The organism is Clostridium magnum DSM 2767 (assembly GCF_001623875.1).
Lineage (GTDB): Bacteria > Bacillota > Clostridia > Clostridiales > Clostridiaceae > Clostridium_AM > Clostridium_AM magnum.
Map to the genome: position 1 here is coordinate 460,023 of NZ_LWAE01000002.1, position 230,686 is coordinate 690,708.

A 230,686-nucleotide genomic window follows, 5' to 3' on the forward strand; every position below is an offset into this window, starting at 1 on the left:
CCCTTTTTTCGGTTTCAGGGTCTTTATAAAGAAATTCTTCTACCGGTTTTCTACCAACAATATGTTCTTTTATAATGGATCTAGCCTTTTCTGGTGTGATTTCAATATAAAAAACATTATCAGGCATTATCTTAACTATAGGGCCTTTTTCACAAAAGCCAAAGCAGCCTGTTGTAACAACTTGAACTCTTTTTTCAAGTCCTTCTTTTTTTATCTCTTCTTCTAGAACTTTAACTACCTCTATACCTCCCGAAGCCTGACAGCCAGTTCCGCCACATACGAGAATATCTACTTCATGGTCTTTGCTTTCTGCTTGATCTGATGGTAATCCACAGGCGCTATTACCCTCTTGATTGCAGGGGTTATTCTCTTCTGTAAAACGATGTAGAATTAATTTCTTATATTCTTCCTTTAAGGATCTTAGCTCCTCAAGGGAGTTTATTCTAGCCATATATATACCTCCATTCATTGAGCTTAAACAAAAATATTTAACCTTCTGTATATTCTTTTATTATTCCTTCAACATCCTCCACTTTGACTCTTCCGTAAACCTTCCCATCAACTGTTACAACAGGAGCAAGACCACAAGCTCCAACACATCTTAACGTATCAATTGTAAACATACCATCTTCTGAAGTATTGTTATCCTTAATCTTTAGTCGTGTCTTAAATTCATTTAAAATTTTATCAGCACCTTTTACAAAACAAGCAGTTCCCATGCAAACACTAATAATGTGTTTACCATGTGGTTCTAATGAAAAGAATGAGTAAAAGGTTGCAACTCCAAATACCTTTGCAGCAGTAAGGCCAAGTTTTCTAGATATAAATAGCTGTACCTCCTCTGGGAGATATCCAAATATATCTTGAGCTTCATGGAGTACATTTATAAGGCAACCTTCTTTTTCTTCTAGTCCATCAATGTAGTCTTCAAGCTTTTTTAGTTTTTCTTTATCCAAGTTGTGCTCGCTCATACTTTACCTGCCGGATTAGCAGGCTTTTCACCATCCTTTCCTCGATATCTAGATTATAAATTAGTTGTATTTTCTGATTTAAAAGACAAAGTTATTATCTACATATGTTTGAAAAATTATTACTTATATAGGTATTTTGAACAATGCAATGGGATTTTGGAGATATTATACAAAATATGAATTGTAGGATTGGAAAGTTATTGGTGAATGTAAAAGCTGTTAATAATATGTATTTATCAACAGCTTTTATAAGTAAAATATATTATTTAGTTGGCAACTTAATAGTCACTTTAATGCCACTTTTGGGGTTGTTTTCAATAGATATACTTCCATTATGATTATCTATAATTTGTTTTGTAATGGCTAGTCCTAAACCAGTTCCACCTGTTTTTTTTGAACGTGCTTGGTCAACTCGATAGAATCTATTAAATAATTTCGGTATGTCTTCTTCCGGTATCCCTATACCTGTATCCTCTATATAAATTAGAACAGTATCTACTTCCAGACGAGAGGTAATCTTTATTTCACCCTTAGATGGAGTATACTTTACACTATTATCCATTAGAGCTCTTAGGGTTTGCTTTATAAGTTTAAAATCTGCGCAAATAATTATGGAATCATTTTTTTCATTTATTATATAATGATTTGGAGCAATAACTCTACTTTCCTTAACTACTTCATCAATTAGTTCATTTAATGGGAAAGTTTCTTTTTCTAGATTTAAAGACCCGCTGTCTCCACGAGCAAGAAAAAGTAATTTTTCAATAAGATTTGTCATATTGGATGTTTCATTTTTGATAGTATTAATAGCCTCTTGAAGAATCTCTTTATCATCCTTTCCCCATCTATCTAGTAAATTAATATAACCTTGTATTACAGAAATGGGAGTTCGCAGCTCATGAGAAGCATCTGATACAAATTTGCTTTGGCTTTCAAAAGAATCTTGAAGTCTTTCAATCATTTCGTTAAATGTGGCAGCAAGTCTTGATAGTTCATCATCTGCTGAAGTAACTTCTATTCTTTTGTTTAAATCTCGTACACTTATACTTTGAGCAGTTTTTGTAATTTTATCAATAGGTTTCAATACACGCTTACTTACGAAGGCTCCTGAGATTAAAGCAATAATTATCCCAATAACATTGGAAATAACCATATTAATAAAAAGTATTTTAAAAAAATGATACTCATTGTCCATGTCCTTAATAACTATAAGGTGAAAGATTTTATTGCTTTTTGATTCTATAGAAGTAGTTTTATATACTAAGAGTCTTTGATCTCTTTCAATTTTCATTGTTTTATTTAAATCATAGTTTAGTGCAATGTCAACATTCCATTCAGAAGAGGCACTAACTACATTTCCTCTACTATCTAATAGCTTAACATGTATATCTTCATTAGGATTTATATCTTGAAGAAGATTTTCCGTATTTAGGTCTATATTGTTTTTAGCCAATTGATTAATTTTAGTAATAATGATTTTGCTAGAACCATCAACCTGCCTGAAGGATTGATTAATAAGAAAATATTTAACTCCATGAAATACAGACCAATTTAGTACTATGAGAACTAAGAAAAATACAAATGCATAGACCAAAGTTAGCTTTAAAGATACCCTTGATAATTTTAAAAATCTAGTCCTCATTACTGTACTCCATTATCATATACCCTACACCTCTTACGGTGTAAATAAGTTTGTCCTTATAGGAATCATCGATTTTGCTTCTTAAATATCTAATATACACATCTACAATGTTGGTATCGCCAGCATATTCATATCCCCATACCTTTTCTAGTATTTGATCTCTGCTTAACACAATGTCTTTATTTCTTATAAGGCATTCTAATAAATTATATTCTTTTTTTCTTAATTCTATAATTTTTCCATTCCTTGCAACTTGATGTTTTTCTAGATCCATAATTAAATCTTTAACTTTCAATGTTGCTACATGATTGTCCAATGTTCTTCTTCTTAGGTTTGCTCTCACTCTGGCAAATAATTCTTCTATGACAAAAGGCTTTGTTATATAATCATCTGCACCACTATCAAGACCAGATATCTTATCGTATATATCATCCTTTGCAGTAAGCATAATAATTGGGATGCTAGAAAACTGTCTCACCTGCCTACATACTTCAATACCATTTATTCCTGGAAGCATAATATCTAAAATCACTAGATTGTAATTATTTTCCTTAACTTTACTTATGCCCTCAAGCCCATCTGTGGCAATATCAGTTTTATATCCCTCATGGTTTAACTCTAATTTAATAAACCGAGCTATATTTTCTTCATCTTCAACTAATAGAATTTTACTAGTATCCATAAATATCATCTCCTAATATAATTGTTAACATTTGAACGTAATAAACTCAAGTTTTTATTCCGTATAATGCATATAAGATAGACCATAACATATACCATGTATCGTTAAAAGATTAATTTAATTCTAATTATATCTCAATAAGCTTTCAAGTTGTTATAAATTTAGGGTGAAAACTATAAAAATTTAGTAATATATTAGCACTGTGCTAAATAAAGTATAGTATAATGCTTAATTTAAAGTACATTAATGGTTTAATTTAAATAATTAGGGGGTACTTTTATGAAAAAAATAGTTTCAATGGTAATGTTAGCAGCTGCTTTAGCGGCCGGATTTACTGGGTGTGGTTCAAGTAGTCTAAGTGGACAAGCTACTAATACTTCTGCGGACAAGCCATCTATAGGCTGTGCTATTTACAAGTTTGATGATACTTTTATGACTGGTGTTCGTAACGCAATATCTGATGCTGCAAAAGATAAAGCTAATGTTGAAATCGTTGATAGTCAGAACTCACAGACCACACAGAATGATAAGGTGGATCTTTTTATAACAAAAAAAGTAAGTAGTCTTGAAGTTAATCCTGTTGATCGTACAGCAGCAGGTGTAATAATTGATAAGGCAAAGAAAGCCAGTATTCCAGTTGTATTCTTTAATCGTGAGCCATTAGCAGAAGATATGAAAAAGTGGGACAAAGTTTACTATGTTGGTGCAAAGGCTGAACAATCGGGAACAATGCAAGGTGAACTTATAAGTAAGTACTGGAAGGCTCATCCAGAGGCTGATAAGAATAAGGACGGAGTTCTTCAATATGTTATGTTAAAGGGTGAACCAGGACATCAAGATGCTGAACTTCGTACCAAATATTCTATTAAAGCTATAGAAGATGCTGGAATGAAAGTACAGAAACTTGCTGAAGATACAGCTATGTGGGACCGTGTAAAAGGGCAAGAAAAAATGGCTGCTTTCTTAGCTGCAAATGGAGATAAAATAGAGGCTGTATTTGCCAATAATGATGATATGGCTTTAGGAGCTATTGAAGCTTTAAAAGCTGCTGGATATTTTAAAGGCACTAAATATGTTCCTGTAGTTGGTGTTGATGCAACTGCACCGGGCTTACAAGCAATCCAAGATGGAACAATGCTTGGAACAGTATTGAATGATGCTAAGAATCAGGGCATTGCGACTTTTAAGCTTTCAGAAGTATTAGCAAAAGGTCAGACTCCAAGCAAAGATAACACTGGATATGATATCACTGATGGTAAATATGTATGGATATCTTATAAACCAATAACTAAGGATAATATAAATGATGCTAAATAAGGCATTTGCGGAATGGGGGGTAACAAAACTTTTGTTACACCCTTCCTTTCTAAGTAAATGATTAGAGATAATCATTAAAAGGATACACAGGAGGCGATAAAATGAATGAAAGTGATTATTTACTGGAAATGAATAATATATCAAAGGAGTTTCCTGGTGTAAAGGCACTTGACAATGTAACCTTAAAGGTGCGTGCGGGTTCTGTACATGCTCTTATGGGAGAAAATGGAGCAGGAAAGTCTACATTGATGAAATGTATCTTTGGTATATATAAACAGGATGCAGGTGAAATATTATTAAATGGTGAAAGAGTTGATACCAATAGCTCAAAGGATGCTCTTAATCTAGGGATTGCAATGATTCATCAGGAACTTCATCCGGTTAAATATCGCAGTGTAATGGAAAATATGTGGCTAGGACGTTTTCCATTAAAAAGTTATGGACCTGCAAAATTAGTTGATGAGAAAAAGATGTATAAGGCTACTGAGGAACTATTTAAAAGTCTGGATATAGATATTAAGCCTAATACAATTGTAGAAAACCTATCGGTGTCTAAAATACAGCAGATGGAAATAGCAAAGGCAATTTCTTATAATTCGAAGGTTATAATTATGGATGAGCCAACATCATCTTTAACAGAAAATGAAGTAGAACATCTGTTTAGAATTATACGAGATTTGAGATCAAAAGGTGTTGCAATTATTTATATATCTCACAAAATGGAGGAGATACTTCAGATATCAGATGAAGTATCTATAATGAGAGATGGGAAAAAAATTGGTACTTGGAATGCAGAGGAACTTACTACAGATGTGATTATATCAAAGATGGTTGGTCGAGATTTAAGCAATAGATTTCCAGATAGGGACAATAAACCTGGTGAAGTAGTATTAGAGGTGGAGGGATTATCATCACCATTTCCAAAATCTTTTAAGGAGGTATCTTTTGGGGTTAGAAGAGGAGAAATACTTGGAATAGGAGGTCTTGTTGGAGCTCAACGTACAGAACTTTTAGAAGCACTATTTGGACTGAGAACTGTGGAATCAGGAAAGATTTTTATAAATGGAGAAGAGGTAAAAATTAAATCACCAATTGATGCTAAAAAGCACAAAATTGCACTTTTAACTGAAGAACGACGCTCGACGGGTATATTCCCAATTTTATCTGTGCTTGAAAACACTGTTATTGCAAATATGCCCAGATATGTAACTACTTTTGGACTTCTTGATGATAAAAAGAGAAAGTCAGATACAGAAAAAGGGATAAATATGCTTAGAACTAAAACACCTTCTATAAAAACCCTAATAAAGGATTTATCCGGGGGAAACCAGCAAAAGGTACTTTTAGCAAGATGGTTGCTTACGGAACCAGATATATTAATTCTTGATGAGCCGACACGTGGTATTGATGTTGGGGCGAAGTATGAAATATACACAATTATTACAAAACTTGCTAAGGAAGGTAAAAGCATTATAATGATATCTTCCGAGATGCCAGAGCTTTTAGGAATGTCCGATAGAATAATGGTCATGTGTGAAGGTTGCTTATCAGGAATAATTGATGGAAAAAATGCTACTGAAGAAGAAGTAATGCGTCTTGCCACCAAGTATATGGTGTAATAAGGGGGAATTAAAAAATGGCTAAATTAAACGAGATAAAAGTAAAGGAATTTACAAAACAAAATGCAATTTATATAGTTCTGGTGGTTCTTATAATAGGAATTGCCTTTAAGGATCCTAGATTTTTGTCTATAAATTGTTTTCGTGATGTTCTAATCCAAAGTTCTACAAGAGTTATTATTGCTTTGGGAGCTGCTTTTGTAATATTAACCGGTGGTGCAGACCTTTCTGCTGGTCGTTTAGTAGGTTTTACAGCAGTTATTTCATCTTCAATGCTTCAGTCACCGGATTATGCGAGAAGGTTTTTTCCAAGTTTGCCACAGCTTCCATTAATAGTACCTATTGTAATTGCTGTTCTTGCAGGTCTTGCTGTAGGGATTTTAAATGGTATTATAGTAGCGAAATTTAATGTGCCAGCATTTATTGCAACTTTAGGTACAATGGTTATTGTTTATGGAGCAAATTCTATATATTTTAATCTTCCTCCCAATAATTCTCAACCGATAGGAGGATTGAGGCAGGATTTTTCTAATCTTGGAACAGGGTCTATATTTGGTATCCCTTACATAGTAATTATAGCTATTGTAATATCCTTAATAATATGGGTAGTTTTAAATAAGACAAGGCTTGGTAAAAGTATATATGCAATAGGTGGAAATAGGGATGCTGCAGTGGTTTCTGGTATTAATGTTCAGCGTAGTTTGTTGTATTTGTATGCTATTGCAGGAACTCTTTACGGTATTGCAGGCATTCTTGAAGCTGCAAGAACAGGTGGAGCAACTAATAACTATGGCAATATGTACGAGCTTGATGCTATAGCAGCTTGTGTTGTTGGAGGATGGTCAGTATCCGGTGGTATCGGAACAGTTCCTGGGGTTATAGCCGGTGTGCTTATATTCAGCGTAATAAATTATGGATTGACATTTATAGGAGTAAGCCCATATTGGCAGCTTATAATAAAAGGTTTAATTATTGTTACTGCAGTTGCTTTTGATATCAGAAAGTATATAGCAAAGAAATAGAATTTTACTTCTGTTGAAGTTAGCTGTTTATGAAATTTTTGTTACTTTTAGACTTGGGTATATTGAATAACTTGATAATTGATGTAATAATGTTTTAGTAAAACTAAATAAATATAAGAGGTAACAGTATGATATTTTTTGGACATGTAGGTATAACAACTGCGGCAGTAAAGGCGTATGAGAAGATTAGTAGTAAAAAAGTTAGAAGAGATATACCCAATATAGATTATAGGTTAGTTATGATTGGAGCAATGCTTCCAGATATCATAGATAAGCCAATAGGTGCATATTTTTTTAGAAGCATTTTTCACAACAGTCGAATATTTTCTCATTCATTAGTATTTTCTATAGTAATGATATTTTTAGGAAGCTACTATTTTTATAAAAGAAAGAATAATAGCATTTTTATCATTGGAATATGCAGCCTTATACATCAGATATTAGATAGTATGTGGTTATACCCTGGTATACTTTATTGGCCGGTTTTTGGATGGAGATTTCCAACTAGACCAGAGGGGAATTGGGTAGAAAGTTCATTAGGAAAGCTTTTAACAGATCCTTATGTTTATTTACCTGAAATAATTGGTGCAGTCATCGTAGCCTATTATATAGGTAGATTAATCTTAAGGGGATCAATTAGAGAATTCTTAAGGTATGGAAGATTATAGGACAAGTAATTATAAGACAAAATAAGTAGCCACAGGGTATTCTTATTTTGTCTTTTTTAGTAATAATTTTAGTATAGATAAGAATATATAAATTAGTAGGGGTAATTATACTTAAGCAACATAAATAATAGGAGGAATAATTATGTTTTTATGGATTTGGCAGCTACAGCATCAAATAGATAAATGCGGTGATGTAGACAATTTAATAGCTAAATTAAAAGCATTAGGTGTAAACGATGTCTGTATTAAGTACCATGAAGGTTCTAGTCCTATAGGTGAGGGGATAAATCTTAAAGTGGATTTTTTAACTTACGTTAGTAAACTTAAAAAATCAGGATTTAAAGTTGGTACATGGGGTTACAATTATTTTGACCATATTAAGGAAGAAGCTAACCTTATAATTGAAGCTTTAAATAACTCTGATTATTATGTTTTTAATCCAGAGGTTGATGCTTTTGGGAAAAAGGTTCAAGCTCAAAAAGTATGTGAAATTGTAAGAAGTGCCCATCCTAAGGCTGTAATAGGATATTCGACTTTTCCAACAGTATCAATTCATAAAGATATACCTTACCATATATTTAATCAGTATTGTGACTTTGCAAGTCCTAAATGTTACTGGGGAGAATTGCAGTGGTCGCTGAATAGGTGTATAGATAAGATGGTTTTAGATCATAGAATTCATGGATTAGATAAACCTATCTATCCAAGTATACAAACCTATACGATAAAGTATAATGACTTTGTCTCATATCTTACTTATAAATTTAAGAAAACTGGTTTATGGTCTTTAGATCAAATGGATAACATCTGTCAAGATTTCATAAATAATCGTAGGCGGACCAGGTAATAAAATAGAAAAAAGACTTGATTTACTAAAATAAATCAGGCCTTTCTATTCTAGAGTTATTTACAGTTATCAACAAAGTGATCTATAAGTTTTCTGGCTATGGTGCCCTTAAAGGGAATGTTTGGTAATTCATCTGCGCTGTACCATGAAGCATCGGTAATTTCAACGTCATCAACTTTTATTTCACCACTGTCATATTCACATATAAAAGCTACCATTAAAGAATCAGGAAAAGGCCAAGGTTGGCTGCCAAAATACTTTATGTTCTTTACTTTTATACTAGTCTCCTCAAAAACTTCTCTGGCAACGCAGTCCTCAAAGGTTTCACCTGGTTCTACAAATCCTGCAAGTACACTATATCGCTTTTCTATAAAATTGGCATTGTGTGCAAGCAGTATTTTTTTATCCTTAGTAACAGCAGTAATTATAGCGGGAGATATTTTGGGATAGTTAATAAAGCCACAGCTAGGACAAAATTTAGCTCTCTCATCCTCTTTGTTTTTAAGCAAAGAGCCGCATTTACTGCAATACTTATATGTATTATTCCAGCTGATAAGGTGAAGTGCTTTCGCACCTAAATTAAAAGTAATCTCATCAATTTGTCCTATAAGAGAACGCAATTTAGAAAATTGAAAAGGAGGAGAAATATTTGTAATATCATGTAATTCTACAAATAGAAGGTCCTGATTATCTTCTGAAGTCAAAAAGTCTAAGTTACTTAAATTTATACTTAGGCTTTTTATATCATCTTCATTAGGAATCAATATCTTTCCATCTTCAACCTTGATTAATAGTTCATCTTTGTTGTAAATAAAGTATAATTTATTCATATTCGTATACACCTTTTATATTAAATTTAATTTTCTGTAATAATTTTAGTATAAATATTATTAAGTTCATAAGCAATAGGTTAGTTATTTGTTACTATGTTACTAAAAGGTAACTACAGGATTCTAAAATAGAAATTTAATTTACACGATTAGATATTTTCAATTAAGACAAGAATAAAGGACCAATTCTAAAAAATTATTTATCATATTCTCTTTTAATATTGAGTATAAAATATGGGAGGGGATAATTTGAATAATTTTAGTAGAACTGCCAATTGCAAAAAATGTGGCTCAACGAATCTCAGGATAAATTCAAAAAGTGGAGGAGTTGATTATATATGTTGTGATTGCGGAGAGGTAGTAGGATCAGTTGAGTATGAAACTTATTCAACGCTAAGGTCAAAATGTAGTAATTGTGATGGTGAAGTTTTTAAAGTGAAAATTACAGACACAGATGACACTCCTTATTGGTCAGCTAGTTGCTCAAAATGTGAAAATCCACCAAGTATTAGTTATGTTGATAGTAATGGTAATGAAATAGAAAGAGAAGCCAGAGAATTATTAATAATAAGAGATGAAATAAAAGAATTGAGAAAGGAGGTTAGTTCTTTAGGAATTGATTTAAGGGAACTAGAAAGCAGGACTTATAGTATGGATTATGCTGTTGATAACCATGAAAATGAGATAAGTAGTTTAAAAAGTAAATTGGATGGTTTTGAAAATAGTATATCCGACTTAGATTGGAAGATTAAGCATATAGATTAAACTTAGAGAGGATTCTATGTATTTGTCAGTAAAAGCACTATGAAACATTGAAGCTCATAGTGCTTTTTTAAAATACAAGTAGTTTTTACCATGTTTAATTACTAGGCTTAGTTTAAAGAAAGTTGACCTTTCATTATCATGTAGCTAAATATATCGTTAAAAAGTTCCTTAGCTACGGGAGCAGATACTTGTCCGGCATAATAATTTATTGTTGGATCCGGCTCATCTATGGAAACCAACAAAGTAACTTTAGGATCATTTGCAGGTGCCATGCCAGCAAAGGAAGAAAAATACTTATCAGTTTCATATCCACCGCCCTTTAGATTAGCTTTCTCAGCAGTTCCAGTCTTCCCAGCTATATGGTATCCTTCGATAAAAGCGTTATTTCCTACACCCTTACTAACTACTTGTTCTAAATAACCTCGTAAAGTGGCTGCAGTTACTGAATCAACTATTTGTTTTTTATCAAATTCACTAAATTGCTTATCTATAGTTGTTTTGTTATTTTCATCGGTGTGTCTTATTTCCTTCATAATGTGAGGTCTTATCCAAGTACCACCATTTGCTATGGCGTTAAAAGCAGACAAATATTGAACTGCAGTAACAGAAAGACCTTGTCCAAAAGCGAGACTGGCCAAGTCGACATTGTTCATTTTGTCAGCATTTTTAATTATTCCAGAAGATTCACCAGGTAAATCTATACCTGTTTTCTGACCAAAACCAAATTGTTTAGTATATGAAGTCAGTTTTTCTTTTCCTAAGCTTTTACCTAGCTGCATAAAACCAACATTACAGGAATTTTTAATTATGTCAGCGAAACTTTCTGTGCCATGGCCATTTCTTTCCCAACAGTAGATGGTATGTCCGTCTACATTCAGACTGCCATTACATACAAAGGTGCTATTTTCATTTGCAACACCTTCTTTTATTGCTGCATAAGCAGTAATTACCTTAAATATAGATCCCGGTTCAAAGGAATTTTGTACAGCATCAACCCGTAACAAATCTTCAATAGATTTAGTAGTTCTTTTAGAGTCTTTTTTATATGGGTTATTCGGATCAAAATCTGGTTTACTTACCATAGCTAATATATCACCAGTTTTAGGATCCATCACTGTAATGCTAACAGACTTAGCTCCGCTGCTGTTTAAAGCTCTTGTAGCAGCTCTTTCAGCAACCAATTGAATATTTTCATCTATAGTTAAAATTAAATCCTTTCCGTCAACAGGGGCAGAGTATTCAGAATCAGCAAAAGGTAATTGGGAACTCTTGTTATCTGTTTGAAATATAGTACTTCCAGGAGTTCCAGACAGTTCTTTATCATAAGTTAGCTCTACCCCAGAGACCCCTTTTCCCTCTGCATTTACAAATCCCAGCACACTGGATAAGAAAGCATTGTTTGGGTAATATCTTTTTGAATCAGAAGATATTATAATGCCTCTAAAATCTAATGCTTTTACTTTATCAGCTTGTGATTTATCAATACCTCGAGTTAATATGGCAAATCTAATGGGATTTCCATCAGATGAAGTTCTATTTAGTATTTTAGATATCTCATCAGCAGGCATATTTATAACTGATGATAGCTTTTCTGAAAGCTGTTCATTTGTCATTTTTTTATCCATCAAGGTTTGCCTCAAAGTAGTCATATCAAGATCAAGTCTATAGGAATTCATACTCACTGCCAGTTCTAAGCCATTCCTATCTAATATTTGCCCTCTTTTAGCAGGAATCTTGAGATTACTTGTCCACTGTTTTAGTGCCTCAGATTTATATTTTGGAGACTTAACAATCATAATATAAGAGAGTCTGCCTAGCATAAATAAGAATATAAAAGTAAGCATAAAAAGTGCAACTATAAGTCTTTTAGAGAATTTAGTTTTATTGGTGTTTTTCTTCTGTACCAGAGAGATTACCTCCTTTTTAGTCATTAGTATATAGTTAAAGTATAATTCTTACACACCTATTATAAATCATATTTACTAAAAAAGTATAAAATCTAATAAAAAATATTAAGAATTAAATTATATCTATAGCCTAAGTTAATAAATTATAGATTAAGTAGTAGTTAAAATACATAAAATCTAGTAAAATAAAACAATAATCTTTTTTGAATCTAAAAATATAGGCTTATATTGTCTAACATAACTAATTGATAAAGGGTGAATTTTATGGAGTTTGGAGCTAAAATAAGAAAATTAAGACAAGAGCAAAGTATAAGTATAGAACAGCTAGCGGAAATGACAAAACTCAGTACAGGGCTTATAAGTCAAGTAGAAAGAAATATAACAGGGCCTTCTGTAACTACACTATGGAAAATAGCTAAAGCATTAAATGTATCTATAAATTATTTCTTTGATGAATATGAGGAAATGGATTGCGTAGTACGAAAAGATAAGAGAAAAAAAATTATTCTTCCCAATTCTAAAATAACCTATGAACTCTTATCTCCTAACCTTAAAGGGAAAATAGAACACCTTTTAGTAGAAATAGAACCAGGGGAATATAATACTAAAGAGCTTATATGCCATGAGGGAGAAGAATGTGGTTATATAATAAAAGGAACATTAAAAGTTAAATTAGGTGATAAAGAGTATATCTTAGAAGAGGGAGACAGTATTTATTTTGATAGTAATATACCTCACAGATATATAAATGTTGGAAATGAAAAAGTTATATCTCTTTGGGCAATGACTCCACCTAGTTTTTAGAAATAGTTAAGGTTATTTTCATTATTATGAAGATGATCTTAACTATTTTTATTTTATTTAAATTTAAGAAATGATCAATAAATATTCAGTGTTTTTAATATAGTGTTAAAATAATTGGTAAAAATATAATTAATTATCAAAAAAACATTGAAAATATTAATAAATAGTGATAACATTTAATACAATATTAGAAGTGGACAGAATTATTATAATATTTAAATTCAATATATTGAAAATAATATGTTAAAAATTAAAGGGGTTGATAGCTTCAAAGTGAAAAGTTGAAAATAAATAAGTAAATAAAAAAGTATTTCAGAGGGGAAGGGGAATAAAATGTATAAAAAGTTATTAGGAATTTTTCTAGGGATTTTTTTAACTGTGTCTGCAGTAGGCTGTGTCAAAACTAACTCTGCAGACAAATCAACTTCAAGTAATACAAATAGTTCAAGTAACACAAATTCAAATAATCTAACAATAGCTATTAATGGAGATATGGGAACTCTAGACCCAGGGGTTTCTATGGACAATATGTCATGGAAAATTACTTATCCTACTTATGAGAGATTAGTTGAATTTAATGGAGAGTCCACAGAGATTAAGCCAGGACTAGCAAGCAAATGGGAAGTAAGTGAGGATGGCTTAACATGGACCTTTCATTTAGAAAAAGGGCACAAGTTTACTGATGGCACAGAAGTTACTGCAGAGGCTGTAAAATTTTCTTTCGACAGAACAATTGCTCTTGGTAAAGGACCTGCAGATACTTACAAAGTAATAAAAGAGATAAGTGTAGTAGATTCATATACAGTTAAATTTGTTTTAAATAATGCATTCTCACCTTTTATATCAACTCTAGCTACAAACTATGGAAGCATAGTAAACCCTAAAGTAATGAGCAATGAAAAAGATGGTGATAAAGCTCAAAATTACTTAGCAAATCATACTGAGGGTAGTGGCGCTTACAAGCTAGAAGAGTGGAAAAAGGGTGAATATATAAAACTATCCTTGAATCCAAATGCTACTAAAAAACCTCAAATAAAAGAAGTATATTTTAAATTAGTAGCAGACCCTTCTGCAGCTAGATTGCAGTTGGAAAAGGGCGATATTGACATTGCTGAAGGAATTGCCATTGATCAGATTGAAGAGTTAAAGAGCAAATCAAATATTACAATTGTTAAGAAACCAAGTCTATTTGTTGATTATGTATATATAAATTCTACAAAGGGTAATGCTGCACTTCAAAATAAAAATGTAAGGCAAGCTATAAACTATGCGGTGGACTATGAAGCTATAATTGATCAAGTTATGCGTGGATATGCTACTGGAATGGTTGGGCCTATACCAAATGGTTTATGGGGGCATAATGATTCGGTTTTTCAATATAAGAAAGATGTGGAAAAGTCAAAGGGTTTGTTGAAGGATGCAGGAGTAAGCACCTTAGAGCTTAATTTATTATATTCAGATAGATTTCCAAATTGGGAACAAGAAGCTTTAGTTATACAGGCTAATTTAGCTGAAGTTGGCATAAAAGTGAACTTAAATAAGGTTGCTTATGCAACAATGAGAGAAATGCTGGACTCAGGAAAGTTTGATTTAGCCTTAGGTGTTTGGAGTCCTGACTATGCAGATCCTTCTATGTTTATGAATTATTGGTTTGATTCAAAAAATCAAGGACTATCTGGTAATAGAGCCTTTTATATTAACAATGAAGTAGATGATATTGTGCGTAAGGCGACCTCAATAAACGATAAAACTCAAAGGGAAGATCTATACAAAAAAGCACAGGATATAGTAATAGTTGATGCGCCATATGTTTATTTGTATCAAAAAGATTTTGTACTACCTATTAGCAAAAATTTAAAAGGATTTGCTTATAATCCTATGCTGGAAGGCATATACAACTTATCAGAAATGAGTAAATAGATTATATTCTTGGTGTAGTTTAAATGTTGTTGTTTTATTACATTGACCCCTGCATTAATAGAATGTTCTATCAACTTTTGAACTGCACCATATTTTTTACTACTTAATGAAACATTTAAGGGAAGTGTATTTATGAGGAAGATTATTATCAAAAGAATTTTATCAATTGTATTAGTTATCTTTGGGGTTACATTAATAGTGTTTTTCTTATCCCATGTAATTCCAGGTGATCCGGCTAGAATGATGGTAGGTCAAAGGGCATCACAGGAAGCTTTAGATAATGTAAGAAAACAATTAGGCTTAGATAAACCATTAATAATTCAATATTTTATATATATGAAAAATCTTCTTTCCGGAGATTTAGGCACATCTATAAGAACACAACAACCAGTAATTTCAGATCTAATAGTATTTTTTCCTGCTACATTAGAACTGGTTCTATATGCCTTTTTAATAGCACTTTTAATAGGAATGCCGTTAGGAGTTATTACCAGCATAAAGCAAAATACATTAGTTGATCACCTAGGCAGAATCTTTTCTATAGGTGGCGTCTCTATACCAGCCTTTTGGAGCGGAATTGTTTTAATATTAGTATTTTACTCAAAATTAAATTTGCTGCCTTCTTCAGGAAGACTATCCTTAGGTGCTAATTTGGGTACAAAAATTACAGGGTTAATAACTATAGACAGCCTACTTACAGGTAACTTGACAGTTTTTAAGGATAGTATAAGACATTTAATATTACCAGCAGTTGTTTTATCTTATGCACAATTAGCCACAATTACCAGACAGGTTAGGTCAAGTATGCTTGAAGTTCTAAATGAAGAGTATATAAAAACTGCTAGAGCAAATGGAATTAAGGAATGGTTTTTAATAATTTTTTATGCTTTAAGAAATGCTTTAATACCTACAATAACAGTAGTGGGATTATCTCTAGGTGGGCTTTTAGGTGGAGCTGTTGTAACAGAAACTGTGTTTAATTGGCCAGGTATGGGCAAGTATGTGGTTGATTCTATTGCATTCTTAGATTTTCCATCTATAATGGGTTTTACAATTATTGTTGTAATTGGATATGTACTAATAAATTTAATAGTTGATATTTTTTACATGATTTTAAATCCACAAATTAGAGGATAGGAGGAGTATTTATGGAATCAAAAATAGAATCAAACTATTCCTTAAATAAAAAACAGAGAAAGAAAAGTATTATTTTATATAAAATAAAAAAGAATCCTATGACAATATTAGGTGTTTCTATAATAGGAATAATAATATTATTAGCTGTTTTAGCGCCATACCTTACAAGTTACGATCCCACAAAGATAAGTATTCTAGAAAGATTTAAACCGCCAAGCTCTAAACATTGGTTTGGAACAGATGAAGTTGGAAGAGATATTTTTACAAGGGTTATTTTTGGAGCAAGAATATCTTTAACAGCAGGAATATCTATAGTAGTTATCTCCGGTGCAATTGGAGCTTTAATAGGAGCTATTTGTGGATATTTTGGTGGCAATACAGATCAAATAATTATGAGAATAATGGATATGATTTTAGCATTTCCAACCCTAATATTAGCCATGGTTTTAACTGCTACCTTAGGATCAAGTTTAATTAACGCAATGCTTGCTATTGCTATTGTAAAAATCCCTGTATACGTTCGTTTATCAAGGGGAGAGGCTTTAGTTGTAAAAAATAACTTATATGTAAAAGCTGCAAAAACCTTTGGTTTATCTAATTTGTATATAATAGTAAGGCATATTATTCCTAATACAATAACTCCAATAATTATTCAACTAACTTTAGATTTAGGAGACACTATTTTATTAGTAGCTACTCTTGGATTTTTAGGATTAGGAGCAAAGCCACCTGCACCGGAATGGGGAACAATGATTAGTACTGGTTTTAAATATATGCTTTCACAGTGGTGGTATCCAACCTTTCCGGGTTTAGCAGTATTTTTTGCTTCAGCTGGATTTAATTTAATCGGTGATGGATTAAGAGACGTACTTGACCCTAAATCTGTAAGATAGGAGTGGATATTTTGTTAAAAGTAGAAAATCTATCAGTATCCTTTGATACTTTTGAAGGAAAACTTAATGTATTAGAAAATGTGAACTTTTCTATAGACGAAGGTGAGATATTGTCCATAGTGGGGGAATCAGGTTCCGGTAAATCTGTTTCTGCATACTCTATTTTAAGACTTTTAGATAAAAATTCTAAAGTAGAAAGTGGAAAAATAAAGTTTTATGATGAGGATCTTTTAAAAATTTCACCAAAAGAAATAGAAAAATATAGAGGTAAAAAAATTGGAATGGTTTTTCAAGAGCCTATGACAGCCTTAAATCCTACAATGAAAGTAGGAAAGCAGTTACTAAATGTAATAATACAAAATATGGGAGTGTCAAAAAAAGAAGCTTATAAAACAATGGTAAATACTTTAAGAGATGTGCATTTTGATAATCCAGAAGAAATAGCACAAAAATATCCCTATGAGCTTTCCGGTGGAATGAGACAAAGAATAGTTATTTCACTAGCTATGTCAAGCAAACCTAAGCTACTCATTGCAGATGAACCAACTACTGCATTAGATGTAACTATTCAAGCAGAAATATTAAATTTGATGAAAGAACTAGTAAATAAACACAATACATCAATTCTTTTGATTACTCATGATCTCAGTGTTGTAAGATCAGTAAGCGATAAGGTTTGTGTAATGTATGGCGGAAAGGTTTTGGAACAGGGTTATACAAGAGAAGTACTTATAAATCCTAAACATCCCTATACAAAGGCTCTCCTTAATGCACTACCTGACCAAGTGGATGAAAATATAAAGCTTCAAGAAATAGAAGGAGAGGTACCAGATCTAAGAAATCGACCTAAAGGCTGTATATTCCATTCAAGATGCTTAAACAGAAAAAATAAATGTAGTATAGAGGCTCCTCTAGAATTAAAAGTATCAAAAGATCATATTTTTTATTGTTTTAAGGAGGTGGTATAGATGGAAAATATTCTAACCATACAAGGATTGAAGAAAGTATTTGGTAAGTTTTCAGCTTTAAAGGGTGTATCCTTTGATCTTATTAAGGGTGAGACTTTTGGACTTGTTGGTGAATCTGGCTCTGGTAAATCTACAATTGCCAATACAATTATAGGAATACATTCTCCTACAGAGGGTGAGGTATCATTTAACGGAACAAAATTGTGGAAGGGAAACAAATATAGCTGTGGTGAATATGGAAAAATTCAAATTGTTTTTCAGGACCCACGTTCTTCTTTAGATCCTAGGATGACAGTAAGAAAAATTATTACTGAACCACTAATACCATTATCAAAGGAACGTAGAAAAGATAAGGGGTCACGGGAAAACTTAGTAAAGCTAATGAAAAGCGTCGGTCTCAAAGAGGAGCAGTTAGATCGTTATCCTCATGAATTCTCAGGAGGTCAGAGACAAAGAATAGCTATAGCAAGGGCTATAATTACAGATCCAGAGGTTTTGATTTTAGATGAACCAACTTCCGCCCTAGATGTATCAGTACAAGCTCAAATTTTAAATCTATTAAAGGAAATTCAAAAACAGAAAAAAATGACATATCTTTTTATATCACATAATATGGCTGTTATTAAGTATGTAAGTAATCGAGTAGGTGTTTTATATAAAGGTGACTTTGTGGAAATGGGAAATACAAAGGATGTATTTAACTGTCCTAAGCATGACTATACAAAAAAATTAATCTTTAGTATCATAAATTAATGCTATCAGCTCTAAAACTTTAATAGATATCTGATACAACTCAGATAAATAGAGCTATGGAGGTATCATAATATGAAAATTTTTGATGGACATTCTGATATATTTACAGATATTACAGTAAGAAGCTTAAAGGGAGAAAGAAATATTATAAAAAAGCATCATATTGAAAGATTGAAAAAAGGTAATGTAGGAACTATGATTTTAGGAATTTGGATAGAACCACTGTATTTTGAAGAAGATTGTACATGGAGAATGCTCGAGATCATGGGAGCTGTTTCAGAAGAATTAGAGCATATAAAGGAATATGCTGGTATTGTATATAGTTATAATGATTTAAAAAAAATAAATGAAGTTAATAAGCTCGGGATAGTAATGGGAATGGAAGGATTAGATGGTTTAAAGAATAATGTAAGTCTTATAAACCTTTTATATAGATTTGGAGTTAGACATGCTATGCTTACGTGGAATAGAGAAAATGAATTTGCTACAGGAGTTAAAAGTCCAAATAAAGATAGAGGACTTACAAAGCTTGGAGTAGAAGTAATAAAAAAGATGGAAAGCTTAGGTATGATAGTAGATGTATCTCATGCAAACGAAAAAACATTTTGGGATATATATGAGCATACTACAAAACCTTTTATAGCGTCCCATTCTAATGCCTACTCTATTTGCAATTGTTTAAGAAACCTAAAGGATAATCAGATTAGGGCAATTGCAGAAAGAAATGGAGCCATAGGCATTAATGCTTGGCCAGACTTTATTGATGAAAATAATCCTTCTGTGGAAAAGTTAGCAGATCACATAGATTATATAGCTAATCTTGTAGGTATAGATTGTATAAGCTTTGGATTTGATTTTTGCGATTTTCTAGACTCTAGAACTATGAGATCATTAGGAGATGAGGATTATGTAAAAACTCCAGGAATTGAGGACGCATCGCAAATATATAATTTACTAAATATTTTATCTAAAAGAGGATATAAATATGAACATTTAGTAAAAATAACTTACAAGAATATGGAACGGATAGTTAGAGATGTTTTAGTATAGACTTATGGTTTCTAGGGAGCTTTGCCTAGAAACCATATAACTATTACTTGTTTTTATGAGTACCATTTTTAGTAGGGTGACCACTAGCAGCATTTAAGGCATCTATGCTATTACTATTTCCAGTATTTTCGATGGCTTTATTCATCTTAATGTTTTTAGTTTTTTTATTTTTATTCATAAATTATCTCCTTTCGATAACAGAACTTACTAATGATTAGGTTAGTACATTTATAGGATTTACATATTGATTATCAATATGTATGGTGTTTTTTGTATTATTGACAGTTAGTTACATGCGTCCTATAATAAAAAACAGAAAGCATAAGAATATAACATACTTATATTTGAGATGAAAGGTACGAAAAATATGATTTTAAACATGTTTAAGTCAAAAATTCATAGAGCTACTGTAACAGAAGCAAATCTAAACTATGTTGGAAGTATAACAATTGATAAAACTTTAATGGATGCTGCGGGAATACTTCCAGGAGAGAAAGTTCAAATTGTTAACAATAATAATGGTGCAAGGTTAGAGACTTATGTTATAGAAGGTGTGGCAGACAGCGGTATAATATGTCTGAATGGTGCTGCTGCAAGACTTGTACAATCTGGTGATACAGTGATAATTATAGCTTATTGTTGGCTTGAGGCATCAGAAGCAAGAACTTTTAAACCAAAAGTAATATTTTTAGATGAAAATAACAAAATAGTAGAGGAAAGCAATTTAGAACTTCACGGACAGATTAAGTGATACTAAATCATCAGGTTTATACTTATAATTAGGCAATACTTCTTAAGTTTAAGTAAAACAACTTTCTTATACTTGACATATTACGATTTATAAGTTAAAATTAGCGTTAAGTGAAAGAAAAATACACTTTAAATTGGTCCTGTGAGGCCAGAAAGAGGTATGATTATGGCAATGTTTTTTTGTTATACGGAAAAGAAATTTAAAGAAATAAATAGATTTTATATACGGGTAATAGGAAGATTATTTTCTAAAAATATAATCTTCTTATTACCCTTTTCTTTTAAAACAAAACAAAGGCCTTCATGGAGTGTATTTTTACTGATGAAATAAAATTTCATTCAGAACCAGGTTGTTTACAACCTTAAGACAGTTAGTCATATATAAATATTTGAGGAGGTCTATCATGAGAGCAAAACTTATATTAGAAAATGGAACAGTATTCGAAGGTAAAGCGTTTGGGTATTTAAAAGATAGTGTAGGAGAAGTTGTATTCAACACAGGGATGACTGGATATCAAGAAGTTCTTACAGATCCATCTTATTATGGTCAAATAGTTACAATGACATATCCTCTTATAGGTAATTATGGTATAAACCTAGAAGATATGGAATCAAAGTTCCCAAAGGTCAAAGGATTTATAGTTAGAGAAAGATGCAATACTTCAAGCAACTTCAGATCTGAATTAGAGCTAGAAGATTATCTAGAACAAAACAAAGTGATAGGTTTAGAAGGAATAGATACTAGAGCTTTAACTAAAATATTAAGAAACAATGGAACAATGAAGGGAATAATCACGTTAGAAGATATCTCTTATGAAGAGGCTAAAAATAAATTAGATAGTTTTTCAAATAAAGAAGCAGTAAAAAATGTTACTCTTAAAGAAAAGTATGTAGTAGAAGGCCAAGGAAAGCATGTAGCTATTATGGACTTTGGTATAAAACAGAATATAATAAGATCTTTCCTAAAGAGAAATTGTAAAATATCAGTTTTTCCAGCAGATACAAAAGCAGAAGAAATCTTAAGTGTGGATCCTGATTTAATCTTCTTGTCAAATGGTCCAGGAGACCCAGAGGATTTAACAGAGGTTATAGAAAATATCAACAAATTAGTAGGAAAAAAACCTATTGTTGGAATATGCTTAGGACATCAGCTTCTTGCACTAACGCTTGGAGGAAAGACAACAAAACTTAAATTTGGTCATAGAGGATGTAATCATCCTGTTAAGGACTTAGAGGAAAATAAAGTTCACATAACTTCACAAAACCATGGGTATGTTGTAGATGTACTTCCAGAGAATATGGAAATAACTCATGTAAGCGTAAATGATGGAACAGTAGAAGGAATGAAGCATAAAAATTTACCGATATTCTCAGTTCAATTCCATCCAGAAGCATGTCCAGGTCCAAAGGACAGCGATTATATATTTGATAAATTTATGAAATACGCACTTTAATAGTGAGGAGTTATCTTTAATAGCTTAAGAATAACAAGTCGAATTTGCTTAACTTTTAATAAAAAAATTTATCAATAAAAAAGAGTATTACAATTTTAGAAATTTTGGAGGTAGCAATATGCCATTAAATAAAGATATAAAGAAAGTTTTAGTTATAGGTTCAGGTCCAATAATTATAGGTCAAGCAGCGGAGTTCGATTATTCAGGAACTCAGGCTTGTCAAGCATTAAAAGAAGAAGGAATAGAGGTTGTGCTTATAAACAGTAATCCAGCTACTATAATGACGGATAAAGAAGTAGCAGATAAAATATATTTAGAACCTCTAACAGTAGAATTTGTTGAGAAGGTTATAGCTAAGGAAAAACCAGACAGTCTTCTTGCAGGAATGGGAGGGCAGACTGGACTAAATTTAGCAGTAGAACTTTATGATAAAGGAATACTAGCTAAGTACAATGTTAAAGTAATAGGAACTTCTGTAGAATCCATAAAAGAGGGTGAAGACAGAGAACTATTTAGAAATATGATGAATAGAATAGGTCAGCCAGTTATACAAAGTGATATAATAACTGACATGGAAAGCGGAAGAGCTTTTGCAAATAAAATAGGATATCCAGTTATAGTTAGGCCAGCATATACCCTAGGTGGAACTGGCGGCGGAATAGCTAATGATGAAGAGGAGCTAAATGTTATATTAGAATCAGGACTTCATTTAAGCACTATAGGTCAAGTACTTCTTGAGAAGAGTGTTAAAGGCTGGAAAGAAATAGAGTATGAAGTAATGAGAGATAGCTTTGGAAACTGTATTACAGTATGTAACATGGAAAACATAGATCCAGTAGGTATTCATACTGGAGACAGTATAGTTGTTGCACCAAGCCAAACTCTATCAGATAAAGAATATCAAATGCTTAGAAGTGCATCTATAGATATTATAAACGCTGTAGGAATAGAAGGAGGATGTAATGTACAGCTTGCATTAAATCCATACTCCTTTGAATATGCAGTTATAGAAATAAATCCAAGAGTTAGCCGTTCATCAGCTTTAGCATCAAAGGCAACTGGTTACCCAATAGCAAAAGTTGCAGCTAAAATAGCTTTAGGATATGGATTAGATGAGATTAAGAATGCAGTTACACAAAAGACTTTTGCATGCTTTGAACCATCCTTAGACTATGTAGTAGTTAAAATTCCTAAATGGCCTTTCGATAAATTCCAGGGAGCAGATAGAGAACTTGGAACAAAAATGATGGCTACAGGGGAAATAATGGCTATTGGAAGCAATTTTGAAGCAGCTTTATTGAAGGGAATACGTTCTTTAGAAATAGGAAAGTACTCACTAGATCATAAAAAGTTTAAAAATTTGAGTATGGCAGAATTGAAAGAAACAGTTATGGCTCCTGATGATGAGAGACTATTTGCCCTAGCAGAAATGCTTAGACGAGAATATAGAATAGATAAGGTTGCGGAAATAACAGGTATAGATACATTCTTCATAGATAAGTTCAAATGGATAATTGATCAAGAAGAGAAACTAAAAGCTAGTAAAATAGATGATTTAGATAAAGAATGGTTCTATAATCTAAAAAGAAAAGGCTTCTCTGATAAAGGAATAGCAGATATGCTTGAGGTAAGTCCAGAGGATGTTTATAGACTTAGAAGAATATGGGGAATAAAGCCTGTTTATAAAATGGTTGATACTTGCGGAGGAGAGTTTGAAGCACTATCACCATACTACTATTCAACTTATGACACTTATGATGAAGTAGAAGTTTCAGACAAGAAGAAAGTTATAGTTATCGGTTCTGGTCCAATAAGAATAGGGCAGGGTATAGAATTTGACTATGCTTCAGTTCACTGTGTAATGGCTCTTAAGAAACTAGGAGTAGAGACTATAATAGTAAATAATAACCCAGAAACAGTTAGTACAGACTTTAATATATCAGATAAATTGTACTTTGAACCACTTACAGAGGAAGATGTGTTAAATATAATAGAAAAAGAAAATCCAGATGGTGTAATTCTTCAGTTCGGGGGACAGACAGCTATTAAACTTGCTGAGTTCTTAAAGGAAAAGAATATACCTACGTTAGGAACTACTGCAGATCAAATAGATATGGCAGAAGATAGAGAAAAATTTGATGCTCTACTTGAAGAATTAGGGATATCAAGACCTAAAGGAAAAGGAATCTGGAGCGTAGAAGAAGGTTTAAAAGAAGCAGATAAGTTAGGTTTCCCTGTACTTGTAAGACCTTCATATGTAATTGGAGGCCAGGGTATGGAAATAACTCATGATGAAAAGGAGCTTATTTACTACCTAACTAATGCCTTTGAAAAAGATAAGAAAAATCCGATTCTTATTGATAAATACCTAATGGGAACAGAAATAGAAGTAGATGCTATATCTGATGGAGAAGATGTTTTAATTCCAGGTATCATGGAGCATTTGGAAAGAGCTGGAGTACACTCAGGAGATAGTATAACTATGTATCCAAGCCAAAATGTAAGCTCTGATATAAAGGATAAGATACTGGAATACACTAAAAAACTTGCTATAGGAATAGGCATAAAGGGAATGATTAATATTCAGTTTATAGAGTTCAGGGGAGAGCTTTATGTTATAGAGGTTAACCCAAGAGCATCAAGAACTGTTCCATATATAAGTAAGGTAAGTAAAGTACCTATAGTAGATATAGCAACTAGAGTAATGCTAGGTGAAAAGCTAAAGGACTTAGGTTATGGTGTAGATGTTTATAAAGAGCCAGAGCTAGTATCTGTAAAAGTTCCTGTATTTTCAACTCAAAAACTTCCTAATGTTGAAGTATGCCTAGGACCAGAAATGAGGTCTACTGGAGAGGTCTTAGGGGTAGGAAAAACAATCGAGGAAGCATTGTATAAGGGCTTTGTGGCTGCTAACATGTTTACTAAGAAGCAAGGAGCTACTATACTAGCTACTGTAAATGACCATGATAAGGAAGAATTCCTACTTATAGCAAAAGAGATGCACAGCCTAGGATACAAATTTATAGCAACTCAAAAAACAGCAGAACTTCTAAGAAATGCAGATGTAGAAGTTAGTGAAGTTAGAAAGTTAACAGAGGATCATCCTAACATAATAGATATAGTTAAAAATGGAGAGGTAGACCTAGTGGTTAATACTCCAACTAAGGGTAATGATTCAAAAAGAGATGGATTCCTTATAAGAAGAGCTGCTATCGAAAGAAATATAGGAGTGGTAACAGCTTTAGATACTTTCAAGGCTATGATAGATGTTAAGATTAAGGGGATAAAAGGTGAGGAGCTAGAGGTGTTCGATCTAGCAGAATGAAGTGAAAACTTGAATCAGATCGAGTTTCAAACTACATCTGATTCTTAGTTGAACGAATCCGAGGGACGTAGCCGCTCTTTACTCCCACTTTGAAGAAGATGGGAGTATTAGAGCGGGTAGTCATCGGATAAAAAAGTAAAAGTTAAAATTGTTTGCATTCTTTAGAAATCTAGGAAATATTTTAGAGTTACTAAAGAATACTAAACAGTTTTAACTTTTTATTTATGACTTGATAATACTTTCTATTAGTTTCCCATTTCAATATGTCTTAATTATCTTGTAAAAACTTTATGGAACATTCCTCTATAGTATCTACAATACAACTAGTAAATATAGATTGGAAATAGTGATGTTGTAATATTTCTACGTTTTGTAATATTTCAATATCATTGCTGTATAGCCTGTTATAATAACGTAATTTTTTATTTTTTAATTTTTTTGATAGGGTTTTAGTATTTTTCCATAAAAAAAATATATACATATCAAAATTACTCTTCTTCTTGCTATTACAGTAATTAACAAAAGAGCGAGGAAGTATATTTGTAATTTCTATATAGTTATCTAATAATATGCCAATTAAGTTAAGAATGTTTTCATTGATAATATTAAGTTTGTTGCATTGATTAATATGTTTTTTATATATTTTTCTTTGTCTTACATGATTTATAATATAGCAACCAATAAAGATTGTTAGTATAAAAACTAAAGCTATAGGTATAAGAAACAAGATAGAATTTAAGTAAGGTATAATGAACCAGGATACCATAATAAAAGTAATAATCATTGCAAGTGTTAAAAATCTATAATATTTACGATTAGATTTAACAACATCTTGAATATTGAATTTTAGTTCATCTTTAATGTTTTTAAGAATTTCTTCAATATATATGTTTTGATTGAGTAGTTTCTTTATATGTTGAAACTTTTGGTAGGTGTCTTCTCTTTTCTTTTTTTGTTCTTCATATAATGTTTTTTCCATGGTGCTTTGATGATCTTTAAATTTTTCGAAAGCATTTTCAACAAAGTTTTCTTTGTTTGTGGTCTTTTCCACGTATTTTCACCTCTTTAAACTAATATAATAAATTCATATTGCCTTAAACGTTTTCTATTTAAAATTATCCGAATATATTTAAATGATATCATGTTTGGAATTAAATGTAAAATATTAATTTGGCAAAAATGTACACTGTTTAATGTGGACATTTTAATTTTATATTATTATAATTGATTATTTTTAAATAGTAGAGATCGATTCATTTTAATTCAGATCTTTTTGACATACGGAGCTTATAATAATAATTTATAGATATACGTATGACTATAGTAAAAATTTATAGATTAATATTAAATGTTAAATTTATGTTAAAATAAGCTTGGCATATTTATATATAAGGGGATGATTATATGAAGAAAAAGCTTGGAGTTATTCTAAGTATGCTTGTAGCTGCAAGTATAACGCTTGTTGGTTGTGGAAACAAGCAAACATCAAGCACTCCACAGACAAACAAAGATTCAAAGGGAACGAAAATTATGTTTAGTGGTTCCTCAACAATGGCACCTGTTATATCTAAAATAGGAGACAATTTTACTGAAAAAAATAAAACTTGGAAGAACGTTGAGAGTAGTTTATCAGATACTCCTATACAAATAGCTGTTTCTTCCGGTGGTTCTGGAACTGGCGTTAAGGCGGCTTTAGAAAAAACAAGCAATTTCGGTTTAGTATCTAGAGAAGTTTCTAAGGATGAAAAATCAAAGATGCCTGATTATAGGGAATTTAAAATAGGTATGGACGCCCTTACTATTTCTGTAAATCCTGAAAATCCTATTTTAACTAAGAAAAAAGGATTAACTAAGGTAGAAATACAGAAAATCTTTTCAGGGGAAGCAAAACTCTGGAGTGATGTCGATCCATCATTACCAAAGAATAAAATAGTTGTTGTAGTAAGAGACGCAAGTGGTGGTGCAGGAGAAGTATTTGAAAAGAGCGTAATGGGTGATAAAAAGGTTAGTAAAGAAGCTATCCAATCACCTTCAATGGGAGCACTTGGTCAAAAGATTATTGAAAATAAAGATGCTATAGGCTATGCCTCTGTAGGTATAGTAGATCAAAATAAAGCAAAAATCACTGCAATGGATGTAGATGGAGTGGCTCCAACATCAGAAAACATATTGAGTGGTAAATACATAATAGCAAGACCTCTTTCAATCATAAAAAATGGTGAATTAAGTGGAGAAGAAAAAGCCTTCATAACTTATGTAACGTCAGATGAAGGATTAAAAGTAGTTAAAGAATTAGGGTTTGTACCTACAAAGCCCTCAAAATAGCTAAACAAACTCGCTAGGTTCCACATCTAGCGGGTTTATTTCATATTATGAAAAAGGTGAATGTTATGCGAAATAATATAGAAAAAATTTTTTCGGCTTTTATAAAGTTCTTTGCTTTTATAGCAATATCTCTACTAATATTAATATTAATATTTATTTTAAAAGAAAGTATCGGATTATTTAATAAAGTATCTTTCTGGAATTTTGTTTTTGGAAATGAGTGGCAACCACTAGCTTTTAATCCTCAGGTATCAATAAAACCTATTATAATAGCAACCTTGTATGTATCTATTATAGGTGTAATGATTGCAGTACCTATAGGAGTTGGCTTTTCTGTCTTTATCTCTATTCTAGTACCTGAAAAAATAAGCAAAGTATTAAAAGCATTTATGAATATGCTAGCGGCTATCCCCTCAGTAGTATACGGATTTATAGGTCTTTTTATTATAGTAAAATTCTTTGAAGTACACTTTTCCTTTTCCACTGGAGAATCCGTATTTGGAGCGGGAATATTACTTGCAATAATGATACTACCCTATATAGTGTCTATTTGTAATGATACTGTATGTAAGATTTTTAAAATATACAAAATACATTCTCAATCCTTAGGTGTTTCAAAGTGGTATATGATGAATAATCTCATACTACCTGCCTGTAAGGAAAGCATAATTGCTTCTACAATTCTTGCCACTGGAAGAGCTATGGGTGAAACTATGGCAGTTATGATGGTAATAGGTAACTGTCCCATTATGCCAACTATTTTTGGAAGAGGAGAAACTATCCCTTCGCTTATTGCATTAGAAATGGGATCTGCTCGAATCGGAAGCCTTCATTATCATGCGCTTTTTGCTTCTGGATTTATACTTATGCTCTTACTTTTAATAATAAATGCTGTATTTTACGGCATAAATAGAAAAATTAATATTTAATAAAAGTTTATAAAAAGAACTATTTTATTATAATAAAATAAGTAATAGGAAGGATTCAAATGAGTAGATTTTTGAAGAATATACCCTTTGCACTATGGTATTTTATAAGTACCTTTATTGTTGTATCAATAGTCATATTTATTTTTGGATATATTTTTATAAAGGGAGCACCTGCTATAAATCTTCAATTTATAGTAGATTCACCTAAGGGCACTCCTCTTGGAATGGAGGGGGGAATACTTCCTGCAATATTAGGGAGTCTTGCCTTAGTATTAATTGCATGTATTAGCTCTGCTATTTTAGGAATTTCTACGGCTATTTATCTGTGCTTTTATTGTAATAAAGAAAGTATTATTACTCTAGTACATTTAATTGTAAGTTGTATTGCTGGAATTCCATCTATTGTTCTTGGACTTTTTGGCTATTCTTTTTTAGTGTATTTTTGTAATTTTGGAGTAAGCCTTATATCTGGAGGAATTACTTTGGGAATTATGATTTTTCCATACATAGAAGTTATTGCAGAGAAATCTATTAGAGAGGTAGATAAAGATTTAATATTTTCATCCTATGCATTAGGTGTAGACAAATGTTATACTTTTTTTCACATAATTCTTCCTAGTTGTAAAGGTGAAATTTTATCTGGAATAATTATGTCTGGTGGCTTTGCCATGGGTGCAGCGGCGCCAGTTATGCTGACTTCAGCAGTAGTTTCAGCTCCAAATCCAGATTCGTTATTTTCTCCTGTTATGGCACTACCTTATCATTTATACATCCTAGTAAGTCAGGGGATTTCCTTTGAGAAAGCCTATGGTACTGCACTAGTACTTATAATAATTGTTATAATATTAAATTTCACTGCTGCTCTTTTAGTAGAAAAAAGGAGAGACTAATTATGGATAATATATTAGAAATAAGAAATTTACAGGTATATTTAGATAACAAACCTATACTTAAAGAAGTGAATCTTTCTATTAAAAAAGGAAAAATTACCGCAATAATAGGACCCTCGGGATGTGGAAAATCAACTTTACTAAAATCTATAAATAGAATTATAGAAGAAGAAAAGAACTCCAAAGTACATGGATCTATTTTATTAAAAGGAGAAGACATAAAAAGTATAAACAAAGAACATATTAGAAAAAACATAGGCTGTGTTTTTCAAATACCAGCACCATTTCCTTTTTCTATATATAAAAACATGATATATGCTCTTAAATACTATGGGATAAAGGATAGGGCAAAACTTAATAATATTGTAGAAAAAAATTTAAAAATGGTAGGTTTATATGAAGAAATTAAGGATAACTTAAATATTTCTGCTCTAAAGTTATCAGGTGGACAGCAGCAGAGGTTATGCATAGCTAGAACACTTACAGTAGAACCAGAAATTATTTTAATGGACGAGCCTTGTTCTGCACTAGATTTAAACAATACTATTAAAATAGAAGAAACTCTAAAAAAACTATCTGATAATTATACTATAATAATAGTTACACATAATTTGGCCCAAGCAAGAAGAATATCAAACTACACTGCATTTATGTTAAACGGACAAATAGAAGAATATGATGAAACAAAAAAGTTATTTACAAATCCCATAAAAGAAAGTACAAGGAAATATATTAGTGGATTATTTGGTTAATTAATATATCACAAGGAGTAACAAAATGATAGAAATAAGCATACCTGGAAGATCTAACTTAAAACTTAAAAATATTATTTTTGATTATAATGGAACTATTGCAGTAGATGGTATTATATCAGACTATGTTAAAAAAATGCTAGTTGAATTAAGTTATGATTTAAGTGTATACATAATAACTGCGGATACCTATGGAAATGTTAGAACTGAATGTGAAAAACTTCCTGTTAGTATTGAAACCTTTTCCTTTGGAAATGCAACGATATACAAGAAAGAGTTTGTTGAAAAAATAGGATGTGAGTTTACAATAGCAGTAGGCAATGGTCTTAATGATGTAGAGATGTTAAAAAAGGCAGCATTATCTATAGCAGTTATAGGTGATGAGGGATGTTCATCTCAAGCTATATTAAATTCCCATATAACATGCAAATGTATTAATGATGTCTTTGATATGGTACTGAAGAAATATAGAATAATAGCAACTCTAAGGGATTAAAGTTGTATTAACATTTAGAGCAATAGCTAAGGACGCTGGAAAACAGTAATTTTGTCAGTGAAGCCATATGGTCCGTGTTGTATGATACATTCTTAGTGGTGTTTTTAGAACTATAGAAATAGTTCTTTTCTTTCATCATAAATATGCCTTATAATGGATTTAATAAATATAAATTCTGGTTAATTCATAGGTAAAATTATTTTTGAAAGGAAGAAGATATGATGGTAAAAAGGGGATATTTATTCATTGTAAGTTCTTTAATAACAATTTTACTATTTATATCAACCAAGGTGTCTGCAGCTCCAATTAAAAAAAGATTTGGAGGTACTGACAGATATTCTACAAGTATCAATATAAGTAAAAATAATTGGGACAAGGCAGAGTACGCAGTTATAGTTTCAGGAGAAGGTTTTGCCGATGCTCTTTGCGCTGCTCCCCTAGCTAAAAAATTTAATGCACCTATACTGTTGACTAATGGGAAAGGTCTAGGTAATGATTTGAAAAATGAGTTGACTAGGCTGGGCGTAAGAAAAGTATTCATAATAGGTAACTATGGAGTTATAGCTCAGGACATAGAAAGAGAAATATATGAAACAAATATAGATTACGAAAGAATATCCGGAGATACTAGATACGACACTAGTTTGAAGATTGCAGAACGTATAGGAAGTAGTAATGGCATAGTAATAACCTATGGAGAGAACTTTCCTGATGCATTATCTACAGCGCCGATGGCTGCTGTTAAGGGAATGCCTATATTATTAATGGACAAGCATGGAATGACGGACAATATGAAACTATATATTGAGAATAATAAAATAGAAAAGTTCTATATAGTTGCTGCTGAAAATGTAATTAGTAACGATCTTCTCAAAAGCATTAATAATTACAAAAGGTTAAGTGGTGCAAATAGGTATGAAACTAACCAAATAGTAATTAATGAATTTTCCAATGAAATAGATTTTAGCAGTATTTATGTGACAACAGGAGAAGCTTTTGCAGATGCATTATCCGGTGCAGCAGCGGCTGCAAAGACAAATTCACCAATTATACTTACAGATGGTAATGTACTGCTTGGAAAAACTGTACTTGCTTCTAAAATACCTTCAATAAATGAGATGAAAATATTAGGTGCAGCGGAAACTATGCCAGAGGAGAATGCACAAACTTTATTAAGCGATAAAAAGATAGTTAAATATGTTTATGATGCAGAGAAGGTAAGTAGGATACTAAAAAATATTGAGCAAAGTGATGGACAGAAAATAGCCTTTCTTACCTTTGATGATGGACCATCTACTACTGTAACTCCGGAGATATTGGATATATTAAAAAGCAATGATGTGAAAGCGACCTTCTTTTTACTTGGTACGAATATCGAGGCTAATGAGTATAGTAAAGATTTGGTGAGAAGAATTTTACAAGATGGACATGCTATAGGAAATCACACTTACACTCATAATTATAGAAATATATATCCTGGTAATCAGGTGGATCCAGCCAAATATATGCAGGAGGTCAGAGCAACTAACAATGCTATAAGCGATATTATTGGAGAGGAATTTAAAACTAGAATTACAAGAATGCCTGGAGGATACATGTCCAGAAAATTTCATAAGGATTCTAATCTAAGTTATTTTAATGAAGTGTTAAAGGGAAATAATATGTATAGTATAGATTGGAATGCCTATGACGGAGATGCAGAGGGCAAATGGAAGAATGCAGAACAATTACTTCAAGAGGTAAAAAAACTGTAGGAAATAAAGAAAAAGTAATTTTATTAATGCACGATACTTATGGTAAGGAGGAAACAGCTAAAGCTTTACCGGAAATTATAAAGTATTTAAGAGATTGCGGATATGAATTTAAGATAATAAAGTAGTTTAAGTAATAGTTAAAAAGTATTCATTAATAATTTTGAAAGAGAGAATATACAATGCTAAAGAAGAAGTATTTGTTTTTAATAAGTTTTTTAATAAGTAGTTTATTTCTTACGTCAGTTAAGGTATCTGCTGATCCAGTTCAAAAGAGATTTTGGGGTATCAATAGGTATGCTACATCTATTAATATATGTGAGAATAACTGGGATAAATCAGATTACGTAGTTTTGGTTTCGGGAGAAGGTTTTGCAGATGCTCTTTGCGCTGCTACTCTAGCTAAGAAATATAATGCGCCTGTAATACTAACTAGTGGAAAGTCTTTAGACAATGATATTAAAAACCAGCTAATTAGACTGAATGTAAAGCGCATATTTATAATAGGTGGCACTGGTGTTATAGCACAGAGTGTAGAAGAGCAGTTAGATACTATGAACATAGGATACGAGAGAATATCAGGAAATGATAGATATGATACCAGTTTAAAGGTTGCACAGCTTATAGGCAGTGATAATGGAGTTGTAATAGCTTCTGGAGAGAGTTTTCCAGACGCATTATCAATAGCTCCTATAGCAGCTGCTAAGGGAATGCCTATATTATTAACTAATAAATATAGTTTATCGCAGGGTATAAATCAATTTATTCAAAATAGTAGCGGGAAAAAGTGCTATATAGTTGGCGGTGTAGGTGTAATTGGAAATAATGTCATCAAAGGTATTAATAATTATAAGAGATTAGGTGGCATAGATAGATATGAAACAAATGTAAAAATTGTTGATGAATTTGCTAGCAATGTGAACTTTAGTAGCATTTATATTAGTTCAGGAGAAGGTTTTGCAGATGCCTTATCTGGTTCGGTAGCAGCAGCGAAGACAAATTCACCTCTTATACTTACAAACGGGAGTTCATCAATTACCAAAGCTGCTTTTTACACGAAAATATCATTGGTAAATGAGTTTAGAGTATTAGGTGGTGAAGCTGTTGTACAAAATAAGGCTGTACAAAATTTATTAACTGATAAGATCGAAAGCAAATTTAAACTTGGGGATGATTTGCTAATAAGTAAATATAGTAATTTAATAAAGGGTAAAAATATTGGGCTTGTTACTAATCAAACAGGAGTAAACAGCAATAGAATAAGTATCGTTAATGTATTAGCTAATTATGATGAGGCTAAACTAACAGCTCTTTTTGCACCTGAGCATGGTATTGATGGGAAAGCTAAAGCGGGGGATTATGTAAAGTCCTATATAGATGAAAGCTTAGGTATTCCTGTATATAGTCTTTATGGAGCCACAAGGATGCCTACGGAAGAAATGCTGTCTAACATAGACGTTTTAGTATTTGATATTCAAGATATAGGGGCACGTTCATACACTTATATGTCTACACTAAACTATTGTATGAAAGCAGCAGCTAAATATAACAAAGAACTAGTTGTTTTAGATAGACCTAATCCATTAGGTGGACAAATTATGGATGGGCCTGTGCTAGAAGATAAATTCAAAAGCTTTGTTGGCGTCGATAATATGCCAATGACTCATGGAATGACTGCAGGGGAGTTAGCACAGTTCTTTAATAGAACTATATCGGCCAAGCTTACAGTAGTTCCCATGGAGGGGTATAGTAGGAATATGATATTCCAAGATACTGGATTAAGCTGGGTGCAAAGTTCTCCTTATATATCTAGCATAGAAGCTGTTTTTGGTTATTCAGCTACCGGACTTGGTGAAGGTACTATTGTATATCAAGATGATTATTTTACATGGGTTGGAGGAAAAGGTATCAATTCTGACAAGTTTGCGCAGCTTTTAAATTCTGCTAATTTATCAGGCGTTAGGTTTAAAGCAAATTCAAGAGGTGGATTTGGCGGGGTAAAGCTTGAGATCACAGACTATCATACCTTTAATCCAGCGAGAACTGGAATATACGTATTAGCTTATGCTCATTCCTTAAATAATTTTAAGGTTCCTAAAAGTACAAATGAGATTATTATGTTTGACAAGATAATGGGAACTGATAAAATTGGACAGTATTTGGAAGCTGGATATAGTCCTCAGCGAATTGAGTCAGAATATAGTGTAGGGCTTGAACAATTTAAAGTTGAGAGAAAAAAGTATTTAATATATTAGGTTGTAAAATTACTAAAAATATATTGACATTTTTGCAAAAAGGTAATATACTTATAAAAAGTTTATTAATTTAATAAAACAAAGGCTACGATGGAGAAAAAAGTATTCAATTTATTAATCGCAGAGAGCCAACATTAGGTGTAAGTTGGTATTAATAGGAATATGTAATGATCACTCTGGAGCTTCCAAGTTGAAAGACTTTTGGGTCAATTAAACGAGGACGTTTACCAACGATATATGGTTAAGGTTCATAATGAATAATAGTTGACTATTCTTATTATTCAAAGTCGACCTGATAATGAGAGGCAATTAGTATATCTAATTGCAAATAAGGTGGTACCACGGAAGTATATCTCCCGTCCTTATAAGTATAATTAACTTATACTCATAAGGACGGGAGTTTTTTATTTATCCAAGCGAAGTGAAACTTGAATCAGATGTGGGGAATTTCATCTGATTTTTAGTTGAATGAATCCAGAGACGTAGCCGCTTGCAACGTTCATTTTGGAGAAAATGGGGGTATTAGAGCGAGGAGTCATTGGAAAATTAATTTAGTATAAATATTAAGGGAGGACATTAGAGCAATGGGAGAAAATTTAGTATTAAGAAATGAAACAGAATATTTAAGATTAGGGGATGTACTAGAGGCTAGAGAAAGAATAAAGGATATATGTGTAAATACTAAATTGATATATAGTACAGAATTTAGTAGAGAAAGTGGTAATGAAGTATATATAAAACCAGAAAATCTTCAAATCACTGGAGCTTTTAAGTTAAGAGGGGCATTAAATAAAATAGGAAAATTAAGTGATGAACAGAAACAAAAGGGGTTAATTGCCTCATCAGCGGGAAATCACGCACAGGGGGTTGCATATTCAGCAAGTAAACTTGGAATCAAGGCAACAATTGTTATGCCAGAAACTACGCCACTTATAAAGGTACAAGCTACTAGAAACTATGGGGTAGATGTAGTATTAAAAGGACAGGTTTATGATGAAGCATATGAAGAAGCTAAAAGATTAGAAGAGGAGAATGGGTATACTTTTGTTCATCCCTTCAATGATTTAGATGTAATGGCTGGACAGGGAACTATTGCAGTTGAAATTATAGAAGAACTAAGGGATGTTGATGCAATACTTGTGCCAATAGGCGGAGGTGGATTAATAAGTGGTATAGCAGTGGCTGCTAAAGGTATTAATCCCAATATAAAGGTAATAGGAGTACAAGCAGAAGGTGCAAATCCAATGAAACTTTCCTTTGAAAGTGGTGAGTTAACCTTTGTTGATAAAGTTGATACTATTGCAGATGGTGCAGCGGTAAAAAAACCAGGAGATATTACTTTTGAAGTAATAAAAAAATATGTAGATGAAATTGTTACTGTAAGTGATCAAGAGCTTATGGAAGCTGTATTTATTCTTTTAGAAAAGCATAAACTAGTGGCAGAAGCAACAGGGGTTATGTCCTTAGCAGCATTAAAGAGATTAAACTTTAAAGGTAAAAAGGTAGTTTCTTTAATAAGTGGGGGAAACATAGATGTAGTAACAATAGCATCTCTTTTAAATCATGGATTAGTTTCAAGAGGAAGATTATTCTGTTTCTCAGTTAAGCTTCATGATACTCCAGGACAGCTTTTGAAAATATCTACAATATTAGCAGAAAAGGGAGCTAATGTAATAAAACTAGACCATAATCAGTTTAAGGCTATTGATAGATTAAAACATGTAGTTTTAGAAGTAACAGTAGAAACTAATGGACATGAACACATAGATGAGATAGTTAAGGCTCTAAATCAAGCAGGGTATAATCTAGATAAGATTTACTAAAATAAGAAAAAAGTTTAAAATAATTTAGAAATTTACTGGTTTTTTATCAAAATAATTAAAAACTTGTGTTATAATATTGTCAATGTTAAATTTATAAAAGAACATTTTACGTTTGTAGTGAATATGTATATATTTGCAAATTTGACGCAGAACAAGATGTAAAAACAAAAGGGGGCTTTTTTAAAATGTCAAGAGTGTACAATTTCTCAGCAGGACCAGCTGTATTACCAGAAGAGGTGCTTAGAGAAGCAGCAGCAGAAATGTTAGATTATAAGGGCACTGGAATGTCAGTTATGGAGATGAGCCATCGTTCCAAGGCTTTTGAAGAAATTATTGGGGATGCTGAAAAAACATTAAGAGAAGTAATGAATATTCCAGATAATTATAAGGTATTATTCTTGCAAGGTGGGGGATCTCAACAATTTGCAATGATTCCAATGAACTTAATGAAAAATAAGGTTGCAGATTACATTGTTACAGGACAATGGTCTAAAAAAGCAGCATCAGAAGCAAAAATATATGGAAAAGTTAATGTTATAGCTTCTTCAGTAGATAAGAATTTTTCATATGTACCAGATTTAAAGAATTTAAAGATTTCTGATGATGCAGATTATGTTTATATATGCCATAATGAAACAGTACATGGACTTAAATATAATGATATTCCTGAAACAGGAGATAAAATATTAGTAGCTGATATGTCTTCAGATATACTATCAGAACCTGTAGATGTAACAAAGTATGGTCTTATTTTTGCAGGGGTTCAAAAGAATATTGGACCTGCAGGAGTTGTTGTAGTAATAATTCGTGAAGATTTGCTTACAGAGGATTTATTACCAGGTACTCCAACTATGTTAAGCTATAAGATTCACGCAGATAATAAATCACTATATAATACACCACCAGCATATGGAATATACATATGTGGTAAGGTATTTAAATGGGTTGAAAAATTAGGCGGCTTAGAAGCAATGAAGAAGAGAAATGAGGAAAAGGCTGCTATACTATATGATTATCTTGATTCAAGCAGCATGTTCAAGGGAACAGTTGAAAAGAAGGATCGCTCATTAATGAATGTACCTTTTGTAACTGCTTCAGATGAATTAAATGCAAAATTTGTAAAGGAATCTAAAGCAGCTGGATTTGACAACTTAAAGGGACATAGAAGTGTTGGTGGCATGAGAGCAAGCATATACAATGCTATGCCAATAGAAGGTGTTAAGGCTTTAGTAGAATTTATGAAGAAATTTGAAGAAGAAAATGAAGTGTAAACTTGAATCAGATGGGGTTTCAAATCCCACCTGATTCTTAGTTGAACGAATCCAGGGACGTAGCCGCTCGCAACGTACACTTTGAAGAAGATGGGAGTATTAGAGCGGGTAGTCATCGGATAAATAAATTCAGTAACTCTATGGCTAAAATTTTAGTTATAGAGTTTTTTTGTAATCAATTGCATGAATTAAATTGAAAAAATTATTAACATACTAAATTATTAATACAAAACATATACTTCAATAATTGCAGAATCAGATGATTTTGATAAGGCAGTATTAATTTTATTTTTAATTATGGGAATAATAACTTAGAGTTCAGTACTTATTTTATTAAGATACCTTAAAGCACTAAGCAAAAGATTTTGTATGTTAGTTAAAGGAGAGTAGGTATATGAAAGATTTTTATAGGAAGTCACCAGGAGAATCACTAAAGATACTAAACGTTACAGATAAAGGCTTGAATGATGAAGAAATAAAAAAAAGGAGAGAACAATATGGTTTCAATGAATTAGAGGAAGCTGCAAGAAAAAGCCCTTTGCAAGTTTTCTTTGATCAATTTAAAGATTTTTTAGTTATCATATTGCTGGCTGCAGCAATTATTTCTGCTTTTCTTGGAAAGCTTGAAAGTACCCTTGTTATAATGGTTGTAGTTATTATTAATGCAATACTTGGAACAGTTCAGCATGTTAAAGCAGAGCAATCATTAAAGGGACTCAAGGCGCTTTCATCACCAATAGCTAAGGTTTTGAGAAATGGACAAAAGTTAGAAATTCCCTCAAAAGAACTTTTAGCAGGAGATATTTTATATCTTGATGCTGGAGATTATGTCAGTGCAGATGGTAGAATTATTGAAAGTTTTAGTCTTCAAGTAAATGAGAGTTCATTAACTGGAGAATCTGAAAGTGTATTAAAATTTGTAGATACTATAGATAAAGAGGATGTAGCTATTGGTGATAGAAAGAACATGGTCTTTTCCGGCAGTTTTGTAACTTACGGAAGAGGAATTATTTTAGTTACGGATATAGGAATGAGTACTGAGATAGGTAAAATAGCCAATTTATTAGAGAGTGCAAAAGAAAAGAAAACACCTCTTCAAGTAAGTCTTGATAACTTTGGAAGAAAGCTTGCCTTTGTCATATTAGCAATATCCGCAATTATATTTGCTTTAGATATATTTAGAGGACGTAATATTGTAGACTCTTTTATGTTTGCAGTATCTTTAGCAGTGGCAGCCATTCCAGAGGCCTTAAGTTCTATAGTAACTATTGTTCTTGCACTTGGTACTCAAAAGATGGCTAAGAAAAATGCTATAGTAAGAAAACTCCATGCTGTTGAAAGTCTTGGTAGTATTTCTGTAATATGCTCAGACAAAACAGGAACTTTAACCCAAAATAAAATGACAGTACAGAAAGCTTTCGTAGATGATCAGGTACTTGATTATGATAGTTTAAACCATGATAAAGTTTTAGAAAAAGGCTTAGTTTTAATGGCCTTATTGTGTAATGACGCCGTTACTGTTGAAAACAAAGAAATTGGAGACCCAACTGAAGTTGCTCTAGTTAATCTAGGTGAAATATATTATTTAGACGAACTTGTCATAAGAGAACAATATCCAAGATTAGGAGAAGTACCCTTTGACTCTGATAGAAAATTAATGAGCACTGTTCATAAATTTGAAGAGAAATATACAATGATCACTAAGGGAGCGCTAGATGTTCTTTTAAAAAGGTCATCAAAGATTGAACTTTCAAGTGGAGTAAGGGAGTTTACAGAAGAGCATAAAAAAGAAATTGAAACTATAAACAGAGAATTTTCTATGGGTGGGCTTAGAGTATTATCATTTGCATATAAAGAAATTAATGAGGGCCAAAAGATTACAGTTGAGGATGAAAAGGACCTAGTATTCGTAGGTCTTATAGCAATGATGGACCCTCCAAGAAATGAATCCGCAGAAGCTGTTAAAAGATGCATAGATGCAGGTATAAAACCGGTAATGATAACTGGAGATCACAAAATCACAGCGTCTGCTATAGCAAAACAAATAGGAATACTTAAAGATGAATCAGAAGCTATGGAAGGTTTTGAATTAGAAAAAATTAATGATGAAGAACTTAAAAATATGGTTCCTAATATTTCAGTTTATGCTAGGGTATCTCCAGAGCATAAAATCAGAATAGTAAGGGCGTGGCAAGAACTAGGAAATGTAGTCGCAATGACCGGTGATGGCGTAAATGATGCACCAGCTTTAAAACAAGCAGATATAGGTATTGCTATGGGAATCACAGGTACAGAAGTTGCCAAAGATGCGGCCTCCATGGTATTAGCAGATGATAACTTCTCAACTATAGTTAAAGCTATTTCAAATGGTAGAAGTATATATGCAAATATTAAGAATTCAATTAAGTTTCTTCTATCTGGTAATACAGCAGGAATATTGTCAGTAGTATACGCATCAATAGGTGCACTACCAATTCCTTTCGCAGCAGTTCACCTTTTATTTATTAATTTAATAACAGATAGTTTGCCAGCTATAGCAATAGGACTTGAACCTCATAATGAAAATATAATGAAAGAAAAGCCAAGAGATATAAATACCCCAATCCTCAATAAGTCCTTTGCAATTGAGGTTATTATAGAAGGACTGTTAATTGCTTTAGTAACAATGTTAGCTTTCCACAGAGGATTAAGTACAGGTGGTGCTGAGGTTGCTAGTACAATGGCCTTTGCTACCCTTTGCTTAGCTAGATTATTACACGGATTTAATTGTAGATCGAAAGAATCAATCTTTAGAGTAGGATTGTTCACAAATAAGTTCATATGGATTGCAGTAATAATTGGCTACTTACTTCTAATAATGGTCTTAACATTCAGGTCTCTAAGGGGAATCTTTGAAGTTGCGGCACTAAATACAAGTCAATTTAGCTATATTTATCTGTTATCAATTATTCCACTTATCGTAGTTCAAGTTTACAAATTATTATTTGTTACAGTCAAAGAATAAAGAATTAAAAAACAAAGTAGAATTAAATTTTAGGATTCTACTTTGTTTTTATGCTTAAATTTAGATGAAAAACAAGCAATATTTATATTTCTTCCAGGATTATAATTTTGTATATAAAAATCAAGAATTGAGAGTTACCATGACCTTTGGAGTGTGTAATTCCAAGAATTTTGAAACAGTAGATAGCATGATTGCAGAGGCAGATAGACTTTTGTATAACGGTAAGATAAGTGGAAAAAATAGTGTAAGATACTAAATATGCTTAATATCTTACACTATTTTTTTATTGGTTTAGAATATTCAAATTATTAAGAATATGATATAATAATAAATAAAAAGGGGGTATGTCTTGTGGAAAATTATAGAGGATATGAAATAACAGTCATAGAGAATAATGAAAAGGAGTACCCATTTAAGGCAATTGCTAGAAAAGGAGATAAGGAAGTTAAACATAAGGGACAGAGTAAGACACAAGCAATTGACTATGTTAAGAAAAGTATTAATGTCATTATAGAAAAGATAGAGGCAAAAAATGAAGTGAAACTTGAATCAGATCGGGGTTAAACCCCACCTGATTCTTAGTTTAACGAGGGATGTAGCAGCTCTTTACTCCCTTTGATAAAAGGAAGTATTAGAGCGGGTAGTCATCGGATAAATCATTACAAAAATAATTAAACTGTAACTTATTTTTCAGAGGTAAACTTTAATTCAGCTGAAATATAAATTGCAGTTTAATTTATATTAACTGTAAAAACCTTTTTTAGCATAATGTTTGTTTGTGTTAATTATGGTAAAATAATAGAAAGTAGTTGACTATGAACTAAAAAATAAAATTACTGCAGAAGATAAAAATTTTACAATTAAACTATATCTTCATAAAAATTTATGGTAAAATATTTACTTTGAGAGGTATTCTTGCAAAGTAAAGAAACTTAAAGAAGGAGAAATTATAAATGTTTGAAATGAAAGATGAATACAGATTAGGATTAGTAAGTATCGACGAACAACATACTAAGTTGTTTGAATTAGGAGATCAGGCTTATAAGTTATTAAAGGATAGATACAGTATTGACAAATATGATAAAATAGTGGAGATAATAAAAGAGTTAGGTGCCTATGCTGCAACTCATTTTAAAGATGAAGAAGAGTATATGGAAAGTATAAGATATAGAAAATTGTTTAGTCAAAAGGTACAGCATGAAGAATTCATAAAGGCAGTAGAAGCTGTTAATTTTAATAAAATTGACGACAATCAAGATGAATATATCATGGAAATTCTTAATTTTATAGCTAAATGGCTAACTGAACATATCATAAAGGAAGATTTGCTAATTACTAAAAATAATTAATAATTTTCAGTGATATTCTAGCAACAAAAATAAAATGATTTTAAGGTGATGTAGATGATGATTATTATAACAACAATTATAATAGCTTTTTTGTCTGGTTCAATTCCAACAGGATATTTGCTTACAAAAAAGTTATGTGGAATCGATATAAGAACTAAAGGTAGTGGCAACATAGGTTCAACGAATGTAAAAAGAATTGCAGGAAAAAAAGTATCTATTATTACTCAAATAATAGATATTTTAAAAGGAATGCTTCCTGTTGCTTTGGGAATGTATTTGGCAAAGACTATAAAATTACCTCTGTCAACGGATATCTATCTTTCTATTATTGCAATAGCGGCAATTTTAGGGCATAATTATACTCCATTCCTTAAATTTAAGGGTGGAAAAGGTGTAAATACAACTCTTGGCGCATTTGTTTTAATTATACCTATTCCAACACTAACAGGAGTTGCAGTTCATTTTATATTGAAGCTGGCAACAAGTATAGTATCTATCAGATCTATAGCCATAGGCATAACAATACCTATAGTATGTATTATTATGAAATCATCTGTTTCAATAATAATTGCTACTTTAATAGCCTGTATTTTAATGGTGATTAGGCATAAGGACAACTTAATAAGACTTGTGAATAAGGAAGAAAAATAGTATATTAACCTTATATAAAATGTTGTATTTTATATAAGGTTATTTTATTATGTAATTAAATGAAATATTTTAGGATTTTTTAAGGATTGGTTGTTTTAAAGATTTTTGTTGTATGGTGTAGGAGAACTAAGAATTATGAGTAGAGATGATAGTTTTAATAAGTTAGATATTATCGATGAGACGGATATTATAAAAGAAGCTATAAATAATAATAGAATAATTGCCAAGTATCAGCCAATTATATCCTTAGTGAAGAAAAAAATAGTGGCATTCGAAGGGTTAACACGAGGAGTAAACATTTTGAATTCAGAGCTAATTTCACCACTTAAAATGTTTGAATATGCCCGTAATAATGGAATGTCAACTATGCTTGATAGGCTCTGTAGAGAAAAGTGCATAGAGAGTTTTAAAGATATATACAGTATGAATGACGAGTGGTATTTATTTATAAATGTGGATGCCTCAGTTATAGAACAAGTAGAGGGGTCAAATTATTTGCTTAACCAAGTTTTAAGTCATGAAATCTTGCCTAAAAATATCGTTATTGAAATTAATGAGTCAAGTGTAGATAATTTAGATAGTCTAGAAAGTTTTACTAATAATTATAGAAAGAATGGATTTTTGATTGCTTTAGATGATGTAGGCGTAGGTTTTTCTAATCTAGATAGGATATCAATTATAAAACCTGATATTATAAAGCTAGATGCATCACTTATAAGGAATATACAAGATAATTATCACAAGCAAGAAATATTTAAGTGCATTACAAGTTTGGCTAATAGGATAGGTTCAATAGTAGTTGCGGAGGGAATAGAAAATGAAATTGAACTAAACTATGCCATTGAATTTGGTGTTCATTTAATTCAAGGATATTTCTTTTCTAAACCGGAATTTATAAGTAGTAGTACTCTTCTTAAAATTAATACTAAAATTTCTAGAGCCGCCATTAGGTATAAAGAGTATATAATTATAAAGAGCAAAAAAGATAGATTATACAGGAAAAAGATTGATAAATTTTTAAGTGATTTTATTAATGAACTTAAAGTAGAGGACAGTAGTGATTTTGATAACTTAATTTTAAGTTTTATTAATAGACATAACAATTTAAATATTGAATGTGCTTATATTCTCGATGAAAATGGAACTCAAATTACTAATACACTTTTCTCTAAAATGAAGAATAGCAGTTACCGTGAAGGCCTTGTGTTTTCCCCCGCAAGAAAAGGGGAGGATAACTCCCTAAAAAGATATTATTATGAGCTTATGAATTCTAAAGTGGATAGGTATTTTTCTGATCCTTACATATCTTATGCTACAGGAGAAATTTGTACTACTTTATCTACGTTATTTAAGCACCATAATAATGAGAAATATATATTATGTGTAGACATCATGACAACTTTGAAAAGGAAAGAATTTAATTATAATTTAGAAACATCTAACTTCGTTTAGGTGTTTTTATTTTTTTTTATAGATTATTTTGGTATAATATCCATTGTAAGATAATAATTAGAAAAAAGTGTATGGGGTTTTCTATGAATAATGAAGCATTTAATGAAAAGAAGAAGAGCGACACAGTTGCTTATTCGAGGCTTCTAGAAGGTATAATAAGCGGCATTCCAGATATTATTAAAGTATATAATATTGATCAGACAGTTGAGTTCTATAATGAAGTTGGGTATAGTTTTTATAGTAAAGTACCAGAAGAGGTAAAAGGTAAAAAGTGCTATGAGGTCCTGGGAGGAAGCAAAAAGTGCGATGATTGTCCATTTGAAAAAGCCATAGAGACTAAAAAAATGGTGATAACAGAAAAGTATATTCCAGAACTTAATAAATATATGGATATATGTTGTAACCCAGTTTTAAATGAATTTGGCGAAATAGTGTTTATTGTAGAGAGATTGAGAGATATTACAGAGAAAAAAATGCTAGACAATATAATTAAGGAAAGTGAAGAAAGATATCGGCAGATTATTAACGCTTCTCCCGATGCCATGATTATTACAGAAGATAGTAAAATTGCACTAGCAAATAGCGAAGCAATTAATTTAATCGGTATAGATTATGATGAATTAAAAGGGAAAAGCATATTTAAATATATTCCAAAGAAGTTTATGAAAACTATTCGTAAGAAACTGAAATATATATGTGTATATAAAAAAATGAAGGATACTTACGAAGTTAGTATTAGCTGTACTTCTAAAAGATCCATGGACTTACAAATATCCTCAAGCTATATAGATTACAAGGGTAAACAAGCTGTTTTATCTGTGATAAGGGATATTACGGATACAAAGAAGGGTTTAAACGAAGCAGCTGAAATTCAAAAAAAGACTCTTCAAAAGAGTTTTCCTGTTCCAGAAAAAGTCAATTTAGAAATTTCCTATGTGCCGTGCAGAACTGTTAGTGGAGATTTCTTTAGATTTTATAAGGTAAATGATGATTTAGTTATTGGAATACTGATAGATGTTAGTGGAAAGGGAATTGCGGCCTCACTTAATATATCTGCAGTTGATGTTCTATTCAACCAAGAAGTATTAATCAGTCATAAACCAATAGATATAGTTAATAGCTTAAATAAGAAGATAGGTAACTACTTAGGGGAAAATTATGTTGCAGTATGCTGTTTTAGTATGAATTTTAAAGAAAATAAAGCTGCCATAGTTGGAGCAGGGATTAACGAATTTTTATTCAAAAAAAGCAATAGTAGTGTTGTTAAAAAAGTAGCTATTGAGGGAGCATTTCTTGGAATGTTTGAAGATAGTATATTTGATGAGTATACAGTATATTTTGAAAAAGGTGATAGGTTTTATTTTTTTACTGATGGACTAGATTTTATATTAGATGATGATAAAACAGTGCAAAATTATATGGGAAAGGTAAGTATATCAAAATTTAAAAACTATATAGATGAATTTTTAAATGATACAGTAATAGAGACAGACACCTTGAAGGACGATTGCACATTATTGGCATTTGAAATAATGTAAAGGAGGTTTATCTTGGTTATAAATCAAAAGAAATTACTATTATATGGTTTAGATAATTATAAAGAAACTATTGATAAAGTAGTAAAGGACTTAAATATTCATGATTATTACTTTGATATTAAGCTGATTTTGACAGAAGCATTAACAAATGCCTTTTATCACGGAAACAAACAGGATAAAACTAAGCCTATTATTCTAAGATATTACCATGATGATTCAGATATTGTATTTGAGATAGAGCACTCAGAGACTAACCTAGAAACTATAGATATATTTGATGAGATATCCGATGAAGATTTGTTAAAAGAGCATGGAAGAGGATTATTTCTTATAAAGTGTTTTGTGGATAAAATTGAAGTAGACAAGAATTCTTTAGTTATTAGAAAAAAAATAGGAGAGTGATTTAAATGAAGGAGATAGAAATATTAATACCTGAAGATTTTGCAGTAGAGGAAGCTTCAGTTTTTAGAGAAAAACTAAATAAGTTAATCGATAGGGGTGAAAGGCATTTTATACTTAACTTTAAGAATTGCACTTTTGTTGATAGCACAGGATTGGGAGTGCTAGTTGGAATTTATAAAAGATCCAAGGAAGTAAATGGAAGCTTACAATTCTCTTCTGTTGTTGCACCAAAAGTTATTAAGATATTTAAATTAACAAGACTGGATAAGGTTTTTGGCATAGAATAGTAAAGTGGGTTTTTAATATGAGGAGGTATTGAAAGTGAAGGCTATCGTAATATATAAGTCCAAAACAGGCTTTGCAAAGAAATATGCTGAGTGGATTGCAGAAGAGTTGTCAGCAGATATTTTTGATGTTTCAAAGGTTAATATTAAGATGCTAGAGCCTTACGATGTAGTGATTTACGGAGGAAGTTTGTATGCTGTTGGTATAAACGGAATACAGTGGATAACAAAAAATCTTGACAAACTTGAAAATAAAAAAGTTATTGTTTTTGCGACGGGAGCGTCACCTGCAAGACAAGAAGTAATTGAAGAAATAAAAAATAAAAATTTTACTTCGGATCAACAAAAGAAAATACAGTTTTTCTATTTTAGAGGTGGATTTGATTATAGCAAATTAAAACCTTTTGATAAAATGCTCATGACAATACTGAAATGGAGATTGAAAACAAAAAAGGAACTAACTCCAGATGAAAATGGTATGCTGGCTATATATAATAAACCTACAGACTTTACCTGTAAGAAAAACATAGAAGAGATGATTCGTTATATTGATTTATAAGGAATCCTGGAACATAGAAATTAATAACTGTTATGCACTCATAAGGAATATCGAGGACATAATAATTAATAATTATTATGGACTTATAAGGAATACTAGGGGGTTCATAAATGGATATAAAATCAGAAAAAAATAGAATTAGTCTTATAAAAGGAGATATTACAAAACTTGATGTAGATGCTATTGTAAATGCAGCAAATAGTACTTTGCTTGGTGGTGGTGGTGTAGATGGTGCCATTCACAGAGCAGGAGGAAAGCAAATACTTGAAGAATGTATTGCTATAAGGAATAAACAAGTGGGGTGCAAAACAGGGGAAGCAGTAATTACGACAGGCGGTTTATTGAAGGCTAAATTTGTTATCCATACAGTTGGACCTGTGTGGAATGAGGGGAAAAGTGATGAAGATAAACTTTTGTCAAACTGCTATATTAATAGCTTAAAATTAGCAGAAGAAAATAACATAAATACAATTGCATTTCCTAATATAAGTACCGGGGTATACGGATTTCCTAAAGAGAGAGCTGCTCACGTAGCTGTGAAAACAGTAAAGAATTATTTAAGTGAAAATAAAAGTATTGAAAAAGTTATATTTGTTTCCTTTAACGAAGAAAATTATCAATTATATTCAAAATTACTTTTAGATTAAATACCAATTTAAGTCATGAAAGTTCTGTAGAAAGAATTAATTAAATACTGTATGAAAGCTGATTCTTTTGTTTTATTATTAAAAAAATAATAAAATGAAAGAATTGGTTATTTATAACCCAAATATTTCTGTTTAGCCCATTGAACTTAACCTGTTTTAGCAACTAATATGATTGTAACAAAAAAATTACTAGTATATAATAAATACAAAGCTGAAAGGTTATATTCGAATAAAAATTCTGTCATTATAGAAAGAGGGTTTAGTATGGGCAAACAAACTTTGCTTTTAGAAAATGTAACAAAAACTATTAAAGGAAAAGAAATTATTAGGGGGATAAGTTTTTCAGTAAACGAGGGGGAAATTTTAGGTTTCCTTGGATCTAATGGGGCAGGCAAATCTACAACTTTAAGAATGATTGTGGGACTCTCAAAGCCAAGTTCCGGAAGGATTGAAATATGTGGACATTCAATTACTAAGAATTATGTTCAAGCTATGTCTAATATAGGCTGTATTATTGAAGGTCACGATTTATACAACTATATGAGCGGAATGGACAATCTCAACATGCTTGCTGCAATGAGTAAGAATGTTAAAGAAAAGGATATTTTTGAGGCAGTTCAGTTAGTAGGTTTAGAAAATAGGATAAATGACAAGGTTAGCACCTATTCCCTAGGTATGAAGCAAAGGCTAGGATTAGCACAAGCACTTATACATCATCCTAAGCTTCTAATTTTAGATGAACCTACCAATGGATTAGATCCTTCTGGTATAAATGAATTTAGGAGTATAATAAAAACACTTGTCAAAGAACGAAATATATCTGTACTTATATCCAGCCATCTTATGTCTGAAATTGAACTTTTATGCGATAAAGTATCTATAATTAAAAATGGAACTATCTTGAAAAATGCGGTTGTAGAAGAACTTTTAAATACACAGGAGGTATTTTGGGTACTTGATGATAATCAGAAAGGTAAGGAGTTATTAAAAAAACATTGGGAAATAAACTCTGAAATAATAGGCGAAAAGCTTGAAGCCTCTGTTGATTTATCTATATTAACCGAAATAAATAAATTCTTTTTAGAAGAAGGTTTGATGTTAAAGTTTGTTGACAATAAACATAAAACCCTAGAGGACTTATTCCTAACTCTTACAGAAGGCAACAAAATTATTTAGAGGGAGGTATAAATGTGCTAAAGATAATAGAAAATGAAGTGCTTAAAATGTTGTGCAAAAAGAAGCTATTGCTTATTTCCGGTATATTACTGATTTTAATATCATTATTTGCATATGGTGAAAACCACAGTTATATGAATACAATAAAGAGATTTACAAGAACTACTGGGCAGACACAAAATTACAATTGGGAAGCCCTTGTGAATCAACAGATTACAGATTTAAAGAACAGGCTTAATAGTCCTTATGCTAAAGATTCTAGCAAAAATTCAATAAATATTCAAATTGAACAGCTACAGTATTATTTAGACCATAATATGAATCCGATTACTCCTAATGCTGCCAAATTTACAATCAAATTTATGCAACAAGCTGTTTTGTTATTTTTACCTTTACTAGTCATAGTTTTAGCTGGTGATAGCGTTTCAGGAGAGTTTTCGGCAAAGACAATAAAGGTACTTTTAACTAGAGCTGTACCCAGGTGGAAGATACTTTTAAGTAAATATATTTCTCTTTTAATTATGACTTCTATAGTAGTTTTAGAAGCAGCGGTTATATCTATTCTTGTATCTACGGTAATGTTCCACACTGGTGGCTGGAATGAACCAGTTGCAACGGGTTTTAGAGCTATAGCTGGAAAGTTAGATCCTTCTAATGTGGTAAAAGTATCTCAATGGCAGTATGCAATATTGGTATATGGCTTAGGGTGGTTTGCAGCTATTAGTGTTGCCACAATATCTTTTATGGTTTCTGTACTAGTAAGAAATACTGCTACGTCTATTGGGGTAATGATGGCCACTTTAATCGGAGGGGAGTTTTTGCAGTTTTTTCTAGAGGATTGGCCTCTTGTTAAATACTTTTTTGTAACTAATTTGAATTTACCTAAATACTTAACTGGCTCTTTTCAGCCGATCGAAGGTATGAGTCTTGTTTTTTCTATAATAGTGTTGTATGTTTGGGCTATGGCAGCTCTATTTGTTAGTTTTAGAGTATTTAAAAAGCAAGATGTATTAGTTTAATAGGGGGAAGTGTATGTATAAAAAGATTATATGGGTTTCAGTATTAACATTAGCAATAACAAGTATCTTAGTGTTTTCTGCAGGATTTATCGCTTCTCTTAAAATAACCAGTGCAGCTAATAGGAGTGATGCGGTGAAAAGCAATATAGATATCAGTACACAAAGCAAATCATCCGTTGAATTAAATAATAATTCCTACAACATTCTAGTAATGGGAGACTCTCTTGCTAAGGGAATTGGAGATGAAAAAGGACAGGGTTTTGCAAATGATTTTGCAGGTTTATGGAAAACTAAAACAACTAAAGATATAAAAGTTACTAATATTGCTGTTAATGGAGATACATCTTCAGGGTTGATTCAAATTTTGAAAAATGAGCAAACACTTAAAGGTATTGAAAGTTCAAAAATTATATTTATATCAATTGGAGGCAATGAAATTAAAAAAATTCAAAGTGCTAATGTATCCTCCCTGTCAACTGATATAAAAACAGTTGAGGATAACTATTTAAGTAACTTAAAAGGTATTTTAAAATCCATCAGGAGTAGAAATAAAGATTCTATTATTGTTTTTATTGGCTTGTATAATCCTTTTGAAAAAGATGGAGCATCTGATAAAACAGCACTGCTTAATGATTGGAATTTTGAAACTGAGCAACTTATTTTTCGGGATTCCAATTCTATATTTATTCCTACTTATGACCTTTTTAGATATAACTTAGATAAGTATCTTTCTGCAGACAATTTCCATCCTAATGCTGCAGGTTATGATGCTATTTCTAAGAGAATATTTGAAGCATTGAAAAACTATGGAGAGTAAAGAGCATCTTGATGTTTAATATTATTTATTTGTTTTGGCAAGAATTTATAGTACATCATAATTATGATTATAAATTATTAAAGGATATACTCGGAAGGAACTTAATCCTACAACTGTAATCAAAGAAGAAAAGATAGGAAGGGACGATTTATCCATAATTAAAAGCATTATAGGAAATAAATGAAATGTATAAGAATAGATATAATTCCCCTATTATAATTAAATGTATAAACTTTAATTGATATACAATATGTACCATCTCGTAATTATACTTACGTACACAATAAAGGAAATTCATTTTCTTTTATATTCATCATGAGGATAAACAAGTGTTAAAAAAATATAAATTTATTCATGATGAATGTGAGGTAAAAGGATATAAGTCATAGAAATATAAAAGAGAGGAGTCACTATAAAGAGACTCCTCTCTTTTATTGTGTAACAAAGTAAACTTATCATCTATTATCTAGTTATGGGTTATTTTGAAATTAACATAAAATTTATAGTTGATTTTGCCTCATGCAGTAATTATAATAAAAGTAATGTAACGTTACATAATTAAATAATAATAAACGATTGAATAATGAAATTACGTAATTATATCAACATAATGTGACATAACATGTTATAACGTGTTTGGTTTAGTTATAGCAATCCGATGAAATAATTGAATGCTGAGTATTTTAATAACTAGATATTCTCCTAGGCATAGGGATGAAATTGAAAAATGTTTTTATGACCTGTATTTAAGAGTATGAAATATAGAACCTATACCATGATAAATTCAGCTTTTTATGCGAAAAATTAAGTGAATATTCGTAAAAATCACCATATTTATCAAAAGAGAATTATTTTTTGGGGGGGAGTATGAATAAAACAATGGGTTTATATAAATTGATATTGTATTAATGAACTACTAAATTGGAGAGAAAGTGATCTTTAAATACGGTTAATTAAATATTGGACATGCTTTGCATTGAGTCTATGCATTTTACGTATTTTTAGATTTGCACACTTTCTTTTCGGAAAAATTATTTAATAAAATTTAAGTCATCGAAAAGCGATGTAATGGAGGTTGAATAAAAATGAAAAATACGATATTAAAACGTCATCTGTCAGCTATGATGATGGTTATGATTATGATTTGTTTGTCATTTACCAGTACTGTATTTGCAGCAACAGCAATTAACACTCAAATGACTGATGTTACTGTATCTAAATATGCAGGTACAGGAACCACATCAGACCCGTATAAGATAATTACAACAGGTACACTCTCAGGCACGGGAGCATATACTGCACCTAGCAAATTTTGGGGGGGTGGTTCCGGAGGAGTCGGAAATTTTGCTGTGACCTTTGGACAGTTTGTCGGTGATACAACCAACGGAGACCTGATTAGTTCTTATAACTTTGATTTAAGTCAATATAAAAATCCAAATTCACCATATCCATGGGATGGTACCTGGACCTATGCTTTCAGATTTCCAGCGTGGACGATGTTCGATACTTCAACAGGAGATTTACGCATGGCATTCCCTTACAAGGGGAATTTCAGTACCTATTGGACTAATTGGACCTATAAATTTGATGTGCAAAGTTTAACATCAGGCTTATCCTCTGAGAAGCAAATTCAGCCTGGTGATACAGTTAGGATTACTTACTATGGTAATTATAATGATTATCAAACCAACAGGGGAACATACTATGTTACTAACTTTAGTGTAACAGATCAAAATGCTACAGCTCAATATCAAGCAACAGTAGATGCAAATGGGTATGCAACTTTTTCCGGTGCTAATGCTATACAATATGGCGGAAATTATTTAGTAGAAAAAGTTAATTAGTAACAATTGTAATTCATAATAAAATTTACATGCACGTGGTATTAGTTGTCACTGAAGGAGTGTGTTAACAATTTTGTGCAAACCTTATGGATTAATTAAAAATTCATTAAATTGTTATAGATTTATTGGTGAAGGCAAGCGGCGCGGCTTTTCAGAGCATTTTCAGAAATCCTCTTGTTTCAAGTGGGATGCTTGGCGTATCAAACGGCACAAGTTTTAGGACAGCCCTTGCCATTGCGGTACTTGGAAAAGCGGATGAAGCGGCGCTGATCGCTTACGGTAAAGATGTAAAAAGAAAATTTTTATAAAAAATATAGGAGATGATACAGTGGATAAAAGAGCTGAAAAAATCATTGCAGAAGTAAGAAAGGTAATAAAAGGCAAAGATGATGTTGTTGAAAAAATTCTCACAGTTATTTTTGCCGACGGCCATATATTGCTTGAGGATGTTCCTGGTGTTGGAAAAACCAGTATGGCTGTTGCGTTTTCCAAGGCCATGAGTCTTGATTACCACCGTGTACAGTTTACATACGATACAATGGCCAGCGATATTGTAGGATTCAGCGTTTATAACAAAAAAAATGACAGCTTTGAATATAAGCAAGGGGCAGCTTTTTGCAACCTGTTTTTAGCGGATGAAATAAACCGTACATCCCCGAAAACTCAGGCGGCACTATTAGAAGTAATGGAAGAGGGCAGAGTAACTGTTGACGGGGTTACACGTAAGATACCGGAACCATTTATCTGCATCGCCACTCAGAACCCCACAGGAAGCGCTGGCACGCAGAATCTTCCGGAATCACAGCTTGACCGTTTTATGGTTCGCTTGACAATGGGCTATCCCAGTCTTGAGAGCCAGATTGATATTGTTAAAAATCGTCAGGCAGGGGACCCGATGAATACAGTTTCTCCTGTGATTTCCTTGGAAGAACTACTGGAAATTAAGCAGGACGTCCAAAAGATATTTGTGTCGGATGATGTGATTCGCTTTGGAATTGAACTTTGCGAAGCAACAAGAAAAATGGATATGGTGGAGCTAGGAGTGAGCCCTCGTGCTGCTCTTGCACTGATTCAGCTGGGAAAGGCAAATGCTTTGCTGAAAAGCAGAGATTATGTTATTCCGGAGGACATAAAATCGATATTTATTGATGTGTGTCGTCACAGACTTATTCTTAAACCACAGGCAAAAATAAAAAAAGAAACGGTAGAAAATGTGCTGGAATCTGTTTTGGATAAGATAAAAGCCCCTGCTATCGTATAAATGTCGGAGGAAAAAATGCTGAAATATCGAATTCAATACCTGATTTTGTTTATTTCTATTCTAGGATTATATATTTTTACAAACCAATATTTTATTTTTATATTACTTTTGTTTTTTTCAATCTTTCCTGTTTTTTCATTTATTTTATTAATCCTTTCTTACAGAAGGATTACGGTTGATTTTGAAATTCCCCATGAAATCAAAAAATCGGAAGCAGCGTTGATCAATTTCACACTAAACAATTCATCTTTTTTCCCCGTTTCAGGCGCAGTACTATATCTTACATGCCGCAATAACCTGACTGGTAAAGAGAGTGATATCAAAACGTTTTGCACCATAGGGAACAAAAACTTAAGCCACATCTCATTCACAGTCTCAGATATGAATGCGGGTCAGATATCTGTAATTCTCAATAAAATGAAGGTCTGTGATTTTTTAGGTCTTTTTAGTTTGTCAAAAAACATTAACAATGACAAAAGCGCCCTGATTTATCCAGAAATATACGAAGTAAAAATTGCTATGCAACACCAGATGGAAATAAACGGGGACGGAGAACATTACTCGAAAACCAAAAAAGGACAGGACGTCAATGATATATTTGCTTTACGGGAATATATCCCGGGAGATGAGACAAGGAAAATCCACTGGAAGCTTTCAGCAAAGCAAAGCAAACTTATAGTGAGAGATTTTGGGCTTTCACTTAGTTATCCTATATTTTTACTACTAGAAATTTTTAATAATAAAAATGAAAATTGTGATAAAACCCTCGATGCATGTATGATGACTTTTGTTTCCGTTTCTCAGTCACTGATTGAAAAGGGAATTTGTCATAACATTGCCTGGTACGACAGTGCCAGTGAAAGACTCATTGTGAAAGAAATCGAAAGCGTAGATGCACTGGAAGCTTATCTTCCCGATCTGCTTTCCATACAGTCTTATGATGAATATACGGCCGCTCTGAGATTTTATGAAGCAGGCAATTATCGTAATACTCAATTAGTCTTGTATTATATTACGACAAAACTAAATCCTGAAGAAATAGCGAAAAGAGCGTTATATCAAACCGTTAAAACCATTTATGTAACAGAAGAAACGAAGGATATTGCGGACGATTCCAATATCACAACCGTTATGCCCAAGAATATCAAAGAAGATATCGGAAATATCATAATGTAATCGGAGCGTGATAAAGATGCAGATTTTGCAAATACAAAAACAAATAAATAAATCTCAAAGGGCATCAAAGATATATGTTTTGGCTTCAAGCATCATTCTGACCGCTTGCAGTTTTCTATGCCTGTTGAGCACTTTTGATTTCCCGTGCTCCAGTGTTTTTATTATAATTTTAAGCATATTGATACCGGCAGCTTTATATTATTTATCAATCAGCAAGTTCGGCAAATTTTTAAATATGTTTTTGCCGATGCTTATTGCCTTATATTTTCTTGTTGCATATCAGGTGGTTTGGAAGGGCTATTTAATAATTGCAAACAGCATTATTACAAAAATCGACCGCTTTAATCATCTGGGCATATTGACTTACGATATAGGTTCCACTGCCAATGTGAATTTATACACAATTATGGCGCTGATTCCAGTGATTCTGATATTCGCAGATCTAATTGTGATAAGTATAAAACAGGGGCTGTTTGTACCCGTAATTCTGCTCACGTTACCCTTTGTGTTTGCAACTATTTACTTTCGTGCATACGCTGTTTTGCCCGTTGTGGTTTTTATGATTATTATTTGGGCAGTACTTTTTTCCAACACTCTTACTGAAAGGTTTATTTCATTGAGAAGAACTGCTTGGGTATTAATTGTTGCCGCTTTATTTGGTATTTTTATAGTATTTTTTATTCCTTATAATAAATACATCCCATTGCAAACAACAAACAACGTAAGACTCAGTATTGCTCACGGGATAGAAAGTTTGCGTTATAATTACGGAGCAAAAAAAGTATTGGTGGATCGTCTGCCGGAGGGGGACTTAAAAAATGCAAAGACTTTGTCCTATACCGATGAAATCGTAATGAAAGTAAAAATGCAAAAGCCATCTTCTGTCTACCTGAAAGGGTATGTCGGCAGTATTTACAGCAATAACAGCTGGAATAGTCTCTCTGGGACTGTTTACGGCGGAGATTTTACAGGGCTCTTTGAATGGATTGGGAAAAATAACTTTTACCCGCAAAGCCAAATTTCTTCATTATGCGGCGTCAGACCGGAATTAGGTAAAGTCAACATATCTGTAGAGAATATAGCTCTTGAGAGCAAATATATCTATACCCCTTATGAAACAGTCTCCATGGGGGATTTGTCGCCCAAAAATGTTAAATATGAGAAAGATGGAGAGATAAACAGCTCCGGATTGTTTGGAACAAGAAGTTATTCTTTTTCGATGTATTCCCCGTTATCTGCGGATTACGGAATTGCTAATTTAAATAAATGGGTCAAAGACAATATTGACCACAATGCAAATTATGCAGAATACGAAAAAAATGAAATAGCATATAGGGCCTTTGTGTATAAGAACTATACTGATGTGCCAGCTGAAACAAAAAAAATCCTTGAAGAATGTTTTGCAAAAGGGACGATTGATTCGTTAAAAAATAAGTATTATCAGTCAGTGGTTGATTTTTTACGCAAATGCTATTTGCAGAAATTCACCTATTCAACGGAAATAGAAAAGCTGCCTGCAGGCAGCGATTTTATCGCAAATTTTCTTAAAACCGGCAGTGGCTATGACATTCATTTCGCGACGCTTTCCGTCATGTTTTTACGCAGTGCAGGAATTCCTGCAAGGTATGTGGAGGGATATTACCTGCCTCATAGTTATGTTGATATTTACGGGAAAACCCCAAATACAGTAATTGACGTCAAAGATTCCTTCGCACATGCCTGGGCTGAAATTTATGTAGACGGAGTAGGCTGGGTTCCAGCGGAGTTAACGCCGGGTTACTTTAATCCAAGCAAAGATCCAGACAAGTCTATAGGGAAAGATGAAAAAATCGTAAAGAAAGACAAAAACTTTTATAATGATAAGGAAAAAGCATTGTCAAATGACAGTGCGGTTAAGGCAAAGAAAAACACGAAATTCAACCCTTTATTCTTTATAATAGCTGCTGCAGCAGTTCTGCTATTCATAATTATCCTTTTAACGCTTAAAGCAATAAGAAGAAAGGGGTTTGTTCAATCGGATAAGATTAAAGCAGCCCTAAAGATATATGCTTATGCTGCAAAGCTGATGAAAATTGACGGGATAATAATAGATCATCATTCAGCTTATGAATCATCAGACGAAATATCCCAAAAATATGATCAACTAACAGGGATGAGTTATAAAGAATTTTTAAAAATTGTATATAAAGCACGCTTTGGCCCTAGGTCGCCTGATGCACAGGAATTTGCTTATATGCAAAGTTTTATAAACAGCCTTGCAAAACAAATCTATATTAAGCAAGGCTTCGGTAAAAAACTTATTATAAAAATATTAGGACTGATTTGAATGGTTCCTTTTCCTCAATTTTCCGATGACTACCCGCTCTAATACTTCTCTTCCTATCGTCAGAGAAGTATTAGAGCGGGTACGTCCCTGGATTCGTTCAACTAAGAATCAGATGAGATTTGAAACCTCACCTGATTCAAGTTTACACTTCATAACAGTACGGAGGGAAGCACAATGAAAAAATCCAAGATGTTCACATGCTTTTTATTTACGCTAATTATTGTTTTTGTATGCAGTATTTCTGTGTCTGCGAATGTATGGGTATTCGGTTCGTCCGGGACGGGGAATAACCCCTTCACGGCAAAAGGCTTTGCTATAAAAACAGAAAGTGGTCAAGTTAAGTGGCTGTACAGTAAGTTTTCCAACGGTGGATACGATGCCAACGGTGATATCATTATGCAGGACGGGGGAACTAGCTATACAGGTAACGATTGGGGATTGAAGTATATAAGTGCTGCGAAGTCCGATGGAAAGTCCTATGATCTCTTTGCAATGACCAACAGGAATCCGAAAGTTTATAATTATATGTTTGCTTATAAAAAGCAAAGTCAAAAGGGTAAATTTACCCCTATATCAAACTTTACCTCGTGCTTAGGGGCTCCTATTCAAACCAGTGTAGATTTATTGGAATTTCCAAATGGGATCGATCATGAGTTGGCAATCCCCATTAACAATTTTGTTTTTGAACCCGGTACTTTATATGAATTTGGTTTTCAGCAGGGTATGAGGGCAAATAATGGAATTTCACTGGTTTTGAGTGGTGACAGCATCGGTCATTATTATGGTTATCTTAAGTATCCTTTTTCTCCAGATGAGCAGGCATTATATGACAGAAAGAAATATGAGGAATACCAGTTTATTTCAAGCTACACACCAGTTGCCGGAACGGATTATTTTAACGTAAACTTTGTACCTATGAGGTTTTCCGTACAGACCTTTGCCGATTTATCCGCTTGGAATACCACTGCGGCAGAGGTACAGTCATTTATAGATGGTATGACGCAAAGCAATTATGACAGCGGTAGGTGGTCTAAAACTAATATCGACAATTTAAAAGCAGAGCTCAGTTCCATGCAGAATGAAGCGGATAACGTAGTGAAATATCAGCTGAAAGCGGAGGCAGACCAAAGCATAGCCCAAATGATAAATAAAATTACCAATGATATGAATTCAGCAAAAACAACAGATATGACAAAACTTGATGCAAAGCTACAAGCTGCCAAGGATTTTTATGACGATGCAAAAAACAATGTTGGAACTGAAGTTGGTAACTATTTAAAGGAATCGGTAGATACCTTAAAGCAGACCATCGATACCGCAAGTGCCATTACCAATCAGAGTCCGCAATCGGATATCGACAGTGCTGTCAAAGAACTTGATAATGCAATCATTAATGTAAAAGCATCACAGAAGACAGATAAAATCGTATTAAATGATTATGTCAATGGAATTACAGTAACGTTAAACAGAGGCAGCGTACCAGATAACGTTTCTTTGATTGTCAACAGAGTGGATGCTGCGGATCAAAGATATAGAACTTACAAGGATTCCATTGGAGAAAATGTAAAAGAAATCGAAATTTTTAGTTTACTTTTATATTCAGGTGACAAGAAAATTCAGCCAAGTAAGCCTATGACAGTTCAGTTTCCTGTACCTGACTCCATGAAAAGCAATGATATCTCGGCTTACTTATCAGGGGACGATTTAAAGTCAGGTAAAGTATCATCCGTTCGTATGGAAAGCTTTGTTCAAGTGAACAGTAGCACCACCGGCTATTTTTCATTGGTGAGTTCTGGCAAAGCCATAGTGACTTCTACCGCGGATAATTCAAAGACTGATGACAGTTCAACAGAAGCTGTCACTAAGACAGCTTCCAAGGACAATGTTAATGTAACCAAGCAAACAGATTTGAACACGAAAAAGAACTCGTACGAAAAAGAAAAGTTACTTGACATTACTGCCGGAGCAGGAAATACGACAATGTCTGTTACACTAAAGGGAGAAAATAGACCGCAAGAAAAAATTGCCGTTACAGTAATTCCAGTGTCTGAGGTTTTGAAAAAAGGTAATCCTTTTTGGCTGCTGTTAAGCGCAGCGGTATTGGGGATTTTTGGCGCAGTTAACGGCGGAGTCCTAATTATTAGGAAAATTAAAAAAGGAGTAAGTCTCCGACGGTAAAAATGTATTGGATTACATCACTAGTACTTTAAGTAAAGTTAAAAACATCTATATATGAAAAAATAAAAGATAGGAGTTGCTAAAAGTGGCCCCTATCTTTTATTTTCTATAACTTATAAATTATTCTGTTTTATATGTTTATTTTAAAGGTTTGATCTTAGATTTTATACAAAAAAGCATTTTACAATTCGAATTTTATATGAATGATTTAACGTTTTATGATATTTATCTACCAATAGTACTAATATTGTGGAAAATTGTTTGTTGAAATTTTGTTATTTCATACAAAATTATAAAATAGCAATAATATCGAATATTGAAAAAATAATCCATATGTATTATAATGGGGTAAAACATGGTATAACATTAAAAATGTGTTAAAAAAATGGTGATTTCCATTATTATATTATGTTTTATTATGTTTCTCTAAGTCGATTTTATTTAAGTGATGTACGTAAACGGAAGAAACGTTGTTATAAGTAATAATATTGTATTAAGTTGGTAGGTGTAATCATAACATATATGTAGGTTTAAGGATGATTTTATAATATAACTCATGAATTCATAATAATGCAACCGATGTGAATATGGTTTTTAATAATATTTTTAGAAAGGAGCATAAAATGAAAAATTTCAAACTAAAGTATGTTTTGTTTTTAATTGTTTTTTTATTCAGCAGCTTATTTATTAATGTAAGTGTTTATGCTGTAGGTCTTGGCATTCCTGGTTCAAGCGGGGGCAAGCCATTAAGTTATGTTTCTTGTACGCTTGAAGATGGAACCAAAGTAGATGGTGGAGAGATATCAGCTTTGCAACCCAAATTTACACTGCAGTTTGACAAGAATATTGTTGACATGCTTGTTTGGGAAAAAAACAGAAAATCTGTCAGTATGTCTACAGATAATAACACAAATGTTGCCATTGATGTGAATAAAATAGATGATACTGTTGATTTTGATCATAGACAGCAAATTTTTGTACAACCCCTAAAGCCATTAGAACCAGGGAAAACTTATCATATCAAAGTTGGTCCCAATTTAATAGCTAAGAATCTTCAATCTACTCTTGGTGTTACTACTGGGGGAAAAGGTATAGATGTTTCTTTTAAGACAAAGAAACAAAAAACGGCCCAAGGTACAAACACAACATCAGTTTCTAATCAAAATACATCCCCTAAAGACAATGAAATAAAGAATTCAGAACAACCTAAAACAGAAAATAGTAATAGTTTAGAATCAAGTAATAATTCGAATAAACCATCAGCAGAACAAAAAGTAGGAGACAAAACTGTTAACAAAACAGAAAGTCTAATGGGAAACATGTCTACTTACTGGTTAGACTTTGTCATAGGGTTATTTATAATTGCATTGATAGCATTTGAAGTTATTAGGAGAAGAAAAAAAGGAAGGAGTAATAAGCCGAAGGTTTAGAATAAGTGCATTATGAAAGAGAAGAAAAATATAGTTATTAGTATATTGTTAATTATTTTAATTACAGCTGGCTCATACTTGTTGGAAAGTGTAGTAAAGAAACAAGGGGTAAACTCCGCCAAAATTATTAAGATAACAGAAAACAATAAGGTGGCTGCCTTCATTAGTGCAGAGGTATTGAAGCAATTGATGGAACAGTATATTGAGCAAGGGGAAAAAATTACGGATAAAGGACCATCATTACAATTAGTAATGAATGCTGCTGGTTATAGTAATTTTAAACAAATTGTTGTAAAAGGCAAAGTAGACAATAAATCTATTACTCTTAATAAAAATGATATAAATGACAAACTAGAGTTATATTTAGAAAACAATGGAACTGTAAACTTATATGAAAAAGGCAATAATTCAAATTTTATAGTTAAGGGAATAACGGAAATAAGCGTGGAAAAATAGTTTGAAAGGATGATGATATTGAAGGATGAAATAAAAGCAGAAGTCGTTGATAATTTGCCGCTGCAAAGATATATGTTTAATATGAACCTTACAGATGTACTAAGATCTACTATGTTTGGAGCTCTTGATGCAGTAGCAAACGATATATTACATATGCCTCTTCGAATGCCTGGGCATACAAGTGTTTGGTGGATGGGTATTCTTTTGGTAGGAAAAGGTGTTATACCAAAATTCGGGTCAGGAATAATAATGGGAATAGTATCAGGTGTACTTGCTGTTATTTTTGGACTTGGAAAAGAAGGAATATTCGTCTTTTTTAAATACTTTATACCAGGCTTATTAATTGATATTATTGCTCCTTTATATAGACACAAGCTCGAGTCAGTGGTTGTAGGAGGTATATGCGGAGCTTTAATAAGTTTGTCAAAACTAGCAACCAGTATGGCTGTTGGAATTATTGTAAATATACCATTGTTATTTCTCACATTAGGACTAGGTTATGTAGCCATCTGTCATGTGATATATGGTGCGATTGGAGGTGTTTTAGCGGCTATTATTATTAAGCGTTTGAAACCAAGATTAAGTAATTGGGATTAAATCTTTTCAAAATAAGGGGGGGACTTTTATGACACACAGAGCAAAGATAAAACATAACTATTTGGCAATATTTATGAGCTTCATTATGATATTCTCGTCTCTGCTGATAAATGTACAGCCGATTAAAGCGGAGACGACTACACCAACCATTGTTAGCGCAATGACAGATCATATAGGTAAAAAAATAACCTTGACCTTTGACAAAGATATGGCAGATCCGTCGGGGAGTCAAGGGCTGTTCAACGTATTAGTAAACGGAACTTCTGAATCAGTTACGAGTGTGACTTTGGGTAGTGATTTAAAGCAAGTTGTACTGAATATGTCTAAACCAATAGGATATTTGCCAACACCAAAAGTAATTACTTTGAATTATACAAGAGGTAGTGTTGCAGCGGTAGATGGAAGCTTGCTGGAAAGCTTCACAAATCAGGCGGTAACTAATAATGTTATTTATTTGCAAATGGTTGATTTTGATTCAACTGCTACAGAAATTGGATATGATACAGATACATCAGATCCATTAAACCCTACATTGAAATATAAATATGATAATAAGGTAGATTATGACAATGTTAAGTTAGCATGGTATTTGGTCAATGGATTTTTTAACCCCATGGTAGATGACCTTAACAATCATGTGGAATTTTATGAAAAAGACAGTGGAGCTAAAGTAGTACTTCCAAATATACTAACCAGACCGAATAGCGCCGCAACCTATATAGACGGAACTACTAAAAATCAACAGATAGTAACAGACTGGTATTTCTGGCAGATACAAAACCATGCACCTTTGGGATTAGACTTGGTAAGTCAAGCTCTTAAGCCTTCTACCACTTATGTGATTAAAATAGACAAAGGTTTTGTATTTAATAATGGTCTCACTACTACAATGACTTATTATTTTGAGTTTACCACTACAGCAGACTCCTCAACTAAGCCTTGTTGGGAAACTGGTAGCAGTGTTACAGCATCTAATGTGACTGAGAACAGCCTGACTCTAGGATGGCCAACAGCACAGGATAATCACGGTGTAACAAGCTATAACATATACAAGAATGATGTGCTTTTGACTACAGTAGATGGAAGCACTACATCATATGATGTTTCTAATCTTTCATCTGGAACAAAATACAAGTTCAAGGTGGAGGCAGTGGATTTTGCTAATAACCATAGTAGTGAATGTCTTGAAGTGTCACAAGTAACACTAGGGACACCAGCAGCACCTGCAGTAGCAGCAGATGATGTAAATAATACTATTACTGGTATTGATACAACGATGGAATTCAAAGTGGATAGCGCTGAAGGATATAATCAATATAATGGATCAAACTTGCCAGATTTAAGTGGAGAACATACAGTTTTAGTAAGAGTAGCAGCAGCAGGAAACAATCCAGCAGGAGAAGATACAACATTAAGATTTACAACACCACTAACCATTGTTAGTGCAGAGACAGATCATATAGGTAAAAAAATAACTTTGACCTTTGACAGATCTATGAAAGATCCAGCAGGAACACAAGATCAGTTCACAGTAATGGCGAAATCAATAACGGCATTGCCTCCAGTAGGTGGGAAGCCTAAAAATGATTATGTATCCGCGGCTGTACCTGTTACAAGCGTAGTTTTAGGCAGCGATCCGAAACAAATAATACTAAGTATGTCAAAGTGGGTTTCTGGTCCGATTACTGTCAGTTATACAAAGGGCAGCGTAGAAGCAGCAGATGAGATTTTGTTAGAAAGTTTTTCCAGTAAGTCAGTGACAGATAATAATGTTACCACTGGGGAAATGGTTGCTTTTGATTCTGAAGCTGCAGAAATTGGATATGATACAGATACATCAGATCCATTAAACCCTAAATTGAAATTTAAATACGATAATCTAATAGATTATGATAATGTGCAACTAGCATGGTATTTTTATAATGGATTTCCTGGAACTAAAATGGATGGTAATGTAAGAGATTATGTAGAATTTCGTGAAAAAGACAGTGGAGAAAAGGTAGTACTTCCAAATTTACTTATCTATGATGGTTCGGCAACCTATAAAGATGGAACCCAACAACCTCAAAGAATATTAACAGACTGGTATTTTTGGCAAATACAACATTATGTGCCTTTAGGGCTAAACCTAGTAAGTAAGTCACTAAAGCCTTCTACCACTTATGTAGTTGAAATAAAGAAAGGTTTTCAATTTAATAATGGATCAAGCATAAAGAAAACTTACTCCTTTGAATTTACCACTACAGCAGACTCCTCAAGCAAGCCTTATTGGACAAGCGGCAGTAGTCTTGTAGCTTCTAATGTTACTGAAAACAGTATGACTCTAGTATGGCCAGCAGCACAGGATAATCACGGTGTAACAAGTTATAACATATACAAGAATGATACACTTTTAACTACAGTGGATGGAAGTACTACATCATATGATGTTTCTAATCTTTCATCTGGAACAGAATACAAATTCAAGGTAGAGGCAGTGGATTTTGCTAATAACCATAGTAGTGAATGTCTTGAGGTAACTCAAGTAACACCGACAGCACCAACAGCGCCACCAGCACCAATTGTAACTAACGATGATACTGCAAATACAGTATTAGGAATGACGGCAGGAATGGAATATAGCTTAGATGGCGCTGGATATGTAGCATATGATGCAGATACATTTAGTGCAATAGACTTCAGTGGAAATCATACATTGTTTGTAAGAGTAGCAGCAGAAGGAGCTAATCCAGCAGGAGATGTTACAACATTAACTTTTACAGCTAATGAACCAACAATAGTAAATGTAACAGGAATAACTTTAGACAAGACAAATGCTACAGTGCAATTAGGCAAAAACATTACTTTAACTGTAACAGTGTTGCCAGATAACGCAACAAATAAAAATGTAACATGGAGTTCAAGTAATTCTGATGTAGCAACAGTAGATCAGACAGGAAAAGTTACAGCTGTAAAAGAAGGAAAAGCTACAATAACAGCAACTACAGAGGATGGAAACATAACAAAACAGTGTGAAGTAACAGTAATTATCGATGAATGTTTTATAGCAACGGCAGCATATGGTTCTAAATTCCAACCATCAGTTCAATTGTTAAGACATTTTAGAGATGATTACTTGCTAACTAATAATATTGGATCAGCTTTTGTTAAGTTCTATTATAAAAATTCACCACCTATAGCTAATTTTATAGCACATAATGAAGTACTAAAGACTACTGTAAGAGCATTTTTAACTCCTTTCGTAGCAGCTGTTTATGGATTATATCATCCTATAGTTGCTTGTATGGCTTTAGTATTAATATGTATGTTAGTTTTAGTGAAAAGGAAATACAAGTTCCATAATAAATTATAGAAAAATATTTTTATTATAGAATTTAAACTTACAAGATAAAACAAAGATTTTAAAATAAGCTCTAGGCACGAAAATTCACAATGTGGATTTTCGTGCCTAAAATAAAATTTAAGTCACCGACTTAAATAGATAGGTGGTTTTATATGAAATATAGAATAAAAAATCAAAAATCAAAAAAACAGCAATCCTTTTTAGCATTAATATTAACTATGATTATGCTGTTCTCATCTCTTCTGGTGAATATAAAGCCAGTGAGGGCAGATGCATCTGCACCAGCAATCATAAGTGCAAGTACAGATCGTATGGGTAAAAAAATAACCTTGACCTTTGACAGATCAATGAAAGATCCTTCAGGAACACAAGATCAGTTTGCAGTCTCTATAACTGGTGGCGCTACTACATCTATGCCTGTTACGAGTGTAGCTTTAGGTAGTGATGAAAAACAAATACAACTGAATTTGTCTAAATCAATAGCATATTCATCCTCACTAAATATTGCTCTTGATTATACAAAAGGCAGTATTGAAGCAGAGGATGGAACCTTTTTAGATAGTTTTGTAAGTAAGCCGGTTAGCAGCAGTATCCTTTCAGGGTTAAATATAATTGATTTTGATTCCACTGCTACTGAAATCGGCTATGATACATCAGATCCAGAAAATCCTATATTGAAATATCAATACGATAATTTGATGGATTATAACAATGTGAAGTTAGCTTGGTATTTTACAAATGGGTTTTTTAGAACTTTTGAAAGTAATTTAGCAAATTATGTGAAGTTCTACGAAAAAAATACTGGTACAGTAGTTGACCTTCCTAATGAAGTTACTGTTGGAATAAATCCAGAAACGGGTGAACTTACTAATCGATATATGGAAATTACTGACTGGTATTTCTGGCAAATTCAAAATCGAGCTCCTTTAGGACTAGACCTAAAAAGTACAGTGCTTAAGCCTTCAACCACTTATGTAATTGAAATAGATAAAGGTTTTACATTTAATAATGAAAATAAGACCACAATGACTTATTATTTTGAGTTTACTACTAAAGCAGATCCATCCAATACTGCAACTGACATAAACATTGACAGTCCTAATAATATTATTGAGATTGCATCTACACCGGTAGATGAACAATTTACTTCAACGGTTTATGACCAGAGTGGGAACCAATTGTCAGGACAGAATATCAATTGGACAGTAGCTGATAATCCTATAGGTATAAGTATCAGTAATACAGGAGTTCTAACCGTTCAGCCCTTTGCATCTCCAGGTACTATCACCATTAAGGGGACAGCAATTGGAACCACTGTTTCAAGTACCAAGCAGGTTGTAATAAAAGAGCATGCTATTTCATCTGATGTTACTACAGCTGCAGGTATTTCTAATGATGTGGTGATGACTACTTCCTCTAGCAGTATTGTAGCTATTGATAATCAATTACTTCAAGAAATTAAAGATAAAACTATGGTTTTAACTAATAGTAACAATGTAAAGCTTCAATTAAAACCAGCGGATCTTATATTAGGGACAAGTACTCTTAATGATATAACACAACTTCAAATTGGAAGTATTTCAGTAGATGAAGCAACCAAAACACAATTAATTACAGACAGCACATTGAGTAATCTTTCAGGAGGTACTTTCAGCTCTGCTGCTGTTCCTTTCAAGTTAAGTGCTGCAGCTATTTTAAGTAGCGATGTGCAGCAAATAACAAGCTTTAATAATCCTGTTACAGTATCTATTCCTGTACCTTCAGGATTAAGTTTGTCAGATAATCAGACTCTAAGAGCTTGTCGCTTCAATACCACCACCGGTAAATGGGAAGACAAGGCTTCCGCTGCCATAAGTGATGGATTTATAACTTTTGATACTTCAGAATTTAGTTATTGGACTGTGATGATTAAAACTGTAAGCAGTAGTGGAGTAGGTTCTGGTGGCAACTCAGGAGGAAGTTCTAGTGGAAGTACTACCAATCCTACTTCAGGCAATGGAACAGGAATTGGCTTTGGTGTTGGCATTCCTAAGCCATTAAAGTATGTTGGATCGTACCTGACTACAATTACTAATGACGTTTCGTCAACTGGAGCATCTGTAGATAATAGCACTAGTGTTCCACTTTTGCCAACTATAAAAATGGTGTTTGATAAGAATTTGGCTAACTCAGTTGTATGGAAACAGAATAAAGCTTGTTTTACTTTAGAGGATAGTTCTGGAGAGACAGTACCCATAGATGTTTTTTGTATAGATGATGGGATGGATTTTGAAACTGGGGAGATTACTGGTGAGGGGAATTTTGAGGAAAGACGTAATGTGTTTATTAAGCCAGTAAGTTCTTTAACCCCTGGGGAAACTTATAAAATTATAGTGAGTCCTAAGCTTTTAGCTAGAAACATGGGTTCAGTTCTTAGTGATACTACAAATGGTAAAGGAGTTGTTGTTACTTTCACCACAGTGAAGGATGGAGCAGTAGGGGCAACTGCAAATACACCTTCAGTAAGTATTTCTGTAGAAACTAAAACAGACAGCAACTCAAATGTGGTAGCTACAGTGGATTCATCAAAAATTAAGGATAATGTAATTAACGAAATCCAAATTAAGGAGCCAAAGCCTGAAAGTAGGATTCAGGTGCAGATACCTGTAGATGCTGTGAAGAAGGGATTAGCAGGCTTTGGAATTAATACTGACTCAGTTAAATTGAACATACCAGCAGGTGTAATAGATGCAAGCAGCTTAAGTAACGGTACAATACTGCAGATTTCTAAGAATCTAATGCCTACAGCTGATGCTGCGACATTATTAGCAAATGTACCTCAGGGAACTAAGAATATTGGTAAGGTCTTTACTTTCAGTATGGCTGTTTGTGACAGTAACAATAATGTAATAAACGATATTCATAATTTTGCAGGCGATAAAAGCGTGGCAGTAACAATCAACCTTAGCAGTGATGATATTAAAGGAATGGATACATCAAAAATTTCTGGATTTTATTTTGATGTTGATTCCAAGAGTTGGGTAGATATTGGCGGCAGCTTTGACGAAAAATCAATGACATATACCTTTAATACTACTCACTTTACGGACTTTACTATTATGGAAAAGTCTTCAGCCTTACTAGAAAATATAAAAAGGTTAGCGGGAGTTGATAGAATAGGGACTTCCATAGCAATTGCTAAAGAACAATTTAAAGATAAAGCACCGGACGCAGTTGTATTAACTACAGCAAATAGTTTCCCGGATGCACTATCAGGTGAAGGATTAGCTTATAAGTATAATGCACCAATGCTTTTAATAAATAAATCTGTCAATGAAAGTAAAAATGTGCTTGATTACATCACCAGTACTTTAAGTAAAGATAAAAACATTTATATATTAGGAGGCGCAGGAGTAGTGGGTGATGATGTTTCGGATTATTTAATCTCTCAGGGATATAAGGTAGTCAGAATTGCCGGTAATGACCGTTATGAAACAAACCAGAAGATTTTTGATACTCTAAATGTAACTACAGGGACTTCTATTGTTTTAGCAAATGGAAATGGCTTTGCAGATGCACTCGGTGTATCAAGTATTGCAGCATTAAAGGGCTATCCAGTGTTATTAAGTGAAAAGAATAACCTATCAACTAATGTTATAAATGATATAGCTAATATACAGCCAACAAACCTGTACATTATAGGAGGAATAGGATCACTTAGTGCTGATATTGAAGCTCAGATTAAAAATATGAATGGAAACATAAATATAGTAAGGTTAGGTGGAAATGACAGATACGAAACTTCAATGAAGATAGCAGAGTATTTTAACTTAGATACTGATAATATAACTATAGCTAGCGGAAGTGATTTTCCAGATGCTTTAAGTGGAGCTGTGCTAGCTGCAAGGAGAAATTCAGGTATACTGCTTATAGATAATACAGATACAACTAGGCAAAAAGATTTATTAAATAAACGGGATGTAAAGAATGTAATTGTATTTGGGGGAGAAGGAGTAATAAGCAGTGATATAGCAAATTCATTAATGGAGAAGTAAGTTATACAATATAAAAAGGTCCTAGGTACTAAACTCATCATAGGAGTTTAGTGCCTAGATGAAATTTAAGTTTCAGACTTTAAGGAATGGGGTGGTTATTATAAAATGCAAAATAAATAATGAAAGAACAAAAAAACAGCAGTCCTTTTTAGCTTTATTATTAACTGTAATAATGTTGTTCTCATCTCTACTATTAAATACTCAGCCTGTAAGAGCAAATACCAATGCACCTACTATTGTAAGTGTAAGTACAGATCATATAGGTAAAAAAATAACCTTGGCCTTTGATAGAGCTATGGCAGATCCTTCAGGAACTGAAGATCAGTTTACAGTGTCAGTAAATGCAGGTAAAATTACTTATACTTATCCTGTTATAGACGTTGCTATGAGTAGTGACAAAAAACAAATAATACTGAATCTATCCGTTCTCAAAGGATACGTGCCAACAGATGTGATTACTCTAAGCTATACAAAGGGCAGTATTGCAGCAGAGGATGGAACGCTGCTGGAGAGTTTTACTGATATGAAGATAAATGGTAATTTTGTATCAGGAGTTAACTTGGTTGATATTGAGCCATCAGCTACTGAAATTGAATATGATCCGTCTGTACCAAAATTGAAATATCGTTTTGATAATTTAATGGATTATGACGATATAAATCTTGCTATATATCTTACTAATGGCTTTTTCAATACTTTTGTAGATAACTTGAATAATTATGTGAAGTTTTATGAGAAGGAAACTGGTACTATAGTGTCACTGCCGAATAAAGTTACACAGCCAATTGCTAATAGATACATGGAAGTTACTGACTGGTACTTTAAACAAGTTCAGGGCAGGGTTCCGTTAGGTTTGTATTTGAAAAGCACATTTCTTAAACCTTCTACTACTTATATTATTGAAGTACAAAAGGGTTTTACCTTTAATAACGATAATAAGACTACAATGACATATTCTTTTGAATTTACTACCACAGAACATTCCACAGCAAGTGTGCCTAGGAATTTGCAAAGGATAGCGGGAAGTAGTAGAACAGAGACTTCCATAGCAATTGCTAAAGAAGAATTTAAGGATAAAGCACCGGATGCAGTTGTATTGACTACGGCAAATGGTTTTCCAGATGCACTGTCTGGTGCAGGATTAGCCTATAAATATAATGCACCAATGCTCCTGGTAAATAAATCTGTTAATGAAAGTAAAAATGTGCTGGATTACGTTATAAACAATTTAAGTAAAGGTAAAAACGTATATATATTAGGCGGTGAAGGTGTTGTCGGTACTGATATTTCAGATTATTTAACCTCCAAAGGGTATAATGTAATCAGAATTGGCGGTAGTGACCGTTATGAAACAAATCAGAAGATTGTTGATAATTTGAATGTAGCTAAAGGATCAACTATTATTTTAGCATCAGCAGATGGTTTTGCAGATGCACTTAGTGTATCAAGTATTGCAGCCCTAAAGGGTTACCCAATATTGTTAAGTGGTAAGGATAGCCTACCAGCCAATGTTGTAAGTGACATAACTAATATACATCCAGCACACCTGTATATTATAGGAGGAACCGGAGTACTTAGTACTAATATTGAAGAACAGATTAAAAACATAAATGAGAATATAAAAATATCAAGATTAAGTGGAAATAACAGATATGAAACTTCAATGAAAATAGTAGATTTCTTTAAATCTACTGGTGATACTGTAACTGTGGCTAGTGGAACTGATTTTCCAGATGCTTTAAGTGGTGCATTATTAGCTGCAAGAAAAAAAACAGCAATACTGCTTATAGATAATATGGACTTAACTAAACAGAAAGATCTACTAAAGAAAAATAGTATAAATAATATAATTATATTTGGTGGAGAAGGGGCAGTAAATAGTAATACAGTAAAAGCATTAACGCAAAAGTAAATAAGCTAAAAAATTGTAGTTTTGGGGAGTACAATCTTAAAATGAGGTTGTAGTCCTCAAAATCACATATATTCTATATAGGTGAAAAAATGAAGGATAAAGGAATTACTTTTAATAATGTATGGAAAAAATTTAGTCCTAATAATTGTACAGAAAATATAGCTTTGAAGAATATTACACTTACTATAGAGCAGGGAGATTTTGTTAGTATAGTAGGAATGAATGGTTCGGGGAAATCCACACTTGCACGTATGATGAACGGCTTAATTCTTCCTTCAACAGGGGAAGTTGTGATTAATGGAATGAATACTATGAATAGAAAGAACATCAAGAAAATAAGAAGCTTAGTTGGTATGGTGTTCCAAAATCCAGACAATCAGATAATTAGTCCTGTTGTTGAAGAGGATATTGCCTTTGGTCCTGTAAATTTAAGACTCCCTTATAGAGAAGTGAAAGAAAGAATTGATTGGGTTTTAGAAGTTTTAAACCTGGAACAATTTAGGTATCATTCCCCACATCTTCTATCTGGTGGTCAAAAACAAAAGGTTGCTATTGCATCTGCTTTAGCAATGAAGCCTTCCTATTTAATATTAGATGAGCCTACATCTATGTTGGATAACGAAAGCAGAAGTGCATTAATAGATGTATTAAAATATTTAAATAAGGAGTTTGGTATAACTATTGTTTTAATTTCTCATCTAATGGAAGATGTGTCAGAGGCTAATAGATTAATTGTATTAAATAAAGGAGAAATATATCTTGATGATACTCCATGGAAACTGTTTGTTAATCCTGAAAAACTTAAAGCAATAGGTATTAGTCCGCCTAAAATAGTTTATCTACTTAATAAATTGAGGGAGAGAGGACATAAGATTGATGAAAAGATTGTAACCTTAAATCAAGCGGAGGAATTTATATGCCAATTATTGAAGCAAAAAACTTAACCTACAAATACTGTACAGGTACTACTTATGAACGTAAAGCCCTTGATAATATAACATTTAAGGTGGAGACAGGCGATGTTATTGGAATTATTGGAGAGAATGGTTCAGGAAAATCAACGCTTATAAAACACCTTAACGGAATATTACAGCCTACGGATGGAAGTATAAAAATTTTTGGTAAGGATATATGTGACAAACGGTATAGAAATGAATTGTGGGAAAAGGTCGGTATTGTATTTCAGTTTCCGGAACAACAGACATTTGAGGATACAGTATTCAATGAAATCGCTTATGGACTTAAAAATTTACAAGTTTCTAAAGAAGAAATTCCAGTTAGGGTCAAGAGTTCGTTAGAAAAAGTTGGATTGGAGTATGAGTCCATAATAAGTATTTCACCTCTTTCTTTAAGTGGAGGGATACGCAGAAGAGTAGCTGTAGCAAGTATATTAGCTATGGAACCTGAAATACTTATATTAGACGAATGCACCGCTGGCTTAGATTTACTAGGTCGTGAAAAAATTATAGATATTATAAAAAAAATAAAGAAAGAAAGTAAAACAACTATAATTATGGTATCTCATAATATAAGTGAGTTAATTGAATTATGCAGTCATATAGCTGTATTAAAGGATGGAAAATTAATTTCTTTTGGAAAAACACATCAGGTTCTAAGTGAAAAAAATGTACAAAAAATGTATTTTAATATGTTTCCTGACTATATTCAGCTTATGCATAAGTTGTCGGAAACCTTCGGAAATATAAATGCTAAAAGCATGTATATAGAAGAAATTGAAATGGAATTACACAATTTATTGAAAGGATTTAAAGATGAAAGAAATTAAATTAGGACAATATATAAGAGGAACCTCACTTATTCACAAGTTAGATCCAAGAGCTAAAATAATCTACTGTTTATTTATTGTTTGTTCTACCATAATAAATTCAGACTGGTTAATTATTTTAGTTAATATATGCACTTTAATTTTAGCCATAATTTTGTCTAAAATAAATATTTTTAAGTTCTTTTTTCGTATGAAATCCTTGCTGTTAATTTTTATGTTTACTTTATTTTTTCAAGCCATTCTTACTCAAGGTGAACAGTTATTTCATATATGGAAACTAAGCTTTACAAAAGAAGGCATTTATCAAGGAATACTTACGATATTTCGTTTAATTGCTATTTATTTATGTTCTACAATATTGACTATGACAACATCACCAATGAATTTAATATTTGGGTTAGAAGTATTGTTTTCCCCGTTGAAAAAGTTGAATATTCCAATTAATCAGTTAGCTATGATTATAAGTATAGCGTTAAGATTTATGCCAACTATCATTGAAGAAGTAGATAATATAAAATGTGCCCAAAAATCACGAGGTGCTCAATTTGAATCAGGAAACTTACTTGTTAGGTTGCAAAGTGTACTAGCTGTATTAATACCTATTTTGGCAAATTCTTTACAAAGAGCTAATGATTTAGCTGTTGCTATGGAGAGCAGGTGCTATGATTGTAAGTCAAGTTCAAAGGTTTCTTACAATGTTCCTTATAAAAGAATGGACATAATAGTTATTGGGGGAGTAATAATTAATTTAGTTGTGTGTTTTATAATATGAAGTGAAATTTGAATTAAAGTTTAGGAGGATGAAACATGAATATTCTTGTATGTATAGATGACACAGATAGTATAGATAGCAGAGGAACAGGAGAATTGGCAGAAAATATAGCTGATAATATAGAAAGCTGTGGTTGGGGGAAAGCATGCGCTGTAACAAGACATCAACTGCTTCTTCATAGAGAAATACAATATACTTCTCATAACAGTTCTATGTGTTTTTCAGCGGAAATTCAGCCAGAACATTTGGAAAATATAATAAGTTATGCTGGTGATTATTTAAAGAATGAAAGTGAACCAGAATCAGATCCTGGATTATGTGTAGTTGTTGTTGATGATTTAAGTGATGATAAAAGGCTTATAGAGTTTGGCTACAAGGCTAAAAGAATGATACTAAGTAAAGAAAATGCTTATGATTTGGCAAAAGAACTAAATGTACATCTTTCCGAGCATGGAGGAAGCGGTCTGGGAGTTATTGGAGCTCTTGCTGGAGCAGGGCTTAGATTAAGTGGAAATGATGGTTGGTTCAAAGGTGCTCATAAAGTTAAAACTTCAAATAGTATTATAAAAGTTTCAGAGCTTTGTTCTTACAAAAACATTGATAGGGTCCAATGTATACAGGGTGAATATTTAGAAGATAATGAAGAAGTAGTAATAGGAAAATTAGTAAAGACTATGTTGATAAATGGACAGGCAGTTGTTTTAGTTGACAAAGTAGATATTGAAGGTAATGGAGCTAGGTGGAAGACCTGTGGAAAGCAGCAATTAAGGGAATATGAGGAGATGAAGCTTAATGTGGATTGTAAATGAAAAAAAACAAAGAGAATTTTTAGGGGGAAAAGATAGTTGGCCTGAAGTAATAAAGGAAGCAGAGAAGTGTCCATTTTTTAGGTTTGATGTGGATGAGGAAGTTATAGAAGAGGAAGTTATAGCTTGTTATAATTGTATATTTAGAAGATGGACAGATAAGTCTTTTGCTTGCTGCCATTCTGCAAAGATGGAGTAAGTAATAGAGGGGGGATTTTATTTTTTACTGTAATATATTTTCATAAATTAAATTTTGAGAAGAAATCAGTCAGTGATAGTTAATATTTTAATATAGATTAGGAGTGTTTCAATTGTATGATGTTGCAATAATTGGCGGCGGTGTCTTAGGAAATATGGTTGCAAGAGAGCTGAGCCGTTATAAACTAGATATGGTTGTATTAGAAAAAGAATATGATGTGGGAGAAGAAACGACAAAGGCAAACAGCGGAATTATTCATGCAGGTTTTCACCCAAGAGGCGGAAGCTTGAAGGGAACAGCCTGTGTCAAAGGGAATGAAATGTTTCCAAAGCTGTGTGAAGAGCTTGATGTTCCTTTTGAACAGAGAGGCTCAATTTTTGTCGCTTTTCATGAGGGGGGAAAAGATCATCTTAAAAAAGTGTGGGACAGAGGAATCAAGAATGGTGTTATAGGTATGAGGATGATGGAAACAGATGAGGTATTAGAGATGGAGCCGCTCATTAGTCCCAAGGTTATTCAGGCCATGTATGCACCTTCTACTGCAATCATATCTCCTTTTCAACTGGTTGTAGCATTAGCAGAATCAGCTGTTCAAAATGGTATGGAATATCGTTTTAATACAGAAGTAATCTCGTTGGAAAGCACTGATGAACATTATATACTACATACAAATAACAAAGATATAAAAGCCAAATATATTGTAAATACAACAGGTGGGTTTGCCGGAAATATTGAAGCCTTTGTTAAACCTGCTGATCTTGTTATTAAGCCAAAAAGAGGGCAATATTACGTACTTGATAAAGAAGCAGGCTCTTGGGTAAGTCATGTTATCTATCAGGCACAAGAGGATAATGAAGGCGGAACTCTTTTAACTCCAACAATAGATGGTAATCTGCTTGTAGGACCTACTGCAGAATCTGTGCCCAATTTCAGACATACAGAAACAACAAAAGAAGGGCTTGCCCATGTTGAAAAAGTAGCAAAAAAGATTTTACCTAACTTTGATATGTCTAGAATTATAAGCAATTTTGCGGGATTACGTGCCAATATTACAAATGTGGTTAAAGAAGAAAAGGATTTTGTTATAAGGGTATCTGCATCAAGGTTTGTAAGTGCACTTGGCATAAAGAATCCAGGAATGACCTGTTCTCCTGCTCTTTCAGGTATAATTGTTGAACTGTTGCAAAAAGAAGGCTTGATACTTGAAGAAAACCGAAATTTTATTTCAAAGAGGGAAGGTATAAAAAAGTTCTTGGAACAAACACCAAAAGAACAGGAACGAATGCTTTTGGAAAATTCGGCAGAAGGTAAAATAGTGTGCCGCTGTGAAGGTATTACAGAGGGAGACATTATAAGAGCTATAAGAAGACCAATTAGCGCAACAAGTCTTGATGGTATAAAAAAACGTTTGAGGTTAGGAATGGGACAGTGTCAGGGAGGATTCTGCACCATGCATACAATCGATATCATCAGTAAAGAGCTTGGTATACCACCTCAAAAGGTACTAAAAAATACTCCCGGCAGCTATCTTATTGCAGGGGAGGTTAAATAATGAATCAAAAATATTATGATATTGTAATAATTGGAGGTGGTCCCGCTGGGATGGCAGCAGCTGTAGCTGCTAAGAAAGCGGGTATAGAAAGTGTTGTTGTTTTGGAGCAACAGAGCTTTTTAGGAGGCGTTTTGCCGCAATGCATACATGACGGATTTGGTTTACATATATTTGGGAAAAACATGACCGGACCAGAATATGCCGCATATTATCGTCGTTTATTTTCTGATATGAATATAGAAAATTATGTTTCAACTACAGTTATGGCGATAAATGATAAAAAGGAAATCACCTGTGTTGGAAAAACACTAGGAGCTGTTACAATAAAAGCCGGTACAATCATTCTGGCTATGGGATGCAAAGAAAGGTCGAGAGGAGCGCTGAGAATACCAGGGACTCGTCCGTCCGGAGTATATACAGCAGGAGCGGCGCAGCACATGATTAATATTCAGAATTATTTGCCAGGGAAATCAGTAGTCATTCTTGGCATGGGAGATATTGGGCTTATTATGGCACGCCGTCTGACATTGGAAGGATCTAAGGTTAAGATGGTATTAGGTTTAGAAGCCAATGGCTTACAACGTAATATGGTACAATGTATCCGCGATTTTGATATTCCTCTGAAATGTGGTTATGCAGTCACATCTTTACATGGAGTGAAGAGATTAAAAGGCGTAACCATTGCCCAAATAGATCCTAACGGAAATACAAGAAAAGACACCAAGAAGTATATTCCCTGTGATACTTTACTTCTTGCAGCAGGTCTTTTGCCTGAGTCTGAGATAGCTAAAAAGGCTGGTATAAAGATAAATGAAATTAATGCGGGTATACTGACAGATTCCAAAGGATGCACAAATGTTGATGGTATATTTGCTTGCGGGAATGTTACAAAAGTTCATGATCTAGTTGATTTTGTAACCTTTGAGGGTGAAAAAACCGGACTTTCAGCAGCTAAATATATAAAGAGAAGAAATGGAGAAGAGGCTTTTAATATTGAGGAATCTAACAAAAAATATGAAAAAATAAACAGCGACAGAAAAGGAGACCCAAATCTGCCTGATGATATAGAGAAGGAAAAATACAGAATTTGCATTCTATGCCCAAATGGATGCCTGCTTAAAGGAGAGTTAAATAAAAGCTGGACAATAAGCGGGTATCAATGCGAGAGGGGAAAAGAATACGGTCTGCAAGAAATTCAAAATCCAATGCGTGTCCTTACAACAACGGTTAAGGTGAAAGGGCAGGGCCGGGTTCTTTTACCGGTAAAAACAGATGGTGCTATTCCGAAAGAGAAACTTCATGCTGTTATGAAAAGTTGCCGGAAAATAACCATAGAAAACCCTTTGAGATTGGAAGTATTATTATATCAAATGTAGGAGATACTGGTGTTGATATTATAGCTTGTGATACTGTTTAGAACTCAATTTTTGTTTCAAAGAGTATATCTAATATTTTTGTAACTGTTGCTTGGCTAGGTAATTTTTATCCAACTCAACTAAGTATTGAACCGAGATTTGGTTCAAATTCAGGATGCTGTTCCGAATGATGTTATTATCCCATTCAAAACTACTGCTTTGTAAAAAAACAACATAAAGTTACATTAATGTATAGCTGAAAAATGTAGTTAGGTATTTTCGAAAAATATTAAAAACTAAATTTTATCCGATGACTACCCGCTCTAATACTCCCATCTTCTTCAAAGTGGGAGTAAAGAGCGGCTGCGTCCCTGGATTCGTTCAACTAAGAATCAGGTGGAGTTTGAAACCCCACCTGATTCAAGTTTACACTTCATAGATAGAGTCTAAGGTACAGCAATCTGGACTCTATCTTTTTTTTATTTGTTAAATTAGTAAAAATGATACAAAATATGATAAAAATGTTCAAATGTATCTGTGTATTGCGCTAAAATTAACAATAACAAACAAAAACATAATATAAAATTACAATATACAACTGTGTAGAACGTTTTGTTTATTTTTATTAGTTTTAGTAAATTTATAAAAATATACTCATAGTTTTTTATGACTTAATAATGGCGTTTTCATACGTTGTGCATTCCTAAGCCGCCATCACAAATGATATTTCCTTTAGATGTTAATTTGTTTCTCTTAGTTCCTCGTTTATTTAAGACAATAAAAGCAAGACACTTAAGAGAATCATGGATAAAACTATGATTTTGTTTTGAGTTATAACCTTTATCAGCAATAATGTAACTGCCATTAAGTAAAAATCATTCATTTGTATTAGTAAGAATTTCTATAAGATTAGAAATTTCATTGTATTAGCTTTAATAGAGGTTGCATCAACAGATATAAAATTGTTATCAAATTAGCCCTGTCAGGGCTAGTGAAATGAAGGCTTGTGAATTATGCACAAGGTTACACTAGATATTATGGGGGGTGGTTTTATTGAGTGTATTTGATTAGAAATTTAATTTCTAAAGATGTTAGTTGAAAATTTATTAAAAATACAAGGGGGGTATTATGAAAAAAACAGTAAGAATCACAAATCCAAAATCACTTTTACTAATTATTTCAATGGTTACAATGGTTACATTGATGACTTTACTAATGTCTGTAGTGGCACATGCAGATAATGTAAAGGGCATCATTAAGGCAGTAAATTTTCTAGGTTATGAATATGTTAACGAAACCACATTAAAGGTGTTTTTTGACAAAGGTTTATACTACCCAAATCAAGGACAGTTTAAAATAGAAACTGAAGGCGGCTCACCTGTTACTATAAGCAATATGAGCACTACTAGCGGCACCGGGTGGACTAATCCAATGTCACAAACAGGTACAATAGTTACCTTAACAACAAGCAGTAATTTATCATACAATACTAGATATAAAGTAACTGTTAGCAGCACAGTTCAAATGGCAAATTCTTTTTATTTGTCCCTAGGGAATTATTTGTTACATTCAGACGTTCAGTTCTTTTTTAAGACTCCTAATTCCGATGGCACCTATAGTGGAGCCCCACAATTGACATTGATTCCTACAGCTGACTATGTAGGTACATCTGATAATGTTGAGGCCATCTCAGATATTCCTATAGATGTTAATTACGAAAATTTTCACTTATCTGATATGAAGCTTCAGAAATCATCTGATAATGATGATCAGGATCCTTATACTGACGTTGCCATGGATACAACCCTTGATACTAACAGCACAGATGGAGCTGAATATTATACAGGGCAAATCAACGATGCTCATACTTGTTTATTTTTACCGTTGACTATTGGAAAAAACACTACACCAACATATAATCTTTTATCCTACAATTACTACTATAAATTGGTATTACCGCAAATAAGAGGTGTTAACAATGTGCTTGCGGATACTCCTTCCCAAACTACATTTTTAACTGGCCAAGAGGATACACCTGCTGGTTTAGGAAATCTTATACAAACTGTTACAGGATATACAACAAATAGTGTAAGTCTTTCATGGTCAGATGTGGCAACAGACGAAAGCGGACCTGCACCACACCATTACCATGTTTATTATTCTACAAATCCTTATTTTAATTTTGTTAAATCTACAGATACTGTTAGTCACAATGGTACAACTAACACTTGTACAGTAACTGGGCTAACTTCAGCAACTACTTATTACTTTAGAATTGTTCCTGCAAATTATTATGATGAAGAAGGTGGATTTTCACCTTATGTATCTCAAACAACCAATTAATACAATGCTAGGATAAATAATATGTAGTTAACTTATTATTGTCATCTTTAAGGATGGTTAACTTTAAACATTAATTAATTCATTTTGAAAGATTCCAAGCTTCAACGAAGTTATTATCATGATAAGTTCGAATATAAAGTTAACCATCTATATTCGAACCAATTAATAAAGGGGGGGACTATGATGATTAAGTCCTTAAAATTTAGAATAAGAAAAAAAACAGCCAAGTCCCTGTTGGGAGCAGTAATGTCTACCATTATGGTGTTTTCACAAGCTGCTGTGGCTTTTGCAGATGATCCTCTGGATGCTCTGGCTAATGCATATGTGGTTAGTGTTAATTTTAATGGTACGAATCAAATCCAGGCAGTTGAAGCTGCGCCAGGAGTAGCTAATATCGGGCAATTTTTGAGTACCAGCTTTACGGAAGCTTATCAAAAGGTTCCGGTAAATGCTATTTTTTCCATAAACACCAGTATAGGTAAGCTTGGACTTTTTAGAGGTACCGTTGATCCGACTACTGGTGAGCAAAGCACTACGGTGATGAATCGTGATTTGGTTCAGATTCAGGATATGAATGGAAATGCTGTTACTGGGATAACGGTATACAATAACAATGATCCAGCGAATGTTTCAGGGACGGATACAACTATAAAAGTAAGTACGAATAATTCTTTAGCCTATGATACTAATTATAATTTAGTAGTAAAAAAATATATTAGCCAAATAAATAAAACTAATATAGTTAAAGCTTGTATTAAACAGGATGTAGTCATACCTTTCAAAACAGAAGCTAGACCGAATCCAACGTTAACAAAAGCTGAGTTAAGAGGCGGTACTATTTGTCTTGAAGGATTAACTCCAGGCCAGAACTCAGAATATAACCTGGCAATAGACGGAAAGTTTGATGATGCTAATTGGAAACCATTTTCTTACACAGATGATACAGCTAATATAGCGGTGTCGAATGTAGCACTTACAGCTGATAGTAAAATCATGGTAGGGTATGCTAATACTGATAACAGCACACCAACTGTTACAAGCACGGCAATATCTGTTGAATATGCTTCAAATAGTGCACCAAGTTTTACTGAAGCTGTGCTTAGTGAAAATAATTTAGTTCTAAATGGACTTACTAAAAATGCAGCTAATATGGAGTATAGAATAGCTGAAAATGGACAAACTTATAGTGATTGGAAGGATTTAAGTGTCACAGGTACTTCAGCTTCAGTAAGTGCAGATGGACTGAATTTAGTTCAAGATAAGAGCCTGATTCAGGTAAGATATAAAGCAAATGCACCATGGTCAGCAAGTGAAATAGCAGAAAAGTCTATTACTTATGGTATAGGAAATTCAGCACCTCTAACTCAGGGTACTGATACAATTCTTGCAGATGGAATAAAGGTAACTTCAGTGAGTTTAAATACACCTGGAGAAGGTGAAGCTAACAATGTTACTGTTAGAGATGCAAGTGGAGAGAGGGTAGCTGATCCATCTGGTATGCCTAATAAGGGATTTTTCTATGGTGTTGACGATATGGTAAAAAGTGCAGGTGGAATTTACGGATTTACTCTTAAGGGAGCCGGCAGTGGAGATACTAATCATGTTAAAATAACAATTCCATATAATCTGCCCACTGAACTACCAGATGATGTGCCGGATTGTGGGGAGTACAATGTTTTAAATGACAGCAAGGTAGCTATCTATATGCTTACCCCACTCCATCTTGGAGATGCTTCTGAGATATGGCAGTACTGGAAAATGATTACTACAACTATTGATTCGGTTAATCATACAGCTACCGTAGATATAACTGGTTTTGATACAAATGGAAAGGATATAATTTTAGGGGTTAAATATTATGTATATTCTCCATCAAATTTTACAGTTAATAATTATTCAAGAACTGCTACATCTATTACTTTAAATATATATAAAGGAAGCACTGTTTGTGGTGTAAAGGAAATGGTACTTCAGCGTGTTAATCTTTATGACCCTACCGATGTAAAGACAGTAACGTTATCCTATAAAGATTATCCTAAGTTATTAAACTATGCTGTAGATACTTGGACATTATATACAGATAACGATCCAAAACCTGGAGTAAAGTATGCATATACTATTACATCGGTAACAGATATGTTGGGAAACATAGGCAGTACAATTGATCCTTCTACAGGTCAACCAGTTGTTATTCATTCAGCGCCTTGTTATGCCACTATTGATAGCATGGAAACTTTAGTTAAAGAAACTCAAGATTCCATTTATACAAATCTGAATAAATTGGATAATACTCTTGACGGTACGGGTATACGGTTTGCGTCTGGCGACAGTCAGAATTCTGTGACTCAGAAAATATTACTCCCAATTCAGGGGATATTCAATTATGGAGACTATGGTATAACCTGGACAAGCGATCGACCAGATATTTTAAAAATATCAAATGCATATAGTGCAAGTCGTGGAGATACAGAAATTCATCCTTTTGTGGATGAAAACGGTAACCCAATTAAAGATGGTGTGACTGTAAACCTTACTGGTACAATAAAATATGCTCTTCCTGATAGTGTTACAAATCAAACAGAAACAGCCACAGGAACAGTAACAGTTCCTGTAACTGTAAAATGGAATATAGTAAATGATGAGGTTATTATAGGAAATGAATTTTTGCATAATCCCAATATGGTACAAAGTTATACTTTAAATTTTGACCCAACCATAAATATTAACACTGCTGCAAAATTTGATGATTCTATAGCGAAAACTATTGTATTTCAACATAGTATTATTTTAACAAATAAGCTTTATGGTACTAGTGGGTCTATTCCTCAAGATTTAGCTATTGATGGCCATGGTAAAACTATAAAGGCGGATTTTTATGGTGCTTTATTTAATATACTACCTGTAAATAATGGATCCTTTACATTAAAAAATGTAACAATAGATATGAATCATAAAACTGGTCCGATTTTATCCGTGGGGTCTGTAGGATCTAAAATTACCTTTGATAATGTAAAGATAATAAATGCTGAAAATTGTCAATATGGTATTTTACTTGAGGCAGGGGTACTAGAAGAACAATTTATCGCAAATAATTGCCAATTTCCAAGCTTTAAGGTAGCTGCAATTGCTGCATCTACTTCTGAATACAGCAACTTGATTACTGTACTTGATAAGACATATAGAAATACGTATATGCCTATATCTATAAGTATAGATAACTGTACTTTTGATGGAGGTGGTAATCCAGGGTATGGAATCTTAAATGCTTTTGGAAATATTTCAGTTAAAAACAGTATTTTTAAAGGTTATAAAGGAGCTGTAAACACTGGCTGGAATTCTAGTAATGATAGTTCTTTAGGTCAACAATATCTTAAGGATGCTGACGGAAACGCTTATTTCGAATATAAAGGTATACCGGATGGTTCACCTTCAGCAGCTATTTTAGTTAAGGAGCAAGGTTTAATTGATTTAAATGGAAATACTATTACTGACTCAGATAACGGTATTTTAGCATGGACTGGAGAAAAGAATTTTAGCTTCTTGGTTAGCAAGACAGATGCTGGTTTTGTTGCTTATCCAACAATAAATGGAGTTAAAGTGGATAGCACTACAGCTGCACAGGTTGTGGACAGTGTACTCTCAAGCAATATGATTACTGAAGTTGAAGATAGCACTACAAATCAGATGGTAGTTCAGGATGCTTCAGACCGATATAATAGAACTACACTTTTAGCAAAAGCAGGTAAAGTTGATACAGCCAATTCAACAGATAATAGTGGTTCTGGATCAAGTAGTAGTTCAGGGTCAGGTGGTGCTTCATCAGGAGAAAATACTCAAACACCAGACATCAATTTAATAGAACCTGAAATAACAACAGACAGCAACTCAAATGTAATGGCTAGATTTGATGCATCAAAAATTAATAATAACCTTGTTAATATTATTCAAATTAGAGAGCCAAAACTTGAAAGTAAGATTCAGGTACAGATACCAGCAAATGCTTCAGCAAGTTTTAACATTGATACTGACGCAGTTAGCTTAGGTATACCAGCAGGTGTAGTAGCAGGTGTAGTAGATTTAAGTAGTTTAGGTGACGGTGCAGCACTACAGGTTTCTAAAAATATAGTGCCTGCTGCAGAGGCTAATGCCATTTTAGGAAAGGTACCTCAAGGTACTAAGAGCATCGGTAAAGTTTTTGCCTTTAACATGAATGTTTGTGACACTAATAATAGTGTAATAGCACCTATTCACAATTTTGCAAGTGATAAAACTGTAGCAGTAACAATTAAGCTTAGCAGTGACGATATAAATGGAATGAATAGATCAAAAATTTCTGCATTTTATTTTGATACTGCTTCCAATAGCTGGGCTGATATAGGCGGAAGCTTTAATGAAGAATTAATGGTATACACCTTTAATACAACGCATTTTACAGACTTTACTATTATGGAGAAGTCTTCAAGTAGTAGTTCAAGTAGTAGTTCAAGTAGTAGCTCAAGCAGCAGTTCATCAGCAGCAAAGACAGCAACGCCAGTAGTATCACCTGTAATAGCTAAAGCTTCAGAAAATGTAAAAAGAGTATCAGGAGTTGATAGAATAGAAACCTCTATAGCAATTGCAAAAGAACAGTTTGCAGATAAAGCACCAGATGCAGTTGTGCTAACTACAGCAAATGGCTTCCCTGATGCCCTCTCAGGTGAAGGCTTAGCTTATAAGTATAATGCACCAATGCTTCTAGTAAATAAATCTGTTAGTGAAAGTAAAAATGTGCTTGATTACATCACTAGTACTTTAAGTAAAGATAAAAACATCTATATATTAGGCGGTGCAGGAGTAGTCAGTACTGATATTTCAGATTATTTAATATCCCAAGGATATAAGGTAATCAGAATTGCCGGTAATGACCGTTATGAAACAAACCAGCAGATTTTTGATAATCTGAATGTAGCTTCAGGGACTTCTATGGTTTTAGCGAACGGAAATGGTTTTGCAGATGCACTCAGTATATCAAGTATTGCAGCCTTAAAGGGTTATCCAGTGTTACTAAGTGAAAAGGATAACCTATCAACTAATGTTATAAAGGATATAAAGAATATTCAGCCAACAAATGTGTATATTATTGGAGGAACTGGGTCACTTAGTGCTGATATTGAAGATCAGATTAAAAACATAAATGGAAACATAAATATAGTAAGGTTAGGTGGAAATGACAGATACGAAACTTCAATGAAGATAGTAGATTATTTTAATCTAGATACTGATACTATAAGTGTAGCCAGCGGAAAGGATTTCCCAGATGCTTTAAGCGGAGCTTTATTAGCTGCTAGGAGGAATTCTAGTATACTGCTTGTAGACAATGCAGATATAACTAGACAGAAAGAATTATTAAATAAACATGGTGTAAAGAATGTAATTATATTTGGAGGAGAAGGAGTAATAAGCAGTGATGCAGCAAATTCCTTAATTCAGAAGTAAGCTTTGCAGTTTAGGGTTACATTAGGATAGAGTAAAAAAAATTAAAATCTAGTAAGGAGGCACATTTTAGTACTGATGACTAAAATATGCCTCCTTCATGCATTAAAAAACGGTTGAATCTCGAATGGATTTAAACTCATAATTTCTATTTAAGAATACCTTTAATAATTGATGAAGAGGTGAGTTTTCTGAATAGGTATAAGTAGAATGTCCTGTTTCGTCTTTTCCAATTTTAATATATTCAAAATTAATCTTACTACTATTTTAAAGTATAGGCTTTTCTTTAAATATTTTTTAGTAAGCTATTGACTTAGAGTGTACTATAAGGTGTATGATATATGAAATGAGACTCTAATTTAAAGGAGGAGTATGATGTTATACAGAAAATTTGGAAAGACAAATGAAATGGTATGAACTTTGGGATTTGGATGTATGAGGCTTCCAATTCTTCCAGGAGGGGATCCAACTAAAATAGATGAAGAAAAGGCAATGAAGTTGATTCGTTATGCAATTGATGAGGGAGTAAATTATATAGATACGGCGTATCCTTACCATGGAACAGGTATGCATAAAGGTGGACAAAGTGAACCTTTTGTAGCAAAAGTATTAAAGGATGGATACAGAGAAAAAGTTAAAATAGCTACGAAACTTCCTAGCTGGTTGATAAAAACAAGAGAAGATATGGATAAATACTTAAATGATCAATTACAGAGACTCCACACAGATAGCATAGATTTTTACTTAGTGCATAATCTTAATGTTGGAGTATGGGATACATTAAAACAAGCAGGTATTGCTGAATTTTTAGATCAGGCTATAAAAGATGGAAGAATAAAATATGCAGGATTTTCATTCCACGATAAAATAGATTTGTTTAAAGAAATAGTAGATTATTACGATTGGTCATTCTGCCAAATACAATATAATTATATAGATGAGGATTTTCAGGCGGGAACGGAAGGCTTGAAATATGCTGCTGAAAGAGGTTTAGGAATTACAATTATGGAGCCGCTAAGAGGTGGCAAGCTTGTAGCCAATCTTCCAGAGGAAGCTAAAAATGCTTTTGATAAAGCAGATATAAAAAGAACTCCAGTGGATTGGGCATTGAGATGGGTATGGAATCATCCAGAAGTATCTGTTATTTTAAGCGGTATGAATGAGATGAATCAAGTTGTGGAAAATATAAAGACAGCAAGTGAAGTAGAGGTAAACTCAATGACAGAAAAGGAATTAAAGATAGTTGAGGAAGTAAAAACTATTATTAAGAATAAAATGAAAGTAAATTGTACAGCCTGTGAATACTGTATGCCTTGCCCAGCAGGAGTGAATATTCCTAAATGTTTCACCTTTTATAATAACTACCATATGTTCGGCAAAGAGGAGAGCTATGATCGTTTCCTTACAGCTCAGCAGAAGGCGTCAAGTTGCGTAGAGTGTGGTAAATGTGAAACTCATTGCCCACAGGGTATTTCAATTCGTCAAGAATTGAAAAATGTTAGATCAGTATTTGAATAACTTTCACAAATTGCCTAATGAATTGGGAAACATAGTAAGGAGTTCTTAAAAGAATGTCTTCAACAAGGTAGGTGTTTTTATTGATAATTGATTGCCACATACACATTGCTCATAATACATTATTCAAAAAAAAGGAATGGAATAGCTCCACAATCGACTTTAAAATAGACTGCCTTACAAGGATTTTAAAAGAGTATAAAAAAAATAATATACTTGCACTAAGGGATGGTGGAGATGGAATATTTGCTTCCTGTCTAGCACGGGAAATTGCAACAAAAGAAGGAATAATATATAGAACTCCGATATTTGGAATTTGTAAAAAAGATCACTATGGATCATTTTTAGGAAGATCTATTTCTGGAATTGATGATTTTAAAAGAGAATTTGAGGTTTTAAAAGAAAATAAATTAGATCACCTTAAAATAATACTAACAGGAATAGTGAATTTTAATAAACTTGGTGATGTGGGAGAGGTGGCCTTTACATATGATGAGCTAGAATATATGGTAAAAAGTGCAAAGGAATATGGAGTTCCAGTAATGGTACATGCTAACGGCAGTAAAGGAGTATCTGATGCAATAAAAGTAGGAGTTGATACCATAGAACATGGTTTTCTTATTTCTGATAAAGAACTATATGAAATGGCGGAAAAAAAGATGGTATGGGTACCGACTCTTTCTCCACTTGGCAATATACTTCGTGCTAAGGATCCAAATTTTAGAGATCAACTAGATATAATAAGAAAAGTATATGATATACAGACTGAAAATATAAGAAGGGCTTGCGAAATAGGTGTTAAAATCGCCCTTGGAAGTGATGCTGGTGCATACTGTGTTGGACAAGTTTCTGGAATCTTCGATGAAATAAAATATTTTGAGAATATTGGATTTAGAAAAGATACTGTTTTAAAAATGTGCATAGAAAATGGTTCAGAGGCTCTTAAAATATAGATATGGAAGACAGAAGCTTTATAAATACTAAAAGGGAGTTGTTGAAAAATTACTTTAAAGTAGTTTTACAACAACTCCCTTTTAGTATTTAACTAAGCTGAAAAAGTGTATTTAGATTTAAATATGTGGAGAATTATATCATTTAATCAGAATTTTTTTCAATATAATGTATATTAGGTAAAAGTATTCCATCATATGTGTATTTATGATAGTATATAGTATATAGTTTCTTACAGCTTGGGGGGGATTTTAAAGTTATGTTAATTGATAGTATCAAAGTTAATTCAAAAAGCTCTATGAACTCTTTAATAATTAGATCTTTAATGGTGAAATTTTTAACAACATTAAGTTTATCTTTTTTTATTTCCATATTTATACATGATGTTTTTATAAGATATGTGGACATATACCATACAGTTTTAGAGCTAGTTTGTGTATTTATAGCTTTATCAATATTTATATCTGTATGGCATCTATACAATCGCAATCCAGCAAGCTGTAATATACTGGGCTTTGGATTTTTAGCAGTTGCTATTTTTGATTCATTGCATATATTTTATCATTTAAAGTTAAATCTAACCCAAGATTTATATTTTGATTTTTCTACAAAGTTTTGGATATTAGGTAGGGCTACGGAGGCTATTGGCTTATTGTTATCCGTACAAGTAACTATATCAAAATTAAAAAAATGGACAAAACTTTTCATTACACTAGTTCTAATTCTAGGTGTATGCTGTTTTCTATTTATTTACGGTGACTATCTGCCTATATTACTGATAAATCAGGGAGTTACACCTGTAAAGGTGATGTTAGAATATGTAATTATTTCTTTATATGTAATGAGTTTGTATAAGGTGAAAGATAAAATAAATTATAAAGAAGTAATAACATATAAGTATATCTTTATATCTCTTCTTATGAGTGTTTCTTATGAGGTTTGTTTTACTTTATATACTTCTGTAAATTCAATTTCATGGACTTTTGGTCACATATTAAAAATTACGTCTTATTACTTTCTTTTTAAAGGAATTTTTATTAGTACAATAGTTTATCCCTATGAGCAATTAGAGATAGAGCATGGAAGTTTAGAGAAAGCGACCAAAGAACTAAAATATACCAGTGAGACTTTAAGTGATTTACTTGATGCACTTCCAATAGCAGTAAAGGAATACGACGTTAATGGTAAAATAAGATATATTAACAAGAGGTTTGAAGAATTATTTCAATGTAATAGGAGAGATTTATGTGGACTTACAGAGGAAGAGTTTTCTCATAAGTTTCCAAGTAAAATTCTTAAAAATGGAAAGGATACAAAAAATATAGTCAGAATTTATAAAAGAATGAAGAGAGATACCATCAAGCTATCAATAAATTCCAAACAAGTTAGAAATGGTTTATTAGTATTTTTTAGTGAAGTGAAGAAAGATCAGGAACTTGAAAATTTACATATACAAACGGAGACAATACTTGAAGCTGTGGATAGCTGCATATTAATCCTTGATAAGAATAGAAAAATTGTTCTTTGTAATAAAACAGTTGAAGAAGTACTGGAAACAAATAGAGAAGATATTATTGGTATAAATATAGATAAACTAGATGAATTGATAAAGATAAAGGTTGAAGAACCTTCTGACGTTACTTTAAAAGATAATACAAGAAAACAATTTTACCAAGTATCATTATATTCTCTAAAGGGTAATAAAAAAGAACTGATACTTGACTCAACTCCTATTAAAGATGTTGATGGTGATATAATTGGCAGTATAAGTATAGGCAGAGATATAACGGAATATAAAAGAAAACAGCAAAAACTAATACAACAGGAAAAACTGGCACTACTTGGGCAGATGGGAGCAGAAATCGTTCATGAAACTAGAAATTTCCTTACAACAATTAAAGGACGAAGTCAATTAATTGTTGCTGTGACTCTGAAAGAGGATGTTAAGAAGCATGCTTTAAAGATAAATGAGGAAGTTAACGAGGTAAATAGAATTATAAGTGAATTCCTATTTCTTTCAAAGCCAAGAGAGACTGAACTGATGGAAGTTTCTATGTTAGATGTATTTCAGTCTATAGAAAGTATGGTTAAGTCATCCTCTTTAATGAAAGGTATTGATGTTGATTTTCAATTATCTAAAGAAGAACGATATGTTATGTGTGATGAGGCAGAGTTAAAACAAGTTATACTAAATATATGTAAAAATGCTGTAGATGCAATGGCTGATAAAACTAATGCAAAGCTAAAAGTTGAAACTGGTTTTCAAGAGGTAACTAATGAAATGTTTATAAAAATAACGGATAATGGAGTAGGTATATCAGAAGAAAATTTAAAGAAGATAGGAACACCATTTTTTACAACAAAAAAGAGTGGTACCGGTTTAGGCTTAAATGTTTGCTATAAAATAATAAAGGAGCATAAGGGAAGGGTAGAAATAGAAAGTACACTAGGAATAGGAACAATTTTTTCCATTAGGCTCCCTTGTATAGATGATATAGACGATGAAGAGATAATGTTATAGAACGGGTATTTATAAATTTTTATGAATAAAAACTATGCATATAAGTGAGGAAGTTTTGATATGCTCCCTTTATAGTAGACAGTTAAAATGATAAAAACTGTTTCTATAAGGAGAGCATATCATTTTTTTCTATTGTCCATAGCTTTTGTTTTTATATAGTGCTTTTATGCATTTTGCAATAGTACTTTAGTGATTAGAAAACATAATTTATAAGTAAAAATCAAGATCCTAGGAAGCTACCTCCATCTACATGGATAGTCTGACCAGTAATGTAGCTGGAGTCATCAGAGGCTAGATAAACATAAGTAGCCTATAATTTAACGAAGCCAATCTGGGTTTCCAGGGACAAAGGGCCTTGTACCATATTTTTTCCTGAATTCACCAAGAACAGTTGCAATAACAGCCTCATTATCCTTAAAAGTATCTACAGCTTTTATTGATTCCATTTGCTGACTAAAGGGACAGCTGGATATACAAATACCACAGTCAGTTCCATATTGTCTCCATCTAATGTAGCAGGTTTCCTGTTCAATAATCCAATTTAAATGCCCATTACTTTCTTTTTCAGGTTCATTTGAAATAGATTCAGAAGGACATGTAAAAGCACAGTTTTTGCAGAGGCTACAAAAATCTTCAAGTCTACCTCTATGGGTATAAAAATGATAATCTTTAAGTTCTGTTATTCCTACTAATTTTGCACCATACTTTCTAGCGAGACCCTTTATTCTTTTAGTTATAATATTTTTGTTCCCTTGAACCTTTTCAGGATTTACTTTGCCTTCAGATAAATGCCTTATATCCTCTAAAAATTCAAAGGCGCAACTTGCCATAGGAGAGTTTAATGGGTTATAAGTATTAGTGCCTTCACTACAGAGATTGGGTCTTTGTCTTATACTATCATCGATAGCTTTCTTTTCGGGATTTCTACTATAATAATCCGCATAGTCTTCACTTCCTTTTTTATATTGAGCTCTAGCCGACATTGTATCTCTTTCATCAACTCTTTTCATCATATTCCCCCTAAAAATAACTAAGTTAACTATATTTAGCATACTACCTTAGTAAGATGTATTGGAAGGTCTAACTTATGTTATAATTTTATTATTAGAATAAAGTTGATGGTGTTCTAGCAGTAAAGGGGTTGAAGAAAATGGAGATAAAAAATGTAAAAGGAAATACATTTTGTATTGATACTGGTATGACATATATACCTTTTTATAAAATCAATGATGAAGAGATTATTATGTTAGATTCAGGATGGAAAAAGGAGAGAGAAGGCATAGACGAACTCTTAGAAAAAAACAACTTTAAAGTAGTTGGTATAATATGTAGTCATGCTCACATAGACCATGTAGGAAATAATAAATATTTAAAGGATAAATATAACTGCGTTATCGCTATGTCAGCCTATGAAGCTCTCCTATGTAGCTCTACGGTAACTCTAAAGGTTTATTATAGCAATGAAACATTGACTGAGGTTACAGAGCATTTTGGACATATGGTTTGTGAAACGGATATTATGATTTCCAATGAGCAAGATAAAATATATGTATGCGGTATTAAATTCAAAATTCTTCATACACCAGGGCATAGTCCTTCCCACATGTGTATTATTACTCCTGATGATGTTGCCTATATAGCAGATGCTCTCATAAGTTATGAAGTCATGGCAGGAGCTAAGATGCCCTATGCTTATATACTGAGAGAGGATCTGAAAAGTAAAGCAAAGCTTTATGATTTAGAATGCAGTGAGTATGTGGTGGCGCACAAAGGTATCTATAATGATATTACAAAGCTTATTAGTGATAATATAAATTTCTATAAAAATAGAGCTGAAAGGGTATGTGCTATAATAGATGATGCTATGACAATGGAAGAAATTCTTAAGGAGGTTGTCAAAAGATTTAATATTCCTGTAAAAAGCAGATATAAATATGCTCTAATAGAAAGAATGTTAAGGTCTAACGTTGAATATTTAAACGAAATAGGGGATATAGAGTTAAATATGGATGACGGATTTCTTAAATATTCGAGAAATTCATCTAGTATCTAAATTGTAACACAAAAATTACTAGTATATAATAAATATGAGCTGAAAGGTGGGTTTTGGTGATTAGCCGTCATTATAAACAAAACAAAATTAAATTAAAAAAATATATCGGAAGAAATGTAAATATATTAAAAAAACTTAGGGACAGTGAAAATAACTTTCGAAGTTTTTTTGAAACTATTCATGAAATGATTTTTGTGGGAACACTTGATGGAAAAATTATTTATACAAATACAGCAGTATCAGAAAAGCTAGGGTATTCTAGTGAAGAATTAAAAAATATGTATATACTTGATGTACATCCAGAACAGTATAGAAAAGAAGCTGAAATAATACTTTTAAAAATGCTAAAAAAAGAGCTAAGTATATGCCCAATTCCGTTAAATAGGAAAGATAATAAGTTACTTCCTGTAGAAACTCGTGTTTGGTTTGGAAAATGGGATAATAAAGATGTTATTTATGGATTATCAAAAGACTTATCCTTAGTTCAAGCTGAGCATGATAAATTTCAAAAACTTTTTGAAAGTAATCCATGTCCAATGGTTATAACCGAAATTGGCAGTAGCAAAGTAATGCAAATTAATGAAGCTTTTGTTGAGAAAATTGGCTATGAAAGAAGTGAAATTATTGGGAAAACAACGTATGAATTAAATCTTTTTCCTGATTATATTCGCAAAAAAGAATTGGAAAAACAGATCGTTAATAAGGGGAGTATTAAAAACGAGGAATTGGAAATCTACTCAAAAAATGGTGATAAACTCACAGGACTATTTTCTGGTGAATTATTAAATTATATAGGGCATGAATTTTTTCTCACGGTAATGACAGATATAACACAGCGTAAATACGCAGAACAGCAGCTAAAAAACAAATTAGAGGAGTTAAATGTATTTTTTGATGTAGCTTTAGATTTATTATGTATAGCAGATTTAGATGGCAAGTTTTTAAAGTTAAATCGACATTGGGAAGAAGCACTTGGTTATTCGTTACAGGAGTTAGAGGAAAGAAAATTTATGGATTTTATCCATAATGAAGACATACAAAGTACTAAAGAAGCTATGAAGGACTTAAGTTTAAGTAAAATAATATCTAATTTTGTGAATAGATATCGCAGTAAAAATGGAGACTATAGATGGATAGAGTGGAGATCGATTGCTTTTAATAATCGCATTTATGCAGCAGCTCATGATATTACTGACAGAAAAATAAGGGAACAGGAATTATTTAATGCAAAAAAGGAAGCTGAAGTTGCGAATTTGTTGAAAAGTCAATTTCTTGCTAATATGTCCCACGAAATTAGGACACAAATGAATGGAATTATAGGTTTTTTACGACTTCTAGCTGAAACAGAGCTTAATGATGATCAGAGGAGTTATTTAAATGACATAATAAATGCATCTGAAAATCTTACATATATTATTAATGATATTTTAGATATTTCAAAGATTGAGTCTGGTAAGATGGGATTAGAGGAGACTGAAATTAATTTAAAAACTATTATTGAGGAAGTAGTTTTATTATTTCAGCCATCAGTAAATAGTAAAAAAAATAGTATTAATTTATTAATACATTCTGATGTTCCGTTAAAACTTAAGGGTGATAACATAAAGATAAAACAAATATTTAATAACTTGATAAGTAATGCAAATAAGTTTACAGAAGAAGGGAATATAAGTATAACTGTAAAAAAAATAAGTGATAATAGTGATAAGGTGATTATAGGGGTAGCTGTTGAAGACAATGGAATTGGCATTGAAAAAGATAATATTAAAAAATTATTCAACCCCTTTGTACAAGCAGATGCATCAACTACTAGAAAGTATGGAGGTTCTGGACTAGGATTATCTATAACTAAGAAAATTATTCAGATGATGAATGGAAAAATTAAAGTTAAAAGTGAATTGGGGAAGGGGTCAAAATTCTCTTTTTATATAGAATTATTAAGATGTGAAGATGATGATATGTTAGTTATTAATAGCACTGAAGATAATGCAAGGAAATTACTTGCAATAAATAGTAATTCTGAAACTAAATATACAGATAATAAGAAGTACGAAAAAAGACGTATAAACACATATAAAAATCCTCTATCTGTTTTAATTGCTGAGGATAATGAGATCAACAGAAAATTATTAATTAAAATATTACATAATGAAGGTTTTTCTTGTGAATGTGTTGAGAACGGTAGGTTAGCTGTGAAAAAATGTTTGAGTAAAAAGTATGATATTGTTTTTATGGATTGCCAAATGCCTATGATGGATGGTTATAGAGCATCACTTTTAATCAGAGAGTTAAGTGAAGAATATATACCCATTATCGCTATGACTGCTAATGCAATGAAAGGTGATAAAGAAAAATGTATTGAGGCCGGAATGACCGGTTATCTAAGTAAACCAATTGATATTAATAAGCTGAAGCTTATACTATCTAAATATGTTGATAACCAAGTAAAAATAAAAAAAGCAATTGCAGAAAAAACTACACTGAGATTTCACGATATAGTATTAAAAATTGTTAGTGAATTGAATTTTACCAAAGAAATAGCAGAAGAGCTATTGATGGATTTTATACAAACAATGCCTAAGTTACTAGATGATTTGGAAAATGCTCTATATGATAAGGATTATTCGGAGGTTACTAGAATTTCACATGGTATTAAAGGTGCAGCAAGCAATCTTCGTATACAAGAATTAGCTAAAGTTTGTTTTGAGTTAGAAAAAAAATCCAAATTACAAAATCTAGAGTTATGTACTATTGGGATTAAGGATATAAACAATATATATTTTAATTTATATATGGATCTTAGCAAAAGAGACCTGAGAGAGGAAAAAAATGATTAAGATTTTATTAGTTGATGATATGAGAATTGTACGAGAATGTTTAAAAATGATTATTGAAAAGAATAGTGATTTTGAAGTGGTTGGCAGTGCTTGTAATGGACTTGAAGCTATTGAAATGTGTAAAAAATGCAAACCAGATGTTATTTTGATGGATGTTATCATGCCTGAACTAAATGGTATTGATGCGATAATGAAAATAAGAGAGGAAAATAAAAAAGTAAAGATCCTTGTTTTATCTTCAATAGGAGATGAGGATAATATTATGAAATCAATTAAAAATGGTGCAGATGGGTATGTGCTAAAGGATATAGGAGCAGAAGAACTTATATTAGCAATACAATGTATAAATAAAGGTTTGAGTTTTGTTCATAAAAATGCATATAGTATTAATATTTCAAATAATTCAGATAAAATGAATAAAATAAACTCGGAAAAACAAATAAAGATAAACAGCATTTTTAATGAGCTCACAAATCGAGAAAAGAGTGTTCTTGAATTGGTAGCTGAAGGAATGTCAAATGAAGAAATAGCGGTAGCACTTAATATTTCTGAAGGAAGAGTAAGAAATGTGGTTTCAATTCTAATTTCAAAATTTATGCTTAATAGCAGAACTCAATTGGCTGTAACAGCAGTAAAGTTTTATTTATAGGTAAGGCTTATTGAAAAAATACTTTCTATATATTTATAAAAACTGTGAAGTTTTTAATATTACAATAAAAATTTCACGGTTTTTTGTGACATTTGACACTATTCTACATTTGGATATATGTGTATAATTCTTAATAGTATGGATGTACTTCTACTTAATTTATATAAGATTTTAAAATTTTATAGAGTTGGAAGCGATGAAAAATTTCCTATATATGGGCACCTGGGAAGTTTAGAGTTAGTGGTGCACCCTGCCAACAATTAATTTAACATTAATTGTTGGCATTTTTATATACAAAATTTCCTGGGAAAAGAATCAGATTTAAAAACAGTTGTTGAATATAATTAACGACAGCTTATAGGGAGTGAATGAGTATAATGATAGATAACATTAAATTTGGTAATAAGATAAGAATACTTGCAGTGTCATTGCTAGCATTAATATTTTTAATTGGAATCATTGGGTGCATTGAATTAAAGAAGGATAATGATGAAATGATCTCTATGTATAAGGATAGGCTTCTTGCAATTGAGTATTTAAATGATAGTCGTGCTCATGCCAGAGCCATTGAGGCAGATATTTATTATATTATTATAAATGTAAATAATAAAGAGAAACAAAACGAAAAAATGATGGATATTGAAAAAAGAAAAGTAGAATTTAATGAAAATTTAAGTAAGTATAAAAACATAAAAATGGATGAATTTTCAAAAAAGTCAATAATGATAACGGAAAATAACTTAGAGAAATATAGATCAGGAAGAGATGAAGTACTAAAGCTTGCATTGGAAGGGAAACAAAAAGAGGCACTAGAACAGTATGTTGCCATTGAAAGTTCAGCTGATGATTTTCAAAATGATTTGAAAGGTTTAGCAGAATATAATGTAAAGCTTGCAGATAAAACCAAAATTCAAAATGACACTGATTACAGAAATACAATATTTTTGTTTCTTTCAATAATTATATTTTCTATTATTATAGCATTTATAATATCACTAGTCATCACAAGAAATATAGTAGTACCTCTTGGAATTGTTTTAAGTCAACTGGGAGTAATATCTAGTGGAGATTTTACTACTAAGATTTCTGATAAGTTCATGAAGAGAAAAGATGAGATTGGTAGTATTTCCAGAGCTATCTACAACCTTCAGGAGTCATTAAAACCATTGATAGAAAAGGTAAGCAATAGTGCAGAAAACATAGAAAATGTAGTAGAGATGGTGAAAAATGAAATCTTTGATTTAAATGTAAATATTGAAGAAGTATCTGCAACAACGGAAGAAGTATCAGCAGCTATGGAGGAAACAGCTGCTTCTTCAGAAGAGATGGCAGCTACCTCGCAGGAAATAGAAAAGGCGGTACACTCTATAGCAGAAAAATCACAAAAAGGAGCAGAGCAGGCAGGAGAAATAAATAAAAGAGCTGAGGAAACAAAGGAAAGAGTGAAAGTATCCCAAGAGAAAGCTCATGAAATATTTGTAAATACCAAAGATAAACTTGAAAAAGCTATCGAGCAGTCAAAAGTAGTAGAGCAGATAAATATTCTTTCAAAAGCCATTATGCAAATAACAGAACAGACAAATATTCTCGCATTAAATGCCGCTATTGAAGCAGCAAGAGCAGGTGAACAAGGAAGAGGATTTGCAGTGGTATCAGAAGAGATAAGAAAGCTTGCAGAAGAATCAAAAAATGCAGTAGTTGAAATACAGAATATAACAAGTAAAGTAACAGAAGCGGTAAAAAATCTTTCGGAACATTCCAATAATCTTTTATCGTTTATGTCCACAGATGTTGATAAGGATTATAAAACAATGATGGAAGTAGCAGACAAATATAGTTATGATGCTAAATTTGTAGATAGTCTTTTAGAAGATTTCAGTTCAACATCAGAAGAACTTTTAGCATCCATAAGTGATATATTAAAAACTATAGATGGAGTAGCTATGGCAGCTAATGAAGGAGCGGGAGGCACAACAGATATTGCAAACAGAATATCAGATGTTAATGATAAGTCTAATGATGTACTGGAACATGTACTAAAAACTAGAGAAAGTGCCGATGAATTAAAAATAAACATTTCTGAATTTAAAATTTAAAATTTTTATAGAATTGGAAACAATGAAAAATTTCCTTCCTTCTCTTTTATAAAAAATCATTAATTCCAGTTAATGTGTATCAAAAATGAGAAAAAAATCTCAATTTGAGATCGATTTTATATCAAATTGAGAAAATTCACAATCTTACCACAAGTTTTCGGGGTTATAACATTGGCATAAGAATTGCTATATATAATTATAGTTTGAGATAAATTTTAAGCCCTAAACCCTAAAATAAAATTACTTAAGATCAGCCCTCCTGAACTTAAGTAATTTTTTTATTTTATTCTATTCAAGTTTCATATTTATTAATACAAATGGCAAGCTACTTGGTGACTATTATCTAAAGTCTTTAGCAGAGGTTCCTTTTCCTTACATATGTCCATACATTTAAAACATCTAGTATGGAATCTGCATCCCTTCGGAGGATTTAGTGGGCTTGGTACATCGCCCTTTAATATAATTCTGTTCTTTTTCTTTTTAGGGTCAGGAACTGGAATAGCGGACAAAAGAGCTTGAGTATAAGGATGTTTAGGATCACTGTATAAATTTTTATCATCAGCTAACTCTACAAGCTTTCCAAGGTACATAACTCCAACTCTGTCGCTTATATGTTTTACTACATTAAGACCATGAGCTATAAATAAGTAAGTTAAATCAAATTCCTTCTGTAAATCTTTCAGCAAATTAAGCACCTGAGCTTGGATAGAAACGTCAAGAGCAGATACTGGTTCATCACATATAATAAGACTGGGATTAACTGCAAGAGCCCTTGCTATACCGACTCTTTGCCTTTGTCCACCGCTAAATTCATGTGGAAATCTGTTTCTGTGGTAAGACGAAAGACCAACACAATCTAATAGTCTTAGTACATTCTTTTCTATTTCTCCTTTTAGACATATATTGTTTATCTTCATAGGTTCAGCAATTATATCACCAATAGTCATTCGTGGATTCAAAGAAGCATAAGGATCTTGGAATATAATCTGTATTTCTTTAGATAAGCTTCTTTTTTTAGAACCTTTTAAGTTACATATATCCTGTCCTTGAAAGATGACTTCACCAGAAGTTGGCTTTAAAAGATTAACAAGCATCTTTCCAGTAGTAGATTTTCCACAACCGGATTCACCAACAAGACCTAAAGTCTCCCCCTTATATATGTCAAAGGAAACATCGTCTACTGCTTTTACATAAGAATTTTTTTGGGATAAAAATACATTTTCTACATGAAAGTATTGTTTTAGATTTTTAACTTGCAATAAAGCTTCCATAGCTAATCTTCCCCTTTCTGCTCATATAAGAAGCATCGTACTTGCCTATCCTTATGCTGTAATAGTGGAGGCATAGATTCTTTACAGATAGCCATGCATTTATGGCACCTATCACTAAAGGCGCAACCCTCTGGCATCTCTAGGGGATTAGGTACAGTACCAGGTATCATAAACAATCTATCTCTATCCTCATCTATTTTTGGAATGGAATTTAAAAGACCTATAGTATATGGATGCATTGGGTTTTCGAATAATTTATTTACAGGAGCTTTTTCAACTACTTTTCCACAATACATAACTACGACTCTATCAGCTACTTCAGCAACTACTCCTAAATCATGGGTTATTAACATTATAGAAGTATTAAATTTTTCTTTTAATTTAAGCATGAGGTCAAGTATTTGTGCCTGTATAGTAACATCTAAAGCGGTAGTAGGTTCATCGGCAATTAAAAGTTCTGGATTACAAGCAAGAGCCATGGCGATCATAACACGTTGTCTCATTCCTCCGCTGAGTTGATGAGGAAAATCATCAATTCTTTTTTCTGGTGAAGGTATACCAACTAACTCAAGCATCTTTACAGCTTCCTTTTGAGCATCCTTTTTGTTCATATTTTTATGTTTTATAAGAGCTTCCGATATTTGCTTTCCTATAGTATATACTGGGTTAAGACAAGTCATGGGCTCCTGAAATATCATGGATATTTTATTTCCTCTTAGCTGCTGAATTTCTTTTTTACTTTTTTTTAGTAAATCTTCTCCGTTAAATAGGATTTCTCCATCTATTACTTTTCCAGGAGGGTCTGGAATAAGCCCCATTATAGAAAGAGAAGTTACACTTTTTCCGCTGCCGGACTCACCAACTATTGCAACTACTTCACCTTTTTCTATATCGAAGTCTACTCCATCTACAGCATTAACTAATCCGCCTTTTACTTTAAATTGGGTCTTTAAATTCTTAACTTCAAGTAACATATAACAGCTACCTCCTAACTACTTACGAAATTTAGGGTCTAATGCATCTCGCAGTCCATCTCCAAAAAGGTTAAATGCTAATACTGTTACTGTAATGGCGATTCCTGGAAACCATACTAAATAAGGTGCATTAAAGAAATACCCTCTACCAGAGCCAAGCATACTTCCCCATTCAGCATAAGGAGGTTGAACTCCAAGTCCTAAAAAACCTAAAGCTGAAGTTTCAAGGATAGCTGTAGATACTCCCAAAGTTGCTCTAACTATAATAGGAGACATTATATTAGGTAATATGTGTTTAAATATTATAGCTAAGTCATTATTTCCAATTACTTTAGCAGCCTGTACATATTCACTGTCTCTTACAGATAATATGCAACCTCTAACTATTCTTGCATACTCAGGTATAGTAACTATACTTATGGCTATTATGGCTTTATCAATACCTTTTCCAAGAGCACTCATAAAAGCTATAGCTAGTAATAGTGAAGGGAAAGCAAGGATCATGTCCATAAATCTCATTACTATTAAATCTATTTTACCGCCATAATATCCAGCTAAAGAACCAAAAATAGTACCTAAGGATAATGCTATAGCCACTGAAATTATGCCTACCCTAAGAGATATTCTTGTACCATCTATTATTCTGCTTAATATATCTCTTCCTTGCTCATCTGTTCCAAACCAGTGAGACGATGAGGGTGGCTTTAAACTATCAGATAAGCTTCCTAAATAAGGATTATAAGGCATAATCAGTTTTCCAAATATGGATACTAGTACTAGAAACAATATTATGCAAAGCCCTAAAGTAGCAGCTTTATTTTTTAAAATTATTTCAAAAGTATTTTTAAAAAAGGAAAAATTACTTTTATTTTTTTCATTCTGCGATACTTCTTTAGATGTTTCATATTCCATTTTTATACCTCCATTCACAAGGTTAAGAATATTTAATTCTAGGGTCTAATAGGCCGTAAATTAAGTCTACTAAAAGATTCACGCTGACAAATATAACAGCCATAAGCATTACTGCTCCTTGTACTACAGGGTAGTCTGATTTTAAAATAGCCTCTATGGTATAGCTTCCTATACCAGGCCATGCAAATACCGTTTCAGTGAGCACGGCGCCACCAAGTAGAGATCCAAGTTGAAGCCCTATAACTGTTATTATAGGTATAAAAGCATTTTTAAGAGCATGTCCTATTATGATCTTTCTTTCACCAAGGCCCTTTGCCCGTGCAGTTCTTATGTAATCCTGGCCTATAACTTCAAGCATAGTAGATCTTGTCATACGGGCTATTATGGCAGTAGAATATGCAGCAAGAGCTATGGCTGGAAGCATTAGATGTTTTATGGAATCTTGAAGAGCAGCCATATTTCCTGTAAATATGCTATCTAATATATAGAAGCCTGTAATATGGACTGGTTCCATACCTACTTGTATTCTTGAAGAGACAGGTAGTATATGAAGCTGTAATGAAAAAATTACTATTAATATAAGCCCAAGCCAAAATATTGGCATAGAAACTCCAAGAAGAGCACCTAACATACTTATATAATCTACTATAGAGTTTTGTTTTATAGCAGATATAACACCTATAGTTACTCCTACTATAGAAGCAATTATTATGGCAGTGAAGGCTAGTTCAACGGTAGCCGGTAAACGGGTAGTTAACTCACTCCATACAGAGGTTTGAGTTATTAATGAATTACCGAAATCTCTATGTAAAAGTCCCTTTAAAAAATCTAAATATTGAATGTATAAAGGATTGTCTAATCCAAGTTGTTTACGAAGAGCTGCAATTTGATCTGCAGAGGCATGTTGACCTAAAATTATAGAAGTAGGGTCAGAAGTAAGTACATGCATAATTACAAATACTATTATGGATACTCCAATTAAAACAGGTACCAAAAGAGTTAATCTTTTTAATACATATTTTATCATTTTTAATCCTCCTCATAGCGATTAAACTAATGTTATTATATATAAAGGAAATACCTTTAAGGTATTTCCTTTATATATAATAATATGAACTTTACGGTATGTGAATAATGTTGTATTTTAGTCTTTTGTAATTACTATTATGTGCTGAACAACGTTCATTAAATAGCAATTAAAAATTAAACTAATTTTTATCTACATTTTGAAAAAATATTGGACCTGTAGAGTGAACTTTAAAATTAATTACCTTTGATGAGTACGCAGCCATAGATTGAGCATAGGATATTGGAATCCAAGGAGCATCTTTAGCTGTTATATCTTGAATTTGTCCATAAATTTTATTTCTTTCATCACCATTTGGAGTAGATCTTCCTTTTGCAAGCAATTGATCTACTTGAGTGTTACTATATTTTGCAGAGTTTAAAGTCGATTTAATCTCTTTTGAATCAAATAAGGATAAGAAATTATCAGCATCACCATTATCACCGTTCCATCCATAGCAGAACATATCACCTTCACCTTGAGCAAGTTTGTCTTTGTATTCTTTCCAAGGATATACATCTATGGTAGTAGTAACACCAATTTTAGCTAAGTAAGCTTGTACAGATTCTGCTAGTTTTTGTCCATTAACAGGGTTGTATGGTCTTGGATTTGAGTAAGTGATCATCTTAATACTTAAGTTTTCTTTACCTAATTCTTTTAACATTGCTTTAGCTTTATCTGGATTATATTCATAAGGTTTAACGTCTTTACTGTATCCTGGAATAAATGATGGTAGCGGACTATTAGCAACATCAGAGTAACCTTGATATAGTTGCTTAACAAGTTCATCCCTATTTATAGCATAGGAAAGAGCTTCTCTTAATTTAGGATCATTAAATGGTGCTCTTGAACACATGAAACCTAAATAATTGATATTCATACCTTTGTTTTGAAATATATTCATCTTGCTTTCTTTTAGTTTATTTATATCATTAGGGTCTAAACCATCTATTGCATCTACGGAGCCTGCTATAAGTTCACTAGCACGAACAGAATTTTCCTTTATAAATTTAAATACAACCTTGTCCAATTTTGCTTTAGTACCCCAATAATCATTATTCTTTTCTAATTCTATAGATTGACTTTTAGTCCATTTAACAAATTTAAAAGGACCTGTACCTACAGGGTTTTCCATCATCTTATCTCCAGACTTTTTAGCAGCAGTTGGGCTAACCATTGGGGCAGCTAAAGACATAGCAAGATTTGCTAAGAAAGGAGTATAAGGCTCTTTTAAAGTTATTTTTACAGTATAATCATCAACTTTTTCTACCTTACTAACTTCTCCAAAAGTGAAAGAAGCATATGGCATATCCTCTTTTGCTTTTGGTGGTATTTGACGCTGTATGTTATAAACCACCGCATCTGCATTAAATGGTGTTCCATCGTGGAATTTTACATTTTTACGAAGATTAAAGGTATAAACCTTTCCGTCAGCGCTTATATCCCATTTTTCTGCAAGACAAGGCTGAATTTCAGTTGAATCTTCTTTGTAAGCAATAAGGCCTTCATATACATTAACTATTACTTTTGCTGATTCACCATCATCAACATAGGCTGGATCTAATCCCCTAGGATCTGATCCTTGAGCAAAAATTAAAGTTTTAGGTGAGTTACTGTTTTGAGAAGTAGCAGTGCTGCCGCCACAACCGGTAAAAAAAGTGGCAGCTAAAAATGTAGCCATTATAGATGATAAAAATTTTTTCTTCATTATAATCTTCCCCCTACTTTGGTTATTAAATGTTATTGCATTTTTTATAAATTAATTTTTAATAGAAAAAATTAATAAAAGAACAAAAGAAAACGTATAGAAATATTATATTATTAAACGTTCTTAGTAATTAGTTTATATTATACCACTTTAAACCAAAAATTCAATGTTTTGTTTTTAATTTATACTTTTGTAAATTAAGTAATTAAATGTGTTGCATAATTTTAAATAAAAAGAATAAAGTTGTAATAATACGTTTATTAGTAGGGGAGTGAGTAAGTTGGATAATTTGAGCATAATTTTGTTTATAAAAGGAATTTTTAGTACTAAAATAGGGACTATCATTTTTTTCATTGAAATAATATTGTTTATAGCAGATATAATTTTTTATACTATAATTTACAGACATTTAGTACAAGTTAATAAATCTATAGATAATCAGTCTTTTAAGCCTTTTAAAGATTTAATAGCTAGATATGAGAATTTAATAAAAGAATCATCAAATCATGTCAATACTCAGTCCTATATAGAAGCATACTTTTCTAAGTATAAAATTTTTAAAAAAGTAAATACCCCATTAATAAATATTGTTCACATAATACAAATGACCATACCTGTGTTTATTCTTATGGGAGTATTGGGCACATTTACAGGATTAACTGTGTCATTAAACTCCTTAAAAATGGGAGATATTTCTATTGATATTACAAAGATTGGGCCTATATTATCAGGTATGGGAGTAGCCTTTAATGCAAGTATAGTAGGTATAACCTTCTCATTAATACTTACTGTTGCCACTAAAGTATTTAATGTAGAACAGCTGCTTATAAGCATTGTGTCAAAATTAGAAAACTATATGGACAACAAATTACGCAACAGATATTCAAGAGAATTATTTAGTCAAATAACTGAGGCTGTGGAAAAGTTATCTAACTCTACACAACACTCAATTGATGAAATGAAAGAAAGTATTTGCTTTTGTTTAAATGGCACAAAAGAAACTTTTGAAAATGCAATAAACAAGCTTTCTGAATCAAACAACAAAACTATAGAAGCTTTAAACTTTAATATTAGTGAAGTTGCAAAGGAGTCAAAAGAAGCAATTATATTATATACAAATAATTTAGCTTCTTCTAATAACAGAACAATAAATGAGTTAAATTCAAATGTTAGCATAGCGATGAATAAATCAATAGAGGTAATAAAAGAGGTGTATGATTCAGTACAGGGACTTTATATATTTTCACAGCAATTTGAGCAGGCAACTTCCTATATAAATAACTTTAATGGACAGCTAAAATCATCTGTAGAAAGTTTCCAAGTTTTATTTAAAAGCTTCAGTGGTTTTATAAGTATATTTAAGAAAGGAATGGATGATTTAGACAAAAAATTAGAGTTTTTAGGTGGTTGTGTAGATGATATAAAACACCAGCAGAGAAGAGTGGATCAAAGCTATGGTTCTATATTTGATAAATTAGGTAAATTAAGTGATGACTTTTACTCATCTCTTAAAGATTTAAATTATGTTCAAAAGACTTTTTTAGATCAAATCAAGTCTTCTTACGATGATTCAAGTAAAATATACTTGGAACAAATGAACAGATTAAATAGTAATTTGAAATTAATGTTAGACAAACTTACTGATAGTATGTCATCTAATATTAAGGAGTTAGATAACTATGCTGAAAAGCAGAAAAATAATATAGACAACATCATTAGTAATTTTGAATCTATTATGGAAGAAAGATTTAATAAAATTCTTAATAATATATCAGAGATACAGATGGATTTTATTAAAGAATTTAAGAGTTCTTATGATGAAACAGGATTAAAATACATAAGTGAAGTATCGGATTTTAATGTTATTCTTAAGGTATTTTCGGATAAGTTTACAAATAATATATCAAAAAATATTTTAAAGTTATCTCAGCTATTTGAAAAAGAAAAGGAATTTATATTAGACATGAGTGAAAAGTATGGAAATGTGCTGCAGTACTGCGACAATATTAATGGAGAATATATAAAACAAACAAAACTAGCAAATAATTCTTTTAATAGCATGGATGAGAATTTTAAGGATTTATCCTTATACTTTAGATATATGGAAAAACGGCAGAAAGAAGTTTTAGATGGATATAATGCAATTAATAGTAATATGGAAGGGATTCGGGATTATTTAACCAGTCAAAATGAAGAGCAGAGCAGAATCTACTCCGAAATTAAAGATAGCATGAAAGAGTACTTAGAGGAACATGAGAATATGTTGTCTAGTAATATAGTTCAACTAACTAATAGTATAAATGAGCAGAATAATTTAATGAGTTCCACTGCAGCAACTATAAACAATTTAGCTAGTTCAATCAGCGAAAGTAAGGAACAAAATTCTATTGAATCCTCACCAGAGTAATTATAAAGGTGTGATAAGATGTTTACAAAATATAGTAAATTAATAGGGACCAGCAAAGAGGATGGAAATATATGGCGTACCTTTACAGATCTACTGAGCACTATATTGTTATTTATACTTCTATTTCTTGTTTATAGTAACATAATAAAACAGGGAGAAATAGACGCAACAAAGCATAGGGTTGAACAGATTATTGGGTTAAGACAAAGTATTATTGAAGATATGAGAAACACCTTTAAAAGCGCAGGATTAGATATTGATATTGATAAGAAAACTGGAGATATAATATTTAGCAGTGATGTTCTATTTGAATTTAATAAATCAGATATAAAGCCAGAATTTAAAGATAACCTTAATAAATTTATACCTCAGTATGTAAAGGTACTTCTTTCACCTAAGTATAGTGATTCTATTTCGGAAATAGTTATTGAGGGACATACAGATGATGTAGGGGAGTATAACTATAATATGGATCTATCACAAAAAAGGGCAAATAGTATTGTAAACTATATATTGAGCAGTGATTTTAAGGTTATAGATGATTCAAAAAAACAAAGTCTAAGATCTTTAATTACGGCAAATGGTAAATCTAACAGCAGATTAATTAAAAATGCAGATGGTACAGTAAATGGTGATAAGTCCCGTAGAGTGTTGTTTAAGTTCCGCTTAAAGGATGAGGAGTCAATTAAGGAATTAGACGAAATCTTAAAAGAATAAAAATGTAATTTAGAGTGTACCAGATATTTATATTTCTTTCTAAAATAAACGTTGAGGTATCAATAAAAAAGTTAATGCTTAATGATGAAGTGTTAGCTTTTTTTTGTCCTCTTAAACCCATCATAAAAAGCCTAGAGTCGTTTAAGTATAATAAATCAAATCTAATGAAATTATTGGATAAGATATCTGGTGTTGTGAAGAAAGATGTTGATAAAGTAATTACCATAATTTAACCATATCCTTTAAGTTACAGTTTGTAGTATATTTAAAATAGAGATACATTTTAGAATTGTAAGAATTATTAAGGGGTACTTATTTGTGAGGGGTGATTAATGTGAAGAGGGGTATAAATAAGATAGCTATTTTTATCAGTATGGTTTGTATATTCTGTGTAATAAGCTTGGATTACAATTATAAAGAAGTCAAATCAGAAGAAGCAACTCCAAAAGTAATAGCACATAGAGGATATAGTATTGATGCACCTGAGAATACGATAAAAGCTATAATGTTAGCAGCAGAAAATAAGTCAGATTATGCTGAATTTGATGTCCAACAAACAAAAGACGGTATACCTGTTCTTTTACATGATAAAAGTTTAAAGAGAACAGCAGGCATAGATAAGGAGTTGTCACAGGTAAATTATTCAGAAATAAAAGATATAGATATTGGAAACGTTTATTCTAAAAGATATAAAGGGGAAACAATACCCACATTAGAACAAGTGATGAAGATAACTAAGGGAAAGATAAAGCTGGATATAGAGTTGAAAATGTATAAAAATAATTATGATTTACCAAATAAAGTGGTAAAGCTTATTGAGGAAAATGATTTCTTGGATAATAGTATAGTAACGTCCTTTGATTACAATGCTCTAGTTAAGGTTAAAACTTTAAATCCTAAAATTAGGACAAGCTTAATTGTGTCTTCAAGATTTAATTATAAACCATCAAAATGGATTGATATATATAGTTTAAAAGACTCAATTATAACAGAGAGTCTTATATATGATATCCATAGGGATAAAAAACAAATTCATGTTTGGACATTAAACAGTAAATATGATATGGCTAAGTTTATAAGGTTAGGAGTAGACGGTATTATAACAGATAACCCTCAAGCTTATACAGACGCAATTGATGAGGGGGTAGAGGAGTATCCCATACAGTAATTTGAGTGAGTAAAAAAAGCAGGATAAGATAAAAACCTTCACCTGCTTTTCATATTTTGAAGTGGGTATATTATAAGCTATTGCTATTTATCTAAAATTGTTTAGAATAATCCACCTATTACGCCGTCTTGATTAACATCAATTTTCTCAGCTGCTGGAACTTTAGGAAGTCCTGGCATCTTCATGATTGCTCCAGTTAAAGCAACAACAAAACCTGCTCCTGCTGAAATTGTTACCTGTCTTACTGTTACAGTAAATCCTGTTGGTCTTCCAAGTTTAGTTTGGTCATCAGTTAAAGAATACTGAGTTTTTGCCATACATATTGGAGTTTTTCCAAACCCATTCTTCTCTAACTCATCAATTTCTTTGTTAGCTTGATCTGCAAATAAAACATCATCTGCACCGTAAACTTTTTGAGCTATAGCTCTTATTTTTTCTCTTATTGGAAGTTCTGCATCGTAAGCAAATTGGAAGTTGTTTTCTCCTGCTTCGATTAATCTTATTACTTCTTTAGCAACTTCTACTCCGCCTTCTCCGCCTTTTGCCCAAACTTCTGATAACTTAACATTTACACCAAGCTCTTTACATTTAGCTTCAACTAAATCTAATTCTGCTTTTGTATCAAATGGGAATGCGTTTATTGCAACTACTGCTGGTAATTTAAATACCTTAGTTATGTTTTCAACATGTTTCAATAAGTTTGGAAGTCCTTTTTCAAGAGCTTCTAAGTTTTCATTATTTAAGTCAGCTTTTGCTACTCCACCATTGTATTTTAATGCTCTAACTGTAGCAACTATAACTACTGCATCTGGTTTTAATCCAGCCATTCTGCATTTGATGTCTAAGAATTTTTCAGCTCCAAGGTCAGCACCGAAACCTGCCTCAGTAACTACATAATCTGCAAAGTGTGTAGCCATTCTTGTAGCCATTATTGAGTTACATCCATGAGCTATGTTTGCAAATGGTCCACCATGTACAAATGCTGGTGTTCCTTCAAGAGTTTGAACTAAGTTTGGTTTTAATGCATCTTTAAGTAATGCTGCCATAGCACCTTGAGCATTTATTTGTCCAGCTGTTACTGGAGCTCCTGCTCTTGTATATCCTATAACTATTCTAGCAAGTCTTTCTTTTAAATCAGTTATACTACTTGATAAGCAGAAAATAGCCATTATTTCTGAAGCAACAGTGATGTCAAATCCATCTTCTCTTGGCATTCCGTTAGCTTTTCCGCCCATACCATCAACAACAAATCTTAATTGTCTGTCGTTCATGTCAACACATCTTCTCCAAACTATTCTTCTTGGATCGATGTCTAGAGCATTTCCGTGATATATATGGTTATCTATCATTGCTGCCAATAGATTGTTAGCTGCTCCAATTGCATGGAAGTCACCAGTAAAGTGTAGGTTAATATCTTCCATTGGAACAACCTGTGCATATCCACCACCAGCAGCTCCACCTTTAACACCAAATACTGGTCCTAAGGATGGCTCTCTTAATGCAACTATTGTATTTTTTCCTATTTTTGATAAAGCATCAGCTACACCTATTGATGTAGTAGTTTTACCTTCTCCAGCAGGTGTTGGGTTGATCGCTGTACATAGGATAAGTTTACCATTTTTTCCCGGAGTTTTCTTTAATAAGTTGTAATCTACTTTAGCCTTGTATTTTCCGTAAAGCTCTATGTCGTCCTCGGAAACACCTATTTTTGAAGCTATTTCCCTAATGTCTAGTGGTTTACACTCCTGTGCAATTTCGATATCTGATTTAAAACTCATTTTAAAATCCCCCATCTCTTTTTATTTTATATTTTTTACCTCCTAAGAGATTTCCTTATTGGAATCCTAAGGAGATTGGTTAACTCTATTTATAGCTTCCTATAGTATCTTTATAATGTATGAAGCCAAGGTGTGCAACTTCATTTATATTTTTCAGATATGTACTTTTCATCATCCACAATTTTAACTTAGTTTCTTGTTGTGAAAACGTTGTCAATAACTAAATCGACTATAAGTCCTTTTATCCGATGACTACCCGCTCTAATACTCCCATCGCACGGTGTGAAAGCGATTCGCACCAAATCAGAGATTTGGACTCTCTGCTTTTCTCCAAAGTTTACGTTGCGAGCAGCTACGTACCTGGATTCGTTCAACTAAGAATCAGGTGAGGGTTAAATGCCTAAATGGCATTTAACGGGCAAAGCCCCGGGTCGTAGACGAAACCCCATCTGATTCAAGTTTCCACTTCATATGTTTGTAAGTCTGTCAAAAAGCATAAGACCCCCTGGACATTTGCCCAGGCGGTCGACATTTTTACTTTATAAGTCACACTCCCTGTGGTAAACTCCACTTCCGCCAGTTATGCGACTCTATAGTTTAAAAAATAAAAGATATTATTTAAACTACATATAATTGTGAATTTTTTGATTATATTTTAATATTAAACGATAATCTAAATTATGTCAATCATTAAATAAAAAAATTATTAATCTTAGATCAGGAATTTTTTTATAAGTTGTTGTTTGGTATGTTTATATCATAAAACTTTTATGTTACAATCCGGTTACAGTTTAATAAAAATTCTGTGTCAGATTTAATCTGCAGTTTGATACTAATTAATCACAAAGGACCTAGGAAATAAATAGCATTATAATGAATTTTATGGTATATTTATAAGGATTTTATAATTACTTTTTAGGAGAAAAATGATGTTTGAAAGAAAAATAAAAATCAAGAATATCGAAAAAACATTAGAAAAATATTCAGTTTGTAGTAAGGATATTATCAAAAGCATTGAACATAAGTTTAAAACTATAAGTAAAATATCATCCCCAGTAAAAACAATGATAAAGGGTGTTATTGATGCATCTATTAGTATTAGTACATTCAATGTTAAATTGAAACATCAATCTACTATGTTAGAATCTAAATCAAGAAATTTAAAAATTCATACAGAAAATATTACAAATGTAATACATGAAGTAAATCAAAATATGATTCAAGTATCTAATAGTGCAGTGGAATATGCGTCCTCAACAGAAGAGATAGCTAATCAAGCTAATTCTCTTTTAACTTTAAATGAAGAAAACAACAAATCCTTAGATAAAGTAAATAATTTAAAAAATGAAGTGCTAAATCATTCTTTATCTATGGAAGGTGATATTAATAATCTATTACAGCTGATAGTAAATATGAAAAGTACAGTTGATGGTATTAAAAAAATAGCAGAACAAACAAATCTTTTAGCTTTAAATGCAAGTATAGAGGCTGCAAGAGCTGGAGAGCACGGCAGGGGCTTTTCTGTTGTAGCAGAAGAAGTAAGAAAACTTGCTGACGTTACTCAAGATCAACTTACTTTTATGAACAATTTGATGAATGATATAGAAAACGCTTCTTCAAAAAGTAAGGATAGTGTTTTTGAGACTAAAACAGCAATATCTAATATGAATGATTCTATTAGCGATATTTCCAATTACATTAAAAAGAGTAATGAGGGAATTGAGTTAGTATCAAGTAATGTTGTTCAAATTGCTAGTTCATCACAGGAAATAAGCGCCTCTATAGAACAAATAAGTGAGGAAATTAATACATTAAATGAGGATGTTAATAATGTTAATAATATATCAGCTGAATTATATAATGGAGCAATAGAGCTTGAAAATATGGGATACTCCATAGGGAAAATTGAAGAAGATATTTCAAATTTAGCAAAATTGAATAATGAACTTTACTATGAAAATGATTTTATAATGGATAATGATACTTTTGTAAAGGTAATGGAAAATGCAATTACAGCTCATATTAATTGGGTTAATACCGTTAAAACTATGGCGGATAAAATGGAAATACAGCCATTACAAACAGATGGTCATAAATGTGGATTGGGACACTTTTATCAATCATTAACACCTAAAGAAGAAAATATTAGAGGCGTGTGGGATAAAATAGATTCGATACATATTGAACTACATAAAATTGGACATGTAGTAATTGATAAAATTAAGTCAGGAGATAAAATTGGAGCCGTAAATAATGCTAAAAGAGCAGAGGAAATATCATCAGATATTATTAAAATGCTTAATGATATAAAGGAACAGGCAAACATTCTTACTAACGATGGAAAAAAAGTATTTTAGTAAACTTCAACCCATAATTTAAGAAGCATGGTATAATTTTTATATGGTAAAATTAATTTAAAAAGGGTCATTAGTATTTGTGTTAAAGGGGGAAAAGTTAATGGGGGAATTATCTAAATTGCCTAATATAGGTAGTAAATTAGAAGCACAACTTAATCAGGTGGGAATAGAAAATTTTGAGCAATTAGAAAAAATTGGAAGTAAGCAGGCTTGGTTAGACATTAAAGCTATAGACAGTTCAGCTTGCATTAACAGATTATGTGCCTTAGAAGGAGCAATACAAGGAATTAGATGGCATAGTCTTTCTGATGAAGTAAAACATGAATTAAAGGACTTTTATAATACAGTAAAATATCTATAAGAAAAACGGTGTAAAAGAAATCGGGGAGAGATATGAAAAAATTAATGATGGAGGGATTTTAGTATGAAGGAAGGAAAGGAAAATAATTATAAGCTTTGTTATGAAAATTTGCGTAAAGAATTTATAAAATATAATCCAGAAGAGGTAGCTAACAAAAGCAGAGCTTATTATAATTCTGAAAAAAAAGAGTTTACGTTAACTTATTTCAACAAAGAATATATAATTTCTTATCCAAATGGAAATATTGTTCTAAAAGATGGCAAAGATCAGGATATATCTATGAATGAAAATAGAATGCTGATTCATAAGATGCTAATTTTGAGCTATCTATATCGCGCTACTAATAGCAGTTTGACAAACAAGTGGGTGCCATTTAGAGAATTAGAAGGAGTTGGCCATGCTTATCAGGGATTTGCACAGATTGGTATAGATAGATTAGTTGAATTTTTTGGTCATAAAGGAGATCTTTTTTTAAAAGCTGGTATTAAGTTAGGCGGAAAAAAAGTTAATGTTGGTGATGTAGGTATAGAAATTACCGTAGTACCAAATGTGCCTATGGTATTTGGTCTGTGGTTAGCAGATGATGAATTTCCAGCAGATGCTACTATTCTTTATGATTGTTCTGCAGTTAAAGAACTTCATGTAGAAGACTTAGCAGGATTATGTTCCTTAGCAGCTGAAGAAGTAATTAGGGCTGCTGAAGGTATAGAATAAAGAAATATTAGTCTATCCGATGACTACCCGCTCTAATACTCCCATCTTCTCTAAAGTGGGAGTAAATAGCGGCTACGTCTGGATTCGTTCAACTAGGAATCAGGTGGGTTTGAAACCCCATCTGGTTCAAGTTTCACTTTCATATGAGAACTAAGTTTAGCTAACTTTATAAAAGAACTATAGGTGGATTTTTCTGCTTATAGTTCTTTTGGGTATATTTAGCCATTGAATCATAAAAATGATATAATTGTATTGGGTCAAATGTTAAAAAAGAGTATAAGAAGACAGGGGATTTACTATGCAAAATATTGAGACATATAAGAAAAATTTTAGAATACCTTTATTTTATTTCGTTACAATATCTTTCTGGTTTGCAATGTATACATATGTGCCGGTTTTAGCAGTATATGTGGAACAGCTTGGAGGGTCTCATAAAATGGCAGGGCTTATACTTGGATCCTATGGTTTCGTTCAAATGTGTATGAGAATACCTTTAGGGATTGCTTCGGACAGGCTCCACAAAAGAAGGCTTTTTATAACCTTTGGTTTGGCCTTTACCTTTATAAGCTCCTTCGGAATGTTTATTTCAAAAGATCTTACATGGATTTTGATTTTTAGATCCCTTGCAGGTGCAGCTGCAGCCACTTGGGTAGATTTTACCGTGCTGTTTACCTCATATTACAAGCATAATGAAGCAACTAAGGCTATAGGAATAATAAATTTTCTTAATGGAATTGCACAAATGCTTGCCATGCTTCTTGGAGGCTTCTTTGCTCAAAGGATAGGCGTAAGCTCAACCTTTGCATTGGGAGCTGTCATTGGTGCAGTAGGCCTAATAGCTTCTTTTTTTATTGTAGATAATTTTGATGAGAATTCTAAAAAGATAACTTTAAAACAGATTGGTGGAGTTATTAAAGACAGAAATTTGATAGCAGTATCCATTTTGGCAATATTGTCACAGCTATTAACTTTCTCTACAGTTTTTGGTTTTACTCCAGTTTTTGCAAAGACTATTGGAGCAAATAATTTTGATATGGGACTCCTTACAGTGTTCTCATCATTACCTAGCGCTTTGGCATCACTATTTGGCGGAATATACCTGGCTAAAAGGTTTGGTGAAAAACCAATGGTAGTATTGGGTTTTTTAATAATGGGAGTACTAACTATCACTATTCCTTTTACAACTAATCTGGTCTTACTTATGATTACACAAGCCATTGCAGGATTTGGAAGAGGAATATCCTTTACACTGCTTATGGGGTTAAGCATAAAGCATATTAGTGCTGACAGGAGAGCTACCGCAATGGGATTTTTTCAGTCAATATACGGTCTTGGGATGTTTTTTGGGCCTGTAGTTGTTGGAATATTAGGAGATGCCCTCAATTTAAGCAAGGCATTTGTTTTCCTTGGAATTGTGGGATGTATAACTGCTTTTTTAGCTGTAAAGATTATAGAAAGTGGAAAAAGTAGCTTAAGGTTGTGATATACCTCCAAATGAAAAGTCAATGCTTAGTATACTAAGCATTGGCTGAAGATTAATACTAAGGGGATGATTTATATAACAAGCTAACTAAGTAATTATTGACAATCGATGAATAAGCCTGTACATTTTCGTAATAGACTTTAAGAGTTGATTATTTTTAATAACTCTTCTGGTCTATCTATAATATAGTCTGCGCCTTCCTGCTCTAAAACTACTCTATCCCTAAATCCCCAGGTTACACCTACAGAAGTAGTCTTAGAATTTTTAGCAGTTTTAATATCTACTTCTGAATCTCCTACATATACGGACTTATCAGCAGTAGAGCACAGCTCTTCAAGTGCTTTAAAAACAGTGTCTGGTGAGGGCTTTTTGGAGATGTTTTCTGATTCCCCAATAGCTACTTTTATATATTTTTGGAAATAGATTTGATTAAGTCCCTTTACAGCCTTATCGAATTTGTTTGATACAATAGCAAGTTTGTAATTTCTCTTTGATAACTCCTCTAAAAGCTCTAGGATCCCTTTATAGGTGCCAGTCTTATTTTGCATATTTTTGGAATAATGGTTACGAAAATCTGTAAGGCAGTTTTCATACTTAGGATTATTATATCCGTCAGGTATAGCAAGTTCCATTAAACGAGCAACTCCATTACCAACAAAACTTCTAACCTCTTCTATAGTTCTACATGGAAAATTATGCAGTTCTAATGCATAGTTCACACTATCAGTAAGATCATCAAGAGTATTAAGTAATGTTCCATCTAAATCAAATATAACAGTATCATATTTTCTCATTTTATATCACCTTTTCTCCATAATGATATAATTATATAACTTTTACTAATGCAAATAAAGGCAATTTTTTTCTATATTATATTTTAACTTTTTATGTAAATCATGTGTTTTTGCTAATTAATATGCTAAGTCTTGACCAAAATTTTGTGTGAAATTTAATCCATATCATAGAAAGCATGGTATAATAATTAAAATTAATAGGATTATTCTTATATTTTTTGTTAGTAATTCTATTTATATTGGTTTTGGGGGATGAGAAGTATGGAAATAACGTTAATGAAAATTGAAGATTATGATAAAGTATACCAATTATGGACAAATACAAAAGGAATGGGTATCCGCAGTTTAGATGATTCATTTGAGGGAATAGAAAGGTTTTTAAAAAGAAATCCTACCACAAATTATATTGCAAAGGTAGAAAATAAGATTGTAGGTGTAATATTATGTGGTCAGGATGGAAGAAGAGGATACATTTATCATACAGCAGTTAATACTGATTATCGTAAGAAGGGAATTGGAAAAGCTTTGGTAGATGCTGTGCTGAATGCTTTAAAAAAAGAAAAAATAAATAAAGTTGCACTGGTTGCATTTGCCTCAAACGATTTAGGAAATAAGTTTTGGAAATCACTTGGTTTTGTAAAACGAGATGATTTAATTTATAGAAACTTAAGTATTAATGAAAACAATATCTGATATTTTAAAGTGAAATTAGTCTTTGTTGTAGATAATTTTCATAGTAAAGTTTATTAAGAATAATTTAGAAGGAAAGTGAGTGGAAATATAGTGAAATTTCAACCAAGGGTAAAAGGCATAATGCTTGTAATTATAGGCTCCATGTTATGGGGAGTATCCGGCACTGTTGCTCAATACTTGTTTCAGAAAAAAGGATTTAGCCCAGAGTGGCTTGTTGTAATTCGTCTATTAGTGTCAGGAATAACTTTATTATTATATGCTTTCGCAAAGGGGAACCAAGATATATGGAAAGTGTGGAAGTTTAAACATAGTAGATTGAATCTTATATTTTTTAGTGTTATAGGAATGTTAGGTGTACAGTATACATATTTTGCTGCTATTAAATATGGAAATGCAGCAACAGCTACAATACTTCAATACTTATCGCCGGTAATTATTACTTGTTATTTAGCTATTCGTACTAAAAAAGTTCCAAGTTTACAAGAAATCGTAGCTATTGGATTAGCGATGGTAGGTACATTTTTTATTATTACAAAGGGTAATATTCATAGTATATCTATTTCGAAGTTAGCATTATTTTGGGGAATTAGTTCAGCATTTGCTGCGGCTTACTACACATTGCAGCCTCGTACCCTCCTTGCTAAATGGGGTTCTACACTTGTAGTTGGATGGGGGATGCTAATTGGTGGACTAGCTTTTAGCTTTATCCATCAGCCTTGGAATTTTACAGGTGAATGGTCTATTAATTCAATATTTGCTGTTATATTTGTAGTATTATTTGGAACCCTCATTGCTTTTCACTGTTATTTGGAAAGTTTAAAATATATACAACCAACAGAAACAAGTATCCTATCTTCTGTTGAACCTTTATCTGCTGCTTTTTTATCTGTATTATGGTTACATGTACCTTTAGGAATGTTGCAATGGTTAGGAACAGTATGCATTATAGTTACAGTTATAATTTTGTCCTTTGCAAAAAATAAAACTAAGGACAATCTCTATTTATAAGCTTTTATATTAAGCATCTTATCCAAGGTCACAATTTCGTAGCCATTTTCTTTAATTCCCTTTTACATTATTCTGTTTTAATATATCTAATATCTTAGGTGTGATTTTTCTGTCTGGCCCATAATCAAAAGTTAATTTTTTGTAAGCACTTCTCCTAATAGAATTATAGATAAAAAACAGCCAAATACTGATTCAAGGAATATTAGTATGGAAGTATCACTGTCCGAAGTATATTTTTGTGCAATATTTTGAACCCAAAATGCAATGGAGTATTGAATACTATAAGGTACAGAATTCCTATAACAGCGTGTTGATTTACAGTCCCAATATGTAGTTCAAATATTAATGCACCAATTAATGTTAAAAATCCTGCCAGTATAGAATTAGCAGCAGGTTTCTTTTTAGTTAAGATCCACGATATAAAGGGAACTAATATAGTGTAAGAAGCTATTAAAAATTATAGGGGGATAACCCCACCTGTAAATAGAAATAGCTAATACTTTAGCGAATAATCCTCCTTGCAGTCATATAGTTATTGTGCCAGAAGTATGTAGATATATCTGTAACTTTCACCACATCGCCGGCCTTGGGACTATGGATCATCTTCATGCCGCCAATATATAAGCCTACGTGAGAAATACGTCCATCTCCTGCAAGAGAAAAAAATACTAAATCTCCTGGCTGCAGACTATTTCTAGAAACCCATGTTCCTTGTTTTGCTTGATCTGCAGAAATACGGCTCAAGTTATAACCTACACTTTTAAATACATATTGAGTAAAACCAGAGCAGTCAAATCCACCTTCTTTTAATGATTCCCCACCCCAAACATAAGGTGTTCCTAATAAAGATTTTGCAGTAGAAATCAGGCTGTTAATTTTTTGAGTTCTGGTAGCTGTTGGAGTGGGTAATTGTAAATATGTTTTACTAACCCATCCAACTCTTCCATCAGATAATCGAATTTTATACCAGTTACCTGATTGACCAATTACTTTAACTACATTTCTTTGCCAAAGTTTATGGATAATTGAATAACTAGTAGATGGCCCTTTTCTTACATTAAGATTGCTAGCTGTTACCTTTCCTGTTGTATTCAAAGTGATAAATCCACCTGCTTGGGTAGTAGTTTGTTGAGCAGTATTTGAAGTAAGTCCTGATGCTTGCACTTGAGCATGAGCCATAAAGGGGATAGTACCTACTATCGCAGCACCAAGCATTAATTTTATTGAGTTAATTTTAGTGTTTGCAAAGTTTTCCGACATAAATTTTCTGATTTCATCATCAAAAGATAGAAGATTTTCTTTTAGGTCAGTCATTAATTCCTTAGCAAATTCAGGTGTTTCAGGGTCTAAATATATTATAACGGTATATCCATCATCATTTTTAACTAATCTATAATCTTTATACCAATTCATGAAATCCTCCTGTTGTTTTTCTATGTTAATATAGGGTTAAAATTTTAGTGTTCAAAACTCTATATGAATATATAATTTACAAGTTTATAAAGAATAAACCCTAAATTTAAAAACTAATTAAAGAATAAAATGTTTGGTGTAAGAGTTTATGAAAAATGCTCTTTGAAAATTAGGTAACAGGTTGCCTTAAATATAGGGTTTAATATAATCAAGTCTGATCTGAAAATTTCTTATGATAATTGGAAACACTAAAGCAATAAACGATATTGTTGAAGGAGCTGTATTTATATGCATTTGATTAAAGAACTTTTAATAGTAATCGGTAGAATAGTAACCATTTTACCGTTAATGTTAGTAATAACCCTATATATGGGTAAGCGTTCTATTGGTGAACTTCCTGTTTTTGATTTCTTAGTGATAATAATATTAGGTGCGGTAGTTGGAGCGGATATAGCGGACCCTGAAATTGAACATATACATACTGCAACAGCAATTATTCTAATTGGATTTTTCCAAAGAATAGTTTCAAAATTAAAGATAAAGTATAGAAAGTTTGGACATCTAATAACATTTGAACCTACAATTGTTATTCAATATGGGAAATTTATAGTACCCAACCTTACAAAGATACGTTATTCAATTGATAATATTTTTCAAATGCTAAGGGAAAAAGAAGTATTTGATATTAGTGATGTATACTATAATAGTAAATAAAATAGGACTGAATTAAATCAAGCCAGTCCTATTTTATTTATTGTTATAGTGGCCAACATGCACTATATTTTCTGTAATTAAACATAAGGATATATCTTTAAATTAACTTTAATATCAGCCTTCTCTATGTGTTTTTTTGATATGTTTACTTTCAGAATTATTTGATTTTCTTTCTTTTTCTTTTTGGATTCCAGGCGCAGAATTTTTTTGTTTACTCATAGCATTTTTCCTCCTAAAATAAGAATTAAATCATAGTATCACTTTACTATTTTGTTCAATATACGAATTATAATGCTATGAAATTGATAGCAAAAAGAAACAATGGTGTTTTCAATAGTTATCATTCTTTTTCTAACAAAGAATAGTATAACCTATCTATATATTTGTCATTTATATAGAAAGAATCCCTAAGAGTACCTTCATATTTAAAACCACATTTTTCAATGACTTTTTTTGATGCTATATTATCTTCTCTGTGACAAACTTATATTTTATGAAAATTAATGTTTTTAAAACCACATTGAATAATTACTTTTACTGTTTCAGTTATAAGACCTTTGTTTTGAAATTTACTGCCAATACAATATTCTATTTCACCAAAGTGATTTTTGTTATCTACAAGGAAAAAGGCTATTTGTCCAATACATTCATTCGTTTCTTTTAAAACAATGGCCCAACGATAGTAATCAGGCTTTTCATAAGAAGATATGTGCTTAGTTAAGAGCTCTGAGACTTCTTGTTTATTTGTGTAAGTAGGTTCACAATACATTGATTGTATTAAAGGGTCGCTAATCCAATACTTTAACATATCATCATCATCTGTATAAGGAAATTTTCTTAAAATCAACCTATCTGTTTCAATAGTTTCTGTTCCATTATGTTTAAGCATAATTATCCTCCCATTTTTACATTTATATAATCTTAAAGATAGGTTCGTGTATTTATCCTATATACGGAATTATATCATTAATTTAATATATATGTTTGTATGTGATTTGATTTAATACAAAGTATTAGTTAAATAATGCAAAATAAGTGTTATAATTTTATTTGTTAAGTAACAAACTTAGAGAATTACCAGGAAAAAAACTTAGTTAACTTATATAAATTAATAGTAAAAACTATTTACCATGTTAATATAATTTAGATTATAATATACTTAAGTTTTGTAACTATAGTAAAAGACTGTGAAAGGGGGAAGGAGTTCGATTTGGTTGCTATTAATAGCCATAATTGCTGTAACCGGATTTATAATAAGCATAATTTACTTTAGAAAACAAGATGCAAAGTAGGAGGAAGAGATGGATTTTTTAGAAATATTAAAAGCTATTATACTTGGTATTGTTGAGGGGATTACGGAGTGGCTCCCTATCAGCAGTACAGGACATATGATATTAGTAGATGAATTTTTAAAGCTTAATGTAAGCAGTGGGTTTAAGGAGATGTTCCTTGTTGTTATTCAGCTAGGAGCCATTCTTGCGGTAGTTGGTCTTTATTTTGACAAGCTAATACCTTTTTCCTTTAAGCGGGGCTTTTCAATAGAAAAGGATAAGATGTCCATGTGGTTTAAAATTATTGTTGCATGTATACCTGCTGCAATTGTTGGTGTTATATGGGATGATGAACTAAATGCACTTTTTTACAACTATCAGACTGTTTCAATTATGCTAATTTTATTTGGAATACTATTTATTCTAATTGAAAACTATAATAAGGGTAAGAGACCAAGGATAACAACTATCTCAGAAATAACTTATCAAACAGCATTAATTATTGGAATATTTCAGCTTGTAGCTGCTGTATTTCCAGGTACATCCCGTTCTGGCTCAACTATTCTAGGAGCGCTTTTAATAGGTGTTTCAAGAACCGTTGCAGCGGAATTTACATTCTTCCTTGCTGTACCTATAATGCTAGGGGCCAGTGTATTGAAAGTGTTCAAATTTGGTTTTAGTTTTACAGATTCAGAAATAGTGATATTGACAACTGGTATGATTGTTGCATTTGTTATGTCTATTGTAGCAATTAAATTTCTTGTGAATTATATTAAAAAGCATGATTTCAAGGTATTTGGCTGGTATAGGATAGTGCTAGGTGCAGTTGTTCTTTTATACTTCGCTATTAGAAATGTATTATTTCTATAACATCATTAGGTATAGTGATGCAACTTAGATTATTATGTGTTCTATTATAGAAGGACTATAAGTAGATTTTTTATTAATTAATCTGCTTATAGTTCTTTTTGGTCAACTGTAAAAGTGTTGTAAACTATTGACAAAATAATGTAATTTAAAATATAATTAGTTAGAAGTCTAACAAACTAGTGGAGGTGTAGAATTGGACGACAAGATACACATTGGTAAACAAATATTTACCTTTTGTAATAAACTTAATAGAAAAATTGGTAAGGAAGCTTCAAAATATGGGGTAACCAGTGTTCAAGGAAGGATTCTTGGATTTCTAAACCATAAATCTGATAAGAAAGATATTTTTCAAAAGGATATAGAGGAAGAACTTGATATTAGACGTTCATCAGTAACCAGTGTACTTCAGCTTATGGAGAAAAATGGTTATATTAAAAGGGTAAGTGTTTGTGAAGATGCTAGACTTAAGAAGATAGTAATTACAGACAAAGGTTTAGAAACTAATAAAAATGTATATAGTTCTATTCTTAAGATTGAAAAAATATTAAGAGATGAATTAAGTGATGAGGAAACAGGTATGTTTGTAAATTTAATTAATAGATTAGCTAAAAAAATTGAGGACTAAATTCAATTTTTTTTGAAATATTAGTTAGAAGCCTAACAAAAAGGAGGAATCTACATGGTGAAAAAAATAATAATTTATATAGGAGAATTTAAAAGAGACACTATTCTCACTCCAATATATGTTGGGTTAGAAGCAGTAATGGAGACAATCATTCCACTATTAATGGCATGGATCATTGATAATGGAGTAGGAAAAGGGAACATGAAATATGTATGTATTGTTGGGGGCGTAATGCTTATAACAGCCTTTTTGTCCCTTACTTTTGGTGTGCTGGGAGGTAAGCATGCAGCTAGAGCATCATCTGGTTTTGCTAGAAATTTAAGAAGAGGAATGTATTATAACATACAAAATTTTTCTTTTTCTAATATTGATAAATATTCTACTGCAGGACTTATAACAAGGCTTACTACAGATGTAACAAATGTTCAAAATGCATTTCAAATGATAATAAGAATGTTTGTAAGAGCACCGTTTATGCTGATTTTTGCTATGAGCATGTGTTTTTATATTAATGCAAAATTATCTCTAGTATTTTTGGGAGCAATAATTTTTCTTGGAATTGTATTGTACTTTATTATGACTAGTGCACATCCATATTTTATGGAGGTTTTTAAAAAATACGATGATTTAAATGCTAGTGTGCAAGAAAATTTGACTGGAATTCGAGCTGTAAAGGCTTATGTAAGAGAAGAATATGAAACAAATAAATTTTATAAGGCTTCTCAAACTCTATATAATTACTTTATAAAAGCAGAAAAACTAATTATAATTAATGGTCCTGCAATGCAGCTTGCAGTTTATACTTGTATTTTGCTTTTATCCTGGCTTGGAGCAAAGATGATTGTCTCAAATTCCTTGACAACTGGTGAACTAATGAGCTTATTTACTTATACAATGAATATATTAATGAGCCTTATGATGATGTCTATGGTGTTTGTAATGGTAATTATGTCAAAGTCATCTGTAGAAAGAATTACAGAAGTTTTAGATGAAAAAAGTGATTTGACAAATGGAGAAAATCCAATATATGAAGTAAAAGATGGATCTATAACCTTTAATAATGTCCACTTTAGTTATAGTAAAAATAAGGACAATCTAACTTTAGAAAATGCCAACATAAAAATTAATTCTGGTGAAACTATAGGCATTATTGGAGGAACTGGTAGTGCTAAATCTACTCTTGTTCAGCTTATTCCAAGATTATATGATGTAACAAGTGGAGCCGTAGAAGTTGGCGGAATTGATGTTAGAAAGTATGATATTGAAACTCTTAGAAATGAAGTTTCAATGGTATTACAAAAGAATGTATTATTCTCTGGAACCGTAAAAGAAAATCTAAGATGGGGAAATAAGAATGCTACGGATGAAGAGATAATTAATGCATGTAAGCAGGCTCAAGCAGATGAATTCATAGAAACTCTTCCAGATAAATATGATACCTTTATTGAACAAGGTGGAACTAATGTATCTGGAGGACAAAAACAAAGACTATGTATTGCAAGAGCTTTGCTTAAGAAGCCTAAAATACTGATTTTAGACGACTCCACTAGTGCAGTAGATACTAAAACCGACGCTCTTATTAGAAAGGCATTTAAAGAAATAATACCTGATACTACAAAAATTATTATTGCACAGCGTATTTCTTCAGTACAGGATGCAGATAGGATTATTGTATTAAATGATGGAAAAGTAGATGGCATTGGAACTCATGAAGAATTATTAAATTCAAATAATATATACCGTGAAGTTTATGAATCTCAAGTGAAAGGAGCTGATAATAATGAGTCAAAATAATGCTATTAAACCTAGAGTGATACATGGGCCAGGTGGACGCAGAGGTGGTCGTGGAAAAATGACAAAAGATTCTTTAAAGACCTTAAAAAGATTACTATCTTATGTGTTTAAGGAATACAAATTATTGTTTTTTATTGTATTAGTAACTATTATTATAAGTTCCCTTGCTAATGTTGTTGGTACATTATTTATAAGGAATTTAATTGATGATTATATTACACCGCTTTTAAATAAATCAGCAGCTGATTTTGGACCATTACTTAAAATGATAATTACTATGGCAGTTATCTACTATATTGGAGTTTTAGCAACATACGTATATAGTCGTGTTATGATTGTAATTTCTCAAGGATCCCTAAAAAAAATAAGAGATGATATGTTTTCACATATGCAAACTTTGCCTATTAAGTTCTTTGACACACATTCTCATGGAGATTTGATGAGTTTATACACAAATGATACAGATGCATTGAGACAAATGATTAGCCAAGGGATACCTCAACTATTATCAGCCATTATAACTGTTGTTAGTATATTTATCTCTATGATTTATCTAAGTTTACCATTAGCAGCAGTTGAAGTTTTGATTGTAATTTTGATGTTTTATGTTACCAAATCTATTGGTGCAAAAAGTGGAAAATATTTTGGTTTACAGCAAAAAGATCTAGGTGCATTAAATGGTTACATAGAAGAAATGATGGAAGGTCAAAAAGTTGTAAAAGTCTTTTGTCATGAAGAAGAGGCTAAGCTGGATTTTGATAAATTAAACAATATGCTTTGTGACAGTGTAAACAATGCAAACAAGTATGCTAATGTTTTAATGCCTATCATGGGTAATATTGGCTATATAAATTATGTATGTGTTGCTATTTTAGGTTCAATTCTTGCTATTGGAGGGTTTGGTGGTTTTACTCTTGGAGGAATTGCAGCATTTCTACAGTTAACAAGAACCTTTAGCCAGACAATAAATCAAATGGCTCAACAATTTAATTTTGTTATTATGGCTTTAGCAGGGGCAGAGCGTATCTTTAAGCTTCTTGATGAAAAGAAAGAATTAGATGAAGGATATGTAACTTTAGTTAATGCAAAGGAAAGTGAAAGTGGAGAATTGGTAGAGGTTAAGGAGTATACTGGAATATGGGCATGGAAACATCCTCATGAGGATGGCACAATTACCTATACAAAACTTTGTGGTGATGTAGTATTTGATGATGTGGATTTTGGTTATAATGACGACAAAATTATACTTCATAATATAAAGCTTTATGCAAAACCAGGACAAAAAGTAGCTTTTGTAGGTGCTACTGGTGCAGGAAAAACTACTATTACTAATTTAATTAATCGTTTTTATCAAATCCAGGATGGTAAAATAAGATACGATGGTATTAATATTAATAAGATTAAAATGGATGATTTAAGAAGGTCCCTTGGAATAGTACTTCAAGATACACACTTGTTTACTGGTACTGTAGCAGATAACATAAGGTATGGAAAATTGGATGCCAGTGATGAAGAAGTGGTTGCAGCAGCTAAGCTTGCAAATGCAGATGGATTTATAAGACATTTACCAGAGGGATATAAAACAATAATATCTGGTGATGGAGGTAGCCTATCACAGGGGCAAAGGCAATTATTGGCTATTGCCAGAGCGGCCATTGCTGATCCGCCAGTTTTAATATTGGATGAAGCGACCTCTAGTATAGATACAAGAACAGAAGCTATTGTTCAAGACGGAATGGATAAACTTATGAAAGGAAGAACAGTATTTGTAATTGCTCATAGACTTTCTACAGTTAAGAATTCTGATGTTATTATGGTGCTGGAACAAGGAAGTATTATTGAACGCGGAAATCATGATGAATTAATAAATCAGAAGGGCAAATATTATCAGCTTTATACTGGAGCTTTTGAATTATCATAGTAACCTCACATAATTTAAGTTTTTACTTTATATGAATAAATTATCAGAATATAATTCTTATAAAAAGGTTAATGTAATAACGTAGGGTATGTAACAGTTGAACTTAGATTATTGCATACTCTATTATAGAAGAACTGTAAGCAAATCTTCAATCACTTAGTTTGCTTACAGTTCTTTTTATTTGAGAATTTTATATTGCTAAGCAGTTAATTGTATTGGTATTACTAGATATTTATACAGTATTATCATTTATAGTAAATGTTTTAACGTTATTGTTTATTTATTGACAAAAGTATACAATTTTTTTATAATTAAATAAAGCGAGTGGTTACTCGAAAAAAGGTTAGGAGGAATTAAAGTGAACTCTTATATGAAAAGAAAAGAGAGGGTAATTCTTACAGCCATTGATATTATTAGCGATTTAGGATTTCAAGGACTAACAACTAAAGAAATATGTAGAAGGCAGGAAATCTCTGATGGGACTTTATACAAGCATTTTAGAAGTAAGGATGAGATTATTTTAGGTGTTTTAGATTATTATTCTAAGTTTGACAAAAGTATTAAAGATACAACCGAATTAAATAAGTTTTCTGCAAAAGAAAGTATTATCTTCTTTTTTAAGATGATATCAGAATACTATGAAAACTACCCATCTATATCTGCAATATCAAATAACTATGAGACACTACAGCATGAAGCTAATATATCTGAAAAAGCTAAAGAAATATTTCAATCACGGTCAAGACTTATAATCAGATACATAGAAAAAGCCAAAGAAAATGGGGAATTAAGAAGCGATATAGATAGTGAAGGATTTGCTGATATAATCCTAGGCGGAGTTAGAGAGACAATATTAAAATGGAGAATGTATAATTTTAATTTTTCTCTAAAAGAAAAAGTTATATCAAATATAGATATGCTCTTAAAAATGTGCTAAGAACTTAAAAAAAATTATATTTAACTTGGAGGGGGAAATTATGAAAAGGATTCTTGTAGTAGATGATGCTGCATTTATGAGGCTTTCTCTTAAAACAATATTACAGAGAAATGGATTTGAAGTGGTTGGAGAAGCATCAAATGGACTAGAGGCTATCAGTATGTATTCCGTTCTAAAACCAGATATTGTAACAATGGATATTACAATGCCGGAAATGGATGGAGTGGAGGCATTGACTGAGATTAAGAAGCAGGATCCGTCCGCAAAAGTTGTAATGATTTCTGCTTTAGGGCAGGAATCTTGGGTAAGAAGGGCTATAATGCTTGGAGCAAAAGGCTTTGTTGTAAAACCATATAAGGAAGAGTACGTAATTCAAACACTAAGTAAATTATAATTTTATATATGGGTTTGGAGGAAGAATCGATGAACGATTTGTTAGATATTCAATTTGTCGCCTATGAATTATCAAAGGAAAAGTATGCTTTAAAAGTTAGCGACGTTCATGAAATTATAAGAATGCAGCAAATTACACCAGTACATAATAGTAAGCAGTTTCTAGAAGGGGTTATTAACTTGAGAGGAAAAATTATTCCAGTGGTAAACCTTCATAAGAGATTTGATCTAGGAAATTATAAAGTTACTAAGTCTACAAGAATAATAGTAGTTGAAAGTAAAGGTGAAATGGTTGGAATAATTGTGGACAAAGTTAATCATGTTATAAAGTTTTCAGATACTCAGCCTCCTCCAGATATGGTTGCGGGAATTGATGGAGAGTATTTTGAAGGACTAGGCATCACTTCAGAAGGAGTTGTAAGTCTTTTAAAGATAGATGTGGTGCTTTATGAATAAGGAGGTGCAGTATGCCTGGAATGTACGAAGATTCTGAAATGATTGGAGCATTCTTAGATGAAGTGGAAGAACAACTCCAATTACTTGAACAAGGTATTTTGGATTTAGAGCAGAATGGTGAAACACCTAGCGTTATTCAAAAAATATTTCGAGCAGCGCATACACTTAAAGGTTCCTCAGCGGCAATTGGATATGACAAGATGACAAGTCTAACTCATGAGATGGAAAATGTGCTGGATAAAATCAGAAATAACTCTTTAAGTATAAATATAGCCATTATAAATATTCTTTTTAAGTGTTTAGACTGTTTAAGACTTTTAAAAGAAGGCTTTGGTGAAAATAAAAATGATACAAATATTGAAAACTCTGAATTAGTAGGAGAGCTTAAATTAATACTTACAAATCAGTTTGAGGACCAAACTCTTAAGTTACCTAAAGGTGACTCTAGTGAAAAAGATAATGAAGAATTAGCATTTATATTAAATGATGATGGTAAAAGTATTATGGAAAGCGCCCTCAAAGGCGGCCATAACTGCCTTGTATGTAAAGTAAAGCTGTCCGAAGACAGCTTTATGAAAGCAACAAGAGCTTGTCTTATACTAAGCGATTTGAATGAATTAGGAGATGTAATTACATCAGAACCTAATGTATTTCTTTTGCCAGATGATTCAAATGTGACTAAAATTAATTATTTGCTTATAACTAAAATGAATCCAGAGGCTTTAGAGTCAAAGGCTAGGGAGAGTTTTATGGATGTGGAAGAGGTTAAAGTAGCATCTTATAAGATTAAAGAGGTAGACAAAAAAGTAAACAAGGCTACAGAAACTTCTATAGAAATTAGTAGTAGTGACAAAAATAAAAAAGCCTCTCGAACAGTGAGGGTTGATATAGAACGACTAGAGGAAATGATGAATTTAGTAGGAGAAATGGTAATAGAGCAAACTAGAATTGCCCAGGTGGGAAACGTTCTCCATAGTAGGTATAGTAGTGATTCCACTATAGATGACCTGCTTGGGATATCCAATCACGTATCAAGAGTTGTCAGTGAACTTCAGGAAACTGTCATGAAAGCTCGTATGTTGCCAGTGCAGCAGTTATTCAATCGTTTTCCTAGGATGATACGAGATTTAAGTCAATCTTTAAATAAACAGATTGATTTAAATCTCGAAGGTGGAGACACAGAAATGGACAGAACCATAATTGAGGAGATAACAGACCCACTAATTCATATTATCAGAAATTCGGTGGATCATGGGATTGAGGAACCAGAGCTGCGAGAAAAAAGAGGTAAAGCCTTAAAAGGAACCCTTAAAATAAGAGCTTTTCATCAAGAAAACCATGTAATAATATCTATAGCAGATGATGGTTCAGGTTTGAATTTAGAAAAAATAAAGGATTCAGCTATAAGAAAAAAAGTGATAACACCTGAAAAAGCAGCTGCTTTGTCCCGCAGTGAAAATATTAATTTAATATTTGAAACTGGGCTGTCCACAACAGAAAATATTAGCGATGTCTCAGGAAGAGGCGTTGGAATGGACATTGTAAGAAGTCATATTGACAAATTAAATGGAATAATTGATGTGGAAACCGAAGAAGGTAAGGGAACTGCATTTACAATAAAATTGCCGTTAACTCTTGCAATTTTAACAGGCTTGTTAGTTAAGATTCACCAAGAGATTTACGCACTGCCAATGAGCAATATTGTGGAAATAGTTAGAATACCTGCAAGTGAAATATCATCTGTAAAAAAACAATCTGTTGTGGTTATAAGAGATAGAATACATCCTTTAATTTGGCTTCATGATTATTTTAAGCTTCCTAGGAAAAAAAGTACTAAGAATATATTTATTGTGGTCATTGGAGTTGCAGAAAAAAGATTTGGTATTGTTGTAGATAAGCTTATTGGAAACCAAGAAATAGTTGTTAAGCCTTTAGGTTCATATATTGGCAAGGTTGAAGGGGTATCGGGGGCCACAATACTAGGAGATGGAAGCGTAGCCTGTATTTTAGACGTAGTGGGGTTATCAAGAATGATCAGCAGTAAAATTGTAGAAGAAAATATCATTTTAAATATTGCAGAACATAACAATTTGGATGTGGAAAAAATCAAAAATAGCAAAACCTTTGGAGGGAATTAAATGGGAAACTTTAATAAAAATATGGCGTTAAAATTTATGAAAAGTTCAGGCTTATCTAATAAAATATATAGTGCATTCTCAACATCTAAAAAACTAAATGACAAACTAAAGGATTTATCCATCATAACTGAACAAGTTACAAAGGGCACTAGCGAGCAAGCAATAGCAGTGGAATCTACAAATTCAATGACAGGAGAGATTTCTAAATCCATAACTGGGGTAGTGAGAAATGCTGAGCAGTTAACAAACCTTGCTAAGGAATCCCAAAGCTCCTTGGAAGATATTGCAGCTTCAATTAAAGAAGTTGCAGGCAATAGTGAAAGTGTGGCAGGTTCTGTTGAAGAAATATCAGCATCAATTGAACAAATGGGTAAGTCTATCAAAGGTGTTGCAGGTAATAGTGAAAGTATGACTGGGTCTGCAGAAGAAGTTACAGCAGCAGTGCAGGAAATAGTAGCTTCAATACAACAGGTAGCAGGAAATAGTGATAGTGCTTCTAAATCAGTAGAAGAAATATCAGTAGCAATTGAAGAAATGGGTAAGTCAATAAAGGGGATAGCAGGCAATGCAGAAAGCTTAACAGCTTCAGCTAAAGAATCTACAGATGCAGTGCAGGAAATAGTGGCGTCCATTCAGCAGGTAGCAGGAAACAGTGAAAGTACTGCAAGTTCAGTAGAGCAGATATCAGCATCTATTGAAGAAATGGGGAAATCAATAAAGGATGTAGCAGGTAATGCGGAAGGTTTAAAAAATTCAACTGAAAATATGGCAAATACTATCCAATCAATGGTTGTTTCCATAGAACAAGTGGCAGGAAATAGCGAAAGTACTGCAAGCTCTGTAGAACAGATATCCGTTTCTATAGAACAAATGAGCAAATCTGTTAAAGGTGTAGCCGGAAATGCTGAAAGCTTAAAAGGCTCAGTAGAGGAAACCTCTTCAGCAGTACAAGAAGTAGTAGCGTCTATTCACCAAGTAACAGGTAATAGTGAAAGTACTGCAGGATCAGTAGAAGAAATATCAGTGGCTATAGATCAAATGGGAAAATCCATAAAGGGAGTAGCAGGCAATGCAGAAAGCTTAAAGGGTTCAGCAGAAGAAACTAGTGCAGCAGTACAAGAAATAGTAGCTTCTATAGAACAAGTGGCAGGAAACAGTGAAAGTACTGCAAGTTCCGTTGAACAAATATCTGCGGCAATAGAGCAGATGGGAAAGACTATTCAAGGAGTAGCCGGAAATGCAGAAAGTCTAAAAGGTTCAGCAGATGAATCAGCAGCAGCAGTACAGGAGATGGTAGCTTCTGTGCAGCAGGTAGCAGGAAACAGTGAAAGTACTGCAAGTTCAGTAGAGCAAATATCTTCTTCAATAGAACAAATGGGCAAATCCGTTAAAGGAGTAGCCGGAAATGCAGAAAGTCTAAAGGGTTCAGCAGATGAATCAGCAGCGGCTGTCCAGGAGATGGTAGCTTCTATTCAGCAGGTAGCAGGAAATAGTGAAAGTACTGCAAGTTCCGTAGAACAGATATCTTCCTCAATAGAGCAGATGGGAAAATCTATAAAGGGTGTAGCTGGAAATGCAGAAAGTCTAAAGGCTTCAGCAGATGAATCAGCAGCAGCAGTACAGGAGATGGTAGCTTCTGTGCAGCAGGTAGCAGGAAACAGTGAAAGTACTGCAAGTTCAGTAGAGCAGATATCTTCCTCAATAGAGCAGATGGGAAAATCCATAAGAGGAGTTGCAGGGAATGCAGAAAGTTTAAAAAGTTCAGCAGATGAATCAGCAGCGGCAGTGCAGGAGATAGTAGCTTCCATACAGCAGGTTGCGGGGAATAGTGAAAGCACTGCTAAATCTGTAGAAGAAATATCAGCTTCTATAGAAGAAATGGGTAAGTCTATTCAAGGAGTATCTAGTAATGCAGAGGAGTTACAGAAATCTTCCTCAGAAACTTTTAAAACTGTAGAAGATATGGCAGCTTCCATAAGTCAAGTTGCACAAAATGCCCAGAATGTAAATAAATTAAGTGAATTAGTACAGCAAGATGCGAAAAATGGACAAACGGCAGTATCTAATACTTTAGTTGCTATAAAAGAAATATCTGAAGTTATTCATAAGGCTGAAAATGTAATCACAAATCTAGGAAAGAGTTCGGATAAGATAGGAAGTATTATTGACGTTATAGATGATATCGCAGATCAGACAAATTTACTTGCATTAAATGCAGCTATTGAGGCAGCAAGGGCAGGAGAACATGGCAAAGGCTTTGCAGTGGTTGCAGATGAAGTTAGAAAACTGGCAGAGAGAAGTGCTACTGCAACAAAGGAAATATCTGAACTTATAAAAGGAATTCAGGTGGAAACAATCAACGCTATACAAGCTATTGCAGTTGGAACAGATAAGGTTGAGTATGGAACAAAGTTAAGTGATGAAGTTGGTAGAGTAATAAATAAAATAGTTGGAGGCATAGAGAGTGTAACAACTGAAATTAAAGAGATAACTACCGCTACGGAAAGTCAAAACAGAGGCAGCGTACAAATATTGGAAGCAATGAAGACAGTAACTAATCAGGCATCTATGGTTACTCAGGCTACAAAAGAGCAGGCTGTTGGTGTAGGGAATGTAATTAAAGGGGTAGAGAATGCAAAGGAGCAAGTTAGACAGATCAATATAGCAATGAATGAACAGGCAAAGCAAGGACAAAATATAGTTGCCGCGGTAGAGAATGTTACAAAGCAAGCTGCAGAGGTTACTCACGCCGCTAAGGAACAGGTAGTTGGAGTAGAGGAAGTAATAAAAGGTGTGGAAAATGCTAGACAACAGGTTAGACAAATAACTGTAGCTGTTAATGAACAAGCAAAGCAAGGGCAGGATATAGTTATGTCTGTAGAAAACGTAACAAAACAGGCAGCAGAAGTGACTCATGCAACTAAAGAGCAGGCTGCAGGAGTAGATGAAGTTATAAAAGGTGTAGGAAATTCAAGAGAGCAAGTTAGACAAATAACTGTAGCAGTTAAAGAACAGGCAAAGCAAGGACAGAGTATAGTTACTTCTGTAGAAAATGTAGTTAAGCAGAGCAATGAAGTTGCTGTTGCAGTAAAAGAACAGGCTGCAGGAATTGATGAAATAATAAAGGGTGTAGGAAATGCAAGGGATCAGGTAAGACAAATAACTGCAGCAGTTAAAGAACAAGCAAAACAGGGTCAAGAAATTGTTAAGTCTGTGGAAAATGTGACAAATCAGGCAGCACAGGTTACCTTAGCAACTAGGGAACAGGCTGCTGGAGTACAAGAAATAATTAAAGGGGTAGTAAATGCCAAGGAGCAGGTAAGACAAATAACTGTAGCAGTTAAGGAGCAGGCAAAACAGGGACAAAATATAGTAGAGGCAGTGGAAAACGTAACAGGTCAAGCAGCGCAGGTTACTAAGGTTACCGCAGAGCAAGTTATTGGAGTAGAAGAAATAATTAAAGGTGTAGTAAATGCTAGAGAACAGGTAAGACAGATAACTGTAGCAGTTAAAGAACAAGCAAAACAAGGACAAAACATAGTAGATGCAGTGAAAAATGCAACAGAACAGGCAGTACAGGTAACTCAGGCTGCAAAAGAACAGGCATCAGGTGTTGAGGAAGTTGTTAAGGGAGTAGTAAATGCAAGAGAACAGGTTAAACAAATTACTGAGGCTATGGTTTCTCAAGCAGAACAAGGAAAGTCCATTGTTAAGTTAGTAGGAGATGTAACAAGTCAAAGTGCAGAAGTAGCTGTAGCGGTGAAAGAACAAGCTAGTGGAGTAGAGGAAGTAATAAAAGGTGTGGAAAACGCAAGAGAACAGGTAAGACAAATTACAGTAGCAGTTAAAGAGCAGGCAAAACAAGGTAAGGATATTGTAAAATCTGTTGAAAATGTAACAAATCAAGCGGAACAAGTTACAGCAGCGGTAAGAGAACAGGCAAAGGGTATTGAAGATGTTATTGAAGGAGTGGGAAACTCTAGAGAACAGGTAAGACAAATTGCTGCAGCGGTAAAAGAGCAGGCAAAACAAGGACAAGATATAGTAACGTCCATTGAAAATGTAACAAAGCAGTCAGTACAAGTAGCCCAGGCTGCAAAAGAGCAGGCAATAGGTGTAGAAGAAATAGTAAAAGGAGTAGGTAGATCCAGAGAAGATATTAAGCAAATAACTTGGGCTATGAAGGAACAAACTAAGAGTACTGATACAATTGTAAAAAATGTAAAAAATGTCACAGAGCAGGCGATCGAGGTTGCAGCAGCTACTAAGGTTCAGGCAGGGGAAGTAGAGCATTTGGTTAAGTATATTGCAGATATTAATCATGTGGTAAACTTAAACACTAAGGATGTGGAAAGAACTGCAACAGTAACAAAAGAAATTTCAGCATACTCTACGGAGATCAAGGAAACTCTAGAAGAGTTATCAGAATAGAAACAAATTAGTTGCTATACTGGGGAGATATTTCTCTCCAGTATATATTTTTAATTAGTGGAGGTTGAATTTGTAATATGAATAATATAAATTTACAGCAATTAGCAGAATATATATATGAGTTTTGTGGTATTGATTATTTAAAAAACCTTCCTTCACTTGAATCTAAAATAGCAAATAGGCTTAAGGAATTAGGCTTAAGCTTGTGGGAATATTGTGGTTATGTAAAAGTGGAGGAGAAGGAAAGAGATATACTAATAGAATTGATTACAGTTAACGAGACGTACTTTTTTAGAGAAGAAAATCTGCTAAATGAATTACAAACTGTGATTTTTCCTAAATTTAAAGAGCGTATTAAGGAGAGACCCTTAAGAATTTGGTGTGCTGCATGCTCAAGTGGAGAAGAGCCTTATACATTAGGAATGCTTATAAATGAAACTAGTCTATTTAGCCAAGGCTCAGTGGAGATAATTGCATCAGATATAAATAAAAAGGTATTGAGAAAAGCAGAAAAGGCCTTATATTATAAAAAGTCCTTGTCCTTTAGAAAAATGCCTGAGGGAATGACTGAAAAGTATTTTGAAGAAGAAGGGGAATACTATAGGGTTAAGGATGAGGTAAGAAAAATAGTAAAGTTTAAACATTTAAATATGTTTAATAAAAATGTAGGGAGTGAAATTGGTAAGGTAGACATAATTCTCAGCAGAAATGTGTTGATATATTTTGATATTGAAGCAATTAAAAAAGTAGTTAAGACATTTAATGATATCTTAAATATCCCAGGATACCTCTTCTTAGGGCATGCAGAGACTATTACAAGTATAAATCCTGGATTCGAAACTATTTATACCCCATCTATTTTTTATTATAAGAAGGGAGAAAATCAAGTATGAAGCAGTATGGTGTTTTAGTCGTTGATGATTCCTCCTTTATGAGAAGATGTATTAGTCTTATTATAGAAAAGGATCCTCAATTTTTCATAATAGGTATTGCTAGAAATGGCATAGATGCTATTGAGAAAGTACAAAGGTTGAAGCCAGATATAGTGACCATGGATTTAGAAATGCCAGAGATGGATGGTATCGATGCATTAAAGGAGATAATGAAAAATTCCCCTGTACCAGTGGTTATGCTTAGCAATTATACAGAAGAAGGTACTCAAATAGCTCTAGAAGCTTTAGAAGAAGGAGCAGTAGATTTTTTCCTAAAGAGTTCCTTGGTTGGAGATGAAGTGAAGGAGGAAGTTGTTAATGAATTTGTAAATAGATTAAAGGTAATTGCCACTAGCAGCAAAGTACAAAATAATGAAACTGATACAAAAGTAGAGAATTTAGAAGCTAAAAACATCGAAGAATCTTCTATAGATTACAAAAGGGATCTGCTTATAATAGGTTGCTCAACAGGCGGACCTTCAGCACTACAATCTCTGCTGCCAAGATTTTCAAAGAATTTAACTGTGCCAATCCTTGTAATACAGCATATGCCTCCAGGTTTTACAAAAGCTTTGGCAGAGAGATTTGATACCATATGTAATTTACATGTTAAAGAAATTGAGAATAATGATGTTTTAGAAGCTGGTAATATATATATAGCACCAGCGGGATTTCAGACATTTTTAGAAAGAAATAGAGAAAATAAAATTTTCTTTAAGGTAAAGGATTATTCTCCAATAGAAACTCTATATAAACCTTCCATTAATGTTACATTAAATTCTGCTGCTCCTATATTTAAAGAAAAATTATTAACAGTGATTTTAACTGGTATGGGTAATGATGGATTGATCGGATGCAAAAATGTGAAAGAGAATAATGGGGATGTTATAGTAGAAGCTGAAGAATCCTGCATTGTGTATGGTATGCCGAGAGTGGTTTTTGAAGCCGGATTTGCGGATACGCAGGTTTCACTGCCGCATATTTTTGAACACATTATGTTAAATTTGTAGATTTCAATATAATATATGTTTTTTCAATTATTAAAGTTATTATATATTGAAAGATCTATTAACAAGCTCTAGTAGTATAAGGCATTTTTTAATAGTCTAAAGTAAGGTTTTTTAATAGTAGTAAGTGATGAGGGTTGGTAAAGATGCAAGAATTAAGAATATTACTAGTTCAGGATAATTTAAATGAATATAATCTATTAGATAAGTTACGCATACAAAATTGCGAACTTGAATATAAAATAGCAAACTCTATTGATAACATAGTTTATGAACTTAAGCACAATCATTGGGATATTGTAATTAGTTACTATAGCTGCGGTGAATTTACAGCATTTCAGGTCATATCAACTATTAAAAACTCTTTTATTGATATGCCTATTATAGTCATTTTAGATAAATCACAGGAAGAAAATATAGTAAAACTAATAAAACAAGGGTGTAGTAACTGTGTTAAGGAGAGTAACTTAGAACTTTTAGAAGCCATTCTTGAACGAGAATTCAAAGTAGCAATGACCAAAAGAAATAAAGGATTGAGGCTAGATAAAAGAAATTTTACAGTAGAAAGAAATAACTTGAAGATTATATTTGAAAATTCCCTATTAGGTATGATAAATATTAATAAAGATGCTCTTGTTAAGAGAGCAAACAAAACTTTTTTAAATATGATGGGACGTACCTTAGAAGAGGTATTAGGAAAAACTGTTGGGCAAGTATTGGATTGTTGTATTTGCTCTAAATGTACTAGATGTACTGAATGTTCAGACAATTGCAACTTATGTGAATTAAGAAAAAGGTTAAATAATTTTTTAACTTCAAAAGAGAATAGGTTGGATTTCCAGTGGTCTAATTTAATCAAAGTTAATGATGCTTTAGTAAAGAGATGGTATAACATTAGGTATGTACCGATAATTGATTCTGAGGAAGAAAATATTCTAGTGATAGTAGAAGATATCAGCGATAGGAAATCTTTCGAGGAAAGTTTAATAAACAGTGAGACAAAGTATAAATCACTTTTTTACAATATGGTAGATGCTTTTGCCCATAATAAAATTATCTTTGAAAATAACAGGCCTGTTGATATTCAGTTTGTTGAAGTCAACAATAGCTTCGAAAATTTATTTAATGTAAAAAGTGTAGATGTAATTGGTAAAAGCTGTTCGGAATTATTTCCACTTATATTTGAAAAGGTTATTTCAGAATTACAAGCCTACTATACTGGTAACAAAAAAAATGAAAAAATGTATATTGATGAAGTTTATTGTGAGAAAAATTCAAAATGGCTAACTATATCTGCTTTCGAGTCCCAGAAAGGGTATATAGCTGCAATTGTTTCTGATGTAACGGAGAATAGAATGGCTCAGGTTAAACTACAGTCAAGTGAAGAAAAATACCGTTCCCTATTTATGAATATGCATAGTGCAGTTTCCTACAATAAAATTATACTTGACAAAAAAGGAAAACCTATAGATTTTGAATATGTTGAGATAAATGATTTCTTTGCCAAAACTCTTGGACTTACCAAAAGTGAAATGGAAAGAAAGAAATTTTCAGAAATTTGCTCCCGTTACTCACATTTACATGAAGAAATGATAACCTTAGTTACAGATGTTGCTCTAAATGGAAAGGTCATATATAATGAAGACTTTTATTCGGAGATCTTTAAAGGATGGTATTGTAGAACAATATATAGTCCAGAAAAATATTACTTTGTACTAATGCTAACGGATATAAACCACAGAAAAAAATTTGAAGAAGAATTGATAAAAGCTAAACAAGAAGCAGAAGAAGCAAACAAGGCTAAAAGTAGTTTTTTGGCTAATATGAGTCATGAGATAAGGACACCATTAAATGGTATGCTTGGGTTGATAGATTTAACCCTACGTTCTAACTTAAGCAAGGAAGATAAAGAAAATCTAAATACTGCTAAGTTGTCAGGCAAATCTCTTCTAAAAGTTATAAATGATATTCTTGATTTTTCTAAAGTAGAGGCTGGAAAGTTAAGTATCGAAAATGTACATTTTGATTTTCATGAATCAATAAATTATATAATAAAACCACACATAATAGCAGCTAATAGTAAAAAAATCAATCTTAAGTTAATGATTTCTAATGAAGTACCTAAGTTTTTGTTTGGAGATTCTATTAGGTTAAAACAAGTTATTGATAACCTTTTAAGTAATGCCATCAAGTTTACGGATAAAGGTACTGTAAAGTTGGAGATAGAATTAATAAAAAGAATAAATGATTCGATAGAGATTCAAGTTTCTGTTAGTGATACGGGAATAGGCATATTAGAAACTGAAAAAAAATATCTATTTCAAAGCTTTAGTCAGGTAGATGGTTCATATACAAGAAAATTTAGTGGAACAGGGTTAGGGTTAGCCATATCAAAGCAGTTAGTAGAGAAGATGGGTGGAAGTATATTTGTAGAAAGCACTAAAGGTGCAGGAAGTGTATTTCGATTCACTAGTAAGCTTAAAGTATCAGAAGAGAAGGTTTATGATAAGGAAGCTAAAGAGACATTTGTTAAGATTGATAGTACTAGTTTAAGGGTATTATTGGTAGAGGACGATACTGTTAATCAATTGGTTATAAGTGAGATTTTAAAAAGTGTAGGACACGGTATAACCATTGCTAATAATGGCAAAGAAGCATTAGAATTGCTACAACAAAATCAATATGATATTATCTTTATGGATATAGAGATGCCTTTAATGAATGGAATTACAGCAACCAAGTTTATCCGTGAAAAAGAGGAATTAAGTAAAAATCATGTACCTGTTATTGCTATAACTGCTCATGCATTGAAAGGTGATAGAGAAAAGTTTTTAAGGTATGGAATGGATGATTATATATCTAAGCCTATAGATATAGAAAACTTTTATAAGGTACTTAATAAATTTTCATCGAAAAGCATTGAGAATAAAATACTTAAATATATAGGGATTAATCGCTTTGATGATTCTAACCCTGCAGAAATTACTGAAAAAAACAACTACAATATAATAGAAGTTTTCAGAGAGCTAGAAAAAAATATCAGAGAGAAAGATTTAGATGCTATTGAGAAAAATTCAAATAATTTAAAGGAACTTAGCAACAAATTAGAGATGAATCAAATAAAAAAATTGGCTTTTAAGATACAATTGGCAGGAAGACGAAAAGATTATGATGAAATAATTAAGAATATGAAGGAACTTAAAACAAAATTTCATTCATTAGTCAAACAATAAGAATAGGATGGGGAGAAAAAATATGAGAATATTAATAGCAGAGGATGATTTAGCTAGCAGAACATTTATGCAAAAGTTTCTTTCAGGCTACGGTGAATGTGATATTACAATTGATGGTATTGAAGCTGTGGAAGCATTTATTATGGCACTAGACTCTAATGAACCCTATGATTTAATATGTTTAGATGTTATGATGCCGAAGGTTGATGGTATCAAAGCACTAAAAGCTATTAGAGATATAGAAAGTGTAAGACATATAGATAGCTCAAAACGTTCAAAAATAATTGTTGCAACGGCCCTTGCTAATGTAGAGTACATTAAAAGCTCTCTTGCTACTAGATTAGAAGCGTATATTAGTAAGCCAATAGATATACTAGAGATGGAAAGAGTCATGAGACAAATAGGAGCAATATGATGGTAACAAATTTGTATATTTATGCAAAAAGAACAGCAAGATATGAATGTTCAATATATAAAGTGAAAGTTTGTAAGTTACTACAAGTGTTATGCTAGGGTATTCATATAGAGTTTATTAAAAGAGAGGAAATAAAATGAAAAAGGTAAAAATACTGATAGTAGAAGACGATCTTGTAGTATCTAAATATATACAGATTAGCTTAAAAAAAATCGGATATAGGGATTATGAAACCGCAACAACTGGAGAAGAAGCAATTGTAAAGTCAAAAGAGTTCTGTCCCAACTTAATATTGATGGATATTATGTTAGGGGGTGATATTGATGGCATAGATACTGCAAGAGTTATCAAATCAGAATCAGACAGTCCTATTATATACCTAACTTCTGATTCAGATATTGAAACCTTGGAGAGGTCAAAGATAACAGAACCCTTTGGATATATAATTAAGCCTTTTGAAATGAGAGAACTTCAGACTGTGGTGGAAATGGCCTTATACAGATATGAAATAGATAGAAAATTGTTAAAGAATCTTCAAGTAGTTACGGAAAAATATGAATTACAAAAAGAGCTAGAAAAGAATATGGAGGAGGCAATAAGCTTTCAACAAAAGCTACTTCCTAGGCGTATACCTAAAGTAAAGAATATGAATATTGCAGTAAAGTATCTTCCTGCAAGAAAAGTAGGGGGAGATTTATATGATATATACCAGCTAAAGGATAAAATAAATTTCTTTATAGTTGATGTTTGTGGACATGGAGTGGCGGCAGCGATGATGTCTGCTTATATAAAAGCAAATCTTAAGCATTGTATAACTGTTGACAAGTTGCTAGAACCGGAAGAAATATTAAACCGACTTAAAGAACTTGTAACACAAGAAAGCCTGTTTGAAAATAAGTTTCTTACAGTAGTTATCTGCAGCATTGATCTAAATACTTTAAAAATGAAATATTCTAACGCTGGGCATTGTATGCCGTTATTACTTAGAAATGATAATCTTACATATCTTAGTCATGGAAAATGCTTGATTACAGAGGGGTTAACAGACGAAGAGTATACAGCACAAGAGTTTTATTTACAACCCGGAGATAAGTTGTTGCTCCATACTGATGGTATGTATGAGTGGAAATATGAACAGCATATTTATGGCATGGAGAAGTTTAAACAGTACATCCTCGAGAAGGGACTATCTAAGGGTTCACTAGAAGATTTTATAAGTATGGTAGAGCATGAGGGACAAATAACAGACGATATATCATACATATTAGCTGAAATTTCAATATAGAATGGAACTTTAAGGAATAAAAGAAAAGAAATATTAGTTGTTTTAAACAAGTAATATAATTGAGAGGCTGTACTTATATGATAAATGTACCCAATAATAACATAAATATAGAACTACTAGAATATCAAGCAAACATAAAAGGAATATTTGATATTAAGTCTATAGGAAGTATAATAAAGACTTGCCATAAAGAGGCGATTTCTAAGTACAGAAATAAGAGTATTTCTAACAAGTTTGCAACTTGTTTATACGAATTAATTGCTAATGCAGTGGAACATGGTAATGAAAATAGCAATAACAAATACGTTCATATTAATATTGCCTTTTTAAGTAATAAAATTACTCTAAGAGTAGAGGATGAAGGTCAGGGTTTTAGTTGGGAAAACTATAACTATAACTTTGAAGAAAGTTATGAGTATAGAGGGCGAGGGCTTAAAATTGTCAAATACTATTGCGATGACTTAAAATTTAACCATAAGGGCAATATTGCATATGCATGCATATTTATCTGAATTATAAGCATATGAATAACAGTTATTTATTGATATTTATATGCTTATAATATAGTTCAAGGGATTTATTTATGGAGTCTAAGATAAATTCTCTTTCTTCTCTACTCAATATCTTTCCTCTATACTCTAAATCAGCCTTATTAATAATAATGTCTTCCAAATCTTTTGATCTGATATCATTAAATAATTCATCGAATACCTCATCAATAAAAAAAGAGACAGGTACTTCGAAATATTTTATTACAGTGTTTAAAAATTTCAGTGAAGGCTCTTTCTCTCCAACCTCTATTTTATATATCATTTGAGGGGAATAATTAATTTCATTGCCTAAGGCTTCTCTAGTAAGTTTCTTATTTTCTCTCAATAGTCTTAACTTTTCACCTTTTTTCATATAAATACTCCTTTATGGAAATTGTACCTTCAGTACTATCGGAAACTTTAGCATATTGATGATTGAGGATAGCAGTGTTATTATTAAAATTAATATAACATACTAAAACTACCTATATCAACTTAAATTTAATCAGATGGCATAAGTAAATACCATGGTAAAAGGAGAGGAAAGAAAATTCATATGTGGAAAATAGAAGAGGTTTGTAATGTAAAAATAATATACTTGGATAAGGAATTCTATTTAGATAGTAATGAGGTTTTTGAAGCACTTATAAAAGAAACTTTAGAAGAAAAAAATAAAATCGTAATTTTAAGCTTAAAAAACATCGAATTTATCAATAGTACTATGCTGGGTGAAATCTTAAGATTTTATAAAGAACTCATCCACTCTAAGGGAGAGTTAGTTATAAGCAGCTTATCTGAAGATATCAGAAATCTTCTGGAAGTAACAAGGATAAATAAAATTATTAAAATATTCGAAAGTGAGGTAGAAGCAATAGAGTATTTTAAAAGTTTGGACATAGATTACAATAATATAAAGAGGGATAAAAAGTGAAAGATAATGTAGAAAAAGGTTTGAAGGAATTGGAAAATTATGAGGAAAAAGACTTATCAATTGTAGATTTTACGCAACTTTTAAAGGCAGTTGGTGGAGATAGAGAACATATTAAAGAACTTGCCCAATGCTTCCTTGAAGAATATCCTACTCAGCAGAAAAATATTGAATTAGCTGTAAAAAGCAAAGATGCCTTATTGCTCAAGAAACACTGTCACAAGCTAAAAGGAACTCTTCAATTAATTAGAGCAAGAAATTCCTATAATTTAATATGTGAGTTAGAGAAGTTATCAATTTCTTCTGAATTAAATAATGCACTTCAAGTGTATGAAAAACTCCATGAGGAATTGAAAAAGTTAGCATGTGTTCTGCGGAATATGAATTAATCTATGGCAATAATAAAAAAGCTGAATTATATCACTATGTAAATTACTAATTTAGTGAAGAAACTAGAATTTAAATAAAAAATTAAATATAGATAATGTATTGAGATTACTTTCAAGTGTAGTTTTACAAGGGAAGTAATCTTTTTTTTGCAAATATTTAATTTTAATTTACTAGACAAATACAATATTTACATCTGTTCTAAAATTTCTTTATAAGACAAAAAATGCTGAAATCTATAAAAATATATTGAAAAAAGAAGTTTTTAATAATATAATTATTAAAAGTAATAATAATTAATAATTATATTATTACATAAACTTAATTTTTAACTTAAAACATTATGATAACAAATGAATACTTAGGAGGGTTATTCAATGGATAGAAAACTTGCAAAGCCATCTACATCTCACTTAAATAGGCTCAAATTAGAGAAGCAGGATTCTAAACTTGGTTTAAAGCATGGCACTGAGGAACTTAACAAGAAAAGAGAATTAGCTAGAAAGCAGGCTCAAGAAAAGATAAAGGCTAGAACTTTGGCTAAAAAGCAGCAAATAATTGAGAGAATAGCTACTGCTACTGAACAGCTAGCGGCAGGAATTGAACAAGCTGGATCAGCTTCAAAAGAACTTGGTGCTACTATGGCTCAAATAGCTGTAGGTGCTGAGCAGGCATCTTCAGCAGCGGAACAATCAAGGACTGCTATTAATCAAATAGACAAGGCTGCAGTTACTGCGGAAAAGATAACAAAAGAATTCTTTAAAAAGGTAAATGAGGCGCAGACACTTATTAGAGCTACTTCTGTGGATGTAGAGCTAATGGTAGGCACAATAAAAGAAGCTTCTGATACGAATCTGGAGTCCGTTAAGCTAATAACAGAACTAGAAAGGCAGTCTAGTGAGATTGGAGACATTGTTCAAGCAGTGGTAAGGATAGCAGACCAAACTAATCTATTAGCTTTGAATGCTGCTATAGAAGCAGCAAGGGCTGGAGAGCATGGTAGAGGCTTTGCAGTAGTAGCCGATGAAGTTAGAAATCTCGCAGAAATATCAGAAAAATCTGCTCAGAATATTAGAGAATTAGTGAATGAAATACAAAAAAACGTAAAAGTAGTAGTAAGTGATATAGAAAAAGCAGGAAACGCAGGTAATGAAGAAGTTGAAAAATCAAAGAAAATTACTGAAAACTTGATAAAGATTGAAGAGGATATGCTTATAGTTCAACAGAGAGTAAGTGAAATTTCTCAAAGTTCAGTAGAATCTACCACTGGTGCAGCAGAGTTCCTTTCAATGGCTGAGCAGATTGCTGCAGCGGCACAGCAGCAATCTGGTGCAGCAGAGGAAGTGGATAAATCAATAGAAGAACAAAACAGAGCCTTTGAGGAATTGAATTTTGCAGCCTCTGAGATTTCTCAAATGTCTGAGGATCTAAGGATGTCAACGGATACACAAAAATACTCGGAAATACTTGCAGCATCTGCAGAGGAGCTTTCTGCAAATGTGGAGGAGGCAAATTCAGTTTCTACTCAAATAATGGAGGCCATACAGCAGGTAGCTGAAGGAGCTGAAATACAAGGTCAACTTACAGATAAGGCATCCTCTGTTTCAGAGCGTTTAGCAGCAGCAGCAGTTCAAATAAATGAAATGTCTAGCCAATCCAGTGAAAAAGTTACTGAGCTTCAAAGTTTGATTGACAGCAATAAGGCAGGCGTAGATGAGATGGTAATGGGAATATCTTCCTCAGCACAAGCAAGCATCATCTCAGCAAAAAATATTAAGCAGTTAGAGGAAACCACAAGAAAGATAGATAAGATTGTAGATGCAATAGTAAATGTTACTATTCAAACAAACATGTTAGCTGTTAATGGTTCCATAGAAGCAGCTAGAGCAGGTGAGTTTGGAAGAGGATTTTCCGTAGTAGCAGGGGATATAAGAACGCTAGCAAATGAATCTGCTGAAAATACAGATAAAATAAAAGATTTAGTAAGAGCAATACAAGGGCAAATACTAGCAGTAGCCACAGATATAGAAGGTTCTAGTAGAAAATCCTTTTCAGAAGTAGAAAAAGCTAAAAAAATTACGGATAACCTAAATTTAGTTCAGGATAGTATGCTGGAAATCTTAAATGGAGTTGGAGAAATATTAAAAAAATCAGAAGAATACATGATTGCCCTAGAACAGGCAAGAAAAGGAGTAGAACAGATTGCAGCTGCAGCGCAAGAGTCAGCGAGTGCTACTGAGGAAGCTAGTAATGTGGCTGCAGAACAGTCAGTTGGAATGCAGCAGCTTGCAGAAGCTATAGAAGAAGTATCTGGAATTGCAGATGAATTACAAAATATGTAGTGAAAGGGGCTAATAATAATGACTTATCTGGAAATTACTTCAGACCTAGCAGAGAGACAATTAGTTACTTTTCATATCGGAAATGATGAATTTGGTGCTGATATAATGAATGTAAAGGCAATAGTCAGAGTATCTGAGATAACAAAGGTGCCTAATTCACCACATTATGTAGAAGGAGTATGTAATTTAAGAGGCAGTGTGCTTCCTGTTATTGATGCCACAGCTAGACTTAATGTGAGAAAAATAGATAAAGAGAGAGAGAAGGACAGTAGGATACTTGTAGTTGATATAAATGGAAAGACAACAGGAGTCATCGTGGACAAGGTTTCGGAAGTAATGAGAATTAGTACAACAGAAATTGAAGAAACACCTAGTATAATGAAAAATGCAAATATGGATTATTTAAGCGGAATAGTAAAGCTCAATAATGGTAAGAGATTGATTATGCTTCTTGATTTGATGAAGGTTCTAGATATAGAAGAAATAGAGGGTTTTAACTTATTTGAGAATGAAGCTACATTAAAAAATAAAAATTCATCTTCTGAAATAGAGAAGATAAAGGAGGAGCAATTGGTTTCCTTTATCATAGATAAAGAAGAATATGGATTAGATATAATGCAGGTGAAGGAAATTATAAGAGTGTCTGAAATTGTCAAGGTGCCTAATTTGGGAGAATACATAGAGGGAGTAGTATCCTTAAGGGATAGCATACTGCCAATTTTAGATTTAAGAAAATATTTTTGTATGGAAGATGTACAAGTAACAGACCGCACTAGAATACTTGTAGTTGATATTGGAGAATTCACCTGTGGTCTGATGGTAGATAAGGTATCTGAAGTTCTTCGGATATCTAGAGATGTAATACAGTCTCCACCAAACATGTTTTCAAAAGATCAAGGAGATCAACTAAAGGGCATTGCTAAGTTAGAGGATGGAAAGAGATTAATTTTGTTATTAGATCCAGTAAAACTGGTGGAAAGTGACAAACTGCTTGATGTAGAGAAATTACGAAAAAATAGTTATGAACAGGAAACAAAGAGTATAGAAAAGCAATTAATGGATGATGAGCAGGTTGTAACCTTCAAGCTTGCAAATGAGGAATTCGCTGTGAAGATAAATTATGTTCAAGAAATAAACAGAATGACAAAAATAACTAAGGTTCCAAGAGCGCCATATTTTATAGATGGAATAGTAAACTTAAGAGGAAATATAATACCAGTAATGGATCTTAGAAAGTTGTTTAACTTACCAGAGAAAGAAATAACAGACTCCAATAGAATAATTATTGTTGACTTACAAAATAAAAAAACAGGAATAATAGTTGACTCAGTAACAGAGGTTTTAAGATTTGGGAAAAAACTAATTGAACTTCCTCCGGATATACTATGTGATGATATTGATAAAAAGTATATAGAGGGGATAGGTAAGCTAAGCGATGGGAATAGAATGATTGTAATTTTAAATTTAAATAAAGTGATTCAATTTCATTGAAGGTATTAGAATAAAGGTGAAATTGGTAGAATGGACAATGTAAGGACAACGTTAGTCATATTAACTTTTTTTATATTTTTCATTGTAAAAAGGGTGATTAGTATTGTTGAAAAAAATTAAGGTTTTAATAGTTGATGATTCAGCTTTAATGAGAAGATTAATAAGAGAAATATTACAGACTGAAAGATCCATAGAGGTTATCGGAACAGCTAGGGATGGAGCTGATGCTATAGAAAAGGTCCGACAACTTAAACCAGATGTAATTACTATGGACATTAATATGCCAATAATGGACGGTCTGACTTCAATGCAGTATATTCTGGATGAATTCCCAGAAATACAAGTGATTATACTAAGTTCTCTTACTGAAGAGGGAAAATTGATAACTCTAGAAGCTTTAGAACTAGGTGCATTTGACTATATAGCAAAACCTTCTGGTACTGTATCTATTAACCTACATGTTATTGGGAGAGAAATAATAGAAAAGATAACAGCTGCCTATAAATATTCTAGAAAAAATAGAATGAAAAAAAAAGCTGTTGAAAATAAGAAAAACAAGGTTTTTCTCATAGGTAAAAAAACTACTTCAGCAAGGGTATCAACTAATGTATCAAAGGTGGTAGTAATAGGTATCTCTACAGGTGGACCTAAAACTCTTATGGAAATACTACCCGATATCCCTGAGGACCTAAATGCAGCTATTATAGTCATTCAGCATATGCCTCCTAGTTTTACCAGTACCTTTGTAAAGAGAATAGATGCTGCAAGTCCTTTTAGTTTCAAGGAAGCACAGGCTGGAGATGTTATTGCAAATAGAAGAGGCTTTCTTGCACCTGGAGGGTTTCAATTGCTGGTAAGACAGAGTAAATATAAGGGCGAATATATGATAAGGCTTACAAAGTCTCCCAGCACTCTCTTTATGCCTTCTGTTGATGTTACTATGGACTCAGTACTTGAATGTTTTGGAGGAAAAAACACTATCGGAGTACTTATGACAGGTATGGGAGATGATGGAGCCAACTCCATGGTTAGGATACGGAAGGCTGGAGGTATAACTATCGCACAGGATGAAGCTACTTCAGTAGTATTTGGGATGCCAAGAGAGGCTATTGAAAGAGGTGGAGCGGAAATAGTAGTACCTTCTTATAGGATTCCTGAAGAAATAATAAAAGCTATAAAAAGGTAATGAAATAAAAATATAGCATTTTAAAGGTTGTGTAACGTTGGGAAGTGCGATTAGATAGATTGTGGAGTGATGAAATAATGCTAACTGATGACCTATATAAAAAATACGTAGGATATGTTTTCAATAAAACTGGTCTATGTTATGAACTAAATAAGAAATATTTTGTGGTAAAGAGAATAGAAGATCGTATGGCGAGTTTAGGTATAAAGGATTTTAAAGAGTACTATGGGTTGATAAAGTTTTCTGAAGATCAAACAGAATTTTATAAGTTAATCAATGACTTAACGATAAACGAAACTTATTTCTTTAGAGAGTTTCCTCAACTTCAGAATTTTGCAGAGGACATTCTGCCTTTGGTAGTTAAGAAAAAACAGGAAGAAGGGGATTACAACTTAAGGCTGTGGAGTGCAGCCTGCTCCAGTGGAGAAGAGCCTTATACACTAGCTATTATACTATCAGAAATGCTTGAATGTCCTCAAAAATGGAATATAGAAATTACTGCTTCAGATATAAATACAGAAGTTTTAGAAACAGCTAAGATCGGGAGTTATGAGGAAAGGTCTATAAGAGAAGTGCCTCTAGAATATCTTTCTAGGTATTTTAATATAAGAGATGGCAAATATAAGATAAACTCAAAGATTAGTAGGATGGTCGAATTTAAAAGAATAAATTTATTTGATCTTAAAAAGATGAAAAGTATGGATAACTATGATTTTATATTTTGTAGAAATGCTCTTATTTATTTTAGTAATAAGTCCAGAGAAATAGTTGTGAATAGTTTTTATAACAGCTTAAACAGAGGAGGCTTTATATTTCTTGGGCATTCTGAATCAATAGGCAGAGTATCTTCTGCCTTTAGAGCAGAAAAGATAGGTGGTATTATAGTACATTCAAAGTATTAAGAGTAGGATTGATATTTTCAAGGAGATTGGTATTTACAGGGAATAAGCTTCTATGAAAAGGGCGTGAAAAATATGGTTTATGTATTTGAGAATGAAGATTTAAAGATATTGGATTTATATATTAATGACGCTGAAGAGTGTTTAGGTATACTGGAAAAGGAACTTCTTAAATTAGAAATAGATTTAAATAATATAGACTTATTAAATGATATATTAAGAAGGATTCATATTATAAAAGGAGGAGCTTCTTTCTTGGGTGTTATAATTATTAGAAAGCTAACTTATGCTATTGAACAGGTGTTAGAAAATCTTAAGAGTAAGATGGTGGAGATGAGTACTAGTCTCATGGATGACCTAATAAAAGGAATAGATTTATTAGGTAGTTTCATTTATGATATACAAGAAAAATTAAAAGAAGTTCTTCTTATAGATAATAAGGATAAATTTGAAGTAAGCTTAAAGGATGATGAGGATTCAAAGGATCTAATTAAAAGGTTACAAGAAATTATAGAAAGAAAAGAGCAAGATATAGAAGTACTGCAGGAAAACTATTTTGAAGACAATGGAGATAATATCAGTGATATATATAGTAAAGGTAAAGTGGATGAAATATACGGTATAGATATGACAGCTGATTTGGTGAGCATTGAAACTTATAGATCTACTAAAAAGCCTTCTGTAGGTGAGCATAATAATACTAATAAAAATTCAACAACTAATAGTACAAACCCAAAGAGCAATATCAGAAAGGATAATGATCGAAAAAGTATAAGGGTAAGTCAGGAAAAGCTTGATAATATGATGAATATGATTGCAGAACTTATGGTAACAAAAAATGCTTTTATGCATATATCAAAGAAAATAGACATTGATTACAGTATTCCTAAACTTTCAAAAGAAATAAAGGAAGTGGGAGCCTCAGTAAGTAGAATATCCAATGAATTGCAGAACACTATTATGTCCATAAGAATGGTACAAGTAAAGTCTATATTTCAGAAGATGCCGAGAGTAATAAGAGATGTATGTCAGACTACTAACAAAAAAATAAACTTAATAACTGAAGGAGAAAATACGGAAATTGATAAGACTATAATAGAAAAAATAAGTGATCCTTTGGTACATATTATAAGAAATTCGGCAGATCATGGCATTGAAAGCTGCAGCAGTAGAATAGAAAAGGGGAAAAGTGAACAGGGAACTATCTATTTAAGAGCTTACAATAAGAATAAGCATGTATATATCGAAATTGAGGATGATGGTAAGGGAATTGATCCTGAACAAATCAAAATAAGTGCTGTAGATAAAGCTCTCCTTGAGGCTAGCGATGCAGAAAAAATGAATAAAAATCAGCTGCTAGATTTAGTATTTTTACCTGGATTCAGCACTTCTCAAAAAGTTACGGAAATATCAGGCAGAGGTGTGGGTATGGATGTTGTTAAAAGCAATATAGCGGATATTAATGGTGCGGTATATCTTGATAGTGAAGTTGGTAAGGGAACAAAAGTAACAATACAGCTGCCACTTACTCTTGCTGTGTCTAGAGGATTACTTATAGAAAGTTCAACAGAACAGTATATTTTGCCAATTGAAAACGTAGTTGAAACTGTGAAGATACCTGCAAAAAATATATACGAATTTAGTGGAAAATATTTTACTTACCTTCGTGGAGAAGTAGTGGCAGTAGACTGGTTAAGAAAAATTCTTGTTTTAGATGGATTTAATGAGGATTTAGAGGAATTAAATACAGTTATAATTTCTAATGGTGTTGATAAAATGGGAATTATTGTAGATAAGTTTATAAATGAGCAAGAGTTTATAGTAAAACCTTTAGTTGACTATTTGGCCTCTATACCAGGGATTTCAGGTTCAACTTTACTTGGAAATGGTCAGGTGGTAATTATTCTAAACGCGGGAGATATTATAAAATTAGCTGGTAGATAAGAATTAAAAAGCAGCCTGAATTAAGAAACCGAGTTTATTGTCAAACTTTCGGTTACTAAATAAGAAGTAGGTGATAAAAATGAGCAACTTACTAGATGTTTTTTTTGAAGAAACAGGTGAACTTTTAGAGAAAGCAGAAGAACACTTGGTGGAAATTGAAAAATCGTATTCTGACGAAGGTCTTAATGGACTTTTTAGATGTATTCATTCAATTAAAGGTAGTTCCGCTACTCTAGATTTTAGGGAAATTGCAACCTTGTCCCATAAGTTAGAGGATATTTTAAACTATGTACGTGATGGAAAACTTGAATTTGATAAGGAAATACTAGACATTTCCTTTAGGGTTGTAGATGAAATCATAGTTTTATTTAATCTACATAGAGAAAGTTACGGGGAAGAAATAGATGAGGCCACAACTGAAAAACTAGAGGGTATTAAAATACTGCTGGATAACATAATAAGTAGAATTACATCAAATGGTGATAGGGAAGTGGTTACTCTTGAAAAGGAAAACAGTAATAGGATATATGGAGAAAAAATTACTTTAGAAGAAGGTGCAAATTCATATTTTATTAGAATTATGCTGGACACTGAAGATCTGATGCAAAGCATTACTAGATTTATAATAGTAAATACAATGAATGAAATAGGCAAGGTTGTGTATTCTAACCCTCCTATGAGATTTATGCTGTCTTCTGAAAGTAGTAGCTTAATTGAGAAATATGAATGTATATTTAATACAGAATTAGATGCTGAAATGGTATATAACAAAATCGACGTTCCATATGTAAAGAGAATAAGTATAGTGAACATAAGGGATGAATATCTAGAAAAGTTAGAGTTTAGATTGTCTTCTGAAGAGGTAGATTTATTAATAGGTGTACTTACCTGCTTTTATAGACTTAAAAATTATTTTACACAAAAACAGAATTATATTGAAGAAAAGCGAGAGATAACCGATCTTTACGGAGAAGTTAAAAAAGTATTAAATTTAACAGGCATAGATATGAGAATTCATACATTTATAAAAGAAATTGGCATATTCTTAAGTTTATTACTATCTGATGTAATTCTACCAAATGCAAATAACTTTATAAAACTGTCAAATAATGTCGATAGCCTGTATCTATCTATGATAGAAAGACTATACCAAGTCTTTAAAAATAAGTTAATTTTTAAGTATGTTGAGCTAAATGCCGATGGAAGAAATATTGAAAGATTTGAGGATTTAGTAAATAGAATTCCTAGAAATATATTCAAATATGTAGCTGTTGATATTAGTAAAATAAAAATACTAGAATATGATGAGCTTAAGAAGTTAATAGAAGTCTATAAAAGGTTTAATGAAGAAGGAATTGTACTGTATTTAATAAATGGTGGTAGTCACAGAAAAAGATTATATAATATTATAGAGTCGATTAATATTATTGCAGATATAAAGCAGTATAGCAATGAAAGCGAGGCAGTATTATATAATGATTTCATTTTAAAATAAAAGGAGGTGATAATCTATGAAGGAGAGTTACAAAATATTGATAGTAGATGATGAAGAAGGAGTACTTACTTCTTTAGGAAAAAGATTAATTCTAGAGGGATACAGCGTAGACACCTACAGTGACTCCTTAAATGCGTTAGAGAAGTTTAAAGAGGAAAAGTATCATATAGCTATTATAGATATTGTAATGCCTAATATCGATGGAATTTATCTGTTGAAAGAGATCAAAGCATATGATGCACTCACCCAAGTGATAATGGTTACAGGGCAACCTACTATGAATACTACTATACAAGCTTTAGAACTTGGAGCAAATGACTACATACTTAAACCCTTTAAAAGTATCGATTATGTGGTGGAAGTTGTAGGATTTTCTGTTGGCAAGTTAGAAAGATGGAAGGAGTCGATGAGAAATATGATAGTCTAAACTTTTGATTAAAGTTATATTTCAACTTAGGTTCCAAACGTACCATTAAAACTATCAACAGTCAACAAACTTTCCATCTCTTTCATACTGAATGTCTGCATTTAAAAACTACAGTAAATGTCGAAGGAATGATAATGCTTATAAGGAAAAATATATAAAAATAAAGGAATATTAAAATTAATGTAGAACTATACTGTATGAAAAAGAAAGGAAGGGGTAAAATGAACTTTTTTATAAATTTAGGGGTAAAGAAAAAGCTTGTCCTAGTATTTTCTTTAATTTCCATTTTTATAATCTTAATAGGAGTACAAGGAATATTAAGCTCAGCAAAGATAAATGAGGGATCCAAGGCTATATACAGCAATAATTTAGTATCCATTAGAGATTTAGAAGAAATTAAAGGCAATATAAATAATATTGGGTCTAATGTACTTATGATTGCTTTTGAAAGAGATAGGTCAAAGCTAGATGAGCAGATAAAAGCTATAGAGGAATACACTAAAGAAGATGACATATTTATAAAAGAGTACGTTAGTCTACCTTCAACATCAGAGGAGCAAAAAACTTTTGATGATTTTAAGAATGATTTAATAAAGTATAGAGAGTTAAGAAATAAGGTCATTGATCTGGCAAAAGCTAATAATTATGATGTTGCTGTTAAGGTCTATAATTCAGAGATGACAGTAATAAGAGATTCTATGCTTGATAAATTAGATAAATGTATTGCTATAAATGAGCAATCAGCAAAGCAGGCTAACTTAAACAATATAGCTCAATTTAACAGCATTAGAAATTTAATTATGATTTATACAGCCACAGCATTTTTTATCATAATTTTTATAGGTTATATATTAAGTAAAAATATAGTGGAACCACTAAATAAGATAAGAGATTTGGCACAGAGATTGTCTAACTATGATTTTTCAACTTCAATTACTATCACAAGGAAAGATGAATTTGGACAAACATCCATAGCTTTGAATACAAGCACAGGAAAATGTAAATAATTTAGTTAAAGTGATTATAGAAGATTCTCAAGAGATAAGTGCTTCTTCAGAGGAACTTTCTGCAACAATAGAGGAATTAGCATCTAAGGCTGCAACCATAGATGAAGCAGTAAATACTATTGCTACTGGTATGCAGGAGTCAAGCAGTGCATCAGAGGAGATAAGTGCATCTGTTGAAGAAGTAGATTCAAGTATAAATGAGCTTTCTTCTAAAGCTGTGGAAGGAAGTAATAATGCAAATCAGTCTAAAGAAAGAGCTACAGTAGTTAAAAATAATAGTCAGAAAGCCATTGATGAGACTAGGAGAATATATAATTAAAAACGAAAAAATATGGAAAAGGTCAATGAAGAGGGAAAGGTAGTAGGTAGTATAAAAGTTATGGCGGATACTATTGGAAGTATAGCTGAGCAAACAAATTTACTTGCTTTAAATGCTGCAATAGAGGCAGCCAGAGCTGGAGAGCAGGGAAAAGGTTTTGCAGTGGTAGCAGAAGAGGTTAGAACACTTGCAGAGCAATCAGCACAAGCAGTAATTAGCATTCAAGATACTATTGTTAAAGTTCAGAACACATTTAAAATAGGTATTGACACTAGTAGCGATATATTAGAATTTATAAATATACAGGTAAATGAGCAAATTGATGATTACGGAAAAGTAGGAAACCAATATTATAATGATTCGGATTTTGTAAGCAAAATGTCTGAGGAAATTGCTGCTACAGTTGGACAGGTAAATGAAGCTGTTCAAAATATGGCACTGGTCTCACAAAAATCAAGTGAGGAAGCAGAAACAATAAAAGAGAGCATGAATGAAACTACAAAAGCTATAGAACAAATGGCATTAACCCCTCAAGGACAAGCAGAAATTGCTCAAAAATTAAATGAAATGGTACATAGGTTTAAGCTTTAGTAATGTAAAGGTTAAATGACTAAATGGCATTTAACGAGCAAAATCTCGTGTTCGTAGACAAACCCCATCTGATTCAAGTTTCACTTCATTAAGATTAAGAGGAGTCTCTTGCTATGAGATCTTAGAACATAGTAAGAGACTTTTTAGTATGTCTAAATATGAAGGTTTATGCATAGAGATCATAGTTTTATATCTGTATCCAGATCAATATAGTTAGTGTTTTGAGGAGTATCTACATATGCAGTGCCGTCAGGAAGACCTACCACATAGTGAAAAGTAGATTCGTCTGGGTAAGCAAAACGGTCATAACTATTGGTATATGTACCAATAAGTACCCAGCCTTGCTCTAAACGTCTATTTGCATCACTCATAATGGTTAAATCCTCAACTTTTTTTATGTTTTTTAAATCCATGATAGTCACCTCCAGCTAATTCAAATCTTATATAAACAATTAACAATCTCACTACTTATTGTAAGCATATTTAGGAATTTTATCCGATGACTACCCGCTCTAATACACCCTCTTCTCAAATAGGGTGTATTAGAGCGGATACGTCCCTGGATTCGTTCAACTAAGAATCAGGTGGGGGTTGAAACACCATCTGATTCAAGTTTCCACTTCATAAGTTATTGATACAATCTGTTATTTTAAGACAGTGTTTACATATTAACTAAATATTGTAAAATGGGAAGGAAATAAGTTGCTTTTTTATATAATTTAGCGTTGAGGGGTTATATTATGAAGTACACATTGGTAAAGCCTACCCAAAAGCCACTTTTACACAGTAAATGCAATGTAGTTATTGAAGTAAACGATGAGTTCACAAGGCTTACTGGTTATGCTAAAAATGAATTAATAGGAAAGTCTCTTATGGAAATAAGTGATATATTAAGAATTGGATACAAGTTTAAACTTGAAGATAGTAGAGAGGAATATAGCTGCTATTTATTTACTAAGGAATATGAACCAAGAGAGGTCACTGTATTTTGTAAGAGTCTAAAATGTGAAGATGAGAATGTTTACATTATTAAGGAAAAACAAAATTTTAGAATTGAAAATAAATTGCCAAGGGAATGCAATTCCAAGAGGAAATTCACCTATTAGAAGGATACTAAGGGGTGAAAAGTTATCACAATATCAAATTGCTATAAGAACTGATAGTGGTAACTTTTATACCGAATCAAGTGGCGATGCTTTATATGATGAAAAAGGAGATTTTGTTGTAGGTATGTTACTAGCACATGATATTACTGATAGAGTAAAATCTCAAGAAAAGTTATTAATAAAAACTCAGCTAGATTTATTCGATCAGGTTATAGAAAATCTTGAAGTTGGCTTTACAAGGTATACATATCCGGAATTTAACATTATAGATATAAATAATAGGACATATAAATATTTAAAGGAATTTAACCCTAAATTAAGTTCTCCATCCTCTATTATAGGGAAGGGTATAGCTAATATTTTTAATCTTAGCAGGGATAAAGAAGCAGAATTCAAAAGGAGAATTCAAATTGCAATAGGGGCAAAGATTAAACCTAATTCTATTTATAAAAGTATTGTTACTGAAGGGAAAGAAAGATTTTTAAAATTAGTGCATCAACCTTTATTTGGATTAAATAATCAAGTTGTTGAGATAGTTGGTATTTCAATAGATATTACTGGAGAAGTAAAAGCTAAAAAGGAAATGGAGCAGATTCTTAAGATACAAGAGGAACTATTTGCCAATGTGTCACATGAACTAAAAACTCCTTTGAATGTAATTTTCAGCGCCAATCAATTAATGGAGTTATATATAAAAAATAATTTATTTGAAGCTAATAAGGAGAAGGTTTCTCAAAATATTACTATTATTAAACAGAATTGTTATAGGTTCATAAAGCTTATTAATAATATTGTAGATTTATCGAAAATAGAATCTGGATTTTTAAAGTTAGATCTATCTAATGAAAATATAGTTAAGATTACTGAAGATATTGTACAATCAGTATCAGAATATATTAAGAGAAAGAGACTAAGTATTGTTTTTGATACAAATATAGAAGAGAAAATCATTGCATGTGATCCTGAAAAAATTGAAAGGATTATTCTAAACCTTATCTCTAATGCAATTAAGTTTTCAAATCCAGGAGGAAGTATATTGGTAAACTTAATAGATAAAGGTGATACTATTAAGATAGTTGTGGAGGATACTGGCATAGGGATTGATAGGAAACACTTGGATATGATTTTTGAAAGATTTCAGCAGGCTGACAAGTCCCTTTCACGTAATGCAGAGGGAAGTGGTATTGGTCTATACTTGGTAAAGTCAATTATAGAAATGCATGGAGGTAAAATAAGTGTTGAAAGCACCGTTGGCAAAGGCAGTATATTTAAAGTAGAACTTCCTTCAAAAACTTTTGAAAAACAGGAACAGATTTATGAAAGTAAATCTCAAGATAACAAAATTGAAATGATTGATATCTATGCAGTGTAGAATATTATGTACATATAAATTATGGCCTTATAAGTAAAGATTACTATATTGTTGAAAGGCTTATAAGATTTACTTAAAAGCCTTTCACGTAATTACAAAGTCATATATTTTACTTTAACATCATTAACCTCAAGCAATTCTTTTTCAAGTACCTTTACTTCATCTAAACTGGAATGAATATGTAAAATTATCAACCCAACTTCAGAACAAGAAGTTTCACTAACTTCGTGAAGACCAAGCCTAGTTGTAATAATACATCCATGTTTTGTTAAAATAGTCTGAATCTGTGGAGCATGAGCACTTCTAGGATCAATAGTTATTGCCATAATTGTAGTTTCCATAAATAACAACTCCTTACTTTTGTGTTTTAGATTTAATTATTAACTTATTATATCCAAAAATTAAATTAATTTAACTAATATTAAAATTTTGTCTAACCAATTGTATAAACAACAACATTGCAGGATTAATCCATTTGTTCTTATGATAAGCACATATGGCTGTGATTGTAGTATCTGAACAGCCTGCTCTAAGTTCTTTTAACTTACCATTTTCAAGTTCTTCCTCTACTGTAAAACGAGGCAAGAAAGAAATTCCTAAATTACTTGCAACACACTTTTTTATAGCTTCAATGCTCCAAAGTTCAATTATGTTATTTAATAATATGTTGTTATCACGAAAATAACTTTCAAGTATTTTTCGATAAATAGATTCAACTTCATTAATGATAAGACTTGTACTTATTTCTTAATTTGGTTTTGAAAGGTCTAATTTATCTTGCTCTAATAAAGGCGAGCATACTAAAGCCAAAGTAAAATCAGCTAGTTGAATAGTAGTCAAATTATCATTTTTACTTCCCACATCATACATTAAGCCAATGTCTACGTCACCCTTTGACATGATATATTTGTAAAATCTAATTGTCAATTCGAATCTATTAATTTTACAAATGTATAGTCCTTTGATAGTATAAATTTAAGGAAGGGGTGCATAAGAAATGAATTTATTAGCAGAACAAATAAAAAATGCAGCACTTGATATGGGATATGAAAAGTGTGGTATTATTAAAATATCTGATATGACTGCCTATGAGGAAAAACTTAATGAACGAATTGAACGTATTCCTGAGGTGAAGCCATATTACGAAGGATTTTATCGCTTTGCCCACCTGCAAGATACATATCCTTGGGCAAAATCAATCGTTATTTGTGTAAGACAGTTATGTATAAATTTATTTGGTATTATCCTTTAAAACATTCTTATTAGATAAGGCTATATTACAAGCTTGATCCTGATATGCAAATTTTACACCAAATATATATATTAGAATGCCAAGGGATAAAAAGTATAAAATTATATACATAGGGCTAAGTAACAATGAAGGAATAGAGTTATAAATAGTAAGTGTTCCAAAGAACATAAATATAATTCCTGCTACCCATTTTATGTATATTTCAGGAATATGCTTACACATCCATGCACCACCTATTATGCCAATACCATCAGCAATTAACATACCTACCGTTGTTCCCATCAATATAAAAACTGGTTGATGGCTGTCTGCTGATATTGCTACTGTCATAAGTTGAGTCTTGTCTCCCATCTCTGCTATGAAAAAGGCTATTGCTACTGTAACAATTGGACCAAACTTATTCTTCTTTTCATCATCTTCATCAATTTTATCCCCTCTTAGAGTCCAAAGTCCAAAAATTAGAAAGGATATTGCTGCTACAATTTTTACTTTATTCATTGGTATAAGTGAACTCAAATAATTTCCTACTGCTACAGCAAGAGCATGATTAAAAATCGTTGCTACAAGAACTCCTATCATTACTTCCTTTACCTTATACTTACTGGCCATGGCCATCGCAAGTAGTTGTGTTTTATCTCCCATTTCTGCTACAACTACAAGTAATGCTGCTTTAATAAATTCTGTCATTTAATGACCTCCTTATAAAATTAATTCAAATATATATAAATAAAAAAAGACCCTCAACACAATGAAATTCTATCTTAATTTAAATCTCCTTTAGCATAAATAATTATACTAGAGAAAATTTAAATATAATGATAAAACTATTGTGTCAAAAGTCTCACTTGACTAAAATAAGCCACGATAAAGCCAGACCCAAAGGTCAGTATGTTGACTTTATCACCAATATAGGCAGCTACTCCCTTTTAACATTTAAGTTTATATTTTTCACAAACATTAATAATGTTACCATGAAACTTAGATAAATACAATACAAAATGTAGAATTCCAACTCCTCTTTGTAAATTTAATGATAGGATGCTAGAATTAGGTATGTATCTTAACCTAATATAAAAACTACGGACTGTAAACCTGTCATTAGACAGCATTTAAAGACAGGATAAATAAGTGGAAAATATTTAATATAGAAGTAGAGAGGAGCGGTTTTATGGATTGGCTTAACGCAATGAATAGTGCAGTAGAATATATGGAGGCTAATATTACCGAAAAACTAGATATTGAGAAGGTGGCGAAAATTGCCTTATCATCTACCTTTCACTTTCAGCGTATGTATCATATGATAACTGGTGTAACGGTAGCTGAATATATAAGGAGAAGAAGGCTTACACTGGCGGCACAGGACATTATATCCGGTGAAAAAATTATTAATGTAGCCTATAAGTATGGCTATGAAACGCCAGAAGCATTCACAAAGGCTTTTAGAAAAATGCATGGTATAAGCCCCTCGGCAGCGCGCAAGCCTGGAATAGAACTTAAGGCATATCCAAAGCTATCCTTTCAAATTTCAATAAAAGGAGATAAAGATATGAATTATAAGATTTTTGATAAGGGAAGCTTTAAAGTAGTAGGTAAGCAAAGAAAGATAAGTATGGTAGATGAACAGAACTTTAACCAGGTACCTAAATTCTGGTATGACTGCATGGAGGATGGGTCACACCAATGGATTTGTTCAAAAGCAGGCAAACTTGGTATTCTAGGTGTATCTAAGGATTTTGACAAATATAAAGATGAATTTAATTATATGATAGCAGTTGAGGAAATCAAAGATACCATCCCAGAAGGATATGTTTCTGCAATTATACCAGCAGCGACCTGGGCTGCATTTGAATCAGTGGGACCAGTAACAGAAGCTTTACATGATCTTGTGAGAAGGATATATACAGAATGGTTTCCTTCTACAGGATACCAGCATGATTGCGCACCGGATATTGAGGTTTATCCTGTAGGAGATATGTCCGCTGCAGATTATAAGTGCGAGATTTGGATTCCTATTAAGAAGTAAGAGGGGGAAAACATCGTATTATTCAGTGAAATTTTACGGTGTTTTTCCGTAGTATTTAAAATTAATGTCTTATCTTCCTATAATCATTCCAAAGTTTCATTAATGGAGTTATTCCTTTAAGTAAATCGATCTTACTATCATTACCGCATATTGTATCGATGAGTTTATCTACTAGTTTATTGTCTAAGTTTTTAATTGCAAAATCCAAATCATCATCCTTTAAATTTTCTAAGAATTTTCTTAGAACAAGGGAATTATTATAATTTTTCAATAAAGGTTTAACTAGTTCCTCATATTTTCCTATCCCACAAATATCCTGAGCTGAGTATATCCCTGTAAGTATTGCTGCAAATTGTCCAAATCCCAATCCAGGAGAAATTGATCCAAAACAATTTCCAACAAAATAAGTATTATCAATCTTAGGTGTATTACATATTCCCATCATATATTTTGTAATCTCAAACTTATCTGTTATTCTAAAGTCTTGCTCTAAATCTTTAGAGGCTAAATTATAGAATTTTTCCCACATAGCATTTATATCTAATTTTATATTATCAGGATAATTAGGGTAAGCGATAACAAGATTAGTCTCTTTTTCAGAAAATGGTATAGACCATGCATATCCCTTAGGAATAATATTATAATTAAACCATACATGAGGAATATCTGTAGCAAACTTACCTTCAACTGTTACACCTCTTATTGTACATGTTAGATCACACCTGTAATTTCCTAGATGTGAAGCATATTCTCCATCTCCTGTGGCAAGTACTACATACTCAAACTCCTTACATAATTCTTCATATTCGTAATTTGAATTAAAATTAATTTTTGAAATTAATTGCTTTTCTAATTGGCATTCATATGAATTTTTATGCCTTCCTCTAATATTCGTATATCCGATTTTTTCATCAATGCTTCCAATTTGATTTTTTGAATGAACAACTAGTTTGTCAACAGTATCTATAGGTTTCAGATGTATATCGTAGTTCCTAGAGATGTAAGACAAACTATCTTTAATAGGTCTATTGAGTATGCTAAACATTGCTTCAGCATTAACAAATCTATCTCCAACGCAATTTCTCTTTTCAAAGATTGTTGGCATGATTCCGTGCTTTTCTAGTGTTATTGCGCAGGATAAACCTGACATGCCAGCACCTAAAATAGCAACTTTCATAACAAACACCTCCGATTATGTATAGTTTATACATTTATAAATTTAATATACAGCATTGAACTACCAAAATATAAAAACTCCTACTAGCTTATAAGTAAGAGTTTTTACATTATTAAAATATTCATTTATAATTATCTAGCAACTTTTATCTTCTATCAAAATTCAGTATTCTATACCTTAAATTTTGCTGTAATATTATTAAGATTTACTGCTTGTAATGACAATCCCTCAATTGCTTTAGCAGTTTCTTCTGCTGATTTAGTTGTCTCAATAACGTTGGCAAGAATCTCTTGAGAGCCAGATGCAGTTTCTACTGTTGATGAAGATACATTTTCTATTGCTGTTGTTGTTTGTTCAATAGAGCTAGAAATCTCCTCAATATTAGATGATAGGTTTTCAGAAAGCTCTCTAATCGATGAGGAATCTTTACTATATTGCACACTAATATCAACTAGCATTTTATAATCAGGAGAAACCTTTTCGTCTATAAACTTTAGTAGTTGATTAGCATTATCAGACAAGTCATTAAAAGATTCTTTTACCTGATTTATAATGCTTTGAATTTCTGATACAATTTTTGCTGATTGCTCTGCTAGTTTTCTAACCTCGGTAGCAACAACTGCAAATCCCTTACCATGTTCACCAGCTCTAGCCGCTTCTATTGCAGCATTGAGGGAAAGCAAATTAGTTTGTGATGCAATTGCAGATATACCCTCTGATAGTTTAATTACTTCTTCTACAACCTTACCATTCTCTATAGCTTTTAGAACTTGATTTTGTTTTTCCACATAAAGCATGTTAGCATCATTAGTAGATTTCTCGGCATTTTCTCTAATTAATATGGCCCTATTTTCAATTTCCTTTGATGTTTCTTTAAAATTTATAGAAATAGTTAATAGGTTGCTTAAAGAATTATTTATTTCTTGAATAGCTGCACTTATTTCCTGTGAAGAAGCGCTGTTGTCTTCAATAGATTTAGTGATCTTAGAAGTAGATTCTTTAATCATCTCCATCTTGGAGAATATTTCTTGAACAGCAGCACTTAGTTCTTCACTTGAAGCGCTAAGCTCATTTGAATTGATTTGCACTGTGTATATCATCTCTTTAATACTACTTGAAGAATTATTTAATGATTTGCTTAAGTCTCCAAACTCATCCTTTGTATTTATTTCTACTTTGGAAGTCAAGTCACCAGTACCTAGAGACATGGCAAATAGTTTTACTTTATTTAATCGATTTGTTATATATCTTGTAAGAGTATAAGCTAAAAGTATTGATAACACTATCGCTATAGCTATTATAATAATGAAAGTTAACCTTGCATTATTATAACTATTATGATTCTCTATATTTTTTTGCTCACCCTGCTTTCTATTTATGTCGATAAGTTTATTAATGTCATCTATGACTTTTGATCTGGCCTGTGATAAACTATCAGTCAATGCTAACGCTTCATCGTATTTATTATTAGTAGCTAGTTTAATTGCACTATCTCGAATATCTCTATAAATAGAAATATCATTATTATACTGATCAACTACTGATTTTTCAGCGTCTGAAATTCCTAGTTTAACATATTCATCCAATAAATTATTATCCTCTTTTACTTTAGAATTTATATCATTAATTAGAGCAGTCTCTTTTGATTTATCTCTAACATATAATAGTTCAGTTGTATCTTCTTTGATCATTAAAGAGTTTTCGTAAAATTGATGAAGATAGTCAAGTGATGCTAAACTATTGCTATATATATAGTTTCCCCTACTTTCTAAGTTACCCATATATACAATTCCTAAAGCACCAACGGAAAAGAGTAGTAGTAGGATCAGTATAAATGAAAAAATCATTCTGGTACCAACTTTTATATTTTTAATGAAATCCATAGTCTATTCCCCCATATTTTTCACGTTAGATTATAAATAAAACTATAAATCTATGCTCGTCAAAAGGTAAGTTCTTGTTGTTAGTCTAATTCTCATTCTTATTATAATGATATTCTTGCCTATTACTAATGTTACAAAAAAGCTTACTGGAATTCATTTGGCATTTTTTGTTTGTTAACAATAAATAATTTATAATCATGCTCTGCCTGCGGTATGCAAACATTTATTTTTAATATATCAAATAAAAATAATCGAAATCTTTTAATGAGAATCTGTATGGTTGCTATGGGGAATAATATATCTTTAGTATAGAAAGTCTTTAAACTGCTGCAAATAGTAATAAGCTGCAGCTACCATATACAGGAGGAGTTCATAATGAAGAAAATAATTTTAGCAGGTGGATGCTTTTGGGGTGTAGAGGAATATATCTCAAGAATTAAAGGAGTTGTAGAAACAAAGGTGGGATATGCTAATGGTACTAAGAAAAATCCCACTTATGAAGAAGTATGCAGGAGCGATACTAGACATGCAGAGGCTTGTTATGTAATATATGACGAAAACTTGATAAGTTTAGAAAGGTTGCTGGATAGGTTTTGGCAAATCATAGACCCTACTGTTGCAAATAGACAGGGTAATGATATAGGGCACCAATATAGAACAGGCATATTCTACACTGATAAAGATGATTTACCTGTAATACTAAAAAGCATGGATGAAGAGCAGAAAAAGTATTCTAAGGCAATAGTAACGGAAATAGAACCTATTTCTTGTTTTTACGATGCAGAGGGATACCATCAAAAATATCTTAAGAAAAATCCAGATGGATACTGTCATATAGAATTGGACTAATAAAAAAACGTGGTTAAGAATTATAGACTATGCATGACCATTTCTTATTCTTTACAAAGAGAAGATGGAGCTGCTACAGAATGGATATCTATAAATTTTCATGAATAGAAGCCATGCATATAAGGAAGTTTGTTTTCCTATTTATGCACGGCTTTTGTTTTTGTATAGGGCTTTTATGTATTTTCCAATAACCCGATTTTTCCGTTCCAATACTATTTAATTATCACATTTACCACAGGAGTTTCACCAGAAACCAATTCAGTAAGATCTTCAGTCCATCCTAGTACAACCTTATCTTTTGCAATATTAGTTACTGTAGTTACAACTAGGGAGCTATGGGCCTTTTGCTTTATAAAATCTAAATCAAATCTTAGCAAATCTTCTCCTTTTTTAACAGTCTGATTTTCTGTTATTAAATATTCGAAACCTTGCCCTGCTAGCGCAGCAGTTCCTATACCTACATGAACCAAAACAACATAGTTGTCTTCTGTTTTGATTCCTACAAGGTGTTTACTTTCTGAAGTTGTTACAATCTTTCCAGAAACAGGGGCTTTTATCATACCGTCTGATGGGATAATTGCAAATCCGCTTCCAACTAAACCCTCACTAAACACTGGATCTGGTACTTCATTTAGTGCTACGAAAGTACCATTTGATGGAGATACTATAGTATTTGCTTCGTGTTGTTCTTGATAGAATTTAAACATAAGAAAAGCTCCTCTCAATTTTAATTTATTTGTCTAAGAAAATACAAATGGTTATTAAAACCATTATAACTGGTAGATAAAAATGTGTCAACAATTAATATTTTATTAACAATCTTGTAGTATAATGCTATGGAACTTATAGCAAAAATAATCATATAACAAATTGCCAACTCCCAAGGTTTTTTACATAATAGGAAACTACAGCAAAGAAGAAGGTGTATTATTAAATGTTAACATAATGTTTATTGTAGATCAGTGAACTATGTGTTAACCTGTATTTATAAAATTCATTTGTATGTAAATTAATTTAAGTAATGATGAATTGGAGGAGTATTTAATTGAACTTTAGAAATTACTTATATAAAATTGCGTATTATTTAAGAGGTTCATATGGCTTTGATAGGTTTTCTAAGTATCTAGTTATTACAGGATTTATACTTTCTGCTTTCAGGTACACAACTATATTAGGATATGCTTTAACTGTTTATAGTGTTTGGAGAAGCTTTTCAAAGAATAGATATAAAAGGCAAAGAGAACTGCTAGCATTTGAAAATTATCTGTTTGGTATAAAGCAAAAATTCTATAGATATAAATCATCTGTCCTGGAATTTCGTCAATATAAAATATTCAAGTGTCCAAAGTGTTCTCAAAAGCTTAGAGTTCCTAGAAAGAAAGGAAAATTGGCTATTACCTGTAAAAAATGTGGCACTGAGTTTAAAGGTAGATCTTAGTGATATAAAAGGATCATAAAAAATAAGCCGGTTGGGGTTTTGAATCACCTTAATCGGCTTTTTAAGTAGTAGAGATATTTAAACTGCTGAGATTTCCTGCATCAAACTTTTTAATCTTTCTTTCAAATGACTTTTCCTCATAAGGATAGTCTCTACATCTGTATAAATTTCATTTATTTTTTCATACTCTAAATCTACGCCAAGTATTTGTTCTACAAAAACATACATAGGATTTCCGGAAAACATCCATTGATTATTTACTTTCTCACTAAACCCAAATTCTTTTTCTGCCGTTAGCCGAGCTTCAACAGGATTTTTTGCTTTTATATAATTAATACTTAATGTCTGCACGATATCATTGTCTTTTATTCCTATTTTATATATACATATATTCGTAATTCCGAAATATTTTATTAGTACTTCATCTACAAGATCTTTTAAAGGTATTGTAGACAAGCTTTGTTTATAGATTTCACTAAAGTAATTAATCCTTAAATTGTCAATAATATCTTCAGGTATACTATAAAAATCTTTTAGTATTTTATATGCTTCTAAAAACCAAAATATAAATTTACGCTCTTCATATATTAAATCTACCCAATAATCGGAATCATGTTTTAATAATTCTTCGTTGCAATCCTTTAGTAATTTATTTATGCTACAGTGAGAAATTAAGCTTTTGCAGTACTTATCGTCATAATTTACTTTTCGATCAAGCTTAAATTCTATATCATATACTAAGCATTTCCATTGCATCTTTAATTTATCTTCTTCCATAAATCCAGACCTCCGTTATGTTATAAAGTTTTTTATCATTAATATACTTTTTTTTTCTTAGCTAATAAATAAGCTTTTATAGAGAATTAAGAAGAAATTTTCCATAAAAATAGTATATAATACAATGAAATAAAATAAAATTGGTAAGTAGAATTTATTGTTCAAGTGAATTAAAATATATTATTGTAAGTTGTCTAAGTTTGTGACATTATATATGAAAATTTCAGACTGTATAAGACTGCAGATTTCTTAACGTTTTTGCTAATAATTCATATTATGGTAACTAAAGAATGTAATTTGCAAAAGATTATATGGTTTTGGAGGAATGAAATATGAACCTTTTAATAGAGAACTTTGAATCTATTTGCATAGCCATTTTTATGCCAGCTCTTTTAGTTATAGTTGGATTAAATAATTACCTTTTCTTTCATACGGGAGTTGAAATATTTTGTATTGTTATTTCCATAGTTATATTTGCTACTTCAGTAAGAACCTTTAGATACTCTAGAAATAGCTTTACACTATTTTTAGGTTATATATATTTTTTTATGGGGGTATTAACTTTTTTTCACCTAACGACTTACTATGGTATAAATATTTTTAAAATAGATTCTCCTAATATAGCGACGCAGTTCTGGATAGCTAGTAAGTATTTTCAAGCACTTGCGTTACTAATTGCAGCAACCTTTATAACAACACCTATAAAAAAGATTCCAGCATTCTTAGTGATGTTAACTACTACTGCGATAATAATAATTTCTATAATGTTAACAGAGGTATTTCCAACAAGCTTTATTGCAGGAAGAGGATTGACCCCATTTAATATAATTAGTAAATATGTAATATGTTTTGTATTGATTTTATCCATGATAACGCTTCATAGAAATAAAAATTGTATTGATGGGCCATGCTATAGGCCAGTTATCTTGAGCATAATTTTTACTATCTTAGCTGAGCTTACCTTTACTCTTTATAAGGGATCCTATCAATTTCCAAACATGGCAGGGTATCTTCTTACTATGGCAGCCTATTACTCCGTTTATTGGTGTGTATTTTCAAAGGGGGTTGTTATCCCATATCATAAATTAGAGATTAGCTATGATAAAACTATAGAAGGATGGAGCAAGGCCTTGGAGCTTAGAGATGCTGAAACAAAAGGACATTCTGATAGAGTGGTAAAAGCTACTATAGAATTAGCCAAGGCTTATGGAATAGAAGAGGACAAACTGGTTCATATAAGGCGTGGAGCTCTGCTTCATGACATAGGCAAAATAGGGATCCCAGACAGTATACTATTTAAGCATGGCAAGCTAACTGATGAGGAATGGAAAGTAATGCATAAACATCCTGAGTATGCCTATGAGCTTTTATCTACTAGCCCTTATCTTATACCAGCTATTGATATTCCATACTATCATCATGAAAAATGGGATGGTTCAGGTTATCCCTGTAGGCTTAGCGGAAAAGATATACCAATAGCTGCCCGGATTTTTGCTATTGTGGATGTATGGGATGCTTTGAGCTCCGACAGACCCTACAGAAAGGCATGGACAAAAGAACAAATTATAGATTATATAAAATCTCTTTCAGGTATTCATTTCGATCCTGAGATTGTAAAATTATTTTTAGAAAAGATCTATGAGGAGTAGGGATTAATTCCCACTCCCTTTATTTAGACAAGCTACTTAGCATCATCCATAAAATAAAAGACACATATGTCATTATATAATTGTTATGCTATAAAGTAATTTAGCTGCTACAGCAAGAGCCATAGTAACAAAAATAGGTTTTATAAGAGGGATCATTAGAGCGGGTAGTCATTGGATGAATGAAACGCGGGGAGTGATTGTTTGTATGGATATAAGACAACTGAGATACTTTCTTGCCATTGCTGAAGAAGAGAATATAACCAGAGCTGCTGTAAAACTACATATAGCTCAACCTCCACTTAGCCACCAATTGAAGCTTCTAGAAGATGAATTAGGTGTTAAATTAATAGATAGGAATACCCGTAAAATTCAGTTAACAGATATAGGTGAGAAACTACGATATCGTGCTGAGCAGATGCTGAGATTAATGGAAACTACAGTGAAGGAATTAAAGGATATTAATGAAGGGCTTCAAGGAACTTTATTAATCGGTACAGTACCATCTTCGGGAGCAACACTTTTACCGGAAAGAATCCACAGTTTTTACGAGAAATATCCAGGTATTGATTTTCAAATATGTGATGGAGATACTTATAGAATAATGGAATTATTAAATAGCGGAGTAATAGAAATTGGAATTATACGAACACCCTTTAATTCGGAGATTTATGAAGCAATATATTTACCCAAGGAGCCAATGGTAGCGGCTAGCAGTAATTTATATTGTTCCGAAGAAGAAAGAAGTATAGAAATTACAGAGCTTATTAATGAAGCATTGGTAATTGACAGGAGATTTGAAAATGTTATAGTTAATGCATTTGAAAATGAAGGGATTAAACCTAAAATCATTTGTAGAGGCGATGACGTTAGATCAATACTATTGTGGGCAAGTACTGGAATTGGAGTGGCTATTGTACCTAAGGCTGCCATTGGGCTTATTCCAAATTCAAAGTTAAAGTATAGGGAGGTTAACTTAACTTCTGTAGAAACACAGACAGTTATAATATGGATGAAAAATAGATATTTATCCTCTGCGGCTAGACATTTTTTAGAAACCTTTGAAGTATATGATGGAGGTCAAAAAAGTATTTTGCAGACCTTTAGGTCATAGCATTTTTATTAAGTATTGTAGATAACAGAAGGTATATAGTGGGTAGTATAATTTATACAAAAGTTATGATACTAGTTAATGAAATTAAATTTAGAGGAGAGAGTTAATTATGATAACAGCAGAAGTTGCAGTATACCCCCTAAAGACTACCGATGCTACAAAAGTAATAAATGATTCAATAAATTCGATAAAACAAAGTAATCTTGATTACCAGGTGAACTCGATGAATACAATATTAAATGGCAATAAAGAAGATGTATTTAATTGTATTAAGACTATGTTTACTGAAGCTGAGAAAAGCGGAGGAGAAGTAAATATGGTGGTGACAATAGGGAACTCAAGCAAGTAGAAAAATAATATTCTAAATTATATATCTTTAATAGAAAGTTTTAACCTTATATCGAATGTTTTAATATTTGTAATAAGGTTAAAATTCCTTGATTTATTAGATTGCCCTATTATTTAGATTAGAAACACAGGGGAGATGATAGGGTATTAAATTATCCCATATAGTATAGGTTTTAAATTTAAAATAACAATTTGAATAAATATTGTTTTAATGGTATAATTATTAAAAAATGTAGAAAAATAGAATAAATAAAGAAAAATTAGGTATTTGGAAACTATGATAAATTCTTTGTATTTGGGCACTTTAGGAATTTGGAGTTAGCAGTGCAACCGACCAATATAAAATTATTAATCTTAATGGAGATTTTTAATTTTATGTTGGTTTTTATTGTTTTTTGCAACTAAAACACATGAATTTAAATCAAAAAATTCTTCAATGATTAAATGTAAATTCTTCAATTATCCAGTATTAAAATTTACACAAACAGGGGGATAAAATGATTAAAAAAATAACAAAAAATATGAAAAGTATTAGTTCAAAAATAGTTGCAGTTATTATTATTAGTTGTATTCTAGTATCTCTTCCAGTAGGTATTGTGAACTCTGTTGTCGGTAACAATATCATGGAAAAAGAGGCTAAAGATAAGCTTCTTTTAACAGCTCAAAGTAAAACAAATGAATTTGATAAAACTATTATAAATGTTCAAAGTTCTGTAGAAAATTTGGCTACATCTTTGTATAGTGGCTTAGATCTAGAAAAAATGAAAACAGACCCTAATTATACAGTTAACTATTCAGATAGTTTACAAGCTATTGTAAAAAGATTTGGTGAAACTACACAAGGCGCAATGGGTTCCTATTTCTATTTTGCTCCTGAGTTAACTGGTGGAGTATATGGTGCTTGGTATTCCAAAACAAAAACAAATGGAAATTTTGAGGTTCAACCTCTAGGAACTTTAGATGAATTTACTCCCTCTAACAAGGATATGAATTGGTATTATAAACCTATTCAGGCCCATAAGGGTGTATGGCTTGATCCATATGAGTATCCTGAGCTTAAAATCACCATGATTTCCTATGTGGTACCAATGTATAAGGACAACACTCTAGTAGGTGTTGTTGGTATGGATATTGATTTTTCTTATTTCAAAAAGACGATAAGTGAAACAAAGGTTTATGACACAGGCTATGCAAGTTTGCTTGATGAAAAATATAATGTATTAGTTAATCCAACCTTAAAACAAGGGGATAATTTATCTAAAATAGATAATGGTTCTTTAAAATTTATAACCGATAATATGAGTAAAAATGGCTCAAATGTAGTTACATACAAATACAATGGAGAGAATAAAATATTGGCCTATGCTCACTTATCCAATGGGGATGTACTCGCAATTAATGTTCCTGAAAAGGAAGTGTTAAAAGAACAAAATCGATTATCAGTATTATCTAATGGCATGGTTATATTGTCCATGATTATTTGTATTGTAATTGCTTTGTATATTGGTAAGTTGATGGCAAAGCATATTATAGAAGTATCGGAAATTATAGATAAAACTACGAACCTAGATTTAGTCCCAGATAGAAGTTTTCATCATTTATTAGAATATAAAGATGAAGTAGGTCATATGGCAAATGCTGTACATAATATGAGAAATATACTTCGGGGTATGATTGAAGATTTAAAAAGTGATTCATCAAATACTTCCCAATATGCAAATAATCTATCTGTAATTACCACAGAAACTTCTGAATCCATAAATGAAATTTCAAGTACAATGGAGGAATTATCAGGTGGAGCATCCAAACAAGCAGATGTGACACAAAGTGGATTAGAGAAACTAATGATTCTTGCAAACGAGATAGAAAATGTATCTAATAGCTCTACTTTAGTTAAAAATTATGTAAATGAAAATAATGAAACTAGTAAGAGTAATAAGAAATCAATAGAAAAATTGCATGATCATTCTAAACTGAATAATGACATTATAAAAGAAGTTACAGAAAATATACAAAAGCTTACTAATAAATCTAGTTATATAACTAATATTATAAATACAATTAAATATATTTCAGAACAAACGAATCTACTAGCATTAAATGCAGCCATCGAGGCAGCAAGAGCTGGAGAGCATGGTAGGGGATTCTCAGTAGTAGCAGAGGAAATACGAAAGCTAGCAGAACAAACGGAACTGTCTACAGAAGAAGTTTTAAAAATTATTAATGAAATTGAAGTCGATATTAAGAATACTAAAAACAAAATGGACAAGGCCAACATAATTTTTGATGAAACAAATAAAGCATTAGTAGATACTAGTGAATCTTTTGACGTGATTGGTAATTCATTAAAAAACACCTTTATTCAAATTGACAATCTTATAAATAGTATTAAAAAAATTAATGAAAATAAAAATAGTGTCGTAGGGCTTATTCAAGAAATATCAGTAATTACTGAAGAATCTGTTGCTGCAACAGAGGAAGTATCTGCAACGGTAGAAGCACAACTAAAAACTGTTGAAGATATATCAAAAAATTCGGACAACCTAAAATTATTAGTTGTGCAATTGGATAACTTAATAAACAAATTTAAAATACAGTGATAAATAATTATTATGATTTTAGACAAAAAGATTATATTCTCTTTGAAGTATAGGATGGGGATTAAATATCACTTGCAGATAAACCCTCTATGAGGAGAGTGATAAGGTATTTAATCCCCTTATTAAAATTAATAAGTCTAATTTGATGTAAACCATCCATCTATTTTGTAATTGCCGGATTCAATAGTACTTCCATCTAAAGCTGAAACTTTTATATAGTAAGTACCAGCAGCTAGTTTTACCGAAAGTTCAGCATACCCATCTGATTCAGTTTGTGTACTATAAATAACTCTCCCACTCTTGTCCATTATTGAAATTACTGCATTACTCAGTATATCGGAGGAGTTAAATAGCAAATTAAAATTTAATTCATTATTAGGGGTTATTCTATAAAAATCAGAATCATTGCTTTGGAGTGATCCATAAACTGCAGGAGCGTTATCATTAGGAGAACTCCAACCTCCACCAGCTGGGAAAGTTATTGCAGATTCTATGGAATCATTTGGCTGCTGGTCAAATACATCCGGTATTGCAAAACGTCCAGCTGTTCTTCCATCAATCTGTGCTATTTTTCCGATAAAAGGTGATATAGTGGTTGAATATATAATATAGTCACCAAGAGCAGTTATCACACCGCAGCTTTCATCTACAAATTTTACTCTGTCAGTGCCATCAGTGCGAATTCTATAGAGTTTTTGACTGTCAGAATCATTGCTATAATATATCCAACCGTTATAAACAGTTAAATAGCTTATTGAATCTTCTGAAAGCTTTATATTTTCAGTCCCATCTGTTTTAATTTTGTATAGCTTTTTTCCATCATTAAAGTTTGAATAGTAAATCCAGCCATCTATTATATTCATAGATGAGACTTTAGCATCGATTATTTTAGTTTTCCTATTAGTGTTTATATCCATTTTATAAATAGAGTCGCCATCACTTCCATTTTGATAGTAAAGATAGTTACCATCTATAAGCATGTTGTAAGCGAATTCGGTACCTAAAAGCACCTTATTACTTCCGTCAGTGTTCATTTTATAAAACTCATTCTTTCTATTACTAGCATAAATCCAATGGTCTACAACAAGAAATGGAGAAGCTCCTTCAGTGGTAAGCTTGGTTTGTTCACTTCCGTCTAAATTAGATTTAAAAAGATTATTATCATTGGCACCGTTTGTAAAATAAATCTTATCGTTCACTATACTAACATAGCCAATCAAACCATTAAGAACTCTTGTTGGTTCAGCACTTTCTGACCCAATTTTAGATAATACAGTATTACCGTCAATCCTTGTATAGTAAATATTATCTTTATAGCTGACTAAAAATGAATTCAGTGCAGGATTTCCACGAAGGTTCCCATTTTCTAAAGTCACCTTTACAGTTAGTTTTACTTTGTTCTTATAACCTGCCAAGGTTCCTTCAAAACTATAAGTTCCTATCTTAGAAGTATCTATATTATAAGAATTCCATGTTACAGGGACGAGTCTTGTGGTTCCATCTTCATAAGCTGCAAGAACTCTAGTAGGGAAGTTGTAATTATGAGATACAAATACATAATCTGATATATCATCAACACGGTCTATAGCTGAATAGTTTACAGCACTTTGCAAGGAGCTCTCTACATCTTTACTTATAGCGCCAGTACCACCAAGAAGAGATATTCTTTCACTGTTCTGTTCCTTTAGATAATCGGAGGTATCATTAGGTAATGTACTATCTGTAAGAATTATAGGAGAATTCAAGTTTGCGGCAAGTACACTGCCTGAAAGTGCATCAGGAAAGTTTTCACCAGAAGCAACTACTATTCCATTATCCGTACCAAGGGTTTCTGCTACCTTTACAGAGGTCTCATACCTATTGCTGCCTGCAAGTCTTGTCCATGCAACTCCTAGATCATCTAGTTGAGTTTCCACTGCAGCAGAAATAACCCCTGTACCTCCTACTATATAAGCATTTTTCACCTTAAGTTTGCTTATCTTATCTATGGTTCCGTTGTTTAAACCATCTTTTTCAGTAAGAAGTATAGGGGCATTATTTGCTTTAGCTAGAGGAGCTGCACATAGTGCATCTGGGAAAGCTTCACCACTAGCTAGTATTATAGTTGAAGCCTCAGTTCAACCATCATTCACTATTGATAAATTTGTTTCATATCTGTTTAAGCCGTCAAGTTTATAAACCGTAGGGGAAGCTGCATATGCTTTATTTGAAAATAACAAGGATGCTGCAACAGTAGATAGGATACCTAACTGTGAGATATTAAACCTTCTACTTTTTTTCATATATACTCATATCCTTTGGTAGTTGATTTCATGTACTATTGTAGCACCTAAGGCTTGATATTAGCTAGAAGTAATTATTATATTAGTAGGATAGTTTTACTATGAAAGTAATTTTAGTTCTATATGAGTGGTAAAAGAAATGAGCACTGCAGCTATAGAATTAGCTGCAGGTTAAGTTCTATTTGGCTCTTACTTAAATCTAATAGCGTACGCTTTATTTTTGTTAATCTATGTTTAGTTCTTCAGTATATCCTTAAGCTCCATTATATTGGAAATCTCATAAGTAGGTTTTATTGATGTTTCATTTATCTTTTTATTGGGATTAAACCAGCAGGTATCTATTCCAAAATTTATTCCACCTTGTATATCAGAGGTTAGGCTATCCCCTACTATGAGCACTTTACTTTTATCAGTGTGATTTAGATTTTTTAAAGCTAGTTCAAATATTTCAGGATTTGGCTTTGATACTTTAACTTCTTCAGATATTACTATATCTTCAAAGTATTTTGCTATAATAGATTTTCTTATTCTAGTATTCTGAACATCTGTAAGACCATTAGTAACTATAGTAAGTTTATAATCCTTATGAAGGCTTTCTACAAGGTCTATACTATCATCATACAAGAATGATGCATTAGATAAGTGCTTCATATATGATTTAGCAAAGGCAACTTCATCAAACTTAGTATTTAACTTATGTGATAGTCTTTTAAATCTTTCTATTTTTAATCTTTCCTGTGTAATAAGACCCTTCTCAAACTCTTTCCATATATCTGCATTTATTCCGTGGTATATCTTCAAATGATGATCCTCATTGTATTCTATGTCAAATTCAAGCATAGTATTTTTAAAGGCATCTCTTTCAGATTTTATAAAATCAAACAAAGTCTCATCTGCATCAAATATTATTATCTCGTATTTCACAATACTTGCCTCCCAGTATAATTAGTTCTTCCTAGTATAATTACTAGGCTTCTACTTGAACATAAACCTTTATTTTTTGAATTCTTTTTTCTTTTATTTCTTCTATCTTAAATATTAAATTCTCATATTCAACATTTTTTTCCTCAGTATTTTTAGGAATACGTCCAAGAATATCGATAATAAATCCACTTATAGTATCATAATTTTCACTTTGAATATCTACATTGAAATAATTATTAAAATCATCTATTGAAAGCATACCATCTACTATAAATGTATTGTTGTCAACTTTCCTAATATCTAATTCATCTTCGTCATATTCATCCTCTATATTACCCATAACTTCTTCAATAAGGTCTTCTATAGATACTATTCCTGAGAATCCTCCATATTCATCTATCAATACCGCCATATGTTTTTTAGATGACTGCAATTCTTTAAATAGCTCATCGATATTTTTGGTTTCTGGGACAAAGTATGGTTGGTGTAATATGCTTCTAATATCTACATTTTCAAAGCCGTGTTTTCTTGCTTCAATAAAGAAATCTTTCATATAAAGAATACCAATTATATTGTCAATATCTCCTTCATATACAGGTACTCTTGAGTATCTTTCTAATATTAGGTTATCTAAATACTCACTTAAGGGAATACTTATATTAATTAAATATACTTCAGTTCTTGGTGTCATAACTTCATCCGCTAACTTATCATCAAACTCAAATATACTATTTATCATTTCTTTTTCAGTTTCATTTATAACTCCATGCTCTTGTCCAACTTCTACCATAGACTTAATTTCTTCTTTTGATACCTTTTCATCTAAACCATTTATTTCAAGACCGACTAATCTAATCAAAACACTAGTTGATGCTGAAAGCAGTTTTACAAATGGTACAGTTATCTTAGAGATATATAATATAGGTATTACAGAAAACATTGCAATAGTCTCTGATTTTTGTAATGCCACTCTTTTGGGGAATAATTCACCAAATACTAATGTTATATAAGAAAGTGCAATTGTTACCACTATTAAGGCTATTTGTTCACTATATGGGATATTAAACGTACTTAGATATCGTGATAAATTGCCTGATAACCCGGTAGCAGCAGAAGCACTTGAAAAGAATCCGGCAAATGTTATTCCTACCTGAATAGTAGACAGGAATTTAGTTGGCTCTTCCATGAGCTTTAATAATAGTTTTGCCTTTTTGTTTCCTTCCTCTGCAAGGATTTTTATCTTATTCTTATTTAAAGATACTATAGCCATCTCTGCTGAAGCAAAAAATGCATTAAATGCTGTTAAAATAGCTATTAAAATTATTTGCGAAGTTACATTCGCAGGTTCTGGTTCTAATTCCATTAATTATTTCCTCCACAAAATAGAAATTTTATTGTTATGATAGCACAAATGATACAGATAGTAAATACAGTAGCATTTGGTTTATAAGATCAGGATTAAATATCTATTTTATATAACATTTATTATTATGCCAACTATTTAATACTTTTATATATAAAATACAAAATATTCAAGAACAAGAACTTTTATTTATTAAACTGGGGATACTTCTTGAATTTATTCCTCAAAATTCACCGAATAAATTATAAAAGCATATTCTAAATTACTAGATATAAAGGAAAGAAGTGAATAAAATGAATTCAAAAAAAGATGTCATGCTTTCAGTTATGACATGGAATATTTATCAAGGGGCAGATTTAAGTCCTATTTTTACTTCAAGCTCTAAACCAATTCCCCAAATTGTTACAGAGGTTTTTCGTCAATTCCTTGCTACGAATTTTCCGAAACGAGCAAAGGCCATTGCCAAACAAATAGAATTAGAAAAACCAGACATTATAGGGCTACAGGAGGCAGTATTAGTAGAACTTATTTCACCAGATTCATACAGGGTTGTATATGATTATATAAATATTCTTCTTGATGAATTAGAAGATAGGGACATAAAATATGAGTTAATAGTAAAAAACAAGAACACATCCATAGAGTTACCGACTAGCACAGGGAATAAGGTTGCTTTTACGGATCGTGATGTTATTTTGGTTCGAAAGGACTCTGATGTAAAGGTTGTCTGGAAACAAGGGGTGAATTTTCAGGCTAAATTACCACCAATTGAAGTTGGTAACCTATCAGTCACAATTACAAGAGGGTGGTCTGCTATGGACGCTATCCTTAAAGGACATATGTTCAGAATGGTTACAACTCATCTTGAACCACTTTCTTCCATCATCTCTCCCTTCATACAGGAAGCGCAAGGAAATGAATTGCTAGCGGGGCCAGGACAAACAGATCTTCCACTTATTTTTACAGGGGATTTCAATTCAAAGGCTGATAATACAGGAACAGCAACTTATAGAAATCTAATTAATGCAGGTTTTACAGATACATGGCTTACTGGAGATTATGGAGATGGTTTCACTTGCTGTCATGATGGTGATTTGTTGAATGCTGTATCAACCTTAAGTGAAAGAATTGATTTGATTTTGATGAAAAATAATAGCAACTGGGAGGTAATTAAGGAGAAATTAGTAGGAGAAACTCAGTCAGACCGAACCCGAACAAGACTATGGCCATCGGATCATGCTGGTGTATTAGCTAAATTTAAATTAGGAAGTCGTTAAATATTTTAAGGAGTTAGATGATATAGAAAAGTATTTATAAGGTTTTAAATTAGGGCATTGCATGATTTATTATAGAAGAACTGTAAGCTGACTTTTAATTGGCTGCTTATGGTTCTTTTTGTTCTAGGTAGAAATAAGTTGTACAATGTTGAATTGATAGTATATGTAAAAATGTAACAACATATAGAAATTAATGGAATAAAATACTATAATAATATATGATTTTATTCCATTAATTTCTTGGGGATTTGGGGGCATTTCTATGAGTAATATAACTGCTTTAAGGGGCATTAAGGAACTTCCTTTTATTGTTGCAAATGATGATGTTATTGTTGAAGTCAGCCAACAGTTTCTTGATATGACTGAGTTTACAGTTGAAGACTTTAAAAATAAAAATATTGTAGAGTTATTTAGAGTTTTAAGAGTCGGGCCAGGTGTCAGCTACGAAAATATAGACGATACTACCGACTATTTTTTGTTTACTAAATCTTTTGAAGTTAAGTTTGTTAATATAAAGGTAACTGGTGATATACAGGAAAAGGTATATGTTTTTTAGAGAAAAATGATTCGAATTTTGATATTAAACCCCCAGTAGCCAGTACATTATGTTCAGATAACTACTATGGAATTGGTATGGATAGTATGCCCGATATGACACTTCTTAAGGCAAATGATAAATATTTCAGCTTTAAACATGAGCCCTTTAATAAAAAGGAAAATTGCATTGGAAGGCATATAGCCGAGTTTGCCACAGGTTTTACTATGAAATTGATGGTGATGAAATCCCCCGTGAGGATTTACTAACCTTTAGAATTCTTAGTAAAGGAAATTTTTAAAATTATATACTAACAATAAAAAGACCAGACAAAAAAAATTATGCAAGCATTAATGGAAGTACTATTAAAAAGGATAATGGTACCGGAAAGGAAATATTAGAGCGGGTAGTCATCGGACAAAATATTTTATCGGTAATATTTCAACAATTATTATGCAAAAAATGCATATAATTAAGGTAGATGATATAAGCACAAATTAAGGGGGGACAAGAAATTGAAAAGGGTTAAGTTACTAGTCGTGTCATGTGTTTTAGGAACAAGCCTATTGGTTTCAACTAATGTATTTGCAAAGGATAACGTCAATATTCTTAGGTTAGCAGGGCAGAATAGATATGGAACAAGTGATGCAATAGTTTCTCAAGGGTGGTCACAGTCGGATTATGCAGTTTTAGTTAATAGTGAAAATTTTCCGGATGCAATAACTTCTTCACCTTTAGCTAAAAAGTATGACGCACCTATCCTTCTAACTGATTCAAGTAGTTTAACAGATTCTACTAGGCAAGAGTTAGAAAATTTAGGCGTTAAAAATGTATTTATAATAGGTGGTACAGCAGTTGTAAGCAGTAATGTAGAAAATAACCTTGAAAATATGGGTATTAGTGTAAAGAGAATATGGGGACAAGATAGATATGAAACTTCTCTTAAGGTAGCTAAGGAGGTAGAGCTCCCTAATGGGGTCTTTGTCGTTTCAGGCGAACATTATGAGGATGCTTTATCAGTAGCTCCAATTGCAGCTGAATTACAGTATCCTATAGTATTGATTAGTAGAAATAATGTGCCAGACACAGTATTAAATTATACAGATGTTATAAAAAACACTGATGGACACGTAGTAGTTGTAGGTGGGGAGGATGTATTAAATAGTAATGTAATAAGTGTGATAAATCCAACGGAAATCTATAATCAAACTAGTAAATATAATAGAAACTTAGCGTTAATTGATGATTATAGAAGGCAATTAAATTTAAGCACTGTATATATTGCTAGTAATAAAGGATTTGCAGACGCTCTCTCTGGTTCAGCATTAGCAGGGCGGAATGGGAACCCAATAATATTAGTTGGCAATAGTAATCTGAGCAGTGTAAATAACCTTATCAGTTATAGTAATGTAAGAAATGTAAATGTATTAGGTGGAACTGGAGTACTTAGTGATTATGCTGTAAGCCAAATTATAGGAGAAGCTAGCGTAAGCAGAGAACCTTCTGAAATTGTATTGAAGGATACAGATAATGCTCCAATATCAACCGGTGTTGGAGAAGTACCTAGCAATGAACTTTGGTTAACCTATTCTGACGGTACAGAAGAATTGTTAGTTTCATCCCATGATGCCGAAGAGACACAGGACATAGTTGCAGGAATTTCAAACCCTCAGTTTTCAATAGATAAAAAGAAAATCTATTTTATGTCTGAAGCGTGGGCTACCTCTGCATCAGTGCATGTTGTAGACATAGAAACTAAAAGTGAGCATTTTGTATGTGATGGAAACTACTTTAAGGTAATCCAAAATGGACCTTATGCAGGAAATTTAATAGTAAACCAGCATAGATATTATGAGGAAGGTGGTTCCTACAATGACTACTATATTGTAAGTCCTGAAGGAGAACAAATAAGCGATTTAGGTGACAGTTCTGAAGTTTTGAGTGAGTATGAATAACTGATATTAGTTATGCTTTAGTTTCTTATTACTTAATTAAAAAGAAACTGTTAAACATCATTATCATATTCCATATATCTTGGCATTGTTTCATAATGGATATGCTGACAAGGAAGCATTGAATATCTATATGCCCCAGGGCAATAATTGGTCATAGGATATTCACTGTAGTGTTCAGACAAAGTTTTGATAGTGTCTTGATTTTCGTTTCTGAATGTTATTAATAAACCTCCATAAAATTTTAAGCACATTATCAGCATATACAAAAGTTAAAAGAAGGTTACAAAGGAAAATAAATGTGAAAAGGAATGATCTAATGATAAATCTACAGCAGTTAAAAAATTATTGTTTAAGCAAAAAAGGAGTATGTGCGGATTTCCCTTTCGATGATGAAACATTAGTATTTAAAGTGGGTAGCAAAATGTTTGCACTAACAAATATTAAAGATAAAGAACTAAAAGTAAATTTAAAATGTGATCCTATGATGTTACAGGATCTTAGAAGAGAATATGAAGCTATAAAGCCAGGATATCATATGAATAAGACTCATTGGAATACTGTAGAATTGGATGGATCACTGGAGGATAAAATTGTAGAAATGCTTATAGACATTTCTTATGATTTAGTGTTTAAAGGATTAAAGAAAAAAGAAAGAGAAGAAATAAGTAAAGAAGGATAGAGTTCTTTGCAAAACTCTATCCTTACAGAATATACTTTCTAGTTCTTATCTTTAAGTTGACTAATTGGTAAACAAATTACACTTAAAGGAAGCTTAAAAGTCTAAGATTAAATACATTTTCATCTAAAATTCGTTCCATTGAAGGAGATAGGACTTCTACTAGCATCATTTCAATAAGGAATTGAACTTTTCCGCTGATAAAGTGGCTGGTATGCGCTGTAGCAGAGTTAAGTCTGCTTCCAATACTTATATGGAAATGGGGAAGTATTGTCCCAGCTTCCTTATCGTATGCTATTGTGCCACAGCCAAAGGTCTCCACATTTTCGAAGTATGCTGGTGAATTTAGCATCGGTGCCTCTGGATGTTCTACCTTGCTGCAGGTACCAACTATGTTTATTTCACTAAAATCTCCAAAGAAGAAAGGGACATACCCTTGTTTAACATTATTCACTCTACAGAATTCCTCAAGTTCAGTCATGAAATCCTTTCCGTGTTCAAATCTGATTCCAAAGGTTCGTCCTATTTTTAACTCTGCTGATATCATTAGTATCACTCCTCACATATTGTATATAATCTATACATCAATCGATTTTATGTATAAAATTATTATACCATATTGTTCCATAAACTAATATTATAAGTACTATTTCATTTATTTCAACTAGAAGCTCACATGAAAGCATTTTTAATGAAATCTATGTGCTTATTGCTCATATAATGTAGAGAATTACTAATTAAGGAGAATTAAAATGAGCGATAAAATTAAATTCGTAAGAAATCACAGTGACTTAAGTACAGATAAAGGATTCCAATTCGAATTTTACTGCGATAGATGTGGAACAGGTTATAGAACTCGATTTAAAACTTCTGCAACAGGTATTATATCTCAGGTATTAGATGCTGCCAGCGGCTTTTTTGGAGGGATTTTTCAAAAGACAGCAGATTTAACAAATCGTGTACATTCTGCTGCATGGGAAAAGTCACATGATGATGCCTTTGTAGAAGCTGTTAAAGAAGTAGAGAATGATTTTATACAATGTCCAAAATGCCAATCTTGGGTATGCAAAGAAAGATGCTGGAATAACAATAAAGGTCTTTGTAAGGATTGTGCTCCGGATCTTGGTGTTGAAATGTCTGCAGCCCAAGCCAGTCGTTCCGTTGAAGAAGTATGGGCTCATGCTGAGATAGCAGAGGAAGATAAAAAACTGGATAAGGAAAATTGGAAGGATGTTATCCGTGCAAGTTGCCCTAAATGTGGTTGTTCTCTTGAGAAAAATTCAAAGTTCTGTCCTGATTGTGGCGAAAAGTTAACCTCATCAAAGCATTGTCCGGAATGTGGAGAAAAACTAAATGCTAATGCAAAATTCTGTATTAGCTGCGGAAAGAAAATTGAGGAATAAACTCTGGTTATATGTGCATAAAAAAGAGGTCATCATCATATAAAATATAGATATATTATGTTCTAAAATAGGAGAGTTGTAATGAGAGGGGAAAACTATTTAAATGAAGTAAAGCATATTGAGAATAGTGCACTACATTATATAGTCAATCTTAAGGTTCAGAAGTACAGGGATATTTTTGATAACCTCGATAACTCTCCGTTAAAAACAAGAAATATCAATAAAAATATACAGTTATATTTAAAGGATAGCTTTGCTAGCTTTCCAAGTAAAAATAGTATAGGTATAACTTTTCATATTACTGGAGAAGAAAGAGATAAACTAAAGGAAGAAGCAATAATTCTTGCCCTGAAAAGATACTGTCTAGTGAGAATTAAAGCTAAGGAATCTAACATGAAGTCTTCTAATATAGATACAGTTATATATGTGCTCATATCTATACTACTACTTACTATAGGCTTTGATTTGGAAACTAAATTTAATAAAAGCATATTACTCAACACAATCTTAGAAGGGGTTAACATAGGAGGATGGATTTTTTTATGGGAAGCTATAAGTATGTTGTTTTTTAAATCCAAAGATGTTAGTAATGAAATCCAGAAACTACACTGGATTTTGAAGTCTAACATAAACTTTACATATGAATCTTTAAGTAGAAGAAATCAACAACATGATTAAATACCGAATCATCAAGTGTAAATATGCGTTGGCAAATAAGATAAAACTTTCTAAGCCAACGCATTTGGTATTTACTGTTGAGACTGACAATTTCCACTACGAATTATGCTTTCCAATATAATAGCACCTGATCGCCCGGTTACTGAATTAAAAGGTCGTATTACTAGAAATGAGTTTGGCATAATTGATGCAGCAGTAGGAAGATCAATCCTAGTTGACCAAACTGGTGGATCCTGAGGATTTCCATATAACTGATTACCGAAGCCTCCAATGCCAGGTATAGATATTTCACCAGTATACATATCAAAGTTACCGAAGGTTGTAGGATGTGGCAGCGTTGCCGCAAAGCTTATAGCCTGACCTCCCCTAGGAGCAAAATTCACATTAGCTACTCCATTTGTTCCAAAGGGCACACTTATACGAGGATATAAAATAGTACAGCATGGGTAAGGTATAAAGCTAGGTACACAAAGCACATCTTCCGGGAATAATTGATTAGGATTTGTGATATGAGGATTATTTACCGCAAGTACTTCTATTCTTACTCTGAATATTTGAGCGATTGTAAAAAAAGTGTCCCCAGGAAGAACTGTATAGCGGCCTTGAAAGGCTGGGGGACAGTTCTGTGGAACTCTTGGTTGTTGTCTAAACATAAGTACTACCTCCATTTACTAAGTTCTTCTTTTCTAAGAAAGTTACAAGTTAAACTTGAAATACCTCAGTTAAAAGAACCTCTATAATATAGTATGATATAGCATTCTGTTAGGTGTTAGCCCCATCAGAACGATACTAGAAAGTATTTATTCTTTTTAGGTATATTATTGAAAAATCTGTTATTAAATTAATTGTATAAAAGTCTAATATACTTTATTTAAATACTAAGTTAAAGAAAAATCCAACATATTAACTTTGTAACATATGGTATAATATTCATATGATGTAGTGTAATCTAAATTATACAAAATAGCTATTTTAAATTGTATAATAAAAAAGAGTTTAAGTAAAAATTGATAGGATAACAAGTTTGTTAAAAAATTAGGATAAAGGAAAACAATCAATTGGGGGGAAGAGCATGAATTCAATTTTTGCAAGAGAGGATGAAGTTCTTAAGAATGCAATTTCAGCATTAGAAGATAATATTATTGAAACTGATAAGGATAAAGAGTTATATAGAAATCTTGTTGAAGAGTATAAGGCCCTTCTCGAACAAACTAAAAGAATAACAAGAATCTCAGATATGATAGGAAACAAACTTAACTGCGTTCGTCGTTCAGTAGACAAAGCATCGAAAATTGATTTCTTAACTAATATATATAATAGACGTTATTTCAATGAGCTTCTTATAAAAGAATGGAAAAGTTGTGAGGAGAGTAAAAGCTTTCTATCAATTCTTATGATAGATGTAGATAAATTTAAAAGATATAATGACATTTATGGTCATTTAAGTGGAGATAAATGCCTAAAACGTATTTCAGAGGAGATTAAAAATGTTGTAAAGGAATCAAATGACATTGTCTCAAGGTATGGTGGGGAAGAATTTATTGTTTTAATTCCAAATTCAGATCTAGAAAAGGCAAAATCCATGGCAGAAAACTTAAGGAAAAACATAGAACTGTTAGGTATTGTACACCAGGGTTCAGAGAAGTACAAAATTGTTACTGTTTCTATAGGCATTGCTTCTGCTATACCTAACGAAAATCTATCACCTGAAAAGTTGATTAATTTAGCAGATGACGCACTTTATAGAGCTAAAAATTGTGGGAGAAATAGGGTTAGTCTTTGAAACTTTAGAAGTTCTTATATTTGGATTGAATATGCGTTGGTAGAGAGGATTTAAATTCCTAAGCCAGCGCATATTATGTTAAAAACTGTATCTTGGATTTTTAAATAGCGTTTGATGAAATATATAAATTTAATAGTAATACATACTTATAACTATTATAACTCTATCAATTCATATTCTCTGCTGCCTAAACCGATGCTAGCAGCATATTCTAGAGTGCTGCGACCTCTTTTGAAGACTATCCTGCCTTCATTTTTGTCAAGAATATCTAGACAGGCTTGATCTATGGCCACTGGGTCAGTAGAAGCAAAAATACCTATATCCTTGGCCACAGGTTCCATAGGATGGCCTTCACAATCGCAATTCTTAGTTATATTGAAAGCAAAAGAAATATATATATTATTCTTCCCCTTTGATGCGGCATAAGCATATTCAGCTAGTCTTTCATTAAAAGATTTTGTTAAGGATGCCAGCCAACTATTTGATATAGCTCCATAGGGACATATGGCCATACATGAGGCACAGCCAACGCATTTGTTTTTATCTATCTTAGCTTTAGTGTCAACAATTATTGCACTTTCTGGACATTTTGCAGCACAGGTATTACAGGATTTACATTTTAATCTGCTTATTTTTGGTATGGAATTTGCATGTTGATCCAACTTGCCGCCCTTCGATGCACATCCCATAGCAAGTTGCTTTATAGCACCACCAAAACCAGCTAAAGCATGACCTTTAAAATGGCTTAAAACAATTATTTGTTTTTCTTTTGCAATTGCTCCAGCAATCTTACAACGATCAAAGTGCTTCTTCTTTATTTCAACAAGTTCATAATCTTCGCCAACTTCTCCATCTGCAATTACCACAGGAATTTTTGTGAAGCCATGTTCCTTCGCCACTCTAAGATGATTTTTAATTGTATTTCTTTGGCCTTTATACAACACGTTAGTTTCAATAAAAGCTGTATCTATATTTCTTTCAGTTAAGTAGTCTATTATTCCTTCAAAATTCTTTGGTTCAATAAAGGTTTTGTTACCTTTTTCGCCTAAATGAACCTTTAGGGGTATAAACCTATTAAGTTCAACACTTTCTTTTACTTCAATAGTCTGAAGTAAATGTACAGCAGCTGCGTTTATTTCATTGGTTTTTGAATAGGAATTAATAGCTTTAAAATAAACCTTTGTCATTAATAGCACCTCGCTTGCCTAATGGAATTAGTTGTAATTGTATCATTAAGTTTTTTCAGATTCAATATTATATGTTAACTTCTATCCGGTTGTATTATGCAACTGGATAAGAAAAAAACGTGAAAATATGGAGATTTTTCGATAATAGATAAGATTCTTGAAAGACTTTGTGAAATGATATATAATGTTTGTAATAAATTCCAAGTAAATTTGTGTAAATTACTACATAGGCTAGTAGGGATAATGATAAAGAGAGAATAATCAAAGGCTTTCAGACATAATTAATGCAATATCTATTTCCATTCATACGCACAATAGCAATAACAATATAGATTTTGTAAATAAGAAATTTGAGGAGTTGTTTAAATATTCAAAAGAGAGTGTTTTAGGGTTAAATGATAAAGAAATACTGAATTTAATACGGAAGGTGGGGAATGAATCAGAGAATACTTTACCTATTAGGATAGCTAATGGTGAAGATGATACAAAAAATATCATTAGAACTTACTTAGATTCAAATGATCAGGAGATAAAGGTTCTTGTTACTGCTCACAAAATTAAGAGTGGAACTTTAATATTGGCAAGCGATGTGAAACAGGAGCAGGAAATCAAAAATTTGAATTTACAGGCTCAAACAATAATAAATGCTGTAGCACTATCTACAATGGTAATAGATTATATAGGAGAGATTGTTGCTTGCAATAATTATTTTGCTGATTTAGTAGAAATTGATTATAAAGATATTATTGGAACTAAGATACAGGAACTAAATGATATCACAAATTTTAGTGCCATGGAAGCTAATGATATGTTCAATATAAATAACTTTAGGGATGATGTGAATGATTGTGTAATTACAACGCCTAGGGGAAATAAAAAACATATTCAGCTAACTACATCTGTCATCACAAATATATATGATGAAAAAATTGGTTTATTGACTGTTGTAAAAGATATATCAAAGATGAAAGAAGAACAGTTAAAGCTAATAAATCAAGAGAAATTGGCTCTATTAGGGCAAATGGGGGCAAGCATTGTCCATGAAACCCGTAATTTTCTTACAACAATAAAATGAAATAGTCAATTGATAGAGTTATATGCTGATGATGAGAAAATAAAGGAATATTCAAAGAAGATAAATGCCAGCACAAATGAGGTAAACAGAATAATTACGGATTTTTTCAATCTATCAAAGCCGCGACAAACAGATTTGGAGGAAATTGGATTCAATGATTTGATTTTCTCAATGAAGAGTACAATAGAGACATCCTCACAGTTAAATGATGTAAAGGTAATTCTAGATCTGAATCATGATGAAAGGTATATACTTTGCGATGAAACACAAATTAGACAAGTAATCCTTAATATTTATAAAAATGCTGTAGAGGCTATGGAAGAAACAGTAAATCCAGTCTTACATATTAGCACAGGACTAGATGAAAAGAATAAGGAAGTTTTTATTAAGATATCAGATAATGGAAAAGGAATTGATGCTGAAACAATTAAAAAGATTGGAAAAGCATTCTTTACAACGAAGAAAACAGGTACAGGACTAGGACTTAATGTATGTTATCAAATAATAAAGGAACATAAAGGAAAGCTAAGTGTTAAAAGTGAATTAGGAAAAGGAACTATATTTACTATTAAAATACCTTATATAGATATTGATTTGAATGAGGTTATTTAATTAGGGGCTAGAGTGAAGTTTATACTCTAACCCTTGATTTTTTATGCATAAAAATCTGTTTATTCCATCCGAGATTTTAAAGCTTCAACCATAGAAATTTTATTTATCTTTCTCCTGCTTAATAACTTTGATAGTTCATAGGTTAAGTATATTACTATAAAACCAACTAAAACATAAATGTAATTTATAGTTACCGGAAAGGATACACTTATGTCTTTAGTTATTGATTTAAATAGGGCACGCATGGATGCAAGAAGCAGTGGTACTCCAAGGATATAGCCCAGCACAACTATAAAGGAAGAACTGTTTAGAATGAGAGAATAAACCTCCTTATTTTTGTAGCCTAAGACTTTCATAAGGGATATATTCTCCTTATTTTCCTCTATTGTAAGAGCAGTAACAACATATATCACTATAAGGCCAATTATAAAGGACATAAAAGCTATACCGCCAATAACGACCTGAAGTGGCTTTGTCATTGTATTAAAGGCATTTCTCATATCATCAACGGTTACAGTGGCCAGTAATCTGTTTTCTGGAATATCCAATCTTTCTGTACTCCACAGCCCAGTGTAGCTGCCACTTGGGAAGTTCAGCATAGCATTAAGTTTATCAAGAGGTATATAAATATAGCTACCTACATAAGTTTCCGCTATACCGTCAACGATTATTTTGTAGGATTTTGAATCAAGCCTGTTAACAGCTTTAACAGTATCCTTTGGCTTTATATTAAGCTTATCAGCTAAAGGTCTTGTCATAATAACCTTATCGGACTTTAGCACATTGTCTGCTTTATCCTTAAAGGAAATATACTTAGAGTCAGCACTTACACCATACACCGTGAAAGTTAGCTTGTTATCTGATTCCAGTGCAAAGGGTATTTCGAAGAAAGCTTCACCTTTTTCAGGTTTACCATTTTGAACAGAGTTGAATACATATTGATAATTATATTTAAAGGCTTCACTAAAGGAATTTTTCATTAGATAGTCTAAAGAACTCTTTGCCATAAATCCCATTAAAAGCAGCATAGTTGCCATAATAATGCCAAGTAAAAGAAATGCAGTTCTTGGTATACTTCTAAGCAATTCTCTTATTTTAAACTTATTATTAAAACTTAGTTTATCAAGCTTCAGATTTCTCTCTATAAATCCAATCTTATCCTTATCCTTTCCGCCTCTCATAAGCTCGACGGGAGAATCTTTAAGTGACTTATTTACAACAAAATAGCTGCATATAATTAAAAATATTACCGGAAGCAAAATGCTCATTATGATATATTTTACATTAAAGCTTAGAGAGCCTACAGGTATATTAAAATAGGACACATAATATCCAATCATGGGCCTCAAGGTTATGGTTCCAAGTATAGTACCAAATATGCCGCCTAATAATGAAATGGTCAAAGGATATAGAAGATAATGTTTCATAATTTCTTTTTTTGTATAACCTAGTGCATAAAGTGTTCCTATAATAACAGCTTCTCTCTTTAACATTCTCCACATTACTATACCTGTTAGAATGCAGGTGAGAATCAGTATACTTACAGGCATGGAGGAGCTCATCTTATCAATTCCAGCAAGCTTTGCAGTCATATAGGTCACTCTTGAATTGTCGGTTACGTTCATCCAGCTCAGGATAACAACATTTTCACTCCTTAAGTAATCCTTAAGTTGAGATATTTTATAATCTAAATTGCTTCTATCACCATTAAATCTTACTGCATAAAAACTATTCCCTCTATTTAGATTGTTAAAATCATCTTTTCCTATTACCGCAATACCAAAACTGTTTGGATCATTCATAATATCTGACTCTGATTTTAATGGATATATATAATTTGGCAGAGACATAAGGCCGGAAATAGTAAAATTCTGATCATGTATTTTTATGATGTCACCAATCTTTAATTTATTAGCATTAGCATAGGATGGATCAATAAGAATACCGCGTCCGCTTAGAGCTTTACCTTCAGTTATTGCAGGTATATCAACCTTGGCATTTTCTCTGAATATTCTCAGTGTTTTAGTCTTTGATATGGAATAATCAAAGGACTTTGTTTCCTCCATGCTCATATTAAAATTTGATTCTAAGGCCTTAATATTATCTAATCTTCTGTTAACCATAAAGTTTGCATCTTCCTGTTTGTAGTCTCTTTCAAAGGAAGATAACAGCCCGGACAAATTCACAGAGACTAAGTTAAACATCGTAAAAAGAAGGCAGCTAAAAATAATAAGCAATAATGAGCCAAGGTATTGAGATTTGCTTTCCAGCATAGTTCTTTTAATTTTTTTATTTATAATCATTACCACTCAATCCTTTCTGCAGGAATAATTGTGTTGTTAACTGAGCTCTCTAGGATTTCCCCACTTCTTACCCTATAAACTCTATTAGCCATAGCACTGATTGCATTGTTATGGGTTATCATAAGTATGGTTGATCCAAAATCCTTGTTGATTTTTTGAAGAAGCTTTAATATATCCCTGGAGGTTGAGAAATCAAGTGCACCGGTAGGCTCATCACATAATAAAAGTTTTGGATTTTTAACTACTGCTCTCGCAATAGAAACTCTCTGCTGCTCACCGCCGCTTAATTCTTTTGGAAATCTATACTTTTTATCAAGCATACCTACCGCCTTTAAAACTTCATCAATATTTAACGGGGAGCTGCTTATGTTTGAAACAACCTCTATATTTTCTCCTACAGTCAGATTAGGTATTAAGTTATAAAACTGAAATATGAAGCCTATATTTTTCCTTCTGTAATCTGTGAGTTCAATATCATTTAGTTTAGTAATTTCAATATTATCTACTAAAACAGTACCGCAGTCGCATCTGTCAATTCCACCTATAATATTAAGAAGAGTTGATTTCCCGGAACCAGAAGGACCAAGTATCACTCCAATCTCGCCTTTGTCTAAATTCATTCCTACACCTTTTAGAACTGTGGTAGTTACATCTGCTGTCTTATAGCTTTTCTTCAAATTTTCTACTTTCAAAAACATCTATTTTATTCCTTTCATTATCCCATTTCCATTAGTTTAATCATGAGTTTTAGTTTTATTCCATTTTATTTAATATTAACAAGGTACTATGTGATAAAACCAGAAGGTGTATAGTTATTGACAACATTTACAATATATGGTAATTTAAATTCAAAGAGGTAAAGGATATCTTAATAAGAAAATTATAATAATAAGAGGGGGGATTATTTTGAAAAAGATCTTATCTTTACTAACAACATTGATTTTCACCTTAAGTCTTGCAGCTTGCGGAACAACTCAAACTTCTTCAACTCCGGACAAAAAGGCGACATCTGAAACAAAGAAAAAGTTTACAATTGCGACAGTTCCTAAGTTGACAAGTATTGCTTGGTTCCAAAGAATGGAGCAAGGAGTTAACAAGTATGCCAAGGATACAGGCATGGATGCCTATTATACTGGTCCAGCTACTGGTGACGCAGCACTTCAGGCACAGGTAATTGAAGACTTAATTGCAAAGAAAGTAGACGCAATTTGTGTTGTACCATTTTCAACTGAAGCTCTTGAACCTGTTCTTAAAAAAGCTCGTGATGCTGGTATTTTAGTTATCACTCATGAAGCTGCAGGAATGAAAAATATAGACTATGATATTGAAGCCTTTGACAACGAAGCTTATGGACAACATTTTATGGACAAGATAGGTCAGTTAACAGGGGGAAAAGGAGAGTATATTCAAGAAGTAGGTGCCTTGACCTCACAATCTCACAAACAGTGGACAGACTCAGCCGCAGCATTACAGAAAACAAAGTACCCAGATATGAAAATTTTTGGTGATAGGATTGAAACCAAAGACGATCAATCTGTTTCCTACAACAAGGTAAAAGAAGTTTTAAAGTCAAATCCTAACATAGCAGCTATACAGGGTAGTGCAATGGGAGATGTAGCTGGTGCTGCACTTGCTGTTGAAGAGTCAGGACGTTCTGGTAAGATTAAAATTGTTGGGACATCCCTAGTATCTGTTTCTGGAAAATATATAAAATCAGGTACAATTGACATGATTTCATTCTGGGATCCAGCAGATGCAGGTTACGCTATGAACGTTCTTGCTGCAAAGATTCTATCTGGAGAAAAGGTTTCAGATGGTATTAACCTTGGTGTAAAGGGTTATGAGAGCCTTAAATTAAAAGACAAAGTATTCACCGGTAAGGCTTGGGTTGACGTTGATAAAACTAATGTGGACGATCCATCATTAAACTTCTAATTTGTAATACCTAAATAATATAAGCCTCATGGTAATATCATCATGAGGCTTATATTAAAAAAAAAATGAAGGTGGAGGATGAGAATGGAAGAAGTTTTCCTTGAGTTAAAAGGAATCAAAAAATCCTTCGGCGGTGTTAAGGCACTTAAGGGAGTAAACCTAACTGTAAAAAAGGGAGAGGTACATTGTTTAGCTGGTGAAAATGGATGCGGAAAATCTACATTGATTAAGGTAATTTCTGGTGTTCACGCTGCAGACGAAGGAGAAATATATATTGAGGGAAATTTAATTAAAGATTTTAGCCCAATTGATGCAATTCGATTAGGCATTCAGGTTATTTATCAGGATTTTGCTGTGTTTCCTAACCTAACAGTGGCAGAAAATATTGCCATGAATAAAGCAGTACAAACCGGTAAAAAGTTTATGAGCTGGAAAGAAAGTAGAGAAATTGCACTTAGGGCCATGGAACAGATTGGCGCACATATGGATCCAGAAATTTTAGTGGAACGGTTATCTGTTGCAAATAAACAAATGGTGGCTATTTGTAGGGCGATTCTAGAAGATGCTAAGCTGCTTATTCTTGATGAACCGACTACAGCACTAACTGCTAAAGAAGTAGATAAGCTATTTACAATTATTGAAAACCTGAAAAACAAAGGTATAGCAATTATTATTGTTACCCATAAAATAGAAGAAGTTTATGGTATTGCAGATCAGCTTACCATTTTACGAAATGGGGCAAACGTGGCCACAGGAAACATTAAAGATTTTGACCGACCTACCTTTGTGAAATATATGACTGGAAGAAACATTGAGGATAGTAACTATCGTCCTTCTGAAGTAGGTGATGAAATTTTAAGACTGGAGCATCTGTCAAGAGAAGGTGCTTTTCAAGACGTTAACTTTAGCCTGAAAAAAGGAGATGTGTTAGGTATTACAGGCCTTTTGGGCTCTGGACGCTGCGAAATTGCGGATGCCTTGTTCGGAATTATGCCAGCGGATTCAGGAAAAATATTTTTACATGGGAAAGAAATATGCATCAAAAATATTGGAGATGCAATTAATCATAAATTTGCGTATGTACCTGAGGATAGGCTGACACAAGGGTTGTTTTTGGAGAGATCTATCGCTGATAACACCATTGCAGCTTCAATTAAAAAGTATTTTAAAGGTGGCAGACTTTGGTATGGTGAGATGAAGAAAGCTACGGAAACATGGATCAAAGACATTAATATTGTTGCACTGTCTTCCGAGCCTTTGATTAAAACTCTTTCTGGGGGAAATCAGCAAAAAGTAGTTATTGCTAAGTGGTTGAATACTCATCCAGATTTACTTGTTTTAAATGGCCCAACTGTAGGCGTAGATATAGGAGCAAAATCAGATATTCATAAGATTTTACATCAGCTTGCTGAAAATGGCGTTGGTATCATTATTATTTCTGACGATCTTTCTGAGCTTGTTCAAAACTGTAACAAGATTATTGTTATGAGTGGAGGAGCTGTTGGCGTTCAAATTAATAGTTCACAAACTACCGAATCCGAACTGGCGGAAATGCTTAACGGAAAAACTAAACTGGAGGGAGCATGATGAAAGGAATTTTCTCCAAAAAAAACTTAACTACAAATGAAATGTTTGTTGTCTATATTATTCTGATTCTTTCATTACTAATCGGACTTGTTAATCCAGCATTTTTTACTATAGACACAGTGTTTGGCACCGCACGATCTATACTTATTACCATGATTTTCGCCCTGTGCGAGATGGTTATTATCATATCCGGCGGAATTGATGTATCTTTTCCGGCCATTGCGTGCTTCTCTTTATATTTTACCATTTCAATTATGAATATTTATCATATTAACAGCATTGTTTTTGCATTTGTATTATCCGGTTTATTGGGATTTGCATGGGGAGTAATTAACGGATTATTGATTGGTAAATTCAAAATTCCTGCACTTATTGCCACATTAGGGACAAGCAGTCTTGCGAATGGTACAACCTTGGCATACAGCGGAGGAAGAGATATATCTAATATTCCCTCTGCAGTTGATGCATTATCACATAAATTTTTATTCTCTATCCAAAACGCCACAGGCGGAAAATCAACAATGACAATTTTTATAATCTTACCAATCCTACTCTGTTTTTTTATACACTGGATTTTGAAATATACCATGTTAGGTAGAAAAATCTATGCTGTAGGCGGCGATTCAAACGCTGCAAGAATTGCTGGTATTAACGTAATTAAAACACAGTTTATTATTTATATGTTTACTGGTTTTTTGACGGGAATTGCTGGTATCAGTAATGCGATACTTATGAGGAATGCTCATCCTTCCAACCTTATGGGAGCGGAAATGATGGTAATAGCAGCTGTTGTAATCGGTGGAACTCGAATTACCGGAGGACATGGCACGGTTATAGGTACGGTGCTAGGTGTACTGTTAATTGGTCTAGTATCAAACAATCTTATTATGTTAGGTATTCCAAATTATTGGCAGACCTTTGCCGTTGGCTTGATTATTGTAATTGGTACATCAATCACTTCTCTTAGAGCAAAGAAAATCGCCCTAAGTCCTAAGATATAGGAGGTTTAAACAGATGGAAAAATTAAAAAGCAGTCTCAAAAGCTGTGATAAAAACATCATAACACTATTGGGAATTGCTGTTGCTATTGTTGTGGTTATGGCTTTTATTACTCCTGAGTTTTTGAGGAATAGAAACATAAGCTCAATGGCTTTTCAGTTTCCTGAATTTGGAATTCTTTGCTTTGGTATGATGATTTGTATGATTGCTGGAGGCATTGATTTGTCATTAGTTGGCATAGCTAATTTATCTGGTATCGTTGCCTCTGTAGTCATTATTAGCATGGGGAAAACTCAAACCTCCATTGTGATTGGCATTATTGTGGCAATTATAATCGGAGTATTTTGTGGGTTATTTAATGGCTATCTAATAGGACAGCTGCAAATACCGGCTATGCTGGTGACACTTTGTGGAGGTCAGCTGTACACCGGGCTGGGTGTTGTAATTACTAAAGGGCCTGCTATTACTGGTTTACCAGATTCTATTCAAAAGATTGGCAACGGCTCTATAGGTTTATTACCCTTTGCTTTGATTATTTTCATAGTAATTGCTATTGTTTTAAACTTTATTCTTAGATGCACTGTTTATGGAAAAGAACTATATTTTATGGGCACTAACCCCTTGGCATCACGATATTCTGGAATCAATAATTTGAAGGTGACACTGCTTACCTATATGCTATCAGGAATATTGGCAGCAATTGCTGGGATAATCATTATCTCTCACTATGGTTCTGCAAAGTCCGATTACGGTTCCTCTTATATACTACTAACTCTGCTTATAGTTGTACTTGGTGGAGTTGCTGCTTCAGGGGGAAGAGGAAAGGTAACCGGTGTTGTTTTAGCAGTTATCATTTTACAATTAATTTCTAGTGCCTTTAATATTTTAAGATTTAACTCTTTTATCAAAACTTTCGTATGGGGACTTCTCTTAATTGTAGTGATGGTTGGAAAAGCCATCATTGAAGAAAATCTAATCAAATTTAGGAGGTAATAATAATGAAAAAATTATCAACCAACCGGAAAATTATGTAAAAGAAATGCTAGAAGGTCTTTATGTTGCCCATAGTGATTTAATCACTTATACAGCAGATGATGTTCACTGTCTTGTAACAGCAAATAAAGTTGAAGGTAAGGTTGGAATTGCTACCGGTGGAGGTTCTGGACATCTTCCATTATTCTTAGGGTATGTTGGAAAGGGAATGTTAGACGGTTGTTCTGTTGGAGACGTATTTCAATCTCCAAGTGCGGAGCAAATGTTGGCAGTAACAAAAGCAATCGATTCTGGTGCAGGGGTACTCTATATCTACGGTAATTATAACGGAGATATTTTTAATTTTGATATGGCTGCTGAGATGGCAGATTTTGAGGAAAATATCAAGGTATTAAGCGTAGTGGCCGGAGATGACGTTGCTTCTGCAGCTCCATCTGCACCAGGTGAAAAAAGTACACGCCGCGGTGTTGCTGGTATATTCTTTGTATACAAATGTGCAGGAGCAGCAGCTAGTAAAATGAAGACATTAGAAGAAGTTAAACGTATTGCAGAAAAAGCAGCTGCTAACATAAGGACCATGGGTGTTGCACTTTCATCTTGCGTTGTTCCTCGTGTAGGCAGACCTGGATTTAGCATTGGAGAAGATGATATGGAAATTGGTATGGGAATACATGGAGAGCCAGGTATTAGACATGGAAAATTGGAAAGTGCGGATAAAATAACTGATGAAATGTTAGAGAAAATTGTTGCGGATCTTCCATATGCTGATGGTGACGAAGTTGATGTACTGGTAAATGGGTTAGGTGCAACTACTTTGGATGAACAGTATATAGTTACACGCCGCATCAGTCAGTATTTGACTGGTAAAAATATCAAAGTACATCGCTTTTATGTTGGTGAATATGCTACTGCGTTAGAGATGGCTGGTATTTCTCTTTCTTTATTCAAGCTTGATGATGAATTGAAGGAGTTAATGGAGCAGCCAGCATGCACACCATTCTTCAAACAATTGTAATAGCACAGTGCAAAAGGAGTCATGAAAATGGATAATAAGTGTCTTAATAAACTATTAAAATTACTAATGGAAATTATGGGAGATAATAAAGATTATTTAATAGACCTTGATAGTGTTGTTGGTGATGGTGATTTAGGTCTAACTATGAGTGATGGTTTTGCGGCGGCTTACAAAGCAGCAGAAAGCTTTGATGGCAGTGATATTGGCAAGCTCCTATACAGCAGCGGTAAAGCTATGTCAACTGCTGTACCATCAACAATGGGTACTTTAATGGCTTCAGGATTTATGAATTCCGGTAAGGTTTTAAAGGGTAAAACAGAGCTTAATAATTTAGAGATTATAGAGTTATTTCAGTCCTTTATGGATGGAGTATCAAACAGAGGAAAAGCAAAAATTGGTGAAAAAACTTTTCTAGATGGCATGTTTCCAGCAGTGGAAGCACTAAGAGCTTCTGTGCAGCAGGGAGATTCCCTTTCAACTGGAGCTCAAAAAGCTGCAGCTGCAGCAGAAGAAGGCTTTAAAAATACAGCAAACATGATTGCGGTTCACGGTAGAGCAGCAACCAGAGGAGAAGCTTCAAAAACTTTACTTGATCCAGGGGCTGCAGTTGCAATGCTGATGATGAAGGCCTTCGAAAAAAGTATAGAAAATGTAGAAGCCTAAGGTCTAAAAATTTAGTAAGGTTAATCGTTGTGGAATTCCATAAGCGATTTAACTACATCATATAAGGGAGGGTTTCAATATATATGAAGAGTTTTAATTATTATTCACCTACAGAAGTTATTTTTGGGAAAGATGCTGAGTTGAAAGTAGCAGACGCCATTAAAAAACATGGTGGTTCTCGTGTATTGATTGTTTATGGCGGAGGAAGCGTAGTGAAAAGTGGGCTACTTGAAAGGGTTGAACAATCACTTACAAAAGGTGGTCTTTCCTCCACTGCTATTGGCGGCGTGTCTCCAAATCCACACCTGTCTTTTGCAAAAATGGGGATAAAAAAGGCAAGTGAATTTAATGCTGATTTCATACTTGCTGTTGGCGGTGGAAGTGTTATAGATACTGCAAAAGGAATCGCACATGGCCTTCCAAACCCAGAAACAGACATTTGGCTCTATTGGACAGAAGAAGTTACTCTTACTAAAAGCACACCGGTAGGAGTAGTTCTTACTATTTCAGCAGCAGGAAGTGAGACTAGTGATTCGGCGGTGCTTACTGACAAAGCAACAGGTACAAAGATTGGATACAGCACTGAATTTAATAGACCAAAGTTTGCTATTATGAATCCTGAATTGACCCATACTTTAATGCCTTATCAGATCTCCTGCGGTATCGTTGATATCATGATGCATACATTAGATCGCTATTTCACTCTAACTGAAGGCAACGAGATTACAGATGAAATAGCTGAATCACTCTTACGTGTTGTGATTAAAAACGGAAAAATTGCTAAGAAAGATCAACATGATTATCAGGCAATGAGCGAACTGATGTGGTGCGGCAGTATCTCACACAATGGACTTACTGGCCTTGGCGCAGATACGGATTTTGCTCCACACCAGCTTGGTCATGAATTAAGCGGTATGTTTGATGTAGCTCATGGAGCCAGCCTTTCTACAATTTGGGGTTCCTGGGCAGAGTATTGTTATGAAGCTAAACCTCAACGTTTTGCTCAATTTGGTAAAAATGTATGGGGAATTGAGAAAAGTACTGTTGAAGAAACTGCGCGTGCAGTAATAGAAGAAACAGTTGGATTCTTTGCATCATTGGGTATGCCAACTTGCTTTACAGAACTAGGTATTGGCGTACAAAGCGAAGAGACATTACGTAAACTGGCTGAACGATGTGTGTTCTATGGTAAACGTACTGTGGGAAGTTTTAAGGTACTTGACAAAGAGGGTGCTTATCAGATTTATAAACTAGCAAATCGCTAAAAATTACCCTTATATCAGTAACTGAAAGTTAATACTCTCTAGAGATAAAGTGAATGAAGTTGTAATAAGATATTTAAAATCACCAGATTTAAGTTCTGGTGATTTTTTGTTAAGGTATGTTGAAATTATTAAATTTCAAGGTTTAAGATATAATATAGCATGGGTTTATGTTATATGATACAATGTATAGGAAGATGAACCTGCCATAAGTAATGGAGGGTTTAAAAGAAGGACTACAAATAGAAATTAATGAATGGAACTCTCTTAATTGTGATTAAAGGAGTTCTTTTCTAATTTAAAAATACGTATAATGAAAGGGATAGATATATGTACGATATAGCCATAGTGGGTACAGGAGTAAGTGGGATTTTTCTTGCATATACTCTGCTGCAGGCAGAAGCAAAATTGAAAATACTGATGATAGAAAAGGGGAGAAAACCCGCAGATAGAATATGCCCAATTGAAAAGGAATTAAGTAAAAAATGTGTTGATTGCAAAATATGCAATAGGCTTCAAGGCTTTGGAGGTATGGGTAGATCTGAGGGTAAGTTTAACTATACTAATGATTTTGGGGGTCATTTAGGCGAAAAAATAGGCAGTGAAAAGGCAATAAATTTAATGGAATATGTGGATGAAATCTTATGTTCCTTTGGTGCAGATAAAGTTAAATTATATAGTACAGAAAATGAAGCCCTTAGTAGAAGGGCAAAAGAAAATAACTGTAGAATATTAACTACAAAAGTAAGACATTTAGGGACTGCCTTATCATATGAAATTCTAAATAGAATGTACTTATATCTTGAAAACAGGGTTGATATGAAGTTTGAAACAGACATAACATCTATAGATAAAATGGATAATGTATTCAGCCTAAATAGTAAGGAGAATGTTTTTAAATCTAAACGAGTTGTGTTAGCTACCGGCATTAGCGGCGGAGATCAATTTTTAAGATACTGCAAATCTTTTAATATTGAACCCTGTAAAAGCAGGGTAGATTTAGGGATAAGGGTTGAAATGAAGGGAGATCAGCTGAACTCTATTCTAAAAAACTCCTTTGAAACTAAGATTGGCTATGAGGAAAAGGAGTTTTCTGCTACGACCTATTGCATGAACCCTAATGGAAGAGTAGTCAAAAAGTATCAAGAAGGCCTTGTTATGGCAGACGGACAAAATTATCTTGAAACAAATAACCCTAGCTTCAATCTAAACTTCTCCATTTTTGTACCTAAGTACTTTTCATCACCTTATGAGGCCAAAAAATATGCTAGAGGTATAATAGAATCTATAAATAAAGAAGAAGGAAGAATAGTTATCCAAAGACTTGAAGATTTAATGAAGAATAGACAAACAACTAAGGAACAACTTATTAAAAACGGTATTCAGGCCACTCTTGAAGGTGATGGTGGAAACTTATATGACGAAATACCAACAGTTTATATAAATACATTATTAGGAACCTTTCAATCAATAGAAAAGCTGATAGACACAGAAATTGATAAAGACACTCTATTGTATGGAGTTGATGGAAAATTCTATGAACCGGAGATCAATACTAGTGAACACTTCGAGACTAAAGAAAAAGGACTTTATGTTTTAGGGGATTGCTCCGGAATAACCTATTCCTTATCTCAGGCGGCTGCCAGTGGTGTGTATCTTGGCAGATATTTTTCGGAAAAGCTTCTTGATGATACTCTGTAGTAAGAGAAAAAGTCACTGGTTTTTAACGAGGCCACTGAAAAACTGGCAATGTTGAATCGTCATCACAAAAGTGATGGCGTTTTTACTTTTTCATCCATAAAAGACCTTAACAAAAAGGATTTATGAGAGATACGTCGAATATATAACTTAGAAATAATTTATATTATTGATTGAGAGGGATGAATTAGATGATAAAGGGTCAACAGCAATTTGTAGTGAGTGCTTATCAAGGATTGTATGACATTATAATTCCAAAGGACAATTTTTTAAGAAAGCTTAATGATTTAGTTGATTTTTCGTTCATCTACAATGAACTACTGGAAAACTATAGTATCGAAATGGGACGTGGTGCTAAGGATCCTATAATGCTATTTAAGTATCTTATATTAAAGGCTACCTATGAATTATCCGATGAGGATGTAGTATCACGAACACTGTACGATATGTCATTTAAGTACTTCTTAAACTTAGCGCCAGAGGAAGTCAATTTAATTCATCCTAGTACATTAACAAAGTTTAGAAAGCTGCACTTAAAAGATATGAACTTACTAGACTTATTAATCAAGAAAACAGTAGAAATCGCTATTGCTAAGGGAGTTTTGATAAGCAAAACTCTTATTGTTGATGCCACACATACTAAGGCAAGATATAACCAGAAGTCTGCTCAAGAGGTTTTACTGGAACGAGCAAAATCCTTAAGAAAAGAGATTTATACAATCAATAGTGAAATGAAAGAAAAATTTCCTCAAAAAATAACAAGCGATAAACTTGAGGAGATTATTGAATATTGTAAAGACTTAGTAAATGTTGTGGAATCTACACCTGAGCTAGCAGTATATGAAAAGGTTAAACAACGACTCAATTATTTGAATGAGGCTATTGAAGATGATCTTGAGCATTTAACGCTCTCAACGGACGAGGACGCCCGTATACATAAGACAGAGGATTCCTCATTCTTTGGATATAAAACACACACTGCGATGAGTGAAGAACGTATCATCACAGGTGCTGTCATTACAACAGGAGAAAAAACTGATGGTAAGGAACTTCAAAGCTTGATCGAAAAGAGTCAAGAAGCAGGTATAATAGTTGATGATATAATTGGTGATACTGCTTATTCAGAAAAAGGAAATTTAGAGTATGTAAAAGAAAATGAAATAACACTAATTTCAAAGCTTAATCCAATGGTTTCGTGTGGAAGTCGTAAGAAAGAGGATGAATTCCAATTCAACAAGGATGCTGGGATGTTTGTTTGCCCTGCCGGGCATATGGCTATAAGAAAAGCCCGACAGGGCAAGAAAGGCCAAAGTAAAAATCAAGTTACTACGTACTACTTTGATGTTAAAAAATGTAAGTATTGCTCACAACGAGATGGTTGCTACAAAGAAGGTTCCAAATCTAAAACCTATTCTGTATCTATAAAATCGGATATTCATAAAGAGCAGATGGCTTTTCAAGAAACGGAATATTTTAAGCAACGAGCAAGAGAAAGATATATGATTGAAGCTAAAAATAGTGAACTCAAGCATCAGCACGGCTATGATGTAGCAGTATCGTCGGGCTTAATTGGCATGCAGATGCAAGGAGCACTTACGATATTTACTGTTAACATCAAGCGGATCATAAAGCTCCTAACGGAGCAGTAAGCTTTAAGTGGCACATAAAAAAGAAAAAAGCACGAAGTATTTCATAAAATGCTGAAATATTTCGTGCTTTTTTTAGGACTAAATTCAATGTTCCTTGAAAAAGCGGAGCTTTTTCAGGGACCTCGTTTTTAACCAGTGGCTTTTTCACATTATAGTTTAAATGTTTATGCATTTAAATTATTACAAATAAATACATTTGTATAGTAAATTCACTAATCTTATAGTAAAATGAAATCAAGTTATGTCAAATTACGGCAAAAGTATACCATTTTCGTATATAAATATAAGTAAAAGGGTGGGATAAAAATGTGTAATAAGAAAGGAAAAATTGGATTTAATATCATTATCTCATTTATAGTGATTATTGTAATTACATTTAGCATAATAGGATTTTTTGTATATTCAAATTGGAAAAATACCTTAGATAGGGTTGTTTCACAAGAGGAAAAGGATACAAATGAAAGCATTTTGCAAAAAATGGATGAGTTTATAAATGAACCTTTAAATATTAATGAAACTAATTATAATTTGTTTAAAAGAAGTATTTTAGATATAAATAACAAAGACCAAAGAGATAGCTATTTTGCTGGAGTAGTGGAAGCACATAAAAAATATATTTATAGTTATAGCTATGGTACTGAAAGTGGAGAATATTACGGAGCACGAAGAAATTTAAATAATGATGTTGAAGTTATAGAAAACAATGAATCAACAGGTGGATCCTCCTACTATTATTCCACCACTAAAGATTTAACAGCAGGAAGGTTTATGGAGAAGACCGAAAAGTTTGACCCACGTACAAGAGACTGGTATACAATTGCCAAAGAAGCAAAAAAGCCTGTATTCTCACCTATTTATAGACATTTTGTAATGAACGATTTAGCTATTTCAGCTGCTTATCCTATTTATAACAATGCAGGTGTATTAGAAGGAGTATTGGGAACCCATATAACCCTTTCAAGAATCAACAGCTTTTTAAAGGGAATAACAAAAGATAGGAAAGCTACTGCCTATATTATAGAAAGAAAGTCAGGAGAGCTTGTTGCCAACTCACTTGAAAAATCTAATTTTCAAACTCTACCAGAAGGCAAAACCAAGAGAATATCAATAGGGGAGATGAATAACAAATCTGTATCAGAGGCATATGAAAGGTACAAAACAGATTCCAATAACAATTTTGTAATAGAGAGAGAGAATGATAAGTTTCATGTAACAATAACCAAATTTAATAGAGAAGGATTAGATTGGCTTATTATTACATCTATTCCTGAAAGTCAATTTACAATAGATTTTGTAAAAAGTGTTCGATTCTCTACAATATTATCGGCTATAGCTCTTATGTTAGCTATAATGATCTATAGGAAAAATATTGAGCTTATTCTAAAACCTATCTACGATTTAATAAATGTCACAGAGAAGTTTTCAAAAGGTGATTTTTCATATAGAGCAAGAGTATTTAGAAATGATGAGATTGGGAAGTTATCAACTGCCTTTAATAATATGGCAGACCAGCTTCATAATTTTATAAACACTCTTGAAGATAAGGTTAAAGAGAGAACTATAGAATTGGAAAAAATAAATGAAGAGGTTATTTACTTAAGTTATCACGACCAGCTTACAGGTTTATATAACAGAAGATATTTTGATGAAGAGCTCAGAAGGATCGATACTGATGGCAACTATCCTTTGACAATTATTATGGCTGATGTGAATGGGCTAAAGTTGTTGAATGATTCCTTGGGCCATGCTATGGGGGATGAACTTATTAAAAAGGCCGCTAATATTATAACAACGGTTTGTGGAAAAAATGGTGTTGTTGCAAGAATTGGGGGGGACGAGTTTGTTATTTTACTTCCAAGCACAGGATCAGTGGAAGTAGAAAGCATTCTTCGAGATATTAAGAGTAAGGCTGCAGGAGAAAAGGTTGGCTTTGCTGAAATATCTATAGCTTTTGGATATGAGGTTAAAACTCACAAAGGGGAGCAAATAGAAAATATACTAAAAAAAGCTGAAGATAACATGTATAAGACAAAGTTACTTCAAAGGCCAGGCATAATGGGAAAAACATTTGAGGCTATAATTAATAATCTTAATGAGAAAAACAAAACCGAGGAAGTACATTCCCGTAAAATCGCAGATATATGTGTAGAGATTGGCAAAGCTCTTAAAATGAATGAAACTGATATTGGGGAACTTAAAACAGCTGCCCTGCTCCATGATATAGGTAAAATAGCTATAAAGGATGATATATTGAAAAAGTCTGGAAAGCTAACTGAGGAGGAATTGGAGCAATTTAAGAGTCACGCAGAAGTAGGATATAGGATTCTTAACACTACAGAAGGTCTGTCTGAAATATCAAAATATGTGCTTTCTCACCATGAGAGATGGGACGGAATGGGATATCCTAAAGGATTAAAAGGAACAGAAATACCTCTCCAATCAAGAATTATTGCTATAGCAGACGTATATGAGGCTATGACCAGGGAAACAAATTATAGAACTGCTTTGTCAAAAGAAGTGATTATAGAAAATCTGAAAAAGATCGCAGGTACTCAAATTGATCCAGAGCTAGTAATGATATTTATAGAAAAAGTACTATAGGATTTTTTCTATATGTGGGGAATGAGATTAAAACTCAGACTGCAATGATAAGTCTCTCACTATATGATGTTACGACGTAGTGAGGGATTTTATTTTTTTGTGAATTTTTAAGTTGAGTACATAGTGTCTATTACCAGAGAAAACAAAGATTAAAATAAACAACATTTTGTTAAAACTTATATAGATGATATAATAAGTTCAAATGATCTGTATTATAAAATTTATATAAGTGTATAAAAGCTAGAATAAATGATTATATTTCTAAACCGTTTAATATTGAGGAACTTTATAATATTTTTGAATTTTATTTGGGAGAATAGGGTATCGTATTGAACAATGAAAAAATGCAAGGATGGTGAAATTTGTGAGCAACTCAATATTGGAAGGGCTATTTAAAAATGAAAATACATTAGCAAATGAACAAATATTTTTTAAAGGAAAAGATTTTATTGAAAACGCATTAGATATTATTCTCATAGTTAGTAAGTATGGGAAAATACTATATGGTAATAAAAAAGCAATTAAAGCCTATGGCTATCCATTTGATGAATTAGTTAATTTAGATATCTTTGCCCTTAGAAATGAAGATACTAGGGAATTTACTAAAAGACAATTAAATAAGGCTTTAGATAGGGGAATAAAATTTAAAACTTACCACTATAAAAAAGATGGCTCTAAATTTCCCGTTGAAGTAAGATCTATTTATAGTAATAAGAAATCAAAAGATATGGTAGTTAGCATTATAACAGATATTTCTGACATAGAAGAAGCGCATAAAGATGCAAATAAAGCAAAGTCAGTTTTCTTAGCGAATATGATTCATGAAATAAGAACATCAATGAAGAGTATTCTTGCAACCATAGAACTTTTGAAATTAGAATGTATCAATGAAGATCAAAATAAATATATCAAGATCTTAAATGAATCAGCAAATACTATGTTTAGCATAACTAATAATTTATTGGATATTTCTAAAATAGAATCAGGAATATTTAAATTAAATAGTGAACCATTTAACTTAAAAGAAACTATAAATAATATTTATAATAATCTTTTAGTAACAGGAAACTCAAAAGGACTAGAAGTAAGTTATTACTTAGATCCAAATATTGATTTTGAAATCATAGGTGATGAATTAAGGTTAGAAGAGATTTTGAATAATTTAATTAGTAATGCAGTTAAATTTACAGATGAAGGATATGTGTCTTTTAGGGTGAAAATGATCTCACATGATGACAGCAGTGAAAAAATAGAATTTAGGATAAAAGATTCAGGTATTGGTATAGAGGAAGATTTTAAAGAAAAAATATTTAATGATTTTAGTCAAGGAGATTTATCCATTAGGGAAAAGCATATGGGAACAGGATTGGGGCTAGCAATTTCAAAACAATTTGCTACTTTAATGAATGGAGATATATGTTTTGAAAGCAGTGTAGGAAAAGGATCTACATTTATTTTTACATGTGAATTTAAGAAATCTAAAAAGAAAAATCAAAACTTGAAAATAAATAATATAGTGGAAGAGAAAATTATAATTAGTAAGGTAGAGCAAAATAAAGCTATTTTATGCGTTGAAGATAATTTAATAAATCAAGAGGTTATGGAAGGAATAATTAAAAGAAAAGGTTATAAATATATTGCAGCATATAATGGAAATGAAGCTTTAAATATATTAGAAAGCAATAAGGTTGATTTAATATTAATGGATGTGCAAATGCCAGAATTGAATGGATTTGAAACAACTAAAATTATTAGAGAGAAAGAATTGGAAGAACAACATATACCAATCATTGCAATGACTGCATATGCTATGCGTGAAGATAAGGATAAATGTATACAAGCACATATGGATGATTATATAGTTAAACCATTTGATATTGAAAAACTATATGAAATTATTGACTCTTATCTAAAGATTTAAATTAAAAATAGTACTCATTATAATATGATATTTTTAGTGAGGAAGTTATAGAGTATTTTAAGGTTGAAATCTAGATTTTATTTAGGCTTCAGCCTTTAATTATAGTAAAGTGGAAAGATTGGGGATGTAAAATGAAAAAAGTAAGAAATTCATTAAGAAATAAGATTATTGGTACCTTTATTGGTATTGCTCTTTGTATAACAATTGTAATAGGCTATATTGCATTTGCTGAATCCAATAAAATAGTGGAAAATAATATTATAAAAATGGAGGATGATTCAGCTAAAGAAATTTTAAACAAAGTAGATGAGTTTGTTAATATTCCTCTATTTATTAACAAGTCAAACTATAACACAATTAAAAATGACATAGTGGATATATATAATAAAAAAGAACGGGAAATATATTTTTCAGGAGTAATGAAAGCAAGTTCAGAGAATATATATAGTTTTAGCTATGGTACTGAAAACGGTGAATATTATGGAGCACGTAGAAATGAAAAAGGTGAAATAGAGATTATGAGAAGTGATTCTGAGACCAATGGTGAGTCTTGGTATTATTCTATAAAAAATGATCTAACTGCTGGACAGCTTGTGGCTAATTTTGGTAAGTTTGATTCTAGAACAAGAGATTGGTATACAGTTGCCAAACAAAAAAGAGGATCTACATTTTCTCATGTTTATGAGCATTTTGTTATGAAGGATTTGGCTATCACTGCAGCCTATCCAATTTATGATAATGAGGGTGCTCTTAAAGGCGTATTAGGAACCCATTTCACCCTTTCAAAGATAAATACATATTTGAGTGAGATTTTGAAAGACAACAGTGCCACTGCTTATATTATAGAAAAAAGTTCAGGTCAGATTCTTGCGAATTCACTTGGAAAGCCTAATTTTACAACCCTTGCAAATAAACAAATCAAAGGGATTAAAATTGAAGAGATTGATAACAAATACATACAAGAGGTATATTTAGGCTATAAAAACAATTCCAAAGATCATTTTATAGTGAATACAGATAGCGATAAGCTTCATATTAGAGTGAGTGAATATAAAAAAGAAGGCTTGGATTGGTTAATTATAACATCATTTCCTGAAAGTCAGTTTGCAAATAATATGTCAAAAAATATTTATACCTTCATATGCTCATCTATCATTCTTCTGGGGATTTGTATAATACTTTGGATAAAACGAACAGAACACTTTGTAAAACCTATAGATGATTTGATAAATATAACAGAAAAATTTTCTAAGGGAGATTTATCAGAAAGAGCTAAGATCTTTAGGAACGATGAGATAGGAAAATTATCTAATGCATTTAATAAAATGGCGGAAAAATTATGTGTATTGATCTTTGATCTTAAGGATAGAAAGCTTCAATTGGAAAAAGCTAATATGGATTTACAAGCAGCAAAAGTAGAAGCAGAGAAGGCAAATAAAGCTAAAAGTGAGTTTCTTGCAAATATGAGTCATGAGATACGAACACCTATGAATGGAATTATTGGTATGGCGGATCTAGTTCTAATGTCTGATTTGAAGGAAGAGCAAAGGAAAATGGTTAACTTAGTGAAGAAATCTGCTATGGAGTTGCTCCAAATTATTAATGATATACTGGATTTATCTAAAATAGAAGCTGGAAAAGTTGAACTTGTTCCTGAATGGATGTACATAGAAGGTTTTGTTAATAGAACAGAAAATTTTTATGCACCTTTGGCCTATAATAAAAATGTCATTTTAAAAATAGAAGTTGAAGATGAAGTTCCAGAACAAATATATGTTGATTCTGTTAGATTAAACCAAGTAATTGCCAATCTTTTGGGGAATGCTATTAAATTTACAGAAAGAGGCGAAATTCAGCTATATGTTAAAAAGATTAAATCTTTAGGTAATAAAGTTCAATTAATGTTTTCAATACAGGATACAGGTATAGGAATAAAAAAAGAAGATATTCCAAAGCTTTTCAATCGTTTTACTCAACTTGATAATAGTAGCACAAAGAGGTTTCAAGGAACTGGATTAGGACTTGCTATATCAAAAAGACTTATAGAGCTTATGGGGGGGAAATATGTGTTGAGAGTGAATTAGGAAAAGGAAGTACATTTTATTTTACAATTTGGGTTGATGATGTTAATAGAAGGAATAAAAGATTAAGTTAAACAAATCTATTGATTCAGAAAGATTAAAAGAATTAATAAGAATACATTGTAAACAGGACACTTTTGCTAATAAAAGCCATGGATATAACAGAATTTAATTTTTGTTTATACATGGTTTTGCTTTTATGTAAGGTTTTAGTGAATTTTATAACAGTTTCTTTTTTATTTAGGATACTAAGAATTATCTAAAATTAGTTTGTGTAATGGTAAGTAAATAAAAAAAGTAAAAATACTAATTGGATTTTAATATAGGAGATATAATATTTAATTTTAAAAGTCGAATTATAAGTGAAATTGTAATACAAAATGAATTGAATGAAAAAAAGTACAATGATATGATTTATGTAACGAACGTTATATACATAATCACATTACTAAATACAAAAATTTAAGAAATAACAAAGAGAATGCTGGATTTTTAAATAGTAATTTACATAAGGAGGGAAATATTTTGGAAAATGTAACAAGAGATAAAATATTTTATACTTCTTTTAGACTTTTCTTAGAAAATGGATATGAAGCAACTAATATTAGAGATATTTGTAAAGAAGTTGGGGTTAAAGCATCAACAGTGTATTTTTACTATAAATCTAAACAAGATTTATTTTTTTATATTTATGATGATATTTGTGGTGATTATATTAATTATATTGAAAGTATGGAAGTATTAAATCAAGATATTTCATTAAAAGAAAAGTTATATATATTATTAAAAAAGAAGATAGAATATTATGTTTCGGATATATCAAAAAGAAAGTTTATTCTTAGATGTCATTTGTTTCCACCAGAAGAAATATCAAATGTTATAAGAGAAAAATATAAGTTATACACAAAAAAAGAGAATAAAATTATTTTGGATATTATCGGCAATCCTCTGCACAATGATAAATTTATAAATGAAAATATAGATAATTATCTAATTAAGTGCAAAAATTTAGAAAATCACTTAATTTACGAAATGATAACATCCAATATAAAGATAAGCGATGAAGTTATTCGAAGAATATGGGATTTATGGTTTGGCTTAATGTAATAAAACAGAAAAAATAATAAAACAATTAGAAGGAGGAGTATGACAATTATAAATAAAGATAATGTAAACGGAGTTAGGATTGAAGATATTGAACAAAAGACTATCAAGTTATCAGAATTAAATAGGCATATAAATGGGATAAGAGAAATCTTAAATGAAGTATGCTGCACTGTTGATGCAAGTGAAACTATTGATGTTAGATTAATAATAAGTAAGTATTTGGATGAATTAATAGTAGAGTATATGAAGGAATTAAATAATTTAAAATGAAGTCTATGAATATATAAGCGAAAATTAGGGAGATATAAATAAACAAATATTAAGGAGTGTAAAGAATGGTCTTATGAAGGTACAAAAGTATAATTCAGATTATATAGAAACTCTTAAAATGTATAAACAAGCAATCGAAGAAGCTAATATTGCAGTTTGGCAGTGGAATCCTAAAAAAAATGTATTTTTTGCTTCTACTGCGTTAAAGGCAATTACTCAGTACGATATAAATTCTTTTAATAGCTTATTTAGTTTTATTAAGAAGATTGCAATACATGAAGATAGAGAAAGTGCAATAAACGATTTAAACTTCTTTATGGAAGGAAAAGTATCTTTTTATAGAAGTGAATTTAGAATTGTTACAAAAGCAAATGAATTAAAGTGGATTTTATTTAAAGGAAATATGATAAAAAATGAAAATGGGGAAGTGAACAGTATTTTTGGGGTAGCAAGTGATATTACTGAAGAAAAAAACAGTAAGAAGGCATTTGTAGAAAATGTGTATTATGATTCTGTTACTAAATTACCGAATAGAGATTTATTCTTAATAGATATTAAAAATATTCTGCAAAAGACCATATACCTCAATCAAGAAGGAGCAATAATATTTGTAGACTTAGATAATTTTAAGTCTATAAACGATACCTTAGGTCATGACTTCGGAGATTTAATATTAAAAGTTTTTTCACAACTATTGAATATATGTGTTAAGGATTATGGTAATTTGTATAGATTAGGTGGAGATGAATTTATTGTACTTATAGAAAAATTTGATTCCATAGAAAAACTAGAAGAGATATGTAATATGATATTGGATTATTGTAAAAGCCATTTGAGATTAATGAAAAACAATTATATATGACCACAAGTATAGGTATATCGATTTTCCCACGAGATAGCTATGATGCCAATGATTTACTAAAATTTGCGGACTTAGCTATGTATGAGTCAAAAGCTAGAGGAAAAAATACATGTACTTTTTTTGAACAAGCCCTAAGTGAATCATATACAAGAAGAATCTTAATTGAAAATGAATTAAAGGAAGCAATAAAAAATAATGAATTTTCTATTGTGTATCAGCCACAAATTGATGCCTTAGAAAATAGAATATTTGGATTTGAAGCTTTATTAAGATGGAATAATAAAAAGCTTGGGTTTGTATCTCCAGCTGAATTCATACCTATAGCTGAAAGAACTGGAATAATCCTAGATATAGGTAATTGGGTACTCAATAAAGTCTGCAAAAAAATCCGTGAGTTTAAGGCAAAAAAGTACAGATTTAATAATGTAGCTATAAATGTTTCACCTATTCAGACAAAAGAGACTAATTTTAAAGATAAAATAATAAATGTTTGTAAAGAAAATGAAATTGCTTTAAGTTTACTTGAAATTGAAATAACAGAAAGAACTTTAATTGAACTAAATGATGAAAAAATTGCTGATTTATATGAGTTGATAAAAAAAGGTATAAACATTTCTATTGATGATTTTGGAACGGGATATTCATCTTTGAGTTACCTAACAGTCATACCAATTAATACCTTAAAAATAGATAAATCTTTTATTGACAATATCGAAGATGAGAAAAATAGAGCTGTAATAGAGTGTATCTTAAATTTATCAAAAAGTCTAAAATACAAAGTTATAGCTGAAGGTGTTGAACTAAAAGATCAGCTTGAGATACTAATGAATTTAGGTTGTAATATAGTTCAAGGATATTATTTTAGTAAACCAGTTGGTGAAGATGAACTTGAAGAAATGTTAAAAAATAATTGAGGCGTATTGAAAGAAAATAATAAGTTTGTGATGTAGTATATACTTTGGGCTAGATAATGGGGGAAAGAAGAATGAATAATGGAACTAATGACAATAGTTATAAAAAAATATATAACGATTTACAAATATACGAGACTGCATTACATAATGCAAATGATATAATAATTTTATTTTCAAGTGACGGTAATATATTAAAAGTTAACAAGAAAGCTATAAATTCATATGGTTATAATGAAGAAGAATTGCTTTCAAAGAATATATTTGACCTAAGGAATAGAGAAAAGCTTGAATTAGTAAATACTCAACTTGAAAAAGCTAAATTAGGTGAGATTGAGTTTGAGACTATACATTACAGAAAAGATGGTTCAAGTTTCCCTGTAGAAGTGAAATCAATAGGAATAGAAATTAATAATGAAAGATTTGTTTTAAGTATAGTAATAGATATAACCAATCGAATAAAAAATGAGGAAGAAATAAGAGAATTGGCTTCGTTGTATGAAGAACTTATAGCAATAGAAGAAGAATTAAGAATTAATTATCAGGAATTAGAAAAAGCTAAGGAAGAGGCAGATAAGGCAAATAAAGCGAAAAGTGAGTTTCTTGCTAATATGAGTCATGAGATTAGAACTCCTATGAATGGAATAATAGGGGTAATAGATTTACTTAAGTTAACTAAACTGAATAATAATCAAAAAGATTATTTAGATATGTTAAGCCATTCATCTAGATTACTATTAGGTATTTTAAACTCTGTATTAGACATTTCTAAAATAGAATCAGGTAAATTTCAACTTAATATAAAGCCTTTTAATCTGAAGAAGATCTTAGATAGAATTATTAAAGAACTATCCATTGCTTGCAACAGTAAAAAATTAGAAATATTTTATTATATAGATTCATATATAAATTTTGATTTAATAGGTGATGAAATTAGACTAAATCAAGTATTAATAAATTTAATTAATAATGCTATCAAATTTACGGTAAAAGGACAAATAGTATTTAGGGTAAAAAAATTATATAGCACTAATAATAAGTTAATTTTAGAATTTTCTGTACAAGATACTGGAATTGGAATCAAAGAAGAGTTTAAAAATGATATCTTCAAAAAATTTGTTCAGCAAGATATGACATATACTAAAAAATATGATGGCACAGGATTAGGATTAGCTATTTCAAGAGATATAGCAAAGTTAATGAATGGTGATATATGGTTTGATAGTATTGAAAATAAGGGAAGTATATTCTATTTTACAGCAGAATTCTTATTGGACTATACAAAAGATACTCATGATGAAAATCTAGGTTTATCAGATAAAGAGATGGCTAGGAATAAAACTAAAAAAATATTAATAGTTGAAGACAATGAAATAAACATGAAAATAGCTTGTGAAATCGTAAATAGATTAGGGTATAAATTTCAGTGTGCATATAATGGGAAACAAGCTTTACAACTATTAAAGGAAGGTCCCTTTGATTTGATACTTATGGATATACAAATGCCAGAACTAAATGGATATGACACTACTAAGATAATTAGGAAAGATGAAATAGGAACACAAAAGCATATTAATATTATTGCCATGACTGCTTATTCTATGAATGGAGATAGGGAAACATGTATTGAAATGGGGATGGATGATTATATCTCTAAGCCCTTTGACATCAATACATTAAAGAATGTTATCATGAAATTTATATAATATTTAGAAGACGAATAAAAATGAAAAGGATAAGGAACTTTACAATTAAAACAAAGTTTGAACTGTACCCTGTCAAGTAGACAGAGTGCAATTCATTTTACTAATGGCCATTCCTGTTTTCATAGATAGTACTACTTTCTCATACCTGTGTAGATAGAATTGCATCCTTTACATTTGATTTTTAGCATGTATAAGTGATTTTTTTACACCTAAAGCTAAAAGCAGCAATAAAGGTACTCCAAATTGAATTGGAAGGGCAAACTTATGCCATACATATTCCCTTAAATATAAAAAGAATACTCTGTCATTCCCCATATAGTATGTAAGAGTTACCATTGCTAAACCCAAAATAATAATAATCAATGAATTTTTTTCTTTATTCCAGCAGTTTGCATAAAAGCCTTTAAAGAACATGAAGTTAGAATGCCAGCTTGAATCATTATACTCCAATACCACAATGCAACCATAAATGACTCAAAACGATGGAGATACTTGGTTATTTGGATAGATCTTACAAAATCCATACTGGCAATACGCATTAATGCTACGACCTGAGGACCCATGACCATTAATTCTACAATAAAATAGAATACTAAGAAAAAACCACCAATGAATAAACCAGAAGTGGCTGAGCGAAAACTATTTTTCTGATCTTTCACCATTGGTAGAATCATTGTTATGAGTATTTGTGGTACACCTACAAAGGTCCCCGCCTTTAGACTAGCTTCAAATACAGGTACAACCCCTGAGTCAAAAAAAGGTGTAATTCTGTTAATATCTATTTCAGCTAAAGAAGCCATAAAAACCAATAAATAAAAAATTATAGCCATTGAAAAAGCAATAACGGCTGTTCTTGTAATAACTTCAGGTCCTTTCCATACTAAATAGCATATTACAAAAACATGCATCACAGTCATCACAAGGAAAGGTGTTTGAGGCAGCAGGAAGTCACTAAGGTGATGGATGTACATTGAAACTGAACTACAGGCAACAAGAAAAAAGTACATTGTAAGTACCAATCCTAAAACTTTCCCCAATAGAGTACCTAGTAGCTCCTTGCTATATTCCACTATTGTTTTGTTTGAAAAGTTTTGTCCTATATAAATAGTAATAAGAATAAAGGGTACTGCAGTAAGTATACTTATAATGCCGCTTATCCACATATCACGGCCCACATCCCTAGCTAAAATACCACTTCCGTAATTAATCGCTGTAGGCCACATATTGCAAATCAGAATATCTCTGAATTGTCTATTAGTAATGACTCCCTTTCCTTTGCTCATATTCCTTATTACTCCTTTATTGTACATTTTTATCCTGTGTTTTTATTGGTTCCAGAGGCTTTGCTAAAGATACATGATTAATATCCACTTTTACAGCTACAGTAACTTCAGTATTTCTAAAAAGCTTATTCCAATTTGAAGATATCTGATTCCATTCAGATCTATGCTGTCTGTGCATTATTCTACTTAAGCCGAGAAAGTCTACTTGCAGATCTTTTGCCATAGCTATTGTAGATTCTATATCCTTTCGAATGTCTGATTCCAGTGCTTTTTCCAGCTCACCTAGTTTCTGTTTATCGTTAAAATCCGTAAGACATGATTGTTCTGTGAGAACGGCTTCCACATTAAGGTTAATTGTAAAATGTGGTGCCTCATTATCCAAATAGCTTTTAAAGGATGACTTGGCTTTTTTTATTTCCAATGTTGTAGGGCTATCATCGTACGGGCAATCAACAACCATTATGGAATCATTCATTTTATTTCTAATCCATAAAAGGCCCCTGGTAGTCTCTTCTTTCAGTGGAGCAGTCAATTTATCTCCGTCAAAAACGTATGCACCACTTGTTTTTAAAGCAGGTTCTAATTTTGATTTATCGAGAATGATCCTTGAAGTTACCGGGCCTACATTTGGGTCAAGATAGTCCTCAAGAAAATCTTTCAGCATTATGCCGTAAGACTTGCCTGTTAAATTTCTATTTTCAATTATTTTTTCTAAGTATATAGCTGGATCTTTATCCATCTTAGGAACAACTTCAAGAACCTTTCCTGCCTCCTCTGGTGTAACTGCAACCAAGGTTCTCAAACGGAGCTCAGGATTTCGACTGAAAAAATCAAATATCTCAAGAGTATTACTTCTTGCTAGCTGCTCACCTATAATTATTACCTTAATATGAGACCAAAAGATACGGCGGGAGGATATAGATGCCATGTTACGTATTGCTTCAAAGATTGTTTTACCGGTGCTGGATACCATCCAGAAAGGCTTCTCTTTTTCAATAGCTGCAGTGCCTGATGGTGTTTTGCTGTAAGTCTCTGGACTTGCAATTTGTGCCGTTACCTTAAATCCATCCTCAGCCTTATCTATACCAATACTTAATACAAAGGCAAGTTCATTGATTTCTCTAGCATTCCAGCAACCAGTCTGTAAAAACGAAAATATAACAATTAATATAACAGCTGTCTTTCTCATCTACATCCCTCCTTCAGAACAAAATTATTTATTATTATTACTTCTCCTAGAATCTTTATTCGCCCCTGGTTTCATGTTGGGTCCCGTCCTTATCATTCCTCTACGGCCAATATAACTTGGCAGTCGATTCATTCTCCACCAAGGACTCCTACCCACAATGTCTTTAAATTCATTTTTGTTTGCTGATATAAAAGGCTCCATATAGCTTACTCCAAAAGAACGGAGACTATTTAAATGGATAATGATTATACTTAATCCTGCAAGGATACCAGGCAAACCGAATACTGAAGCCAGTAACATCAAAGGGAATCGGAGCATACGCCCTGAGGCTGCCGCATTAAAGGCTGGAATAGCAAAGGAACTGATTCCTGTTAAGGATACGACAATTACCATGGCCTGTGAAACAATACCGGCCTGAACTGCTGCTTGCCCTATAACAAGACCGCCCACTATGCTTACCGCCTGACCTGCCTGTTTTGGCAAGCGTACACCTGCCTCCCTAAGAATTTCAAATGTGGCCTCCATCATAAAGGCCTCTCCTATACTTGGAAAAGGTACACCCTCACGGGAAGCTGCAATTGACAAGGCCAGCGTAGTAGGAATCATTTCTTGATGAAAGCTTGTTAGCGCAATATAAAGTGCAGGAAGAATAACTGAAACAAAATAAGCGATAATTCTAATAAATCTTGTCAAAGATCCTATGGGAAAGCGTTCGTAATAGTCCTCTGCTGACTGGATAAACTGAGAAAAAATTGTAGGGACTATTAAGTCATAGGGAGTTGTATCTACAAGAATGGCTACCCGTCCCTCCAAGATTGCGGCAGAAACCTTGTCAGGCCGTTCGCTGTGCTCAATCTGAGGAAATGGAGACAGCGGAGTATCTTCTATTAATTCTTCAATATAACCACTCTCAAGTATGCTGTCAATTTCAATTCGTTTCAGTCGACTTCTAACTTCCTCTATTATCCCTTCCTTTGCTATACCCTGAAGATAGACTACTAATATGGTTGTCTTAGTCTCTGTGCCTATTTTAAAGGGTTCTATTCTTAAATTAGGACTTTTTATACGACGTCTTATTAGAGCAGTATTATTTTCGATATTTTCTGTAAAACCATCCTTCGGCCCTCTTACTACGTTTTCAGTAGTAGGCTCAGAAACCGCTCTTTCTCTCCATCCTGTACTTCCCACGATAAGAGCTCTATCCACCTTGTCTAAGAAAAAAATTGTATTTCCATTAATCAATTCGTTTAATATATTGTTAACATCAAATTCTTCATTTACACAAATATTGGGTATTCCATATTCTTTTATCATTTTAAAAAAATCAATATTATCTCTAACACTGTTAAATCTGTTATTTGACATCAGTGCCCCGATAACTTGTTCATTAATGAGTTCTCTTTCAGCTAGGCCTCTAACCAAAATCACTGCTGCTTTTATTTCAGTACCTGGAGCAATAGTGAATTCTCTAACTGTTATATCGCTGGCATAGCCCATTACCTTCTTTATAGTTTCAATGTTAGAAGTTAAATTCAAGGAGAGTTTTATCTGCTGTGGCAATTTTTTTTCGGATATTTGATCTTGTTGTGCAATTTTATCTTTTTTGGTATTATGGAAATGCTTTGAAAAAAACATAATAAAAACTCCTTTAAAACCAGTTAGTTACAAGTTTAGTATGTTTAATATAATTAGAATTATTCACTGTTAAAGGGAAGAATGATACATATGAAAATAATTTAGGATAGGAGTGTATATTACGAATATGAATAAAAATTGGAAAAGAGAAATAATACTATTTTTGACCAGCCAAACAATATCTCTCTTTGGATCTTCGTTGGTTCAATATGCAATTACTTGGTATATTACGTTAAAAACACAATCTGGTATGATGATGACTATAGCAATTATTTGCGGTTTTCTACCTACATTTTTTCTTTCTCCTTTTGCAGGAGTATGGGCTGATCGTTATAATCGAAAGATATTAATTATGATATCAGATTCTATAATCGCAGCAGCAACCCTTATTTTAGCAATACTATTTCTTACGGGACACAAATACATATGGCTGCTATTTGTGATTTCTGCCATACGTGCACTGGGTTCAGGAATTCAAATTCCAGCTGTTGGAGCTTTTATTCCACAACTTGTGCCTGAAGATAAACTTACAAAGGTGAATGCGACAAACGGCAGCATACAATCACTAGTAATGCTTATATCTCCTATGCTTAGTGGTGTACTTCTAACTATGGCTTCCATAGAAACAATATTTTTTATAGATGTTATTACAGCAGTTATAGGAGTTTTGACATTACTTTTATTTTTACATGTTCCTGCTCATGCAAAGGCCATGGAAAAGCAAGAAACCAGTTACTTTAGTGATATGGCTGAGGGTTTTAATTATATCAAAAATCATGAATATGTTAAAAAGTTCTTTGTGTTTTGTGCATTTTTCTTTTTCCTTGTATCACCAGCTGCATTCTTAACGCCGCTGCAAGTTTCGCGTACTTTTGGAAGTGAGGTTTGGCGCCTTACAGCAATAGAAATTACTTTTTCTATTGGTATGATGGTAGGTGGGATAGTTATGGCTTATTGGGGTGGTTTTAAAAACAAAATTTATACAATGACAATGTCGAGCTTTATTACTGGCATATGTACCTTTGCACTAGGAGTTATTCCTATATTTTGGGTATATCTAACCTTTATGATTTTAATTGGAATTTCTATACCAATCTTTAATACACCATCTACAGTCTTATTACAGGAGAAGGTAGAAGGAGATTTTTTGGGCAGAGTATTTGGAGTCCTTGCTATGATATCAAGTGTTATGATGCCTATGGGAATGCTTTTGTTTGGACCATTGTCTGATATAATAAAAATAGAATGGTTGCTTATTATAACCGGTATTATGATGTTTATTCAGAGCTTTTTCTTAATAGGTAATAAAGCATTAGTTGAGGCTGGTAAGTCAAATTCAAAATCCGAAGTATAGTTTTTAGAAGCAACAAATAAGAAAATTTTTTATAAAAACAAATCATTTAGATAAAACTATAATATTGAATAGAAAATAGTTCATGTACCCAAAGTAAAACCAAGCCAGTGTAAGGAAATAAAATCTCTTATCACTAGACATAGTAAGGGAGTGAGGTTGTGTCATTAATAACATTTGAGGACATAAAAAATAATAAAGAGTTCAAAACTTATATAGAAATAGGTGATAAACACCTAGGTATAAAGGGATACACTAAGCATGATTTTGGTCATGTAACAAAGGTGGCAGAGACTGCAGGCGGTATATTAGAAAACTTAGGTTTTAGTAAAAGAGAAGTTGAACTTGCTAAAATTGCAGCATATATTCATGACATAGGTAATATGGTAAATAGACAAGAACATGCACAAACGGGAGCATGTATTTGTTTTGATATTTTGACTAGACTTGGTATGGAACCAGAAGAAATAGCCATTATAGTATCCTCTGTTGGAAATCATGATGAAGAAGTAGGAAGTCCTATAAATCCAGTTTCAGCAGCATTAATATTAGCTGATAAAACTGATGTAAGAAGATCAAGAGTAAGAAATACTGATTTTGCAACTTTTGACATACATGATAGAGTAAATTACGCTGTAGAAAAGGCGGAGGTAAAGGTAGATGGAGTAAATAGATGTATAGATTTAGTGCTGACAATAGATACTTCCATATGTCCTTTAATGGAATACTTTGAAATATTTCTTGCTCGTATGCTGCTTTCTAGGAAAGCAGCAGATTTTTTAAATGCTAAATTTAATCTAATAATGAATGGAACAAAAATGTTATAAATTAAATTTCTCCAAAGTTTGAAGAAGCCCACTGTTTTTAACCAGTGGACTTCTCTGTTCAGTTACACATTGTTACTTTTTCATACCTGTGTAGATAAGGATCGCATCCCTCAAAAATACTGCAGTTCCAGGCTGTTTTTCATCATAGTAGGCTGTAAATCTTTCATCATCAACATACATCTGAGCTAAACCAGCATGGGCTTCCTTACTGTACTGAGCCCAAGAGTAGGTTAACCACTGTTTATGCAGTTCAGCTGCCTTTTGAGCTAAATCACTGGATGGATCTCCAGTTTTAAAGGCTTCAGCCAGTATTGTTTTTACCTGATTTTCAAGATTCACCATAGAATCATATTCTTCCTGGGTCATATTCATTAGTTTTGCATTTGATTTTTCAATGGAGTCCTTCCCGTACTTTTCTCGAATCTCTTCACCATATTTCTTCTCATTTTCATCTATCATTTTTTGCTTAAAGCCTTCAAATTTTTCTTTATCACTCATTTTAGTTCTCCCTTCTGTTACAGCTATAGTTTTATCTACATTAGCTATTAACAAATCCAATTGTTTTCTTTTCTCAAGGAGTTTTTCACGATGACCCTTAAGTGCAGCTATGCCATTAAAGGAAGGTGAAGACAGTATCTCTTTTATTTGCTCTAGGCTAACACCTAGTTCCCTATAAAATAGTATTTGCTGCAGCCTATCAATTTCCGCCTGACTATAAATTCGATACCCTGAAGAATTAATTCTTGCCGGCTTAAGAATTCCTATTTCATCATAGTATCTAAGTGTTCTGGTGCTAATACCTGCTAGAATAGCTAACTTCTGCACTGTGTATTCCATATCATCATCTCCTTACAAGATTACTTTACACCTTTACGCAGCGTGAAAGTCAATAGTTTTTATATCTTTTTCAGTTATATATAGCCGATGAACATTTCAATATTTATGGAATATTATATATCGAAAGACAGGCAGAAGTAAAATATATAAGAACTAAGTTTTAGGGGATGTGATTTATGTTGCAGGAAAACAGTAACTATATAATAGACAGCAAAGCTATTAAACCAAAAGAGGTAATTAGTATTCCAGTTTTTTTAGCTAAATTAATACAAGAAAAGTATTTTGTAGGTCAAACAGGAAATTTATGGGTAGGAAATGAATTAAGTGCCTGAGCTGGTTTAATAAATCCACGTAATTCAGATGTTAATTTATATGCAAATGTATTTACTATTTCAAATTTCTCCGATGACTATTTAACTGCTGAAATATGGCTCAATACTAATCTTCCTCAAAAGGGGTGTGTATCTCATAAGATTTCTCCAACCAATACTTCATTAAATCCACTTCCATAAAACAGGGTAGATATTCGATTTGTAGAATTCACTGCTATGATTCCTGAAAAGGGAGTTAATTTAATTTATCTTAGTTCTCTCTTGAAAAATACCATTTTGGGAACATTATGCAGAATACTAAAAGTAATGAGTTTGAGATATTACTATAGGCAGTGTTAACTGCATAGTAGGAGCTCATGGACATATGATTTAATAGTGCTATTCTTAAAATAGCCTGAACAACATTCAATATTCCCCATGCGGCAGTTAGTATTCTCCAAGCTGATTTGTATCTTGGTTTTCTTCTAATTTCTTCAGGAACATTTTTTAAATAGGTCTGTTCTACTATTACCTGAACAAGGGATTTCCTGCAAAGTAGAGAACCAAAGAATACTAATGCAAGTAAAGCATCCTGTAATATCGGAGCCATTAAATTAAAACATAGGCTGTTTTGAAACCAGAGTACCCACAAGACCAATTACAGCAAAAAGTCCTGCAAAAGATGCCAGTGCATTAATTTCACGCTTCTTAATAAAACCCATTAGAATTACTGCTATGCTCCATAACGCCGATAGTATTATTCCGGTAATTGTCATTTTTGCCTTATCGAAAACAGTAAACAATATAACAGGAATAACTGCACTTATAATGAAGTCTTTGTTAAATATAGTTTTCAATAACCACTTATCTTTGCTTACATTTCTTGGAGCTAACTTTTCCGTTATAAAAGCTCCTTTCTAACTTTAAGTCCAACTGCTGTTCGCATGCTTCATATAATCTTCATCGGAAAAAACATTTTTATCAAGTATCTGCTGAGTTTCCGGTTTTATAAAACCTTCTTTTACTACTTCTTCTCCAGCACTTTCTAGAGCAGATAAAAGTGGGGCATAAATAGTCTTTAGAGCATCATAACTATCAATATCCTTAAGCCCTCCTCCTTATGCCAGTAAAATAGCGCCTGCAAGATTTTATTTTGTCATAACCTTGAAAGTCTCAAGTAACCCAGAAAAATTATAACGGTCAGGGAGCCCACAATTCGAAATCAAAACAGATTTAGCAGGAGTTTCCCTCTTATTACGTCTAGGGTGAGAGTACTGATCACCCACCTTAACTATTTCTCTATTATTTAACGGCAGCATGCGATCTATGAAATCTTTCTAATATGAACTCCGTATTTCCATTTGCTCCCCTTGGACTTCCATTTACAACTAAAACTTTCATTTTATATCCCCCAATCAATATATTTAAATGATTTTATTATTTATAAGTCTTTTGTCTCCCTATAGCAGGGGTTAGCTGTAATTGTACTAGCACTGCTTTTTTAGGGGATAACTTGTCTGCTCATGGTTATTATTAATTAATACATACATCTTCTTAATCTGTACATACTATTTATTAATTAATGCATTATTCACTTGGCCTAAAAAGTATGTAATAGAGGGGGGGAGTTCACAGTGGATTCTAATAATATTTCCGATTCAGACTATTGTGGTGATCAGAACACCAAAATATCCAAATCCATTGATGTTATTAAAAATAATTTACTTTATATATTTTCAGACTGTAGTGATTTTGTATATAGGGAAATTGAATTAAAAGAATCTGAGATAAGGATTGTCATAGCTTATACAAATGGTCTTGTAGATAATAACATAGTAAACACAGATATATTAAGACCTCTTACTGTTGAATTAAAGTTAAGCAGCTTAAGCAGTGAGCTTAGTAAAAATAATATTGTAAATGTACTAAAAAAACATCTGCTCAGTATAAGTGAGCTTCAGGAAACAGAAGACTTTAGAACATCAGTTCAGAGGATTCTCTCGGGATATGTGCTTTTATATATAGATGGTTTAGAAATAGCAGTCACTGCATCAGCGCAAGCATGGGCATCTAGGAGTGTAGGTCCACCGGATACAGAAGCAGTAGTAAGAGGACCTAGAGAAGGTTTTGTTGAAACTTTAAGAGTAAACACCTCTCTTCTTAGGAGAAAAATAAAAAATCCCAACTTAAAATTTGAAGAAATAGTATTGGGAGAACAAACTAATACCTCGATTTGTATCTGTTATATAAAGGGAATAGCTGATGAAAAAATTATTGAAACCGTAAGAAAACGACTAACTAGTATTAAGACTGACGCCATTTTAGAATCAGGTTATATTGAAGAGTTCATTGAGGATCATCCATTTTCTGTTTTTCCAACAATAGGTAATACAGAAAAGCCAGATATTGCTGCAGCAAAGCTTTTGGAAGGAAGAGTAGCTATACTTTGTGATGGAACCCCTTTTGTGTTGACCGTACCATTTTTATTTTTAGAGCCGCTGCAATCTAGTGAAGACTATTACTCACGATCATATTTTGCCTCCTTAGTCAGAATACTAAGATTGATAGCTCTGCTAATATCAATTATACTACCTGCTCTCTATGTTGCTTTAGTGGCTTTTCATCCAGATGTTATTCCCCTTAAGTTACTGTTAACTATGGCTGCATCAAAAGAAGGAATACCCTTCTCGCCACTTATTGAGTCACTTATTATGATAATTTCTTTCGAAATTTTAAGAGAAGCAGGTGTTAGAATGCCAAGACCGGTAGGGCAGGCTTTAAGTATAGTGGGGGCGCTAGTACTAGGAGATGCAGCTGTTAAATCTGGACTTGTCAGTAGTCCAATGGTCATAGTAACTGCATTAACGGCTATAACGAGCTTTATTACTCCTCCTTTTGGAGGTACTGTTCCTATACTTAGGATATTTGTACTGCTTGTGACTAATATTTTAGGCTTTATGGGACTTTTTCTTGCCAGTATTGCAATAATAATTCACTTATCCTCATTAAGATCCTTTGGTGTGCCTTATCTTAGTCCGCTATCACCTACAAACGTATCCGATTTAAAGGATGCATTTATCAGAGTACCTATATGGGCAATGTCTATGAGACCGAAATCCTTAATGAGGCGTAGTAGCAATAAAAAACGAATGAAAATAGATACTAGAAAGAAAGTAGATTAATTATGAAATTAAAGAAATACTTACTCTATATGCTTACTATCTGTTTCACTATAAATTGTACAACAGGATGCTGGAATAATAGGGATTTAACAAAGCGATCCTTTGCTGTTGCTGTAGGAATAGATAAAAATGAAGAAAACAAAATCGAAGTGACAATGCAAGTGGTGAAGCCTCAGATGATAAAAGGAACTTCAGAAGGAGGTTTACGCAGTAAGGAGAATGCCGTGTGGACTTTGTCCAGCACAGGAGAAACTACCTTTGATGCAATACGAAATTTTTTAAAAATGGTAGATCGCAAGATATTTCTAACACATATACAAATTATTGTAATTGGAGAGAGGCTGGCAAGGGAAGGAGTAATGGAAACCTTAGATTTTTTTGAAAGGGATCAGGAAGCAAACTTTCAGTCCTTTGTGCTTGTAGCCAAAAATATAACAGCTAAAGAGATAATTAATGCAAAAACAGGTATAGGTCAGATTCCTGCTGTACATATTACTGATACATTAAAAAATAATACTGCACTTTCAAAGACAAAGGATACTAAGTTATTTGATTTGATGAAAGATATTAGAAGTAGTGGCAAAAATGCAATTATAGGTACAATAGAAACATCAAACAATAGGGGAGGGGCTTCAGTAGAAAATATGAAAATAGAAGGTACTGCTGCCTTTGAAAAGGATAAGATGATTGGTTGGCTTGATGCAAAGCAAACTAGAGGGATACTTTTTGCAGAGGATAAAGTAAAGAGTACGATTATTTATTTCTCTGATCCATCCAAGGAAGATAAAAAAGTTTCTATTGAAGTACTGCGTTCTGAAGGGAAAAAGTACACCACTGCAGCTAATGGTAAACCAGAATTTAATATTCAAATTAAATTGGATGGAAATATCGGAGAGCAGCAATCAGCTGAAGATTTAACAAAACCAAATAACCTTAAAATAATTGAATCAGAAACTTCAAAGATTATTGAAAGTGAGATACAGGATGTTGTAAGTTTTGCAAAGAAAGAACTTAAAAGTGATATATTTGGATTTGGTGAATTATTTCATAAAAAATATCCTGATGAGTGGAAGAAAATGAGTTCTAACTGGGATGAGGAGGGCTTTACAGAAGCAGAAATTAATATAGAAGTAACTGCAAAAATTCGTGGGTCAGGATATATTTCAAAACCAACAAAGCCTGAATAAAGTACAGCAGGTATTGAAGCACTTGTAGCTTATAATATGGCTGAAACAATAGAGGTAATGTTTATGATAACTCTAATTATATTTATTTTCATAGTTATGGTGGCCTATGATTTACCAGGATTATTAAAAACAAAGAAAAGAGCCAAAGCCATGGCCCTATATTTTATCATTGTATTTATAGGACTTACGCTGAGTATACTCCTTGTTACTGACAAAGCACCGGTAAGTCCTTCTATTCTAATCGAAAAAATGGTTAAATCCATGTTTTAAGGAGATAAAATGACTAGTGATAAAAAAATTTCGAAAATTCAATTGTTTTTATTAATTATCGGCTTTTTATATTCTAATACAGTTATTATAAATCCTGTAAGAGAAGCGCTTCAGGATGCCTGGATTGCGTATATAATTGCATGGGCTGGAGGTTTTATTTCATTGAGCGTTTACCTGGTCATAGCTAAACTAAATCCATACAAAACACTGATACAAATATTAGTGGAGGTTTTCGGAAAAATAATAGGAAGTGGAGTAGCGGGATTATACATATGGTATTTCATTCATATGGCGGCAGTAGTATTAAGAGATTTTGGGGAATATATTATAACCACTGAATTTCCAGAAACACCTATTGTATTTGTTATGGGTTCCTTTTGTTTGATAATTGCATTTGCACTTAGAAAAAGCATTGAGGTTATAGCAAGAACTAATGAATTAATAATGCTTGTGTTACCCTTATTCATACTGTTCCTTATATTTGCAAATGTGCAAAGTTTTGAATTCAAAAATCTCCAGCCAGTTTTGGAGAAGGGGATCACATTTGTCTTAAAGCCAGCCTTTAGCGCTTTTTCCTTCCCCTTTGCTGAACTTGTTGTTTTCCTGATGATTTTTCCATATTTAAATCAACAGGAAAAACTTGCAAAGACTTCTTATTTGGCTTTTGCAGTTGGTGGGTTTTCTATATTTCTCTCTATCATGAAAGATTTTATAGTACTTGGTCCAGATATGGTTATGAGAACCTATTTTCCTCCTAATGTATCTGTAGAGCTTGTTCCTAATATAAGCCTTGTACCACTTATCTCGGCCAATCTGATGATCACCGGTGGCGTTAAAATTGTTATTTCTGCATATGCCGCTATATCAGGTATAACTCAGCTTTTTAATCTAGATGATTCTAAAGTTTTGGTTTTTCCGATTATTTCCCTTATAGTTATTTTGTCAGTTTGGTTGTATGATAACATATTTGATTCAATGAGATGGGGGGCAGAGATTTGGCCTTATTATTCTATTCCCTTTCAGATAGTTTTCCCCATATTGATACTTATAATATCATTTGTCAGACATAGGAAAAGAAATTGCTTATAATCATTTTGTTTATGAAAAGGGACTGGTGTACGGAATACTGTCAGAAGATTATGGTAGATTTTGCATAAGCTTCTTTTTTATAGCTTCAAAGAATGTCATCGGCAAAAGTCTTTTCAGGTTCACAAATTATCATTATGAATAAAGCAGATAATAGATAGAGATGTAGCACTACGGACAAAAATACCTTAAAATAGTATAAAAAATGCATCCCTAAGTGAAGAACAATGGCATCAAATTTCTAAAGAAGCATCAAATCTTGCAAATTCCCCAATAAAGATTTACAATAAAATATTTACTTTAAACAATATTGCTGCAGAATGTAGAAAGCTAAAAATTAAAGAGGGTCTATGCCTTGTAATTATTAACAAACTATCCTTTAAATGTAAAATGTATAGTCCTGATTATTGTTGCTATTGCAATTTATAAATCATTTAAAATTGCTTAATGAAATAAAATTGTTGTTTGAAAAATCAAAAAAAACTATTATTAGAAATAATTGTGTTATAATTATATCTGTAAAATATAAAAGGAGGTATCTCTTATGGATAATAAGTTATCTAAAGATGCATATGGTGGCGTAGCTGGCAAGGACTATGTTCCTTACATTTCCAGTGGTTCTAAATTTGGTGGAAACGTTGCCGTATTAGTAATCGGTATTATTCTCGCTGCACTATTTGCAGCATCTACTGCCTATTCAGGTATGAAATCAGGGCTTACAGTTGCCGCTGGTATACCTGGTTCTATAATAGGTTCCGCATTTATAGCTATATTTGCTAAACAAAAAGGTATCCTTGGCAAAAACTTAGTTCAAGGTATGGCAAGTGGTGGAGAATCAATTGCCAGTGGTATGATATTCGTTTTACCAGCAATTCTTTTAATAGGTTCAAAAGTATCTTTCTTAGAAGGTTTTGTTGTTGGTGTAGGTGGAGTTTTATTCGGTATAGGAGCGGCTTCACTTGTTTACAACTATTTAATAGTTGAAGAACATGGTAAATTAATGTACCCTGAGTCAATGGCTATATCTGAAACACTTGTTGCTTCAGAAGGTGCTGGAGAATCAATGAAGTACATGGGAATTGGATTCGGAATAGGTGGCGTTATAACTGTTATAACTAGTTCATTTTTAAATGTAGCTAACAACGTTATAAGCTATGTAAATGAGTCTTTCTACAAGTGGAAATTTGAAGTTGAAGTTAACCCGCTATTATTGGGTATAGGATTCATAGTTGGTATAGATGTTTCTTTAATGATGTTTGCTGGTTCTATATTATCTAACTTCGGTATTATGCCTTTAATAGGTTACTTTGCTTCTCTTGGACAAGGCGGCGCAACTGTATGGAATAATCCTGATGTTGCTATAAACGCTATGCAAGTTAAACATATAGCTGGTAGTTATGTAAAATATATCGGCGCTGGTATGATGCTTTCTGGTGGTTTAATAGGCGCTATAAGGCTTATACCTACTATAATTTCTTCTGTAAAAGAAACTCTTAATGCTAAGTCTTCAAGTAGTGCTGGCAGCTCATCTGTTGGAAACTTAATAATACTTGGAGGTATAGTAGTAGGCTTCATAGGTGGTTTTATAGTATCTGATGGTAATATAATAATGGCAATAACTGCTGCTATTTTATCACTATTTTTATCATTACTATTTGTTATAGTTTCTGGTCGTTTAACTGGTACCATAGGAACTTCAAACCTTCCTGTATCTGGTATGACTATAGCTTCTATAGTTGTTGTAACGTTATTATTCGTTGTAATGGGATGGAAAACTCCAGAAGACAACAGATCATTACTTTTATTTGGTACATTTATAGTTACTGCTATATCTGCAGCAGGTGGTTACTGTCAATCACAAAAAGTTACTTTTGTAATTGGTGGCGACAAAAATGAAATGCAAAAATACTTTGCTGTAGCTGGTGTAGTTGGTGTTGTAGTAGTTACTGCTGTTATATTATTACTTTCTAACCAACTTGCAATGACTGGCGATGATGTACAATTTGCATTACCACAGGCTAATTTAATGTCAACATTAACTGCTGGTATAATGTCAGGTAAATTACCTTGGGTTATGATAATTGTTGGTGCTGTTATGGGAATTGTTTTATTCATGTTAAACCTTCCTGTAATGACAGTAGCTATAGGATTCTACTTACCAATAGCTACAACTTCTATAATACTAATAGGTGCATTAGTTCGTCTGTTTGTAGAAAGATCTGCCAAATCAGAAAAAGAAAAAGAAGCTAAAGTTGCAAATGGTATAAGCTTATCTTCAGGTCTTGTTGCTGGTGGTTCAATAATAGGACTTATTGGTATAATGCTTCTAGAAGTATTTAAAGTTATAAAAGCACATGAGCCAAGTGGATTTGCTGGTACTAATGGAATGGCAGTTGTAATATTAATTGTTTTAACAATAGCAACTATAATACCTATACTAAACAGCAAGGTGAAAGATGCTAAATAGCAACGAAGATGTTTTAAAGATACTATTTAAAATCTCTGATAATTTAGAATATGAAGTAGATAAAGACGGTATTGTGACTATACTTGAAAAACAAGACCATAAGGTCCAAAGGTTCTTTAGAAAACTTAAATTTAGAATTCCAGAGTATAAAAAAATTTCAATGGACCAATATGGAAGTTTTGTGTTTTTACAGATAGATGGCAAGAAAACTGTAAAAGATATTGGAGAAAATCTAGAAGCAAAGTATGGTGATAAAGCTCACCCGCTTTATGAAAGATTACTGGTATTCTTAAATCATATCGACGTTAATTGTCACTATATAGAAAAAATAAACTTCTAGTACAAAAAGAGAGCACTTCATTATAGTTTATATAATGATAGTTCTCTCTTTTTGATTAAATTATAAGCACAAAACGTCATGTGATTTACTGATTTTATTTTAAAAACTTATTATTTTCAAATTCTCCTATAGAAACCTCAGGATTTCCGTGGATATACATACCGCTGCCTTCTCTTATATCATCATTCCAATCCCCTATATACCTATCTCCATCTGCCCAGTTGTGAATACCTTTGCCATGGCGGGTATCACTCTTCCAATGGCCTATATAAGTTTCACCATCTGACCAGGTGAATATACCAAATCCGGTTTTTTCACCCATTTCCCACTGGCCTTCGTACTTGTCCCCATCTGGCCAAGTGTAAATACCATAACCATGCTGCATATCATCTTTCCATTGACCTATGTATTTTTCACCACAAGCCCAGGTAAAAGTACCTTGTCCATTCATTTCATCATTTTCCCAATCTCCTACATACCTACTGCCATCCTTATAGAAATACGTGCCTTTACCGTGCATTTTACCATCTTTGCGTTCACCTACATAATGACCGCCATGGACATGTACTGTAGTGTTTTGTTTAATATTTAATTTTACGTTGTTTAAAGCAAATGCAGTAATTTTAACTCTTTTCATTCGTAACTCTCCTCTTTGTTATATATAATATATGTAATTATTCTTTCTTATATTAAGGTAAGTTTCAATATAAGAAAGAAAATGAAAATCATTATCAACTAATCATGATAAGTTGATTATATCATATAAAAGTTTATAGTGTATATTATTTATTAAATTTTGTGTCAAAAATATCTTTGAAGAGTGCATTACATAATCTTACAGCATTATCTATTA

General features: G+C 32.3%; 192 protein-coding genes, 5 pseudogenes, 3 riboswitches and 1 other annotated feature (1 of these 201 running past the window's edge). Of the genes and pseudogenes, 148 read left to right on the forward strand and 49 right to left on the reverse strand.

Annotation, left to right across the window (positions count from 1 at the left end; translation table 11 throughout):
- From CLMAG_RS09735 to CLMAG_RS09750, 4 genes are all read right to left on the reverse strand, one after another.
- A protein-coding gene (locus CLMAG_RS09735; RefSeq protein ID WP_066621546.1) for an NADH-ubiquinone oxidoreductase-F iron-sulfur binding region domain-containing protein crosses the window boundary here: on the reverse strand, positions 1-451 show its start. It extends 1,487 nt beyond the left edge of the window; 451 of the gene's 1,938 nt are visible here — the first part of the coding sequence; it begins with the start codon at positions 449-451; its stop codon lies beyond the left edge, outside the window.
- A 37-nt stretch (positions 452-488) separates the two neighbouring features.
- Positions 489-971, reverse strand: coding sequence for an NADH-quinone oxidoreductase subunit NuoE family protein (locus CLMAG_RS09740; protein ID WP_066621547.1), 483 nt, complete (start codon positions 969-971; stop codon positions 489-491).
- Positions 972-1,233: 262 nt separating this feature from the next.
- Entirely contained in the window at positions 1,234-2,613 is a 1,380-nt protein-coding gene (locus CLMAG_RS09745; RefSeq protein ID WP_066621548.1) for a sensor histidine kinase, read from the reverse strand.
- The gene (locus tag CLMAG_RS09750) at positions 2,603-3,295 is read right to left on the reverse strand and encodes a response regulator transcription factor (RefSeq protein ID WP_066621549.1); all 693 of its coding nucleotides are present in this window, start codon (positions 3,293-3,295) and stop codon (positions 2,603-2,605) included. The genes CLMAG_RS09745 and CLMAG_RS09750 overlap by 11 nt, the downstream gene beginning before the upstream one ends.
- Before the next feature lie 279 nt (positions 3,296-3,574).
- Here CLMAG_RS09750 and CLMAG_RS09755 point away from each other — a divergent pair, with 279 nt between their 5' ends.
- The 5 genes from CLMAG_RS09755 (at position 3,575) to CLMAG_RS09775 (ending at position 8,768) form a co-directional block, all read left to right on the forward strand.
- A complete protein-coding gene (locus CLMAG_RS09755) occupies positions 3,575-4,612 on the forward strand; it encodes a galactose ABC transporter substrate-binding protein (RefSeq protein ID WP_066621551.1) in 1,038 nt (345 codons plus the stop codon).
- Positions 4,613-4,713: 101 nt separating this feature from the next.
- The gene (locus CLMAG_RS09760) at positions 4,714-6,231 is read left to right on the forward strand and encodes a sugar ABC transporter ATP-binding protein (protein WP_066621553.1); all 1,518 of its coding nucleotides are present in this window, start codon (positions 4,714-4,716) and stop codon (positions 6,229-6,231) included.
- A 17-nt stretch (positions 6,232-6,248) separates the two neighbouring features.
- Positions 6,249-7,253 carry a galactose/methyl galactoside ABC transporter permease MglC gene (gene mglC / locus CLMAG_RS09765; protein WP_066621556.1) on the forward strand — a complete coding sequence of 335 codons (1,005 nt, stop codon included), beginning with the start codon at positions 6,249-6,251 and terminating at the stop codon, positions 7,251-7,253.
- A 128-nt stretch (positions 7,254-7,381) separates the two neighbouring features.
- Positions 7,382-7,921, forward strand: coding sequence for a metal-dependent hydrolase (locus tag CLMAG_RS09770; protein ID WP_066621557.1), 540 nt, complete (start codon positions 7,382-7,384; stop codon positions 7,919-7,921).
- A 142-nt stretch (positions 7,922-8,063) separates the two neighbouring features.
- Positions 8,064-8,768 (forward strand): hypothetical protein, encoded by a 705-nt coding sequence (locus CLMAG_RS09775; RefSeq protein ID WP_066621558.1) that lies wholly within the window; start codon positions 8,064-8,066, stop codon positions 8,766-8,768.
- A gap of 56 nt (positions 8,769-8,824) precedes the next feature.
- Here CLMAG_RS09775 and nudC read toward each other — a convergent pair whose 3' ends face one another.
- Positions 8,825-9,598, reverse strand: coding sequence for an NAD(+) diphosphatase (nudC, locus tag CLMAG_RS09780; RefSeq protein WP_082831863.1), 774 nt, complete (start codon positions 9,596-9,598; stop codon positions 8,825-8,827).
- 249 nt (positions 9,599-9,847) lie between these two features.
- Between nudC and CLMAG_RS09785 the strand changes: the two genes are divergently transcribed.
- Positions 9,848-10,363: a hypothetical protein gene (locus CLMAG_RS09785; RefSeq protein ID WP_066621560.1), complete on the forward strand. Its 516-nt coding sequence runs from the start codon at positions 9,848-9,850 to the stop codon at positions 10,361-10,363.
- A gap of 107 nt (positions 10,364-10,470) precedes the next feature.
- On the opposite strand, the gene CLMAG_RS09790 is transcribed toward CLMAG_RS09785, so the two are convergent.
- Entirely contained in the window at positions 10,471-12,294 is a 1,824-nt protein-coding gene (locus CLMAG_RS09790; protein ID WP_066621561.1) for a stage V sporulation protein D, read from the reverse strand.
- Positions 12,295-12,534: 240 nt separating this feature from the next.
- Between CLMAG_RS09790 and CLMAG_RS09795 the strand changes: the two genes are divergently transcribed.
- The 7 genes from CLMAG_RS09795 (at position 12,535) to CLMAG_RS09825 (ending at position 19,795) form a co-directional block, all read left to right on the forward strand.
- Positions 12,535-13,074 (forward strand): helix-turn-helix domain-containing protein, encoded by a 540-nt coding sequence (locus CLMAG_RS09795; RefSeq protein WP_066621562.1) that lies wholly within the window; start codon positions 12,535-12,537, stop codon positions 13,072-13,074.
- A 333-nt stretch (positions 13,075-13,407) separates the two neighbouring features.
- Complete coding sequence (locus tag CLMAG_RS09800; RefSeq protein ID WP_066621563.1) at positions 13,408-14,994, forward strand: ABC transporter substrate-binding protein; 1,587 nt, start codon at positions 13,408-13,410, stop codon at positions 14,992-14,994.
- Between the two features lie 132 nt (positions 14,995-15,126).
- Positions 15,127-16,131: an ABC transporter permease gene (locus CLMAG_RS09805; protein WP_066621564.1), complete on the forward strand. Its 1,005-nt coding sequence runs from the start codon at positions 15,127-15,129 to the stop codon at positions 16,129-16,131.
- A gap of 11 nt (positions 16,132-16,142) precedes the next feature.
- Positions 16,143-17,024: an ABC transporter permease subunit gene (locus CLMAG_RS09810; protein ID WP_066621565.1), complete on the forward strand. Its 882-nt coding sequence runs from the start codon at positions 16,143-16,145 to the stop codon at positions 17,022-17,024.
- A gap of 2 nt (positions 17,025-17,026) precedes the next feature.
- Positions 17,027-17,992: an ABC transporter ATP-binding protein gene (locus CLMAG_RS09815; protein WP_242872989.1), complete on the forward strand. Its 966-nt coding sequence runs from the start codon at positions 17,027-17,029 to the stop codon at positions 17,990-17,992.
- Positions 17,993-18,745, forward strand: coding sequence for an ABC transporter ATP-binding protein (locus CLMAG_RS09820; protein ID WP_066621570.1), 753 nt, complete (start codon positions 17,993-17,995; stop codon positions 18,743-18,745).
- A gap of 72 nt (positions 18,746-18,817) precedes the next feature.
- The gene (locus tag CLMAG_RS09825) at positions 18,818-19,795 is read left to right on the forward strand and encodes a dipeptidase (protein WP_066621572.1); all 978 of its coding nucleotides are present in this window, start codon (positions 18,818-18,820) and stop codon (positions 19,793-19,795) included.
- A gap of 43 nt (positions 19,796-19,838) precedes the next feature.
- On the opposite strand, the gene CLMAG_RS34275 is transcribed toward CLMAG_RS09825, so the two are convergent.
- Positions 19,839-19,973 (reverse strand): hypothetical protein, encoded by a 135-nt coding sequence (locus tag CLMAG_RS34275; RefSeq protein WP_278330198.1) that lies wholly within the window; start codon positions 19,971-19,973, stop codon positions 19,839-19,841.
- Positions 19,974-20,162: 189 nt separating this feature from the next.
- Between CLMAG_RS34275 and panD the strand changes: the two genes are divergently transcribed.
- The 3 genes from panD (at position 20,163) to carB (ending at position 25,324) form a co-directional block, all read left to right on the forward strand.
- Complete coding sequence (gene panD / locus CLMAG_RS09830; RefSeq protein ID WP_066621574.1) at positions 20,163-20,546, forward strand: aspartate 1-decarboxylase; 384 nt, start codon at positions 20,163-20,165, stop codon at positions 20,544-20,546.
- 403 nt (positions 20,547-20,949) lie between these two features.
- On the forward strand, positions 20,950-21,999 hold the full coding sequence (locus CLMAG_RS09835; RefSeq protein WP_066621575.1) for a carbamoyl phosphate synthase small subunit: 1,050 nt from the start codon (positions 20,950-20,952) through the stop codon (positions 21,997-21,999).
- 118 nt (positions 22,000-22,117) lie between these two features.
- Positions 22,118-25,324 carry a carbamoyl-phosphate synthase large subunit gene (gene carB, locus CLMAG_RS09840; protein WP_066621577.1) on the forward strand — a complete coding sequence of 1,069 codons (3,207 nt, stop codon included), beginning with the start codon at positions 22,118-22,120 and terminating at the stop codon, positions 25,322-25,324.
- Between the two features lie 268 nt (positions 25,325-25,592).
- Here the strand turns inward: carB and CLMAG_RS09845 are convergent, their stop codons facing one another.
- The gene (locus tag CLMAG_RS09845; protein WP_066621579.1) at positions 25,593-26,375 is read right to left on the reverse strand and encodes a hypothetical protein; all 783 of its coding nucleotides are present in this window, start codon (positions 26,373-26,375) and stop codon (positions 25,593-25,595) included.
- 353 nt (positions 26,376-26,728) lie between these two features.
- Between CLMAG_RS09845 and CLMAG_RS09850 the strand changes: the two genes are divergently transcribed.
- From CLMAG_RS09850 to CLMAG_RS10070, 48 genes are all read left to right on the forward strand, one after another.
- Entirely contained in the window at positions 26,729-27,649 is a 921-nt protein-coding gene (locus CLMAG_RS09850; RefSeq protein WP_066621581.1) for a phosphate ABC transporter substrate-binding protein, read from the forward strand.
- A gap of 47 nt (positions 27,650-27,696) precedes the next feature.
- Positions 27,697-28,578 (forward strand): phosphate ABC transporter permease subunit PstC, encoded by an 882-nt coding sequence (gene pstC / locus CLMAG_RS09855; RefSeq protein WP_242872990.1) that lies wholly within the window; start codon positions 27,697-27,699, stop codon positions 28,576-28,578.
- 59 nt (positions 28,579-28,637) lie between these two features.
- A complete protein-coding gene (gene pstA, locus CLMAG_RS09860) occupies positions 28,638-29,468 on the forward strand; it encodes a phosphate ABC transporter permease PstA (protein ID WP_066621582.1) in 831 nt (276 codons plus the stop codon).
- Between the two features lie 2 nt (positions 29,469-29,470).
- A complete protein-coding gene (locus tag CLMAG_RS09865) occupies positions 29,471-30,220 on the forward strand; it encodes a phosphate ABC transporter ATP-binding protein (RefSeq protein WP_066621583.1) in 750 nt (249 codons plus the stop codon).
- A 25-nt stretch (positions 30,221-30,245) separates the two neighbouring features.
- Positions 30,246-30,716: an HAD family hydrolase gene (locus tag CLMAG_RS09870; RefSeq protein WP_066621585.1), complete on the forward strand. Its 471-nt coding sequence runs from the start codon at positions 30,246-30,248 to the stop codon at positions 30,714-30,716.
- 218 nt (positions 30,717-30,934) lie between these two features.
- Entirely contained in the window at positions 30,935-32,470 is a 1,536-nt protein-coding gene (locus CLMAG_RS33615) for a cell wall-binding repeat-containing protein (RefSeq protein WP_242872991.1), read from the forward strand.
- Positions 32,425-32,595, forward strand: coding sequence for a polysaccharide deacetylase family protein (locus tag CLMAG_RS33620; protein ID WP_242872992.1), 171 nt, complete (start codon positions 32,425-32,427; stop codon positions 32,593-32,595). Before CLMAG_RS33615 ends, CLMAG_RS33620 begins: the two co-directional genes overlap by 46 nt.
- 54 nt (positions 32,596-32,649) lie before the next feature.
- Positions 32,650-34,722, forward strand: a complete 2,073-nt coding sequence (locus tag CLMAG_RS09880) for an exo-beta-N-acetylmuramidase NamZ domain-containing protein (protein WP_066621589.1) — start codon at positions 32,650-32,652, stop codon at positions 34,720-34,722.
- 78 nt (positions 34,723-34,800) lie between these two features.
- Positions 34,801-35,089, forward strand: a binding site (T-box leader).
- A 217-nt stretch (positions 35,090-35,306) separates the two neighbouring features.
- The gene (ilvA, locus tag CLMAG_RS09885) at positions 35,307-36,545 is read left to right on the forward strand and encodes a threonine ammonia-lyase (protein ID WP_066621591.1); all 1,239 of its coding nucleotides are present in this window, start codon (positions 35,307-35,309) and stop codon (positions 36,543-36,545) included.
- A gap of 185 nt (positions 36,546-36,730) precedes the next feature.
- The gene (gene serC, locus CLMAG_RS09890) at positions 36,731-37,816 is read left to right on the forward strand and encodes a 3-phosphoserine/phosphohydroxythreonine transaminase (RefSeq protein ID WP_066621593.1); all 1,086 of its coding nucleotides are present in this window, start codon (positions 36,731-36,733) and stop codon (positions 37,814-37,816) included.
- Between the two features lie 394 nt (positions 37,817-38,210).
- Positions 38,211-40,820, forward strand: a complete 2,610-nt coding sequence (locus CLMAG_RS09895) for a cation-translocating P-type ATPase (RefSeq protein WP_066621595.1) — start codon at positions 38,211-38,213, stop codon at positions 40,818-40,820.
- Between the two features lie 64 nt (positions 40,821-40,884).
- The gene (locus CLMAG_RS31605; RefSeq protein WP_139264085.1) at positions 40,885-41,076 is read left to right on the forward strand and encodes a hypothetical protein; all 192 of its coding nucleotides are present in this window, start codon (positions 40,885-40,887) and stop codon (positions 41,074-41,076) included.
- 95 nt (positions 41,077-41,171) lie between these two features.
- Complete coding sequence (locus CLMAG_RS09900) at positions 41,172-41,384, forward strand: hypothetical protein (RefSeq protein WP_066621597.1); 213 nt, start codon at positions 41,172-41,174, stop codon at positions 41,382-41,384.
- A 389-nt stretch (positions 41,385-41,773) separates the two neighbouring features.
- Entirely contained in the window at positions 41,774-42,169 is a 396-nt protein-coding gene (locus CLMAG_RS09905) for a bacteriohemerythrin (protein ID WP_066621599.1), read from the forward strand.
- A 54-nt stretch (positions 42,170-42,223) separates the two neighbouring features.
- Positions 42,224-42,820, forward strand: coding sequence for a glycerol-3-phosphate 1-O-acyltransferase PlsY (plsY, locus tag CLMAG_RS09910; protein WP_175562143.1), 597 nt, complete (start codon positions 42,224-42,226; stop codon positions 42,818-42,820).
- Between the two features lie 135 nt (positions 42,821-42,955).
- The gene (locus CLMAG_RS09915; protein ID WP_066621602.1) at positions 42,956-44,272 is read left to right on the forward strand and encodes an EAL domain-containing protein; all 1,317 of its coding nucleotides are present in this window, start codon (positions 42,956-42,958) and stop codon (positions 44,270-44,272) included.
- An 83-nt stretch (positions 44,273-44,355) separates the two neighbouring features.
- The gene (locus tag CLMAG_RS09920; RefSeq protein ID WP_073392935.1) at positions 44,356-45,810 is read left to right on the forward strand and encodes a SpoIIE family protein phosphatase; all 1,455 of its coding nucleotides are present in this window, start codon (positions 44,356-44,358) and stop codon (positions 45,808-45,810) included.
- 12 nt (positions 45,811-45,822) lie between these two features.
- The gene (locus tag CLMAG_RS09925; RefSeq protein WP_242872993.1) at positions 45,823-46,212 is read left to right on the forward strand and encodes an ATP-binding protein; all 390 of its coding nucleotides are present in this window, start codon (positions 45,823-45,825) and stop codon (positions 46,210-46,212) included.
- Positions 46,213-46,217: 5 nt separating this feature from the next.
- Positions 46,218-46,499, forward strand: coding sequence for an STAS domain-containing protein (locus CLMAG_RS09930; protein ID WP_066621604.1), 282 nt, complete (start codon positions 46,218-46,220; stop codon positions 46,497-46,499).
- A gap of 34 nt (positions 46,500-46,533) precedes the next feature.
- Positions 46,534-47,055, forward strand: a complete 522-nt coding sequence (locus CLMAG_RS09935; protein WP_066621607.1) for a flavodoxin domain-containing protein — start codon at positions 46,534-46,536, stop codon at positions 47,053-47,055.
- A 110-nt stretch (positions 47,056-47,165) separates the two neighbouring features.
- Positions 47,166-47,702: an O-acetyl-ADP-ribose deacetylase gene (locus tag CLMAG_RS09940; RefSeq protein ID WP_066621609.1), complete on the forward strand. Its 537-nt coding sequence runs from the start codon at positions 47,166-47,168 to the stop codon at positions 47,700-47,702.
- Between the two features lie 264 nt (positions 47,703-47,966).
- Complete coding sequence (locus CLMAG_RS09945; RefSeq protein WP_066621612.1) at positions 47,967-48,878, forward strand: ABC transporter ATP-binding protein; 912 nt, start codon at positions 47,967-47,969, stop codon at positions 48,876-48,878.
- Between the two features lie 14 nt (positions 48,879-48,892).
- The gene (locus tag CLMAG_RS09950) at positions 48,893-49,897 is read left to right on the forward strand and encodes an ABC transporter permease (RefSeq protein ID WP_066621614.1); all 1,005 of its coding nucleotides are present in this window, start codon (positions 48,893-48,895) and stop codon (positions 49,895-49,897) included.
- A 13-nt stretch (positions 49,898-49,910) separates the two neighbouring features.
- The gene (locus CLMAG_RS09955) at positions 49,911-50,714 is read left to right on the forward strand and encodes an SGNH/GDSL hydrolase family protein (protein WP_066621616.1); all 804 of its coding nucleotides are present in this window, start codon (positions 49,911-49,913) and stop codon (positions 50,712-50,714) included.
- 1,085 nt (positions 50,715-51,799) lie between these two features.
- Positions 51,800-52,558 (forward strand): hypothetical protein, encoded by a 759-nt coding sequence (locus CLMAG_RS09960; protein WP_066621618.1) that lies wholly within the window; start codon positions 51,800-51,802, stop codon positions 52,556-52,558.
- A 128-nt stretch (positions 52,559-52,686) separates the two neighbouring features.
- Positions 52,687-52,866, forward strand: a complete 180-nt coding sequence (locus CLMAG_RS30700) for an iron chelate uptake ABC transporter family permease subunit (RefSeq protein WP_242873025.1) — start codon at positions 52,687-52,689, stop codon at positions 52,864-52,866.
- A 20-nt stretch (positions 52,867-52,886) separates the two neighbouring features.
- Complete coding sequence (locus CLMAG_RS09965) at positions 52,887-53,819, forward strand: AAA family ATPase (RefSeq protein WP_066621620.1); 933 nt, start codon at positions 52,887-52,889, stop codon at positions 53,817-53,819.
- Positions 53,820-54,995, forward strand: coding sequence for a DUF58 domain-containing protein (locus CLMAG_RS09970; protein ID WP_082831865.1), 1,176 nt, complete (start codon positions 53,820-53,822; stop codon positions 54,993-54,995). It abuts the gene before it with no gap.
- A gap of 16 nt (positions 54,996-55,011) precedes the next feature.
- Positions 55,012-57,321 carry a transglutaminase domain-containing protein gene (locus CLMAG_RS09975; RefSeq protein ID WP_066621624.1) on the forward strand — a complete coding sequence of 770 codons (2,310 nt, stop codon included), beginning with the start codon at positions 55,012-55,014 and terminating at the stop codon, positions 57,319-57,321.
- A 174-nt stretch (positions 57,322-57,495) separates the two neighbouring features.
- Entirely contained in the window at positions 57,496-59,499 is a 2,004-nt protein-coding gene (locus CLMAG_RS09980; RefSeq protein WP_066621626.1) for a hypothetical protein, read from the forward strand.
- 623 nt (positions 59,500-60,122) lie between these two features.
- Positions 60,123-60,929 (forward strand): hypothetical protein, encoded by an 807-nt coding sequence (locus CLMAG_RS09985; protein WP_066621628.1) that lies wholly within the window; start codon positions 60,123-60,125, stop codon positions 60,927-60,929.
- Between the two features lie 12 nt (positions 60,930-60,941).
- Positions 60,942-61,385, forward strand: a complete 444-nt coding sequence (locus tag CLMAG_RS09990) for a hypothetical protein (RefSeq protein WP_066621630.1) — start codon at positions 60,942-60,944, stop codon at positions 61,383-61,385.
- Between the two features lie 9 nt (positions 61,386-61,394).
- The gene (locus tag CLMAG_RS09995; RefSeq protein WP_242872994.1) at positions 61,395-61,982 is read left to right on the forward strand and encodes a hypothetical protein; all 588 of its coding nucleotides are present in this window, start codon (positions 61,395-61,397) and stop codon (positions 61,980-61,982) included.
- Positions 61,983-62,010: 28 nt separating this feature from the next.
- A complete protein-coding gene (locus tag CLMAG_RS10000) occupies positions 62,011-65,334 on the forward strand; it encodes a CFI-box-CTERM domain-containing protein (RefSeq protein ID WP_066621635.1) in 3,324 nt (1,107 codons plus the stop codon).
- 143 nt (positions 65,335-65,477) lie between these two features.
- Positions 65,478-69,359, forward strand: coding sequence for a cell wall-binding repeat-containing protein (locus CLMAG_RS10005; RefSeq protein ID WP_066621637.1), 3,882 nt, complete (start codon positions 65,478-65,480; stop codon positions 69,357-69,359).
- A 58-nt stretch (positions 69,360-69,417) separates the two neighbouring features.
- Positions 69,418-71,271 carry a cell wall-binding repeat-containing protein gene (locus CLMAG_RS10010; RefSeq protein ID WP_066621641.1) on the forward strand — a complete coding sequence of 618 codons (1,854 nt, stop codon included), beginning with the start codon at positions 69,418-69,420 and terminating at the stop codon, positions 71,269-71,271.
- Between the two features lie 89 nt (positions 71,272-71,360).
- Entirely contained in the window at positions 71,361-72,215 is an 855-nt protein-coding gene (locus tag CLMAG_RS10015; RefSeq protein ID WP_066621643.1) for an energy-coupling factor transporter ATPase, read from the forward strand.
- Positions 72,188-73,057, forward strand: a complete 870-nt coding sequence (locus tag CLMAG_RS10020) for an ATP-binding cassette domain-containing protein (protein ID WP_066621645.1) — start codon at positions 72,188-72,190, stop codon at positions 73,055-73,057. The genes CLMAG_RS10015 and CLMAG_RS10020 overlap by 28 nt, the downstream gene beginning before the upstream one ends.
- Positions 73,044-73,829, forward strand: coding sequence for an energy-coupling factor transporter transmembrane component T family protein (locus CLMAG_RS10025; protein ID WP_066621648.1), 786 nt, complete (start codon positions 73,044-73,046; stop codon positions 73,827-73,829). Before CLMAG_RS10020 ends, CLMAG_RS10025 begins: the two co-directional genes overlap by 14 nt.
- 35 nt (positions 73,830-73,864) lie before the next feature.
- Positions 73,865-74,638, forward strand: a complete 774-nt coding sequence (locus CLMAG_RS10030) for a hypothetical protein (protein WP_066621650.1) — start codon at positions 73,865-73,867, stop codon at positions 74,636-74,638.
- Positions 74,622-74,834 (forward strand): hypothetical protein, encoded by a 213-nt coding sequence (locus tag CLMAG_RS10035; protein WP_066621655.1) that lies wholly within the window; start codon positions 74,622-74,624, stop codon positions 74,832-74,834. The genes CLMAG_RS10030 and CLMAG_RS10035 overlap by 17 nt, the downstream gene beginning before the upstream one ends.
- Before the next feature lie 112 nt (positions 74,835-74,946).
- Complete coding sequence (locus CLMAG_RS10040) at positions 74,947-76,386, forward strand: NAD(P)/FAD-dependent oxidoreductase (RefSeq protein WP_082831866.1); 1,440 nt, start codon at positions 74,947-74,949, stop codon at positions 76,384-76,386.
- Complete coding sequence (locus CLMAG_RS33195; protein ID WP_066621659.1) at positions 76,386-77,762, forward strand: FAD-dependent oxidoreductase; 1,377 nt, start codon at positions 76,386-76,388, stop codon at positions 77,760-77,762. Before CLMAG_RS10040 ends, CLMAG_RS33195 begins: the two co-directional genes overlap by 1 nt.
- A gap of 1,107 nt (positions 77,763-78,869) precedes the next feature.
- Positions 78,870-80,084, forward strand: coding sequence for a fibronectin type III domain-containing protein (locus CLMAG_RS10050; RefSeq protein ID WP_066621660.1), 1,215 nt, complete (start codon positions 78,870-78,872; stop codon positions 80,082-80,084).
- 180 nt (positions 80,085-80,264) lie between these two features.
- The gene (locus CLMAG_RS10055) at positions 80,265-85,559 is read left to right on the forward strand and encodes a cell wall-binding repeat-containing protein (RefSeq protein ID WP_082831867.1); all 5,295 of its coding nucleotides are present in this window, start codon (positions 80,265-80,267) and stop codon (positions 85,557-85,559) included.
- Between the two features lie 432 nt (positions 85,560-85,991).
- The gene (locus tag CLMAG_RS10060) at positions 85,992-87,074 is read left to right on the forward strand and encodes an aldo/keto reductase (RefSeq protein WP_242872995.1); all 1,083 of its coding nucleotides are present in this window, start codon (positions 85,992-85,994) and stop codon (positions 87,072-87,074) included.
- A gap of 71 nt (positions 87,075-87,145) precedes the next feature.
- Positions 87,146-88,024 carry an amidohydrolase family protein gene (locus CLMAG_RS10065; protein WP_242872996.1) on the forward strand — a complete coding sequence of 293 codons (879 nt, stop codon included), beginning with the start codon at positions 87,146-87,148 and terminating at the stop codon, positions 88,022-88,024.
- Positions 88,025-88,281: 257 nt separating this feature from the next.
- On the forward strand, positions 88,282-90,543 hold the full coding sequence (locus CLMAG_RS10070; protein WP_082831868.1) for an MASE3 domain-containing protein: 2,262 nt from the start codon (positions 88,282-88,284) through the stop codon (positions 90,541-90,543).
- 220 nt (positions 90,544-90,763) lie between these two features.
- On the opposite strand, the pseudogene CLMAG_RS33625 reads toward CLMAG_RS10070, so the two are convergent.
- Both CLMAG_RS33625 and CLMAG_RS10075 read right to left on the reverse strand, forming a co-directional pair.
- Positions 90,764-90,844: pseudogene (locus CLMAG_RS33625) on the reverse strand (SDR family oxidoreductase); the annotation flags it as partial.
- A gap of 16 nt (positions 90,845-90,860) precedes the next feature.
- A complete protein-coding gene (locus tag CLMAG_RS10075) occupies positions 90,861-91,553 on the reverse strand; it encodes a 4Fe-4S dicluster domain-containing protein (RefSeq protein ID WP_066621672.1) in 693 nt (230 codons plus the stop codon).
- Between the two features lie 140 nt (positions 91,554-91,693).
- On the opposite strand from CLMAG_RS10075, the gene CLMAG_RS10080 reads away from it, so the two are divergent.
- From CLMAG_RS10080 to CLMAG_RS10095, 4 genes are all read left to right on the forward strand, one after another.
- Positions 91,694-92,596: an MBL fold metallo-hydrolase gene (locus CLMAG_RS10080; protein WP_066621674.1), complete on the forward strand. Its 903-nt coding sequence runs from the start codon at positions 91,694-91,696 to the stop codon at positions 92,594-92,596.
- 56 nt (positions 92,597-92,652) lie between these two features.
- Positions 92,653-95,433, forward strand: coding sequence for a PAS domain S-box protein (locus tag CLMAG_RS10085; RefSeq protein WP_066621676.1), 2,781 nt, complete (start codon positions 92,653-92,655; stop codon positions 95,431-95,433).
- On the forward strand, positions 95,426-96,082 hold the full coding sequence (locus CLMAG_RS10090) for a response regulator transcription factor (protein ID WP_066621681.1): 657 nt from the start codon (positions 95,426-95,428) through the stop codon (positions 96,080-96,082). Before CLMAG_RS10085 ends, CLMAG_RS10090 begins: the two co-directional genes overlap by 8 nt.
- Positions 96,083-96,262: 180 nt before the next feature.
- Positions 96,263-96,346, forward strand: a riboswitch (cyclic di-GMP riboswitch).
- 113 nt (positions 96,347-96,459) lie between these two features.
- On the forward strand, positions 96,460-98,178 hold the full coding sequence (locus tag CLMAG_RS10095) for a methyl-accepting chemotaxis protein (protein WP_066621683.1): 1,719 nt from the start codon (positions 96,460-96,462) through the stop codon (positions 98,176-98,178).
- A gap of 308 nt (positions 98,179-98,486) precedes the next feature.
- Here the strand turns inward: CLMAG_RS10095 and CLMAG_RS10100 are convergent, their stop codons facing one another.
- The 5 genes from CLMAG_RS10100 to CLMAG_RS10120 all read right to left on the reverse strand — a co-directional run bounded on the left by CLMAG_RS10100 (position 98,487) and on the right by CLMAG_RS10120 (position 104,109).
- A complete protein-coding gene (locus CLMAG_RS10100) occupies positions 98,487-99,449 on the reverse strand; it encodes an ABC transporter ATP-binding protein (protein WP_066621686.1) in 963 nt (320 codons plus the stop codon).
- Between the two features lie 2 nt (positions 99,450-99,451).
- On the reverse strand, positions 99,452-100,423 hold the full coding sequence (locus CLMAG_RS10105; protein ID WP_066621688.1) for an ABC transporter ATP-binding protein: 972 nt from the start codon (positions 100,421-100,423) through the stop codon (positions 99,452-99,454).
- 18 nt (positions 100,424-100,441) lie between these two features.
- Positions 100,442-101,335 carry a nickel transporter permease gene (gene nikC / locus CLMAG_RS10110; protein WP_066621690.1) on the reverse strand — a complete coding sequence of 298 codons (894 nt, stop codon included), beginning with the start codon at positions 101,333-101,335 and terminating at the stop codon, positions 100,442-100,444.
- A gap of 22 nt (positions 101,336-101,357) precedes the next feature.
- The gene (locus CLMAG_RS10115) at positions 101,358-102,362 is read right to left on the reverse strand and encodes an ABC transporter permease (protein ID WP_066621692.1); all 1,005 of its coding nucleotides are present in this window, start codon (positions 102,360-102,362) and stop codon (positions 101,358-101,360) included.
- Between the two features lie 181 nt (positions 102,363-102,543).
- A complete protein-coding gene (locus CLMAG_RS10120) occupies positions 102,544-104,109 on the reverse strand; it encodes an ABC transporter substrate-binding protein (RefSeq protein WP_066621693.1) in 1,566 nt (521 codons plus the stop codon).
- A gap of 280 nt (positions 104,110-104,389) precedes the next feature.
- On the opposite strand from CLMAG_RS10120, the gene CLMAG_RS10125 reads away from it, so the two are divergent.
- From CLMAG_RS10125 to CLMAG_RS10135, 3 genes are all read left to right on the forward strand, one after another.
- Positions 104,390-106,516 carry a MotA/TolQ/ExbB proton channel family protein gene (locus tag CLMAG_RS10125; protein WP_066621695.1) on the forward strand — a complete coding sequence of 709 codons (2,127 nt, stop codon included), beginning with the start codon at positions 104,390-104,392 and terminating at the stop codon, positions 106,514-106,516.
- Between the two features lie 18 nt (positions 106,517-106,534).
- Entirely contained in the window at positions 106,535-107,233 is a 699-nt protein-coding gene (locus CLMAG_RS10130; RefSeq protein WP_066621697.1) for an OmpA family protein, read from the forward strand.
- Between the two features lie 334 nt (positions 107,234-107,567).
- Complete coding sequence (locus tag CLMAG_RS10135; protein WP_082831871.1) at positions 107,568-108,401, forward strand: glycerophosphodiester phosphodiesterase; 834 nt, start codon at positions 107,568-107,570, stop codon at positions 108,399-108,401.
- Positions 108,402-108,502: 101 nt separating this feature from the next.
- Here CLMAG_RS10135 and CLMAG_RS10140 read toward each other — a convergent pair whose 3' ends face one another.
- Positions 108,503-110,179 (reverse strand): formate--tetrahydrofolate ligase, encoded by a 1,677-nt coding sequence (locus CLMAG_RS10140; RefSeq protein ID WP_066621699.1) that lies wholly within the window; start codon positions 110,177-110,179, stop codon positions 108,503-108,505.
- Between the two features lie 508 nt (positions 110,180-110,687).
- Positions 110,688-110,773, reverse strand: a riboswitch (ZMP/ZTP riboswitch).
- A gap of 335 nt (positions 110,774-111,108) precedes the next feature.
- On the opposite strand from CLMAG_RS10140, the gene CLMAG_RS10145 reads away from it, so the two are divergent.
- The 4 genes from CLMAG_RS10145 (at position 111,109) to CLMAG_RS10160 (ending at position 115,094) form a co-directional block, all read left to right on the forward strand.
- Positions 111,109-112,536 carry a methyl-accepting chemotaxis protein gene (locus CLMAG_RS10145; protein ID WP_066621701.1) on the forward strand — a complete coding sequence of 476 codons (1,428 nt, stop codon included), beginning with the start codon at positions 111,109-111,111 and terminating at the stop codon, positions 112,534-112,536.
- 100 nt (positions 112,537-112,636) lie between these two features.
- Positions 112,637-112,897, forward strand: a complete 261-nt coding sequence (locus CLMAG_RS10150) for a TfoX/Sxy family protein (protein ID WP_066621703.1) — start codon at positions 112,637-112,639, stop codon at positions 112,895-112,897.
- Positions 112,898-112,960: 63 nt separating this feature from the next.
- Positions 112,961-113,611, forward strand: coding sequence for a DUF3786 domain-containing protein (locus CLMAG_RS10155; protein WP_066621704.1), 651 nt, complete (start codon positions 112,961-112,963; stop codon positions 113,609-113,611).
- 298 nt (positions 113,612-113,909) lie between these two features.
- Positions 113,910-115,094, forward strand: coding sequence for an MFS transporter (locus CLMAG_RS10160; protein ID WP_066621705.1), 1,185 nt, complete (start codon positions 113,910-113,912; stop codon positions 115,092-115,094).
- Positions 115,095-115,234: 140 nt separating this feature from the next.
- On the opposite strand, the gene CLMAG_RS10165 is transcribed toward CLMAG_RS10160, so the two are convergent.
- The gene (locus CLMAG_RS10165) at positions 115,235-115,888 is read right to left on the reverse strand and encodes an HAD family hydrolase (protein WP_066621707.1); all 654 of its coding nucleotides are present in this window, start codon (positions 115,886-115,888) and stop codon (positions 115,235-115,237) included.
- 261 nt (positions 115,889-116,149) lie between these two features.
- Here CLMAG_RS10165 and CLMAG_RS10170 point away from each other — a divergent pair, with 261 nt between their 5' ends.
- Positions 116,150-116,581 (forward strand): GNAT family N-acetyltransferase, encoded by a 432-nt coding sequence (locus CLMAG_RS10170; protein WP_066621709.1) that lies wholly within the window; start codon positions 116,150-116,152, stop codon positions 116,579-116,581.
- Positions 116,582-116,671: 90 nt separating this feature from the next.
- The gene (locus CLMAG_RS10175; RefSeq protein ID WP_066623008.1) at positions 116,672-117,589 is read left to right on the forward strand and encodes a DMT family transporter; all 918 of its coding nucleotides are present in this window, start codon (positions 116,672-116,674) and stop codon (positions 117,587-117,589) included.
- A gap of 51 nt (positions 117,590-117,640) precedes the next feature.
- On the opposite strand, the gene CLMAG_RS34680 is transcribed toward CLMAG_RS10175, so the two are convergent.
- From CLMAG_RS34680 to CLMAG_RS10180, 3 genes are all read right to left on the reverse strand, one after another.
- Positions 117,641-117,781 carry a polysaccharide deacetylase family protein gene (locus tag CLMAG_RS34680; protein ID WP_341420325.1) on the reverse strand — a complete coding sequence of 47 codons (141 nt, stop codon included), beginning with the start codon at positions 117,779-117,781 and terminating at the stop codon, positions 117,641-117,643.
- Positions 117,721-117,867 (reverse strand): EamA family transporter, encoded by a 147-nt coding sequence (locus tag CLMAG_RS34920; RefSeq protein ID WP_139264097.1) that lies wholly within the window; start codon positions 117,865-117,867, stop codon positions 117,721-117,723. Before CLMAG_RS34920 ends, CLMAG_RS34680 begins: the two co-directional genes overlap by 61 nt.
- Before the next feature lie 223 nt (positions 117,868-118,090).
- On the reverse strand, positions 118,091-119,002 hold the full coding sequence (locus CLMAG_RS10180) for a C40 family peptidase (protein WP_066621711.1): 912 nt from the start codon (positions 119,000-119,002) through the stop codon (positions 118,091-118,093).
- A 288-nt stretch (positions 119,003-119,290) separates the two neighbouring features.
- Between CLMAG_RS10180 and CLMAG_RS10185 the strand changes: the two genes are divergently transcribed.
- Positions 119,291-119,716 (forward strand): DUF421 domain-containing protein, encoded by a 426-nt coding sequence (locus CLMAG_RS10185; RefSeq protein ID WP_242872997.1) that lies wholly within the window; start codon positions 119,291-119,293, stop codon positions 119,714-119,716.
- Positions 119,717-120,200: 484 nt separating this feature from the next.
- Here CLMAG_RS10185 and CLMAG_RS10190 read toward each other — a convergent pair whose 3' ends face one another.
- The gene (locus CLMAG_RS10190) at positions 120,201-120,605 is read right to left on the reverse strand and encodes a GNAT family N-acetyltransferase (RefSeq protein ID WP_341420312.1); all 405 of its coding nucleotides are present in this window, start codon (positions 120,603-120,605) and stop codon (positions 120,201-120,203) included.
- 412 nt (positions 120,606-121,017) lie between these two features.
- Between CLMAG_RS10190 and CLMAG_RS10195 the strand changes: the two genes are divergently transcribed.
- The 15 genes from CLMAG_RS10195 to CLMAG_RS10265 all read left to right on the forward strand — a co-directional run bounded on the left by CLMAG_RS10195 (position 121,018) and on the right by CLMAG_RS10265 (position 141,936).
- Positions 121,018-121,857, forward strand: a complete 840-nt coding sequence (locus tag CLMAG_RS10195) for an undecaprenyl-diphosphate phosphatase (RefSeq protein ID WP_066621713.1) — start codon at positions 121,018-121,020, stop codon at positions 121,855-121,857.
- A 193-nt stretch (positions 121,858-122,050) separates the two neighbouring features.
- Positions 122,051-122,482, forward strand: a complete 432-nt coding sequence (locus tag CLMAG_RS10200; RefSeq protein ID WP_066621715.1) for a MarR family winged helix-turn-helix transcriptional regulator — start codon at positions 122,051-122,053, stop codon at positions 122,480-122,482.
- Positions 122,483-122,536: 54 nt separating this feature from the next.
- Positions 122,537-124,276 (forward strand): ABC transporter ATP-binding protein, encoded by a 1,740-nt coding sequence (locus CLMAG_RS10205; RefSeq protein ID WP_066621720.1) that lies wholly within the window; start codon positions 122,537-122,539, stop codon positions 124,274-124,276.
- On the forward strand, positions 124,263-126,197 hold the full coding sequence (locus tag CLMAG_RS10210) for an ABC transporter ATP-binding protein (RefSeq protein ID WP_066621721.1): 1,935 nt from the start codon (positions 124,263-124,265) through the stop codon (positions 126,195-126,197). Before CLMAG_RS10205 ends, CLMAG_RS10210 begins: the two co-directional genes overlap by 14 nt.
- A 370-nt stretch (positions 126,198-126,567) precedes the next feature.
- The gene (locus CLMAG_RS10215) at positions 126,568-127,134 is read left to right on the forward strand and encodes a TetR/AcrR family transcriptional regulator (protein ID WP_066623009.1); all 567 of its coding nucleotides are present in this window, start codon (positions 126,568-126,570) and stop codon (positions 127,132-127,134) included.
- Positions 127,135-127,174: 40 nt separating this feature from the next.
- Positions 127,175-127,528, forward strand: coding sequence for a response regulator (locus tag CLMAG_RS10220; RefSeq protein WP_066621725.1), 354 nt, complete (start codon positions 127,175-127,177; stop codon positions 127,526-127,528).
- A gap of 29 nt (positions 127,529-127,557) precedes the next feature.
- Complete coding sequence (locus tag CLMAG_RS10225) at positions 127,558-127,983, forward strand: chemotaxis protein CheW (protein ID WP_082831874.1); 426 nt, start codon at positions 127,558-127,560, stop codon at positions 127,981-127,983.
- Positions 127,984-127,994: 11 nt separating this feature from the next.
- A complete protein-coding gene (locus tag CLMAG_RS10230) occupies positions 127,995-130,121 on the forward strand; it encodes a chemotaxis protein CheA (protein WP_082831875.1) in 2,127 nt (708 codons plus the stop codon).
- The gene (locus CLMAG_RS10235; RefSeq protein WP_066621729.1) at positions 130,122-134,552 is read left to right on the forward strand and encodes a methyl-accepting chemotaxis protein; all 4,431 of its coding nucleotides are present in this window, start codon (positions 130,122-130,124) and stop codon (positions 134,550-134,552) included.
- Between the two features lie 77 nt (positions 134,553-134,629).
- A complete protein-coding gene (locus CLMAG_RS10240; protein ID WP_066621735.1) occupies positions 134,630-135,445 on the forward strand; it encodes a CheR family methyltransferase in 816 nt (271 codons plus the stop codon).
- Positions 135,442-136,494 (forward strand): protein-glutamate methylesterase/protein-glutamine glutaminase, encoded by a 1,053-nt coding sequence (locus CLMAG_RS10245; RefSeq protein ID WP_066621736.1) that lies wholly within the window; start codon positions 135,442-135,444, stop codon positions 136,492-136,494. The genes CLMAG_RS10240 and CLMAG_RS10245 overlap by 4 nt, the downstream gene beginning before the upstream one ends.
- Before the next feature lie 143 nt (positions 136,495-136,637).
- Positions 136,638-139,724, forward strand: a complete 3,087-nt coding sequence (locus tag CLMAG_RS30715; RefSeq protein ID WP_082831876.1) for a response regulator — start codon at positions 136,638-136,640, stop codon at positions 139,722-139,724.
- A gap of 22 nt (positions 139,725-139,746) precedes the next feature.
- Positions 139,747-140,139, forward strand: coding sequence for a response regulator (locus CLMAG_RS10255; protein WP_066621737.1), 393 nt, complete (start codon positions 139,747-139,749; stop codon positions 140,137-140,139).
- Between the two features lie 136 nt (positions 140,140-140,275).
- On the forward strand, positions 140,276-141,424 hold the full coding sequence (locus tag CLMAG_RS32360) for a PP2C family protein-serine/threonine phosphatase (RefSeq protein WP_066621738.1): 1,149 nt from the start codon (positions 140,276-140,278) through the stop codon (positions 141,422-141,424).
- A 77-nt stretch (positions 141,425-141,501) separates the two neighbouring features.
- On the forward strand, positions 141,502-141,936 hold the full coding sequence (locus tag CLMAG_RS10265) for an ATP-binding protein (RefSeq protein WP_066621740.1): 435 nt from the start codon (positions 141,502-141,504) through the stop codon (positions 141,934-141,936).
- 22 nt (positions 141,937-141,958) lie between these two features.
- On the opposite strand, the gene CLMAG_RS10270 is transcribed toward CLMAG_RS10265, so the two are convergent.
- On the reverse strand, positions 141,959-142,327 hold the full coding sequence (locus tag CLMAG_RS10270) for a helix-turn-helix domain-containing protein (RefSeq protein WP_066621742.1): 369 nt from the start codon (positions 142,325-142,327) through the stop codon (positions 141,959-141,961).
- Positions 142,328-142,510: 183 nt separating this feature from the next.
- Between CLMAG_RS10270 and CLMAG_RS10275 the strand changes: the two genes are divergently transcribed.
- From CLMAG_RS10275 to CLMAG_RS34685, 10 genes and pseudogenes are all read left to right on the forward strand, one after another.
- Positions 142,511-142,885, forward strand: a complete 375-nt coding sequence (locus CLMAG_RS10275; protein WP_066621744.1) for an STAS domain-containing protein — start codon at positions 142,511-142,513, stop codon at positions 142,883-142,885.
- Positions 142,882-143,271: an Hpt domain-containing protein gene (locus tag CLMAG_RS10280; RefSeq protein ID WP_066621745.1), complete on the forward strand. Its 390-nt coding sequence runs from the start codon at positions 142,882-142,884 to the stop codon at positions 143,269-143,271. Before CLMAG_RS10275 ends, CLMAG_RS10280 begins: the two co-directional genes overlap by 4 nt.
- Positions 143,272-143,646: 375 nt before the next feature.
- Positions 143,647-145,611: a methyl-accepting chemotaxis protein gene (locus tag CLMAG_RS35180; RefSeq protein WP_066621746.1), complete on the forward strand. Its 1,965-nt coding sequence runs from the start codon at positions 143,647-143,649 to the stop codon at positions 145,609-145,611.
- 18 nt (positions 145,612-145,629) lie between these two features.
- Entirely contained in the window at positions 145,630-147,102 is a 1,473-nt protein-coding gene (locus tag CLMAG_RS10290) for a chemotaxis protein CheW (RefSeq protein ID WP_066621747.1), read from the forward strand.
- Positions 147,103-147,205: 103 nt separating this feature from the next.
- Complete coding sequence (locus tag CLMAG_RS10295; RefSeq protein WP_066621749.1) at positions 147,206-148,288, forward strand: protein-glutamate methylesterase/protein-glutamine glutaminase; 1,083 nt, start codon at positions 147,206-147,208, stop codon at positions 148,286-148,288.
- A 77-nt stretch (positions 148,289-148,365) separates the two neighbouring features.
- Positions 148,366-149,190, forward strand: a complete 825-nt coding sequence (locus CLMAG_RS10300) for a CheR family methyltransferase (protein WP_066621751.1) — start codon at positions 148,366-148,368, stop codon at positions 149,188-149,190.
- A 72-nt stretch (positions 149,191-149,262) separates the two neighbouring features.
- A complete protein-coding gene (locus CLMAG_RS10305; protein ID WP_066621753.1) occupies positions 149,263-151,131 on the forward strand; it encodes a chemotaxis protein CheA in 1,869 nt (622 codons plus the stop codon).
- A 79-nt stretch (positions 151,132-151,210) separates the two neighbouring features.
- Complete coding sequence (locus CLMAG_RS10310; protein WP_066621755.1) at positions 151,211-152,626, forward strand: Hpt domain-containing protein; 1,416 nt, start codon at positions 151,211-151,213, stop codon at positions 152,624-152,626.
- Between the two features lie 16 nt (positions 152,627-152,642).
- Positions 152,643-153,053, forward strand: a complete 411-nt coding sequence (locus CLMAG_RS10315) for a response regulator (RefSeq protein ID WP_066621757.1) — start codon at positions 152,643-152,645, stop codon at positions 153,051-153,053.
- Positions 153,054-153,274: 221 nt separating this feature from the next.
- Positions 153,275-154,970, forward strand: a pseudogene (locus CLMAG_RS34685) (methyl-accepting chemotaxis protein).
- A gap of 179 nt (positions 154,971-155,149) precedes the next feature.
- On the opposite strand, the gene CLMAG_RS10325 reads toward CLMAG_RS34685, so the two are convergent.
- Entirely contained in the window at positions 155,150-155,383 is a 234-nt protein-coding gene (locus CLMAG_RS10325; protein WP_066621759.1) for a hypothetical protein, read from the reverse strand.
- A gap of 327 nt (positions 155,384-155,710) precedes the next feature.
- Between CLMAG_RS10325 and CLMAG_RS33640 the strand changes: the two genes are divergently transcribed.
- Positions 155,711-156,076, forward strand: a complete 366-nt coding sequence (locus tag CLMAG_RS33640) for a PAS domain-containing protein (RefSeq protein WP_242872998.1) — start codon at positions 155,711-155,713, stop codon at positions 156,074-156,076.
- A complete protein-coding gene (locus CLMAG_RS10330; protein ID WP_242872999.1) occupies positions 156,024-157,448 on the forward strand; it encodes a sensor histidine kinase in 1,425 nt (474 codons plus the stop codon). The genes CLMAG_RS33640 and CLMAG_RS10330 overlap by 53 nt, the downstream gene beginning before the upstream one ends.
- 92 nt (positions 157,449-157,540) lie before the next feature.
- On the opposite strand, the gene CLMAG_RS10335 is transcribed toward CLMAG_RS10330, so the two are convergent.
- The 3 genes from CLMAG_RS10335 to CLMAG_RS33650 form a co-directional block, all read right to left on the reverse strand.
- A complete protein-coding gene (locus CLMAG_RS10335) occupies positions 157,541-157,789 on the reverse strand; it encodes a CPF_0552 family protein (RefSeq protein WP_066621761.1) in 249 nt (82 codons plus the stop codon).
- A gap of 70 nt (positions 157,790-157,859) precedes the next feature.
- Positions 157,860-158,192 carry a LysR substrate-binding domain-containing protein gene (locus CLMAG_RS33645; RefSeq protein WP_341420326.1) on the reverse strand — a complete coding sequence of 111 codons (333 nt, stop codon included), beginning with the start codon at positions 158,190-158,192 and terminating at the stop codon, positions 157,860-157,862.
- Positions 158,193-158,195: 3 nt separating this feature from the next.
- Positions 158,196-158,348, reverse strand: coding sequence for a hypothetical protein (locus CLMAG_RS33650; protein WP_242873000.1), 153 nt, complete (start codon positions 158,346-158,348; stop codon positions 158,196-158,198).
- Positions 158,349-158,445: 97 nt separating this feature from the next.
- Here CLMAG_RS33650 and CLMAG_RS10345 point away from each other — a divergent pair, with 97 nt between their 5' ends.
- Complete coding sequence (locus CLMAG_RS10345) at positions 158,446-158,700, forward strand: hypothetical protein (protein WP_066621763.1); 255 nt, start codon at positions 158,446-158,448, stop codon at positions 158,698-158,700.
- On the opposite strand, the gene CLMAG_RS10350 is transcribed toward CLMAG_RS10345, so the two are convergent.
- Positions 158,680-159,387, reverse strand: coding sequence for a TMEM165/GDT1 family protein (locus CLMAG_RS10350; protein WP_066621764.1), 708 nt, complete (start codon positions 159,385-159,387; stop codon positions 158,680-158,682). The genes CLMAG_RS10345 and CLMAG_RS10350 overlap by 21 nt on opposite strands.
- Before the next feature lie 481 nt (positions 159,388-159,868).
- Here CLMAG_RS10350 and CLMAG_RS10355 point away from each other — a divergent pair, with 481 nt between their 5' ends.
- Positions 159,869-160,723, forward strand: coding sequence for an AraC family transcriptional regulator (locus tag CLMAG_RS10355; RefSeq protein WP_066621765.1), 855 nt, complete (start codon positions 159,869-159,871; stop codon positions 160,721-160,723).
- A 61-nt stretch (positions 160,724-160,784) separates the two neighbouring features.
- On the opposite strand, the gene CLMAG_RS10360 is transcribed toward CLMAG_RS10355, so the two are convergent.
- The gene (locus CLMAG_RS10360; RefSeq protein ID WP_066621766.1) at positions 160,785-161,900 is read right to left on the reverse strand and encodes an FAD-dependent oxidoreductase; all 1,116 of its coding nucleotides are present in this window, start codon (positions 161,898-161,900) and stop codon (positions 160,785-160,787) included.
- Between the two features lie 170 nt (positions 161,901-162,070).
- Positions 162,071-163,783, reverse strand: coding sequence for a methyl-accepting chemotaxis protein (locus CLMAG_RS10365; protein WP_066621767.1), 1,713 nt, complete (start codon positions 163,781-163,783; stop codon positions 162,071-162,073).
- Between the two features lie 375 nt (positions 163,784-164,158).
- On the opposite strand from CLMAG_RS10365, the gene msrA reads away from it, so the two are divergent.
- Positions 164,159-164,632 (forward strand): peptide-methionine (S)-S-oxide reductase MsrA, encoded by a 474-nt coding sequence (msrA, locus tag CLMAG_RS10370; RefSeq protein WP_066621769.1) that lies wholly within the window; start codon positions 164,159-164,161, stop codon positions 164,630-164,632.
- A gap of 212 nt (positions 164,633-164,844) precedes the next feature.
- On the opposite strand, the gene CLMAG_RS10375 is transcribed toward msrA, so the two are convergent.
- On the reverse strand, positions 164,845-165,339 hold the full coding sequence (locus CLMAG_RS10375) for a PTS sugar transporter subunit IIA (RefSeq protein ID WP_066621771.1): 495 nt from the start codon (positions 165,337-165,339) through the stop codon (positions 164,845-164,847).
- Positions 165,340-165,677: 338 nt separating this feature from the next.
- On the opposite strand from CLMAG_RS10375, the gene CLMAG_RS10380 reads away from it, so the two are divergent.
- The gene (locus tag CLMAG_RS10380) at positions 165,678-166,070 is read left to right on the forward strand and encodes a hypothetical protein (protein ID WP_066621772.1); all 393 of its coding nucleotides are present in this window, start codon (positions 165,678-165,680) and stop codon (positions 166,068-166,070) included.
- 78 nt (positions 166,071-166,148) lie between these two features.
- Here CLMAG_RS10380 and CLMAG_RS10385 read toward each other — a convergent pair whose 3' ends face one another.
- Positions 166,149-166,847: a hypothetical protein gene (locus tag CLMAG_RS10385; RefSeq protein WP_066621773.1), complete on the reverse strand. Its 699-nt coding sequence runs from the start codon at positions 166,845-166,847 to the stop codon at positions 166,149-166,151.
- Positions 166,848-167,179: 332 nt separating this feature from the next.
- Here CLMAG_RS10385 and CLMAG_RS33205 point away from each other — a divergent pair, with 332 nt between their 5' ends.
- The 4 genes from CLMAG_RS33205 (at position 167,180) to CLMAG_RS10405 (ending at position 172,555) form a co-directional block, all read left to right on the forward strand.
- Positions 167,180-168,496 carry an MASE3 domain-containing protein gene (locus CLMAG_RS33205; RefSeq protein ID WP_082831877.1) on the forward strand — a complete coding sequence of 439 codons (1,317 nt, stop codon included), beginning with the start codon at positions 167,180-167,182 and terminating at the stop codon, positions 168,494-168,496.
- Between the two features lie 205 nt (positions 168,497-168,701).
- Entirely contained in the window at positions 168,702-169,607 is a 906-nt protein-coding gene (locus CLMAG_RS10395) for a LysR family transcriptional regulator (RefSeq protein ID WP_066621775.1), read from the forward strand.
- Between the two features lie 109 nt (positions 169,608-169,716).
- Complete coding sequence (locus CLMAG_RS10400; RefSeq protein WP_066621779.1) at positions 169,717-169,956, forward strand: YkoF family thiamine/hydroxymethylpyrimidine-binding protein; 240 nt, start codon at positions 169,717-169,719, stop codon at positions 169,954-169,956.
- A 260-nt stretch (positions 169,957-170,216) separates the two neighbouring features.
- A riboswitch (cyclic di-GMP riboswitch) is annotated at positions 170,217-170,299 on the forward strand.
- Positions 170,300-170,452: 153 nt separating this feature from the next.
- Entirely contained in the window at positions 170,453-172,555 is a 2,103-nt protein-coding gene (locus CLMAG_RS10405; protein ID WP_066621781.1) for a methyl-accepting chemotaxis protein, read from the forward strand.
- 137 nt (positions 172,556-172,692) lie between these two features.
- Here CLMAG_RS10405 and CLMAG_RS10410 read toward each other — a convergent pair whose 3' ends face one another.
- From CLMAG_RS10410 to CLMAG_RS10420, 4 genes are all read right to left on the reverse strand, one after another.
- Positions 172,693-174,657, reverse strand: a complete 1,965-nt coding sequence (locus tag CLMAG_RS10410; RefSeq protein WP_341420327.1) for a DUF5050 domain-containing protein — start codon at positions 174,655-174,657, stop codon at positions 172,693-172,695.
- Positions 174,658-174,672: 15 nt separating this feature from the next.
- Positions 174,673-174,837: a hypothetical protein gene (locus CLMAG_RS32370; RefSeq protein ID WP_161486951.1), complete on the reverse strand. Its 165-nt coding sequence runs from the start codon at positions 174,835-174,837 to the stop codon at positions 174,673-174,675.
- A gap of 234 nt (positions 174,838-175,071) precedes the next feature.
- Positions 175,072-175,761, reverse strand: a complete 690-nt coding sequence (locus tag CLMAG_RS10415; RefSeq protein WP_066621784.1) for a YjjG family noncanonical pyrimidine nucleotidase — start codon at positions 175,759-175,761, stop codon at positions 175,072-175,074.
- 43 nt (positions 175,762-175,804) lie between these two features.
- Positions 175,805-177,124: a hemolysin family protein gene (locus CLMAG_RS10420; protein ID WP_066621786.1), complete on the reverse strand. Its 1,320-nt coding sequence runs from the start codon at positions 177,122-177,124 to the stop codon at positions 175,805-175,807.
- Positions 177,125-177,417: 293 nt separating this feature from the next.
- Here CLMAG_RS10420 and CLMAG_RS10425 point away from each other — a divergent pair, with 293 nt between their 5' ends.
- The 3 genes from CLMAG_RS10425 (at position 177,418) to CLMAG_RS10435 (ending at position 180,891) form a co-directional block, all read left to right on the forward strand.
- The gene (locus tag CLMAG_RS10425; RefSeq protein WP_066621788.1) at positions 177,418-178,401 is read left to right on the forward strand and encodes an endonuclease/exonuclease/phosphatase family protein; all 984 of its coding nucleotides are present in this window, start codon (positions 177,418-177,420) and stop codon (positions 178,399-178,401) included.
- 262 nt (positions 178,402-178,663) lie between these two features.
- Positions 178,664-178,957: a hypothetical protein gene (locus tag CLMAG_RS10430; RefSeq protein WP_066621790.1), complete on the forward strand. Its 294-nt coding sequence runs from the start codon at positions 178,664-178,666 to the stop codon at positions 178,955-178,957.
- 494 nt (positions 178,958-179,451) lie between these two features.
- Positions 179,452-180,891, forward strand: coding sequence for a cell wall-binding repeat-containing protein (locus tag CLMAG_RS10435; protein ID WP_066621792.1), 1,440 nt, complete (start codon positions 179,452-179,454; stop codon positions 180,889-180,891).
- A 50-nt stretch (positions 180,892-180,941) separates the two neighbouring features.
- Here CLMAG_RS10435 and CLMAG_RS31640 read toward each other — a convergent pair whose 3' ends face one another.
- Complete coding sequence (locus tag CLMAG_RS31640) at positions 180,942-181,142, reverse strand: hypothetical protein (protein WP_153040987.1); 201 nt, start codon at positions 181,140-181,142, stop codon at positions 180,942-180,944.
- Between the two features lie 47 nt (positions 181,143-181,189).
- Here CLMAG_RS31640 and CLMAG_RS10440 point away from each other — a divergent pair, with 47 nt between their 5' ends.
- Positions 181,190-181,570, forward strand: coding sequence for an MmcQ/YjbR family DNA-binding protein (locus CLMAG_RS10440; RefSeq protein WP_242873001.1), 381 nt, complete (start codon positions 181,190-181,192; stop codon positions 181,568-181,570).
- 82 nt (positions 181,571-181,652) lie between these two features.
- Here the strand turns inward: CLMAG_RS10440 and CLMAG_RS10445 are convergent, their stop codons facing one another.
- A complete protein-coding gene (locus CLMAG_RS10445; protein ID WP_066621797.1) occupies positions 181,653-182,114 on the reverse strand; it encodes a PPC domain-containing DNA-binding protein in 462 nt (153 codons plus the stop codon).
- A gap of 205 nt (positions 182,115-182,319) precedes the next feature.
- Between CLMAG_RS10445 and CLMAG_RS10450 the strand changes: the two genes are divergently transcribed.
- Both CLMAG_RS10450 and CLMAG_RS10455 read left to right on the forward strand, forming a co-directional pair.
- Positions 182,320-182,970, forward strand: coding sequence for a zinc ribbon domain-containing protein (locus CLMAG_RS10450; protein WP_066621799.1), 651 nt, complete (start codon positions 182,320-182,322; stop codon positions 182,968-182,970).
- Positions 182,971-183,051: 81 nt separating this feature from the next.
- Complete coding sequence (locus CLMAG_RS10455; RefSeq protein WP_066621801.1) at positions 183,052-183,648, forward strand: hypothetical protein; 597 nt, start codon at positions 183,052-183,054, stop codon at positions 183,646-183,648.
- Positions 183,649-183,719: 71 nt separating this feature from the next.
- Here the strand turns inward: CLMAG_RS10455 and CLMAG_RS10460 are convergent, their stop codons facing one another.
- Positions 183,720-184,301 carry a LysM peptidoglycan-binding domain-containing protein gene (locus CLMAG_RS10460; RefSeq protein ID WP_066621803.1) on the reverse strand — a complete coding sequence of 194 codons (582 nt, stop codon included), beginning with the start codon at positions 184,299-184,301 and terminating at the stop codon, positions 183,720-183,722.
- Positions 184,302-184,720: 419 nt separating this feature from the next.
- On the opposite strand from CLMAG_RS10460, the gene CLMAG_RS10465 reads away from it, so the two are divergent.
- Entirely contained in the window at positions 184,721-185,431 is a 711-nt protein-coding gene (locus tag CLMAG_RS10465) for a diguanylate cyclase (RefSeq protein WP_066621804.1), read from the forward strand.
- 155 nt (positions 185,432-185,586) lie between these two features.
- Here the strand turns inward: CLMAG_RS10465 and CLMAG_RS10470 are convergent, their stop codons facing one another.
- Entirely contained in the window at positions 185,587-186,618 is a 1,032-nt protein-coding gene (locus tag CLMAG_RS10470) for a DUF362 domain-containing protein (protein ID WP_066621806.1), read from the reverse strand.
- Positions 186,619-186,880: 262 nt separating this feature from the next.
- Between CLMAG_RS10470 and CLMAG_RS34690 the strand changes: the two are divergent.
- Both CLMAG_RS34690 and CLMAG_RS10480 read left to right on the forward strand, forming a co-directional pair.
- Positions 186,881-187,693, forward strand: a pseudogene (locus CLMAG_RS34690) (PAS domain S-box protein); the annotation flags it as partial.
- Between the two features lie 9 nt (positions 187,694-187,702).
- On the forward strand, positions 187,703-188,305 hold the full coding sequence (locus CLMAG_RS10480; protein WP_066621810.1) for a sensor histidine kinase: 603 nt from the start codon (positions 187,703-187,705) through the stop codon (positions 188,303-188,305).
- Positions 188,306-188,364: 59 nt separating this feature from the next.
- Here CLMAG_RS10480 and CLMAG_RS10485 read toward each other — a convergent pair whose 3' ends face one another.
- Positions 188,365-190,608, reverse strand: a complete 2,244-nt coding sequence (locus CLMAG_RS10485; RefSeq protein WP_066621814.1) for an ABC transporter permease — start codon at positions 190,606-190,608, stop codon at positions 188,365-188,367.
- Positions 190,608-191,306, reverse strand: a complete 699-nt coding sequence (locus CLMAG_RS10490) for an ABC transporter ATP-binding protein (protein ID WP_066621816.1) — start codon at positions 191,304-191,306, stop codon at positions 190,608-190,610. Before CLMAG_RS10490 ends, CLMAG_RS10485 begins: the two co-directional genes overlap by 1 nt.
- A 208-nt stretch (positions 191,307-191,514) precedes the next feature.
- On the opposite strand from CLMAG_RS10490, the gene CLMAG_RS10495 reads away from it, so the two are divergent.
- The 16 genes and pseudogenes from CLMAG_RS10495 to CLMAG_RS10570 all read left to right on the forward strand — a co-directional run bounded on the left by CLMAG_RS10495 (position 191,515) and on the right by CLMAG_RS10570 (position 213,868).
- Positions 191,515-192,543: an autoinducer 2 ABC transporter substrate-binding protein gene (locus CLMAG_RS10495; protein ID WP_066621818.1), complete on the forward strand. Its 1,029-nt coding sequence runs from the start codon at positions 191,515-191,517 to the stop codon at positions 192,541-192,543.
- 84 nt (positions 192,544-192,627) lie between these two features.
- The gene (locus tag CLMAG_RS10500; RefSeq protein ID WP_066621819.1) at positions 192,628-194,130 is read left to right on the forward strand and encodes a sugar ABC transporter ATP-binding protein; all 1,503 of its coding nucleotides are present in this window, start codon (positions 192,628-192,630) and stop codon (positions 194,128-194,130) included.
- Positions 194,127-195,131, forward strand: a complete 1,005-nt coding sequence (locus CLMAG_RS10505) for an ABC transporter permease (RefSeq protein ID WP_066621822.1) — start codon at positions 194,127-194,129, stop codon at positions 195,129-195,131. The genes CLMAG_RS10500 and CLMAG_RS10505 overlap by 4 nt, the downstream gene beginning before the upstream one ends.
- Before the next feature lie 13 nt (positions 195,132-195,144).
- Positions 195,145-196,122, forward strand: coding sequence for an ABC transporter permease (locus CLMAG_RS10510; protein WP_066621825.1), 978 nt, complete (start codon positions 195,145-195,147; stop codon positions 196,120-196,122).
- A gap of 46 nt (positions 196,123-196,168) precedes the next feature.
- Positions 196,169-197,137 (forward strand): dihydroxyacetone kinase subunit DhaK, encoded by a 969-nt coding sequence (locus CLMAG_RS10515; RefSeq protein WP_066621827.1) that lies wholly within the window; start codon positions 196,169-196,171, stop codon positions 197,135-197,137.
- A 27-nt stretch (positions 197,138-197,164) separates the two neighbouring features.
- Positions 197,165-197,800, forward strand: coding sequence for a dihydroxyacetone kinase family protein (locus CLMAG_RS10520; RefSeq protein ID WP_066621828.1), 636 nt, complete (start codon positions 197,165-197,167; stop codon positions 197,798-197,800).
- A gap of 83 nt (positions 197,801-197,883) precedes the next feature.
- The gene (locus CLMAG_RS10525; RefSeq protein ID WP_066621829.1) at positions 197,884-199,065 is read left to right on the forward strand and encodes an iron-containing alcohol dehydrogenase; all 1,182 of its coding nucleotides are present in this window, start codon (positions 197,884-197,886) and stop codon (positions 199,063-199,065) included.
- Positions 199,066-199,392: 327 nt separating this feature from the next.
- A complete protein-coding gene (locus tag CLMAG_RS10530) occupies positions 199,393-200,763 on the forward strand; it encodes an NAD(P)/FAD-dependent oxidoreductase (RefSeq protein WP_066621830.1) in 1,371 nt (456 codons plus the stop codon).
- Between the two features lie 188 nt (positions 200,764-200,951).
- Complete coding sequence (locus CLMAG_RS10535; protein WP_066621831.1) at positions 200,952-202,409, forward strand: IS1182 family transposase; 1,458 nt, start codon at positions 200,952-200,954, stop codon at positions 202,407-202,409.
- Positions 202,410-202,715: 306 nt separating this feature from the next.
- On the forward strand, positions 202,716-205,010 hold the full coding sequence (locus CLMAG_RS30730) for an HD domain-containing phosphohydrolase (RefSeq protein ID WP_082831880.1): 2,295 nt from the start codon (positions 202,716-202,718) through the stop codon (positions 205,008-205,010).
- Between the two features lie 364 nt (positions 205,011-205,374).
- On the forward strand, positions 205,375-206,931 hold the full coding sequence (locus CLMAG_RS10545; protein ID WP_139264078.1) for a response regulator: 1,557 nt from the start codon (positions 205,375-205,377) through the stop codon (positions 206,929-206,931).
- Positions 206,932-207,062: 131 nt separating this feature from the next.
- Positions 207,063-209,015: a hybrid sensor histidine kinase/response regulator gene (locus CLMAG_RS10550; RefSeq protein ID WP_066621838.1), complete on the forward strand. Its 1,953-nt coding sequence runs from the start codon at positions 207,063-207,065 to the stop codon at positions 209,013-209,015.
- Between the two features lie 522 nt (positions 209,016-209,537).
- A complete protein-coding gene (locus CLMAG_RS10555) occupies positions 209,538-210,119 on the forward strand; it encodes a TetR/AcrR family transcriptional regulator (RefSeq protein WP_066621840.1) in 582 nt (193 codons plus the stop codon).
- Between the two features lie 39 nt (positions 210,120-210,158).
- The gene (locus CLMAG_RS10560) at positions 210,159-210,389 is read left to right on the forward strand and encodes a hypothetical protein (protein WP_066621842.1); all 231 of its coding nucleotides are present in this window, start codon (positions 210,159-210,161) and stop codon (positions 210,387-210,389) included.
- A 162-nt stretch (positions 210,390-210,551) separates the two neighbouring features.
- Positions 210,552-212,162, forward strand: a pseudogene (locus CLMAG_RS34695) (sensor domain-containing diguanylate cyclase); the annotation flags it as partial.
- A 74-nt stretch (positions 212,163-212,236) separates the two neighbouring features.
- Positions 212,237-213,868, forward strand: a complete 1,632-nt coding sequence (locus CLMAG_RS10570; protein ID WP_066621849.1) for a PAS domain-containing hybrid sensor histidine kinase/response regulator — start codon at positions 212,237-212,239, stop codon at positions 213,866-213,868.
- A gap of 168 nt (positions 213,869-214,036) precedes the next feature.
- Here CLMAG_RS10570 and CLMAG_RS33665 read toward each other — a convergent pair whose 3' ends face one another.
- From CLMAG_RS33665 to CLMAG_RS10590, 4 genes are read right to left on the reverse strand one after another with little or no spacing between them, the layout of a single operon-like run.
- Complete coding sequence (locus CLMAG_RS33665; protein ID WP_242873002.1) at positions 214,037-214,216, reverse strand: hypothetical protein; 180 nt, start codon at positions 214,214-214,216, stop codon at positions 214,037-214,039.
- 11 nt (positions 214,217-214,227) lie between these two features.
- The gene (locus tag CLMAG_RS10580; RefSeq protein WP_066621853.1) at positions 214,228-215,151 is read right to left on the reverse strand and encodes a GerAB/ArcD/ProY family transporter; all 924 of its coding nucleotides are present in this window, start codon (positions 215,149-215,151) and stop codon (positions 214,228-214,230) included.
- Between the two features lie 16 nt (positions 215,152-215,167).
- Positions 215,168-216,340 carry a Ger(x)C family spore germination protein gene (locus CLMAG_RS10585; protein ID WP_066621855.1) on the reverse strand — a complete coding sequence of 391 codons (1,173 nt, stop codon included), beginning with the start codon at positions 216,338-216,340 and terminating at the stop codon, positions 215,168-215,170.
- 24 nt (positions 216,341-216,364) lie between these two features.
- Positions 216,365-217,975 (reverse strand): spore germination protein, encoded by a 1,611-nt coding sequence (locus CLMAG_RS10590; RefSeq protein ID WP_066621856.1) that lies wholly within the window; start codon positions 217,973-217,975, stop codon positions 216,365-216,367.
- A 127-nt stretch (positions 217,976-218,102) separates the two neighbouring features.
- Between CLMAG_RS10590 and CLMAG_RS10595 the strand changes: the two genes are divergently transcribed.
- A complete protein-coding gene (locus tag CLMAG_RS10595) occupies positions 218,103-219,329 on the forward strand; it encodes an MFS transporter (protein WP_066621858.1) in 1,227 nt (408 codons plus the stop codon).
- A 158-nt stretch (positions 219,330-219,487) separates the two neighbouring features.
- A complete protein-coding gene (locus CLMAG_RS10600; protein WP_066621860.1) occupies positions 219,488-220,153 on the forward strand; it encodes an HD domain-containing protein in 666 nt (221 codons plus the stop codon).
- Positions 220,154-220,225: 72 nt separating this feature from the next.
- Here the strand turns inward: CLMAG_RS10600 and CLMAG_RS10605 are convergent, their stop codons facing one another.
- A complete protein-coding gene (locus CLMAG_RS10605; protein ID WP_066621861.1) occupies positions 220,226-220,990 on the reverse strand; it encodes a MerR family transcriptional regulator in 765 nt (254 codons plus the stop codon).
- A 176-nt stretch (positions 220,991-221,166) separates the two neighbouring features.
- On the opposite strand from CLMAG_RS10605, the pseudogene CLMAG_RS33670 reads away from it, so the two are divergent.
- A pseudogene (locus CLMAG_RS33670) lies at positions 221,167-221,502 on the forward strand (DUF6143 family protein).
- Positions 221,503-221,572: 70 nt separating this feature from the next.
- Here CLMAG_RS33670 and CLMAG_RS34700 read toward each other — a convergent pair.
- Both CLMAG_RS34700 and CLMAG_RS34705 read right to left on the reverse strand, forming a co-directional pair.
- On the reverse strand, positions 221,573-221,911 hold the full coding sequence (locus CLMAG_RS34700) for a DUF3159 domain-containing protein (RefSeq protein WP_341420314.1): 339 nt from the start codon (positions 221,909-221,911) through the stop codon (positions 221,573-221,575).
- Positions 221,912-221,915: 4 nt separating this feature from the next.
- Positions 221,916-222,158 carry a DUF3159 domain-containing protein gene (locus CLMAG_RS34705; RefSeq protein WP_341420315.1) on the reverse strand — a complete coding sequence of 81 codons (243 nt, stop codon included), beginning with the start codon at positions 222,156-222,158 and terminating at the stop codon, positions 221,916-221,918.
- A gap of 777 nt (positions 222,159-222,935) precedes the next feature.
- Here CLMAG_RS34705 and CLMAG_RS10615 point away from each other — a divergent pair.
- The 7 genes from CLMAG_RS10615 (at position 222,936) to CLMAG_RS10640 (ending at position 229,833) form a co-directional block, all read left to right on the forward strand.
- Positions 222,936-224,483, forward strand: coding sequence for a spore germination protein (locus tag CLMAG_RS10615; protein ID WP_066621862.1), 1,548 nt, complete (start codon positions 222,936-222,938; stop codon positions 224,481-224,483).
- Positions 224,484-224,485: 2 nt separating this feature from the next.
- Entirely contained in the window at positions 224,486-225,670 is a 1,185-nt protein-coding gene (locus CLMAG_RS10620) for a Ger(x)C family spore germination protein (protein WP_082831881.1), read from the forward strand.
- 36 nt (positions 225,671-225,706) lie between these two features.
- Entirely contained in the window at positions 225,707-225,940 is a 234-nt protein-coding gene (locus tag CLMAG_RS10625; protein WP_139264077.1) for a hypothetical protein, read from the forward strand.
- A gap of 9 nt (positions 225,941-225,949) precedes the next feature.
- A complete protein-coding gene (locus tag CLMAG_RS10630; protein WP_066621873.1) occupies positions 225,950-227,029 on the forward strand; it encodes a GerAB/ArcD/ProY family transporter in 1,080 nt (359 codons plus the stop codon).
- A gap of 195 nt (positions 227,030-227,224) precedes the next feature.
- Complete coding sequence (locus CLMAG_RS34935) at positions 227,225-227,455, forward strand: DnaB-like helicase C-terminal domain-containing protein (RefSeq protein WP_139264092.1); 231 nt, start codon at positions 227,225-227,227, stop codon at positions 227,453-227,455.
- A gap of 115 nt (positions 227,456-227,570) precedes the next feature.
- Positions 227,571-229,493: an OPT family oligopeptide transporter gene (locus CLMAG_RS10635; RefSeq protein WP_066621875.1), complete on the forward strand. Its 1,923-nt coding sequence runs from the start codon at positions 227,571-227,573 to the stop codon at positions 229,491-229,493.
- A complete protein-coding gene (locus CLMAG_RS10640; RefSeq protein ID WP_066621877.1) occupies positions 229,483-229,833 on the forward strand; it encodes a PqqD family protein in 351 nt (116 codons plus the stop codon). The genes CLMAG_RS10635 and CLMAG_RS10640 overlap by 11 nt, the downstream gene beginning before the upstream one ends.
- Positions 229,834-229,927: 94 nt before the next feature.
- Here CLMAG_RS10640 and CLMAG_RS10645 read toward each other — a convergent pair whose 3' ends face one another.
- Positions 229,928-230,470 carry an MORN repeat-containing protein gene (locus tag CLMAG_RS10645; protein WP_066621879.1) on the reverse strand — a complete coding sequence of 181 codons (543 nt, stop codon included), beginning with the start codon at positions 230,468-230,470 and terminating at the stop codon, positions 229,928-229,930.
- Positions 230,471-230,686: the final 216 nt, after the last annotated feature.

Bases quoted from the DNA above. Each gene is read 5' to 3' on its own strand.
- CLMAG_RS09970 (WP_082831865.1), top strand. From the start codon at position 53,820: ATGTCGGAGGAAAAAATGCTGAAATATCGAATTCAATACCTGATTTTG.
- CLMAG_RS09960 (WP_066621618.1), top strand. From the start codon at position 51,800: ATGAAAAATACGATATTAAAACGTCATCTGTCAGCTATGATGATGGTT.
- CLMAG_RS10635 (WP_066621875.1), top strand. From the start codon at position 227,571: ATGGATAATAAGTTATCTAAAGATGCATATGGTGGCGTAGCTGGCAAG.
- CLMAG_RS10335 (WP_066621761.1), bottom strand. From the start codon at position 157,789: ATGGAAACTACAATTATGGCAATAACTATTGATCCTAGAAGTGCTCAT.
- CLMAG_RS10055 (WP_082831867.1), top strand. From the start codon at position 80,265: ATGATGATTAAGTCCTTAAAATTTAGAATAAGAAAAAAAACAGCCAAG.
- CLMAG_RS09745 (WP_066621548.1), bottom strand. From the start codon at position 2,613: ATGAGGACTAGATTTTTAAAATTATCAAGGGTATCTTTAAAGCTAACT.
- CLMAG_RS10425 (WP_066621788.1), top strand. From the start codon at position 177,418: ATGAATTCAAAAAAAGATGTCATGCTTTCAGTTATGACATGGAATATT.
- CLMAG_RS10505 (WP_066621822.1), top strand. From the start codon at position 194,127: ATGATGAAAGGAATTTTCTCCAAAAAAAACTTAACTACAAATGAAATG.
- CLMAG_RS10445 (WP_066621797.1), bottom strand. From the start codon at position 182,114: ATGATATCAGCAGAGTTAAAAATAGGACGAACCTTTGGAATCAGATTT.
- CLMAG_RS10400 (WP_066621779.1), top strand. From the start codon at position 169,717: ATGATAACAGCAGAAGTTGCAGTATACCCCCTAAAGACTACCGATGCT.
- CLMAG_RS09920 (WP_073392935.1), top strand. From the start codon at position 44,356: ATGAATAATGAAGCATTTAATGAAAAGAAGAAGAGCGACACAGTTGCT.
- CLMAG_RS10145 (WP_066621701.1), top strand. From the start codon at position 111,109: ATGTTTGAAAGAAAAATAAAAATCAAGAATATCGAAAAAACATTAGAA.
- CLMAG_RS09985 (WP_066621628.1), top strand. From the start codon at position 60,123: ATGAAAAATTTCAAACTAAAGTATGTTTTGTTTTTAATTGTTTTTTTA.
- CLMAG_RS10570 (WP_066621849.1), top strand. From the start codon at position 212,237: ATGAATAATGGAACTAATGACAATAGTTATAAAAAAATATATAACGAT.
- CLMAG_RS10580 (WP_066621853.1), bottom strand. From the start codon at position 215,151: ATGAGCAAAGGAAAGGGAGTCATTACTAATAGACAATTCAGAGATATT.
- CLMAG_RS33650 (WP_242873000.1), bottom strand. From the start codon at position 158,348: ATGTCAAAGGGTGACGTAGACATTGGCTTAATGTATGATGTGGGAAGT.
- CLMAG_RS10090 (WP_066621681.1), top strand. From the start codon at position 95,426: ATGATTAAGATTTTATTAGTTGATGATATGAGAATTGTACGAGAATGT.
- CLMAG_RS09940 (WP_066621609.1), top strand. From the start codon at position 47,166: ATGGATATAAAATCAGAAAAAAATAGAATTAGTCTTATAAAAGGAGAT.
- CLMAG_RS10235 (WP_066621729.1), top strand. From the start codon at position 130,122: ATGGGAAACTTTAATAAAAATATGGCGTTAAAATTTATGAAAAGTTCA.
- CLMAG_RS10210 (WP_066621721.1), top strand. From the start codon at position 124,263: ATGAGTCAAAATAATGCTATTAAACCTAGAGTGATACATGGGCCAGGT.
- CLMAG_RS10640 (WP_066621877.1), top strand. From the start codon at position 229,483: ATGCTAAATAGCAACGAAGATGTTTTAAAGATACTATTTAAAATCTCT.
- CLMAG_RS10275 (WP_066621744.1), top strand. From the start codon at position 142,511: ATGTGGAAAATAGAAGAGGTTTGTAATGTAAAAATAATATACTTGGAT.
- nudC (WP_082831863.1), bottom strand. From the start codon at position 9,598: ATGAATAAATTATACTTTATTTACAACAAAGATGAACTATTAATCAAG.
- CLMAG_RS10155 (WP_066621704.1), top strand. From the start codon at position 112,961: ATGAAGGAAGGAAAGGAAAATAATTATAAGCTTTGTTATGAAAATTTG.
- CLMAG_RS32370 (WP_161486951.1), bottom strand. From the start codon at position 174,837: ATGAAAAAAAGTAGAAGGTTTAATATCTCACAGTTAGGTATCCTATCT.
- CLMAG_RS10000 (WP_066621635.1), top strand. From the start codon at position 62,011: ATGACACACAGAGCAAAGATAAAACATAACTATTTGGCAATATTTATG.
- CLMAG_RS09825 (WP_066621572.1), top strand. From the start codon at position 18,818: ATGAAAATTTTTGATGGACATTCTGATATATTTACAGATATTACAGTA.
- CLMAG_RS10460 (WP_066621803.1), bottom strand. From the start codon at position 184,301: ATGTTTAGACAACAACCAAGAGTTCCACAGAACTGTCCCCCAGCCTTT.
- CLMAG_RS10510 (WP_066621825.1), top strand. From the start codon at position 195,145: ATGGAAAAATTAAAAAGCAGTCTCAAAAGCTGTGATAAAAACATCATA.
- CLMAG_RS10115 (WP_066621692.1), bottom strand. From the start codon at position 102,362: ATGATAAAATATGTATTAAAAAGATTAACTCTTTTGGTACCTGTTTTA.
- CLMAG_RS10465 (WP_066621804.1), top strand. From the start codon at position 184,721: ATGAATTCAATTTTTGCAAGAGAGGATGAAGTTCTTAAGAATGCAATT.
- CLMAG_RS09945 (WP_066621612.1), top strand. From the start codon at position 47,967: ATGGGCAAACAAACTTTGCTTTTAGAAAATGTAACAAAAACTATTAAA.
- CLMAG_RS10015 (WP_066621643.1), top strand. From the start codon at position 71,361: ATGAAGGATAAAGGAATTACTTTTAATAATGTATGGAAAAAATTTAGT.
- CLMAG_RS10310 (WP_066621755.1), top strand. From the start codon at position 151,211: ATGAGCAACTTACTAGATGTTTTTTTTGAAGAAACAGGTGAACTTTTA.
- CLMAG_RS09760 (WP_066621553.1), top strand. From the start codon at position 4,714: ATGAATGAAAGTGATTATTTACTGGAAATGAATAATATATCAAAGGAG.
- CLMAG_RS34275 (WP_278330198.1), bottom strand. From the start codon at position 19,973: ATGAATAAAAATAAAAAAACTAAAAACATTAAGATGAATAAAGCCATC.
- CLMAG_RS10225 (WP_082831874.1), top strand. From the start codon at position 127,558: ATGAACGATTTGTTAGATATTCAATTTGTCGCCTATGAATTATCAAAG.
- CLMAG_RS33620 (WP_242872992.1), top strand. From the start codon at position 32,425: ATGGAAGAATGCAGAACAATTACTTCAAGAGGTAAAAAAACTGTAGGA.
- CLMAG_RS10080 (WP_066621674.1), top strand. From the start codon at position 91,694: ATGGAGATAAAAAATGTAAAAGGAAATACATTTTGTATTGATACTGGT.
- CLMAG_RS10590 (WP_066621856.1), bottom strand. From the start codon at position 217,975: ATGTTTTTTTCAAAGCATTTCCATAATACCAAAAAAGATAAAATTGCA.
- CLMAG_RS10595 (WP_066621858.1), top strand. From the start codon at position 218,103: ATGAATAAAAATTGGAAAAGAGAAATAATACTATTTTTGACCAGCCAA.
- CLMAG_RS09880 (WP_066621589.1), top strand. From the start codon at position 32,650: ATGCTAAAGAAGAAGTATTTGTTTTTAATAAGTTTTTTAATAAGTAGT.
- CLMAG_RS30715 (WP_082831876.1), top strand. From the start codon at position 136,638: ATGCAAGAATTAAGAATATTACTAGTTCAGGATAATTTAAATGAATAT.
- CLMAG_RS10305 (WP_066621753.1), top strand. From the start codon at position 149,263: ATGGTTTATGTATTTGAGAATGAAGATTTAAAGATATTGGATTTATAT.
- msrA (WP_066621769.1), top strand. From the start codon at position 164,159: ATGAAGAAAATAATTTTAGCAGGTGGATGCTTTTGGGGTGTAGAGGAA.
- CLMAG_RS10470 (WP_066621806.1), bottom strand. From the start codon at position 186,618: ATGACAAAGGTTTATTTTAAAGCTATTAATTCCTATTCAAAAACCAAT.
- CLMAG_RS10025 (WP_066621648.1), top strand. From the start codon at position 73,044: ATGAAAGAAATTAAATTAGGACAATATATAAGAGGAACCTCACTTATT.
- CLMAG_RS10195 (WP_066621713.1), top strand. From the start codon at position 121,018: ATGGATTTTTTAGAAATATTAAAAGCTATTATACTTGGTATTGTTGAG.
- CLMAG_RS10500 (WP_066621819.1), top strand. From the start codon at position 192,628: ATGGAAGAAGTTTTCCTTGAGTTAAAAGGAATCAAAAAATCCTTCGGC.
- CLMAG_RS10315 (WP_066621757.1), top strand. From the start codon at position 152,643: ATGAAGGAGAGTTACAAAATATTGATAGTAGATGATGAAGAAGGAGTA.
- CLMAG_RS10365 (WP_066621767.1), bottom strand. From the start codon at position 163,783: ATGGATTTCATTAAAAATATAAAAGTTGGTACCAGAATGATTTTTTCA.
- CLMAG_RS10095 (WP_066621683.1), top strand. From the start codon at position 96,460: ATGATAGATAACATTAAATTTGGTAATAAGATAAGAATACTTGCAGTG.
- CLMAG_RS10360 (WP_066621766.1), bottom strand. From the start codon at position 161,900: ATGAAAGTTGCTATTTTAGGTGCTGGCATGTCAGGTTTATCCTGCGCA.
- CLMAG_RS09755 (WP_066621551.1), top strand. From the start codon at position 3,575: ATGAAAAAAATAGTTTCAATGGTAATGTTAGCAGCTGCTTTAGCGGCC.
- nikC (WP_066621690.1), bottom strand. From the start codon at position 101,335: ATGGAATATGAAACATCTAAAGAAGTATCGCAGAATGAAAAAAATAAA.
- CLMAG_RS09930 (WP_066621604.1), top strand. From the start codon at position 46,218: ATGAAGGAGATAGAAATATTAATACCTGAAGATTTTGCAGTAGAGGAA.
- CLMAG_RS09750 (WP_066621549.1), bottom strand. From the start codon at position 3,295: ATGGATACTAGTAAAATTCTATTAGTTGAAGATGAAGAAAATATAGCT.
- CLMAG_RS09850 (WP_066621581.1), top strand. From the start codon at position 26,729: ATGAAGAAAAAGCTTGGAGTTATTCTAAGTATGCTTGTAGCTGCAAGT.
- CLMAG_RS10585 (WP_066621855.1), bottom strand. From the start codon at position 216,340: ATGAGAAAGACAGCTGTTATATTAATTGTTATATTTTCGTTTTTACAG.
- CLMAG_RS10270 (WP_066621742.1), bottom strand. From the start codon at position 142,327: ATGAAAAAAGGTGAAAAGTTAAGACTATTGAGAGAAAATAAGAAACTT.
- CLMAG_RS10420 (WP_066621786.1), bottom strand. From the start codon at position 177,124: ATGGAATTAGAACCAGAACCTGCGAATGTAACTTCGCAAATAATTTTA.
- CLMAG_RS10325 (WP_066621759.1), bottom strand. From the start codon at position 155,383: ATGGATTTAAAAAACATAAAAAAAGTTGAGGATTTAACCATTATGAGT.
- CLMAG_RS10105 (WP_066621688.1), bottom strand. From the start codon at position 100,423: ATGTTACTTGAAGTTAAGAATTTAAAGACCCAATTTAAAGTAAAAGGC.
- CLMAG_RS30730 (WP_082831880.1), top strand. From the start codon at position 202,716: ATGTGTAATAAGAAAGGAAAAATTGGATTTAATATCATTATCTCATTT.
- carB (WP_066621577.1), top strand. From the start codon at position 22,118: ATGCCATTAAATAAAGATATAAAGAAAGTTTTAGTTATAGGTTCAGGT.
- CLMAG_RS10560 (WP_066621842.1), top strand. From the start codon at position 210,159: ATGACAATTATAAATAAAGATAATGTAAACGGAGTTAGGATTGAAGAT.
- CLMAG_RS10020 (WP_066621645.1), top strand. From the start codon at position 72,188: ATGCCAATTATTGAAGCAAAAAACTTAACCTACAAATACTGTACAGGT.
- CLMAG_RS32360 (WP_066621738.1), top strand. From the start codon at position 140,276: ATGAAAAAGGTAAAAATACTGATAGTAGAAGACGATCTTGTAGTATCT.
- CLMAG_RS10230 (WP_082831875.1), top strand. From the start codon at position 127,995: ATGCCTGGAATGTACGAAGATTCTGAAATGATTGGAGCATTCTTAGAT.
- CLMAG_RS10160 (WP_066621705.1), top strand. From the start codon at position 113,910: ATGCAAAATATTGAGACATATAAGAAAAATTTTAGAATACCTTTATTT.
- CLMAG_RS10515 (WP_066621827.1), top strand. From the start codon at position 196,169: ATGCTAGAAGGTCTTTATGTTGCCCATAGTGATTTAATCACTTATACA.
- CLMAG_RS10005 (WP_066621637.1), top strand. From the start codon at position 65,478: ATGAAATATAGAATAAAAAATCAAAAATCAAAAAAACAGCAATCCTTT.
- CLMAG_RS09915 (WP_066621602.1), top strand. From the start codon at position 42,956: ATGAGTAGAGATGATAGTTTTAATAAGTTAGATATTATCGATGAGACG.
- plsY (WP_175562143.1), top strand. From the start codon at position 42,224: ATGATGATTATTATAACAACAATTATAATAGCTTTTTTGTCTGGTTCA.
- CLMAG_RS10625 (WP_139264077.1), top strand. From the start codon at position 225,707: ATGGCTGAAACAATAGAGGTAATGTTTATGATAACTCTAATTATATTT.
- CLMAG_RS10185 (WP_242872997.1), top strand. From the start codon at position 119,291: ATGCATTTGATTAAAGAACTTTTAATAGTAATCGGTAGAATAGTAACC.
- CLMAG_RS09835 (WP_066621575.1), top strand. From the start codon at position 20,950: ATGAGAGCAAAACTTATATTAGAAAATGGAACAGTATTCGAAGGTAAA.
- CLMAG_RS10035 (WP_066621655.1), top strand. From the start codon at position 74,622: ATGTGGATTGTAAATGAAAAAAAACAAAGAGAATTTTTAGGGGGAAAA.
- CLMAG_RS33195 (WP_066621659.1), top strand. From the start codon at position 76,386: ATGAATCAAAAATATTATGATATTGTAATAATTGGAGGTGGTCCCGCT.
- CLMAG_RS10220 (WP_066621725.1), top strand. From the start codon at position 127,175: ATGAAAAGGATTCTTGTAGTAGATGATGCTGCATTTATGAGGCTTTCT.
- CLMAG_RS10245 (WP_066621736.1), top strand. From the start codon at position 135,442: ATGAAGCAGTATGGTGTTTTAGTCGTTGATGATTCCTCCTTTATGAGA.
- CLMAG_RS10300 (WP_066621751.1), top strand. From the start codon at position 148,366: ATGCTAACTGATGACCTATATAAAAAATACGTAGGATATGTTTTCAAT.
- CLMAG_RS09810 (WP_066621565.1), top strand. From the start codon at position 16,143: ATGGAATCAAAAATAGAATCAAACTATTCCTTAAATAAAAAACAGAGA.
- CLMAG_RS33615 (WP_242872991.1), top strand. From the start codon at position 30,935: ATGATGGTAAAAAGGGGATATTTATTCATTGTAAGTTCTTTAATAACA.
- CLMAG_RS09990 (WP_066621630.1), top strand. From the start codon at position 60,942: ATGAAAGAGAAGAAAAATATAGTTATTAGTATATTGTTAATTATTTTA.
- CLMAG_RS10535 (WP_066621831.1), top strand. From the start codon at position 200,952: ATGATAAAGGGTCAACAGCAATTTGTAGTGAGTGCTTATCAAGGATTG.
- CLMAG_RS10150 (WP_066621703.1), top strand. From the start codon at position 112,637: ATGGGGGAATTATCTAAATTGCCTAATATAGGTAGTAAATTAGAAGCA.
- CLMAG_RS33205 (WP_082831877.1), top strand. From the start codon at position 167,180: ATGAACCTTTTAATAGAGAACTTTGAATCTATTTGCATAGCCATTTTT.
- CLMAG_RS09775 (WP_066621558.1), top strand. From the start codon at position 8,064: ATGTTTTTATGGATTTGGCAGCTACAGCATCAAATAGATAAATGCGGT.
- CLMAG_RS10455 (WP_066621801.1), top strand. From the start codon at position 183,052: ATGAGAGGGGAAAACTATTTAAATGAAGTAAAGCATATTGAGAATAGT.
- ilvA (WP_066621591.1), top strand. From the start codon at position 35,307: ATGGGAGAAAATTTAGTATTAAGAAATGAAACAGAATATTTAAGATTA.
- CLMAG_RS10170 (WP_066621709.1), top strand. From the start codon at position 116,150: ATGGAAATAACGTTAATGAAAATTGAAGATTATGATAAAGTATACCAA.
- CLMAG_RS10240 (WP_066621735.1), top strand. From the start codon at position 134,630: ATGAATAATATAAATTTACAGCAATTAGCAGAATATATATATGAGTTT.
- CLMAG_RS10620 (WP_082831881.1), top strand. From the start codon at position 224,486: ATGAAATTAAAGAAATACTTACTCTATATGCTTACTATCTGTTTCACT.
- CLMAG_RS09870 (WP_066621585.1), top strand. From the start codon at position 30,246: ATGATAGAAATAAGCATACCTGGAAGATCTAACTTAAAACTTAAAAAT.
- CLMAG_RS09800 (WP_066621563.1), top strand. From the start codon at position 13,408: ATGTATAAAAAGTTATTAGGAATTTTTCTAGGGATTTTTTTAACTGTG.
- CLMAG_RS31605 (WP_139264085.1), top strand. From the start codon at position 40,885: ATGAAAAACAAGCAATATTTATATTTCTTCCAGGATTATAATTTTGTA.
- CLMAG_RS09805 (WP_066621564.1), top strand. From the start codon at position 15,127: ATGAGGAAGATTATTATCAAAAGAATTTTATCAATTGTATTAGTTATC.
- CLMAG_RS35180 (WP_066621746.1), top strand. From the start codon at position 143,647: ATGGATAGAAAACTTGCAAAGCCATCTACATCTCACTTAAATAGGCTC.
- CLMAG_RS10490 (WP_066621816.1), bottom strand. From the start codon at position 191,306: ATGTTTTTGAAAGTAGAAAATTTGAAGAAAAGCTATAAGACAGCAGAT.
- CLMAG_RS10385 (WP_066621773.1), bottom strand. From the start codon at position 166,847: ATGGAAGAAGATAAATTAAAGATGCAATGGAAATGCTTAGTATATGAT.
- CLMAG_RS10605 (WP_066621861.1), bottom strand. From the start codon at position 220,990: ATGGAATACACAGTGCAGAAGTTAGCTATTCTAGCAGGTATTAGCACC.
- CLMAG_RS10520 (WP_066621828.1), top strand. From the start codon at position 197,165: ATGGATAATAAGTGTCTTAATAAACTATTAAAATTACTAATGGAAATT.
- CLMAG_RS09895 (WP_066621595.1), top strand. From the start codon at position 38,211: ATGAAAGATTTTTATAGGAAGTCACCAGGAGAATCACTAAAGATACTA.
- serC (WP_066621593.1), top strand. From the start codon at position 36,731: ATGTCAAGAGTGTACAATTTCTCAGCAGGACCAGCTGTATTACCAGAA.
- CLMAG_RS09795 (WP_066621562.1), top strand. From the start codon at position 12,535: ATGGAGTTTGGAGCTAAAATAAGAAAATTAAGACAAGAGCAAAGTATA.
- CLMAG_RS10355 (WP_066621765.1), top strand. From the start codon at position 159,869: ATGGATTGGCTTAACGCAATGAATAGTGCAGTAGAATATATGGAGGCT.
- CLMAG_RS10130 (WP_066621697.1), top strand. From the start codon at position 106,535: ATGTTTACAAAATATAGTAAATTAATAGGGACCAGCAAAGAGGATGGA.
- CLMAG_RS10140 (WP_066621699.1), bottom strand. From the start codon at position 110,179: ATGAGTTTTAAATCAGATATCGAAATTGCACAGGAGTGTAAACCACTA.
- CLMAG_RS10060 (WP_242872995.1), top strand. From the start codon at position 85,992: ATGAGGCTTCCAATTCTTCCAGGAGGGGATCCAACTAAAATAGATGAA.
- CLMAG_RS10010 (WP_066621641.1), top strand. From the start codon at position 69,418: ATGAAATTTAAGTTTCAGACTTTAAGGAATGGGGTGGTTATTATAAAA.
- CLMAG_RS09820 (WP_066621570.1), top strand. From the start codon at position 17,993: ATGGAAAATATTCTAACCATACAAGGATTGAAGAAAGTATTTGGTAAG.
- CLMAG_RS10205 (WP_066621720.1), top strand. From the start codon at position 122,537: ATGGTGAAAAAAATAATAATTTATATAGGAGAATTTAAAAGAGACACT.
- CLMAG_RS09770 (WP_066621557.1), top strand. From the start codon at position 7,382: ATGATATTTTTTGGACATGTAGGTATAACAACTGCGGCAGTAAAGGCG.
- CLMAG_RS34700 (WP_341420314.1), bottom strand. From the start codon at position 221,911: ATGGCTCCGATATTACAGGATGCTTTACTTGCATTAGTATTCTTTGGT.
- CLMAG_RS10070 (WP_082831868.1), top strand. From the start codon at position 88,282: ATGTTAATTGATAGTATCAAAGTTAATTCAAAAAGCTCTATGAACTCT.
- panD (WP_066621574.1), top strand. From the start codon at position 20,163: ATGATTTTAAACATGTTTAAGTCAAAAATTCATAGAGCTACTGTAACA.
- CLMAG_RS31640 (WP_153040987.1), bottom strand. From the start codon at position 181,142: ATGTGCTTAAAATTTTATGGAGGTTTATTAATAACATTCAGAAACGAA.
- CLMAG_RS10290 (WP_066621747.1), top strand. From the start codon at position 145,630: ATGACTTATCTGGAAATTACTTCAGACCTAGCAGAGAGACAATTAGTT.
- CLMAG_RS10375 (WP_066621771.1), bottom strand. From the start codon at position 165,339: ATGTTTAAATTCTATCAAGAACAACACGAAGCAAATACTATAGTATCT.
- CLMAG_RS10405 (WP_066621781.1), top strand. From the start codon at position 170,453: ATGATTAAAAAAATAACAAAAAATATGAAAAGTATTAGTTCAAAAATA.
- CLMAG_RS10630 (WP_066621873.1), top strand. From the start codon at position 225,950: ATGACTAGTGATAAAAAAATTTCGAAAATTCAATTGTTTTTATTAATT.
- CLMAG_RS09980 (WP_066621626.1), top strand. From the start codon at position 57,496: ATGAAAAAATCCAAGATGTTCACATGCTTTTTATTTACGCTAATTATT.
- CLMAG_RS10645 (WP_066621879.1), bottom strand. From the start codon at position 230,470: ATGAAAAGAGTTAAAATTACTGCATTTGCTTTAAACAACGTAAAATTA.
- CLMAG_RS33640 (WP_242872998.1), top strand. From the start codon at position 155,711: ATGAAGTACACATTGGTAAAGCCTACCCAAAAGCCACTTTTACACAGT.
- CLMAG_RS10165 (WP_066621707.1), bottom strand. From the start codon at position 115,888: ATGAGAAAATATGATACTGTTATATTTGATTTAGATGGAACATTACTT.
- CLMAG_RS10265 (WP_066621740.1), top strand. From the start codon at position 141,502: ATGATAAATGTACCCAATAATAACATAAATATAGAACTACTAGAATAT.
- CLMAG_RS10255 (WP_066621737.1), top strand. From the start codon at position 139,747: ATGAGAATATTAATAGCAGAGGATGATTTAGCTAGCAGAACATTTATG.
- CLMAG_RS10395 (WP_066621775.1), top strand. From the start codon at position 168,702: ATGGATATAAGACAACTGAGATACTTTCTTGCCATTGCTGAAGAAGAG.
- CLMAG_RS10525 (WP_066621829.1), top strand. From the start codon at position 197,884: ATGAAGAGTTTTAATTATTATTCACCTACAGAAGTTATTTTTGGGAAA.
- mglC (WP_066621556.1), top strand. From the start codon at position 6,249: ATGGCTAAATTAAACGAGATAAAAGTAAAGGAATTTACAAAACAAAAT.
- CLMAG_RS09905 (WP_066621599.1), top strand. From the start codon at position 41,774: ATGTTTGAAATGAAAGATGAATACAGATTAGGATTAGTAAGTATCGAC.
- CLMAG_RS10350 (WP_066621764.1), bottom strand. From the start codon at position 159,387: ATGACAGAATTTATTAAAGCAGCATTACTTGTAGTTGTAGCAGAAATG.
- CLMAG_RS10430 (WP_066621790.1), top strand. From the start codon at position 178,664: ATGAGTAATATAACTGCTTTAAGGGGCATTAAGGAACTTCCTTTTATT.
- pstC (WP_242872990.1), top strand. From the start codon at position 27,697: ATGAAAAAGGTGAATGTTATGCGAAATAATATAGAAAAAATTTTTTCG.
- CLMAG_RS10550 (WP_066621838.1), top strand. From the start codon at position 207,063: ATGAAAAAAGTAAGAAATTCATTAAGAAATAAGATTATTGGTACCTTT.
- CLMAG_RS09955 (WP_066621616.1), top strand. From the start codon at position 49,911: ATGTATAAAAAGATTATATGGGTTTCAGTATTAACATTAGCAATAACA.
- CLMAG_RS09995 (WP_242872994.1), top strand. From the start codon at position 61,395: ATGATGATATTGAAGGATGAAATAAAAGCAGAAGTCGTTGATAATTTG.
- CLMAG_RS10345 (WP_066621763.1), top strand. From the start codon at position 158,446: ATGAATTTATTAGCAGAACAAATAAAAAATGCAGCACTTGATATGGGA.
- CLMAG_RS10180 (WP_066621711.1), bottom strand. From the start codon at position 119,002: ATGAATTGGTATAAAGATTATAGATTAGTTAAAAATGATGATGGATAT.
- CLMAG_RS10030 (WP_066621650.1), top strand. From the start codon at position 73,865: ATGAATATTCTTGTATGTATAGATGACACAGATAGTATAGATAGCAGA.
- CLMAG_RS10190 (WP_341420312.1), bottom strand. From the start codon at position 120,605: ATGCTTAAACATAATGGAACAGAAACTATTGAAACAGATAGGTTGATT.
- CLMAG_RS10075 (WP_066621672.1), bottom strand. From the start codon at position 91,553: ATGAAAAGAGTTGATGAAAGAGATACAATGTCGGCTAGAGCTCAATAT.
- CLMAG_RS10450 (WP_066621799.1), top strand. From the start codon at position 182,320: ATGAGCGATAAAATTAAATTCGTAAGAAATCACAGTGACTTAAGTACA.
- CLMAG_RS09790 (WP_066621561.1), bottom strand. From the start codon at position 12,294: ATGACTAAAAAGGAGGTAATCTCTCTGGTACAGAAGAAAAACACCAAT.
- CLMAG_RS10215 (WP_066623009.1), top strand. From the start codon at position 126,568: ATGAAAAGAAAAGAGAGGGTAATTCTTACAGCCATTGATATTATTAGC.
- CLMAG_RS10530 (WP_066621830.1), top strand. From the start codon at position 199,393: ATGTACGATATAGCCATAGTGGGTACAGGAGTAAGTGGGATTTTTCTT.
- CLMAG_RS09975 (WP_066621624.1), top strand. From the start codon at position 55,012: ATGCAGATTTTGCAAATACAAAAACAAATAAATAAATCTCAAAGGGCA.
- CLMAG_RS10100 (WP_066621686.1), bottom strand. From the start codon at position 99,449: ATGGAAGCTTTATTGCAAGTTAAAAATCTAAAACAATACTTTCATGTA.
- CLMAG_RS09740 (WP_066621547.1), bottom strand. From the start codon at position 971: ATGAGCGAGCACAACTTGGATAAAGAAAAACTAAAAAAGCTTGAAGAC.
- CLMAG_RS10050 (WP_066621660.1), top strand. From the start codon at position 78,870: ATGAAAAAAACAGTAAGAATCACAAATCCAAAATCACTTTTACTAATT.
- pstA (WP_066621582.1), top strand. From the start codon at position 28,638: ATGAGTAGATTTTTGAAGAATATACCCTTTGCACTATGGTATTTTATA.
- CLMAG_RS10120 (WP_066621693.1), bottom strand. From the start codon at position 104,109: ATGAAGAAAAAATTTTTATCATCTATAATGGCTACATTTTTAGCTGCC.
- CLMAG_RS09865 (WP_066621583.1), top strand. From the start codon at position 29,471: ATGGATAATATATTAGAAATAAGAAATTTACAGGTATATTTAGATAAC.
- CLMAG_RS10485 (WP_066621814.1), bottom strand. From the start codon at position 190,608: ATGATTATAAATAAAAAAATTAAAAGAACTATGCTGGAAAGCAAATCT.